This is a genomic window from Bacteroides sp. 224 (assembly GCF_010500995.1).
Lineage (GTDB): Bacteria > Bacteroidota > Bacteroidia > Bacteroidales > Bacteroidaceae > Bacteroides.
The window spans coordinates 1-220,170 of record NZ_QVMK01000003.1 but is presented as its reverse complement, the minus strand read 5'-3'; the positions used below and the strand labels follow the sequence as shown (position 1 = coordinate 220,170).

Below are 220,170 nucleotides of genomic sequence, written 5' to 3'. Positions count from 1 at the left end.
AAGACTAAGGAAAGTGTGCTCAGACAGACCGTTAGCCTTGTGGGTGGAAACCCCACACAAGGCTAACGGAGACATTTATAGGAGAAACTTACATAAAAATTACGATTTATAATCAAGTCATGATAAGAATAATAATGAACACAGAGGCACAAAAAGTAATGTTATCGGCAGATAACCTTGAATATTCCTTTATAATCCTCATTCACTAATTCGCACCATCCTATTATGCATATCTTGAGTTGTTGCTTTTGCATGGCTATTCTTGCATAGCGTTCTAAGTCTTCCATATCACATTCTTTCCGGATGAAGAATGTATTTTCCCCCTGTATTTTATGGCGGATACATATTTCGCCCGATACTACATTAGGTAAGGTGTACACAAAAATAGCCGGTCCTGCACCTTGATCTCCGTCTTTATCAATCAGTATTTGATGTTTCAGGTCTGAATGTAACGAAGCACCGGAGTTTTCTAATATGATGCCTATTTCGGTAGGAGTGTATTCTTTATCCTTAAGTAGATAATGAGCAGCAATGTAACCAAGCTTACAAAGATCATCCATTTTGTAGAACTTCATATTGCTTTCGCCTGTTTGTTTGAATGCTTCGCGAATGAAAGCAGCAAAGCTTTGTTCTTTAGAAATAAAGAGAGTTTCTTCTTCTAAACGAATATGACTGTTTTGGATGAAAAGAGTAGGGGAAACAGTACATGCAAATTCCGTATCTATCAATGCAGTATTAACCATTTGGGGAGATGTAGTTAGAACTACTGCCGCATTACATCCTCCAAAGCCCGAAGCTGTTTTCACACAGGTATGTGCAACGCAGGACTGATGGACGGCTTGTACTTTGATAGACATGGGTACACCTAACTCCTTGAAACCAAGAGTTCCAAATAATATATTATCAGTTAGTTGATGGGCACAAATAATGCTTTCAATTACTCCGGCTGCTCCCAACGTGTGACCTAAATAAGATTTCAAACTATTAACAGGAATATCTTCTAAGCCTGCCAGATGAATGGCTTTCGATTCCATTTCGTCATTGTACACTGTGGCCGTACCATGTGTATTGGCAAAATCAATGTCGGAAGCTTCCATGCCTGCATCATTCATGGCCTGCCGGATAGCATAACATAGTCCGTCTCCTGTGCGGGAGGGACCCGATATATGATTGGCATCATTGCTGATACCTCCTCCTGCAAGTACCACTTTTCCCGGGGAGGGTTCTGTAGTCAGGAGAATGGTTCCGCATCCTTCTCCCAGGTTTAGTCCATCTCTTTCCGCGTCGAATGGTCGGCAGATTTGTTCGCTGACAGACTTAAAAGAGATAAATCCGCTGGTGATGAAGTGGGAGAGGGCATCTGCCCCGGTAACGATAACCTTTGCATACTGTCCGGCCTCTATCAACCTCTTTCCTACAATCAGGGCAGATACTCCCGATATGCAGGCGTTGGAAATGATTCGTATCCGGGTAGAAGAAACATGAAAGTATTCTGATACTCGCTGAGCCATCTTCCATAAGAATACCTCCTCCGAGAGATGGTCGGTATGCCGACTTAGTAATTCAATGTTTCCTTTGGTGGTGGAAAAGATAAGACAACAATCGGGTTGCGTTATATCAATGGATGATTGTGCCAATACATCCTGAATAGAAAGGATAAAGAGTTGTTCTATTCGTGTATAGTTTTCCAGTTTATACTGTTTCGCTTTTGCATCAAGCTTTTGAGAATCTATTAAGCCTGCCAGGATAGGAGTATCGGCTATCGTCTTATCCGTTTGCAGTAGGATGCCACTCTGATAATTACTGATGGCTTCCATGTTCTCTTGGGTGGTGAACCCTAAAGAACTGATGATATTATCGGCTGTGAGGTATACGTTTACTCGATTCCCCATTTCTTCTTCCATTCCAAATAAAACTCAGGGTTGCTTAATTCAAGTTCGTTTGTTTCGGCATTAACAAATACCTGTGTAGTGGTGCCTGTGGCGGCTACAGTTAAGTCGGATGCCCTATAAATGGTATACTCAAATAGTATTTTGGCAGCCGGGGTGTTGATGTAGCGGGTTTCGATAATGGCTTCTTCATCAAAACGAAGAGACTGTTTGAACTGGCAGGTCAGATCTACGATGGGGATTACATAACCTTGTGCAAGAACTCCCATATAGCTGATGTCATATTGTTTGCCAAAGGATACTCTGCCATCTTCGAAATACTTGATGTATTCTCCGTGCCATACTACTTGCATGGAATCCACTTCGCTAAAGCGTACATGAATATTGGTACGATTTACCAATGCGGCTATGTTTTCTTTCTTCTTTCTTTTCATTCTTTCTTTAAAAATATCTTCATCTTGCATTCGGCTACCAATGTCTCCCCGCTTTTTACCTTTGCGGCTATCAACGTGATATCGAAAAGCTCCTGCACTACTGTAATCTCGGTATAAAGTTTGCTACCAACCTCGGGCAAATGTTCTATCCGAAGTTTATCTACAGAGCCAATAAAGCCCAACGGAACCGGTTTGTTTTGTTGCAAATAGATATATCCGATGCGGGCAGCGGCCGATTGTGCTATGTGTTCGATAATTCCCGGTTCCTGAAGTCTGCCTGTCTGGCAAAACATATTGTCTTCCGTAACAGTCAATCCCGAATAGGATTGGTTTTCCTCTATTCCGAAGAATGCATCCACCATTACAATCGGTGGGCGCTGAGGTATTAGTTGATAGATTTCTTCTCCTTTGAATATTGCTTCTTTCATTGATATAGTAGTTAGAATACTTTTATCTTTTCACTCTTCACTTAATTTGCATACCATGATGCTATGTCCCAATCCCAATCCGTCATGAATCTTTTCAACGGTTAATCCTGCATTGTTTACGCAGCGTTCCATATCATCAGAGTGATACATCTTGCTGTTACCGTTGGCCATAACTGTGAAATAAATACTGATTTGTGTAAGGCAGTAAGCAGCCGTTTCAAACTTCTGGCGGTTCCAGAATGTCTCCATAATATATAAACGAGCCTCTTTATTCATAGATGCCGCTGCGCGGGTAAGGATGCTGGTAACTTCTTCTTCGGAGAAGCAATCCAAAAACTGACTCATCCAGATGGCATCGAATTCGGTAGGAAAGGGTACGGATTTATCCAATAAGTTGGCTCCGTGACCGTGGATTCTTTCAGCCCCTTCTTTACCGAGAGTTTGTTGCTTCATAAGTTCTAATTGTTGGGGAAGATCCATGATGGTGACTTCTACCTCTTTATTGTATGAAACACATTTCAGTGCCCATCTTCCTGTATTGCCTCCTACGTCCAATAAAGTGTGCGGGTGGTTGGCGAAGACTATATCTAATGCAGCATCAAATGAGCAGTCGGAATAGTAGTGGTCAAAACCAAACCAGCTTTTCTGTACCTGTTCGGGCAAGCTGGATAATCCTTCGTAAATGGTTGGCCACTCGCCGAATACTTTCAGCCCTTCGGGTTTTCCTTTAAGTAAGGCTCCTTCCAAATCAAATAATCCCAGGTAGTTAACATCGTGATTGAAGTCCATATTTACGCGGGCCATTTGGTCATTCAACAGGAACCAACCGGCTTTGGCAAGCAGGAAACGATCTTCCTGAATCAAAATAGTGCCAATGGTAAGAGAAGATTCGAGCAATACCTGTGCAGCATAGCGAGATAGTTGTGTCTTGTCTTCAATTTCCTTTTGGGTTAAACCCTCGCGATGATTGGCAAGCAGTTCGAAGATACCAAACTTAATCATCAATCGCGAAACTTGGAAGACCACAGGGCCAAAGGCTATCTCCTGTGCCAGACGTTGTGCTTCAAGGGCAGAAAGCTCTTTTGGCCTCTCCCCAACCCTCTCCAAAGGAGAGGGAGAAGGTTTTCTACGGTTATTGTTCTTTTTGATATTATTCATAGATCGTTATATTCTTATAATTGCGTTTAAAGATTTTCTCCGCATGGTATTTCTCCCTCTACTTTGGAGAGGGTCGGGGAGAGGCTGTCCCAGAACCGATAATAATTAAACCACTGTTCCGGGTATTGTTTCATAATCTTTTCTAATGTTGTCGTGTACTGTTCCAATAACATTTGTTCGGGCTTTTTATCTTTTGTCCTTTTTACTTCTTCTGCCACTATAAAGTGAAAGTGATAGGTACGCTTAGGCTCGCGCATGGCAAAGTAAAAAACTACAGGCACCTTCATTCGCGCAGCCAGTAAAAAAGGACCTGCAGGGAAATAAGCCTCTTTGCCCATAAAGGAACAGGATAATAACTTATCTGTGTTTACAAACCGATCTCCCTGAAAGCATACATACTCTTTTTGGGCAAGGGCTTCGGTTATTTTAAACACATGTGTCAGATCGTCCTCGTTGACGGGGATGAATTTGTAGTTCTTTTCTACTCCGTTCTTTTCCAGTATCTCTTTTATCTTCCGGTGTTCCGCATCATACATTACGATATTGATTTTCTTACCATAATCGTCGAAGAAAGGAGCACCAATTTCCCAGTTGCCTACATGAGCACCGATCATTACTACGCCTTTGTCTCCATTCAGTATGTCGAGGAATTCCTTATAATTGCCAAACTTAAATTGATACTTCTTGGTGAATCCATTGGATATAGCTACCTTGTCTATGAGTATCTGTCCCAGCCGATAATAGTTGCGAAACAGCAACCCAACACATCGAATCGGATTATACTTTAGTATGCGACGGCCATAAAACCATATACTTGCTGTGGCTTTCGGGGCAAAAGGAATGAAGTAAGGGACCACCAAACACAAGAAAGCGTAAGCTGCGGTTACTCCTGCATATCTGATCAGGTAAATAAAGAACAGATAGCCAAATGCTCCTCCACGGGTTTTGCCTTTCCACATATTAGTTGGGAGTTGAAAGTTGAGAGTTGAGAGTTGAGAGTTAAACCATGCGGCATCGTAACTCTCAACTCTTAACTCTCAACTCTCAACTACAAATTAATTCGCGAAGTGATTAATTTGTAAAAGTCTCCAAACGTTTTGATTCCTGCGAAATCCTGTCCGGTGACGTTAAATCCGAAATTCTTTTCTATAAGTACTACCATATCAACAAGGTCCAGACTGTCTAAGTCCAGTGTCTGCATCAGGTTTGCATCCGGTTGTATTAACTCAACATCTACCTCAAACTCTTCGGCAAGAGTAGTTCTTATTTTCTCAATGATTTCTTCTTTGCTCATTTTTACTATGTTCTTGAATGATTGATTTTTTGTGTTATTAATTCGCTTTAGTGATGATTAGTGTTGAATTGGTTCCTCCAAATCCGAATGAATTAGACAGGAAGGTATCAAATTCAATATCTACACGTTGTGTTGGAATATTCAGGCGGGATGAGGCTTCATCCGGTTCTTCAAAGTTCAGGTTGGGAGATATAAAGTTGTTGTTCATCATAAGCGTGGAATAAACGATTTCGGCTGCTCCCGCCATCCACATTTCATGTCCGGTTAACGATTTGGTGGAGGTAACATAAGGGTTGCAGCCCTCAAATACTTCTGCAATGGCTATGGCCTCATTCTGATCACCTACGGGGGTAGATGTGGCATGCGCATTGATGTACTTGATCTGTTCGGGTAGGATATTCGCATTCCGGATAGCAGCTTGAAGAGACTGTTTAGGTCCTGCCACATTAGGAACAGAGATGTGATCTCCATTCGAAGAGAAGCCATAACCAATAATCTCTGCTATGATAGGAGCACCTCTTTTGACGGCCGACTCGTAACTCTCTACCACTAAACTTGCAGCTCCTCCGCTTGGCACCAATCCGTCCCGATTCTTATCGAAGGGGCGTGAAGCCTTTTGTGGTTCATCCTCGCGAGTTGAGAAAGCACTTAACCCGTCGAAGCTTCCTACTGAGTAGGCATTCGTTTCCTGGGCACCTCCACAAAGAATGCAATCTTGCATACCTGCTTTGATAAGCGTGTAGGCCATGCCGAGCGCATGAGATCCGCTGGCGCAAGCACCTGCTACCGTGAAGTTAATCCCTCGTAGATTAAAGATGACCGAAAGGTTCATGGTGACAGTGGAAGTCAGCGATTGAAATACAGATCCCGACCCTACCAATACTGTTTTCTTTTTCTCGCGGATAATATCTATGGCTTCGATGATAGGTGCTGCACTGCTGTCGTTACCATACAAAATACCTACATCGTTTGTATCTAAGAAATGTTGATCTATTTGCGCGTTCTTAAATGCTTCCAGTGTTGCTATGTAGGCATATTCTCCTTGCTCGGCTAAGCAAAGACGGCTCCGGCGGTCGATAAGGCCTTTCAGGTTGGGGCGTTCCAATAAGCCTGTCAAAGCAGAAAAATAACCCAACTCTTTGCGTTCGGGAGCAAGCCCGATACCCGATGTTCCATTATAGAGAGAGTTCTTAACTTCCTCCAGATTCTTCCCAATGCACGAGTAGATTCCCATGCCTGTAATTACAACTCTACGCATTTCTTCAAATAGTTTATCATCTGCTCTACTTTGGGATATAATATGCTGTCTTCCTTAAATGCCGGGAAGAAAGCACGGATCTCTGCATATATTTTATGACTTTTGGGACTTAGCTTTTCTTGGATTTGCAGATAATCTACTGCCTGTACCAAGCCCATAAACTGGATAGCCAATACCTGATAAGCATTCTCAATCACCTTTTTCGCTATCAGAGCCGAGTTGGTACCCATGCTTACAATATCCTGATTATCGTTATTGTTGGGAATACTGTGTACATACATGGGGTTCGATAACATCTGGCACTCAGCCGTGGTAGAAGTAGCTGTAAATTGAGATGCCTGTAAACCATAGTTTAGTCCGAGTACTCCCAGGTTTACAAAAGGTGGCAATATTTCGTTGATCCGATCGTGAAACAGATAATTAGTCTGCCGTTCACTCAACATAGTCAGCTTAGTTATAGCTATTTTTAGTTTATCCATCTCGAAAGATATGTAGTCGCCATGAAAGTTCCCACCGTGGTATACGTTTTGGGTAATAGGGTCGATGATCGGATTATCGCAAGCGGAGTTTATCTCGTTAATAATCACCTTCTCCGTGTTTTGTATCTCATCGTAAATGGGTCCTAAAATTTGCGGTACGCAGCGAAGCGAATAGTAGGGCTGTACTTTGTGAGTAAAAATCTTCTCTTGGTTTTGTCCGTCGTATAATAGGATTTCTCTTTTGAGCACGCACTTGCTTCCTTCTATCTGTTCCCTCATCATGCGGGCGATCTCTGTTTGACCTTCATGTCTCTTACAATTGTTGAGAGGTTCGGCCATCAAGTCATCATAAGAGGCGGCAATTTCGTTCATCATTACAGATGCGGCAACCGACCACTTGAGCAATGATTGTGCATGAAAGAGATTCACCAACCCGATACCTGTCATAACCGATGTGCCGTTGGTGATAGAAAGCCCTTCACGAATATGCATAGAGAAAGGCTTCAAACCGTTTTCTTTCATTACCTCCGTTGTGGAGCGTCTTTCTCCTTTATAGAATACTTCCCCTTCTCCAATCAGGGTTAGGGCGATGTGTGCTAATTGAACTAAATCTCCGCTGGCACCTACACTGCCGTGTTCGGGGATAAACGGATAAATCTCGCGATTAATAAACTCTACCAGCAGATTTACAACTTCCGGATGTACCCCCGATCTGCATTGCAGGAAAGTATATACCCGTGCAATCATAGCTGCGCGAACATAAATTTCAGGGAGTGGTTCGCCTGCTCCGGTGGCATGGCTGCGAATGATGTTATATTGGAGTTCTGTCAACGATTGATCTTCGATTCGATATTGAGCCATCGGTCCGAATCCCGTGTTGATACCATAAATAATCTTGTCGCGAGAGAAAGTTTTCAGGAACTCATAGCACTGCGTAACGCCCTCCATACAAGCTTCGGACAGTATCAGCGGTTCTTTTTTGAACAAAATATGATGCAAAGAATCAATGTCGATAGTTTTCCCCAGTTTCATTTTAGATGGAAAGTTTTCTTTAATTAATTCGCAAAAATAATGTTTTTAAGTGATAAATGGGGTATTATAATGAGAATTAAGGTAACTAACCCGTTGGTGGGATTAATTTAGCAAACTAATAAGGTGCATGAATCCCCTAATTGCCTGTTAGGGCATACATCTCAATAGAAACTTATAATGAGTATCCTTTTAATCTTTCTTGGAGCACTTCTTTGTATCCCGTAGATATCGGAATAATTGCATCTCCCATATAAATACGGTTCCTTTCCACACTATCTATTTGTGAAAGAGCCACCACATACGAGTTATGTACGCGTACAAATTCCTTCTCCGGAAGTGCTTGTAATATATGCTTAAAAGATTGCAGCGTCATAATCTTCTTGTCGGTACAATGAATTTGAAGATAATCTTTCATCCCCTGTATATACAAGATGTCTTTTAGTACCACCTTTTCAATACGGTATTCCGTCTTTACGAAAATAAACCCGGGAGCAGATGGCTTTTGTTCCATCTGCCATTCATTATATACTTTTTCAACAGCTTTCAAAAAGCGGTCGAAGGGGAATGGTTTCAATAGATAGTCAGATACTTCGAGCTCATAACCTTTTAGCGCATACTCGGAATAAGCTGAGGTAATAATCACCTTCGGCTTTTGTTTCATCGCCTCAAGCAGTTGGATGCCCGATAAACTTTTCATGCGAATATCCAGGAAAATAAGATCTACAGAATGTTGTTTTAGAAAGCACAGGGCATCCAATGCACTATCAAAAGAAGACAGCAGGTTCAGGTAGCTGACCTGCATAATGAAGTCTTCAATCTTTTTAATAGCCAATGGCTCGTCTTCTATAACAATGCAGTTAATCTTCATCTGTATTTATTTTCAGGAATACTTTAAAGATGCCATTTTCTTGTGTAATATCCAATCGGTATTTTTTAGCATAAAGCAGGTTGAGGCGTTTACGAACAGTTTCCAAACCAATTCCATGTGTGGCATCTTTTTCTACCTTTCCGTTATCGAACTTGTTTTCACAAGTAAATTTAATGATTTTGCCGCTAAATACAAACTTTATGTGGATACCGTTTTCAATATTTGAATCTACAGAGTGCTTGAATGCATTCTCTATGAAAGGGATAAAAAGCATGGGAGCAACTTTCAGGGAGTCGGGTTGACCTTCTTTCTCGAATATAAGGAATCTCTCGTTTTTAAGTCGGAGCTTTTCTAAGGTTATATATTCTTCCATATATTCCAATTCTTGTTTCATCTCCACCTGTTCCGTTTCGCTATCATACAGCATATAACGCATAATATCCGAAAGTTTAATAAGCGATTGAGAGGCTTTGGTAGGATCTATCTTAATAAGAGAGTCAATATTATTCAGTGTATTGAAAAGGAAATGCGGATTTATCTGCATGCGTAGCATGGCAAGTGTGCTTTGCATGTTTTGCTTTTCCAGTTCCCGTATTTTGTTTTGCTTTTTAAACCAGTCGAAAAAGATACGGAATAAGGCACCAAGAGTAAACCATATAAATACCCCTTGCATTTGAGGACCGTATATATAGATTGTTCTTTGATAAAAAAAGAGAAGTGTATAGACACCGATGAAGAATAGAAAAGTGTAAATTGATAGCCTTTTATTTTTAAGCAGTGAAACAATGCTATAATAGCCAATAATAAATGATAATGGAGTAAAAACGAGTCTAAGTATATTGTAGAAACCAGCTAATGATGCATCTATAGTTTTAAAGTCTTCGGTAAAAGAAAGGTTTTGAAATAGTAGGAAGTGGGTGAAGGCTATAGTTATATATGCACCCCAGAATATAATTAACCCTTTTGTTACAACAGACGTTTTCATAACTTCTTCATTTTTAATGTTTCACCACAAAAGTCTGATATTATAATAAAAACGGCAAATACAATATATACTTTGCATGGATAAATCGGCAGATGATGGGCTATGATCTATCCTTACTGATTTACATTATCTATAAACCAACCTCGACAGCCCCTCTTCCCCAAACATCTCATTCGCTACCTCCAATAACATTTCCGCGGTAAGTCCCTCAATTCTGCGGAATACCGATTCTTGGGATTCGCACTTATTATAATGTAGAAATGTTTTTGCCATACCCAGCGCATTATTCTCATTATTGTCCGAAGCCACTCCTATCTGTCCAATCAGTTGTTTTTTGGCGGCGGAGAGTTGAGAGGAACTCATTTTTGTATCACAAAAGCGCTTTAGTTCTTTGTAGGTTAGTCTCAGACAATAATCCACATCGTCGGGGTCTGTTCCAAAATAGATACAGAAAGCTCCTGTATCTGTATACGAAGTTAAATTTGATTCTACATTATATACTAATCCTCGCCTTTCGCGCAATGCAAGGTTGAGGCGGCTGTTCATACCCGGACCTCCAAGCATGTTGTTGAGTAGATATAAAGCCGTTCGTTTATCATCATACGCATTATAGCCCCGACTACCAATCATAACATGCGCCTGATGAGTATCTTTAGGAATAATCAAAGTTTCGGGTACATACAATGGGGGAGGAGTACGACGATTTTGCACTTCTACACAAGGAATATCCGATACATGCTTTTCTACCTGTTTAATGACTTTCTTAAAATTGAAATTGCCTAATACAAAGAAAACCATATTGGAAGGTTGATAATAACGGGAAGTGAAAGAAAGTACATCTTCCGTATTGAAGCTTCTTAACAACTCCGGATTTCCTAATATGTTTCTGCCTAAGGGGTGTCCTCGAAAGATCATATCTTCGAAATCATCAAAGATCAGTTCGGAAGGATTGTCTTCGTAAGAGCGGATTTCGTCAATGATAACTTCCACTTCCTTCTGAATTTCGTGAGGAGGATAAACGGAATGAAATACAATATCGGATAATAACTCTACCGCACGAACAAAATGTTCGGTTAAGAAAGCGGCATAAACCACAGTTTCCTCTTTATTGGTATAAGCATTCAGGTCGCCCCCTACATTTTCCATTCGATTAAGAATATGCCAGGCTTTGCGCTTTTGAGTACCCTTAAAAATAAGATGCTCTACGAAATGAGCCATTCCCTGCTCATTCTCAAGCTCATCGCGGGTACCCGCATCAATGGCGAAGCCACAGTAAGCAACTTTGGAAGCAACCGGGCAATGAATGATTCGTAGTCCGTTGGGTAGTGTATGTTGATTGTAAATCATCAGGTTACGTATTGTAGATGTTATTGACCTGCAAAAATACAATAAAAGTCATTGCTGTTTATCGGAAAATGCAGATATTTGCACGTTAAATCAAAGACTCTATTCTCCATACTAACTTAGTTCTATAATATAAAGAATGATTGAATCAATTCAAAATCTCCTGAAACAGGAGGCACAAGCAGTATTAAACATACCTGTAACAGATGCTTACGAGAAAGCAGTAAACCTCATAGTAGAACAGGTACATCAAAAAGGTGGTAAACTGGTAACTTCCGGCATGGGAAAAGCAGGCCAGATAGCCATGAATATAGCTACCACATTTTGCTCAACCGGTATACCTGCTGTATTTCTGCATCCAAGTGAAGCACAACATGGCGACTTGGGTATCCTACAAAAGAATGACGTACTGTTGATTATTTCCAACTCCGGCAAAACCCGCGAGATTGTTGAATTAACTCAACTGGCACATAATCTGGACTCTGATCTCCCTTTTATTGTAATTACAAGCAATCCTGACAGTCCATTGGCCAAAGAGTCGGATGTATGCCTTTGTACAGGTCGCCCGGATGAAGTTTGCCTGATTGGTATGACTCCCACCACCTCTACAACAGTGATGACTGTGATAGGAGACATCTTGGTAGTGCAAACCATGAAGCGTACCGGTTTTACAATTGCCGAGTATTCAAAACGTCATCATGGCGGATATCTGGGAGAAAAATCAAGGAGCTTATGCGGAGAGTAATCGCTATTGGAGAAACCATTCTGGATATAATCTTTCAAAATGATCAGCCTACGGTAGCTGTACCGGGAGGCTCGGTCTTTAATGGCATTATATCTTTGGGACGCATGGGGGTTGATGTAACCTTCATTAGCGAAACCGGAAATGATAGGGTAGGGAACTCCATCCTGCAATTTATGCGCGATAACAATGTTTCCACCGATTATATGAATGTATTCCCTGATGGGAAGTCGCCCGTTTCTCTGGCCTTTTTAGATGAGAAGAGCAATGCCGACTATCTTTTTTATAAGGAATATCCCAAACAAAGACTGGATGTGATTTTCCCTAAAATCAAGGAGGATGATATTGTAATCTTCGGTTCCTATTATGCGGTTAATCCTGTATTGCGCGATAAGATGCTTGAATTGCTGACCTTGGCACAAGAAGCAAAGGCAATCATTTATTACGATCCGAATTTCCGCAGTACCCATAAAGATGAGGCTATGAAGTTGGCACCAACCATTATCGAGAACTTAGAGTTTGCCAACATCGTGCGAGGATCGAAAGACGATTTCCTGAATCTTTATAAGATGGAAGGCGCAGATAAAGTGTACAAGGATAAAATTAAATTCTATTGTCCCAACTTTCTGTATACTTCGGGGTCAGAGGAAATTTCATTGCGTACCAAAAGCATAACCAAAGAATATCCGGTGGAGCCTATCGAAACTGTAAGCACCATTGGTTCGGGAGATAATTTTAACGCAGGACTTATTTACGGCCTACTGAAATACGATGTTCGTTACAGAGATCTTGATGCGCTGAATGAAGCTGCCTGGGATAAGATAGTGCAGTGTGGTAAAGACTTTTCGGCCGAGGTTTGCCGGAGTTTTAATAATTCCATATCTGTGGACTTTGCCAAGCAATATTCATTGTCTTAAAAAGTTTATACTTTCGCTAATTATAGCAAAGTTTTATTGGCGTGTACAGGGATTTTCTATCTTTGTGTTAGATGTTCAGAAAGGAAATGTATGTATAAATATCTTCTAGGTTGGTTTGCCGTTGCTTTTTTCTCTTATTCTTGCTCCGATGAATCACCAGATATTTCGGTAGTTTGTGAAGAAAATAGCGTGGGAAACTGCATTGTGAAGTGGGAGACTACACCTGCCATAGAAGGTAAGGTGAAGATTTATGTGTCTACAAACCCCGATCATATATGCGAAAATGACCCTGTGGCTACTGCCGATATCTCCGATCAGCGGATTATTGTTGTTACTTCGGACCCTACACAACGATATTACTATAAAATGGTTTTTAACAACCGCTACCGAGTAACTACAGCCAGCAGAAACACAAATATTCCGGGTATTCAGAACTTCCGTGATATAGGTGGATATGCAGCCGCCAAAGGTAAGCAAGTGCGTTGGGGTAAACTGTACCGTTCGGCAGAGTTTGGCCATCTGCCTTGTTCTTCTTATAAGGAGTTAAAGAATATTGGAATCAAAACAATAGTTGACTTACGCAATCCTTCGGAAGTTGTAAATGATATATCCGGCGAGTTGGAAAATGAAGGCTTTCGTGTAGTTCGTATTCCTATTAATATTCTAAATACAAAAGAACTTATCGGAGAGTTACGTAAGGGCCGTGTTCGAAATGATAGCATTAACCGATTGGTGATGCGTTTAAATCGTGATTTGGTAACCTATTACCGGGCAGAGTATAAAGAAATGTTCGATGTTCTTTTGGAGAAGAAAAATTATCCGGTACTCATTCATTGTACTTCCGGTAAAGGAAGAACAGCGATTGCTTCTGCTTTAATTCTGGCTGCCCTGGGGGTGAATAATGATCAGGTATTGCAAGACTATCGTTCGAGCAATGACTATTTCGATATTCCTAAGTTTTCCAATTTTGCTTATGGACTTCCAAGTTATTCTCAGGAAGCAATTACTACCTTGTTCTCCGCTCGCGAAGGTTTTCTCAATGCAGCAAAGTATCAGATCGAAAAGAGTTATGGAGATATGCCTACTTTTCTGAAAAGAGGTTTAGGGCTCACCTCCGATGATATTGATGATTTGAAAGGGATTTTGTTGAGATAGAAGTTGAGAAAGGCGATAATAGCGACTCTTTGAACCAGAAGATTAAGATATGATTTCTATTCAGATCGATTTTTCCGATCAAAAAGTGTCACAAGTGTCACACGTCGTTCTAACGAATTGATTTACAGCATTAAATACCCTGTGATACTTTTCCGAAAAGCATCACAGAAGTGTCACAAGTGTCACACTCTGACTCGTCCTGATTGACTTTCCCGGATTTTGACTGGCGATTTCAAACGTCTTCCTCCACCCGGGTGTAGATAACTTCTCCATCCGGGTGGAGGTGGTTTCCCCATCCGGGTGTAGATTCCTTCTCCATCCGGGTGTGGAAAAATATTTTAAATCAGCAATGACTTAATTCTTAATTAATATCACTACCTTTGCGCCGAATTTACTGATACACAATCCATTTAATGAAGAATTTTGAAGAGCTTGGTGTTTCTCCGGAGATACTTAAAGCAATTGAAGAAATGGGATACGTTGCTCCCATGCCTGTACAAGAAGAAGTGATTCCGTATTTATTAGGCGAAAATAACGATGTGGTAGCCCTGGCGCAAACCGGGACAGGTAAGACGGCAGCTTTCGGCTTACCTATTATACAAAAGATAGACGTTGCGAAACGTGTTCCCCAATCATTAGTGCTATGTCCTACTCGTGAGCTCTGTTTGCAAATAGCAGGAGATTTAAATGATTATTCTAAATACATAGACGGTTTGAAAGTGCTTCCCGTTTACGGGGGATCTTCTATTGATAGCCAGATACGAAGCTTAAAGAAAGGGGTACATATTATTGTGGCTACTCCCGGACGTTTGCTCGACTTAATGCAACGGAAAACCGTTTCTCTCTCCACCATCAGTAATGTGATTATGGATGAGGCCGATGAAATGCTGAATATGGGTTTTACCGAAAGCATCAATGCCATCTTGGCCGATGTGCCGGAAGAGCGTAATACACTCCTTTTCTCCGCTACCATGAGTCCGGAGATTGCCCGTATTGCCAAGAAATACCTGCGCAATGCGAAAGAAATCACCATTGGCCGTAAGAACGAAGGAAATAATAATGTAAAGCATGTGGCTTACGTGGTACATGCCAAAGACAAATATGCAGCACTTAAACGTGTGGTAGACTACTACCCGCAGATATACGGTATTATTTTCTGTCGCACCCGTAAAGAAACACAGGAAATTGCAGATAAGTTGATGCAGGAAGGTTACAATGCCGACTCTTTGCATGGCGAATTATCGCAAGTACAGCGTGATGCCGTTATGCAGAAGTTCCGTATTCGCAACCTGCAAATACTTGTTGCTACCGATGTGGCTGCCCGTGGATTGGATGTGGATGATCTTACTCATGTAATTAATTACGGTCTTCCCGATGATACTGAAAGCTACACACACCGTAGCGGTCGTACCGGTCGTGCCGGAAAAACAGGAACCTCCATCGCCATCATCAATCTGCGCGAAAAAGGAAAGATGCGCGAGATAGAACGCATCATCAGCAAGAAATTCGAGGCAGGCGAAATGCCTACCAACAAGCAGATCTGCGAAAAACAATTGCTGAAAGTAATTGATGATGTAGAAAAGGTAAAAGTAAACGAAGAAGAGATATCCGAATATATGCCTTCTATTTATCGCAAGCTCGAATGGCTGGATAAAGAAGATATTATTAAACGTATGGTTTCGTTGGAGTTCAACCGCTTCCTTGAGTATTATCGCAATCGGGAAGAGATTGAAATGCCAACCGAAGGCCGTGGTGGCGAACGCAACAGCGCCGGTTATGAACGTCGCGATCGTGGATCGTCGAGCGATAAAATGGGGCGAAAAGCCGAACCGGGTTATACACGTATCTTTATTAGCTTGGGAAAAGCCGATAATTTCTTCCCGGCACAGCTTATCGACTTGGTAAACAAGAACCTGCAACATCGCGTACGTCTCGGACGGATAGACCTGATGCGTAGTTTCTCTTTCTTCGAAGTAGAAGAAAAACAAACACAATCGGTACTAAAAGGATTGAATAACGCCGTTTTCAACGGTAGAAAGATAACCGTAGAGCTGGCTGGCGAAGATACTCCTGCCAGTGGACGCAGTGATAGAAAGAAATACGACTCTTCCAGATCTTCGTCGGGCAGAGGCACTAAAGATTCATCGCGCAAAAAGGATAAACCAAGCCGCGAAGAAAGAGGATATAACAATTCCAGAGGCCCAAAGAAACAGGACGACTGGAAGCAACTCTTCAAAGGCAATGAGCCGGACTTTAGCGAAGATGGCTGGGCAAGGCGGAAGCCAAAGAATAAAAAATAGAGAATGGAGGGGGCTTTGCTCCCTCTCTTTTTTTTGAAATACTTTCTTGCTTATTTTACACAAAACTCCCCTTTTCACCGAACCATCCTTGGTTTATTTCCTCTTTTTTGTTTGTTAGTTAACATGTTTGCATTATAGTTAAGATAGTATTCTTTGCATTTGCTCTCATTTAAGATTGGTGCACTGGTCACATCGCTGCCTTTAGCCGTGCTTTTCGGGAATGCGAAAAAAAGTCGTTCCGTGAATGGCGAAGGCAAATGTAAAATGTGACGCAGATGTGACGCTGATTATTACCGAAATCTGCAGAATTTTGTTATGGGGCATAGGTACCCCCACGTTTTATGCCTGCAAAATGGGTTTGTGTAGATTGCAAGCTGTAATAGGCAGGCGTACATAAAGCTGTAAAAAATGGTAAAAGGTGCTGTGTACGTACACATTTTGTTTGTCGAGATGCTTTGGCTTCTAATTTATTGACTATATTTGTCGCAAAGTAACTTAATAACTAATCGAATTAATATCATGACTAATTTATTTTGTATTAAAGACAAAGTAATCCTTATTACCGGAGGTGCCGGTATTTTAGGAAGAACTATTGCCGAGTATTTGGCAGAACAAGGTGGTAAACTTGTTATCCTCGATAGAGACGAGAATGCAGGTACAACACTGGTGAATGATATCAAAGCCAAAGGCGGAGAAGCTTCTTTCTTTATTACCGATGTATTGAACCAAGAAGTTTTAGAGAAAAACAGAGAAGACATTCTGGCTAAATACGGTCGTATAGACGTATTGCTGAATGCCGCCGGTGGAAATATGCCGGGAGCTACTATTGGCCCTGACCAAACTATATTCGATTTGCAGATTGATGCTTTCAAGAAAGTACTCGACCTGAACCTTGCAGGAACCGTATTGCCTTCTCAGATATTCCTTAAACCAATGGTTGAGCAGAAAGAAGGTTGCATTGTAAACTTCTCATCTATGGCTGCTTTCCGTCCGTTGACTCGTGTAGCCGGATATGCTGCTGCCAAAGCAGGTATCTCTAACTTTACCAAATACATGGCTACCGAAGTAGCAACCAAATTTGGCGAAGGAATTCGTGTAAACGCTATTGCTCCGGGGTTCTTCCTTACTCAACAAAACAAAGCCCTTTTGACGAATCCCGATGGAACCTATACTTCTCGCGGACAGGATGTAATACGCCAAACTCCTTTCGGACGTATGGGGCGCCCCGAAGAACTTTGTGGTACCATCCACTACCTGATAAGTAATGCTTCTGCTTTCGTAACAGGAACAGTTGCCATTGTCGACGGTGGATTCGAGTGTTTTGCAATGTAGTATTAATCAGTTGAGAGTTGAAAGTTGAGAGTTGAGAGTTACCATGCGGTACTTTCTGTTTTTAACTCTCAACTCTCAACTCTCCACTCTCAATTCAATTAGAAATGTATTTATGCGAACAAACATGGCGGTGGTACGGTCCTAACGACCCTGTCAGCTTATGGGATATCAAACAAGCCGGTGCTACCGGAGTAGTAACAGCCCTGCACCATATACCTAATGGTGAAGTGTGGACTGTAGAAGAGATTATGAAACGTAGGGAAGAACTCGAAGCTGTAGGCCTTCGTTGGTCGGTAGTGGAAAGTGTTCCTGTACACGAGCATATTAAAACTCAAACAGGAGATTTCCGGAAGTATATTGATAACTACAAACAAAGCTTGCGTAATTTAGGCAAATGCGGCGTTAACATTGTTACCTATAACTTTATGCCTGTACTCGATTGGACACGTACTGATTTGGCTTATGAGTTGCCCGACGGTTCTCGTGCCCTTCGTTTTGAAAGAGCTGCTTTTGTGGCTTTCGATTTATTCCTTTTAAAGCGTCCGGGTGCTGAAGCTGCCTATTCTGATGCCGAGAAAGCGAAAGCAAAAGCCCGTTTCGATCAGATGACGGAAGCAGATAAGCAATTACTTATCCGCAATATGATAGCCGGTTTGCCCGGTTCTGAGGAAAGCTTCACATTGGAGCAATTCCAAAGAGAATTAGATCGTTACAAAGATGTGGATGCTGAAAAGCTTCGTGCTAATCTTATCTATTTCTTAAAAGAAATCGCTCCTGTAGCCGATGAAGCTGGCGTAATGTTGGTGATTCACCCTGATGATCCTCCCTATTCAATCCTGGGATTACCTCGTATCATGAGTTCTGCCGAAGACTTCCAAAAACTGATTGATGCCGTTCCAAACGTATCTAATGGTCTTTGTTTGTGTACCGGTTCTTTGGGCGTTACTTCTTCCAACGACTTGGAAGGAATGATGAAACGCTTTGGCGACAGAGTGAACTTCGTTCATTTCCGTAGTACCCAACGTGATGAAGAAGGCAACTTCTATGAAGCCAACCATTTGGAAGGAGATGTAGACATGTATCATGTAATGAAATCTTTCCTGGAGCTGCAACAACGCAGAAAGGTATCTATCCCAATGCGTCCGGATCATGGCCATCAGATGATTGATGATTTGAAGAAGAAAACAAATCCGGGTTATTCTTGTATCGGTCGCCTACGTGGATTGGCGGAGTTAAGAGGACTTGAAATGGGGATTGCTAAGTCGATGGAATCGTAGATTTCTGAATAAAGTCTGAATATTATTATAGAAGAAGGGGAGATGTGGAAGGTGATTCCGAATCTCCTCTTCTTGGTTTATGGCCTCTTAACTCTTGCCTTTCTGCAAAATAATGCATAGCTTTGTCGCAAATATTTAGACATTCAGATTAAAAATATAAATGACTACATTGCTATATTATATATACTATACGCTTTGGTTTCTGGTTTCGCTTTTACCTTTCTGGCTACTCTATCGGTTGTCTGATTTAACTTATTATTTGCTTTATTATCTGGTGCGATACAGAAGAAAGACTGTGAGGAAGAACCTTGTGGAGTCTTTTCCGGAGAAAACAATAGGCGAGATAATCAAAATAGAAAAGAAGTTCTATTCTTTCTTCTGCGATTATGTGTTCGAAACACTAAAGCTGCTTTCCATAAGCCCCAATCACCTGCGCAAAAGAATGCAATTTGAGGGGATTGATGAAATTAATGAGATGTTTAAGCAAGGAAAGCCATGTGGTGCTTACCTGGGGCATTATTGTAACTGGGAATGGATTTCTTCACTGCCGCTTCATACAAGTAAAGATGGGATATGCGGACAAATATACCATAAACTTAGCAATAAAGTATCCGATCGGTTATTCCTGAAACTACGCGGACGAATGGGAGCCGTAAGTATACCCATGAAAGAAACGTTGCGTAAAATCCTAACGATTCGGGCAAGCGGAAAGCCGTATATCATTGGTTTTATTTCAGATCAATCGCCCAAAGCTCAGAATATTCATCACTGGACTCCATTCTTGAATCATAGCACTCCGGTGCTGACTGGTACAGAACGTATTATGAAACAAGTGGGTATGGTAGCTTTTTATGCAGAAGTCAGCCGGGTGAAGCGTGGTTACTACATCTGTAAATTTCAGAAACTGGTTGATAATCCGAAAGAATATCCGGATTATGAAATTACAGATATGTATATGAAACGTTTGGAACAATCTATTCTGAAAGCTCCTCAATATTGGCTTTGGACACACAAACGATGGAAATGGACCCCCGAAAGATTCCATTCCATGTACGAGCAGGGAGAAGATGGTAGAATAAGACCTAAGAAACAAGAAAGCTAACAATAATATGGAAATAGCAATCATAGTAGCTGCTGCCGAGAATAATGTAATCGGCAAAGACAATAAAATGCTTTGGAAGCTGTCTGCCGACATGAGATTCTTTAAAGAAAAGACTACTGGTAATGCGATTGTTATGGGTAGAAAAACCTTTGAGTCGTTGGGTCGTCCGTTGCCTTCGCGGTTGAATATTGTCATTACCCGCGATTCTTCGTTTGCAGCCGAGGGGTGCGAAGTAGTTAATAGCATCGAACAAGCCCTTTTAGTTGCCAACCGGGCAGGAAAAGAAAAAGCATTTATTATTGGTGGCGGTGAGATATATAAACAATGCTGGCATCGGGCAGATGTTCTGTATCTAACCAGGGTACACACCAAGATTGAAGGAGATACAGTAATTCCTTCGGCTAATGATGAATATTGGGAGGAAAGAGAATGCTCTTTCCATAAAGCCGATGAAAAGAACGAATATGATTATTCCTTCATGAAATACATTAAAAAAACAGACTAATGTGTATCTTTGCCCACTAAATTCATATTTTATATAAACTCATGAAAGATTTTTTTCGGGTTCTTCGGCGATTTATTCCTCCATATAAGAAGTATTTAGTTTGGGCTGTATTTCTCAATATCTTATCGGCAATATTAAATGTCTTCTCTTTTGCTCTACTGGTTCCCATTTTGGATATCTTATTCAAAACCGGCGAGACACTTGTTTATGACTTTATACCTTGGGATGTAGACCTCTCGTTCTTCTCCAAAGCAAAAAATAACTTTTATTACTACATTACCACCATTGTAGATACATGGGGACCTTCTGATACCTTATTGTGGTTGGGGGTTGTTTTTGCATTTATGACTCTTTTGAAAACAGCATCCTACTTTGCATCTTCGGCAGTGATGATTCCACTTCGTACAGGGGTGGTGCGCGATATCCGTGTCAAGCTCTATCAAAAAGTATTGAGCCTTCCTCTGTCGTTCTTCTCGGAAGAGCGTAAAGGAGATATTATTGCCCGTATGAGTGGCGATGTGAATGAAGTTGAAACATCGGTGACAAGCTCGTTAGATATGATGCTTAAAAACCCGATCCTGATAGTTATTTATCTGGGTACCTTAATTTTTATTAGTTGGCAACTCACTCTTTTTACTCTTTTGGTATTGCCTTTACTGGGATGGATCATGGGGCTGGTAGGCAAGAAACTAAAACGCCAGTCGCACGATGCACAAGCAAAGTGGAGCGAAACAATGACCCAAATGGAAGAAACATTAGGCGGTTTGCGCATAATTAAAGCCTTCATCGCCGAAAAGAAGATGGACAAACGCTTTGCCAAATGTAGTGATGAGTACAGAGGGGCAGTAAACAAAGTGGCTACCAGGCAGGCGATGGCTCATCCGATGAGCGAATTTCTGGGCACCTTAATTATTGTTCTTGTACTGTGGTTTGGTGGGACATTGATTCTTAAAGAAAATTCTGCTATCTCGGCACCTGTTTTTATTCAATACTTAGTGATGCTTTATAGCTTAATTAATCCATTGAAAGAGTTATCTAAGGCAAGCTATAGCATTCCCAGAGGGTTGGCCTCTATGGAGCGAATCGATAAGATTCTTCAGGCAGAGAATAAAATAAAAGAAACTTCTGCTCCCAAACCAATGGCAGATGATTTGAATGATAAAGTAGAATTCAAGAATGTTTCCTTCAGCTATGATGGGAACAGAGAGGTGCTGAAACATATTGATCTTACTGTAAATAAGGGAAAAACCGTTGCGCTGGTAGGACAGTCCGGTTCCGGAAAATCTACATTGGTCGATTTGCTACCTCGCTATCATGATGTAACCGAAGGCAAGATTCTGATTGACGGCATTAATATCAAAGATGTTCGTATCTCCGAGTTACGTGCTTTGATAGGGAATGTGAATCAGGAAGCCATTTTATTTAACGATACTTTCTATAATAACATAGCATTTGGAGTAGAGTCTGCCACTATGGAACAAGTGGTAGAGGCTGCCAAGATTGCCAATGCTCACGATTTTATTATAGCTACTGAGAATGGTTACGAAACCAATGTAGGAGATAGAGGAGGTAAGCTTTCCGGTGGTCAGCGTCAGCGAATCAGTATTGCCCGTGCCATTTTAAAGAATCCTCCGATATTGATATTGGATGAGGCTACCTCTGCCCTGGATACCGAATCGGAACGATTGGTACAGGAAGCCTTAGAGAGATTAATGAGCACCCGCACTACCATAGCCATAGCACACCGTCTTTCTACCATTAAAAACGCTGATGAAATCTGCGTATTGTATGAAGGGGAGATTGTGGAACGCGGTAAGCATGAAGAATTGCTGGCTAAGAATGGTTATTATAAAAGGTTGAATGATATGCAGAGCTTGAGTTGAGTTTGGGGTTATAACTCAAAACTTACTTTTTCCTGCCAAAATCTGCCGGGATTTCTCCCCATTCCTTGGTTTCCCATTTAATGATTTGGGTGGTGTATTTGTTTTCTTTCAGCCACTTCTCTGCGCGCTCTATGATTTGAAAGAGTTCCTCTGTTTCGAATGTACGGGGAAGTTTGGTTTTACATTTCTTTTGTTTCACCCAACTCATGGCATTTCTGCTATCTGTATAAATAGGCATATCCCATTTGTTTTGCTTCATAAATGCAAGACCGTGTACGATGGCCAGAAACTCTCCGATGTTATTGGTTCCTTTCATAGGGCCGAAGTGAAAAATCTGTTGTCGGCTGGCTATATGAACGCCTCTATACTCCATAGCACCCGGGTTCCCACTACAGGCAGCATCTACAGCCATACTGTTCTCTATAACAGTTGATGGGTAGGTGAGTGCAACAGGGGTAGTTTTTGCCTTTTTACCGATGTATTTATAAGGAGAAGAGGCAAGAGCAGTTTCGGCTTCTTCTTTTGTATTGAACGATTTATATTTGGCACCCTCGTACCCTTTGATTTGAAGTTGACATTGAGTCCAGGAATCATAAATACCCGGCGTTACTCCTTGCCATACTACATAATACTTCTGCTTTGCCATTCTGATTAATTAGTCTTTTTTCGGGATAAAGTTACGAATATATTTTCAATCTGAACATTATCGTTCTTTCTACTGTTTCCTAACCAAGAGGTATGTAATTATGAACTTAATAAATAACAGAGCAATGAAACGAACCTTTCTGGAAGCGATGATACATAGAAGAACTTTCTATACCATCAGCAATCACTCACCCATCACGGTTAAAGAAATAGAGGCAATTATTAATGAAGCTGTATTGCACGTGCCTTCTGCCTATAATTCGCAAACAACAAGAGTGGTGTTATTGCTTGGAAAAAGCCATTTGAAGCTGTGGAAAATAGTAGAAGAGGCATTAAAAGAAGTCATGAAAGGCAAATCTTTTGATGCAACCAAAGCCAAGATAGATAATTGTTTTGCCTGTGGGTATGGTACTATCTTATTCTTCGAAGATCAGGCAGTGGTAGAGAAACTTCAAAAAACCTTCCCGACCTATAAAGACAATTTCCCGATTTGGTCGCAGCATACAGCAGGTATGCACCAGTTTGCTATCTGGACAATGTTAGAAGATGCCGGTTTGGGGGCTTCCTTGCAACACTACAACCCCTTGATAGATAAAGCTGTGGCAGAAACATGGAGTTTGCCGGAAGAATGGAAACTTATTGCACAGATGCCTTTCGGTACACCGATTGCCGAGCCGGGTGGAAAAGAATTCGAGAGTTTGGCTAAGAGAGTAAAGGTGTTTAAGTAGATCTTTTTCTTAGGTCTGACCAAACACTACATTAGGTCGGACCTTTTCAATAATTAGGTCGGACCTTTTGCCTCGTTAGGTCCGACCTAACTGAATTTTCAGTTCAAAGTACTTGGGGGTGTCAAGGTGACTAATTTGATAAGTAAGTGTTCAGAAATAATTCATACTTCAGCAATCACCCCGATAGGGGTGAGATGTGCATAACCCCGGGTCAGCGAAGCGGAGGGCACTGAAAAAGTCCCCAAAATTCTGAAGATACAGTATTTAGCTCTCCAAAACAGTAACGGCAGAATATTTTTCTGCCGTCATTGTTCTTTTACAATTTTCGCTATAAGTTATGATAAAAACGACAAAAACTCAATATCTGCCCTAATAGTAGTGCCCTATAGCCCTTTAAAAAAGGATATTCCCTTTTAGATTAGTCATTGACTGTTTCCTGAGCCTGATTTTTCTTTAGTTTAAGTATTCTTTTTAAGTTGGCTGCAAAAATAGCCATAGCTCCTTGCATATTCATGGCTGATAAGCCATAAGATATAGCCCTGTCATATCCATATACATTCTTTAGTTCTGCATTTTTAGCCTCTATTTTATATCGCTGCCTATACGTTTGCCGAAAATACTCTGTTTGCTGAAATGCTAGTTGTGCGGTTTGAGTGTCGGACTTAATTGCAACTTTATAGGATTTGCTTTTAGCACCAGGTTTATAACATCCCTCTTTATGAGCGCAAATCTTACATTTCTGTACGTCAAAGTAGTAAGCTATTCTTGGATTACATGCCTCTTTTGTTCGTGAATCTTTTGTTTTACGAATCGCCATATGTCCAGCTGGACAAACGTACATGCCAGCATCCTTATTATAATAGAATTCATCGGAGTCTTTACGAAAGCCCTGGCTAACACTAGGGTTCAATTTAGAAATTAAAGATATATGTTCTTTCTTTGCTAATTTCAAATTATTATCGCCTGAATAGGCTGTATCTGCTATAATAGTGTCTACGCAGATGCCATTCTTTTTGCTGGTCTGAACTAATGACTCTAACTCTTTGCCATCAGCCTTTTCACCCGAAGTAACAGTTGCAGCTGTAACAATACGTTCATCAGACATTGCTATATGAGTTTTGAAACCAAAGAAAGAGGTGTCTTTTGTTTTGTGTCCTATGCGAGCATCCGTATCGGTAGAAGTAGTATAGTGATCGGCGATGTCATCCAATGTTTCTCGTAACAGATTAAGCTTTTCTTTTATTTTTGGTATGGAAGTTAGCACTTCATCATCTTTGAGATGGTCTACCAATGTTTGGCTATATTCAAGTTCGTGTTCCAAATCATTATCCTCATTCTTACAAGGAAGTAATTCTTTGATGGATTCATCTACTTCATACAAACTTTTACGCAACTGCTTAGAACGCATCTTCAAGACCTCAAGTGGAGAATGAGGATTAGAACGAGAAGAGGTATGAGTAGCATCAATGATTATAGTTGTTGATTTGATAATACCTTCTTTTATAGCAAGAGTCACTGTCTTGTTAATAAGCAGATCCAATAAATCCATATCTTTCAAACGCAGCCGACGGAATTTAGTCAGGGAACTAGGATTGATTACACTATCCTCAGGTGCCATATCTAAGAAATACTTGAAAGACATATCAACTAAAGAACGTTCTACAACATCTACATCCGAAAGGTCATAGATCGTTTTTAGAAGTAGATATTTAAACATACGAACGGGGTCTACTGCCATGCGTCCATTGTCCAGACAGTATTTATTGACTAGTTCTTCACGAACAAATGAAAAATCGATTAAATCTTTGATTTGACGCAGAACATTCTCTTTGGGAATGATCAAATCATACAGATCAATGTGATTACTGAATAATAAGGTGCCTTGTTCCGGAAGCATAAGACTGATGTTTTATACCATAAATATACAAAAAAATCGACATATAGAAAAATATATCGATTAATTTGTTGGGGAGGAGGGGACTTTTTCAGTGCCCTCGCGAAGCGCAGCCCGGGGCTGGCAAGTCATCACACGCAGCCTCAACCCTGAAAGGGTTGAACCGAGGGCACTGAAAAAGTTTCAAAGCACTATCAAATTGATAGTCTATTAAAACAATATACATATTTAGTGTTTTTCTTCTATCAAATGTACCTTTACTAAACAGTAACTATCAAAATGATAGGGTTAAAACACTTTTTCAGTGCCCTCGGTTGAACCCACTTCGGGGTTCAGAGGAAAAGAGAGACTATCTACCCTGGGTTACGCTTCGCTCACCCAGGGTTATGCACATATTACCCCTGTCGGGGTAAATGCTTGCAGTTTTTCATAATATGAATTAATTTTGAATACTTACTTATAGAAAATAAATGGACCAACTATCCCGGTTTCGGTTTATCAGAGAACTTAAATAAACTCTCCAATGATACTCTTGTTCTTGATATAGCCGATCAAATGCCCGAATTTCCCGGAGGTGCCAAAGAGTTATTTAACTATATAAACGAAACTCTTCAATACCCCGAAAACGCGGCAGGGAATAATATTCAAGGGCAGGTAGTTACATCATTCATAGTACAGAAAGATGGCTCTATTAAAGATATTAAAATCGTTCGTGGAATTAAAGGTTTAAATTCAGAAGCCATTCGTATTATATCTAAGATGCCTAAGTGGATTCCGGGGGTACATCAAGGGGAAGTAGCTGCTGTAAGATATACTTTACCCATTGAATTCAAATTGAAAATAGTCAGAAAACATCATCCTACAATGAAACAAGTGATGGGCACCAATCCGGAAGCCTGGGATAAAGTAGAAACTATGGCTCAGTATCCGGGAGGAGCAGCAGCTTTAACTCTTTTCTTTAGAGAGAATGTTAACTATCCATCTAAAGCATTGAAAGAAAAAATAGAAGGGCGTGTAATTGTTGAGGCAATTATTGATGAAAAAGGTAAAGTCGTTGAGCCTAAAGTGATTCAGAGCGTCCATCCACTGTTAGATAAAGAAGCACTTAGAGTAACAAAAATTATGCCTCGTTGGAAACCAGGTATGGTTGATGGTAAAGCAATACGAACTCGATATACATTCCCTTTCAGTTTTAAGGTTCCGAAAGAATAGAGTCTGCATAAATTAAGATACACCCATACTCAATATATAGCAAACCGCCGGTAGCATTTTTTCCAACCGCCAGTAGCATTTCTATCAACTGCCAGTAGCATTCGGTTCAACTGCCGGTAGCAAATACAGCCATGTTGCGACCTATAAAATGCGTTAGCTTCAATGTGTAAAATCTACATCACATAAAGAACCTCTTCTAATATTTTGTATATTTGCACCATGACTCGTATCTTTTTACTTGGTTATATGGGGGCAGGGAAGACCACATTAGGAAAAGCCTTTGCCAAAGAATGTGGATTATCGTTCATCGATCTGGATTGGTACATCGAAGAACGTTACCATAAAACCGTATCCGAACTCTTCAAGGAAAAAGGAGAGCAAGGCTTCCGCGAACTCGAAAGGAATATTTTGCACGAAGTAGGTGCTATCGAAGATGCAATTATCTCTACCGGTGGGGGCACTCCTTGCTTTTTTGATAATATGGAATTTATGAATCAACATGGAATGACGATCTACTTGGATGTTCATCCGGATGTTCTTTTCAGACGTTTGCGTGTAGCTACTCAAGCACGCCCCATTTTGCAGGGTAAGAAAGACGAAGAATTATATGCATTTATTGTAGAGAAGTTGAATGAGCGGTCTTGCTATTATTCCCGGGCGCAATATGTTTTTAATGCGTCGAAGCTGGATAATCATTGGCAGATTAAAGAATCGGTTCAAACACTTTGCGAAATGATAGGAGTTTAACTTAGTATATAATAGATCCGATGAAAAAGAAAGAGTATGATTATTTAATTGTGGGGGCAGGTTTATTTGGTGCAGTCTTTGCGGAGCAAATGCATTTGGCTGGTAAAAGATGTTTGGTGGTAGAAAAAAGAGATCATATTGGAGGGAACATCTATTGCGAAGAAAAAGCCGATATTCGGATGCATAAATATGGTGCTCATATTATGCATACAGACAATAAAGAAGTATGGGATTACTTAAATAGTTTTGTAGAATTTAATAGATACACCAACTCTCCGTTGGCTCATTATAAAGGTAACCTTTACAATTTACCTTTTAACATGAACACCTTCAAACAATTATGGGGGGTGAATACTCCTGCTGAAGCTAAAGCACGTATTGAAGAGCAGCGGGGTGCTTATGCCGATATAGAAACCCCTGCTAATATGGAGGAACAGGCATTAAAGCTTTGTGGAAAAGATATATATGAATATTTTATAAAAGGATATACAGAAAAACAATGGGGCAGAGAAGCTACCAAGCTACCTGCATTTATCATAAAGCGTATACCTTTTCGTTTTATGTACGACAATAACTACTTTAATGATTCTTATCAAGGCATACCCAAAGGTGGATATAATCTGTTGATAAATAATTTGCTAAAGAATGCAGAAGTTCGTTTAAATGTGAACTACTTTGAACATCGAAAAGAACTCGATGAAATGGCTGATAAAGTGTTGTTCACAGGCTGTATCGACGAATATTTCGACTTCTGTTTCGGGCGTTTGGAATATCGGAGTCTTCGTTTCGAACACGAACATTTGGATATTGATAATTATCAGGGAAATGCAGTGGTTAATTATACAGAAAGAGAAGTGCCCTTTACCCGTATTATCGAGCATAAGCATTTTGAATTTGGTACACAGCCCACTACTATTATTACACGCGAGTATCCGGACGATTATGCACCAGGGAAAGAGCCCTATTATCCCATTAATGATGAGGCCAATACCAAGCTGGTTAAGCAGTATAAAGAACTGGCAGCTCAGCAGTCAACTGTTTTATTTGGAGGAAGGCTGGCGCAATATGCCTACTTTGATATGGATGATACTGTGGAACATGCCCTGAATTTGGCAGAAGTGGAAAAACAAAATAGAAGAAGTATATAGAAAAGGTTGTTTATCTGAGAATTAATATATAGCTTTGTTTTTATTAACAATAATTTAGAACCATGACATTTACTAGCTTATGCAATGAGATCTTCCAAAAATCTGTTTTAGATTACCATGTAACAGATAGTGTAGATGCCCCTATGAATAACCCGTATGAACTGAAAACAATAGAATACTATTTGTATTTGAAAAATTGGATTGATGCAGTGCAATGGCATTACGAGGATATTATCCGTGATCCACAAATAGATCCGGAAGCAGCCTTGGTGCTGAAACGCAAAATAGATAAATCTAATCAGGATCGTACAGACTTGGTGGAACTTATAGATAGTTATTTCCTCGATAAATATAAAAATGTGGCAGTTGCCCCCGATGCAACAATCAATACAGAAAGTCCGGCATGGGCTGTAGACCGCCTTTCTATTCTGGCTCTTAAAATCTACCACATGGAGCAAGAAGTGAAGCGAACAGATACTACCGAAGAGCATCTGAAGCAATGCCAGGAAAAGTTAAGAATTCTTCTTGAGCAGAGGGTAGACCTTTCCGAAGCTATTGATCAGCTTCTTGCCGATATTGAAGCAGGCAAAAAATACATGAAGGTATACAAGCAAATGAAAATGTATAATGATCCGGCCTTGAATCCGGTGCTTTATGGCAAGAAATAATTAATGGCCAAAATACTTGTTATTCGTTTTTCTGCAATAGGAGATGTGGCGATGACTGTTCCTGTGATCAGTTCGTTGGCCGCACAATACCCACAACACCAGATTACGGTACTTAGTAGACCATTTATGCAACCCTTATTTGAACAAATGCCTAAAAATGTATCATTTTTAGGCATTGAATTATCAGACTATAAGGGAGTTGTCGGGATGACAAGGTTGTATAAACGGCTAAAGCAAATGAAGTTTAACTATGTAGCAGATCTGCATGATGTGTTACGTACTCAATACCTTCGTTTTCGATTTAAACTTTCGGGTATTCCGGTAGAGCATATAAGAAAAGGAAGAAGCGGAAAACGAAAGCTTGTACGCCGATACAATAAAACATTAAAGCAGCAGAAAAGCTCTTTTGAGCGATACATAGATGTTTTCTCAAGATTGGGTTTACCTGTTCAACCGGATTTTACATCCATATATCAAAATAGAGAGAGAGATTTTGATCTTATAGAACCAATTACCGGAATTAAGGAAAATGGAATAAAGTGGATTGGAATTGCCCCTTTTGCTAAACACAAAGGGAAAGTCTATCCAATGAATTTGCAAGAACAGGTAATAGCTTATTTTGCAGGAAAAAGTCAATATAAGATATTCCTTTTTGGGGGAGGGAAAAAAGAACAGGAGGTATTCGACCAATGGATAGAAAAGTATCCGGGAATTGTATCTTTAGCCGGTAAAATGAACTTAAACAAAGAGCTGCTTTTAATGAGTTATCTTGATGTGATGTTGTCGATGGATTCGGCCAATATGCATTTTGCCTCTATGGTAAATACTCCTGTAGTTTCTGTGTGGGGAGCTACACATCCTTATGCAGGTTTTATGGGGTGGGGTCAATCTTCAAGAAATGCAATACAAACCAATTTAAACTGTAGACCATGTTCTGTATTTGGACAGAAGCCGTGTTGGAGGAAGGATTATGTGTGTCTTTATTCAATAGCGCCGAGTGATATAATAAGCAAAATTAAAGAAGTTATAAATATGCAAACTTTAGACTGTACTATATAATGGAAAACACTAATTCAAAAATACTTTTATCTATTTGTATCCCAACCTACAATCGAGCACATGTGTTAAAGGATACAATTGAGCATATTGTTCAGGATCCGGCATTTGATAAAGAAGTGGAATTGATTATCTCGGATAATAATTCAGATGATGAGACACAGAGTGTTGTTGAGTCATTTATGAGTACCTATTCAAATATATATTATTATAAAAATGAGATAGATATTGGTAATCGGAATTTTCAACAGGTATTAAGCTATGGTAAGGGGGAATATCTGAAATTGTTGAATGATTATACTTATTTTGGCAAAGGAAAATTGTTTTTTATGAAGCAAGCAGTTCGGGAGTATCAAAATTCACATGCTTCTTTGTTTTTCTTTAATAAAGTAAAAAAGAAATATCGAACAGAAGAATTGTTGGAATGTAATTCGTTAGATGAATTTATTCAGAGAGTATCTTACACTGTTACTTGGATTAGCAATTTTGGCTGTTGGCGTTCAGACTTTGAAAGGATGGAACAAAAAGATCGTTATGTTTCTTATTTGCTCCAACAAGAAGAATGGATTTACAAAATTGTCAGTTGTAAAAAGAAGGCAATTATATTTCCGTTTCAGTACTTAGCCAGTGAAGTTATGGCTGGGAAAAGTCGTGGAGGGTATAATTATTTTAAAGTACATATTGAGAATTATTATAAGATTATGTTAGATTTTGTCCGAAATGGCTATCTCTCAGAAAAAGTATATAAGGAAGATCGTAGGTATACATTATGGCGCTTTAAAAGACGTTTTTTCCGTTATTTGATTTATCCAAATAAACGATATTTATTTGATACAGAAAAATCGTATGAAATTCTTTGGTATTATTATAGGGAATTTCCGGAATTCTATTTGGTGTTGTTTATGATGGGTGTACTGTTTATAGTGAAATCTCCCTATAAATTATTGAAATATTTATTAAACAAGGGATAATGAGAAGAGTTTATATCTCAAGGAATTATAAAGGAGTAAATTCTGCTGGTAATAAGGCTAAAATAGATATTGAAACAGCTATTCAAGCTGTTGGATTTGAAAATGTTGGTTTGAAACCAACTCTCTATTCAAACAAAATAATCGATTTTGCAAAGAACTTTATAGGAGTTTTAAAAGTGGTTTTTTGTATGCCGCAGGGGGGTATTTTGCTGTTGCAATATCCTATGAAGAAATATTTTAGTTTTGTATCTTCTCTTGCCCATCTGAAAGATGTAAAAGTGGTAACCTTGATACATGACTTGGGTACTTTTCGTAGAAAGAAATTAACGATTGAAAAGGAAATTGAACGTTTAAATCACTCAGATTACATCATTGCACAAAATCCGAAAATGCGAGTATGGCTGCAACAACATGGCTATAAAGGCCAGATAGGAGTATTGGAAATATTTGATTATTTGTCGCCGGGATGTAATCAGACAGGTAATAAACCAGAAGCTTCAAGCGAACCATACGTGATAAACTATATTGGTGCTTTAAGCAAGCGCAAGAATGCTTTTTTATATGAAATGTCTCCTTTTATAAATAAATATGATTTTCACTTATATGGAGGGGGCTTCGTGCCAGGTGAACAAGAGGCGAAAAATCCTCATTTTGTATACAAAGGCTTTTGTGCCGGTAATGATTTAATATCTTCTTTGTTAGGTGATTTTGGATTAGTTTGGGATGGAGATTCTTTGGATACTTGTTCGGGCAATTTCGGAGTTTATCTCAAACATAACTCTCCACACAAAATATCTCTGTATATACGATGCCATTTACCTGTTATTATCTGGAAGGAAGCTGCTATGGCTTCATTTATAGTAAAGGAAGATATCGGATTTGTTATTGAATCGTTGACCGAACTGGATGAAATACTTGCAGGTATGACTACCGAACGCTACAATGAAATGAAGCAAAATGTAACGAAGATCAGTCAAAGACTTTCTGAAGGGTATTATGTGAAGAAAGCAGTGGCGCAGGCGGAAAGTGAATTGCTAAATTTGCATGCGTAGCTCCTGATCTTTCCTAATTGCTATAGGAGGTTATTATTTTAATATGTACTTTTGTTTGTTGTTTGAACTAACTCAATAACTAAATGAAATTTGAGATAAACCCAAAATATACTTCCTATATTAAAGAAATACAAGATATACCCCGAATCTTTGAGTCGGAAGGCGAAGTTGTTTATGGAGGACGTAATCTGATTAAGCGAATAATAATCAGTGATTTAGACCTGAATGTAAAAAGGTATAAAGTACCCAACCTTTTTAATCGGGTTATATATACTTTTTTCCGTAAGCCAAAGGGAGAAAGAGCTTTTATTTATCCATCCATGCTATTGAGCGCCGGGATAGAAACTCCTGAACCAGTAGCGTACATTCAGGAGAGTAAACTGGGCTTGATTCATTATTCTTATTTTATTAGTATTCAATCCTCCTATCGATATAATTTTTATCAGTTTGGAAATGCAAAAGTAGAAGATTTTACGGATGTGGTGGTAGCTTTTGCTAATTTTACAGCTCGGATGCATGAGGCAAATGTTTTGCATCACGATTATTCTCCCGGAAATATCCTGTTTGATAAGATAGATGATAAATATCACTTTTGTCTGGTAGATATTAACCGAATGAGTTTTAAGCAAGTAAGTATTGAAGAAGGATGTGCTAATTTTGCCCGCTTATGGGGGCAGCCTGCCTTTTTTGAACTATTAGCTAAAGAATATGCAAAAGCTCGTAATGCAGATGAAGACTTTTGTAGAGAAAAGATATTTGCCTATCGGAAGAAATTCTGGAAGCGCTTCTCTAAAAAGCATAAAGTAAAATATAACCTCAAGTTCTAAGATGAAGATAGTGCTTTTTTGTGAAAATAAATATGCGGTTGACATATTATATCCATTATATCAACAAGCTGTTCTTGAAGGAGAACAAGTTTTGTGGTATGTTCATAAAGAAAAGATACCCGAATTTCCTTTAAGAGCGGAAGTTGAATATACAAATTCTATACAAGAAACATATAACTTCTCACCAGATGTGATTTATGTTCCCGGGAATATTGTTCCTTATTATCTGCCGGGGGTGAAGGTACAAGTGTTTCATGGTTATGCTGCCGAGAAAAAAGATCATTTTATTATCAGACGTTACTTTGACCTTTACCTTACTCAAGGGCCTTATTTCACAAAGAAGTTTGTCGAACTATCTAAAGCATATAAAGATTTTGATGTTGTTGAAACAGGGTGGACTAAACAAGATTGGATTAAGAAACACCTGCACGATTTCGATGAGGAAAAAGCTGCACTGTTAACTAAACATCAAAGAGACAAATTAGTATTGTATGCCCCAACGTTTTCACCCTCTCTCACGTCTTTACCTCACATAAAGGAAGCGTTAATAAAACTGGTAAGAGAAAAGAATATCTTGCTTTTGCTTAAATTTCATCCGCTAACTAAATCAGAATGGATAGAGGAGTATAAGTCATTAGCAGCGCAAGAAGAAAACATCATTTGGGTAGATGATTTTAATGTGACGAAATATCAGTTGATGGCCGATGTGATGATAAGTGATACTTCTTCTACTGTTTATGAATTCTTACTGTTGAATAAGCCGGTTATAACTTATCGTACTATTGCAAAAGATATTTATTGGACGGATATAAAAGATCTATCAGAACTGCCTGAGGCATTCGAGTTAGTTCAAACAGATAAAGATAGTATAGCAAAAAGACAATGGATTGTAGAAAATTACGATCCTTACTTGGATGGTAATGTGTGTAAAAGAATGCTTGAAGCTGCACGAGCATATATTCGGCATAATGGGGTGCCTCCTAAGCGAAAACTTAATTTATGGAGGCAATACACAAGTATAAAGAAATTTGGTAGAATAAAAAGATAAATATGAAACTATACGTTTTTCCCGGAAATATAGAAGAAGAAATTCTTCAGATTGGAGCACAACAAATTCCTTATATGCGTACAGCAATGTTCTCCGAAATAGTTAAGGACTCGGAACGAATGCTGCTGGAACTGATTAATTGTAAACAAGGGAGAGTGATTCCTCTTACTGCATCAGGGACAGGGGCAATGGATGCAGTTGTTACTAATTTTGTTTGTGCAAAAAAGAGTGCATTTATTATAGCAGGTGGTTCATTTGGCTATCGTTGGAAGGATTTATGCGATTACTACAACTGTCCTAATACAGTATTTGAGGTACCATTTGCAAAAGATATTGATTACAGCTTGTTGGAACAAGAAATAGAAAAGCACCGACCCGAGGTATTACTATGTCAACACCATGAAACATCTTCCGGGCAGTTGTTTAATCTAACTACCATTTCTGAAATTTGCCGAAAATATAACGTTACCTTAGTTGTTGATGCGATTAGCTCCTTTCTGACAGATGATCTGGATATGGATGAAATGGGTATTGGTATTTGTATTATTAGCAGTCAGAAAGGCTTGAATATTCCTCCGGGGCTTTCCTTTATTGTACTTTCAGAAGAGATTTGTAAACAAGACTTTCTTCATAACAGCTATTACTTTGATTTTGAAGAGAATCTAAAAAATTTGCAAAGAGGACAAACACCTTACAGCCCGGCAACCACCCTTTTCTTGCAGTTGCATCATCAGTTGAAGAAGGATATGCAGCTCGGAACAGATAAGATTAAATCTTTGGTAAGAGAAAAGGCTCTATATTTTAGAAAACTGTGCAAACAAAATAATTGGGAAGTTCCGGCCGAAGTGCCATCAAACTGTATAACCGGCTTTTTTGTCCGTCGTAATAGTGATATTTTGTTTACTGAATTGTTGAAACAAAACATCTATATCATGCCTGGAGGTACTCCGGGGTATTTTAGAGTATCTCATTCCGGTGTGCAGTCATATTCCGATTTGGATTATTTAGCCGAACAAATTAAACAGATTGAGAATCTAAATAAATAAAAATATGGAGAGGAAGAAGGTAAGGGTGTTTACATCCGGTAGTTTTGATTTGTTTCATGTAGGGCATTTAAACATATTAGAGAAATCTGCTGCTTTAGGAGATGAACTAATTGTAGGAGTTAGCACAGATGAACTGATAGAGGAGTACAAAGGAATGAAGCCGATTATTCCATTTGAACAAAGATTTCGTATTGTGGCCTCTTTAAAGTGTGTGACAAAAGCCGTGAAGCAAGTAAAGCTGACAGAAGTGGCTCAACTGCAACAAGAGGGAATCGATGTTGTTACCATCGGAGATGATTGGATTAATAAATATCTTGAGGGATTAGAGTGGATGAAGTCTCAGCCAGGTAAAGAGGTGATTTACTTTCCATATACCCCTGGAGTAAGTACTACGTTAATAAAGAAAGATGTAATAGAACGCACTAATCAAATAGTAGCAGCTGCATTGCAACGCGAAGCAGAACTGGATTATAACTGGAAAGAAGATGAGGTAAAATAGACATATTATCTCATCTTGCTCTGCCAAGTCTATTTCATAAAAAATCTTCCCTCATCGGCGCAAATGTATCAATCAGAACCCCTGCCTCTATACATTTGCAGCCATGTTCTACATTAGGCTTCATATAAACACCGTCTCCGGCTTTTACAATTTGTGTTTCGCCATCAGTGGTAAATTCAAATATTCCGCTGGCTACGTAAGTGGCTTGTGTATGCGGATGTGTGTGAGGTGAACCTACGGCACCGGTTTCGAATTTAACTTTCACAAGCATAAGCTCATCATTGTAAGCCATAATTTGTCGGCTGACTCCCTCGGATGGATATTCCCAACGAATATCTTTCTCAAACTGAAAATTAGCGCTTTCTTTCTGCATATTCTTTCGTTCTGTAGTTCTAAAAGTTGAATAATAAAGGCAAATGTAGTATATTTATAGATTAATAAGTATTTTTGCCGCATTATTTATACTAAAAGCAGTGTATTAGAAGAAATGAGAAAATGGCGTATTGAAGATTCGGAGGAACTATACAACATCACAGGTTGGGGTACCTCGTATTTCGGTATTAATGATCAAGGACATGTAGTAGTTACCCCTCGCAAAAATGGAGTAGCCGTCGACTTGAAAGAACTTGTTGACGAGTTGCAACTAAGAGATGTAGCTTTGCCTATGTTATTGCGTTTCCCGGACATTCTGGATAACAGAATTGAGAAAACAGCTCTTTGTTTTCAGAAAGCCGCGGAAGAATATGGATATAAAGCCCAAAACTTTATTATCTATCCTATCAAGGTGAATCAGATGCGCCCCGTGGTAGAGGAAATTATCAGCCATGGAAAAAAGTTCAATTTAGGTCTTGAGGCCGGTTCTAAGCCCGAACTTCATGCGGTTATTGCTGTTAATACGGATTCTGATTCTCTGATTATCTGTAATGGCTATAAAGATGAAAGCTACATTGAATTAGCTCTTTTAGCCCAGAAAATGGGTAAGCGAATCTTCCTCGTAGTTGAGAAACTCAATGAGCTGCGATTGATTGCCAAAATGGCCAAGCAATTGAATGTACGTCCTAATATAGGTATTCGTATTAAGCTGGCTTCTTCGGGAAGCGGTAAATGGGAAGATTCAGGAGGCGACGCCAGTAAGTTTGGCTTGTCTTCCAGCGAGTTGTTGGAGGCCTTGGACTTTCTCGAAAAGAAAGATATGAAAGACTGTCTGAAGCTAATTCACTTCCATATTGGTAGCCAGGTAACGAAAATACGTCGTATAAAAACAGCTTTACGTGAAGCTTCTCAATTTTATGTGCAGCTACATTCGCTGGGCTTTAAAGTTGAATTTGTGGACATTGGCGGTGGATTGGGTGTCGATTATGATGGTACCCGCTCCTCAAGCAGCCAGAGCAGTGTTAACTACTCCATACAGGAGTATGTGAATGACTCTATTTCCACGTTAGTCGATGCAAGTGATAAAAACGATATTCCTCACCCCAATATCATTACCGAGAGTGGACGGGCTCTTACTGCTCATCATTCTGTGCTCATATTCGAAGTGCTGGAAACCACTACATTACCCGAATGGGATGACGACGAACAGGTGAGTGAAGACGATCACGAATTAGTACGTGAGCTTTATGCTATCTGGGATTCGTTGAATCAAAACAAAATGCTGGAAGCATGGCACGATGCCCAGCAAATTCGTGAAGAAGGACTTGATTTGTTCAGTCACGGAATCGTAGACCTGAAAACCCGCGCACAGATAGAACGCTTGTACTGGTCTATTACAAGAGAAATTAATCAGATTGCTTCGGGCTTGAAGCATGCACCCGATGAGTTTCGTGGTTTATCTAAGTTGCTGGCAGATAAATATTTCTGTAACTTCTCCCTTTTCCAATCTTTGCCGGACTCATGGGCTATCGACCAGATCTTTCCCATTATGCCGATACAGCGGTTGGATGAACGTCCTGATCGCAGTGCGACTTTGCAAGATATTACCTGCGACTCGGATGGAAAAATAGCAAACTTCATTTCTACGAAGAATGTATCACATTACCTTCCTGTTCATTCTTTGAAGAATAAGGAGCCTTATTTCATGGGGGTATTTCTGGTAGGTGCCTATCAGGAAATTCTGGGAGATATGCATAACTTATTTGGTGATACCAATGCGGTGCATGTTTCCGTCAATGAGAAGGGATACAATATAGAGCAAATCATTGATGGAGAAACGGTTGCCGAGGTATTGGATTATGTACAGTATAATCCGAAGAAATTGGTACGTACACTCGAAACATGGGTAACTAAATCGGTGAAAGAAGGAAAGATCTCGGTAGAGGAGGGGAAAGAATTCCTTTCGAATTATCGCTCGGGATTGTATGGATATACGTATTTAGAGTAATCGTTTTAATTTTAGCCACGGATGGCGCGGATTGCACGGATTTTAATATACGGATGAAATACATGAAAAATAATCCGTGATTTTAATCCGTGCAATCTGCGTTATCCGTGTCTAAGTACATAGATAATATAGAATTATGAGAGAAAAACTAACCGTAATTAAAGTGGGTGGGAAAATTGTAGAAGAAGAATCCTCCTTAAAACAATTATTAGATGATTTCTCTGCCATCGAAGGATACAAAGTACTTGTACATGGTGGAGGGCGATCTGCTACAAAAATAGCATCCCAGCTCGGTATTGAAAGCAAAATGGTAAATGGGCGTCGGATCACCGATGAAGAAACCCTTAAAGTAGTCACCATGGTATATGGAGGCTTAGTAAACAAAAACATTGTAGCCGGATTACAAGCCCGTAAGGTAAATGCGTTAGGATTAACAGGAGCTGATATGGATGTCATTCGTTCTGTTAAGCGTCCTGTGAAAGACATTGACTATGGTTTTGTAGGAGACGTACAGAAAGTGGATACGGCTATTCTCGTTGATTTAATTCGTAAAGGTGTGATCCCGGTGATGGCTCCTCTTACTCATGACGGAGAAGGCAGCCTGCTGAATACAAATGCCGATACCATTGCGGGAGAAACCGCCAAAGCCCTTGCCAATGATTTTGATGTAACACTCGTCTTCTGCTTTGAGAAGAAAGGAGTATTGCGAGATGAAAATGATGATGATAGCGTAATTCCTTTATTAACGCAAGCTGATTTTGCCGAATACGTACAGCAAGGCATTATTCAGGGAGGGATGATCCCCAAATTGGAGAATTCTTTTGAGGCACTTCAAGCGGGTGTATCCGAAGTAATCATCACTTTAGCTTCTGCCATTCGTGGTGCCGGAGGTACCCGAATCAAAAAATAGTTTAAAAAGAAAGCACACTACTGTAACTTTTCAATTACTCACCCGTCAATCCTAATAGAGATGCAAGAGCTCAACTTTCGAAGAGATGTATTGCCCCTGAAAGATAAGCTTTTCAGATTGGCATATCGCATTACCTTTGATCGTTCGGAAGCAGAGGATATTGTGCAGGATACTATGATCCGCATTTGGAATAAACGTGGGGAGTTGAATGAATTAGAGTCTTTGGAAGCATATTGCTTGACTGTTGTAAAGAATCTGGCCATTGATCGTACGCAAAAGAAAGAATTTCAAAATTTGCGCTTAGACAATGATATGGAGAATATATTCTCGGTGCCCGATCCTTATGATAAGATGGTGGAAAAAGAGAAGCTTATTCTTATTGACAGGTTGATGAATGAACTTCCGGAAAAGCAGCGATTAATTATGCAATTGCGCGATGTAGAAGGGAAAAGCTATAAAGAAATTGCTGATATTCTGAGTTTGTCGGAAGAGCAAGTAAAAGTGAACCTCTTTAGAGCCAGACAAAAAGTGAAACAAAGGTATAATGAGATAGATAAATATGGATTATAAGCATGTAGAAGAACTATTGGAACGTTATTGGCTGTGTGAAACCTCATCGGAAGAGGAAGCTGAGTTACGTTCGTTTTTTACTTCGGAGGATGTGCCGCCTGCTCTGTTGCATTACAGGGATGTATTTATCTATCAGGCTGTTCAGCAAGAGGTGGGAGTCGGTGAAGGGTTTGAACAAAGGGTTCTTGCTCAAATAGAACCGAAAACAGTGAAAGCCAAACGATTGACTTTGGTAAGTCGTTTCACCCCTTTATTGAAAGCTGTAGCTATTGTGACTTTGGTTCTGGGTTTAAGTAATGCCGTGCAGCGCACCTTTTTTGTAGATGACGTATTGGTAGGAACCAATGACACCTGTCTTAGTACACCCAATGAAGTGGAAGTAGCCGAGAAACAAGGCATTCCCCCAGTGAATGTACTGACAGAAAAGATTGGCAATTCCGAAGTTACTCAAATGGATAGCTTACAGTCTAAGGACATAGAAAAGCCCATAGATCGGTAGAGAATAATTAATTTGCAAGAATAAAATTTTTCATTTGCTTTAAATAGTAGTTAGTGTGCTTAATTAAACGTTTTGAAGCTGTGAAGCTTTGACTCTCTTAAATTTCTATTAAAACTAACTAAATAGAAAGGGTTACTGTGTGAACAGTAGCCTTTTTTTGTATGTTTGTAATCTTTTAGAAGCAACAATGAGAGAAGCCATAATAGAAGATAAAGAGCTGGGACGTTTAATAATTCGCCTGAATCCCAGAGCACAGCGTTTTATATTCCGAACAAAAGAAGATGCTATTTATGTCACAGTTCCGTTGGGGGCCACCCAGGAGGAGCTGAACGAGGTGATAGAAGAATTACGAAGTGAACTTTCTGCTTCCCGGAAACAGGTTGCGAGAAAGCAAATAGACCTGAGTTATCAAATAAATACCGAATTCTTTAAGCTGACACTTGTTAGTGGAGAAAGAAATGAGTTCTTGGCTCACTCCGAACTGGGAAAGATGCAAATAGTCTGTCCGCCTACTGCTAATTTTGAGGAAGAGCGCCTTCAGTCTTGGTTGCGCAAAGTAATAGAAGAAGGCTTGAAACGTAATGCAAAAGTTGTTCTCCCCTCCCGCCTCTATATGCTTGCCAACCAACATGGTCTCTTTTATGGAAACGTGAAGATAAATGCTAGTAAGGGGCAGTGGGGAAGTTGTTCAGGTAAGAAAAACATCAATCTCTCCTGCTATTTGATGCTATTGCCTGCACATCTTATTGATTATGTATTGCTACATGAATTAACACATACGCTTGAGATGAATCACAGTGAACGATTTTGGGCATTGCTGAATCAATATACCGACGGTAAATCGCTTGCACTCCGAAAGAAACTGAAAGAATACAAAACAGAAGTTTAACGCGATTGTCCTAATTGTTTAATTCCATCCTCATCCTTTATAAAAGAATAGTTGCCTCCTTTTTCACTTAAATCGAAAGTAGACATGATTTCGGTCTCATTATTAACAATCATAACTGCGCTATGATCGGCAAATCGGTTTACCTCCAATACCACAGGTTCTTCGGTTATTAGCTGATTCCATAATAAACTATCGTTTACATAAACAGATACAGACTCTCCTGCGAAGCCTTTAGTTAAGCTAATGGTATAATTTTCCACATAAGTCTTTTCGAGTTGTTTTTCCCGGGCAATTCTCAAACTCATATAGATGAAAATGACTACTATAAAGATGACGGCAAAAGCCAGAATACCATTACCAATCATAAATTGCTTGTTTGTACTTAAATGATGTGCCATGTGCTTTCTATTAATGAAACAAAGATAACATCAACTAACCAATTTTACCCAATCTTCGTTGAACAAATTTTCCCTGCGGTAAATTTCTATATTGCTTTAGCAAGATTTTGAACGGCCGTAACAAGATTCTACTACGGCCGTAACGAGATTTTGCCGCGGCCGTGACAAGATCTGGCCACGGCCGTGACAAAACGTTGCCGCGGCCGTGGCAAAAACCGGCATAAGAAGAGATAACATGTATGTACTACAACTATGCGGTGACTGAATTTTACTCATTTGTAGCCGTATGCGTTTTCGCTACTTTCCAAATCTTGTATTTCAATTCATACCCTGCCGGAGCATAAAGCACAATCGGTAGCTTACTGTTATACCGAATCAATTTTGATTCTCCTGAAATAAATCGATCCTCTTTCGGTTTGTTGCAAGCCATCATGGTAGAGCGGGTTTGGCCGTTCGAGGTAAATTCGTAATACGTATATCCCCATCCCTGCACATCTTTAGCCTCTATTTTACCCATTAGTGTATGATGATTGCAATCTACATTCATCACTTTTCCGGGAACGATTTCTACTTTGAAGTTCTCTTCATTGGCTTTCTCTTTCAGAAAGATCACATACCTCACCATTCCTTCTTTAGCTTGTGGATAGGGAGCAAGCATCTTTTCGCGTTCTTCTTTTACTTTCATGTTTTGAGCATTAGCTATTCCTGTAAATGCAACTAATAATGTGGTAACCAACATTATTCTTGAAAAATGTTTCTTCATAACAACTTTTTTTAAATCTTTGCAAAGATAACAATTTAGATTGGGAGAATGTTTTAACAGACTCAATCTTTGGTCGATTGTTAGGTAATTGCCGGATACTTAAGTTCTTAGTTATAGACACTGTAACCGCCAATGCCAACTGGCAGTATAATTCGGCCTCCAAGCAAAGTAAAGGCAATAGTGCAGCCAAAACACACTGAAACGTAGTGTTAGATGCGAAGATAAGTGCCAATACATAACCATGGATGGACTCTATGGCAAGATAGATGCAGGGATGGAAGCCATCAAAGTTGGGAGTCAAGGAAAGATGGAGGCTATCCAAGTGCTTTATTGAATTCCTCTCCCGGAGAATAAAATCTACGAACTCTACACCACCGGAAAGCAAACCGTAGCATGGTATAAGTAAAACCAGATGGAGTACTTGATGGTATGCTTTTATGGTACCCATATATTTTTTTTCTTATTATTTTGTGTATCCATATATTATTTAGTATCTTTGTCGCCGAAATGGATGAAGGAGGAGGGGCAATCAAGCCTCTTTTTTTGTTCTTATATAGTTAGTAAATGATAGAAAAAAACATTGTTAAAGCTATTGTAGAAGAATGGCTTAATGGGAAAAACTATTTTCTGGTAGACGCAGCTGTTTACCCCGGTGATCGGATTGTGGTAGAGATAGATCACGCCGAAGGCGTATGGATTGAAGATTGCGTAGAATTGAGTCGTTACATCGAATCCAAACTAAACAGAGAAGAGGCCGATTATGAACTGGAAGTAGGTTCGGCAGGAATCGGACAGCCGTTTAAGGTCTTACAGCAATATTATAACCATATAGACAATGATGTAGAGGTTATGACAAATGACGGTCGGAAACTGACAGGCATACTGAAAGATGTCGACGAAGATAAGTTTGTGGTAGCTGTGCAGAAGAAAGTAAAAGAAGAAGGAGCCAAACGTCCGAAACTTGTAGAAGTGGACGAAACCTTTACTTATGATCAAATAAAATACACCAAATACTTAATTAGTTTTAAATAATTATGGCCAAGAAAGAGGAAACTATCAGCTTGATAGATACATTTTCAGAATTTAAAGAACTGAAGAATATTGATAGAACTACGATGGTAAGCGTGCTCGAAGAGTCGTTCCGTAGTGTTATCACTAAAATGTTTGGCACAGATGAAAATTATGATGTGATTGTGAATCCGGATAAAGGAGACTTCGAAATATGGCGGAACCGGGAGGTTGTGGCAGATGAAGACCTGGAAGATCCGAACCTGGAGATATCACTGACCGAAGCGCAGAAGATTGATGCTTCTTTCGAAGTAGGCGAAGAGGTGACCGATGAAGTACATTTTGCCGATTTTGGTCGTCGCGCCATCTTGAACTTGCGTCAAACGCTGGCCTCTAAGATTCTTGAGCTCGAAAAAGATAGTATTTATAATAAATATATAGATAAGGTAGGAACCATTATTAATGCAGAAGTATACCAGATATGGAAAAAAGAAATGCTTTTGCTGGATGATGAAGGAAATGAATTGTTATTGCCCAAAACCGAGCAGATACCGAGCGACTTCTATCGCAAAGGAGAAACTGCACGTGCGGTAGTAGCCCGCGTGGACAATAAAAACAACAATCCGAAGATCATCCTGTCGCGCACCTCGCCGGTGTTCCTACAACGTCTGTTCGAAATGGAAGTTCCGGAAATTAACGACGGACTGATTACCATCAAAAGAATTGCCCGTATCCCCGGCGAACGTGCCAAGATTGCGGTAGAATCTTACGATGACAGAATCGACCCCGTTGGTGCCTGTGTGGGTGTGAAGGGTAGCCGTATACACGGTATCGTTCGCGAGCTTCGGAATGAAAATATCGATGTAATAAACTATACAGCTAATACTTCGCTGTTTATACAACGTGCGTTGAGTCCGGCTAAAATCTCTTCCATTCGTTTGAACGAAGAAGAGCGCAAAGCAGAAGTATTCCTTCGCCCGGAAGAAGTATCACTCGCCATTGGTAAGGGCGGTATGAACATCAAACTTGCCAGTATGTTGACCGAATACACCATCGATGTATTCCGCGAATTAGATGAAAGTGCAATGGACGAAGACATCTACTTGGATGAATTTAATGATGAAATAGATGAATGGGTGATCAACGCCATTAAAGCGATTGGCCTCGATACGGCTAAATCGGTATTAAATGCACCTCGTGAAATGCTGATTGAAAAGGCAGACTTGGAAGAAGAAACCATCGACGAGGTACTACGTATTTTGAAAGCTGAATTTGAAGAGTAACATCGGAAGCTGACAGTTGACAGTTGACAGTTGATAGTGAAAAATCAAGATTGTACAATTGAATAATATTGTCGCTTTTTGGGATTCAGTGAGGGAAAGACATTTATAGAGGAACGTTATTGGAGAAATAATAGTCAACTATCAACTGTCAACTGTTAACTATTAAAAAGTAATTATGACGATTAGGTTAAACAAAGTAACTAGAGATTTGAATGTAGGAATATCAACGGTAGTTGAGTTTCTGCAAAAGAAAGGGCATACCATTGAGGCTAGTCCTAATACGAAAATTACCGAAGAACAGTATGCTATTCTTGTGAAAGAGTTTAGCAAGGACAAAAACCTTAAAATGGAATCGGAACGCTTTATTCAGGAACGTCAGAATAAAGACAGAAATAAAGCGTCTGTTGCTATTGATGGTTATGATCCGGAACTGGAAAAACCTAAGGCAGAGAAAGTTGATAAAGCAGACAAGGCCGACAACGTCATAAAAACAGTTGTTCCAGAAGAAGCACGTCCTAAATTTAAACCGGTAGGTAAAATTGATTTGGACAACTTAAACCGGAAGCCCGAGAAAGCTGCCGAACCGGAACCAACTCCCGTAGTAAAACAGGAACCTGCACCGGCTCCGGAACCAGAGCCCGTTCCGGAACCCGTAGTAAGCCGGAAAGAGGAAGTAAAGGAAGAACCCAAGCCTGTGGTTGAAGAAGTAAAAGAAATCGTAACTCCTCAGCCGGAGGAACAGGCAAAACCTGAGCCGGTACCGACAAAGGAGCCTGTTATAGTAGAAAAAGAATTGGAGAAAGTAATGGAAGAAGTGAAGCCGGAGGTTATGGAAGCGCCGGTAGTAAAAGAAGTGATCGAAAAAACGACTGAGCCCGAGGCTGGTCGTGATGTGGCGGAGGAAGGAGATGATGTATTTAAGATACGTCCTACCGAAATCGTTTCCAAGATTAATGTAATAGGTCAAATTGACTTGGCGGCGCTGAACCAATCTACACGTCCTAAGAAGAAATCGAAGGAAGAAAAACGTAAAGAACGGGAAGAGAAAGACAAGATTCGTCAGGATCAGAAGAAGCAGATGAAAGAAGCTATCATCAAGGAAATCCGCAAAGACGATGGCACGAACAAGCCAAGAACCGAAGGTGATGCAGCTAACAAAAAGAAACGCAGCCGTATCAACAAAGAGAAAGTTGATATTAACAATGCGTCGAATTTTGCTCGTCCTGTGGCAAACAGCGAAAGAGGAAATAACAATAACAACAACAATAACCGCCCGGGAAATCAACAAGGCGGTGGAAAACGGAATAATAACAAAGATCGCTTTAAGAAACCGGTTATTAAGCAGGAGGTTAGCGAGGAAGATGTAGCTAAGCAAGTAAAAGAAACGCTGGCGCGTCTTACTACTAAAGGTCTGAAAAATAAAGGAGCTAAATACCGTAAAGAGAAACGCGAATCAGCTTTCAACCGCCAACAAGAGTTGGACGATATGGAAGCATCCGACAGCAGAACACTGAAGATTACCGAGTTCGTTACTGCCAACGAATTGGCAAGTATGATGAACATCTCTGTAAATCAGGTAATTGCTACTTGTATGAGTATCGGGCTGATGGTATCTATTAACCAACGTTTGGATGCCGAAACCATTAATCTGGTAGCCGAAGAATTCGGATTTAAAACAGAATACGTAAGTGCGGAAGTAGCACAAGCCATTGTAGAAGAAGAAGATGCACCGGAAGATTTGCAGCCTCGTGCGCCTATTGTTACGGTGATGGGACACGTTGACCACGGTAAAACATCGTTGCTCGACTATGTTCGTAAAGCTAATGTAATAGCCGGTGAGGCCGGAGGTATTACACAGCACATCGGAGCCTATAATGTGAAAATGGAAGATGGCAGACACATTACCTTCTTAGATACACCGGGTCACGAAGCGTTTACAGCGATGCGTGCACGTGGTGCGAAAGTAACGGATATCGCCATTATTATTGTGGCTGCGGATGATAGCGTGATGCCTCAAACTAAAGAAGCCATCAACCACGCAGTGGCGGCAGGTGTTCCTATCGTATTTGCTATTAATAAGGTAGATAAGCCAACTGCTAACCCGGAAAAGATTAAAGAAGAACTGGCAAATATGAACTTCCTGGTAGAAGACTGGGGAGGTAAATACCAATCTCAGGATATTTCGGCCAAACAAGGATTAGGTGTAAAGGAATTGATGGAGAAAGTATTGCTCGAAGCCGAAATGCTCGATCTGAAAGCAAACCCGGATCGTCGTGGTGCAGGGTCTATCATTGAATCTACATTAGATAAAGGACGTGGTTATGTGGCAACCGTATTGGTATCTAACGGTACACTGAATATGGGAGACGTGGTATTGGCAGGAACACACTTCGGTCGTGTAAAAGCCATGTTCAACGAACGTAACCAACGTATCAAATCAGCCGGACCATCGGAACCTGTATTATTATTAGGTTTGAACGGTGCGCCTACAGCCGGTGATACTTTCCATGTGATTGAAACAGAGCAAGAAGCTCGTGAAATAGCGAACAAACGCGAACAGTTACAACGTGAGCAGGGACTTCGTACTCAGAAGATTCTTACATTGGATGAATTGGGTCGTCGTATCGCATTGGGTAACTTCAAGGAACTTAACGTGATTGTGAAAGGTGACGTGGACGGTTCTATCGAAGCATTGAGCGACTCGTTGATCAAGCTTTCTACCGAACAAATCCAGGTGAATGTAATTCACAAAGGGGTGGGACAGATCTCAGAATCGGATGTTACATTGGCAGCTGCTTCGGATGCGATTATTATCGGATTCCAGGTGCGCCCGTCGGCTTCTGCCCGCAGATATGCGGAACAAGAAGGAGTGGATGTTCGCTTGTACTCTGTAATCTACGCAGCCATCGAAGAAGTGAAAGCGGCGATGGAAGGTATGCTTGCTCCGGAAGTGAAAGAAGAAGTAACTGCTACCATCGAAGTGCGCGAAGTATTCAACATCACCAAGGTGGGTACCGTGGCCGGTGCTATGGTGAAAGAAGGAAAGGTGAAACGTTCGGACAAAGCACGTCTTATCCGCGATGGTATCGTTATCTTTACCGGTGCAATTAATGCACTGAAACGTTTCAAAGACGATGTGAAAGAAGTGGCAACCAACTATGAATGTGGTATCAGTCTTGTAAACTATCACGATATTAAGGTGGGTGACATTATCGAATCATATCAGGAAATAGAAGTGAAACAAACGCTATAATGTAGCTATAGGGCACTTCGCTACATGTGCCAACGTGCCAATTGCTAAACGGATGTTCACATCACTTAAGTAATTGGCACGTTGTTTTTTTAGTAATTAGTTTACAGTATAAGAAAGACCCCCTCCGCCCTTTGGGCACCTCCCCCTTGCAGGGGAGGAACCAATGCCGCAGGAACTCCTCCCCTGCAAGGGGGAGGTGCCCAAAGGGCGGAGGGGGTATAATAATAATTATATGCTAATAATCGATTACATAATTCTCGTCATACTCGTTGCAGGAGCTTTGCACGGATGCCTGAAAGGGCTTCTTAAGCAGTTGGCTTCTGTTTTAGGATTAGTTATAGGACTGATTGCCGCACGGGCGCTTTACCTGTCGTTGGCAGAAAAGGTCAGTCCGATGGTTAGCGAAAGCTCTATGACTATAGTCCAGATAATTTCATTTGTAGCTATTTGGGCTATTGTACCTCTACTCTTTTTCTTATTGGCCTCTGTCCTTACCCATGCCTTGGAAGCCGTTTCCTTAGGATGGGTAAATCGTTTGTTAGGCTTTCTGTTAGGTACCTTTACCAGTATATTGGTATTGGGCATCCTGATGAATATACTCGATTATCTGGATGTTAACAACGTACTGATAAGTGGAACAATCAAGGAAGACTCAGTGTTATATTATCCAATCAAACATATCATCAGTGGTCTTTTTCCCGTAGCAAAGGAACTGACCCAACAATATTTATTAACTTAAGTTATGCAGCAAGAAGAACCCAATAAATATGTAAAAGAATTCACCCAGGAGAAGTACAAATACGGTTTTACTACCGATGTACAGACGGAAATCATTGAGAAAGGTCTTAGTGAAGAGGTGGTTCGTATCATTTCGGCCAAGAAGAACGAGCCGGAGTGGTTGCTTGAGTTTCGGTTGAATGCCTATCGGCATTGGTTAACAATGAAAATGCCTACCTGGGCGCATTTGCGTATTCCTGAAATTGATTATCAGGCAATCTCTTATTACGCGGCTCCCAAGAAGAAAGAAGGTCCGAAGAGTCTGGACGAAGTAGATCCCGAATTGATAAAGACCTTCAATAAACTGGGTATCCCCCTGGAAGAACAAATGGCACTCAGCGGCATGGCCGTAGATGCGGTGATGGACTCGGTATCGGTAAAGACTACCTTTAAAGAAACGTTGTTGGAGAAAGGTATTATCTTTTGCTCTTTCAGCGAAGCGGTGCAAGATCATCCCGACCTGATAAAGAAATACCTTGGCTCCGTAGTTTCTTATCGCGACAATTTCTTTGCGGCGCTTAACTCGGCTGTTTTCTCGGATGGTTCCTTTGTGTATATCCCCAAAGGGGTGCGTTGCCCGATGGAACTTTCTACGTATTTCCGTATCAATGCCGCCAATACCGGACAGTTTGAACGTACCTTGATTGTAGCCGATGATGAATCGTATGTATCTTATCTGGAAGGATGTACAGCTCCTCAACGAGATGAGAATCAATTACATGCTGCCATTGTAGAAATCGTAGTGCACGATCGTGCCGAAGTAAAATACAGTACCGTGCAAAACTGGTACCCCGGTGATGAAAATGGCAAAGGCGGTGTTTATAACTTTGTAACCAAACGCGGTCATTGTAAAGGAGTAGACAGCAAACTATCCTGGACACAGGTGGAAACCGGTAGTGCCATTACCTGGAAATATCCTTCGTGTATCTTAACCGGCGATAACTCTACAGCCGAATTCTACAGCGTAGCCGTTACCAATAACTACCAACAAGCGGATACCGGAACCAAAATGATTCATATCGGAAAAAATACCCGCAGCACCATTGTAAGTAAAGGAATATCTGCCGGACGAAGCGAGAACTCGTATCGCGGATTGGTTCGCGTAGCCGAAAAAGCTTCGGGAGCCCGCAATTACAGTCAGTGCGACTCCCTATTATTAGGTGATAAATGCGGTGCACATACCTTCCCTTACATGGATATTCATAATGAAACGGCTATTGTGGAGCATGAAGCCACTACCAGCAAAATCAGTGAAGATCAGATATTCTATTGCAACCAACGTGGTATTTCTACGGAGGATGCGGTAGGTTTGATCGTCAACGGATATGCCAAAGAGGTGTTGAATAAACTTCCGATGGAGTTTGCCGTGGAAGCACAGAAACTGTTAAGCATTTCTTTGGAGGGAAGTGTGGGATGATATAGTAGTTACGAGTTACTAGTTACGAGTTACAAGTAGCTGGTGATTCGTAACTCACAACTTGTAACTAGTAACTTGTAACTCGTAACTAAAATGAAAATGTTAGAAATAAAAGACTTGCACGCAAGTATCAACGGAAAAGAGATATTAAAAGGAATCAACCTCACTGTAAACCAGGGTGAAGTACATGCTATCATGGGGCCTAACGGCTCGGGAAAGAGTACTTTGAGCAGTGTGTTGGTGGGTAACCCGGCTTTTGAAGTAACCAAGGGAAGTGTGAGCTTCTTCGGAAAGGATTTGCTGGAACTAAGTCCGGAGGATCGGAGCCATGAAGGCGTCTTCTTGTCATTCCAGTATCCGGTAGAAATTCCCGGAGTAAGCATGGTGAATTTTATGCGCGCTGCTGTGAACGAGCAACGTAAATATAAGAACCTGCCTGCTTTGAACGCGAGTGAGTTCCTGAAGTTAATGCGCGAGAAACGTTCCATCGTGGAGCTTGATAATAAATTGGCGAACCGCAGTGTGAACGAAGGTTTCAGCGGAGGAGAGAAGAAGCGTAACGAGATTTTCCAGATGGCTATGCTGGAACCGCGCTTAAGCATTCTGGATGAAACGGACTCTGGCTTGGATATTGATGCCTTGCGCATCGTGGCAGATGGGGTGAATAAACTTAAAACGCCGGAGACAAGTTGCATTGTGATTACGCATTATCAACGATTGCTGGATTATATCAAGCCGGATGTGGTGCACGTGCTGTATAAGGGGCGCATTGTGAAAACGGCTGGGCCGGAACTGGCTTTGGAATTGGAAAAGCGCGGATATGATTGGATAAAGGAGGAAGTAGGGGAGTAATTAATATAATTAAGACGCGGATTGCGCGGATTATACGGATTTAAAACACGGATTTAATGTTGCACGAAGAACTTACGGAAGAGATTATTGGTGCTTTTTATCAGGTGTATAATGTACTTGGATATGGTTTTCTGGAGCAAGTATATCAAAATGCGTTGTATAAAGAATTGATAAGAATGGGGTTGAAATGTGAACCTCAAAAAGAAATTAAAGTATTCTATAAAAATGAGTTAGTTGGGCGTTATGTGGCTGATATTGTTGTAGAGGAACTTATTATTATAGAATTAAAGGCTGTGAAGCAACTATTGCCGGAACACGAAGTTCAACTGGTAAATTATTTGAAAGCAACTGGAGTTGAGATTGGTTTATTACTAAATTTTGGTCGTACTCCAGAAATCAAACGTAAGATATTTACTACTCATTACTATGAAGACGATTGTTTAGAGTTTGAATAAAAAAAATATCCGTGTTTTAAATCCGTATAATCCGCGCAATCCGCGTCTAAAAACAAAAAGTATGAGTATAGAACAACAATATATTGATCTCTTCTCCCAAGCAGAAGGGATGATCCGCAAGCATAGTGCAGAGGTGCTCAGTGCCCCTCGTGCCCAAGCCTTTGCAGACTTTCGTCAGCAAGGATTTCCTACCCGGAAAGACGAAAAATATAAATACACCGAGATAAGCAAACTATTTGAGCCCGACTACGGTCTGAACTTAAACCGTTTAGATATCCCCGTCAACCCTTACGAAGTATTCAAGTGCGACGTACCCAATATGAGCACCGCCCTATACTTTGTTGTAAACGATTCTTTCTATAACAAAGCCCTTCCTAAAACAGAGCTGCCCGAAGGAGTCATCTTCGAAAGCCTCAAAGAAGCCGCCCAAAAGTACCCCGAATTGGTAAGGAAGTATTATGGCAAATTAGCCGATACCTCAAAAGACGGTGTCACAGCCTTCAATACTGCTTTTGTACAAGACGGTGTTTTCTTCTATGTGCCCAAACATGCAGTATTAGAGAAAACCATTCAGTTAGTTAATGTACTTCGTGCAGATGTTGACTTCATGGTCAACCGCCGTGTACTAATCGTCATAGAAGACGGAGCGCAGGCAAAACTGCTGATGTGCGATCATGCAATGGATTCGGTAAGCTTCCTCTCTACCCAAGTCGTAGAAGTATTTGTGGGAGAGAACGCTATGTTCGACTTATATGAGTTGGAAGAAACCCACAACAAGACCACCCGCATCAGCAACCTATATGTAAAACAAGAAGCTTCCAGCACAGTACTGCTGAATGAAATGACCCTTCATAACGGAGTAACCCGCAACACAACAGAGGTGACCCTTGCCGGAGAACGGGCAGACATCAGTTTGTGTGGCATGGCCATTGCGGATAAGACCCAACATGTAGACAATAACACCTTTATTGATCATGCGGTGCCCAACTGCAACAGCAACGAACTATTTAAATATGTATTGGATGATCAAGCTGTAGGAGCTTTTGCCGGTACGGTACTGGTTCGTCCGGGGGCGCAACACACCACCTCTCAACAAACCAACCGCAACCTTTGTGCCACGCACGAAGCCCGTATGTATACCCAACCACAGTTGGAAATATATGCCGATGATGTAAAATGTAGTCATGGAGCTACTGTAGGGCAGTTAGATGAGAATGCTTTATTCTATATGCGTGCCCGTGGTATTGCAGAAAAGGAAGCCAGACTACTGTTGATGTTTGCATTCGTAAACGAAGTAATCGATACCATCCGTTTAGATGCATTGAAAGAGCGTTTGCATGTATTGGTAGAAAAACGTTTTCGTGGCGAACTTGCTAAATGTCGTGGATGTGCTATATGCAAAGAATTGTAGAAATGATAGATATAAAAAAGATAAGAGCAGACTTCCCTATCTTGCAACGGGAGGTTTATGGTAAACCATTGGTCTATTTTGATAACGGAGCTACTACTCAGAAACCCCGGGTAGTAGTCGATTCCATTGTCGACGAATATTACTCGGTAAATGCGAATGTGCATAGAGGCGTTCATTTCCTGTCTCAGCAGGCTACGGTGTTGCATGAGAATTCCAGGGAAACCGTAAAGCAGTTTATCAACGCCCGCTCAACCAATGAAATTATATTTACCCGTGGCACCACTGAATCTATCAATTTGCTTGCTTGCTCTTTTGGTGAAGCATTTATGGAAGAAGGAGATGAAGTGATTATTTCCGTCATGGAGCATCATAGCAATATTGTGCCCTGGCAGTTGTTGGCTGCGCGGAAAGGTATTGGCATCAAAGTAATTCCCATGAATGATAAGGGAGAATTGCTGATTGATGAATACAAAAAACTCTTTTCCGAAAAGACTAAGTTAGTCAGCGTTACTCATGTTTCCAATGTGTTGGGCACAATCAACCCCATTGCGGAAATGATAGAAATAGCCCATGCAAATGGCGCTTATGTATTGGTAGACGGTGCACAGGCAGTACCCCATACGAAGGTAGATGTGCAAGAATTGGATGCAGACTTCTATGCTTTCTCAAGTCATAAGATATATGGCCCTACGGGTATTGGCGTGTTATATGGCAAAGAGGACTTACTCGATCGTCTACCTCCCTACCAGGGTGGAGGCGAAATGATTCAAACAGTTACTTTCGAGAAAACCACTTTCAATGAACTCCCCTTCAAGTTTGAAGCCGGTACACCCGACTATATTGGTACCACTGCCTTTGCCAAAGCATTGGATTATGTAACAGCCATCGGCTTAGATGCCATTGCCGCATACGAGCACGAGTTGACTACTTATGCTACCCAACGCCTGAAAGAAATAGAAGGCATGCGTATCTTCGGCGAGGCCGACAGTAAAGGAAGTGTAATATCTTTTCTGGTTAATGATATTCATCATTTCGATATGGGTACCTTATTAGATCGCTTAGGAGTAGCCGTACGCACCGGGCATCATTGTGCACAACCGTTAATGCAACGCCTTGGTATTACAGGAACGGTACGTGCTTCATTTGGAATTTATAACACAAAAGAAGAAATTGATGTTCTTGCAGAAGGCTTAAAACGCATATCAAGCATGTTCTAAATGACTTTATTTAATATTTTTTCTGTTTTCTTGGTCTGAATAGCTATTACACACATTCATAAAATGTACTAAAAATATCTCTTTCTCTTTCTTATTGTATAAAGAAGTAGCTGAGAAATTTGGTAAAGAGGCTGGTTATGCAATTGGCTTATTACTTTTGCCTTTCGTATTCTTCCCTCTGTTAGGATTCAAAGAAGAAGTGGTGAAATAAAAATAAACCGCTATAAGGAAATATGTGAAAGCAATGGCAGTGTGTCATTGCTTTTTTAGTATAGTTTGCTGACTGCAAAATTGTAATTCTCACTTAGAATCCATACATTTGAGTTTATATAACCTCAAAATATTGATTCTATGGATAATATCCTTTTCTGGCTCGTTCCTGTAGCCTCTATCTTGGCACTATGTTTCGCTTACTTCTTTTACAAGCAAATGATGAAAGAAAGCGAAGGTACTCCTCAAATGATTAAAATTGCTGCTGCCGTCCGAAAGGGGGCTATGTCTTATCTGAAACAGCAATATAAAGTTGTTTTTATTGTATTTATGGGCTTAGCTGTTCTTTTTGCTATTATGGCGTATGGTTTTCAGGTGCAGAACGGATGGGTGCCGGTGGCCTTTCTTACCGGTGGTTTCTTTTCCGGACTTGCCGGCTTTTTAGGAATGAAAACGGCAACGTATGCGTCTGCTCGTACAGCAAATGCCGCTCGTACTTCATTAAATGGAGGTCTGCGTATTGCTTTCCGAAGTGGTGCAGTAATGGGATTGGTAGTAGTAGGACTTGGCTTATTGGATATTTCCTTCTGGTATCTTCTGCTGGATTACTTTATCCCTGCCGATGCAGTTGCTACACATAAATTAGGTATAATCACCACTACCATGCTTACATTTGGTATGGGTGCCAGTACTCAGGCTCTTTTTGCTCGTGTGGGAGGAGGTATTTATACAAAGGCTGCCGATGTAGGTGCCGACTTAGTAGGTAAAGTAGAAGCCGGTATCCCCGAAGATGATCCACGTAATCCGGCTACCATTGCCGATAATGTAGGCGACAATGTGGGAGATGTAGCCGGAATGGGAGCTGATTTATATGAATCTTATTGCGGATCTATATTAGCTACCGCCGCTTTAGGTGCCGCCGCATTTATGACCAGCGGCAATGTGGAGATGCAATTTAAAGCAGTTATAGCACCCATGCTTATTGCTGCTGTAGGTATTTTACTCTCTATCATTGGTATTTTTGCCGTTCGTACCAAAGAGAATGCTACGATGAAAGATTTGCTTAACTCGCTGTCTTTCGGAACGAATTTAAGTTCCATCTTGATTGTAGGCGCTACTTTCCTGATTCTTTGGCTTTTGAAGATAGATAATTGGGCATGGATTTCCTGCTCAGTAGTGGTCGGCTTAATCGTAGGTATTGTAATTGGTCGAGCTACAGAATATTATACATCCCAATCTTATCGTCCTACCCAGAAATTAAGTGAAAGCGGGCAGACAGGTCCTGCCACCGTTATTATTTCGGGAATAGGATTAGGAATGCTTTCTACTGCCATTCCTGTGATAGCCGTAGTTGTTGGAGTGATTGCCTCTTTCCTCTTCGCCTCCGGATTTGACTTTAACAATGTAGGCATGGGGCTTTACGGAATCGGTATTGCTGCCGTAGGTATGCTCTCCACGCTTGGAATTACCTTAGCTACAGATGCTTACGGACCTATTGCCGATAATGCGGGAGGAAATGCTGAAATGGCTGCTTTAGGTCCCGAAGTACGCAAGCGTACAGATGCCTTAGACTCCTTAGGAAATACCACTGCTGCTACCGGCAAAGGATTTGCCATCGGATCTGCCGCTCTTACAGGCTTAGCTTTATTGGCATCTTATATTGAAGAACTCCGTATTGGTTTAGTACGTTTAGGTTCTAATGTGCTTGCCATGCCTAATGGTGATAACATCCCTATCAATGAAGCAAGTTTTGTAGATTTCATGAATTACTATGATGTTACTTTAATGAATCCCAAAGTATTATCAGGTATATTTATCGGTTCTATGATGGCTTTCTTATTCTGTGGTTTAACAATGAATGCCGTAGGTCGTGCTGCTGCTAAAATGGTGGATGAAGTACGCCGTCAGTTCCGCGAGATAAAGGGTATCCTTACAGGAGAAACAGAGCCTGATTATGAACGTTGTGTGGAAATATCTACTAAAGGTGCCCAGCGTGAGATGGTTGTCCCTTCATTAATTGCCATTATTGCTCCCATCCTGACCGGACTTATATTTGGTGTTCCAGGTGTATTAGGCTTATTAATCGGCGGACTTAGCAGTGGCTTCGTTCTTGCCATCTTCATGGCCAATGCCGGTGGTGCCTGGGATAATGCCAAGAAATATGTGGAAGAAGGAAACTTCGGAGGCAAAGGCAGCGAGGTACACAAAGCAACTGTTGTTGGTGATACAGTAGGAGATCCATTTAAAGATACTTCCGGGCCAAGCTTAAATATTCTTATTAAGTTAATGAGTATGGTAGCTATAGTAATGGCAGGGCTAACAGTAGCTTGGAGCCTGTTTTGAGTTAAATAATATCTATTTAGCCACGGATTACGCGGATTGCACGGATCTTAAAACACGGATTTATTTTTTATCCGTGCATTAGAATCTGTGCAATCCGCGTAATCCGTGGCTAAAGAATTTTCTTTATCTTTGTAATTCAACTCTTAACTCAAATCAATGTTATTATCCTGGTTAAACAAAGATCTTATCGAAGCCGGTTGTGATGAAGCCGGACGCGGCTGCCTGGCCGGTTCCGTATTCGCTGCCGCCGTTATATTACCCAAAGACTTTCAGAATGAACTCCTAAATGATTCGAAGAAGCTAACAGAGAAGCAGCGCTACCTTCTTCGTGAAGTAATTCAACAAGAATCACTCGCTTGGGCAGTAGGCATCGTTACGCCGGAAGAGATTGATGAGATTAATATTCTCAATGCTTCCTTTCTGGCTATGCATCGGGCGGTTGATCAATTAACGATTAAACCGGAGCATCTGCTTATTGATGGAAATCGGTTTAGAGCTTATAAAGACATTCCTCATACCACAGTAATTAAAGGAGACGGTAAATACCTCTCTATTGCCGCGGCTTCTATCTTAGCGAAGACATATAGAGATGACTATATGAATGAACTGCATGAGCAATATCCTGTTTACAGTTGGAAACAAAATAAGGGATATCCAACGAAGAAGCACCGATTAGCGATATCAAATGAAGGCACTTCGCCTTATCATCGCTTAACTTTTAATCTTTTGGGCGATGGTCAAATGGAGCTTCCTTTCGACACCGGAAGCGATACTTTATAGTATCCGTTTTGATCTTTCCGGGGTGAAGGATATTGGACATAAAAGAAGATTGATTCACCCCGTCGGGAGGAAATTGTGCTTCTAAACAAATGCCTCCGAAAGGAATAAACGGATCAGATAGAAAGTCTCCTGTATAAACCAATACTCCCGGTATGGTGGTATATAAATCAATTATGCGGCCCGATTGTTCATTTCTTATAGAGGCCAGAGGCAAATCTTCTTTATAATCTTTATCTTTCATGAAATAGGCATTGTATCCTTGCAGGTTATCTTGCTTTAAGGGCATCATAGATTTGATCTTTTTGTAAGAACCAAAATCAAATGCAGTTCCTACTGTTGAACAAGTCTTTCCTGTGGGCAGAAATTCCGCATTGGTTTCTAAGTATTGCTTGGTGTTTACCCAAAGAAGATCTTCCAAGATACTCTTATTGCTCCCTCCTAAATTGAAATAAGCATGATTGGTAAAGTTTATCGGAGTTGGTTGGTTTGATTCAGCCCGATATGTAATACACAATTCATTGCAATCTGAAAAGGAATAGGTAACCGAAAAGTTTACTTCTCCGGGGAAACCTCCTTCCTTATCTTTACTTATTGTATAGAGCGTAAGCTCTTCGCCGCTTATGGTATAATCGAAGATCTTTTGATGGAAGCCATTGTACCCTCCGTGATTGCTGTTGTTTCCAACATTTTTGTCTAATTGAAAAGTTTGCCTGTTCAATGTAAATTGAGCGTTCGAAATACGATTGGCAACCCGTCCGATGGTGGCTCCCATATAATACGGATCACTCAAGTAATCCTCGAGGTTGTTATATCGGAGTACGATGTTCTCTAATTTGTTGTGCTGATCAGGAACAACCACAGATACAATAGACGCACCATAATTAGAGATCTCCACATAAGCCCCTGTAAAATTAGTGATACGGAAGAGGAAAATATTTTCTCTTTTTGTTTGAGTAGATATTATAATCATAGGTTGGCAATAATGGAATAGAACACAGAGACACAAAGGCGCAGAGCTTTCATCAATTTTTGTGTCATTAAAACCTCTGTGCCTTTGTGTCTCTGTGTTCTAAATAATATCATAAATTGTTGCTAATTAGGATAAAGATGTATCACAAACCCACCTCCTTGAGAAAGAGGAATAGTAAGCTTTGTGTCTGCGTTTACTTCAGCAGTTTCGAATACATATTGATCGGCATATAGATAGGATTTATCTCCATCCTTAAAGATCTCTGCCTTATATTTCTTTCCTGCAGGGAGGAAAGAGAAATCGGCTGTCATATTGCGAGCTGTCCAGTTAGTCATACCTCCCACAAACCATTCATCTCCTTTTTGCTTAGCCATCAGGGCATATTCGCCTACTTTCGCAGATAGAACTTTTGTATCATCAAAGGTAACAGGCACTTTGGAGAGGAAACTCATAATATCGGGGTATTTGATATATTCGGCAGGAGAATCGCACAGCATGGCGAAATATTGATCGAGGATAACGAACAGAGCCAGATGATGACAACGGGTACCTTGTGCCATGGGCAAGCCGGGATCAACAGGCTTAAACATCTGAAAGGATCTGTTACGTAGTGCCCCCGGAGTATAATCCAATGGACCGCCTAACATCCGAATGAAAGGGAAAGTAAGGTGGTGTTGTGGGTTTGCTGTTAAATCCCACTTAGAACATTCCTCGCCTCTTACGGCTTCGAAGTTTAGTATGTTTGGGTAAGTACGTTGCAAGCCGGTGGGTTTACTGCACCCATGAAAGTTGACCATAAGTTTATACTTGGCAGCTTTCTCGGCTATAGTTTCATACCATTGCATAGCTTGTTGATCATCCCGATCGAAGAAGTCTACTTTAATACCTGCTACTCCCCAATTATTCATCATTTGTAGGTACTCGTCTGCTCTGTCTGTAAGAGAGATGGCAGTACACCAAAGGAATACTCCAACATTTTTAGATCGAGCGTAGTTGATGATTTCATTGATATCTACTTTGGGGTTTACTTTGGATAGGTCAAATAAATCGGACCATCCGGCATCTATCATTAAGTACTCCAGGTTGTTTTGTGCAGCGAAGTCGACATAGTATTTGTATAAAGCAGTATTTCGGTTATCCATACCTGAGGGAAGATCTATCCCTGGCAGCATAGCATCGTGCCACCACTCCCAGGCTGCTTTACCAGGTTTTACCCACAAAATATCTTTGAGTACCGAGGGTTTGGCCAGTTTATAAATGAGCTCATTAGTCAGTAAAGTTCTGTCATCATCGGTAGCCATGATAATGCGCCAAGGAAATTCTTTTGTGCCCGAAGTTTTGGCGATGTAATTACGCGTACGCTGAACCACGGATACAAACCCCCAGCCTCCTATAGCGGTACTATCAGGGTAGGAGGCAAAGTCTGCCTGGAATCCATTTTTATTCTTTTTCAGATACATGCCGGGATAGTCTCTGACATCGGATTCGGCTACTATTACTTTCGTTCCGTTCTCCTCGGAGAATAGGACAGGGGTAATGGTTCTTTTTCCTTCTGTGATAGCGGATATACTTGCGTAATCAATATACATCAGTTCCCAGGCTGTATAGTTATCCGTCTCGGGGAAGATAGCGGCGGGATCTCCTGTTAGGTTTACTTCTACTATTTCATTGTTGACAACTATTTCATTCGGTAACTTGGTTACAAACCGATAGGCTACTCCTTCGTTGTATGCTCGGGCTATCAATGAATAATTGTTTTCAAAGTCAATGATTACTTCTTTGTAGTGATTAGTAAGCTGCTTGAACTTTCCATAAGGAGGCTCTAATATTTGCTTTACGGAGTTTGTACGAGTGTTTTTAATTTGAGCGTTTTCTCCTAAATAACCGTTTGAGAGTTCTATGTCTATTCGGGATGGAGCAATGATTTCTGTTCCTTTATAGGTGACCCGGTAGGATATCTGATCTCGAATATCCAGTTCCATAACTAATCTCTTATCGGGAGATGAAACACTTATTTTCTTACCCAAACAGGGAAATAGTAAATAGAAGCAGAGGAAAAGAAACAAACTGATCTTTTTCATGGAAGTAGTTTTAAGTATGGTTTCTAAATTAGTTTATATAAAAGCCCAATGTCATCACATTAAGCCTGCATAGCACCCCTCACCCCTTCGGGGAGAGGTGCCCAAAGGGCGGAGAGGGGAATTATAGACATTTATAAAGGCGTAAATAAAAAGCTTTAGTAACAGAGAATTCCCCTCTCCGACCTAAAGGCCACCTCTCCCCGAAGGGGCGAGGGGTGCTGTGCAGCATCTCAATAGCCCAGAATTATACAGTATTCAGAATCAACTGGCTATCCTGATGATTGATATCCAGCTCTTTCACCTTATTCAGATATTCCATTGCTTTCTCTTTATTACCTAACCCCAGATGCCCCAATCCCATTACGAAGTAGCAATGAATCTTATTACGCTTATTCATATCATCTTCCCAAATAGCCAAATCGGGTAGAGAAACCGCAAAGTAATCAATACGACAATTATCAAATAAATGCTTTTCGCCATGATCTATCAGTTTGTTATAGCGACTTTTGGCTTTATCCGACTCTCCCAATGCTTCCCAAGCCAATCCCTGATAATAAATCTTATCGGGTTGCTGATCATTGTAGAAGAATGCCTGTGCAGGCTCTTGCGAACCGATAGTTGCTTTAGTCAGGTAGAGAGTGGCTTGCTCTTTATTGTTTGCTCCTTGGTAAGCTAATCCTTTATAATAGTTGATATCATTTTCTTCGGCATTGGCCAGCTTGCCTTCTCCCAGGTTATGTGGATATGTATCCGTTTCGTGTAAGAGGGCAATTGCCTTTTCATATTCTTTGTTCTGGATAGCTTGCTTGGCTAATTCTACACGACAAAGGGTATATTGCTTGGTAATCTTTCCTTCTCCACCTTCCCAGGGATGGAACGTTCTACTTGCAATCAGCTCTTTGGCTTTAGCGTAATTACCTAATTGATTGTAGAGTGTAATGCGCTCTACCGATAAGTCATCTCGTTGTTCTACCAAGTCGATATGCTTTTCTAAGAAAGCAAGCCTTTCGGAATGTGGTAATCCTAACTTCTTGTACAACTGATCCAATTCCATACAGATACGTGCATCTGTGGGATCTAATTCGAATGCCTTTTCGAGGAGAGTTCTTGCTTCTTCTTTATTATTCAGCTTATTATAATAGGCTAAAGACAGATTGCGCAGTACCGTCGGGAATTTGTTGTTGAGTTTCAACGATTCTTCCCAACAGGCTATTGCCTCTTTGTATTGACGGGCTGCATACCAATACGTTCCCAGGTAGTAAGGAGCGTATGCATCCGTCGGGTTCAACCGGATGGCATCTTTCAGAATGTTTACCTCTTCTATGCGGTTGGGGAAGCATTTGTCAGGGCTCATTTGAGAGGCTTTTACATAATACTCTTTGGCTTTGTCAGGGTTTCCTGCTTGTGAGGCAAAGTATCCCAATGTATAGTAAACCATCGGATATACCTGATCTTTGTCGACGATGCAATAAGATAATAACTGTTCAGCTTCCTCATACAATCCTCCTGATGCAAAGTCGATAGCATATTCAATATGCGGATGAATAGCACCACGCATCAATGTTTTCAACTCATGTAAATCTTCGGGGTGTTGAGTCAACAGATATTTTTCGAAACGGCATCCCATATTAAAGCGATCAATGGTTAATGATTCATCAATCAGCTTTAGAGCTTCCTCTGTTCTTCCTAACTTTCTGAGGATAGAAGCTTTCAGTTGGCGGGCTTTGTGGTTATGCCAGTTTCTAATCAGACTGAGGTTTACTCTTTCCAATGCATTCTCCCATAAACCTTTGCGAGAGTCGATCAATGCCAGTGCATAATAAGCGGCATCTTGCCAGGCAGCGTTCCAGGTGGCTTTAAAGAAAGCATCGTAAGCCTCATCCGATTTACCTTGCATGTTGAGGCACCAACCTAAATTGAAATAAGGCTCGCCGTCATAAGGATTCGGATTACGCTCCGTTAATGTATTGATGGCTGTTTTAAAATAAGGCTCTGCCAATTCAAATTGTCCTTTACGCATCAACCACAATCCCATAGCATTATTACATCGAACATCTCCAGGCTCTCTTTTAAGGGCTTCCTTATAGTAGTCTGTAGGATTGTAGGTAGCATGACGGTATTGTTCCAGATGTAATCCCGTGAGGTAAAGTTGCTCCATGGAAGCTATGTCCTCGGGGTTTTTGGCCGCTTTGGCAGGATCGGGTGTCGGCTTGATTTCGGGTTTATCTGCCTGATAGGTAAGCATCTCTTTCCCTTCCCGATTATAGAGTTCGAAGATAAGTTCTTCGGGGAGTTCCTGACCAATGGTTACGGTTTTTGTATACACATCTGCCGGAGAAGTATTGGCATAATCATCCAGATAGACTTTTCCTTCTTTGTTTTTAAGAATAATCCGCAACTCTTTATATTCGGAAGTAGTGTATAGAATTATTTGAGCCTTTCCTTCTTGAATGTCCACATTCACGACGGCATCTTTGGTGGCGTTCTTTACATATCCTACCTCTGCATAAGGCATGAAGTACTGTACCCATGATTTCTCTTCACCGGGTTGTAACCAGGTAAAGTCTGGTTGGTTATCGGTGTATACTCCTGTCATTAGTTCGATGTAAGGACCATCTTCATCGGTAAGATTCCTATCCCATGCGATGCCAAAATCTCCGCATCCCCATGTCCATTGTTTCTTACCTGGGGATACATGATGATCTGCCACATGCAACAATCCTCCACGGGCCTCTTCTTCGTATCCTCCTACGAAATCGAACTTGGATTGAATGGCCATATAGGAGGTAGGTACAGGTATGTTTTTGTATTTGGAGATATCTACTCCCGCAGAATAATCCTGTTTATAATAGACACCCGTGGCAATGGGGAAGTTAGATACATCTCGTTTCCCGTGGTCGAATACCGCATGTACATCGGGTGGGAATACGGAGTGATATCCGTCATTCACTACGACGGCGGGATTTGCCCACCACAGGAATGTTTGCGGGAAAGAAGTACGATTATATACCTTTACCTTGATTTCAATATAAGCCTTATCTGGATAAAGTGTGAAACCTTGCATGCCTTTGGTGCGGAACATGCGTTCTACCTCATTGCACCATACAGTTACACTGCCATCATCATTCTTTTCAATATAATAATCAGTTGGCAAATAGGTGCTTGGGCGATGATGTTGAGGCCAGTTAAATTCAATCCCTCCCGATATCCACGGACCTGTAAGACCGACCAATGCAGGCTTTATAACTTGGTTGTAGTAAACAAAATGACGGCTCTTTACTTTATCGTAAGCCATTTGGATACGTCCTCCCAACTCAGGAAGAATCATCACTTTGATGTATGCATTCTCTATGAATAGTGCTTTGTACGCTTTATCAAACTTCTCATCGCATATCTTCTCTACCACAGGGTAGGGGTACACAGAACCTGAACTTCCCTGGTAGACACGTTTTTCTAAGAAGATAGGATTCTTTTCTTCTTCTCCTATGTCGTAGGTGGGAAGCATGATTTCCTCTTCCCAGGCTTTTACTATTCCTTTCTGATTGACAGTTGATTGTATCAGATAGTTGGTGATTTTTTCCATTGTTGTTTTATGTTTATTGGTGATTATTTGAATGGATTATATTGTTCCGCATGGTACGGGCTGTTGTAGAGACGCATGGCATGCGTCTCAAACCCAAGAAATGGTATCAGAGGAGACGCATGCCATGCGTCTCTACCTTTTCCTATAAAAGTTCCTTCTCTATCTCCTCCAGCGACTTCCCTTTCGTCTCCGGCAAATTTTTCTTTATAAAGATGAATCCAAGCAAACAAATGAATCCATACAACCAGAAGGTACCATAAGCTCCCAATCCACTATTTAATAACGGGAAGGTATACGTCAGTACGAAACACGCCGCCCAGAGCGAAAAAGTAGATATAGCCATAGCCATCCCTCTGACTCTTGTCGGGAAGATCTCTGATATCACCACCCAGGTAACAGGTGCCAATGTCATGGCATAGCAGCCAATGGCTAACAAAACCAATACAAGAACCGCTATTCCTGATATTTGGAAATAGTAGCAAGCACCTAATGCCAGGTAGATACACGTTAGCCCAATAGCTCCGAACAAAAGCAGCGAGCGACGCCCCAGTTTATCTACCGTGTACATTCCTACGATGGTAAATATTACATTGATAACTCCTGTGATAACAATATTAAAAAGGATATCTGATACTCCATAGCCTGCGGCAGAGAAGATTTCCTGTGCATAGTTAAATATTACATTGATGCCGCACCACTGTTGGAAAGCAGTAATTACAATACCAATCAATAATACCTTAGGCATTTTTCCTTTGAAAAGAAGTTTGTAATCTATCTTTTCTTTGGTTTCGGAAAGGGATTCACGTAAAGCTTTTATTTCCGTTTTGGCATATTCCGAGCCTCCGATGCGTACCAATATCTTTTCCGATTGGTCGAACTTTCGTTGTGTGCCCAGCCATTTCGGACTTTCGGGCACAATGAAAATCATTATAAAGAAGATGAAAGCAGGAACAGCTTCTGCCCAGAACATCCAACGCCATCCCGTCTGCCCGTTCCAGGAATTCAGAATGTCTTCGCCGGCGAGGGTGGGTTCGGCGATTAGCCAGTTTACTAATTGGGCGGCAAGAATACCGATTACTACTGTTAGTTGATTTAGCGAAACAAACTTACCTCTTACCCGGGCGGGTGAAACCTCTGCAATGTACATAGGCGATAAATTAGAGGCAATACCAATGGCAACACCTCCAATAAGGCGATATACAATAAACCAGGAAAGCGAATTGACGATTCCCGTGCCAATAGCAGAGATGATAAAGATAAGAGAAGCCACAATCAATAAAGGCTTTCTGCCATACCTATCGGACAGTCCGCCCGATACCATCACGCCTCCCAGACATCCCAGAATGGCACTTCCCATTACAAATCCTTGTACAGAGGGTGAATCGGCGATATTGAAAAAGACCTCGTAAAAAGGTTTTGCACCTCCAATCACTACCCAGTCATAACCAAAAAGGAGTCCGCCCATGGCAGAAACAAAGGTGATAAGCATTAAATACGAGTTATTTCCTTTCATGTGTATTAGTTTAAATTAATAATAATGCAAAAATAGAGGGAAAGAAGAAAGAAAAGATGTATTATACTTCTGAAAACATGTAAAATATCACTATTTTAGCAGGAGTATTGATGAATGAACACAGAGGCGTAGAGACACAGAGGTTTTAATTTACTAATTCACGGTTATTTATATACAACTCTGTGTCTCTGTGCCTTTGTGTTCTAAATGATATAATCTTCTAAACAGCATAGAATGGAAACCATAGCCGAAGGATTTAAAGGGGAAAAAGCCATTATCACTCCTTATAATATAAGAGAGTTGCAGGCAAAGAATAAAATTACAAAGCAGATGTATGTAACCCACATCGGCTATTACCCCCATGCAAAATATCACTATCGGGAAAGAGTAGACGGAACCAACGAAAATATTCTTATCTATTGCGAAAAGGGCAAAGGCTGGGTAGAATGTGGTGGAGAGAGGTACCACCTAACTGCCAATCAGGTATTTATCATACCCGAGAAAGCAGCGCATGCTTACGGAGCCAACCTCCAAGACCCGTGGAGCATTTGCTGGATTCACTTTCAGGGAACAAACGTAGATATGTTCCAATCCATCATAGGAAGACCCGTTTCTTTGAAGGACTCTGCCAACAGCAGGCATGGAGAAAGGCTTTTACTGTTTGAAGAAATGTTTCGGAATCTGGAGATGGGATATAGTCCCGAGAATCTGGAGCATATCTCTTTTTGCCTCATGTACTTTCTGGCTTCCATTAAATACTTGCAGCAGTACAGAGAGATCAAAAATGTAAAAGTTGACGATGTGGTGCAAAAAAGCATTCTCTTTATGAAGGAGAATCTCGAAAACAAAATCACATTGGAAGACATAGCACGTGAAGCGGGTTATTCGGTATCGCATCTAACCACCTTGTTCACTCAAAAAACATCTTATTCGCCTATTGTTTATTATAATCAGCTCCGCATTCAAAGAGCTTGCTCTTATTTGCAATTCACGGAATTGAAGATTAAAGAGATTGCATTCAAATTAGGGTTCTTCGATCCCTTCCATTTCTCGAAGGCTTTTGTGAAGGAGATGGAGATTACTCCGAAGGAGTATAGGAAAAGGTATCAGGAGAGGAAGGAGTAGCTTGAAGTAAGCATCTGGGTTAAATGAAGGGTTCATTTACTTCAAATGCTTACTTCATTTAACCCGAATGCTTACTTCATTTGATTGAAATGCTTATGGCATTCAATTTGATTCTCAGCAAATTCATTATCATTGTATCTCTACCAAATCATTTTCTTTAAGCATTAAGGTAACCAACCCCTTTGCATCCGGAGTCATTTCTGTTTTCTCCCCATTGATAAAGATAGCATATTTTCCTTCTTTCGGCACCTTCACTGTAAACGAATTATCCGCTGTTGCTTTCAGCGAAGCTCCTGCCAGTTTTCCGTTTTTCCAGTTAGCCGACATTTCTCCTCCTCCTTTCACACATAAGCCTTTAAAGTATCCGTTTTTCCATTGCTCAGGCAAACAAGGCAACAAATCAATCACTTCATCATGACTTTGAATAAGCATTTCCGCCATACCTGCCGCGCCTGCCGCATTTCCGTCGAAGATAAATATATCATACGGAGCCCCTGCTATACCTGCGGGCGACATGCTTAGCAGTGTTTCGCGAGTTAACGTACCCAATAATTGTTGCAAACTGGCATACGCTTCTTTTGTGTCTCGTAAGCGGGCATACATACAAATCATGTTGGCACGGCTCCATTCCGTATCTTCCCAATCGGGAGTAGCCAGTCGGTTTTCAATGGTTTTTCTACAAGCGGCTGCCAGTTCAGGTGTTTTATCGGGAGTGATCTGCGAATACGGATAAAGTGCAAGCAAGTGAGTTGTATGTCGGTGGTTCGGGTGTGCTTCCTCATAATCCTTAAACCATTCCTGCAATCCACCGTTTCTTTCAGAGATGAAGAAAGGAGGCAGCTTTTGAAGGGATGTTCTAAGACTGTCGGCAAAAGGACGATCCATACCCAGAATCTCGGAAGCCTTAATACAATAAGAGAAGATTTCTTCTACAAACACACGGTCGCAAGTAGGCATCATCGAAGCACAGTAATTACCTCCTTCGTGGCGGAAGCTATTCTCGGGAGAGATACTCGGACCTGTTACCAGATAGCCATTATTGGGGTCTATTACCATATAATCCAATAAGAACTCCGCATTGCTTTTCAAAAGGGGATAGGCTATTTCCGCCAGATACTTCTTGTCTTGCGTATACTCATATTGAGTCCACAAATGAGAAGCAAGCCAGGAAGAAGCTGTTGGAAATAGACCCCAGGCGATGCTGCCTGATACGGCTGCATATCCCCACACATTAGCAGTGGTGTGCGCTGTCCAACCTTTACAACCGTAAAGATCTTGAGCGACTTTGGTTCCGTGATGTGCCAAATCTTTAATATACCCAAAGAGCGGAGTATGGCATTCGGCCAGATTACCTACATTGGCAATCCAGTAATTCTGTTGCGTATTAATATCCAGGTGATAATCATTGGTCCATCCCATGTGGCAAGCGAGGTTGTCATTAAAGAAACCTTGCAAGGCAACAGGCAACGGAGAGTTAGGGCGAGAAGAGGCTATTAGTAAATAGCGTGCATATTGAAAGAACAATGCATCCAAGTCAGGATCGGCAACTCCTTCTTTCACCTGTGCCCAACGTTTATCCGTCGGTAGTTTATTATAGCGTCCATCGCCCAACGACATATCCACTCTTTCGAACAAAGGAGCATAGTCGGCTATATGACGTTCGCGTAGCGAGGTAAAGTCAGCACCTAAAACCTTCTCGGTGGTTTCTTTACATACTTTTTTATAATCATAGCCTGCAAATACGGTGCTTTTAAAGTTCGTACGGATATCGGCTACCAACATCACTTCCGTAGCATCTTTAATAGATAGCGTTTTTTCGTTTGCTTCCACCGTTCCGTCTTGTAGCTTTACGGCAATGCGACCGTCAAAGAGTACGCCGCCCGATCCGTGTTTCTCGAACTCAGCGTTTCCTGTATAGATCAACTGATTACCCTCTGCGCGTATTTCCGCATTCCTTAATAAGTCGAGGCTGATTTCCATTTGAATACTGCCAGGCTTATCGGCTTTTATATTCCATACAATTGCATCATCAGGGTTGGTAGCAATGCACTCGCGGGTATAATTAACATTCCCTGCGCGATAAGTTACTTTACTGACGGCTGTATGCAAATCCAGTTCCCGTTGATACTGACTAATCTTTCCTTCGGGATAAGTAAACCGGATCTTTAAGTCTCCCATCGGCAGATGAGTACCGAAGGAATGGGCGGTTCCGTGCATTGCATTGCCTGCAATTCCATTACCATCAGCTAAATTACCATCAAAGAACAACTGCCTTAGTTCATCCAGCTTTTTCCTTCCGAAAGGGCGTTGTTGTTGCTCGTCGTATTGTCCCGACCATAAGGTACTTTCATTCAGCGCGAGTGTTTCCTCCTCTATTCCGCCATATACCATTACACCAATGCGACCATTGCCTAAAGGGAGAGACTGCATCCACTCCGCGGCGGGTTGGTCATACCAAAACTTGAAGGTATTCGTCTTGGAGTCAGATGCCTGACAACCCGTAAGAAAAAGAACGATACTTCCGATAAATCCTGCAAACGTCTTTATACTTTTCATGTTTCATTAATTGAGTTAATTCGATTGTTGCAAAGATATTCGGAGAGATTAGATGAAAATGACACAAATGCGCCTATTACTGCAACAAATGCTTCATACTGACGCAACATATTGTTTTTTATCTATATTTGCATCAAATGTAACCTTTTTAAGAGCCATGAAACGAATTGCCCTACCTCTAATTTTCTCCTTCTTATTGTACTTTAATGGGAGTTTGCTTATTGCGCAGAATTCTTCCAATTATTATTTTTCTCATATTAATGGAGAGAACGGATTATCTGCCAGTAATGTCAAAACAATCTTGCAAGATAGCTACGGTTTTATGTGGTTCGGTACAAAGAATGGCTTGAACCGATACGACGGAACTTCCATTCTTCAACTTAACTGCAAAGACTTGCATACAGGCATGGGGAATAACAACATCAGCACCTTATTCGAAGATAGCAACCAAAAACTATGGGTAGGCACCGACCGGGGGATTTATATCTATGACCCCACAGAAGATAACTTCACTCAATTAAGACCTTCATCGGCCGAGGGAGTCACTCCCGATAACTGGGTGGCAGAAATCCTGTCTGATACACAAGGAGATATTTGGGTGCTTATCCCCGATCAGGGAGTATTTTGCTTTCGGAAAGAGAAAATGAAGTATTACCCGATAACCGGTAGAGCGAATATCAAAACTGAAAGTCCTAATTGTATGTGTATCAATGATAAAGGGGAAATATGGGTGGGCACTACCAATTTAGGACTGTTTCAATATAATCGGCAGGAAGATACATTTGAACAACGTTTCGGTAATAGCGGAGAAATACTTGTAGGAAAGAGTATAGAAGGTATTTGTGCTCAAGGAGATGATTTAATCTTAGCCGTTCTGGAAGGAGAAGTCATGAAGTATCATACCGCTTCGGGAAAACTAACCTCCCTTATTCAACTGAATAACAATAAAACGATTCTACGAGATATTGAATGCTTTGGAAATGAAGTCTGGGTAGGTTCTCACCACGGGTTATACATTATAAATACAGACAAACAAAGCATCACCCACCTGAAAGAAGACCTCATGCGCTCTTTCAGCCTTTCCGATAACATTATCTATAAGATCTATCGGGATTCGGTGGGAGGAGTCTGGATCGGTACCATGTTCGGTGGCGTAAACTACTTACCCGATCATTCGTTGATGTTCAGTAAATATGTGCCCGGAAGTGATGGAAACTCATTAAATACCAAACGCATACGCGGATTAGCAGAAGATGCCGACGGAAACATCTGGATAGGAACCGAAGATAGTGGTATTAATGTGTTGAACCCCCAAAATGGTCGTGTTCATCGAATAAATGGAAGCAACCCCGACCATTTAATCTCTGTTTGTGTAGAGTATCATGATAAGAAAGTCTACTGTGGTTTATTTAAGCAAGGAATGGATGTGGTTAGTCTGCCTGGCGAGCATCTACGGAATTACAGTGAAAAGAAACTGGGTATCGAAGAAGGAAGTGTTTACTCTTTCCTGATAGACAGTAAAGGTAGAAAATGGATAGGGACAGGCTGGGGGCTCTATATGGCCGATCGGGATAAAGAAACTTATACCCGCATTGATCAGGTAGGCTATGGCTGGATATTCGATATCATGGAAGCTACAGACGGCACCATCTGGTTTGCCACAATGGGAATTGGTATTTGGAAATGTAATGCCGATGCGGCTTCTTTCCAATGGTACCCGTCGGAACAAACCAATTTAAAGTCTAACTCCATCAGTGCTATTATGGAAGATAGCAAAGGAAACATTTGGTTCTCTACCGATCGGGGCGGTATTTCCCGCTACAATAAGGGCGAAGACAATTTCACCACTTTTACTGTTGAAGACGGCCTGCCCGACGATGTTACTTATGATATGTTAGAAGATAACCGAGGGAATCTTTGGTTTGGAACCAATAAGGGATTGGTGAAATTTAATCCCGATACCCGTGACGTTCGTGTGTTTACTACCAAAGACGGGTTATTGGGTAATCAATTTAACTATAAATCGGCCCTGAAAGCTAAAGACGGACGCTTTTACTTTGGAGGAGTCGATGGATTGGTAGCTTTTAATCCTCATGCGGAAGAAAAATACCATCAACCCGCTCCCGTGTACATATCTAAGTTGAGTATATATAATAAGGAGGTTACTGTGCATACTCCTCACTCTCCGTTAAAGAAATCAATCACCCATACAGAAAAGATAGTGCTTCCTTATAATCAGGCTAACTTGAGCTTCGATATAGCACTGCTTAGTTATTCCGCAGGAGAAGCCAATCAATATTATTATAAAATGGAGCCTGTCGACAAAGATTGGATACGAGCCATAAGTAACCAAAACATCTCTTATGCCAAGCTCTCTCCCGGTCGGTACACCTTTCAGGTAAAAGCTGCTTCGGGTGGAAATATAGAAGAAGCCTCGTTCCGTTCCTTATCTATCGACATTTTACCTCCTTGGTGGCAATCATCCTGGGCCTACTTGTTGTATACCATTTGCATTATCTTGACTGTTTATGGATGTCTCCTTTGGTATAAACAGCGTAAGGAACGACAGATGGAAGAACGTCAGAAACTGTTTGAAGTGAGAAAAGAAAAGGAACTGTACGAATCTAAAGTTGAATTTTTTACGGAGATCGCTCACGAAATTCGCACGCCGCTCTCCTTAATCAATGGCCCGCTGGAAGCTATACAAGAGATGGAAATACAAGAAACAGGGCTAAAGAAGTATATAAATGTAATGGTGCAGAATACTAAACGTCTTCTGGAACTCACCGGGCAGTTGCTCGACTTCCAGAAAATCAGTGCCAACAAACTTGTTATGAAGTTCGAGAGTGTGGACGTTACTGCCTTGCTTAAAGAAACCGTTGCCCGTTTTGAAATTACCATCAACCTGAATAAAAAGGAGTTAATCCTGAATCTGACAGATGAAACCGTATGGGCCTCTGTTGATAAAGAAGCCATTACCAAAATATTGAGTAACCTGCTTAACAACGCTTTAAAGTACGCCCGTAAAACCATTGTAGTGGAACTCGAAAGCGATCGGGAAAACTTTACCATTCGTGTAACCAGTGATGGAAACCGAATTCCCGAAGGAATCAGTCAGCGTATATTCGAACCTTTCTACCAAACGGAAGGGAAAGAAGAACCGCGGAATGGAGTAGGGATAGGGCTTTCTTTGGCTCGTTCTTTAGCCTTATTGCATAAAGGCACCCTTTATTTGGATACCAAACAGGAAGACAATGCATTTGTGCTCAATGTTCCGCTGAATAAGGGAGGCATTATACGAGAGAATGATAAAGCCATTCAAAAGGATATTGTGGTGCTGGATGAAGAAACATCCATCGCCACCGATATGCACAGCTATACCCTTTTGTTTGTGGAAGATAATGAAAGCATGCTTACCTTTATTCAGGAAAGATTGCAGGAATTCTTCACTGTAGAAGTTGCCCGGAATGGTAAAGAGGCATTGGAAATACTCCGAAGCATCCATGTCGATCTTATTATCAGCGATATCATGATGCCTGTGATGAATGGCTATCAACTTTGCAAAGAGGTAAAGTCGGATATTAACCTTTCTCACATCCCCCTTATATTCCTTACTGCCAAAAATGACTTAGACAGTAAGATTAATGGCCTGAAGTATGGCGCAGAGGCTTATGTAGAGAAACCTTTTTCTTTTAATTATCTCAAAGAACAAGTACTTTCTTTATTGGATAATCGTCGGAGAGAGCGGGAAGCCTTCTCTAAACGTCCTTTCTTCACTGTGGATAATATGCAGATGAACAAAGCGGACGAGGACTTTATGAATAGAGTGATTCAAATTATTGAGGAGAATATAACAGATGATTCCTTTGGTGTAGAGCGCATGGCGGAAATTCTTTATATGAGCCGATCCAGCTTATTGCGTAAGATAAAAACCTTATTCAACCTTTCTACACTTGACTTCATCCGTTTGATTAAACTGAAGAAAGCCGCCGAATATATTCAGGAAGGCAGACACCGCATCAGTGATGTATGTTATATGGTAGGAATTAATTCGCCTTCCTACTTTAGCAAAATATTCACGAAGCAGTTTGGCATGAGTCCGAAAGATTTTGAGAGGCAACATCAACCAGGAAAGCAACCTGTTATTCCCGAAGAGTTGAAGAATGCGGGAGAGAATAGTGGGGAAGAAGAAGGTTGACGTTTGAATATATCTAAATGCTTCAAAAAATGAAAGATTCATGCATTACCCCCTTTCCAACCTGCATTTTGCGTTAAACTTATCATTTTTTGAAGCGTTTGTGTCTTTTCCTCCTACCATTTATAGCTACTTTTGGCATGACCAATTATTAATATCATTAATCAAACCAATGAAAAACAAAATTCAATATCTAAAGAATCTTTCCTTGGCTTGCCTTCTCTTGTTGGGGCTTTGCGGATGTGGAAATTCATCCGGTAATCTGATTGCAGGAAAGTGGGCTATACAGTTTAATCCGGAGAATAAATCAATCAACATTTATCAGGATTCCGTTCTGATAGCCGATGCCCTATATGCATCTTATCAACTCGATAAAAAGCAGGTGGCCACCCGCGACTATTCTACCTATCAAATTAAAACAAGTAAGATAAAAGACTCTTTCGGTAAAGGACATCTTTATACCATTATCTATAAAGATGAGGCATTGCCTACACTCACTCAATACTTTTATTTGTATCCGAATAACGACTATCTATTGACAGAATTTACTCTTGAAGATAATAACGGAGTTGCTTCCAACCGGATGGCTCCTGTACAAATCGATCGCATGCCACAAATACTTCGCCCGGGTGAGAATAATCGTGCCTTGTTTGTTCCTTTTGATAACGACAAATGGGTGCGCTATCAATCTCACCCGCTGACATTTGATAAGCTTACCAGCTATGAAGTAACAGCAATCTTTAATAACGACAATCGTCAGGGCCTGATTGTAGGTTCTGTCGAACACGATAATTGGAAAACAGGTATTACAATAGGAAAAGGTAACAAAGAGAATGTGGGTTCATTGGCTTGCTATGGAGGCATAGCCGATGAATTGACACGGGATGTAAAAACGCACGGTATATTAAAAGGTAAAAAGATTAAATCGCCCAAAGTGTTATATGGGCTTTTCGGTAACTGGTGCGACGGGTTGGAAGCTTATGCTAAAGCCAACGCTGTAATTGCCCCTCCCAAATCCTGGGAGAAAGCTGTTCCATTTGGTTGGAACAGCTGGGGGGCATTGCAGTTTAGCCTTACCTACGAGAAAGCGTTGGAAGTATCTGACTTCTTTAAAGAGAATCTGCAAAATGACGGTTTTGTAAATCCTGATAACACCCTTTACATCGGGTTAGACTCGGGTTGGAACAGCTTTAGCGAAGAACAACTCAAATCCTTCATAGACAAATGCAAAGCCAATGGACAAATCGGAGGAATCTACTGGACGCCCTTTACCGATTGGGGAAAGAATCCCGACCGTACCATTGATGCTGCTCCCGAATATAAATACAAAGACATTTATCTGTATGCCAATGGCGAACCTCAGGAACTGGACGGTGCATACGCCATTGATCCTACCCATCCTGCAGTGGAGGCTATGATGAAAGAGATTTCCGAATTATTCCGTCGCACAGGTTATGAATATGTAAAGATGGACTTCATGACGCATGGAGCTATGGAAGCCGACAGTTGGCATAACCCCGAAATCACCACAGGAATACAAGGTTATAACTATGGGCTGAAACTTCTTAATCAGTATTTCGGAGATATGTACATCAACCTTTCTATCTCTCCTGTTTTCCCCGCACAATATGCACAATCCAGAAGAATAGCTTGCGATGCCTGGAATAAAATCAAGGATACAGAATATACACTAAACGCTCTTTCTTATGGCTGGTGGCAAAAGTATATCTATCAGTACAACGATGCAGATCATATCGTATTAAGAGATGCGACCGAAGGAGAGAATCGGGCGCGTATTACTTCGGGGGTAATCACAGGAATCTATATTGTAGGAGATGATTTCAGTAAGGAAGGCCCGACTGATTCCAAAGAAAGATCGATTAAACTCTTAACAAACAAAAGCGTAAACGCTGTGGCTACAGGCGAAGTATTCCGCCCGGTTGAAGGTAACGGAGCACAATCCGAAAACATCTTCATCCGCAAGAACGAAGACGGAACAGTGCATTGCGCCATATTCAACTATTCCGATAATGAATTGAATGTCACTTTATCTTTCGAAAGAATAGGATTGGATGCAACCAAAGAATATCGGTTAACCGAATTATGGAGTGGTGAAACATTGACAGCAGCGAAAGAACTCTCGCTCACCATTCCTGCTAAAGATGTGAAACTGATTGAGATGAAATAAATTCATATAACATTATAAACCAAAAACAATGAATACCTTGAAAACGAAAACTATCTTTTTGCTGTTCCTGTTTTGCCTAACCACCTCGTTAAAAGCAGCCGACACCCCTGTTATTAAGATTGAAACGAGCAACATCAGCCTCATTTATCAAGTAGGAGAAAACGGACGACTGTATCAGCGTTATCTGGGACAGAAACTAAACCACGACTCGGATATTAATTTCCTTCCAAAAGGAACCGAAGCCTATCTGACTCATGGCATGGAAGATTACTTTGAACCTGCCATTCAAATACTGCATAATGACGGCAATTCTTCTTTGTTATTAAAGTATGTCACTCACTCAAACCGTCAGTTAGAATCGGGAGTGAATGAAACCATTATCACCTTGCAGGATGATAAATATCCTGTGACTGTTAAGCTTTACTATATTGCTTATAGCAAAGAAAACATCATTAAAACATATACCGAAATCAGTCATCGCGAAAAGAAGCCTGTTGTGTTAAGTAAATATGCTTCTTCCATGCTTCACCTCAATCGGGCTAAATACTTCCTGACCGAATTTGCAGGCGACTGGGCGCATGAAGCTAATATCACCGAGCGCGAACTGGACTTTGGTAAAAAAGTGATTGATACCAAGTTAGGCTCACGTGCCAATATGTTCGTATCTCCTTTCTTTCAATTAGCTGTAGATCGTGAATCCGATGAGAATAGCGGCGAAGTATTGGTAGGTACCATTGGTTGGACAGGCAACTTCCGTTTTACTTTCGAAGTAGACAATAAAAATGAATTGCGTATTATCTCAGGTATCAACCCTTATGCTTCCGAATATCAATTGGCAAGTGGTGAAGTATTCCGCACTCCCGACTTTTACTTTACTTACAGCTTCGATGGTCGCGGACAAGCCAGTCGTAACTTCCATGACTGGGCTCGTAAACACCAACTAAAAGACGGTGATAAAACCCGAATGACTTTATTGAACAACTGGGAAGCCACTTACTTTAACTTCAACGAAGATAAACTGATCGGTTTAATGGACGAAGCCGTGAAACTGGGTGTAGATATGTTCCTTTTGGATGATGGATGGTTTGCCAATAAGTACCCCCGCAGCAGTGATACGCAAGGTTTGGGCGATTGGGGCGAAACCAAAGACAAACTTCCCAACGGAGTAGGTCGTTTAGTAGACGAAGCCAAAAAGAAGGGTATTAAATTCGGTATTTGGATAGAACCCGAAATGGTGAATCCTAAAAGCGAATTGTACGAAAAGCATAAAGATTGGGTGATCCATTTGCCTAATCGCGATGAATATTATTTCCGCAACCAGTTAGTTCTTGACCTTAGCAACCCTGCTGTTCAAGATCATGTATTTGGCGTAGTAGACAAGCTAATGACTAAATACCCCGATATTGCATTCTTCAAATGGGACTGTAACAGCCCGATTACCAATATCTATTCGCCTTACTTAAAAAACAAACAATCTCATTTATACATTGAGCATGTACGCGGACTTTATAAGGTACTGGATAGAGTAAAAGCCAAATATCCCAACTTACCCATGATGCTTTGTGCCGGCGGTGGCGGGCGTTCGGATTATGAAGCCCTTAAATACTTCACCGAATTCTGGCCAAGCGATAATACCGACCCGATAGAACGCTTATTTATTCAGTGGGGCTTCTCACAAGTATTCCCAAGCAAGGCTCTTTGTGCACACGTTACTACTTGGAACCGCAGCACAAGCATCAAGTTTCGCACCGATGTAGCCATGATGGGTAAGCTTGGTTTCGATATCAAACTTGAAGACATGAATGAAAACGAACAGCAATATTGTCGCCGGGCCGTACTCAATTACAACAGGCTGAAACCGGTTATTCTCGAAGGTGACCTTTACCGTTTGGTTTCACCTTATGGCAGCAATCACACATCTTCTATGTATGTGGGTAAAGACAAACAAAAAGCAGTGGTTTTTGCTTTCGACATCTATCCGCGTTATGCCGAAAAAACACTCCCCGTGCGCTTGCAAGGATTAGATAAAGACAAGAAGTATAGAGTGACGGAAACCAACCTGATGCCGGGTGCAAATTCTTCCCTGCCGGGCAATGATCAGGTCTACTCCGGTGAGTATCTGATGAATGTAGGTTTGAATATCTTTACCGGACAGAAGCTGAAGAGTAGAGTTATCGAAGTGGTAGCGGAGTAAGTTTCACAATTAATTTGTACCTTTGCCGGCATATTAAAGTTTTTATAAACTCACCATTCAGGTACTAATAAACTAAAACAATATGAGTAAAAAAGCCCTTTTAATGATTCTCGACGGATGGGGAATCGGTAATCACGGAAAAGCAGACGTTATCTTCAATACACCAACTCCTTATTGGGATTATTTAGTAAATACGTATCCACATTCGCAACTGCAGGCAAGCGGTGAAAACGTAGGTTTGCCCGACGGACAGATGGGTAACTCCGAAGTAGGTCATCTGAATATTGGTGCGGGACGTGTAGTGTATCAAGACTTGGTAAAGATCAACCTGGCTTGTCGTGATAACAGCATTCTAAAGAATCCCGAAATCATTTCCGCTTTCAGCTATGCCAAAGAAAACGGAAAGAATATTCACTTCATGGGGTTAACTTCAGATGGTGGAGTACACAGTTCACTGGATCATCTGTTTAAACTTTGCGATATCTCCAAAGAATACGGAATTGATAATACCTTCATCCACTGCTTTATGGACGGTCGTGATACCGACCCAAAGAGCGGAAAAGGATTCATCGAACAACTGGATGCCCATACAAAAAAGAGCGCAGGCAAAATCGCTTCTATCATCGGACGTTACTATGCGATGGACCGCGACAAACGTTGGGAACGTGTAAAAGAAGCGTATGATTTATTGGTAAGCGGCACAGGCAAAAAAGCTACGGACATGGCTCAGGCTGTGCAAGAGTCTTATGATGAAGGTGTAACCGATGAATTTATCAAACCAATCGTGAATGCAAACTTCGATGGTACCATCAAAGAAGGCGATGTAGTTATCTTCTTCAACTATCGTAACGACCGTGCGAAAGAATTGACCGTGGTTCTTTCTCAACAAGATATGCCCGAAGCAGGAATGCACACCATTCCTAACTTGCAATTCTATAGCATGACTCCGTATGATGCATCTTTCAAAGGTGTACACGTACTCTTCGATAAAGACAATGTAGAAAATACTTTAGGCGAATACCTCGCTTCTCAAAACAAATCTCAGCTTCACATTGCAGAGACAGAGAAGTACGCACACGTTACTTTCTTCTTCAATGGCGGTCGCGAAACTCCATTCGATGGTGAAGAACGTATCTTGGTTCCTTCTCCCAAAGTAGCTACTTACGACCTGAAACCGGAAATGAGTGCTTTCGAAGTAAAAGAAAAGTTGGTTGAGGCTATCAATACCGAAAAGTTTGATTGTATCATCGTAAACTATGCAAATGGTGACATGGTAGGTCATACAGGTGTTTACGAAGCCATTGAGAAAGCAGTGAAAGCAGTAGATGCTTGCGTAAAGGATACCATCGAAGCAGCAAAAGCGCATGGTTATGAGGCTATCATCATTGCCGACCACGGTAATGCGGATAATGCAGTGAATGAAGATGGTTCTCCAAATACAGCTCACTCACTAAACCCAGTTCCTTGCGTGTATGTAACAGAGAACAAGGATGCAAAGATTGAGAATGGTATCTTGGCAGATGTAGCTCCTACTATCCTAAATATAATGGGATTGGAGGTTCCGAAGGAAATGACAGGACGCATATTAATAAAATAATCCTGTAGAGACGCACGGCGTGCGTCTTATTATAAATGCACAGATAAAGGATATGGAGACGCACACCGTGCGTCTCTACAAATTTAAAAACATGGTACAAATTGACGACATCGTAGTAAGCCTCGACGTATTCACCCAAAAGTTTATCTGCAACCTCGATGCCTGCAAAGGCGAATGTTGCATAGAAGGTGACGCCGGCGCTCCCGTAGAAGATAATGAATTAGCAAAATTAGAAGAAGTCCTTCCCATTGTTTGGGATGATCTTTCTCCTAAAGCGCAGGCAGTTATTAACAAACAAGGCGTTTGCTATAGAGATAGTGATGGCGATTTGGTTACTTCCATCGTAGATGGCAAAGACTGTGTTTTTACCTGTTATGATGAAAAAGGCTATTGCTATTGTGCCATCGAGAAAGCTTATCGAGAAGGCAAGGTAGATTTCTACAAACCTATTTCCTGTCACCTATACCCCATTCGCGTTGCCGATTACGGAACTTTTAAAGCACTCAACTTCCATAAATGGAGTGTTTGCCATGCAGCTTGGCTGTTGGGAGAAAAGGAAAATGTGGCAGTATATCAATTCCTGAAAGAACCGCTGACCCGTAAATTTGGAGAGGTTTGGTATAAGGAGTTGGAGAGTGTGGCACAGGAGTTGAAGGAGCAGGGGATGATTTGATGATAGATAATAAGACAGATTGAGAATGTTCTTTAATAAAAAACGCCGCTAAAAGGTTTCCCTTTTACCGGCGTTTCCTCGTTGTAAGATGTGAGGTTGGTTTTATTAATAATTAATTAAGTATCGATATTAGCGTATGTAGCATTCTCTTCGATAAACTCGCGGCGGGGCGCTACGTCGTCACCCATCAGCATAGACATTACTTTATCAACTTCCGAAGCGTTTTCAATAGTAATTTGTTTCAGCATACGGTTTTCGGGGTCCATAGTTGTTTCCCAAAGCTGAGTAGCGTTCATCTCTCCCAAACCTTTGTAACGTTGTGTGTGGATAGCATTTTCAGAACCACCACCATACGTCTCGATAAATTTCTGACGTTGTGCATCTGTCCAGCAGTACTCTTCCACTTTTCCTTTTTTACATAGATAGAGCGGGGGAGTAGCGATGTACAAATACCCGTTCAGAATCAGTTCGGGCATATAGCGGAAGAAGAATGTCATGATCAGTGTGTCGATGTGAGAACCATCGACGTCGGCATCGGTCATGATAATGATCTTCTTGTAGCGTAGTTTTTCGATGTTGGCCGCTTTGCTGTCTTCTTCGGTACCAATGGTTACGCCTAAAGCGGTGTATATGTTGCGAATTTCATCACTTTCCAATGCTTTGTGATACATGGCTTTCTCTACATTCAGGATTTTACCACGAAGTGGGAGAATAGCTTGGAAGGCGCGGTTACGTCCTTGCTTCGCTGTACCACCTGCCGAGTCCCCTTCGACAAGGAATAATTCGCATTTGTCCGGATCGCGATCCGAGCAGTCGGCCAGTTTACCGGGAAGTCCGCCACCTGACATGGGTGATTTGCGTTGTACCATCTCGCGAGCTTTACGAGCTGCGTGACGAGCGGTAGCAGCCAAGATCACTTTGTCTACAATCACTTTGGCTTCTTTCGGATGTTCTTCCAGGAAGTATGTCAGTGCTTCGCCCACAGCTTGGTCAACGGCACCCATAACCTCATTATTACCTAATTTGGTTTTGGTTTGTCCTTCGAATTGTGGCTCGGCTACTTTGATAGAGATAACGGCTGTTAGCCCTTCGCGGAAGTCATCGCCCGAGATTTCAACCTTTACTTTTTCGAGCATCTTTGAATCTTCGGCATACTTCTTTAAAGTACGGGTTAAAGCGCGACGGAAACCGGCCAGGTGAGTACCCCCTTCAATGGTATTGATGTTATTCACATAAGAGTGAATGTTTTCAGAATACGAGGTGTTGTACATAATGGCCACTTCTACGGGAGTGCCTTGCTTTTCTGTGTTGATGTAGATTACATCTTGAATCAAGCGCTCGCGGGCAGAATCAATGAATTGAACGAATTCTTTCAATCCTTCTTCCGAGTAGAATGTTTCGTTTTTATAGCTACCGTCTTCGTTTTGTTCGCGCATGTCGGTTAGGGTGATGGTAATACCTGCATTCAGGTAAGCCAGTTCGCGCATACGGGCAGCTAAGATATCGTATTTATACTCTAAAACAGTAAATATGGTTGGGTCGGGATGAAATTCCTGACGTGTTCCTCTTTTATCGGTGGTGCCTACTTCCTTTACGGAATACATAGGTTTACCACATTCGTATTCTTGTTGGTATATTTTTCCGTCTTTGAATACCTGGGTAGTCATGTGTGTAGACAGGGCGTTCACACAGGATACACCTACACCATGCAAACCTCCGGATACTTTGTAAGAGTCCTTGTCGAATTTACCTCCGGCATGGAGTACGGTCATTACAACTTCTAATGCAGATTTTTTTTCTTTCTCGTGGAAGTCTACCGGGATACCGCGTCCGTTATCTTGTACTGTTATTGAATTGTCTTGGTTGATGGTGACATCGATACGATCACAATATCCGGCCAATGCTTCGTCGATAGAGTTATCTACTACTTCATAAACCAGATGATGTAATCCTTTTAGGCCTGTGTCTCCAATGTACATCGCAGGACGTTTTCTTACTGCTTCAAGACCCTCTAAGACCTGGATACTATCCGCTGAATACGTACCGTTGTTGTTTGTGATTTGTTCTTCAATCATAATTTATTTTCCTATTAGAATAACTGAGCAAATATACTAAAAAAATCTTGCGTTATAAAGGAAAATAAACGTCAAAGTGAGGCGAATTATAGCTTTTTATCTTTTGGTTTCGGGGGAGGGGTAAAAGTAAAAAGGCCGAACTTTAAAGTTCAGCCTTTTGCACTTAAATATCTTCTGATTAACAAATTAACCTAATCTGTTAATGTATAGAGCAAGTTTTGATTTTAAGTTGTTAGCTTTGTTTTTGTGAATGATGTTCACTTTCGCAAGCTTATCAACTTTCTTAACGATGAATGGGTACAGAGCAGTTGCTTCTGCTTTGTCTGTAGTGGAACGAAGTTTCTTAATAACAGTTCTTGCGCTCTTTGCATAGTATCTGTTATGAAGCTTTCTTCTTTCTTCTTGTCTGATTCTCTTTAGTGATGATTTATGATTTGCCATTTCGACTAATCTTTTTAATTTCGTTATTTTTTTATTTGTAGCCCATAGGGGAGTCGAACCCCTCTTTCAAGAATGAAAATCTTGCGTCCTAACCGATAGACGAATGGGCCATCATGTCTTGCATTTCTGCGTTCGCTCTGAGATTATCTCTCGATTGCGGATGCAAAGGTAAGGCTTATTTTTGAATCTCCAAACATTTCTGCAGAAAAAAGTGAATTTCTTGTGATTTTTATTCTAATGCCGGTTGTAATTGCTTCTAAAGCCAGTAGCATTTGACTTGATTGCCGGTAGCAGTTTCTTTAAATGCCGGTTTCATTTCTTTTTCTTTCTTTGGTGTTTGGTATATTACTTCTTCTTCTTCTTTATCATCATCATTATATATATAGCTATAATTTTGCCATACGTTTTGCTATAAGTTTGCCATACGTTTGCTATAAGTTCGCTATTAGCGTTTTATAGCGTTCGCTATTTTTGGGGGCTATACTCACAGTAATAAAATGCTGTTTTGTTCTTTAAAGCTTTTTATGTAGTTTTGCATTATTACCCAACAAACTATAAACTCCAAACTCTAAACTAAAACTCCAAACATGCTTCAAAAGACGCTTGGTATCGTTCTTCACTCTTTAAAATACAATGATACGTCTAATATTGTCGATATCTATACGGAGTTAGCGGGTAGGGTTACTTTTCTGGTGCCTGCCACACGCTCTAAGAAGTCGGCTGTTAAGTCGGTTCTTTTTCAGCCTTTATCTATTGTGGATATAGATACGAATATTCGTCCGAATACAAGCTTGCACCGTATTAAAGAGGCAAAATCGGCCTATCCTTTTATTTCGATTCCTTATGATCCTTATAAATCTGCCATTGCTCTTTTCCTGGCAGAGTTTTTATATAGAGGGGTTAGGGAGGAAACGGAGAACCGTCCTTTGTTTGCCTATTTGCAACACTCTATTGCTTGGCTGGATGCATGCAAAGAGGATTATGCCAATTTTCATTTGGTGTTTTTGATGCGTCTTTCTCGCTTCTTAGGTTTGTATCCTAACCTCGAAGATTATCAGAGAGGAGATTATTTCGATTTGTTGAATGCTTCTTTCACTTCGATTCGTCCACACCTACATTCTTCTTATATAGGAGGAGAGGAGGCGTATCGGTTGACTCGCCTTATGCGTATGAATTATGAAACGATGCATTTGTTTGGCATGAATCGGGTGGAAAGAGCTCGCTGTATTCAGATTATCACCGATTATTATCAGTTGCACATTCCGGGCTTTAAGGAGTTAAAGTCGTTGGCGATATTGCAGGAGTTGTTCGACTAAATAAACGTATCCCCCCATTCATAACTCCCGGGTTTCATAATGATAGGTAGTTTCGGAATGTCGGAACTAATAAGGCGTATTACCCCCGGACTTATTTCTTCTTTTACCGTAAACTGGCAACATTGCATAGCTGTTAGGATAGCGTAGGCAGTAGCTCCTCCTTCAATAATTAATTCGTCCGGGAAATGTTCTTTTAACAGAGCAATGACGCTTTCCGTAAGGACTCCTTTTAAACGGAGGGCAAACTCTTTTCCTTTTCGGGGAGGATGATTAATCATTAAGAGTAGGGAGCGGGAGGTAGCGTATAGCTCTTTCAATTCAGAGATCCATTTATCGGGGCTTCCTCCTTCGAATACTTCTTGGGGCATATTACAAAAAGGGATGTTTTTTCTTATCATGTAGGGGTAGGTTGATAAGTTATGTTTCATGGTGCTTCCACAAACAATAAGTGCATCCTTGTTGCCTAATATCTGTTGAGGTTGCCGATTGATACGCGGAAGAAGCGAAATGAGCGGATGAACGCGGAAATCTTTGTATGCAGACTTTAAATAGCAGACAAAGAAATCTGCGCCTCCTGCCGGCAAGGTGTCGGGGGTTAAAGAGGCGGTATGTTCTTCTATTTCTTGTATGCCGATGGCATTGGCGATGGTGAAGTGTTTGTTCCCTTTTAAGAAGGAATGAACTTCCGAACTTTCCGCGGGAAACTCAGGGTCGTCTTTAAAAGATGTTTCGTGTAGTGGAGTGTCGTTTATATAATACATTCCCTCCTTTATGACTCTTCCTTTGGAGGGATTTTGGGGAATTAATAAAGCCTGTTTAAACAGACCTGCTTCTAAGAACGGTTGTAGCTCGGCGGTTAAGTGCCCTCGCAAGGCGGAGTCTACTTTCTTAAAGATATTCTTTATACCGGATCTTTTTAAGATCTGCACCAGTTTTGTGCTTTGTGTAATAGCCTCTTCTTCACTGAGGGAGCGGGTATCTGTGGCATATACCAGCAGATCGCAATCTTTGGGAAGAAGTCGTGTGTTCATTACTAATCTGACTTTCAATCCGAAGCGAAGCCCAATCCCTGCGATTTCTGCTGCTCCTGTTATATCATCGGCTATTACACAAATCATAAAACGGTAACTGTATGTGGATAATTATTTTTTTCAGAACACAAAGGTACAGAGGCACAGAGGTTTAATCAATTCAAAGCCTGAAGTTTAATCTCTGTGTTTCTGTGTCTCTGTGTTCTTATTGTTTGCCATTCTTGTCGCATAATCAATGGAGAGCAACATGGCATCCGGACTGGCAATTCCTTTACCTGCTACATCAAAGGCGGTTCCATGATCTACGGATACGCGGATAATGGGCAGACCTAAGGTGATATTGACTCCTTGTACACTTTCCATCTTTCCGGTTTGGGGATCCCAGTTGAAGCCGACAACCTTAAACGGAATATGACCCTGATCGTGATACATAGCCACGCAACCATCATATTGTCCGCATTTGGCTTTGGCAAAAAGAGTGTCGGGAGGTACGGGACCTTCTACATGATAGCCCATCTCTTTAAGGGCATTAACGGCGGGAATGATTTCTTTTTCTTCTTCCCAACCAAATAAACCGTTATCGCTGGAATGGGGGTTCAAGCCTGCTATGCCGATGCGTGGGTTCTTGATGCCGAATTGTTGGCAGGCGTCTGCAATAAGTTGAGTTACATCTATGATGCGGTCTTTCTTCACCCGGTCGCAAGCTTCGCGCAAGGATACATGGGTGGAGACATGAATCACCCGAAGGAATTCATCTGCCAGCAACATAGCGTACTTAGCCGTTTGGGTGAAGTGAGCATATATCTCGGTATGACCATCGAAGTGATGCCCTGCCAGATTCAACGCTTCTTTATTAATAGGAGCGGTGACGGTTCCATCTACTTCTTTATTCATGGCTAACTCAATCGCTTTTTTGATAGACTGAAATGCCGCATCGCCTGCCTGTGCAGATACTTTTCCGTATAGAATCTGATCGAGTTTAGGGAAATTCAGGTCGTATACATCAATCGTATTAGGTGCGAATAAGGCATCGGATACTTGGTGTATGACATGGATGCTCATCGGAAGTTCGGTTACTTTGATGGCTTTCTGCATCACGGCAGCATCGCCTACTACCAACGGGCGGCATTTTTGGTACACTTCCGGTTGGTGTAATGCTTTGACGATGATTTCGGGGCCGATACCTGCGGGGTCGCCCATGGTGATGGCTAATATTGGTTTTTTCATGCTCTGGTGTATGTTGTTTTTGTGAACCACAGATTAACACAGATTTTCGCGGATTAAATTATAATAATAATCTGTGCTAATCTGCGTTAATCTGTGGTTCAAAATAATGATTCATAAATCGCTTTCGCATCTGCCAAGGTAACCTCTCTCGGATTATTCTTTAATAAACGAGTTACCTGCATAGCAGCTTTTGCCATTCCATCGACAGCTTCCTGTGGAATACCAATCTCAGACAGCTTGGTAGGGATGCCGCAATCTTTGGATAGTTGGGTAATGTGGTTAACACCATTCTCTGCTGTCTCTTCATTGTTCTTTCCTATGGGAGCACCACAGGCTATGGCTACTTCTGCATATTTGCGCACATCTGCACTACGGTTGAATTTCATAACAGAGGGCAACAGAATGGCGTTTGCCAATCCATGCGAAATATGAAATTCGCCTCCTAACGGATAAGATAACGCATGTACAGCAGCCGTGTTCACAGGGCCAAGACAGATGCCACCGTAGTAACTGCCTAATAATAAGGCTTCGCGGGCTTCTATGTCTTTTCCGTCTTTCACGGCACGAAGCAGATTAGAGGCAATCAGTTCCATTCCCATACGGGCATACATATCAATTACAGGGTGGGCGAACTTATTGGTATATGCTTCGATGCAATGAGTCAGCGCATCCATGCCCGTTTCGGCTGTAATCTTGGGGGGAACTGTTACTGTGAGTTGCGGGTCCAGATAGGCAGCATCTGCTACTAAGTAAGGGCTGACGATTCCTTTCTTCAGTTTATCTTTTTCGTCTAATAATATGGAGTTGGGAGATACCTCGCTTCCAGTTCCCGCTGTAGTAGGCAAACAAGCCAACCAGCGTTTGCGGCTTTTCAGGAAGCCGGTACCGAAGATGTCTTCTACTTTCTGATCGCTTTCAATAAGGGCAGCTACCAGTTTGGCGGTATCCAACACACTGCCACCGCCTACGCCGATTACGCTGTCGGCGTTGAAGTCGCGGGCTTTTTCGAGTACTTCATAGAAGTGGGCAACGGTAGGTTCCTGAGTAATCCCCTCGTAAATGCAAATGCTTACCTTATCGGCTTCCAATTGTTCCAACATGGGTTTAATCAGAGGCAGTATGGGGGGAGCTGTGAGGATGAATAATCGTTTGTAACCCAGTTGGCGGAAATCCTCGCAGAACTGTGTAGTGCTGCATCCGGTGCCGAATACAATTTTATTCGGTTGTAAGATGGTTAAAGCCTCACCCCAACCCTCTCCAAAGGAGAGGGAATGAGAAGCTCTTGTTGATTTGTTCATATTTTTCTTTTTTAGTTTTAATCTGTTTCTTTCATTCTTCTTTCTCCCTCTCCTTTGGAGAGGGTTGGGGAGAGGCTTCTTTTCTTTTCTCCTCCAAATACCCATAAATAGTAAGCTCTTTATCTGCCAGTGGTGTTTTAAAGAAGAAACTGGCAAAATAACCCACCACAAAAAGAATGATATGACTATATACACCTAACATATATTTATGCTGGGTGAAGTTAAGACTACCCAAATCGAGTATGATGCGTTTGCCTAAGCCATCGCCAAAGTCTACCTTCATAGAGGTTAAAGTGGCATAAGCCGTAAATAAGATGGCTGCTGCAATACCAACATACAACCCTTGTTTATTGGCCCGGCGACTAAGCAAGCCTAATAGGAACAGTCCCACAATACCGGCCGAGAAGATGGCGTATAGCCCAAAGACTACTCCCAGCACTCCTTCGCCACCCCAATAGGCATAAATCATGGCTACTCCCACGGCAGCTACTCCCGATACTCCTACCAAAATACGTCCCAGGCGCAGGCGTTGTTTATCGGTGCTTTGAGGTTTAAAGCGCACATAATAATCTTCTACGCCAATGGCGGCCAGGCAGTTCATATCCGAGTCCAGACTGGAAATGGCTCCTGCTGCCAGTGCTGCTACAATTAATCCGGTGATACCGATAGGTAGCTCGGTAGCAATAAAGAACGGGAATACTTCGTCTGCTTTAATGCCATCGGGCAGTGCGGCGCCACTTGTTTGGTAAAATACATACAAGGCAGTACCGATAAACATAAATAACGCCCAGATGGGCACACTCATAAATACCCCGATGTATGCGGCCTTTTTAGCAGATTTATCATCTTTGGCTGTGAGGTAACGCTGTACAATGGTTTGGTCTGTTCCATACTTCTGAATAGCGTAGAAAACACCGTTAAGTGCCATAACGATAAACGTTAACTGCGTAAAGTCCCAGTCGTAAGGCCCGAAACTGATTTTATTCATTTCGATGGCTGTGCTGAATACTCCCAACGGTCCGCCTTCGGGTTTAAACAAAAGGATGAGGGCGCAAATAACACCGCCGCCAATCAACATAAATCCTTGTATAACATCCATCCAGATAACGGCTTCGATACCTCCCAGCAAGGTGAGCAGAATGATGGCGATGCCAAGCACAATGATAACCGTATAAATATCAATTCCCAGAAAAGGAGACATGGCCATAGCCACCAGAAAGAATACAGTTCCCATCTTAGAGAAATGGGTGAGTATAAAAGCCACCGAACTGTAAATACGGGCAAAGAGTCCGAACCGTCTTTCAAAATACTCGTAGGTACTAAGTTTAATGACGCGGCGAAACAGTGGTACAATAATCCCAATCAGGGCTACAAGTACAATTGGCACCATTAATCCCTGCACCAGCAGAATCCAGTTTCCTGCATACGCTGCCCCGGGGTACGCCAGGAAGGTAACACTACTAATCAGTGTGGCAAATATAGACATACCGATGGCCCAGGCAGGAATGTTACGCCCTCCCGCGAAATAGTTATCGGTGCTTTTCTGACGGCGTGAGAAATAAAGACCTACGCCAATGGCTAATACAACAGACAGGAAGACAATGGTTAAGTCTACCCAATGCATCAAAGGTTCGTTCATGGTGTTTTTAGTATGATTTCTTGTTCTTCGTTAGCGGTTAATCGGGTGAGGGGAGAGAGCATGTCGGGTCCGCAAAGATCTTTGGTACCCATCATGACTTTCAGGGCAGCCAATGATTGTCCCAGAGTGCGACCTTCCTGGTAGATGCGGGCTATTCCGTCGGTTTCTTGTTGCAACTTGTCGGCTGTGGTTGTATCTCCTGCAAGGGCGGCGGTGTATAGGTCGGCAAACATTTCGGGGATGAAATTTCCTGTACTGGGCACAATGCCATCGGCTCCTTTATATAAGCTGTTGGCCGACTGGGCAGCCCATCCGCAGAAGTAAGCAAAGTTTGAATGTTCGCGAGAGATTTGCAGGCAGGCTTCCATTCGTTCAAGATCACGCTCGGAATCTTTCAGACCAACGATGTTGGGATGGGTGCTTAATCTCTGTACAATATCTACAGGGATGCTCATGTGAGTAGTTGCCTTTATATTATAAAGCATAAGAGGGGCGGTGATGCGATCTGCCAATGTAGTATAATAAGTGTACATTTGCTCGTCCGTAAGTGCGTAATAGCTTGGAAGGGTAGCTACAATGACATCGGCACCGAGTGAATGGTACAAGTTGGCCATTTGGATGTGTTCCTCGGTACAACAGCCGTTGAGTCCCACATAGATAATCATATCCGAATTGGCAGGCACAGCTTTCACGGCAGCTTCTACCAGTTTTTTACCTTGCTCTGCTGATACTGAATTTCCTTCTCCTGTAGTTCCCATTAAGAGAGGAGACACCTGGCAGGCTGCGAATTTGCGAATGATTTTGTTTACGGCAGTGGTGTCGATTTCTCCTTGTGGAGTGATGGGAGTAATCATGGGTACTACCACTCCTTTGTATTTGCTATCTTTCATTATTTAAACGTATACGGTTAATTCTGTTTAGTAAGACGGTTGAGGTGGGGTTTAGTACTCATGTTTAGGTTGGCAAGTTAGGAGTTATTAGGAACTTTGCTCTGTTAATTCATAATGGTATGGAAAGGAGGGCTTTTCACCACAGATTACGCAGATTTTCACAGATTAAATTATTCCACTACAAAACCAAAGAGGACAGAGCTTTTAGTTAATAATCTGTGAAAATCCGTGTTAATCTGTGGTGAATTAACTCAAAACAGTACGGAATTATATCAACTTGTACAAAAAGACATCCTGTTTATACCCATCAGGCTGTATATTTGCCCTCGTTAATCAAATTATAACCTTCGTGTCATGAAACACCAAATCTTACCTATCTTTCTTTTCTTCAAGGATTGAAGAGTATAGAAAAGAAATTATCAACAAATACAGTAAAATAGATTATTTAAAATAGAAAAATGAAAAACATTCTTGTAACATTCCTACTATTCCTCTTTGGAGGAACCTATACAATAAGCATCGCCCAATCGCAAGAGAAAACCCCTGTTCATGTATTTATCACAGCAGGGCAATCTAATACCGATGGCCGGGTAAACAATAAATTGTTGCCTTCCTATATAAAGGAGTTGGCAACAGATACCATAGATTACAAACAAGGACAATACCCCTTCTGCAAAATCTCCCAGAATAGGGGAGACGGTCTTTTCGTTCCCTACTGGCCCAAAGGTAGAATAACAGATGGTCTTTGGACGTATGACGCCATTACTTATTACCAGATAGATAAAGCCCTTCGGGAAGATTTTTATGTAGTGAAGTGGGCAGTAGGAGGTACGTCTATCGGTTTTCCAAACGATACGGTGAAAGGCCGATACTGGTCGGCAAATCCTGAATGGTTAAAGAATACCGCCTCTTCTCAAAAGAAAGGAAAGTCTTTGCTGCTTTCCTTTACCGAAGCCATTGATGCAAGCATCGACCAAACATTATCCAAAATAGAGCAAGGATATCATATAGATGCCTTCCTGTGGCATCAGGGCGAAAGTGACGACCGATATGCAGGAGATTACTACAAGAACCTGAAAGCAGTTATCAGCCATGTACGTACACATTTAACCCAAAAAACCGGGAAGAATTATCTGAATCTACCTTTTGTTTTTGGTTCCATTCCCAAAGCAAACCGCCATTACAGAGCAGAGGTAGATGCAGCCATGCGCTGTATTGCTGAAGAAGATGCGAATGCTTACCTCATTGATATGTCGCAAGGCGAGTTGCAAAAAGACCGTACCCATTTTAATGAGGTATCTGCCGAATACCTGGGACAAGAAATGTTTAAGGTACTGAATCAAATACTCGACCTTTCCAGTACAGGTTTCCGTGTTGCCAAATACAAAGATGATAAAGATTGTGCCATCAGCTATACCTTTGATGATGGACTTATTGAGCACTATACCCTCGTAGCCCCCCGTATGGAGAAACTGGGCTTTCGCGGCACCTTCTGGATAAACGGAAACAAAATCAATAAAGATGCAACCGCCATAGCCGATACCACCCGTATGACCTGGGCGCAACTAAAAGAAATGTCGGACCGTGGGCACGAGATTTCCAATCATGGTTGGGCGCATAAGAACTTTAGCCGCTTTCCGTTGGAAGAAATCAAAGAGGATATTTATAAAAACGACAGCGCTCTATTTGCATGGACGGGCAAAATGCCTCGCACATTCTGTTACCCCAATAATAACAAGAAAGCCGAGCCCATGAAGATTGCTGTGGAAAATCGCGTCGGAACCCGAACCTTCCAACGTTCCATCGGCAGCAAATCGACTCCGGAAGATTTAGAGAAATGGGTAAATAACCTGATAAAGACAAACGACTGGGGAGTAGGAATGACGCATGGAATTACATACGGCTATGATGCATTCCGCAACCCGCAACGCTTTTGGGATCATTTAGAAAAGGTAAAAGCACTGGACGATAAAGTCTGGGTAGGTACTTTTGAAGAAGTAGCCGCCTATACAAAAGAACAAAAGCAGCTTACTTATGAGATAACTCCACAGAAAAAGGGCTTTACCATCACCCCTCATTTATCATTAGAAAAGAGCCTTTTCACCGAGCCCTTAACAGGTGTTGTGATGGGAAGCAAGAAGGTAACCGTACGGCAGGGAGGAAAGAAATTGAAAACCCAAGTGCGCGATGGAAAGGTTTTATTTGATTTTGATCCGTTTGGGGGAGAGATAGTGGTGCGTTAACAACCAATAAATGCCTTTGCCAGGTTTTGCCACGGCCGCGGCAAAGTTTTGTTACGGCCGTGGCTAATTCTTGTTGCGGCCGCGTTAAAATCTCGTTACGGCCGTGGCAAAACCTCGTTACGGCCGTAGCAAAATCTTGCTAAAGTAATCAAAAAGATACCACAGGGGAAATTTGTTCAACCAAGATTGGGTAAAATCGCTTAGTAGGCAGTGCTGTTCTTAATCATCTAACCTTCGAATCTTTCTTCGATCCTTTCTGTTTCGAAAGAAAAGCCCTGCCACAAAACCAGCCCCCAATCCTCCGAGGTGGGCTGCCATATCAATATCGGTAAAGAGTAATCCTACAATCAGGCTCACAACCAGGAAAGGCAAGCAGAAGAACAAGTAGACCCCTTTCATTTCGTTACTTAAAATGCCCTTTAGAGTTAAAGCGCCTGCCAGCCCATACATGCCGAAGATAGCCCCCGAAGCTCCCATGCCTACGCTTGGCTCATGAACAAGGACACTTACATAACTTGAGGCTATTCCTGCTATCAGGTAAACGAGTAAGAAACGGAAGCTTCCGGCTTCTTTTTCTGTCGCGAAACCAATTAGGCACAGGCTGAACATATTGTATATAAGGTGTTCTATTCCACTATGCAGAAAGGTGCAAGTGAGTAATCGCCACCATTCCCCTTCCTGTATAAGTGGACCGTAGGAGGCTCCCCATTCTAACAACTGATCGGACTGGGGAAACATAAAGTCTAACCCTTTAAACAGCATCAAGATGAATATCAGTGTGTTGATGGCTACAAGGAGGGAGGTAGCCCAATAGCTTTTAATGCCCAACAAAACATCCCGGTTGATGCTGAAGTGTATCTTCAACCCTTTTTTACTCCGGGTAGGTTGATGGAAGAGTTCCAGATCTCCTTCATGTACCGAACTGAAGAGAACAATTAATAGCCAGATAACATTGCCAATGAGCCAACTGTAGAAGATCCAGGAGAAGTTATCTCCTGTTCGGCTTTCATAGTCTCCTTCTGCTTCTTGCAGAATAACGATGTTTTCTTTTCCTACAAACTGCTTAGAGTTTTTGGCAGCCAACAGAAAGTAGTTGAAATCATTATCCGTGCGCAGGTTGGTAAGGAACTTAGTGTCGATGGAATATCGTTGAAAGGATTTGTATGCTTCGTTGAAAAAGGCTTCTATATCTCGCCGTTGATCTTCCTTATTGACAGTAACCATGTTGGAGAATTTCCGCTTAAAGGTTACTCCAATCCAGTTGTTGTGCGTATGCAGTTGGTTAAAGTCGGGCTCGGAAAGAAGAGGAGCAACAAAGTAGACGGTAATGGATATCTTGGTGCCATACCTGTCAGCATCGGCTCGGGCTACATAAGCGCCTGCCCCCATCTTGGCAATATATGAGTGTTCGATGGAGTAGTACTTTACCTGATTTTCAGCCTCTATCTTATCCGGTGTATCCATCTCAATGAGATGCCCCTGCTGCTTGGTGAGGTAGTTCTGTGTCACCACTTGTGGAGCCAGCAAAGCCAGTGTGCAGATAACCATAAAGAAATCGTGCCAACTTTTTTTAGCGAACAGTCTGATTCTTGCGTAATACAACAACAGAAATAGAACACAGAAGATTCCGGGGAAGATAAAGTTTGTATATACCTCCTTAGGATGAAACAACTCTAAGTGAATAAAAAGCAGCCAGTGCAGCAAGGTATATGTGACTAATAGTCCGATGGAACCGAGGAAAAACGGTAGAAAGATGATGCGTAGTTTGTCTTTGATCATTGTACGTATGTTTGCTTTGGGAGTACAAAGCTAAGATAATATTCTTAAAAACCCTGCCACGCCTGGCAGGGCCTTTAGCAAAAAACCTATTTATTTACATACCGCACTTCACAGTGGGGGGATGCTGACATTTCTCGGTACTTAAACCCAACCGAGACGGGGTATCGTTACGGAAGCACCTCGCTCCAAGCTAAACGAGTGTAAGCCTCGTTCAATTTGGGAAACCTCTCTTGGGCAATATAGCAAGTTAGTCCGGAGTGGGAAGTGATGGTAAATCCGTTATATCCGTATTCTTGTGCCATGAATTTGTTGGTAGCAGCCTTCCAGATAACATACTCTGACAAGAGCCTGTTTAACTCTTCTTTTTGTGAATCATCTGTGAGTAAACGTCCGTAGTAATCGTTGAAATCGAAAAAGAGATGATAGCTAACCGAACGGTCGAAGTGTTGGATATCAGTAAGGTCAACGGGTTGGGTAAAATCGCAATGATCTTTAATAAAGGTGGCCAACTGCTCCAACCCTTCGGTACGAATCACCGAATAGGTGCCCGAATGTAACAACTCGTTCTCCGCATACGTTAGGGTCTGGTTGAATACCTGCTGCCCAAATGCCGGAAGATTGGCATTGAACAGATGTTGGGTGGAGTGGGTGTAAGTTGGTGCAAACCCCGGGTGAAGAATCTCCGCACTCGATGCAAAGATGTAGGGCGTTTTATTCCGAAGCTCATAAGCCACTTCGATACCTGCCATGAAGCAGCTCTCGAATACAATGTAATTGAATACCCCATCGGGGAGGGCGGCGGCAAAGTCGGTGAGGGACATTTCCGATTTACCATCAATAAGGATGGAACGGGTTGGGCTGTTCAGCATTCCTTCCGGCAACCAACCGCTGGCATGGCTAAACACCAACAGTCCATAACTATCTGCCTTATATCTGTTTACCACATCGGTGATGACACGAGAAAGGGTTGCAGCATCAGCAGAGTTCTCCTTGCCATAGCTTTCAAGGAGTAGGGGTTCCGAATTGGGCTCTGCCGAGAGGGCATATAAGGATGCTCCTACACCGGCCTTATCGACGTATGCCAGTATATGGTCGGTAGGTTTACCGGTCCATCCGGCACGTAGGGCATCAAGCTTTTCCGCTTCGAGGGAGTTGAGATTATTGTCTACTCCGATGTAGGCTAATAATAGCCGGGTGGGGTTGGGGGTGGCAGGTTGCTCGTTCTTGCTGCATGATGAGAAGAACAGGGCAATGAATAGCCATAGAATATGTTTGCGGAGTTGCTTCATTTTGTTTTTTACCTAGTGATTAGTTGTGTGCAACCTCTTGTTACTTAACCATTCAGCTTCGTCCCAATCTGTTACTGTTAGATCGAAAGATACGGATGGCATAGCGTAAGCGTGGTTTCTTTTGAATAGAGGTAGCTTGCTATCATTACCAACAGGCACTACCGACGACATGCTCTCTACCCACGGCCCGTTTTCTGTAGGCTGGTGCCGGCAGATGATGTACACTTCGAGCGGTTCCGTTTCATAACCGGTGGTTTCATAGGTGTAGAAACTAATCTTTCCTTTTTGAGAAGGGAACTTCTCGCTGAAACGTTCCATTGATGGCAACAGATTGATATCGCCCCCACCGGGAAACAAGTATGTTTCCGCCTTAGGGTTATAGAGTAGCGCAAAACACTCCAACCTGCCGGCAGCTATCAGGTCGTCTACTTGGGGTATGTCGCCCCAGCCACCGCCATTGTTGATGGCTATTGTTGTGTCGAACTCGATGCGTGCTGCTATGCGCTTCATATTGAATATGCCGTTAAACGGATTCCCATCCCACAGGGTTACTTGGCCCGATACAATCTTTAGTATGCATTGGTCGTACATCAACAAGGGTGTTTCTAGTTTGTTGGCAGGGGTATTGGCTTTCAGCGCAAGGAGGTGGTCCATAGATTCCACTGCTGCAAGGGCAGTGGCAAGGTGGCTGTCGTAGTGGTGGTAATTGGCTAATACCGCCACTTTGGTGGTGCCGAGGTGGATTCCATGCTCCAGTTTCAGGGTTATGCCGGTATAGTTGCCCGATGCATCTTGGCTGGCGGCCTCGAAACCATTGGCAGACTGCAACGGCTCTTCGCTAAAGAATTTATATAGTTCGCCGTTCTCTCCTTCAACGAAGAATGCTACAGACTTTATTTGCTTTTCGTCTTCTATTGGGCTAAGATCGGTAGCAGCATAAGTTACAGCTCCCAACCGGGCTTGAATGTACACTGCATCGGGCGACTCCGTAGGTGTTTGTGGCTCAGCAGGTGTTACATCCTCTTCTGAGCACGATGCCAATAGGAGCAGCAGAAGAGGCAGTATGGCTATATAATTTTTCATCATAAATGTTTTGTCTAATATTCTATTTATCAATTGCCGTCTGCTTTAGCTGACGGTTCAAGGGTTCTGTTTCTCTTTCTTGGCTTTAGCCAAACAAATCATTTGGCTAAAGCCCCGGTTGCATAAAACTGTCATAGTCCGTCAGCTAAAGCAGACGGCAATTGATAGGACTTAACAGGTTTATAGTGTGACCGGGAGAGCGATCAAACTCGCCCGGCCTGTGAAGTATTTCTTAATAAGAAGATTTTTAATTACTTTTTCTGCAAAGATAACCCCGGAGTGTTATTGGCAGCATAAGTTTCAGAGAAATTACTTGCAGGATCAGTCAGGTTGAAACCCGGCCATACATAAACAGTTGTCAGGTTAGGACAATTGCTCAAATTCATTTGTACCCAAGTATTATCACAATGAGATAAATCAAGTGTACTGATTGAAGTACCTCCTACATTCAATCCTTCCAAAAGAGGATTATTACTGAAATCCAAAGATGAGATTGGAGTATTTCTTGCATCTAATCTTAAAAAAGCAGGGTTTTGTGATAGGTCTAAAGATGAAATCTTAGTATCAACAATAGCAAGTCTTTCCAACTTAGGATAGCCTGACACATCTAATGTTGTGAAGTATATATCATTTAGGTGAAGATCAGTAAGCGAAGCCCATGAACTATTAATTTTAAAATCGGTAAGATTGCAACGAGCAACAGAAATATATTCAAAATCAGAGTAGCCGCTAAAGTCAAGACTGGTAAGTCCAGCATCAGTAGCTTGGAACATTTTTAAATTTGGAATACCAGAGAAGATGAAGTCACGAGTATTAAAGTTTTTAGTCATATCTATATGTCTAAGCAAAGGACAATTAGTTACTTTTAGCGATTTCATATTATCCGATGAACGAACGACCAAAACATCTAAAACAGGCAAATCCTTTATCTCCAATGTTTCCAACAAACAGCCATCAAGCCCAATTGTTTTAAGTGCCAAGTTTACACTTGCATCATATATAAATTCTTTCACAGGAGAAAGAGCCGTCACAATCACTTCAAGTTTAGCATTCTTAGAAATATCAATGCTTGACACTTTACAATCTCTTGCATCTAAAGTCTTTAACAGTTCAAAGCCTGTAACATCAATTTCAGCTACTTCTGTATAACGGAATCTCAACTCTTCAACTTTGCGGAAGTACTCTACACCGGCAAGAGATTTAACAGCTAAGCTGTTAACATTAACAACTGTCTTTGCATCAAATTGCGCTTGAGTTACATTACCACTCAAGCCAAGTGTATTTTCTACATAGTTTCTGAAGGCTGCATCCGGGAAAGTTGCTTCATGTACGGGAATCACGCTTCCGTCTTCTGCTTCGTGGTAAATGTAGAAGTCAATTGTTTTAGTAATATCTGCTTTATCGGCAATTGAAATCTTGGTAATAGATGTTTCGTTTGCGTTGAAAGCCGGAACCTCTATTGTGTATTCCGAAGCATAGTAAGGACGCGAGTAAACAACGCCACCTGCTGCTTGTGTTACTTTACCGGCAAAAGCAGCGCTAACGTCTACCATAGGAGCGCCTGTGCCACCGTCGGCCACCACAAAGTCAGTGCCTTGAGCGCTGGTAGCTTTCACTGTAAGCAGAACAGTGCCACCGGCAGTAGGTACTTTTACTGCATTTATACCGTTGAAGCTGCCTGCTCCGCTTGCAGTTGCAATGCCGAAAGCACCTCCGTTAGGGTTTTCTTCGCCTTTGAGGCTGTCGCCTTCGTCCCAGTCGGCCACTACCAGTGTAAAGGTCATAGTTAAATCGTCTACAGCAGAGATGATGTAGCGTTTGTTGGCTTCAATAGTCAGGTCAACCGGATTTCCGCTGTTGTCTACTTTACGAAGTGAGAAGATTTTATCTACACCATTTACTGTACCTACCAACTGAAGGGTGGTTTTGCTGTTGTCTACCTTTACTTCGGTAGGATAGATATAGAAAAGGCTTGGTTCTTTTTGTACTTTATCGGATGTAGGGTCGCTTGAGTCTTCAAGAACTGAAGCTGCTACATCAAACTCAAGATCGCCCACGGTAGTGCCACCTATTGAACCTTTCTGATAGCCAAACACATAGCCATTCAGGTTAGCATCGTTCACGAATACTTTTTTGATTTCTACATTACCTACGCTTACATTGTTGTCGATATCGAAACGTGCCACGTTGCGGTAAAGGCTTACATCGCCGGTGATAACTGCCGGAGCATTCTTCACATCGTTCACGTCTTTGGTGGTGCTGGTTAGCATCAGCGGAGTAGCGATATGGTCGGCATCGCTGTGAGCATCAGTCAGGATGTTCTGGAAGTCGGTCAGGCTAAGCGGAGTAGTAGGAACTGCTGCCGGAAGCGATGAACCGCGAGTAGTGTTACCTACGAATACAAACTTCTTGTTACCGTCCCAGTTTTCGTCTTTCACGATGGTTGCAGTAGTTTTGCCTCCGCTTGTGCCCGGCTGAATACTGGTAATGATAGCTTCCAGGTTGTTCGATGCGTCGAACATATAAATGGAAGTGTTGTTCAGTTCCAGCGCCATCTCATTGTCATTGGCAATGGCATAGGTAATACCTGCGTTGGTGGCAGGCAATACAAAAGTCAACTTGTTGGTGTTGTCCGAAGAGGAGAAGTTGCCTTCTTCAAACTCCTCGTTAGAACACGATGTAGCTCCTGCAGAAAGCATGGCAGCTACTAAAGCAAAATTTAGAATCTTCTTCATCTTGTTTCTAAGTTTTAATTAATAAATAAGAGTTGTTTTGAGTTTATAGTTTTTAAGTTTGTAGTTTTTGAGTTTGGAGTTTATAGTTTATAGTTTGGAGTTTTTGGGTTTATAAGTTTTTGGGTTTTTGAGGTAATTCTTAATTCTCAATTTTCAATTCTCAATTTTAATTATATCCAACCTCCTTCGTCCCAGTCCTCTACTGTAGCAAAGGCAACGGTTATGGATCCGTCTTTGTTAATCCGGAAGACGAGCGGATACTCCTGCCGGAGTGTTTCGTCGAGATTAATTCCCTGCCTCACAAAGAAATCATTCAGAGGAACAGAGTTGGCCAGCGGCTTGTCGGCATCATATACGGTAAAAGTGCTTATTTTACCCGGCTCGGGTTCATTGCGCAATCGATAAGTAATTACCTCGCCTGTAGCCTCTTGCCCAAACAAGGTGGAGGTGTGGCGGTGGTTTACATAGTTGCGGTTGTTATGAACTGTAGCAATATGGTGTATACAGTTGGTTTCCTGCCGATCATAGAAATCGTCCGAATCGGGATTATGTTTATAGCACAGCCCTTGCTGTTCGGGATATATAAATTCGGGCATCAGGTGGTACTCCGAAGGCATATTCTGCATACGGATATGCACATTGCTGAGGTTGTTTGGCATACCTCCTTCCCATATCACTTTATAGTTTATCACACAATGACTATGCACCATATCTACCCGTACATGACTCAACTCGGCAGGTGCAATGCTGAACGTACGATACCCATGATACAATCTTCCGCAGTTGTCGAAATATCCGCGTGCGGTTCTTGTTGGCGTTTCGTTTTGCAGGAAGAGCAACATATCTTCGCGGTGGGTTACACCTACTTCCGGAGTATGAGTTGTTGCTGCGTCGGTGGTAGCACTCATAGAGGTATCGTTGCCTACCACAATAATCGAGTAGCGGCCCGGGGGCAGATTAAGTTCGGAAGCATACTGACCATCGCACACATCTATCTCTACCGGGTGGGTGGCATAAAGTATGCCTTCGCTGTCGAAGATATAAGCTGTCATCCACTTTACGTAGTCGGGCAGTACATTCTCGCGACTGGTGTTCTCGCGGTTGTAGTGATAGAAGATGCGTACAGTATAGTTGCACTCTCCTTCCGGCCCGTAATGGTCGATGTGGCAGGCGTTCAACAGCAATACAGCTATGATGAACAAGGCTACTTGCATCCTATATAATATATAGCGGTTCATTTTATGGTTTCATCAGTTTCAGGTTGTCAGTTCCTTGGGCGATGCCTGCTGCTTCTGCTTTGGCAAAGTACTGGGCTGCCCGGTCCGGATCGCCTGCCAGGTAATAATACACTCCGATGTTGACGTACGCGCGTGGGTCGTCGGCAATCTTTTGCAGATAGGGGTATGCTCCTGCGGCATCGCCTGCACGTAGCTTGGCGGCTGCTATGTTATTGTTGGCAATTACATTGTTGGGATATTGACGGGCGGCTACTGCATACACCCGGTTGTAGAGTTCGCTACCTTCGTCGTAGAGGTTTGCCACACGGAATATTTCGTTCAGGCTCAACATCTCCGGGCGAGTAAATATCAGCGCTTTGGCATCTACATCCGAGAAGTTAGACACTACGTAGTCTACATCCAACTCAATGCGTCGCAAAGTGGGGTAGATATGTTGCAACATATATTGGTAAGGTATGCGGTTATCAATCTTCTTCACCAACCATTCGCGGGCATCGGGCTCGCGGTGACTGTTCTGTACAATGGTATGGCGCACCTGTTCGCGGCGAGGCATTTCTTCGCCTACCGAGTCGAGGGCTTGTATCAGTCCGTCCCAGTCTTCTGCCACCCACGAGGTGCGTACGGGTATACCTCCCAGCTTATAAGCATTGCGTATGTAACGCTCGAATGCCAGCGAACGGTTCTTAGCCAGAAACTCGTTGTGCGTAAACTTACCTTCGGGCGAAGCATAGCCGGTGATGTGCATGGAGCGCACCGATACCAATTGTTTGTTCAGGATGATGTTCATCAGTTGTTCTACTTTGGAAAGTTCGTGGCGGTTGTTGGCATGTTCCGGACGAATGGTATAGTCGTTCACGGGAAACTCTAAGTTGAGCCTTAACATTTCTGTGCGGCTTTTCACTTCTTCTACTTCGGGGGTGAGAAAGAGGGTCATGGCACGATATACCTCGGGCTTGGCGTACCATTCTACTTCTGCCATTTCGGGTTTGGAAACAGGCGAAGTCAGGTTGCCGCTGTGCACCAATAAATTGCCCCGGCATCCATACTGATAGCAGCGGTAAGTGAGTTGTGCACCTTCCATCCAATCGTAGGTAGGAACAGACACTTGGTAGCGAGTGCTATAGGTACGGCTTTTCTTTACTCGCTCAAATACCTCGTAAGGTTCGGGACTGTATGCGCCCGAAAGCAATTCGCGACGCTCTTCGTAGAGGCTGCGAGTGCGGCTCAGGTAAAGCACTTCGGGCAGTACGAGGCGAGTGCTTCCTTGTTCCACTGCCAGTTCCAGGCGGTAGCCTCCGCCACACGATACATTCATCTGTGCGGCTTCAATGTGCATGGATATTTCCGTGGTTGAACCTTTGCGCACCAGGGCAGGTTCGGAGATATTTATCTTCTGACCGTAGGCAATGCCTGTGGTAAGGAAGAGTAGGAGGGTGATGTGTATATACTTGTTCATAGCTCTTACTTAATCATATAAATCAGTGATACTGCTGCTTTAGTAGGTCCTACATAATGCCTGCCTGTGCGTCCGCGGTAGCTGGAACATTTGTCGCAATTGTATTTCTTATAGTCGAGGTACACATAGCCTGCCCCTACCGAGAACTCCATTGCCCAGCGCGGCGATACGGGTAGATGAAAACCATACGCCAAACCTGCACCCACTCCCCAGCCGTCGTAACGCTTGCCGGTTAGGTCGCGACCAACGGGTAGCTTTACATCACTTATCTGATATTCGCCATAGAGGGCATGCAGCCCAATGAAGTGACGTTCGAAGGCATTGCAGAACCAATAACGCGCTTCGGGTTGCACCAGCCAATGACGAATACCGCCTTTGCGACTGTTCAAGTCCCACGGGTTGTAGGCTACTGCCGCGTTCAACGTCCATCGGCGTGCCAGGTAAAACTCCATCGCTACATTGGGTGTAGTGGTGGCCCAGGTAAGCAGGTTGGTTTTGAGGGCTGTGTGCGGACGGTAAGCGCGAACCATGTTGTTGGGTTCTACCAACAAATAAGTGTGTCGCAGGGCATCTGTCGAGGTAGTGTCTATGGCCTTCTCGCTTACGGTTACCAGTTCCCGTTTGCGTGCAATCCGGTCGATGGGGATAAGAGTGGTTTTCGCTGCCTGCGGTTCCGTTTCCACTGTTGCTGTGGTGGTAGTGGCAACCGGGCGTTTGGTGGGGGCAGCAACCGGTTTTTCTGCTTCTATTGCTTCTTTAGCTTCTTCAAATACCGGGATGATGATGTAATTACCATCTATGGCATACGTCATGCCACTGCCTTTAAAGAGTTTATCCAGAATGATTTTTACGGTGACTGATCTTTCGGTAACCTCTACCGTCAGTTCTTTTCCGAAGCGACTCATGTTGACTGCCACATCATAATGGGTTTGCTTCTGTATGGCGTCGAACACCTCTTGCGAGGATAACACCTTCAGCGGAAGGCTTATTTTAGCTTCCTGTGCCTGCACCCAAAGGGGTATAGTTATGGCTGTCACCGCAATGAAAAGCTTTAGAAGCTTTGTGTTGCGGATCAGAAAATTCTGTATCTGCATGTATAAATGGGATTTTCTTAGTTGATTACTATTCTTTCTTCTTCCATTTTATAAGTAAAGTTACCGCCCAATCGCGACAATATTCTCAGCACTTCCTCCGGTGTTCTTCGTTTGCCAAACCAGATTTGTATGCGTTCACTTTTGCTAAAATGTTCTTCGTCATAAATGATTTCTTTATCATAATAATTGCCTATCATCTTAAATAACTCTGCCAGTGTTCGGTTTTCGGCATGAATAACATCCGATCGCCAATCCTGAAACTTCTGTAGACTTTCCACAACAAACTCCTCTGTGAGGTGTGTGTATATCAACTTCTGCCCGGGACGGAGCGTTACCGCTTCTTTGCCGTTGGTGGCTTTCACCGATCCTTGGTGAAGAATCACTTCGGTGGTTCCCCTTTCAGGATAGTCTACCATATTAAACTCGGTTCCCAATACCACTACTTTCAGTTCCGACGTATGCACCACAAAGGGCTTTTCTTTGTCGGGTTCTACCTTAAAGTAGGCTTCGCCTTGCAGGTGTACCTGTCTCTCTCCGGTAAACGTTTCGGGATAGCTTATTTTGCTTTCCGAGTTTACCCACACCTGCGAACCGTCTGCCAGAACCACATCTTTTTGTACTCCCTCGATGGTTTCGTACACCAAGCAGTCTTTTTCGGGCAGCGGCACGGCTGTTTCTCCGGGTTTGTAGCTCCAGTAAAGGGCACCTGCTATCACACAAACAGGTATTAAAACCGCGGCTACTCTTAACGCTACCTTCCGGATGGAGAATACGCGCCGAGGTTTGATGTTGAGCCTTTCGGCCAATTGGGCAAACCGTTGGTATTCTTCTTTTCCCGGGTTTTTATTAGCTGCCAGTTCATCATACATCCTTTCTTTTAAAACGGCATACTTGGTTTCGTCGCTCATCTCACTTTTGAACCAGTATGATAGTTTCTTTCTTATTGCAGGAGGGGTGTCCTCGTTCAATAATGCATCTATCAATTTTTCCGCTCTCTCAAACGATTCTGGGAAATTGTTCATGTCCGGTTGTTGTTTGTTATCTTTTCCTTTCATAAATCAAAAAAACGTGTTCTTTATTCAAAAAAAACAGTTGCTTTCCCAACAAATCTTTAGCCAGTTCAGTGGTGGAGTTTGCTTCGCTTTCTATATAGTAAAGCCGCAAGGTGGCGTTTGGTCGGAAAGGAAATTAGACTTTTTTTGAATTATTTTCTAATTGATTGCTATTCAGTGCATTAAAAACAGAAGAAAGCTCAGGGCAATCAGCTTCTTTAGTTGTTTGCGTGCTTCGTGCAGGTGGTGTTTCACGTTTTCGCGCGGAATATTCAATTGGTCGGCTATCTCGGCATTCGTCAGTCCTTCGCGGTAGCTTAGTTGATATACCCTTCTGCGCTGTTCGGGCATTTTGCTGATGGCGAGTTCGGCCAGGAGTTCGGTTTCGCGCGCCACGATGATGTCGAGAGAGTTAATATGTTCATCAAAAGAGAACTCACTGTTGGCAAGGTATCCTTCTTCCACCCGTTGCCTGCGAAAGAGCTTGTAGGCCGATTGTCTTGCCAGCAGGTAGATGTAGGCTTTAATGCCTTTGCCGGGGTCTAAGCGTTCTCGCGTTTCCCAAAGGGTGATGAATACTTCCTGCGTGATGTCGTCGGCATCATCTTCGGAGAGCGTCAATTTATACAGAAACATAAACAAGGGTTTCCGCCATTGCACGTAAATAGTTTGGAAAGCAAGGGAATCTCCCTGTTTCAGCAGTTCAAGCAGCTGTGGGTCGCCCTCGTGAGGATTGTTTTCGCTAGTTCTTCTCATATCATTAAAAAAAGCGTGGTCATTGCTAACTCCACCACTACCACTGGCTAAGGGTTTATCGAGGAATCAACATACACCACGCTATACTGTTATGAGTATAACACTATGCAGAAATTCCGTTCCTCGATTTTTATAACAGCCAGTTATGTGGTGGAAACGGCGGTACTTAGTTTGTTACTAAGATGCGGCAAAAGTAGTTAAAAATAAGATCTAAAACAAATGCTACCGGCATTTGCTTCAATTGCTACCGGCATCTTCTTCAACTCCCGGTAGCATTTACCTCAACTCGCGGTGGCAAATTAGTATTATTTGTGGTATGTTGGGCAGACACAAAGCCTGCCCAACATATATTCTATCACCCCAGCAATTCCTTAACCTTTGCCGAGATAGCGCGTCCTTCTGCCAGTCCGGCCAGTTTTTTAGAAGCAACGCCCATTACTTTACCCATATCTTTGCCGTCTTTGGCTCCGGTTTCGGCAATAATTTCTTTCAGTGCGGCTTCCAGTTCTTCGGGAGTCATTTGTTTAGGCAGATAAGTTTCCAGCACTTTTACTTGTGCAAGTTCTTCATCGGCTAAGTCCTGACGACCTTGTCCGATATATATATCGGCAGCATCTTTACCTTGCTTGGCTAACTTCTGAATGATTTTCAGTGCGGCTTCGTCGCTTAGTTCGTCGTTAGCTCCCGGAGCTGTTTTGGCTTCTATAAAGAACTTCTTTACGTTTCTCAAAGTTTCGAGGGCTACTTTATCCTTTGCCTTCATTGCGTTTTTAATGTCTTCGCTGACTTGATCGAATAAATTCATGATATTTTAGTTTATAGTTTTTGGGTTTATAGTTTATCAGTTTTTGAGTTTTGGGGTTCTTAAGTTTTTGGGTTTTTAAATTGGGGGTTATGGCTGCACCACCTCATTCTCAACTTTCAACTTTCAATTCTCAATTTAAAAAGTAATAACTCCCGGTGTCTCATTCGCCTTTTCGATGGCGTTGTTAGAGTCATTGCGAGATTTTTCTTTGATCTTGCTCAGTGACAGTTTATCTCTTTGGTAAGTAGGAGAGGCTTCCACTAAGGCGATGATATCATCGTTATCCATGTCTTCGGGACTGAATAAGAAGATGTGGCGACGCTTACGGTGGCTTTGTATGCCGATGTTGTTGGCGCTTTCGCCATACGCTATGCGAATGCGATTTTTGTTGATCTCTTTTTCCTCCTCCAGTTGTAGCTGACGCTCGTCCTCTTCCTGCGAGTGTTTTTCGCGTATGGAGTCTATGTTCGGTACGTCTTCCATGCCGAAACCGGTGGCTAAGACGGTGATTTTCACCTTCTTGTCGAGGGCTTCTTCGGTGGCTGCTCCCCAGATTACTTCTACCCCATCGCGGAATTTGCTCATGAAGTCGTGTATCTCGCTCATCTCTTCCATCATCAGTTCGGCACTCTCGCAGAAAGAAACGTTCAGCATTACCTTCTTGGCGTTGAAGATATCATTATTATTGAGCAATGGCGAGTGCAGGGCATCGTTGATGGCTTTGGTTACCCGGTTTTCTCCTTCGCCGTAGCCGGTACTCATGATGGCTACTCCACCATCTTTCAGTATGGTTTTTACATCGGCAAAGTCGAGGTTTACTTTTCCGCGCATGGTGATGATTTCGGCTATGCTTCGTGCAGCGATGGAAAGTGTATCGTCTGCTTTACCGAACGCGTTCATGAAAGTAAGATCGGAATAGATCTCGCGCAGGCGTTCGTTGTTAATAACCAGCAATGCGTCTACGTGCTGGGCAATTTGTTCTACCCCGTCCAGTGCCTGAATGATTTTCTTTTCGCCCTCGAAAATGAAAGGGATGGTGACAATACCCACTGTCAGTATATCCATTTCTTTGGCTACGCGAGCAATTACGGGAGCGGCTCCTGTTCCGGTTCCTCCACCCATACCTGCGGTGATGAATACCATTTTGGTGCCATCGTTCAGTTCGCGGCGTATATCTTCGATGCTTTCTTCGGCAGCAGCAAAGGCTCTTTTGGGTTTATTGCCGGCACCTAACCCGGCAGTGGTTATTTTTCCTAATTGTATTTTTACGGGTACAGGCGAGTCTATCAATGCCTGATTATCAGTATTGCACACTACAAATGTAACATCATGTATACCTTCACGATACATGTGGTTCACAGCATTTCCGCCTCCACCACCTACACCAACTACTTTAATAATCTTGGGAGTATCTATAGGAAAATCGAATGGTACTATATCATCTGTCATATCGCTTCGTATTAAAGATTATTTAAAATTGTTTTCGTCATCACTAAACAAGTCATTCGCACTATTCGAAATCTTGGTGAAGGTAGACTTTAACCAACTGGGTCTGTTTCTTTTTTCTTCTTGTTTCCTTTTCTTCTCTTCCTCTTTGGCTTTTCTTTCCTCTTCCGCAATTCTTTTTCTGGCTTCTTCTGCTTGTCGTTTCAGGTCTTCGTCTTGGCTGAACATATCACCGCTTATGGGTTGAGAAGGTGTAGGTTGTTCAACCTGTTTCTCGGCACAGCAGTTATCGTTGCCCGAGGCCAGCAGTCCAAGCAGTGTGTTTTGGGTGCAATCTTTGGCAATTAGGTTCTCGGCATCGTCTACCTCGTTGCGTACAAAGCGTGCGGTTCTTACTTTGCGCACTTTAGTTTGTTTGCGGAAAAACTCTTCGGTGTTCTTTAAGTTGGCTCCTCCTCCGGTAAGGATAACGCCTGCCAGCAGTTTATCATCATAGTTAGAGTACTCTATCTGATTCCATACGTTGGCAATGATTTCTTCCATGCGTGCTTCAATAATATCATTGAGAGTGCTTAACCTAATGCTCTGGCTGTTGTCTTCGAGTGTGATGGCGGCTACTTCTTCGCCTTCGGGCTCTTCGTAGGTAGCATCTCCATATTGTACTTTCAGATATTCGGCTTCTTCTTCCTCCATCTGCAAGGCGGTGATATCATGTGTGATGCTGTTGCCTCCTAATGGTATTACACTAAGAAAACGCAAGATGTTATTCTTATACACAGATACGGTAGTAGTGTCTGCACCAAAATCTACCAAGGCACAGCCCGAGCGTTTCTCGTTTTCTATCAACACCTGATCGGCTGTTGCAAGGGGTGCAATAAGCAGATCGGCAATTTCTATCTTTGCTTTATCAAAGCTCTGTATCAGGTATTTCTTGATGTTCGCTTTGGCTACTATATTCAGGAAACGACCTTCTATGTGCTGGGCTGCCACTCCTACGGGGTCTACCTGATAGTTGTATCCTACCTTATATTCTTGTGGAGCTACTTCCAGAATGTCCATATCTACCAAGGGGATGGCATGGTTTTCATCGCAGATGGCATCTACTTCCTCTTGAGTGATGATGGTTTCCTCTAAGTAATCCCTGCCCACCGTATTCATTACTGTGTGCATTGATTGTCCGCTTACGCCCACATATACTTTCTTTATAGAGTTTTGTAGGGTTGCTTCCAGTTTGTTTATGATGGATGTTAAGGCCAATGCAGCCTTGTCCATATTAAAAATGGCTCCTTTACGAATAAAGGAGGAGGACTCTTCTTTGGCATACGCCAACACTTGCAGGCTTCCGTCACTGTTCTTTCGTCCGGCAATACCTGCAATCTTCGACGAACTTAATTCGATGGCGGCGATAAATTCTGTAGCTGCTCCCATATTAGTTATCAGTTATTTAATTTTCTTTTTTGGTACAAATAATCTGGTTCTCAAATTCAACGCTGATGCGGCTGTATTTGTTCCAACCCACTTTATTAAGTCCTTTCCGGTAGAACTCTTTCAGTTTGCTCAACTTGTTTTCGTAATTATCAATCTTGCCCAAGAAGATGATATGATCGCCCACGCGCGGCACCAACTCTACTTCTTGTCCGGATACGATGTTTATCTGTTCGATCTGCGCATTCCAGAACTTGTTTTTCTGCATGAATAAGGCAAACGGATATAACTTGTCTATTACGTATTTCTTATCGGCATTTCCTGTAACTACGGCTAAGTGGGCAATGCATTTAGCTTCGGAAGGCATAATGTTGCCTTTGTTGTCGATGTAATAGTTCTCTCCGTTTCTACTCATTATCCGCAGAATGGGAACACGCTGTGTAACTTCTATACATAGTTTTCCACTGGGTGTTTTATAACATTCCACCTCATCAATAAGGTGATGCTTAGAAAGTATTTTCTCTAACGAATCGGAGTCGATACTTTCCATACATTGACCCACCGGGTTCATATTCTTCTTCTTTAAGATGGTTGTTACTTCTTTCTTGGTTACAAACCCTGCATTCACAGAGTCTTTGATAAGCAATTCAATATCTTTGCAAACCAGCTCGTTCGGTTTCACATTAAAGGCTGTAATGGCTACAACGAGGTAGCCCATAATCAGTAACATCACTAATAAAAGAAGAATCTTTTTCATAATCTTTTCTCCAACATTTTAGCAATAGGGGATACATAATCTTCGATGTCTCCTGCACCTAATGTTAGTAATACTTCTATTTCTTTCTCTTTCAAAACATCTACTAATTGCTCTTTGCTGCACATACTCTTTGCTACTTCGGGCTTCATGTTTTGGAAGATCAGTTCGCTTGTTACACCCGGTATCGGTTGCTCGCGTGCCGGATAAATATCCAGCAGAATAACCTCATCGGCTAAAGAAAGACTATCGGCAAACTCTTTGTAGAAATCGTGCGTGCGCGTATATAGATGCGGTTGAAAAGCCACAGTTATTTTCTTATCCCGGTACAGCTCGCGCAAGGAAGAGATACTTTGCAGAATCTCGGAAGGATGATGCGCATAATCGCTAAGGAATACCAGTTTATCTGTTTTTATTTTAAAGTCGAACCGTCTGTCTACCCCTTTAAAGGTTTTCATGCCTGTTCGTATTTCTTCGGCAGTTACTCCGTTTAAGTAAGCCAGTGCCATGGCGGCTATTCCGTTCTCTATGTTGATGCTTACGGGTACACCTAATTGTATATCGTTTATACGTTCATCCGGAGTAATGAAGTCGAAGAAGATCTCTCCGTTTCCAATACGGATATTCTCTGCGTGGAAGTCTCCTTCCTCTTTGGAATAGGTATATACGCTTACTCCCTCTTGTACCTGGGGTTGAAGTGCAATGCCTTTGCGGATAATCAATGCCCCTCCCGGTTGAATAAGTGTAGTATATTTCTCGAAGCTCTCCATATAAGCCTTTTCGGTTCCGTAAATATCCAGATGATCCGGATCGCTGGATGTGATAACAGACATATAAGGCGATAACCAATGGAAAGAACGGTCGAACTCATCGGCCTCAATCACCGTGAACGGGCTTACCTGCGAAAGCAATAAATTGGTGTGATAGTTTTTAGAGATTCCTCCCAAGAAAGCCGTACACCCCACATTCGACTGATAGAACAAATGAGCCGTCATGGTAGAAGTAGTTGTTTTACCATGCGTACCGGCTACACACAACCCTTTGCTTGAACGGGTAATGGTGCCCAATACTTGCGCCCGTTTCTGAATTTCGAACCCATGTGTACGGAAGTAAGTCAACTCGGAGTGATCCTGAGGCACAGCCGGAGTCATCACCACCAAGGTGGTTTCCTTATCTAAACAGGCTTCGGGGATAAGTGCTATATCATCTGTATAATGAATAGAGGCTCCTTCTTTATTTAATAATTCGGTCAACTCGCTGGAGGTGCGGTCATATCCTGCTACGATTTTTCCTTTAGAAAGGAAATAGCGAACCAACGCGCTCATTCCGATACCTCCTGCTCCGACGAAGTAAACTGATTTTATAGTTTCTATATTCATATTATTCCTTTATCAATTTATAAACTTCCCGGGCAATGATATTGGCAGAGTCGGGAAGGGCCAGCTTAGTAATATTGGTACTAAGTTCAGCTAATTGTTGTTCGTTGTTTATGGTGTTGAAAGCGGTTGGGATTAGTTTCTCTACTGCTTCCACATCCTTCACATAAATGGCGGCATGTTTATCTACCAATGCCATGGCGTTCTTTGTTTGGTGATCTTCGGCCACATTCGGCGAAGGCACCAGAATCACCGGCTTATGAAGCAGGCAAAACTCGGATATAGAACCGGCACCGGCTCTGGAAATAACCAAATCGGCAGCCGTGTATGCGGTAGCCATATCTTTGATGAAGTCCGATACAAAGAGGTTGGGTATTTCGCCTGCCTGTTGTACGGCTTCTTTGGCTTGCTCAAAGTAAATCTTTCCGGTTTGCCATATAAATTGTACGGCTGATTCTTTGATGGAATCAAGATGCGCAATAACAGACTGATTGATGGTTCGTGCACCTAAACTTCCACCTAATATCAGGATGGTTTTTTTGTTAGGATCGAGTCCGAACTTACTAACCGCCTGCTCTTTGGAAATGTTAGGATGCAATAAGTCTTGCCGAACAGGGTTTCCGGTCAATACTATTTTTTCTTTAGGGAAGAACTTCTCCATGCCTTCGTAGGCCACACAAATTCTTCGTGCTTTTTTAGCCAAGAGCTTATTGGTGACTCCGGCGTAGGAGTTTTGTTCCTGTATAAGTGTAGGTACTCCCATTGTACCGGCCATTTTTAATGTCGGGCCACTGGCATAACCGCCTACGCCTACGGCAACATCCGGTTTGAAGGATTTGATTATTTGTTTGGCTTTCCGCTGACTCTTAAAGAGTTTAATAAGTACAGAGATATTCTTCCAAAGTCGTTTACGATCGAATCCGGCTACGGGTAAACCAATGATTTTATATCCGGCATCGGGCACGCGCTGCATTTCCATTCTGCCTTCGGCTCCTACAAACAGGATTTCGGCTTTGGGGAACTGCTCTTTGATGGCGTTGGCTATGGAAATGGCCGGGAAGATATGTCCTCCTGTTCCTCCTCCGCTTATAATGACTCTTATATTATCTTTCATTTCTTTCATGTTTAGGTGTTACTCGAATTTAGTATCACTGTTTAATATTTCGGCAGTGGGTTCTGCTGCTCCAATTATAGCTTCTGTTTCAAAAGACTCTTGATCTTGCAAGGGCAGTTCAGACCTTTTCTGTTCTTCGGTTAAGCGTGCCGTGTATCGGCTGATGCCGAGAACCATACCAATATATGCACAGTTAATCCACGTACTTGTACCTCCCTTACTGATTAAGGGGAGCGGCTGCCCGGTAACAGGGAATAAACCCACAGCCACCATCATATTAAGTATAGCCTGCGAAACCAATAGAAGAGTAATGCCCATCACCAGAAAAGCCGGGAATGTTTGATTGCATTTCTTGGCTATACGCCCCGCTCGTACCAGTAGCCAGATGTAGAGGCAGACTACAAATCCTCCTCCCAATAATCCTAATTCTTCTATTATGATAGCAAAGATAAAGTCCGAAAAGGCTTGGCTGAGGAAATCTCGTTGTACCGAGTTGCCCGGTGCCTTTCCTATCACGTTGCTGGTGGCAATGGCTATGCGTGCATGAGCTATTTGCCCGTCTTTATCAGTATCGAATTTGGCTGCCGGCACTTTATCATCTTGGGTAAAGTTGACTATACGGTTCTTCCATGTTCCAAGACGGTGAAGGAAAGGTAGATCACTGTTGTTAGGAACAGCCAGAACCACAGCACCCAATAATAAAACAGAAGCAGCAATGATACCTACTAATACAAGTAATTTCTTGGCAGCCACCCGCCCGATATACATCATCAGAAATACCACCCCGAAGAGCAGAATACCTGTTGACAGGTTTTCGGGAGCAATCAACAGAAAAGTAATTCCCACTACCCACATAATGTATTTAAAGGCGTTGGGGTGGGCACCATTCTCATTCTGTCCTTTGGAAAGTATAAAGGATACCGCTATAATAACCGCCATCTTTGCCAACTCCGAAGGCTGGAACTGAATGCCGAAGAAAGTCATCCAACGGGCTGCACCGTTTACACGATCGCCTGTTACTACCCCCATCACAGTAACAAATGCGAGCAGCAGCAGAGATAGAGGAAGCAGAAATACCGGAAATACCTGATACCATTTATAAGGAATGTTGTGAAAGAGTATCACAATCAGCGTACCCGATATCAGCATGAAGGTGTGTTGTGTAATAGGTCCCCAATGGTCGCCACTCTTAAAAGTAAGTGTACTTGCAGCACTAAATACCTCTATAACAGATATCAGGCACAGGAACAGGAATATAATCCAGATTACCTTGTCGCCTTTAAATATGTTCTTTAGTAAATCCATTCTAATTAAAAATTAAGAGTTAAGAATTATAGCTTCCTTACATATTCTTTAAATTGATTGCCCCGGTCTTCGTAATTCTTAAAGAGGTCGAAGCTGGCACAGCAAGGACTTAATAATACGGTATCTCCTTTCTCGGCCATCTTGTAGGCTTCTGCTACGGCATCTTTCATGCTTTTTACGTCTACTATGGGTAAACCAAAGCTATCGAAGAATGTGTGTAGCTTGGAGTTATCGACTCCCAGGAATACCAATCCGCGGCATTTTTCCCGAACCAGATCGGCTATTTCGGTGTAATCGTTCCCTTTGTCGGTGCCGCCTACAATCAGTACGGTTTTGGTAGGCATGCTTTGTAGAGCATACCAGCAGGAGTTTACGTTGGTGGCTTTGGAGTCATTGATAAATTCAATGCCGCGTACGCGCGCCACCTTCTCTAACCGATGTTCTACCCCTTTAAAATCCGACAAGGCTTTCCGGATATCTTCTTTGGTGATACCGGCTAAGTTGGCAGATAATCCGGCAGCTAATGAGTTGTATAAATTGTGGGTTCCGGTGAGAGCCAGTTTCTCCTGTTCCATATTGAAGGCGATAGGCTCGTTAATTACCACCTCATTATCTTCGACGTATGCAATGGCTCCCTGCTCTTTCATTGCAGCGAAAGGGTAGAGGTGCGCCTGAATGCCATGCTTATCCAACTCTCTTTTAATGATGGGGTCGTCATTCCAGAAGATGAAAGCATCCTCCGGTGTTTGATTTTGAGTGATACGGAACTTAGCATCTACATAGTTCTGCATATTATGATCGTACCGATCCAGATGATCGGGGGTGATGTTCATCAATACGGCTATGTTGGCACGGAAGTTATACATATTATCCAGTTGGAAGCTGCTTAACTCAATGACGTAATAGTCGTGGTTCTCTTCTGCTACTTGCAGAGCCAGGCTTCTTCCGATGTTTCCGGCTAACCCCACATTCAATCCGGCACTTTGGAATATGTGGTAGATGAGGCTGGTAGTTGTTGTTTTGCCATTACTACCCGTAATACATACCATGGTTGCATTGGTGTATCTTCCTGCAAATTCAATTTCGGAGATAATGGGTGTGCCTAATTCCTCCAACTCCCGAATGATGGGGGCGGTATTAGGAATACCCGGGCTCTTAATTACCTCGTCCGCATTCAATATAAGCTCTTTGGTGTGTTGGTTTTCCTCCCAACTGATATCGTATTTGGCGAGTAATTCCTTGTATTTATCTTTAATCGCAGACATATCGGATACGAATACCTCGAACCCTTTCACTTTGGCCAGGACGGCTGCTCCTGATCCACTTTCGCCTGCTCCTAAAACAACTATTCTCATTTTAGTTTATTGTTTTTAGTTTATAGTTTATAGTTTTTGGATGCCTTTTGTAGTTCTTGAGATTGTGATATATACTTATTTGCTCTTGTATAAACTACAAACTCAAAACTATAAACTCAAATTATCTTATCTTTAAAGTAATAATTGTAATAGCTGCCAATACAATAGTTACAATCCAGAATCGAACCGTAATCTTTGATTCATGGAATACATTGGTTGGCTTGGTAAACATATACGTACAATTCGGATCGAGTTGAGCCATCGTTGTACGGAAATGATCGTGAATAGGGGTGCGCTTGAATATACGTTGACGCACGCCTTTCTTTTTCCCCCTTTTGAAATAATTCACTTGTAAGATTACCGATAAGTTTTCTACAAGGAAAACTCCGCAAAGTATAGGGATTAAAAGCTCTTTGTGAATGATAATGGCAAATACGGCAATAATCCCACCAATGGTTAAACTACCCGTATCGCCCATAAATACCTGAGCAGGGAATGCATTGTACCAAAGGAAACCGATTAACGCTCCGATAAATGCGCAGATAAAGATTACCAGTTCCTCGCTACCCGGAATAAACATGATGTTCAGGTAGCTGGCAAAGGCGGCGTGACTGGATACATAAGCCAGTATCCCGAGCGTCAGTCCTATGATTGCGGAATTACCCGCAGCCATTCCGTCCATTCCATCGTTTAAATTGGCTCCGTTAGATACGGCAGTAACCACAAATATGGTGACAATTACAAATAGAATCCAACCGGCAGTTTGTGCGTATTCTCCGCAGAAGCTAACCAAGTCGGCATAGTCCAGGTTGTTGTTTTTAAAGAAAGGGATGGTGGTTTTGGTAGACTTAATGGCCTCTGTGCCATGAACTACGGTCATTCCCTGTCCTTCTTTATGTATTTCCACGTTTTCGCGGATAACCACATTTGGGCTCAGGTATAATGTAAGCCCAACGATTAGGCCCAACCCTACTTGTCCGATAACCTTGAACTTACCATGTAGCCCTTCTTTATCTTTCTTGAATATTTTGATGTAATCATCGGCAAAACCTAAAGCTCCCAACCAAATTGTGGTGATAAGCATCAGAATCATATATGTATTATGAAGCTTACCCAACAACAAGCAAGGTATAAGAATGGCCACAATAATAATAACTCCCCCCATGCTTGGTACACCTACTTTACCTACGTTGAATGGGTCGATTCTGGCATCGCGCTGAACCTCGGTAATCTGTTTGCGTTTCAGCAGATTGATGAATTTATCTCCGAATATACTGGATATAAGCAGAGATAGAATCACAGCGATCAATGCGCGGAACGAAACGTAATTGAATACTCCTGTTCCCGGAAGATCGAATTGTTGAAGCCACTGGAATAAATAGTATAACATAATTCTTGTTGATTGATTGCTTTGTGTTTGTTACTGCTGTTGAAATATCTCTTTAATAATCTCTTTATCGTCAAAATGATGTTTTACTCCTTTAATATCCTGGTAAGTCTCATGTCCTTTACCGGCAATGAGTATAACATCTCCTTTCTCTGCAAGCATGGCGGCTGTGCGGATGGCCTCTTTACGATCGGTAATGCTGATGGTCTTTTTGCGATCTTCGGCATCCAAACCTGCCAACATATCATTGATGATGTCTTGCGGCTCTTCGAAGCGAGGGTTGTCGGAGGTGATGATAAGCTTGTCGCTCAACCGGGCCGATTCCTTGGCCATGATAGGGCGTTTCCCTTTATCTCTGTTGCCGCCTGCGCCTACTACGGTGATTACTTTTCCGTTGCCTTCCAGCACTTCATGAATGGCGTTTAGTACATTTACCAAAGCATCCGGGGTGTGGGCATAATCAACGATGGCGGTGTATCCGCTTGGAGAGCGTTGTGCATCAAAGCGTCCGGCTACGGGGTGCAATGTGCTTAATGCCAATAATACATCCTCTTCTTTCTTACCTAATAAAACGGCTGCGCCAAATACCGCCAATAAGTTGGAAGCATTGAATTTACCGATGAATTGGGCGAAAAACTCCTTATTGTTAAACTCAAGCAGCATTCCATCGAAGTGAGATTCAAGGATACGACCTTTAAACTCGCTCAAGCTACGCAGCGAGTAAGTATAAACTTTGGAGCGTGTATTTTGGGTCATTACCAAACCATTCTTATCATCCAGGTTTGTCAGGCTGAATGCATTTTTAGGCATATCGTCGAAGAACTTCTTTTTTGCTTTCAGATAGTTCTCCATTGTTTTATGGTAATCAATATGATCGCGTGTTAAGTTGGTGAATATACCCCCTGCATATTTAAGTCCGCTAATGCGCTTTTGCTCGATGGAATGGGAGCTAACCTCCATAAAAACATACTTGCAGCCCTCATCCGCCATGCGTCCCAGAAGTTTATTTAAGGTGATAGGGTCTGGGGTGGTATGCTCTGTGGGGATGGCTTCATCGTCAATGTAATTGCATACGGTAGAAATCAACCCGGTTTTATATCCGAAGTGTTGAAACAGGTTATATAATAAGGTGGCGATGGTGGTTTTACCATTTGTACCCGTTACCCCTACCAAATCAATCTTGGTAGTTGGGTCGCCGTAGAAGGTAGTGGCTACTTTGCCTACCACATCCTCGCTATCTGCTACCTGAATATAGGTGATGGCATTATTGATCTCTTCCGGAAGTGTTTCGCATAAAATGGCAGTTGCTCCTTTTTGAAGAGCAGCTGGTATATAGGCGTGTCCGTCTGTTTGAGTGCCTTTCATGGCCATAAATAAATGGCCGGATTCAACCAGACGAGAGTCTATATTCACCCCTGTTATATCTTTGTCCGTATCGCCTACGATTCGGATTGGTTGAATTTTCTGTAGTAGCTCGCTTAGTATCATGTTTATAATAATTAGTTAAGTTGAAGAGCAATGGTTTGCCCATTAACAGCTTTGCTTCCTTGTGCGATGGATTGGCGCTTTACCTTCCCTACACCGGATATGTTTACCTTGAGTCCTCTGCTTTCCAACAAGTAAACAGCATCTTTGGCTCCCATACCTATCACACTGGGAATGATGTTCTCGTTTAACTCTTTGGATTCCAGCACCACCGATTCGGCCATTGCCTGAGCATTTCCCCAAATTTCTTTTTGCCCTCTTGCTTTAAACTCTGTTTGAGTTTTTATTTTTAAGTCTTCCAGCACTTGTTTGGCATAAATCATTTCTCCGGCTTTTACATCCGGAATAACCACACTGGTAGAGTCGATAGCCATTTTTATGTCTTTTCGGATGTTTTTAGCCATTACCCTCTCGGCTATTTTACCAAAAACGCTTCCTGCCATTAAACCTCCCGAAGCCGGAAGCCCGGGTTTTTGAATAGCAACAATGCAAGTATATTTAGGGGCATCTGCCGGAAAGTAACCGCAGAAGCTAACCAGATAGTTAACAGTTCCGGTTTTATATCCTGCTGCTCCTTGCGATATCTGTGCGGTTCCGGTTTTCCCGGCTACCAGAAATTGAGAAGAACCGGCCGGCTTTGCCAACCCTTCGCTTACCACTTTCACCAAGATATCTTGTATCTGATTCAATGTGCGTTTGGAGCAAATAGAAGGGTTAATAACCTCTATTGGATATTCTTCTACCATTTCGCTGTTGCGGGCAATCCCTTTTACAAACCGCGGTTTCACCATTACCCCATTATTGGCTATTGCATTATAAAAGGCGAGCGTATTGATGGGAGGAATCTGTGTTTCGTACCCTATACTCATCCAGGGAAGAGCCGTTTTCGACCATCTGCCCGATTTGGGATGGCGTATGTTGGGTTTACCCTCTCCGGCAATTTGCAGCCCCAATGGTTCGTGGAGGCTCATGCGGTAAAGCCCGTCTACAAATTTGCCGGGGTTTTTGCCATAGTGCTTTTCTATGAGAGAAGAAACACCAATATTAGACGAAACCATTAGAATCTGCGGAACCGTGAGGTATTGATAACCGCCTCTTCGCCAGTTATGATCGCGCATGGGGCGTTTATGCATTATCTTTATTCCGTTTCCGGTGTCTACACCATCTTCGGGGGTGATAACTCCATCTTCCAAAGCCACCATAATAGAGGCGGTTTTAAAGGTAGAGCCCGGTTCTATCATATTGCTGATGGCTCCGTTACGCGTTTCGCGGTATACTCCATCAGCTCCTTTATTCATGTTTACGATAGACTTAATGTCTCCCGTAGAAACCTCCATTAATATAGCCACACCTTCGGAGGCATTAATATCTTTCATCTTATCTACCAATGCTTTCTCGCAGATATCTTGCATGCCTACATCAATGGTAGTGATTACGTCGTAGCCGTCTACCGGTGCAATCTCAACCAGGCTGAGGAACTGGTTTTTTACTTTCTGGCGGCGAGTGATGCCGTTTTTACCTTTCAATATAGAGTCGAAGGCTAATTCAATTCCGTTTTTGGCACCTTGCGCAGTGTCGGCATATACATCGCCTAACGTACGATTGGCCAATGAACCGAAAGGTTTCTTCCGTTGGTTGAATACTTGCTCATGAAATCCACCAATATTTTTTTTCCAGCAGAAAACAGGCAACTCTTTGGCTTGCTTATATTGAATATACGATATGCGTTTAGGATAGAGCAGGTAGTTCCGGCTTCCGGCTTTCCGGCCTTTTAATATATGGTTTTTGAAGTGCGCGGCTGTTTTATCGGGAAATATACGATGCAGACCTTCGCTGATTTCGTTTAAATGGTTCATTAAGGCAGTATCTTGTTTCGCTTTTCCGGCTTTAAAGTCCATGTATATACGGAACTCCGGAAGAGAGCTTGCCATCAGTTTACCATCTGCCGATAGTATGTTGCCGCGATTAGGCTTAACAATCACATTTTCATTTACGAAGCGATTGGCCACAATTTTCCAGTATTCTCGCTCGCCAAACATGATAATGCTTGCCTTTACGATAATAGCTATTCCTATTAATCCCATCACAAGGATTACGAAGAAATAGCGAGTCATTATGTTTTTCTTGTTTGCCACAGTCGTTTCAGTATAATTATTTAATAATATACGGTGGATTGGTAGAAGTCTGCAAACTGCTTTCTTCCTTTGATATATATTCCTCTATTCTGGATTGACGGCTCTTTTCCATCAATTCAGAACTTCTGGTAAGGGCATCGTATTTGATGTCTGTCAGTTCTTTTTTCAGGTGATCTATCTCGATCAACTGCTGTTGGCTGGCATAACGATTGTGAATGTACACAATAGCCAATAAAACAAGTAGAGCAATGAGTCCCTTGTTTCTGTCTAAAAAACCGGCAGCCAGGATGTCTCCTCCTAAAATACTTTTCAGAGAAGGCCCTTTTTTCTTTTTTTTCTCGGTTGTGTTCTTCTCTTCCATAGTTTTACCTCCTTTGTTGGCTGATATTATTTATTGTTCTAATTTCTTTTCTGCTATTCTTAGTTTGGCGCTGCGCGACCGTGGATTTCTTGCAATCTCTTCCTCGTTGGGAGTAATTACTTTGTTGGTAATGAGTCTATAAGGCGTTTGTATGTTCCCGAAGAAGTCTTGATGCTGTTTACCTTCAATATTGCCCGTTTTCATCAGGTTTTTCACCATTCTGTCTTCTAAAGAATGATAGGTAATAACAACCAATCGACCTCCCGGTTTTAGCATTTCCGTAGCCGCTAAAAGCATCTCTTTCAGTGCTTCCATTTCATGATTCACTTCAATTCGAAGTGCCTGAAACACTTTAGCCAGTTCTTTCTTTTCTCTTTCTCTACCGAAAAGAGGTTTTATGATGGTTAAGAACTCTTCGATGGTTTTAATTTTCTTATTGGCTCGCTCTTTAATAATAATCGAAGCCAGCTTCCGGCTGTTTTTAAGCTCTCCGTACAGATAAAAAATGTCGGCCAGCTCTTTCTCGCCGTAATTGTTCACAACATCTGCGGCGGTTATGCCCGAGCGTTTATTCATTCGCATATCCAACGCTCCGTCGAATCGGAAAGAGAATCCCCGTTCACTATCATCAAAGTGATGCGATGATACGCCAAGGTCGGCCAAAATGGCATCTGCCTGCTCTATCTGATGGTATTTCAGGAAATTGGGCAGATATCGGAAGTTGCTTCGCACAAAGGTGAAGCGCTGATCATTCACAATGTTTTTTTCGGCATCTTCGTCTTGATCGAAGCTGAGTAGCCTCCCGTTTTTCCCCAATCGGGAAAGAATCTCTTTCGAGTGCCCTCCGCCTCCAAAGGTTACGTCTACGTAAATGCCATCCGGTTGGATGTTCATTCCATCAACACTCTCTTTAAGGAGAACAGGTACATGATATGTTATTTCTTCGGATGTCGTCATTGCAAGTTGTCTTTGTTATCACCCATTATATCCTGAAGCATGCCGCCTAAATCCATCGGATTAATGAATGGTGCTTCTGTTTTTTCTTTTGCCCAGATTTCGATCTTATTCACCACTCCAATAAAGCGAACTTTGCTTTCGATACCGGCTAATTGAAGATACCGTTTAGGAATGAGAATGCGCCCGTTGCTGTCGGGTGTTATTATTTCTACATCACTAACAAATTGGCGCAGAATTTGTTGGTGAACTGCGTTCCATTTACTTAGCTTTGCTTTTAACTCATTTAAGTCTTCGTTCCATACACTCTCGGGGTAGAGCGTAAGGCAATCTTGAAAAATATCTTTGCGCATAATGAGTCTCTCTTCAGAGTAGCTTTGCAGCTGCTTTCTGAATTGAGCCGGGATGAAAACTCGCCCTTTTGCATCCGCTTTAGCTTCGATATTTCCAAGAAAGTTGGCCATCTATTCCTTATTATATTAGGATTTGAATGTAAAGTTACACAATTCTCCACAATTCCCCACTTCCAGCCACTAATATTTTTATCAACACCCTGTTGATAACTTGTTGGTAACTAAGGCGGTTTGCTAAAACGCATCGTATTTACTTTTTATTTTGATTTCTGTATGTCTGTTTTAGCGAATTTTGAAATACTGCATCTGCTTTTTAAATTGCCGATGAAAAGGAGTAAAAATGCTATCTTTGGCTTTTATCTTGATGTTTTGATGCTTGTTTGCCGCGATAATTTGTGTAATTAAGTTTGTGAAAAGAGTATAGCGTTCGTTATAGCGACCTTATAGCAATATATAAAGAAGAAGAAGTAATATAATACAGATACTAAGAAATGAATAAAATGCTACCGGCAATCCATGCAAATGCTACCGGCAAATGAGTGAAATGCTACCGGCAATTTGAAAAGGGAGTTCTTTCGATGGTAAATAACGCGATCCTTTTGCCTTATTTGCCGTTTTTTTAGGGTACTTTGTTGCTATAAATAAAAAGTTCGACTAAATTTGCAGATACTTTTTTTTAAAAGAATGACCGACGATTCATTATTTCTGATTGATATAGATGGCGTGCTTCGAAATAAGGCTCCGAAGCATTATAAATATATCCCAAAGTTTCTGATCTCTTATCTGAAGAAAATAGTTCATCAGGATGAGATAAATGTATTCTTGCGTGAATCGAAAGATGTAGAGCCCGGTGTGCCTTTCCTCGAAGCCTGTCTGGAGTTTCTGGATGCCCGTGTTGAAGTAAAAGGGCTGGAGAATTTACCCAAAGATAAACTGTTTACTTTTGTGTCTAACCATCCGTTGGGTGGGCAAGATGGAGTAGCTCTTGGCTATGTGATAGGCAAATACTATAACGGAAAAGTGAAATATTTGGTGAACGATATATTGATGAACGTAAAAGGACTTGCCCCCTTGTTTATTCCCATCAATAAAACAGGCAAGCAAGCCAAAGACTTTCCGCTGATGGTAGAGGCCGGGTTTAAATCTGATAATCAGTTAATTATGTTCCCGGCAGGACTATGCTCCAGGCGACAAAAAAATGGGGAGATACGCGATTTAGCCTGGTCTAAAACTTTTATAGTAAAGAGTATACAAACACAACGGGATGTAGTTCCTATCTATTTTGAGGGACGTAATTCCGATTTTTTTTATAATTTAGCAAATCTTTGTAAAAAACTGAGGATTAAATTCAATGTGGCAATGCTCTATTTGGTAGACGAAATGTTTAAGAATAGACATAAAACATTTACAGTTGTTTTTGGAAAACCTATTCCTTGGCAAACATTCGATAAGTCTAAAACGCCTATTCAGTGGGCTGAATGCGTGAAAGAGGAAGTGTACAAATTAAAAGATTAGAAATAACCAAGGGAGAGAGGATAATTAAAAGTATATGGAAGAAATTATTGCACCGATAAGCAAAGAGATTCTTAAAGCGGAGTTGACCGAAGAGAAGCGTTTGAGAATGACTAATAAAAGTCATAACCAGATTTATATCATTACACACCATGATTCTCCGAATGTGATGAAGGAGATTGGACGTTTAAGGGAAATTGCTTTTCGCGCTGCCGGAGGAGGAACAGGGCTTGCTATTGATATTGATGAGTACGATACTATGGCGAATCCGTACAAGCAACTGATTGTATGGAACCCCGAAGCCGAAGAAATTCTGGGTGGATACCGGTATATATTAGGCACAGATGTAGAGTTCGATAAGGATGGGCATCCTATTCTGGCTACTTCTCACATGTTTAATTTCTCCGATAAGTTTGTGAAGGATTATCTTCCGGTGACTATTGAACTGGGACGCTCTTTCGTAACCCTGGAATATCAGTCTTCCCGCGCCGGAAGCAAAGGGCTTTTTGCGTTGGATAATCTGTGGGACGGGCTGGGAGCGTTGACCGTTATCATGCCCGAAGTAAAATACTTCTTCGGAAAAGTAACCATGTATCCAAGCTATCACCGCCAAGGACGCGATATGATTCTTTACTTCCTCAAAAAACATTTCCAAGATAAAGATAGCCTGATTACTCCTTTGCGCCCCTTGCAAATGGAAGCAGATGAAGCAGATTTGGCCAAACTATTTGATAAAGAAACATTCAAAGAAGACTATCGTATTTTGAATGGAGAAATCCGTAAATTAGGTTTCAATATACCTCCTTTGGTAAATGCTTATATGAGCTTGAGCCCTACCATGCGTATGTTTGGCACAGCTATTAACTATGGCTTTGGCGATGTGGAGGAAACCGGCATACTAATAGCCGTTGATGAAATTCTGGAAGACAAACGCATGCGCCATATCGAATCGTTTGTAAAGAACGATCCTTTCGACTGCAAAATTACTTCCGGAGCCAATAAAGTGTTCTATAAGAAGAACGGTAATTGATTTTATACAGCCGGCAGACTGTTTCCGTTGATCTTCCGGTAGAGGTCGAGCGCGAAAATATCCGTCATGCCGGAAACGTAATCCAATACAGCCTGCACTCTTCCGTAGAGTGTTGGCGAATTGATATGATACTGACCGGATACGCGATCAATCAATAATTTAGAATAGGCATTCTGGGGTGAGGTAACGGCCTCTATCATTAGTTCAAGAAGGGTGCTGATGATCCGGAAACCGGCAAGCTCCACATCCAAAACATCTTTTGAACGATAAATCTTATCTACAGACAGCTCGGCAGAGTACTGGTAAGCCTCTTTAGCTCTTGGCGAGATGTGCTTAATGAGCGATTCTTCGAATGTTCCGTTTAATATCTTCTCTTCATTCTCAACAAAGATCCGGGTGCACTCTCCAATTAAAAGACCTATAACGCAAGAACGTAAATAGGCTATTTGCTCATTTACATCGGTTACGTAAAGACATGTTTTCCTCATTCTGGCTTGTCTTTCCTCTCCGAAATAGCTCATGAGTAATCCCATTGTTTCATCGGTGGTAAGGATTTTCAGCTTGTGAGCGTCTTCAATATCCATAATCTGATAACAAATATCGTCGGCGGCTTCTACCAGATAAACTAAGGGGTGGCGACTGTATCTTAATGGCTGGTCGCAAATCTTTTTAAGTCCTAAATCTTCGGCAATGCAGCGGAAGCTCTCTTCTTCGGTGGTGAAAAATCCGAATTTAGGCTTTGTATTGGCAAAAACAGAAGAGTAAGGGTATTTAACAATCGAAGCCAGTGTAGAGTATGTAAGGGCAAAGCCACCTTTACGTCTTCCTTCGAATTGATGGGTAAGCAGGCGAAACGCGTTGGCATTTCCTTCGAAACGGATAATATCCATCCATTCTCTGGGCGATAATTTATTCTTTAAATCGAGTCCTTTCCCCTCCGAGAAATAAGTGGAAATGGCGCGTTCGCCCGAATGTCCGAAAGGAGGGTTTCCAAGGTCGTGAGCCAAGCATGCTGCCGAAACAATAGAACCAATCTCCGAAATAAATGTCGCTTTGAGGTCGGGCTGATTTGCCAGAAGGATTTTGGCTACATCATTCCCCAATGAACGACCTACGCAGGAAACTTCCAGGCTATGTGTCAGTCGGTTGTGCACAAATACACTGCCGGGTAATGGAAATACTTGGGTTTTATTTTGTAATCTTCTGAATGGAGCCGAGAAGATCAGTCGGTCGTAGTCGCGTTGAAATTCCGAACGATTCTCTTCACGCTTCTCATGGTAACTTTCCATGCCGAAACGTTTGGCGGATATTAGCTTATCCCACTTCATAATTAGTCGGTTAAATACTTAAATACTTAAAATCTTCTTAACTTAAAAACGCAAATGTACGGAAAATAGAGGCAAATTAGTTACTTTCGCAAAATTAATAATGTAAATCCCTTCAAACATGAAAATACAGATTGTAAATAAGTCAAAACATCCGCTACCGGCTTACGCCACAGAATTGTCTGCCGGAGTCGATCTTCGCGCCAATATAGATACCCCTATCACTCTGGAACCCTTGCAACGTTGTATGGTGCCTACCGGGTTATATATTGCTCTGCCTAAAGGATTCGAGGCACAAGTGCGCCCTCGCAGTGGGTTGGCTATTAAGAAAGGAATCTCTGTACTTAATTCGCCCGGCACGATTGATGCCGATTATCGCGGAGAAATTTGTATTATTCTGGTAAACCTATCCTCCGAATCGTTTGTTATTGAGGATGGTGAACGTATTGCACAAATGGTTATTGCCCGTCACGAACAAGCCGAATGGGAGCAAGTAGAAGTGCTGGACGAAACTGAACGCGGAGCCGGCGGCTTTGGGCATACAGGAGTTTAATAATGAAAAGATATAAATAGCTATAGAATGATATATTTATTGCGTTCGTCTTTACTGTTGGCAGCGTGCCTGTTGTTCTGTTCGTTTCGGATGGACGACGACCCAGAGCGTCAACGCAAATATGATTATTATTTTTTGGAAGCTACTCGTTTGAAATCTCAAAAAGAGTATGCTGCCGCTTTTGAGCTTTATAAGCATTGCTTAGAGATACAACCCGATGCACCCTCTGCCCTCTACGAAATAGCTCAGTATTACTTATTCTTAAACCAAAAAGAATTGGGCGAAGCTGCTTTGGAAGGTGCCGTCAAAGGTGATCCGGATAACTACTGGTATAATCAGGCATTAGCCGGATACTATCAGCGAGAAGGAAAAACAGAAGAAGCAATAGAATTGTATAAGCAGATGATGGTGCGTTTCCCCGGTAAGCAAGATCCTTTGTTTGCATTGATCGACATTTATGGAGATGCCTCCAATTACGAAAAGCTGATTGAAATGCTCGATCTTTTAGAAGATAAAGCCGGTAAAAACGAGCAAATCACTATGGAGAAGTTTCGCATCTACCTCCAGATAAAAGACGATAAGAAAGCATTTGCCGAAATAGAAGGGCTGGTAAAAGAGTATCCTTTAGATATGCGTTATCTAACGATTTTAGGAGATGTTTACTTGCAAAACGATAAAAAGGAGCAGGCTTACGAAACTTACCGGAAAGTCTTATCGGTTGAGCCTACTAACCCGCAAGCGCTTTACTCGTTGGCCAATTATTATGAGCAAACAGGGCAGAAAGAACTCTATGAGCAACAAATTAATACCCTTTTGCTGAATAAAGGAGTAGATACCAACCTGAAAATGAATTTGATGCGTCAACTGGTAATACGCAATAACCAGGCTGGGGGCGATAGCATACGTGTTATACAGATGTTCGACAAGATTATAGAGCAAGATGCTGACGATACACAAATCCCGATGCTTTATGTGCAGTATTTGTTGTCTAAGCAGATGCAAGAAGAAACCGTGCCGGTATTGGAACATATTCTTCGGTTAGACCCCACAAATACAGCCGCCAGACTAACGTTGCTCGGCCAAGCCATTAATAAAAATGATTTTGATTGGGTGATACGTATCTGCGAGCCGGGCATTGAAGCCTCGCCGGAGAGTATAGAGTTCTATTACTACTTAGGCATAGCTTACTATCAGGCAGAGCGGTTGGATGATGCTCTGAATGTTTATCAGAAAGCATTATTGCAGGTAACAAACGAAACGAATAAGGAATTGGTGTCTGACTTCTATAATATGATTGGAGATATTCGCCATTCCAAGAAAGAGATGAAAGAAGCTTTTGCAGCTTATGATTCGGCCTTGATATATAACGCAAATAACATTCCCGTACTGAACAACTATGCCTACTATTTATCAATAGAGCGCAGAGATTTAGACAGAGCCGCAGAGATGTCTTATAAAACAGTGAAGGCAGAACCTACTAATTCTACCTATCTGGATACATACGCCTGGATATTATTCGAGAAGAAAAACTATTCCGAAGCCCGCATCTACATAGATCAGGCCTTGCAGAATGATGGAGAAGGAAGCGATGTGATAATAGAGCATGCCGGTGATATTTACTATATGGCCGGAGATGTGGAAGGCGCACTCAAGCACTGGCAGAAAGCCGAAGAAATGGGCAGTGAATCGAAAACATTGAAGAAGAAGATTAAAAGAAAGAAATACATTGCAGAATGAAAAAGTATATAAAGACAGCATTATACCTGGGTGTGGTAGTCGTTATGTTATCTGCCTGTAAGAGTTCTAAAACTGTTTCTACGGTTGATAACGGTATCAGACTAAAAGGTGGGGAGCTTTTAGAAGCAGTGATTAATAATACACCTGATTTTGAATCTTTCTCGTCCAGGCTAAAGTTAACTCTTCCTGCCAGGAGAGGAGATGTTTCGCTGAGTGGTTATCTGAAGATGCAACATGATGAGTTGATTCAGATTTCTTTATTAATCCCCATTATACGTTCGGAAGCTGCCCGGATAGAAATATCACCGGATCGGGTATTGGTGATCGACCGAATGAATAAACGTTATGCGGACGTTCCGGTAGAGGAACTGCATACCATGTTTGGTACGGATATCAATTTTGCTACTTTGCAGGCTTTGTTTACCAACTCTTTCTTTGTGGCGGGAAAAACAGAATTTAAGCGTCGCGATTTTTCTTCGTTCAGAGCCATGCCTATGAGCGCAGATAATATACTCTTTACCCGGAAAAGTAAGAAGTTCGATTATTCGTTTGTTACATCAAGGGTAAACAATCGTTTGGTATCCAGCGAGATAGGTGTTGCCGATACAGGCTATAGCCTTAACTGGCTATACGATAAATTTGTAGAAGCCGGGCAAACCACCTTTCCTTCGGATATGCAAATTCTTTTGAAGAACTCCTCCAAAACTGCTAAGGTGAGTATGGAGTTGTCTCGTATTTCTGTAAATGCACAGGAGTTGGCTCCAACTGCCATTCCTACTAAATATCAATCGGTAAGTTTAAGTGAGATATTAGAGAAATTAAAAGGAGAGTGATGAAGAAGTTCTTGTTTTTGTTAGTGATATTGATTTGCAGTATTTCGCTATCAGCTCAAACCAATGATTTGATTAAAGAGCTGGAGAGTAGGAGAGTTGCGCTTCACAAACAAATACAAGATTCGGAAATGTTGCTTACTACCACTCAAAAGGATGTGACAGGACAACTAAATACACTCGCCACACTCACCGGACAGATAAATGAGAGAAAACGCTATATCCAGGTAGTAACCAATGATATAGAAGCCATCAACCGCGAGACTAACTCCTTAGAGAAGCAATTAAAGAAACTCGAACTCGACCTTACCGATAAAAAGCAGAAGTATGAAGCCTCTGTGCAATACCTTCGTAAAAATAGAACTGTAGAAGAAAAGCTCCTTTTTATCTTTTCGGCTAAATCATTGGGGCAAACCTACCGTCGGCTACGCTACGTGAATGAATATGCCACCTACCAACGCTTGCAGGGAGAAGAACTGCTGGTTAAACAGGAAGAGGTAAACAAGAAGAAGAAAGAACTTCTGGCAACTAAGAAAGCCAAAGAGAATCTGCTGAAAGAACGCGAACGCGAGCGCAAGCGTTTGGAAGAACAAGAAAAGCAGCAAAGAGCACTTGTTGTTAACCTGCGAAAGAAGCAAAAAGGATTGCAGGCTGAGTTAACAAGAAAGCAAAGAGAAGCCAGACAACTCAATGACCGAGTAGATAAACTCATTGCCGAAGAAATAGAACGCGTTCGTAAATTGGCCGAGAACGAAGCAAGAAAAGAAGCCGAAGAAGCCCGTAAAAAAGCAATTGCTGCCGGAGAGAAAGTACCGGCAACTGCTAAAGTTGCTCCTATGGGCAGTTTTACTATGAATAAGGCCGACCGTGAGTTGTCCGGCTCGTTTGCCAACAACCAGGGTAAACTTCCTGTTCCGGTTACAGGACCATATACTATCTTAGGAAATTATGGACAATATAAAGTGGATGGATTGGGTGGTGTGGAACTCGATAAAAAAGGAATTGATATTCAGGCTAAACCCGGTGCGGAAGCCCGCGCCATTTTTAATGGAGAAATAAGTGGTGTGTTTCAACTCAGGGGGAAAATACTTTATAATATACTGATTCGTCACGGGAACTATATCTCTGTGTACTTTAATATATCTAAACCTACTGTTAAGCAGGGAGATAAGGTGAAAACGGGCGCTACCCTCGGGAAGATATTCTCGGACAGTCGAGATAACAATCGCACAGTTCTGCACTTCCAACTCCGAAAAGAGAGAGAACAATTGAACCCGAAACTCTGGCTGAATAGGTAACCCCGTCTTTGTATTTCTACTTATAGCCGGAAACCGCTCAATAGTTCTAAATAGGTTTCTATGGCTTCTTCTATCTCCTGAAGTTTGATGAACTCATCCGCAGTATGTGAGCGAGACGAATGTCCGGGCCCCATCTTAACAGATGGATATGACATTAATGCCTGATCCGACAGCGTGGGAGAACCAAATGGAACCTTTCCGGCTTGTATGCAACGCTTTATAAACGGATGCTCTTCCGGTATTTGCGAAGAATTTAATCTGAAAGATCGTGCCTTTACTTCCGATGAAACCTGTTCGCTGATAAGCTTAAAAAGCTCTTCGTTGGAGTAAAGCTCATTGCTGCGTATATCTACTACAAATGTGCATCGATCCGGAATCACATTGTGCTGTGTACCTGCACTGACCATGGTGACACTCATCTTTACGGGCCCTAATAAGGGGGAAACTTTCTCAAACCGGAAGTCCCGGAACCATTCGATGTCTTTCAGAGCTTTGTAAATAGCATTCTCTCCCTCATTGCGGGCGGCATGTCCGGCACGTCCCACGGCAGTTACATCGAGTACCATCAGTCCTTTTTCGGCTATGGCTGGTTGCATTTCCGTAGGTTCTCCTACAATGGCGAAAGAGATGGGAGGCAGTCCGGGCAGTATGCTTTCGATGCCTGCTTTGCCGGAAACCTCTTCCTCGCAAGAAGCTAAGAAAATTAAATTGTAAGATTGGTTGCTCCGACAAAGTTCAAGGAAAACATGAAGCAGAGAAACAAGGCTTGCACCAGCATCGTTGCTTCCCAATCCAAAGAGCTTATCGTCGATAATGGTAGGGGTAAATGGCTCCTTTATCCAACCATTTACAGGTTTTACGGTATCTATATGAGAGTTCAACAGAATCGTTGGCTTGTCGAGAGTGAACATGGGGCTGATGCACCATATATTATTACCCTTACGGTAAGTCTCCATTCCCTTCTCCTCTATGTATTGTTGGAGGAAGTTGGCGGCTGTTTCCTCCTCGCGACTCAGAGAAGGAATACGGATCAATGCTTGTAATAAAGCAATGGCTTCGGATGTTAAGAGCTCGGTTATTTTCATACTACAAATATATCTCTTTTTTCATATAATTGCTAATAAATAAGTTGATGAAACAACTAATAACGACTGTTTAAAACCCTTAATCTATTGATACGATAGTTAGAATTTAATCTCTTTCTATCCGAATAATTCCAAATTAAACGATACCTTTGCGTCATTAATTATCAAAACATAGAGTATATGTCATATTACCATCTCGCGGTTTTAGTTGATAAACAAGCCGAAAAATACGGAGATAAGATAGCATTGAAATATCGCGATTATGATACAGCCCGGTGGATACCTGTTAGTTGGAATCAATTCTCGAAGATAAACAATGTAGCTGCCAGTGCCTTGGTGACATTGGGAGTGAAAGAAGAAGAGAACATCGGTATCTTCTCTCAAAATATGCCCGAGTGCTTTTATACCGAATATGCCGCTTTTGCCAACCGTGCCGTATCGGTGCCTTTGTATGCTACCTGTTCGGGCGCACAGGTGCAATACATTATAAATGATGCGGAGATCAGGTTTCTCTTTGTAGGAGAACAATTGCAATATGATACGGCTTTCAGCACCTTTAGTTATTGCCACACCTTGGAGCGATTGATTATATTTGACCGGAAGGTAAAGAAAGACCCGCGCGATGTTACCTCTATGTATTTTGATGAATTTCTGGCAATGGGCGAAGGGCTGCCTCATAAGGAGGTGGTGGCAGAACGTACCTCTCGCGCCACCGAAGATGATTTAGCCAACATACTGTACACCTCCGGAACCACCGGAGAGCCCAAAGGGGTGATGCTGCATCACAGTTGCTATATAGAGGCATTTCGCATTCATGATATTCGTTTAACCACTATGAACGATACGGATGTGTCGATGAACTTTTTGCCTTTAACGCATGTGTTTGAAAAAGCTTGGTGTCATCTTTGTATATTTAAGGGAGTGCAAATATGCATCAACCTGAAACCAATGGATATACAGATGACTATTAAGGAGATACGTCCTACACTAATGTGTAATGTGCCTCGTTTCTGGGAAAAGGTGTATGCCGGAGTGCAAGAAAAGATTAACGAAACCAAAGGAATAAAGAAAGCGTTAATGCTGGATGCCATTAAGGTAGGGCGCATTCATAATGTAGAGTATCTGCGAGTAGGCAAGACTCCTCCTTTACATATACAGTTGAAGTATAAGTTTTACGAGAAGACTGTGTACCAACTACTAAAGAAAACTGTAGGAATTGAGAATGGAAAATTCTTTCCGGCTGCCGGTGCTGCCATTCCCGACGATATTTATGAGTTTGTGCGTTCGGTAGGCATTCAGATGATTGCCGGGTATGGACTGACAGAATCAACCGCTACTGTATCGTGTGCATGGGGAGATCATTTCCAGATTGGTTCGGTAGGAAAGTTAATGCCCGATGTGCAAGTTAAGATCGGAGAGAACAATGAAATCTTGCTGAAAGGAAAAACCATCACCAAAGGATATTATAAGAAGCCTGTGGCCACCGCTGCGGCTATTGATAAAGACGGCTGGTTCCACACCGGAGACGCCGGCTACTTTAAAGACGGAGATCTCTATCTGACAGACCGCTTGAAAGACCTCTTCAAAACATCCAACGGAAAGTATATTGCCCCCCAAGCACTGGAAACCAAACTGGTGATTGATCGCTATATCGACCAGATTGCCGTTATTGCCGATCAGCGCAAGTTTGTTTCTGCTTTGATTATTCCTACTTATGGATTTGTGGAAGAATATGCCAAAACAAAAAGCATTGCCTATACGGATATGGCAGATTTGCTTCAGAAACCGGAGATTATCGAGCTGTTTCGTAATAGAATTGAAACATTGCAGCAGCAATTTATGCATTACGAACAGATTAAACGCTTCACGTTGTTGCCACAACCTTTTAGCATGGAACGCGGTGAATTAACGAATACGCTGAAACTGAAAAGAAGTGTAATTGCCGAGAACTATAAGGAAGTAATTGATAAGATGTACGAGGGGTAAAATTAGAGGCTGCCTATAGGTCGTAAACAGATGGGTACGCGGAAAAAACGGAATGAGCGGAAACACGCGGAAAAGAAAAAATGAAACTCCGCGTTCATCCGCTCATTCCGTTTTTCCGCGTATCTATTCAATATAGCATATTACTTTATTTCTTTCAGCCACTCCTCTGCTTTAGCCAGTGCTTCCGGCTTGCCGATATCCAACAATTGAAGATTATCCATTGGGTAAGCCTCAATATTTGTCTTTGCACAAACTGCCAGATAGAAATTGATAATAGAGAATTTACCTTCCCATTGTTGATCCATCCATTCAAATATCTTCGGCGAAATAACATGAATACCACTGAAAGCATACCCTTTATACAGCGAAGCCCGGAAATTAGAATGAGGAGATTTTACCTCACCCGTTTCACGATTCTGCCAGCCCTGCAATTGGTTTTCTTTATCAAAGAGCAAACAACGCGAGCTTTCCCGTTCGCTGACTAACAGCGTAGCGATAGTTCCGGATGAGTGGCAAGCCGCCTGATAGAGTTGTTTCAAATCTACATTTGATAATATATCAGCATTGTGCACAAGAAAAGGTTCGTTTCCATCGAGAAACTTCCGGGCATGCTTAATCCCTCCTCCGGTATCTAACAAGCAATCTCGCTCGTCAGATATATGAATATCCAAACCGAAGTTCTCGTTCCTTTCCAGATAGTCGATAATTTGCTGCCCGTGGTGGTGAATGTTGATAACAATCTCGTTAAAGCCCGACGCTTTCAGTTTAAGGATAACATGTTCCAGCATCGGCTTTCCGCCAATGGGAATCAAAGCCTTTGGGGTGTTGTCGGTCAAGGGTCTGAGGCGGGAACCCAGTCCTGCTGCAAAAATCAGAGCCTTCATAACGAGGGGGCAAATATGCGTTCTACATTCTGTTCGCGGTGAATGAGGTTGACTTTCACACCGAATTTCAGATGAAGATGCTCTGCCAGGTGTTGCGCCGAGTAAACCGAACGGTGTTGACCGCCTGTGCAGCCAAAACAAACCATCAGGTTGCTGAATCCGCGATCTAAATAGCGTTGTACCGAGGCATCAACTATCTTATAAACAGATTCGAGGAAAGTTGTAATCTCTCCCTCTTCTTCGAGGAAAGTGATAACAGGCTCGTCCATTCCGGTGAAATGGTTATATCTTTCGTATTTGCCCGGGTTATTGATGGCCCGGCAGTCGAATACAAATCCGCCGCCGTTGCCCGAAGTATCGTTGGGTATTCCTTTTTTATAAGCAAAACTCATAACCTTTACCTCTAAGACAGGTTTCTTGATTTCTTCGGCAAACTGCTTTAAACCTACAAGCTGATGCAGGATATCGCATAAGTAAGGATACTCGGAATACTCTTCGTGCAATAAATCTTTCAGGTTCTTGATGGCGAATGGAATACTTTGGATGAAATGCGGTTTCTTCTCAAAATATCCGCGGAAGCCATACGCACCTAACACTTGCAGGGTGCGGAATAGTACGAAGTGGCGTAGCTGTTTACAGAACGCATCCTTATCTACTGTGGTGTAGTGAGAGAGAGAATCCATGTAAACATCCAATAGCTCATTTCGCAGTCCTTCCGGGAAGTTTGCTTTTGCTTGCCATAAGAAGGAGGCGATATCATAATAGATAGGTCCTTTTCGTCCTCCCTGAAAGTCGATGAACCAAGGTTTCCCGTCTTTAACCATTACATTGCGCGATTGGAAGTCGCGGTACAAAAACGTCTGGGTTTGGTCTTGCAACAGGATGTCGCACATCTTCTTGAAATCATCTTCCAACATGTTTTCCTGAAAGTCTATTCCGGTAGATTTCAGAAAGCAATATTTAAAGTAATTCAAGTCCCAAAGAATGGAACGCTCATTGAACTCCGGTTGCGGATAACATTGGTCGAAATCAAACTCTTCGGCTCCCCGAAACTGAATCATCGGCAACATGGAAATCGTCTGACGTAGTAAGGAACGTTCTTCATCGCTGAATACGCTGGTTTTTCTTCCTTTTTCTATCTTATCAAAGAGGAGAGAGTCGCCCAGATCTTCTTGCAGATAAAAGAGGGAGTCTTCGGAGGCAGCGTAAACCTTTGGAACCGGGATGCCTTTTTCCCGGAAGTGGGCGGCCATGTAGAGGAAGGTTTTGTTTTCTTCGGGCGAGGTACCGCTTACGCCTACTAAGTTCATAACTCCCGATAACCGGAAATAACGACGATTAGAACCGGACGAGGGTAACTCAACGATATTTTCGGCGGGTGTACCGGCCACCTGCGTATAAAGTTTCTGTAATGCTGTGATGATCATTTTAGTTTTCCAATTAGCACGCTAAGATAAAAGTTTTAAAGGACCTGTACAAGCTAACGCGGCTCGTGCAGGTCCTTTATTTCATTCGGGAGACGTTGATTAATTCTTCTTTAGAATCCGAATAAATCTTCCGTACTCAGTCTTTCAATCGGGCCGAGTTTCTCCAGTGACTTCATGTCCAAGCTTTTTTCATCTCCTAAGATGCAATAAGTGTATGTGCGATCTTTCACCCACTTCTCTTGGAAGTTTACTACATCCTGTATAGTCATATTCTGCACCTCATTGAAGAGCTTAATACGTTTGTCGGTAGTCAATCCAAGATCCTGTGCAGAGATGTAATTCCAGAGAACAGCGTTTTTGGTGATACGTTCTGTACGTAATCTGCCGATAATTGCATCTTTAGCCAATGAAAATGCGTTTTCGGATTGAGGCATATTGTTGATGATGTCGTTAAATGCACCAATAGCATCAATCATTTTATCGTTTTGAGTGGCAATTTGCGTACGTATGTTATATGTGTACTTCAGATTTGCCGGAGCATTCAGTCCTGCCCAAGCTGAGTAAGCCAATGCTCTGGCTTCGCGCATTTCCTGGAATACGATAGAGTTCATGCCTCCGCTGAAATAATCATTGTACAGTGTACGGGTTGATTCAATCTCCGGATTGTATTTCTCTCCTCTATTAGAATACTGCGACATGTAAATCTGGTTAGCCTTGTAAGGAGCTATATAGATTTTGGTTGAAGGAGTTTCCTGACGAGGGAATTCTTTGCCGGCAGGAACATCTTTCAATGTTTCGGGCACACGGTGATACTTTTTCAGTACATCCAGTATCTCCTGCTCGCTGTTCGGGCCATAGTAAAGAATACGATGTTTGTAACTGTTTTGAGCTTTGATACGATCTACCAACTCTTGTGGATTCATTTCTTTCAGCTCTTTTTCCGACAGAATGTTTTTGGCAGGAGAGTTAGGCCCGTATGTAGCATAATTAACTAAGTTGCTGAAGTTTTGAGATTGATCCAACTTAATATTGCTGCGTGATTTCAGTTGATCGACTACCAAATTGTTATAAGCCATCTCGTTCACTTGAGCATCGGCAAGTAATTTCTCCAATAATTCCAATGCTTGAGGAAGATTTTCGTTCAAACCACTCAAAGAAATGTTCATACGTTCGGCTCCGGGCGATACTCCATACGAGCAGGCCAGGCTATAGAACTTGCTGTTGATTTCTTCCAATGTCATGTCCGAAGTACCTAAATATCTCAGGTATCCGTAAGCAGTGCTCAATGCTTTGTCGTTGTTGTTACCCATTTCGAATACATACGTCAGATTGAATAAATCGTTCGTGGTATTCTTTTTGTAAAGTACAGGGATATCGGCTTGGGCTTTTAATTGGCTCAAATCTTTATCATAATCAAGGAATACAGGTTCGATAGGAGGAACCACTGTATTTTGTACTTCTTTTAAGAATGGGCTAACAGCATCACGGTTCATAATGATAGGAGTGATGCTTGGCTTATCTATTTTCTTTACGTTGGCATCGGGGCCTTGTTTTTTGTAAATAACAGCATAGTTATTGGCGAAGTATTTATTGGCAAGAGCAATAATGTCTTCTTTGGTTATTTTGGCCAGCTCGTTGATTGCGTTCACTTCGTCTTTCCAATCAAGGTTGTTACCAAAAGCGTGTACAAACATGTCGGCGCGTGCATTGTTGCTTTCCAGCTCGTGCATTTGCGATAGTTTGTAATTGTTGATGGTGGCTTGTAGCACTTCTTCGTTGAAGTTACCTGCTTTCAGCTTTTCGATTTCGCTTAGCAATAACTCTTTTACTTCGTCCAGTGTTTGTCCGTTTTTAGGGCGTGCCTGGAGTAAGTAGATGGAGTGGTCGGTCATTCCCCAAAGATAGCCCGATGCACCAAGAGTTTTTTGTTGCTGGTTCAAATCTACATCCATAAGTCCTACTTTGCCATTATATAGTACACGGCTCAATAAGTTCAGTGCATTGAAATCTTTATGAGCGATGCCTGGCATTGGGTATCCTATGGTCATGCTTTCGGCTTCCAGTCCATACACTTCTTTTTCGGTAGGGGCATTTCTTTCTACCTTTTCAACTTTGGGTTGTTCGGGTAAGTTGGGGTTCGGTTTCATGCCGCCGAAGTACTTTTCGATAGTGGTAATCATTTCATCCGGATCGAAATCTCCCGACAAACAGATAGCCATATTATTGGGCACATACCAAGTACGGTAGTACTCTTTAATTTTGGTGATAGATGGGTTTTTAAGATGCTCCTGACTTCCAAGAACTGTTTGCTTTCCATAAGGATGATTAGGGAAGAGAGTAGCCAATACTGTTTCTGCCACTTTGCGTCCGTCTTGTGTAAGTGACATGTTTTTCTCTTCGTACACAGTTTCCAACTCGGTGTGGAACCCGCGGATTACGTTGTTTTGAAGACGATCGGCCTGTATTTTAGCCCAGTTTTCAACTTGGTTGGATGGGATGTCTTCTATGTACACAGTGCGGTCTTGCGCAGTATATGCATTGGTTCCTTTGGCACCAATAGCCGACATCAGCTTATCGTATTCGTTAGGAATAGAATATTTGGATGCTTCGTAAGAAAGGCTGTCTATAACATGATAAATAGCTTTACGTTCTGCTTCATCCGTAGTTTTACGATAGATTTCGAATTGCGCTTCGATTTGATCAAGAAGAACTTTCTCGGCTTCATAGTTCTGGGTACCAAACTGTTCGGTTCCTTTAAACATCAGATGCTCGAAGTAGTGGGCAAGTCCGGTTGTTTCGGCCGGGTCATTTTTTCCTCCTACGCGCACAGCGATATACGTTTGAATGCGGGGAGTTTCTTTGTTAACGGTCATGTACACCTTCAGACCATTTTCTAATGTGTAGATCCGAGCTTGTAGCGGATCGTTGGGAACGCTTTCATAAGAGTGGCCGCCGGGTTGGCAGCTGAAACAGATGAGTACCGAAAGTAAGGCAATCATCGGTAAGGTTAGCTTTTTAATTTGTACCATTGTATGGATAGATTTGTTTGATGTTTCCTGCAAAGATAATCGTTTTTCTATTATTCTCTTTTGATTCAACTGATTTTCAATTGATTTATTAATTGTTTTTATTGGAAATGGCTTCATCTGTTTTCAAATTGCTTTTAAGTGTTCTTCTTGTTGTTGGGCTATAAGGTAATATCAACTAACTGATTTTACCCAATCTTCGTTGAGCAAATTTCCCCTGTGGCAAATTTCCGATTGCTTTAACAAGATCTTGCACAGCCGTAACAGCATTTTGCCACGGCCGTAACCAACTTTTGACGCGGCCGCAACAAGATTTAGCCACGGCCGTGACAAAACTTTGCTGCGGCCGTGGCAAAAATTGGCATAAAAAGCATCATTAAATGTGCTACAACCATGCAGCGAATAGATAGTATGGCTAAATGGTGGCACACAAAAAAAAAGAGCGCCTCCATAAAGGAAGCACTCTTCTGTATATAATCTGTAAAAGGGTGGATTACAGTTTTGGACCGGCAGCAACCAATGCTTTTCCTGCTTCGTTTCCTGTAAACTTAGAGAAGTTTTTGATGAAACGTCCGGCAAGATCTTCCGCTTTTTCATTCCATTGAGCAGCTTCGGCATAAGTGTCGCGAGGATCAAGGATGTTAGGATCAACACCCGGAAGTTCTGTTGGAACCACGAAGTCGAAGTAAGGAATAGTTTTGGTAGGAGCATTGTCGATAGAGCCATCCAAGATAGCGTCGATGATACCACGAGTATCTTTAATAGAGATACGTTTGCCGGTACCATTCCAACCAGTGTTAACCAAGTATGCTTTAGCACCCGATTTATCCATTTTCTTCACTAACTCTTCTGCATATTTAGTTGGGTGCAATGAAAGGAATGCAGCACCGAAACAAGCAGAGAAAGTAGGAGTAGGTTCTGTAATACCACGTTCTGTACCGGCTAATTTAGCAGTAAAGCCCGACAGGAAGTAATATTTAGTTTGTTCTGCATTCAGGATAGATACCGGAGGCAATACACCGAAAGCATCAGCCGACAAGAAGATAACTTGTTTTGCAGCAGGACCTTTAGATACTGGTTTTACAATTTTCTCGATGTGATCGATAGGATAAGATACACGAGTATTTTCGGTTACGCTCTTATCGTTGAAGTCGATTTTACCGTTAGCATCTACAGTTACGTTTTCAAGAAGTGCGTCACGTCTGATAGCTTTGAAGATATCCGGTTCAGCTTCTTGGCTTAGGTTGATAACTTTTGCGTAGCAACCACCTTCGAAGTTGAATACACCTTCGTCGTCCCAACCGTGCTCATCGTCACCGATAAGTAAACGTTTTGGGTCGGTAGAAAGAGTAGTTTTACCGGTTCCCGACAAACCGAAGAATACGGCAGTGTTTTCGCCCTTCATATCAGTGTTGGCAGAACAGTGCATAGAAGCCATACCGTTCAATGGAAGCAGATAGTTCATGTAAGAGAACATACCTTTTTTCATTTCGCCACCATACCAAGTGTTCAGGATAACCTGTATTTTTTCAGTTAGGTTGAATACTACGGCAGTTTCCGAATTTAATCCTAATTCTTTGTAGTTTTCTACTTTAGATTTAGAAGCATTCATGATAACGAAATCAGGTTCACCGAAGTTAGCCAATTCCTCAGCAGAAGGACGGATGAACATGTTTGTTACGAAGTGAGCTTGCCATGCTACTTCCATGATGAAACGAAGTTTCAGACGGCTGTTTTCGTTAGCGCCACAGAAAGCGTCTACTACGAAAAGTCTTTTTCCTGAAAGTTGTTTAGTAGCTAAATCTTTTACTGCAGCCCAGCATTTTGCGTCTACAGGTTTATTGTCATTTTTGTATTCGTCAGAAGTCCACCATACAGTATTTTTGCTGGTTTCGTCCATTACAAAGAATTTATCTTTAGGTGAGCGACCTGTGTAAACACCTGTCATTACATTAACAGCGCCTAATTCTGTTACCTGACCTTTTTCAAATCCTTGAAGTTCCGGTTTTGTTTCTTCAGCGAACAAAGTGTCAAAAGATGGATTGTGAAGAATCTCAGTCACTCCGGTGATGCCGTACTTGCTTAAATCTAAATTTGCCATTTTTTAAATAATTAAAATGAATTGATATAATAAATGTATTCTTTTTAGAGCTTTCAGTGAAAACCTGTAAACAGCTTCCTATTAAACCGGCTACAAAAGTAATACTTTATGTGAGAAACAAATGCGATATTAGAGAAATTTTTCCCTAATCAAATCGCTTTTATAAAACGATAACAATATCTGCAATGTGAATGTTGCAATTCAGAATTATATTTGTTCCTTTGTAATATTGTTTATGAATTAGTAATATATTTCCGACATGAAAATAATTAATTTAGGAGATAACAATTCCATTTTAAATCAGTTTGTAGCAGAGATCAGAGATGTAAATGTGCAGGGCGACCGACTGCGTTTTCGACGTAATATAGAACGCATCGGCGAAATTATGGCTTACGAAATGAGTAAAACGTTTGCTTATTCTATAAAAGATATTCAAACTCCTTTGGGCATTTCTCCGGTTTCTACCCCCAACAATCAGTTGGTGATTAGTACCATTCTTCGCGCAGGAATACCTTTCCATCAGGGCTTTTTAAGTTACTTCGATTATGCAGAGAATGCTTTCGTTTCGGCCTACCGTAAATATAAGGATACCTTAAAGTTCGATATACATATTGAATATATCGCCTCTCCGCGTATTGACGATAAAACGCTGATTATAACAGACCCCATGCTGGCAACCGGAGGCTCTATGGAGTTAACTTATCAGGCCATGCTTACCAAGGGTCATCCCAAAGAGTTGCATGTTGCTTCTATCATAGCCAGTCGTCAGGCAATAGACCATATAGCCAGTGTGTTTCCGGAAGAGAATACAACGATTTGGTGTGCCGCCATCGATCCTGAGATAGATCATCATTCATATATTGTGCCCGGCTTGGGCGATGCCGGAGATCTGGCTTACGGCGAAAAAGAATAAAAACGCAAAAAACATACCATTTACGTCAAAAGAGAAAGGATATATGCTGCTTATTGATTGTATTTTTGTGAAAAATCTACGTATCATGAAATACAGAATAACAGGATTAATCCTTTCTCTTTTTTCTTTCTCGCTGGTTATGGCACAGCAAACCGAATGGCCTGAACTTTCGACAGAAACCAAACCCGGAGCCCGTTGGTGGTGGATGGGGAGTGCTGTGGACAAAAAGAACCTTACTTATAATCTGGAGGAATACAGCAAAGCCGGTATGGGCTCTCTGGAAATTACCCCCATCTACGGTGTGCAAAAGAATGAGCAAAATGAGATTCCTCACTTATCTCCTAAGTGGATGGAAATGCTTCGGCATGTAGAAAGCGAAGCCACCCGTTTAGGTTTGCAGATTGATATGAACACAGGCACCGGATGGCCATTCGGAGGACCGGACGTAAGTATTGAAGACGCTGCTACCAAATTGTTGATAAGCGAATATCAGCTAACCGGCGGAAAAACAGTTTCGCTCAATATCAGTGTGGCCGACGAGAAACAAAAGAAATATGCCCGCCTAAGTCGATTAATGGCCTATTCATCGAAAGGAAAGTGCCTTGACATTACAAATAAAGTACAAGATACCCTATTAACATGGAAAGCCCCCAAAGGAGAATGGAAGCTGATTGCTGCTTTCTGCGGGAAAACTCTTCAAAAGGTAAAGCGCGCAGCTCCGGGCGGAGAGGGCTATGTTATGAATCATCTTTCGGCAAAAGCGGTGAAGAATTACCTGGGTAAATTCGAACGTGCCTTTCAGAGTTCGGGAGCAAGCTATCCGCATAACTTCTTTAATGACTCTTACGAAGTTTATGGAGCCGACTGGTCGGAAGATTTCTTCGATCAGTTTGCCCAAAGAAGAGGATACAAACTGGAAGAACATTTACCCGATTTTCTGGCAAAAGAAAGAACAGACATTACAGCTCGTTTAGTGTCGGACTATCGGGAGACGATGGGCGAACTGCTACTCGAAAACTTCACTCAACAATGGACGGAGTGGGCAAACAGTCATGGCACAAAAACACGAAATCAGGCGCATGGCTCTCCGGGCAATCTGATTGATTTGTATGCTACCGTAGATGTGCCCGAGTGCGAAGGATTTGGATTGTCTGATTTTGCTATTCGCGGATTAAGAAAAGATTCAATCGTTAAGCAAAACGACTCGGATCTTTCTATGTTGAAATACGCTTCGTCGGGTGCGCATATCGCAGGTAAAACGTACACCTCCTCCGAAACATTTACCTGGCTGACCGATCATTTTCGTACTTCCTTATCGCAGTGTAAGCCGGATATGGATTTGATGTTCCTGTCGGGGGTCAATCATGCGTATTTTCATGGCACTACCTATTCTCCTGCAGACGCAGAGTGGCCCGGATGGAAATTCTATGCCTCTATTGATATGAGTCCTACCAACTCCATTTGGAAAGATGCCCCGGCTTTCTTCTCTTACATCTCCCGATGCCAAAGCTTCCTGCAAATGGGGAAACCGGATAACGACTTCTTGCTTTACCTTCCTTTATATGATATCTGGCAAGAACAAGACGGACGGTTATTGCTGTTCGATATTCATAAGATGGATCGTCGCGCACCTAAATTTATAGAAGCCGTTCACCGTATATATAATGCCGGATACGATGTAGATTATATCTCCGACAACTTTATTCGTTCGTTAAGCTGCCGCGATGGGCAATTGGTAACCTCCGGAGGCGTTGAGTACAAAGCACTGGTATTGCCGGGCGTTCGTTTGATGCCCAATGATGTGTTGGCTAAACTGTTTGCCTTGGCAGATGAAGGTGCCACCATCGTGTTCCTTGAACAATATCCGGAAGATGTGCCGGGTTATGGCGATTTGGATAATCGTCGCTCCCAATTCAAAAAGATAATGAACGATAACCTAAAGGCAGAAGATAGCCGTAAAGGTAGAATCATCTTCGGAACAGACTATGCGCAAACCCTGGCTCAAACAGGCGTTCGGCCCGAAACAATGAAAGCCGATTTAGGATTGAGTTGCATTCGCCGTTCCAACCCGGATGGACATCATTACTTTATAAGTGCTTTGAAAGCCGAAGATACAGATCAATGGGTGCCGCTTTCTGTGCCTGCTAAGTCTGTAGTGCTTTATAATCCGATGACAGGCGAAAAGGGGAAAGCACAAACCCGCCGTCGTGGAGATAAAACAGAAGTATATTTGCAGTTAGCTTCCGGCGAGTCTGTGATTGTTAAGGCATTTGCTTCGGCAGATGTATCGGTGGCAGATTGGAAGTATTGGGGTAATCCTTCCGAAACTCGTGAACTTTCAGACTGGCAATTCCTTTTTACCGATACACAGCCGGAAACACAACCATCAACCGCCATCAACCTGAATAAACTAACTTCCTGGACGGAGTTTGATCTTCCCGGATCTAAAACATTAATGGGCTCCGGAATCTACTCTACTGTTATACAGTTAGAGAAAGAAATCTCGCAAGATGTAGAATGGATGCTGGATTTGGGTGATGTACGCGAGAGTGCACGTCTCTACATCAATGGCGAAGAGATAGCTACGCTTTGGGCAGTACCTTTCCGCTATCCGATAGCTCGCCACTTAAAACCCGGCAAGAACATCATCGAAGTGGAAGTAACCAACCTGCCTGCCAACCGCATTGCTGAAATGGATCGGAAGCAAGTGCCCTGGCGTAAATTTAAAGATATCAATATCGTTCGCCTTAATTACTTAAAAGGCGGCTATGAGAATTGGCTACCGGTGGAAAGCGGTCTGCTTGGACCGGTGAAGATTGATGTGGTTCGCGAAAAGAGTATGCCAAAAAAATAGTGTTATGCCACTTAACCACAGATTAACAGAGTTCACAGAATATGTTGATTATTAGTAATCTGAAAATTAAAAATCTGTGTAATCAGTTAATCTGTGGTTAATAATGGCACTTTTGATGCATCTCCTCTAATCTTCTAATGCCCAAGTGCAAAGGAGATCATAAGTGTTGTTCTCCTGACTAATATAAACTTCGATTCCTGACTTGTGCGCATAAACATCGCTGCCCATGAACGACTCAACAAAAGTCAGATGTTCTTTGATGAATATAAGCATTTCCATGTAAATTGGTTTAGAAGGAGTTGAATAATTAACAGAAACGCATTCGTCTGTAATTTGTATCGTATCAACCCCGAGAGCGATGGTTACAGTTAGCTCATCTTCCTGAATAAGTTTTCCTTTTGAAAGATAAGTTTCCACTAATGGAACTTCGTTAATGAAATCATTAAAAACTGCTCCTATAGGATTAGTAGAAGGGAATAGGGTTTTTTCCATAAATTAATTTGTCTGATAAATGATTGATGTTGCCAGATGTTTTTGCCTAAAGTGCATTCTCTCTGTATTTACTATGAACAAAAAGCTGTTGCAAATATACATAAAGATATCGGATTTTGCATAAATCAATCAAATTCTACACCCTTTCTGCCAAAATTGATAGCTTGCTTATAGGTGATTACAAATACTTTTGTTCTATTCTCAATGAACCTAATAGCATGAAAGCATGAAGCATAATTTCTTTGCCGTAGATTTAGGCGCTACCAGTGGGCGCACTATCTTAGGCTCGTTTACTACCGGTGGTTTAGAATTAGAAGAAGTAAACAGATTTCCCAATCAACTAATTGAAACCGGTGGTCATTTCTTTTGGGATATTTACGCCCTGTATCAGAATATTATAGACGGACTTCGCATCGTAGCCCAACGCGGCGTAAACATCACTTCCATCGGTATTGATACCTGGGGGGTCGATTTTGTTTTTGTGGGTAAAGACGGCCATTTTCTGCGTCAGCCTTATGCCTACCGCGATCCTCATACGGTAGGTGCCCCGGAAAAATTCTTCGAAAGAGTACCGGCCAAGCAAGTATATGACTTGACGGGTATTCAGGTAATGAACTTTAATTCATTGTTTCAGTTAGATACCCTTCGCCGTAACAATGACAGTGCATTGAATGCCGCAGATAAGATTCTTTTTATGCCCGATGCACTATCTTATATGCTTACCGGCAAAATGGTTACCGAATACACCATTGCCAGTACAGCACAAATTGTAAATGCGAAGACCCGCCGCCTTGCTCCCGAATTATTAAAAGCGTTAGATTTAACCGAAGATAATTTCGGGCGTTTTGTTTATCCGGGCGAACTTGTGGGTGTATTAACAGAAGAAGTTCAGAAAATAACAGGGCTGGGAGCCATCCCGGTGATTGCGGTTGCCGGTCATGACACAGGTTCGGCGGTTGCTGCCGTTCCTGCATTGAATAAAGAATTTGCTTATCTGAGTAGTGGAACATGGTCATTAATGGGTGTTGAAACAGAAGCCCCCGTTATTACCCCCGAAACAGAAAAGCTTAATTTTACCAATGAAGGTGGCGTAGCAGGTACTATACGTCTTTTAAAGAATATCTGTGGAATGTGGCTTTTAGAGCGTTGCCGGGGCGATTGGGCAGAGCTGTCTTATCCCGAACTTATTGCAGAGGCCCAGCAAGCAGAACCTTTCCGTAGCATCATAAACCCGGATGAGGCTTTGTTTGCCAATCCTGCCAATATGAAGGAGGCTATTCAGCAATATTGCAAAGAAACCAATCAGCCTGTGCCGGAAACGTGCGGAGAGGTGGTAAGATGTATCTTCGAGAGTCTTGCGCTTCGTTATAGAGAAGTGTTGGAGAATCTGAACAAATTAAGTTCGCATCCTATAAAAACATTACACGTTATCGGAGGTGGTAGTAAAAACGATCTGTTGAATCAGTTTACGGCTAATTCTACGGGAGTAGATGTGGTGGCAGGTCCTTCGGAGGCTACTGCTATCGGCAATGTGATGATGCAGGCCATAGCCGCGGGCGATGCTTCTAATGTGGAAGATATGCGTCGCATTGTGAACGGTTCTGTCTCACTTTCTACTTTCCAACCTCAAGATAAAGAGAGGTGGGATAAAGCATACAGCAAGTATCTCAATGTTTTAGAAAAATACAGCAAAATATCTCAATAACTATAATCAATCAAACTATTATTATGAAAGAAAGTTTAGTAAAACAAGCGTATGATATAGCTGCAGAACGCTATGCAGCAGTAGGAGTGGATGTAAATAAGGCAATGGAAGAGTTGCAAAAGATTTCAATCTCGCTTCATTGCTGGCAGGCAGATGATGTAGCCGGATTTGAATCTAACGGCTCACTGAGCGGTGGTATCCAAGCTACAGGTAATTATCCGGGTAAAGCTCGCAATATCGACGAATTAAGACAAGACGTATTGAAGGCTGCTTCATACATCCCCGGTACTCACCGTTTGAATCTACACGAAATTTATGGAGACTTTGGTGGTAAGTTTGTAGATCGCGATCAGGTAGGCCCCGAACACTTTGAAAGCTGGATGCAATGGTCGAAAGAACACAATATGAAACTGGACTTCAATTCTACTTCTTTCTCTCATGCTAAATCAGGAGATTTATCTTTGTCTAACCCGGATGACAGTATCCGCAACTTCTGGATTGAACATACCAAACGCTGTCGTGCCATTGCCGAAGAAATGGGTAAACGTCAGGGCGACCCTTGTATCATGAACTTATGGGTACATGACGGTAGCAAGGATACTACTGTAAATCGCATGAAGTACCGTGCGCTGTTGAAAGACTCGTTAGATCAAATCTTCGCAATCGAATATAAGAACATGAAAGACTGTGTAGAATCTAAAGTATTCGGTATTGGTTTGGAAAGCTACACAGTAGGTTCTAACGATTTTTATATTGGCTATGGTGCGAGTCGCAATAAAATTGTAACGTTGGATATGGGACATTTCCATCCCACGGAAAGCGTAGCAGATAAAGTGTCTTCTTTATTACTCTTTACCCCGGAAATCATGTTGCATGTGAGCCGCCCGGTACGTTGGGACAGTGACCACGTAACTACCCTTAACGACGATACATTGGATCTCTGCAAAGAAATTGTTCGTTGCGATGCATTAAGTAAGGTACACGTTGGTCTTGACTTCTTCGACGCAAGCATCAACCGTATTGGAGCGTATGTTATTGGTAGCCGTGCCACACAGAAATGTTTAATGCAGGCATTGCTTGAGCCGCTGGCAAAATTGCGCGAATACGAAGCTAACGGACAAGGTTTTGAACGTCTTGCATTGTTGGAAGAATCAAAATCACTTCCTTGGAATGCCGTATGGGATATGTTCTGCTTGAAGAACAACGTTCCTGTAGGTGAAGCGTTTATCGCCGAGATTCAGAAGTACGAGAAAGAAGTAACAAGTAAAAGAAACTAAGACGATGGAAGCTAAAAAAGGAAGTTTAAAAAGTACAATTGCCGTTTCGCTGACTAATTATCTGGATGCAGGATCTATCGTAGCCGGAGCAAGTGGATTAACTCTCTGGCAGAATTATCTTGGGCTTACAGAAACCAATCTTGGTTGGCTGAATGCAATTAGTGCCAACTGTTTCGGAGCTGCCCTTGGTGCTATCATCGGAGGATTTTTGGCCGATAAATACGGACGAAAAACAATCTACACTTACAATATGCTTGTTTATATGGTGGGGGTACTTGTTATTATGCTCTCTACCAGTTTCGCGATGCTGTTGCTCGGATTCCTGATTACAGGTATCTCGGTAGGGGCGGGTGTACCTGCTTCGTGGACATACATCTCCGAAAACTCTGAAATCAACAACCGCGGTAGGAACATCGGTATCTCTCAATTTGCTTGGGGAGTAGGACCCGCTATCATCCTGATACTGGGAATGCTCGTTGCTCCGGAAGGATTATTGGGCGATTCGGTACGTCAACTCGCTATCTTCTTCCACGGAGAAAGCGATCCGGCTGCGCTTGCTGTATTTGGTAACCGCTTAATCTTCGGTACACTGTTCATTGTTGCCTTCATTGCCTGGAACCTTCAACGCAAGCTCAACGAATCGGAAGATTGGGAAGAAGCAAGAAAGTCGGCTGTGAAACAACCCAGCGTATTCTCTTCTTTCGGTGCTCTCTTTACTAATAAAGTGAATGTTCGTACCCTAATCTTTTTAGTAACCATTTATGTTACCTGGAATTTCGTTGCAGGAGTTATGGGTATGTTTCAACCACACATCTTTGAAACAGCAGGTGGACTGACCAACGCGCAAGCCAATATGTTGCCCGCTATTCAGTGGTTGATTATCGTAGTAGTTACCTACTTCGGCTTTGCCATGCTGGTTGATAAAGTGAACCAACGCTGGCTATACTTTATCGGAAGTTCTATTGGTATAGTTGCTTGGGGAATCCTTGTATTTGTAGGAATCAATAACCTGTCGGCTCTTTGGACATTCACCATCCTATGGGGTGTTCATGCCGGGGTTGGGGTGCAAGCATTTTATGCGCTTTGGGCATCGGAGCTCTTCCCTGCCAAGTATCGCGCAGCGGCTCAAGGGGTGATGTTCTTCATCGTAAGAGGTGCAGCAGCCATCTGGAGCTTAGTGTTTACCGGCATCTATGAACATAGTGGCTTCGAGGCATCGGGCTATATTATGATTGGCTGGTTAGTTGTTGCCTTATTGGTAGGAACCATCTGGGCACCTAAGACTCAAGGTAAATCGCTGAAGCAAATTACTGAGGAGAGATATGGGAAGGACTTCTAAAAGAAAAGATATTTGAACCGCAGAGTTGCGCAGATTAACGCAGAGTTTAAAGTTGCGATGCCGCAGGAAAACTAAAAACTCTGCGTTAATCTGCATAACTCTGTGGTTCAAAAATAAAACAAGGTATTGTATAAACTAATTTTTTCATTAGTCATAAATAGTTTATATTTGTGCGAATTTGCTATGTATTTAAAAAATATAGATCAATGAAATCAATTTTAGAGAACCGTCCGGGACTGGCTCATGAAGTAAATCAGGTGGCCGAAGTAGCCGGATACCTTTGGCAAAAAGGATGGGCCGAACGTAACGGTGGAAACATTACTGTTAATATAACCGAGTATGTTGATGACGAAATTCGCGCATTAGCACCCATCAGCGAAGTGAAACAAATAGGCGCGGTGATGCCACACCTGAAAGGTTGTTACTTCTTCTGTAAAGGTACCAATAAACGTATGCGCGACCTGGCTCGTTGGCCTATGGAAAACGGTTCGGTTATTCGTATTCTGGACGATTGTGCCAGTTATGTAATTATTGCAGACAATCCGGTAGCTCCAACTTCCGAACTTCCTTCTCACCTGGGTGTACATAACTACCTTATCAGTATCGGTTCACCTTATAAGGCATCTGTGCACACTCATCCTATTGAATTGATAGCGATGACCCACAGCCCGAAGTTCCTGGAAAAAGACGTAGCCACAAAGGTATTGTGGAGCATGATTCCTGAAACGAAGGCATTCTGTCCTCGTGGATTGGGTATTATCCCTTACAAACTTCCAAGTTCGGTAGAGTTGGGTAATGCAACAATCAAAGAACTGGAAGACTATGATGTGGTGATGTGGGAGAAACACGGTATTTTCTCTGTTGATGTAGATGTAATGGCAGCTTTCGATCAGATAGATGTATTAAATAAATCGGCCTTGATCTATATTGCAGCTAAATCTATGGGATTCGAGCCCGATGGAATGTCGGACGAGCAGATGAAAGAAATGTCAGTTGCTTTTAACCTTCCAAAATAATTTTTTTATCTTTGCCATACGGAGTATCATGAAACACACGTATGGCAAAGAATTACAATGATTTGGGCGTAGAATTTAAGTACCTCATTGTTAATGACATGGATCGAAAATTCGGTCTGTGGGTTAATACTGTAGGTTTTCAGGCTATTCAGCCCAACTCTCCTTATCCCATTAAAGATCACCCTTCGGGTTATTACTTCAATATACAGAAGGGTAGGGTGCTTCATGAATACCAGATTGTATATATCACAAAAGGGCGTGGGTTATTTTCCTCAGACTCTACTTCCGAGAGACAAGTTTGCAAAGGCCGCTTGATGATTCTTTTCCCCGACCAATGGCATACGTATCAACCTCTTCGACAAACAGGATGGAATGAGTATTATATAGGCTTTCAAGGCCCTATTATTGATAATCTGGTACAACATTCTTTTCTGAGTAAAGAAAATCAAATACTTGAAGTTGGATTGAATGAGGATTTAGTATCACTCTTCTCTCGTGCGCTGGAAATTGCTGCTACAGATAAAATTGCCGCTCAGCAGCATCTTTCGGGTGTTGTGCTGCATATATTAGGACTGATTTTATCTATTTCCAAGGGTAAGATTTTCGAGATAGGGGATGTAGGGCAGAAAATAGAGCAAGCCAAAATCATTATGAACGAGAACGTTTTTAAAGATATTGATGCCGAAGAACTTGCCATGAAGTTAAATATCAGCTATTCCTGGTTCCGTAAAGTTTTTAAGGACTACACGGGGTATGCCCCTGCCAAATATTTCCAGGAATTAAAGCTACGCAAAGCTAAACAACTGCTGGTAGAAACATCTAATTCCGTGAAGGAAATCTCTTTTACACTCAATTATAACTCCACCGAGCACTTCTTTGCCTTGTTTAAAAAGCATACAGGGTTTACACCGTTGGAGTATCGCTCGTTTGGACGGGGGGGAGATGATGAGAAGTAACACTTTGCTCCGAAGGCAGTTGCATTTTTCTCAGTAGCCGATGGTTATCCCAATTCTTGTCTGGCCAAAGCCAGTGCTTGCTCAATGGTATCGTCCATATCCAGATAAGCATACTTAGCCAATCTGCCTCCAAATAAAACATTTGGTTGTTTAGCCGCTAATTTCTGGTATTGTTGAAGCAATTTAGTATTATTCTCATCATTCACCGGATAATAAGGATCATTGCTTGGCAAATAATCTACCGGATATTCTCGGGTAATAACAGTGGTCGGTTGCTCTCCAAATTCAAAATGTTTATGTTCAATAATCCGTGTATAGGAAACTTCCCTTTCTGTATAGTTTATAACGGCATTTCCCTGATAATTATCTATCTTCAATTGTTCATGTTCAAATCGAAGACTACGATATTCTAATCTTCCTAAGCTGAAGTCAAAAAAATGGTCGATACATCCGGTAAATACTATCTTATCTGCTATTTTATTCCATTTGTTGCGATCCTGAAGATAATCTGTATTTAACTTTACTTCTATCCCTTCCAACAAGCGTTCAACCAGCAGAGTAAAACCTCCTATTGGGATGCCCTGATATTGATCATTGAAGTAATTATTGTCATATATAAAACGGAAAGGGATTCTCTTTATTATAAAAGCCGGTAGTTTTACAGCTTCTCTTCCCCATTGTTTTTCAGTATAACCTTTTATAAAGGAATAATAAATATCTTTTCCGCAAAGTTTGAGCGCTTGTTCTTCCAGATTTCGTGGCTCGATATGAGCATAAGTCCCTCTTTGTTCTTCCAGTTTCACCTTTGCTTCCTGAGGAGATGTTATGCCCCAAAGTTGCTTAAATGTATTCATGTTGAAAGGTAGATTATAAAAACTCCCCTTGTAGCAAGCTAAGGGGGAGTTGGTATACCTGTTGAATGGCACAAACGAGTTCACATAATTCCATATCTCTTCATTGTTAGTATGTATGATATGAGCACCATATTTATGTACTTGAATATCCGCTATATTTTCTGTGTAGATATTGCCACCTATATGATTACGTTTTTCTAAAACTAAACAGCTTTTACCTGCCGCATGTATTTGCTGGGCAAAGACGGAGCCGAAGAGACCGGAACCAACGATTAGGTAGTGGTAGGGTTTGGGCATGAATGATTATTTATTATAATGATCAGAGTTTACTTAATATATGATCAAATAAAACAGATATATTTTCCTGTTTCTGAAAATCATAAAGAGTTATTTTCTTTATTTTATAGTAATAAGTCCAGTAGTATTTAAGAGAATTAATATAGTTTCTTTGTGCTTCCTTGTATCTATTTAATGAAAGGGTAAGCGTACTTATATCCGCTTTCCCTACTACAAATCGTTTTTTATTAATTCTATAAGCTTCATTTGCTAAAGACAAAACTTCCTGAGTAGAGATAATCTGTTCCTTTTGATTATTGAATTTATGAATAGCAGAGATTAATTCCTCTTCCATGTTCTGCGTTTTTTGTTGTACAGAGAATTTTGCTACTTCAAGATTACTCTTAGCCATGTTTATCTGTCCTCTTTTCACTCCCCAGTCCAAGATGGGTATGGTCAAACTCACCGTCACTATATCTTGTTGCAACGGTCGTCGATAGGCATCAACAAAACGATTGGCCACCTGATTAAAACCTATGCTGGCAGAAAGGTCAGCTTCAAATATTGCCTTTCGTTTTCTATCTACCTCTCTTTCGGCTTCCAGTATTTCCAGATGATAGGCTAAATAATTAGGATTATTGCCACGGGTACATAATAAAGCATTATCTATAGAGATTAATATATCCTGATCCATATTCTCGGGTAACTTAAGCGAATATGCCTGATTACTATCCAGATTCAGGAATGATAAAAAAGCGAATCTGGCATCCTCCATATTAAGTTCTACCGTTTTGAGGCTATTCTGAGCATTAATCTTATCCAGCTTCAATGTCAACACATCTGCTTCTGAAATAGCAGATATCTTTTGCCTTTCTAAAGCTATATTATAGAGCGAATCTGTGGAAAGCAGATTTTCCAGTGCCAATTTGTATTCTTTTTCTGCCTGTACATAATTAAAGAAATATTGTAGAGTGTTCTCCGCTATTTCCTGCTGACGATATAGAAATTGTTTCTTTGCTTTTTCAAACTTAAGAGGCTCTATCTTACACTCCCATTTGAAACTGTTAAAACCAAATAGCGCTTGCGAATAACCCACCCGAACAGGTATACTATTGAATTGTGTATAACTATTTTCTCCAAAATTTTTGCTATAGCCTAACTCCGAATTAATAAAGAATGTTCCTCCTGTTAAATCAAAATTCTGACTCAATGTGAACCCAGCCGATGAATATAGCGACTCCTGCGTTCGATACACATCAATATTCTCCTGATAATCGTAACGTTTTATGATATTCCGGTTATATTGCATCGGAGTTAACTTTAGTGATAAAGCCGGCAAGCGGGCAGCCTTATAGGAGCGATATTCCCAATAACCGGCTTTATAATAATTATCTGCGATAAAGGCTTGCAAAGAACTATCCGAGGCTATTTCTATGCACTGAAGCAAATCCAGTTCCCTCTCGTTTTGCGCATACAGAGAGATAGGAACAAAGCCTATGATAGACATGAATAGGATGCTAAATACTTTCATCTGCTTATGCTTCTTATTTAGTATTGAATTTTATATTATCAAACAGTCTTTCAATCAATCTTCTGTCTTTTACAATAATATCGGCCTGCCCTCCAATTTCATATTTAAAATCCAGTTCGTCGCCATAGTTCGTAACTAATCCATCCGGCATATCCACCTGTACAAGGTAGGTATTTATCTTACCTTGTGCTACTTCGTACTCATTCGTTATAAGTGAGATTGATTTGACAATTCCTTTAATGGCACCAAATTCTGTGTAAGGATAATCATCTAATTTAATTGACACATTGCTGCCTGTTTTGACTTTACCTGCACCTATGGCGGGAAGTAATACTTGCCCTAATATTACATTCTCCTTGGGAACAATACAAAACACATCGGTTCCGGCTTGTACAAATTGGCCATTCGTCCAGAACTTAAGGAATTCAACCTGTCCATCAAATGGAGCTTTTAAAACATAGGTTTGTTCCCATTGTTTCAGCTGATCATTCAGGTCATGATAGGACGCAAACAAATCCAGATGGAGTTTTCTTTCCTGTTCCCGGCGCTCTACCGAAAGCTGCGACAGCCTGTTCCGGCTCTCTGCGATTTGCATTTCGATGGATGCCATTTCTTTTACCAAATTCTGATTATTCTGTTTAGCAGATAAATAATCCGCTTTGCTTTTGTCTATTTCAAGCTCATAGGTAGTAATTAACTCTTTGTTGAGCGATGAATATTTATCGAGCCACTTTCTGGATATCTCCAAATTCTCTGTGGATATATTCAAAGCGTTTTGTGTTTCGTTTAGGATTTTCTCCCGCCATTTGATTCCCTCTGATAAGCTAATCTGTTGCTGCTCGTACTGGTTATCATCAGCGTAGTCGGTAATACTTTTTAAAGAAGACAAAAATGAATAATATTTCATGTTTAGTTCCCCAAGTGATACTTTCTCGGGGAATAAAGCACATGCTTGTTTAAATGTTTTGTATTCATTGGGATCGAATTCATTGATCAATGCTGTCACTTTCCGGATATCTTCCGTTTTTGCTGAGTTTTGAATAATGGCAATATAATCCCCCTCTCTCACATTATCCTGAGAAGTTACATTTAGAATTTCTATTTTTCCGGAAGTATGAGCTGGGAGTTTAATGGGGGCTGTATTAGAATTGATTGTAATTTGCCCCGAAACAACATCCGGATATTTTATCAGCCATCCGAATGTAAAGAGAAGAATCGTAAAAATAACTACCGCCCAAGCTACCCATTTCCCGAACGAAGTGGGCATGCGATCTATAATATCGCTTACTTCTTCGCTACGATTCTGGTTTTCTTTTTCCTCAGGCTTCAATTTCAACAGTTTCCAGTTCATATTGGCTTTGTATTAGTTCGTAATAGTATCGCTGATTACTCATCAGTTTTTCGTGGTTACCCATTTCTGTAATCATGCCATCTTTCATTACTATAATCTGGTCTGCTTTTTTAATGGTACTCAAGCGGTGGGCTATAACCACTACTGTACGATTTTTAAATACATTATGTAAAGAAGATACAATTTTTTGTTCATTAATGGTATCTAACGCATTAGTTGCTTCGTCTAAAAATAGATAATCCGGATCTTTATATAGAGCCCGGGCAATAAGAAGCCTCTGTTTTTGTCCGCCACTGAGTCCACGTCCCATTTCGCCAATCATTGTTTGATAGCCTTGCGGCATGGCTTCTATTTCTTTGGCAATATTGGCTATTTGAGTCGCTCTTTGCAGTGCTTCATAATCTATTCTTTCTTCATTTAATACAATATTATTCTGAATCGTATCATTAAATATTTTTCCTTCCTGCATTACACTACCGCATTTCGCTCGCCATTGGCGCAAGCTTACACTGTTTATGTTCATATCTCCAATACAGATTTCTCCATATGAAGGAAGATATAAACGTAAAAGCAATTTCAAAAGTGTTGATTTACCACAACCACTATCGCCAACAATAGCAGTGACTTTGCCTTCGGGAATGGTTAAGTAGATACTTTTCAGAACAAGAGGTGCGTGAGGAGAATAAGCGAAGGCAAGGTTTTTAACTACTATGCTTTTGTTGTTGGGAAGTTCCATGCTATTGGCAGAAATAGATACCATATCATCTTCGTCCCGAAGCTGATGAATCTCATTGATACGCATAAAACTGATTTTAGCATATTGGGCAGATTGAATGAATCCTACAAACTGGACAACGGGTCCGTTCAGCATTCCAATAATAAATTGAGTGGAAATCATAACACCAAATGTGATATCCCCATTAATAACGGAAATGGCACAAAAAAAGGTAACAGCCATATTCTGTATGTTGTTAATGAATTGTGAACCAAGCATTTGTGCATTGTTGATATTCAAAATCTTAACATTAAGTTTGTATAGCCGTGCCTGAATGGCTTCCCACTTCCATCGCTTTGTATCTTCGTAGTTGTTGATCTTTATTTCCTGGATACTTTCAATGGTTTCCACCCAGTAGCTCCGGTCTTTGGATAATAAGTCGAAATATTCCCAATCTAATTTACGTCTGACCCGAAGGAACAAGAATATCCAAAGTACATAAATTATGCTTCCGGCAATGAAAATGAAAAAGATGATCTTATTAAATATGAGTAGGATGATGCTGAAAATAGCAAAGGTAATAGAGGAAAATAGCATTCCTAAAGAATTGTTCATAATGAACGACCGGATTCGTTCATGGTCATAAGCACGTTGCAGAATATCTCCTACCAACTTATTTTCAAAGAAGGACACCGGAAGTTTCATTAGCTTGATAAGATAGTCAGAAATCAGAGAGATATTAACCCGTGTAGTGACATGGAGCAATACCCAATCTCTCAGTACATTAGATAAGGTTATGCTTAACAGCAGCACGATGTTGGCTGTAAGTACCATGTATATGAAATTTACATCTTTTGTTCGTATACCGGTATCTATAACAGCTTTGGATATAAAAGGTAAAAAGGCCTGTAGAATGGTAGCGATGAGCATAATGAAAAATAGAATTCCAAAAGCCTTTTTATAAGGCGTAAAGTAGCCTAATAGATTCTCGAAACTTTTTAATCGCTCAATCTTTTCATGGGCTTCAATTTGTTTAAAGTTAGCCATTGGCTCTAAGGCCATTAAAATACCATAAGGCTCGTCGTTTTTATACCATTTCTCTTTAAATTTTTCGTAAGTATAAGAGACTAATCCCCGGGCAGGATCGGAGACATATATTTTCTTGACGGTAGCTTTGTAAATGACAATAAAATGGTTGTTATCCCAATGGATAATAGCGGGAAGTATCACTCTGCTGACAAGATCATCAATTGTTACTTTTACTGAGATAGATCGCAAGCCAATTTTGTCGGCAGCATAACTTATATCTAACAAAGAAACACCTTCTCGGGTGATTCCGCACAGATCGCGTAGGTATTGCAATGAGTAGTATTTTCCATAGTATTTCGCAATAATTTTGATGCAGGCAGGGCCGCAGTCTTTGGCATCCATTTGAAATTCATGAGGAAAATTTTTAATGATCATACAATTTTTAATTAAATAAATTTGTAAACTCTTGCAAATAGTATATTTTTAATTTTAATTTGCAAAAAGTATACGATTAAAATTTGATCAAATACATTTTTGTCTCATAATTAGTATCTTATAAATTAATATTAATGTAATGAAGAATAATATAGTATTATTATTTAAGGAAATTGATTTAATAATATGAAAAATGAATGTAGCCAAAAAGTACCTAAAATTATTCATCAAATATGGGCGGGTATTGATGAACCACTTCCCGCCTATTTTCAAGTATTAGGTGAGACTTGGAAATATAATCATCCAACATGGAGTTATGAATTTTGGGATAATGAACGTATGAATAGATTTGTAATAGAGTACTACCCTAAATTCTGGAAAAGATACAATGAGTTTTATTACAATATTCAACGTTGGGATGCCATTAGATACTTAATATTAGACAAAATTGGAGGTATGTATGTTGATTTTGACTATGAGTCTATACAACCCATGGATTCATTGATTAAAGATAAAACTTGCTGTTTTGCTTTAGAGCCAGAACACCAATATGCTTTTTTTAATAAAGAAATAATGTTTAACAATGCATTAATGGTTTCTGCCCCTGAACATCCGTTTATAAAAAAGATATTGGAATATGTTTTTTCAGAAAAAAGTATCAAATATCCTATTACTCCTAAAGAAGATTGTATAATGAATACAACGGGACCTTTTATGCTAATTGATTTATATCAATCTTTAAGAGAAGACGAAAAAGAAGGAGTATACCTTATTCCTTCTGAAAGAGTTACTCCATATGATTCTTTTCAATCTCGTGCTATTGTAGCTGGTAACACAAGCTACTACTTAGAAAACCAACTGAAAAATGCTTTTGCATTACATTATTTCAATAATGCATGGAGAGATAACGAATTCTGTGATACAATAAAATTTGAGCTTAAATAGCTCTATATGTTTAATTTAAAATAATTTCCGCATGAAAAAATTAAAAAAAAATGTCTATTGATTTCCTTGAAAAAAATTACTCAACATTAGATCAATCTATGCAAAGAAAAGTTTTGGGCGGTAGTGCAGGAATTCTTGATGGTGATTGTTTGTTTATGGCTATTGCTGGATCTACAGGTTATTCTGTTCAGGATATTCAGCAACTTTATGCAGATTATCTTAAAGAAAAAAATGGTTGGTCAATGGATTCTAAAAGTGCTTATGCTTACGTTGGTGTGATGGGAGTAGCCTATTCAGACACAGAGTGGCTATTTGAACAATTTGGAATGAGTACTTCATCTCATCTATATTCACAAGAATACCCTGGAACAATGTTAATAGGGGGACATGCTGTTAATTTCTTGTATGCATCAGCCGATGGTTATTATCATTATTACGATGCTCAGCGAGAAGTTTATGGTGCAATCAGTCAGAATGATTCCAATATTTATGGCGTATTTCGTTAAAATTTCAATGATATAGGAAGGTTGTACGGAGTTTACACCTTTCTATAGTTCATTATATATTATTATGAAAAATACCTTACTCCTTTTGTTATGTCTTTCCATATGTTTGAAAATGGAAGCTCAGTCATTCTCCGAAAAGTATGATTTAGAATTCCGTAAATTTAATAATTGCTCATGGGGGTGGCCGGGGAAATTTGGTAAGTTCACTTCATTATCAATAGATAGTACAATTCAAGTTAATGGGAAATATCCGCTTAAGCTATCTTCTTCACTTAAAAAATATAAGTCTGTTAAATCAGATATGTATACAACATTTTCTTTAATGCAAATAGTTGTATTACCTTCATATAAAAAAGAGGCAAATTGCATAGTTTCTCTTCGCGCAAGGATGAACATTTCAGGCAATGCTTTTTTGGTAGTTAGGGGCTTCGATCAGCGCGAACAGGTGCTATTCGAAGATTCTGTATCATTAAATAATGGTGAATGGAGCGAGAACGTCTTGTCATTTAAACTTAGTAGCGAGAAGGCTATAGAAATAAATATAAACTATTATGGGAATGATCAGTTGGAGCAAGATATATGGCTAGATAAAATAAGTATAAAAATTGCAGGGAAAGATATTGGGAAGAAAAGCGTTTTTGCTATAGATAAACAGATTGCTGAAGAGGTAAATGAAAGCTTTAAGGAAGAATATATTATACCTTTATCTGAAAATGATGAAACTCTGTTTTCGGTATTTTCAGGGCAAGATGTGGAAAAGCAAATAGTGGCATTAGGAGAGTGTACACATGGAAGCTATACTATAAAGCAATCTATTTATAGTTTAATAAAGAGTTTAATTGAAAAGTCTAATGTGAGACTTGTGTTATTCGAATTGCCTTCTGATATGTTGTTAAAATATGATTTATATGCACAGGGCTTTACTTCTGAGGATTATATAAACAAAATAGAGCAAGATGCAAGATGTTTTTTTCATGACTATACATTAATTGTGGAATTGTTGATATGGATAAGGACCTATAATCAGACTCATGATCACAAAGTGCATTTTGGGGGATTTGATGAAATGCCTATTTCGCAATTTGCTCTACATCAATATTATTCAGTTTTGATAAATAAAGATGCTGCATCCTCTTATTTAGAGCTAATAAAAGGAAAGAAATTTGACGAATTATTGAAGCAAACAAGATCAGATGTGCATCTGAAAGAAAAATTGGGCATAGAATCTTTCGAGTATCTTCTTTTTATGCTACAAAAAAATATTCCGCGTGAAGATTCTGTCATTTTTGATCACGATAAAAAAACTCGTGATTTTAATATGGCAGATAGAGTAAAGAATACTATGAGAATATTTTTGAAAGATGGAGAAAAAGTTCTTCTTCATGCTCATTCAGGACATTTGGCAAAAAAAACGATTATTGGTAATGGTTGGTTTCCAATGGGGTATTTTTTGAATGATTGGTATAAAGAGAAATATTTTGTAGTTAGCTTCCAAGTGGTAGAAGGAGTATATACAGATAATGAGTGCGATCAAACAAGTGATTATTCGATGGTGTGTCCATTGCCTAAACCTTTGCCTCAAAGTTTTGAAAGTGTATCCACAAAGTTTGGCATGGATTATTTTTATTACCCATCTGCGCGTATAGGGAGGGGTATTGTATTGCTAAATCAGATGGGAAGGAATAGTTGTAATAGAAGAAAAGAAGTGTTTATTTGTCTAAAAGAGCATTTTGATGGATATGTTCTCATTAAAGAGAGCGAACCTCTGAAAAATGTTGAAGATAATCCAGTGTCTTATATGATGAGATATGTAAAACAGTAAAACATGAATAATCCAGATAATGTAAAAATACCTCTTATAATTCATCAGATTTGGTCTGGTGTAGAAGAACCCTTGCCTCAATATTTTGAGATTTTGAGTAAAACTTGGAAGCATGATTATCCTGATTGGAAATATGAATTTTGGGATAACGAACGAATGAATAAATTCATTATAGAGAACTATCCTGAATATTGGGAAAGATACAATAAATTCCAATATAATATTCAGAGATGGGATGCTATTAGGTATTTGATTTTAAATCAGATGGGGGGGATGTATGTAGATTTTGACTATGAATCTATACAGCCTTTAGACCCATTGCTTTTGGATAAAACTTGTTGTTTTTCACAAGAACCTATTTCTCATTATAGGAATACAGGAGTGAAATCTTTTACATTCAACAATGCCTTGATCTTGTCTACTCCCAATCATTTTTTTATGAAGAAAATAATAACAGAAGTTTTTTCAGAAAAAAACATTAGTAAGAGATGTGAGAATAAAGCTCAAACTGTATTTGAGACTACAGGGCCATTTGTTATAAATAAGGTATATAAAAATCTGACAAAAGAGGAGATGTCGCAAGTGCATTTAATTCCTCCTGAATTTGTTAGCCCTTTTGATTTTATCCAATCACGTTTATACCGAAATAATATTATTAATTTAGATTTGGAATCCAGCTTGAGAAAAGCATATGCAGTACACTACTTTTTAGGAGCTTGGATTCCATCAAAAGAAACATGAAAAAAATGTCGGGAATATCAGTAATAATGCCAACATATAATCAAGCATCTTTTATAAGAAGGGCCATCTTGAGCTTATTTAATCAAACATATGAAAAGTGGGAACTTATTATAATAAATGATGGTTGTACTGATGATACTAAACTATATATTAAAGATTATTTGCTTGATTCGCGAATTAAATATGTAGAAAATGAAAAGAATGAGGGACTTGGATTTTCTGTAAATCGAGCTTTGAATATAGCTCAATATGAATATATTGCATATCTTCCGTCAGATGATTATTTTTTTAAAGATCATTTACAGGCAATGATGGATAAACTTAAAAAATATGATAATATTATTTTAGTCTATTCTGGTATTATGTACCAATCCTTGGATACTATGAGTGGTTTTTTGCAACCAAAAGAGTCATATTATATACGTAAAGGGTATTGTTTGCAGATGATTCAAGTTCTACATAGAAAAACAAATGATAGGTGGTTGGAGCGCAGTGAATGGGTGACAGAGGATTTATTTGCAATGTTTTGGGAAAAGTTGTCAACGAAAGGAAGTTTTCTTCCAACTAAGCAAATTACAAGCTTTTGGACAGATCATCCTAATCAAAGGCATAAAATAATAAGCGAGGATCAAGGGGGCGGACTGAATTACTATAGAGTATATTATAATGTGGAAAATCCTATTAAAATGAGGATATCATCTGAAAAATTTATAGATGAAAAAAAGTTGTATGAGAACTATAGGAAAAAACAAGTAAATGATGTAGAACGACGATCTCTTAAAATTTTATTAGTTGGAGAATTGGCTTATAATCCAGAAAGGATGTATGCATTAGAGGAAGCAGGACATAAATTATATGGATTATGGATACAAAGACCCAACTATTCTTTTAATACAGTGGGACCTTTGCCATTTGGGAATGTTACAAATATTCCATTTGACAAATGGGAGGAGAAAATCGAAGAAATAAAACCAGATATAATATATGGTTTATTAAACTACACTGCTGTTCCACTTGCATATATGGTTTTACGAAAATTTCGAAATATTCCTTTTGTGTGGCATTTCAAAGAAGGACCTTCAATGTGTCTAAAAAGTGGATTATGGAAAGAACTATTGTATTTGTATACATATTCTGATGGAAAAATATTTATAAATGAGATAGCAAAAAGATGGTATGAACAATTCATTCCAGCAGGACAAGGAATATCTTTCATTTTAGATGGAGATTTGCCTAAGAAGGAAATATTTGCAGGAAAGCAATCAGTAAAACTGTCAGAGATTGATGGAGAAGTGCATACAGTAATTGCAGGACGTATAATTGGTGTTGATTTAAGGGTTTGGACATTTTTTATTGAAAGAGGAATTCATATACATGTTTATAATGAAAATTACTTGTCTGCAAGGCAAGTAACTTTTAATCAAATGAAAGAAGCTGCCCCTGAGCATTTCCATTTACACCCCCATTGTCCTCCAGATGCATGGCTGCAAGAATTTTCAAAATATGATGCGGGATGGTTACATAGTTTGTCAAGTTCGAATAAAGGAGATATTGCTCAAGCTTCATGGGATGATTTAAATATTCCAGCTAGAATGAGCACATATGCGGTAGCAGGCCTACCTGTAATTCTTCGAGATAATTCAGGTCATATTGTAAGTACACAAGAAAAAGTAAGGGATATGAATGTTGGGTTGTTTTATAACGATTATGAGGATTTAGGAAATCAACTTTTAAATAAGAAAAAAAATGAGGATTTAGGATGTAATATGTGGAAAAATAGAGAATTGTTTCACTTTGATTATTATGTACCACAATTAATCTCTTTTTTTAGAGAAGTTATTAAAAATAAGAAATGAAAGAAATACTGCAAAAAATAGCAAACATATTAGTATTGAATGTATATAATATGAAGGAAATAGGTCTTTTAGAGGGGAAAATGGGTGTTGTTTTATTCTTTTATCATTATGGTAGATATTCTCAGAATAAATTGTATTTGGAGATTGCTGACGAATTGTTAGATTCTATTTTTGATTGTTTAAATAAAACTTTAGATATAAGTTTTGATCAAGGCGTTGCAGGTGCTGCTTGGGCTATCCAATATTTGATAAAAAATAAATTTGTAGAAGGGAATCCAGATGAGATATTATCGGATGTTGAGAATTTGTTATTCGAAAAATACGTAAATGATTCTCAGTCTAAAATTCCAATATCAATACTTGGAATGTATCTCCAGTCTAAAATGATGAATGAACTTAATTCTGAAAAACGCGAAATGCTCATAAATATTGTTTTGAAAAAATACGATTTTTATTTTTTATGTTTAACAGATAAACCTCGACCAATTGCATATGTGAATTCTGCATTATTTGTATTGTCAGAGCTTGTCCATGATGATCAATATAGAATTTGGACAGAAAGAATTATTTTTAAAATACTACTTCATATATCCAATGCGAAATCTTTGGCTCAAGTAGATAAATGTGATTTGAATATTCTATATAAATTATTATCTGCAATTAAATGCCAAATGAAAGAAAAAAAAGAAGTAATGATAAGTATAGAAAAAATATGTGATTTAGATTTTACTACAAATATACCTTTTGAATGTCTATGGCAATATTTTTTCTATTTTCCCAAGGAGAAAATTTCCCTGCAATTAGAAGCTGTTAGTAAATATATTGAAAATAAATGCACATTTCTTCCGAATGAAAATTCGCTGTCTCTTTTTAAAGGACTGACAAGCATAGGATTGAACTTAATCTTGCAAGAGAAAGAGAACTTTTAGTGTAAATGTCTTCAATGATTATCATTTTAATTGTTCGTAGCACATCCAAAAAGCCTTCTCAATATCCTATCAAGAAGGTTTTTCTAAATCGCTTCCGACCATGAAAATATAAAGCGGAAAGATCTTAAATCATCCCCTATAGAGTCACCTCCATCATCCAGATTGTTTTTTTATCGTTGTCGATTTAGGCATACATGCCTAAATCGGTGCGGGCAACGCATAAATTTCTCAAAAAGCTTTTGAGTATCTTTCCTAGCATAAAATATGTTTTGCGACAATAGATGGCCTTGGCATTAGCCGAACTCGCTAAACTGTGCGCTATGTCCTACACGTAAAAAACACGGTAAAATACAAAAAATGCGACAGGGATAATTTCCATTATAAGCATTCAGCTGTAGATACTAATTGAAAAGTGCGCCAGTATTCCAATTGAAAAGTGCGCCACCATAGTAAGTATAAACCGACCTTTGCATGCTAAAAAAGCAAGGGCAACAATGAAGTCCCGAATCTAAAATAGGCGCGCATACAGTAGGTCAAAATGCTCACTCTATTGGTATTTGCTATATTGGAGGATTAGATTCAAATGGTAATCCTAAAGATACACGTACTGTTCTGCAAAAAAGTAAGCTTAAGGAGCTTGTTTATAATCTGCAGAAAAAATATCCAGATGCTACTATTCACGGACATAGCGAATTTGCCAATAAAGCATGTCCTTGTTTTAATGTTAAAGAAGAATTTAGATTATGAAGTTACTCATATATATCGCACTTGTTTTTATTCTTTGTTGCAGTTGTAAATCACCCCAAAAAGTAATTAACGACTCTAAATTGAATATTGAAACAAATGAGAGTAACGACCTCTTATTAACGAATGAGCAGGAGCTGATTAAATTATCAGAACAGATTATCGAAAGGCTTACGAACGAAAAATTGAATATAGATATTACGCACTTGAAGTATGATGCAAATGAACATATGATAGAACAAACAGAAATTAAAATTAGCAAGGATACTGAAGTTAATGAAGCATCCAGTGTCTATCATTGTGAAGAGGATGTAATAAACACTGAAGTTATTTCCAATTCGCAGATAGAAACTAAGATAGAAGCTGAATCCCGGAAAAAAGAGATAAGGGGATTCAGCAAATGGCAAAAAGCACTCATTATGATTGGAGGATGTGCTATTTTGGGATTGATAATCTTTATAAGGTATAAGAGCTAATACTTTTCTTACTCCTGCTTCCCCTTCTGATAAACCGAAGGCGCCACCCCAAACTGTGCCTTAAAGCATTTGCTAAAATAGAACGGATCATCAATCCCTACCTTATACGAAACCTCCGAAACGCTCAGATTACCAACCAACAAAAGTTCCGCTGCTTTCTTCATACGCATGATGCGCAGATATTCGTTTGGAGAATAACCAGTCACCCCTTTCACCTTCCTATAGAATACCGTACGACCTAAATCCATTAAGGTGGCAAATTCATCTACCGAGAAGTGTGAATTAGATAAATTCTCACTTAAAATGGAATGTAGTTGATCAACGAATTCCTTATCTCTGTCAGATCCATAAATGGCTGTTCGCACAATGCCTGGTTCCTCCGAGAATTTTTCTTTAAGTTTCTCTCGTTGTTCCAATAATTTTACAATACGGGCCAGCAATAAGCGGATACTAAATGGCTTCGATAAGTAAGCATCCGCTCCACTTTCAATTCCTTCCAGATGGTTTTCCGGAAGCGCAAGCGCTGTCAATAGAATTACTGGAATGTGGCTCGTCACAAACTCTGTTTTTAGTTTGCGGGTTACTTCATAGCCATTCATACCAGGCATTAAGACATCACAAACGATTAAATCTGGCTCTGTACTTTTCGCTTTTTCGAGGCCGGCAATACCGTTATCTGCAGTTTCTACCTGGAAATAGTGTCTTAGTTCCTCCAGTAAATATTGGCGAACATCTATATCATCTTCAATAACAAGTATCTTTTGTTTATTGAGCGGATTAGGTTTGATATCCAGCGGTTTGTTTGTATTCTCTAATAGAATGCTCTGCTTTTCCTGGTTTAATAGATCATTGGCAATGAGGAAGTCTTTTTCTTCATAAGCACTTTCATCTAATGGCAATGAAACGGTGAATATAGAGCCTCCGCCTTTGTTTTCTTTGTAGGAGATTTCTCCTTTATGTACCTGAACCAATTCATGGGTAAGATGAAGACCTACACCCACACTTTGCCCGGAGAAGCTGCTTTGCATGAATCTTTTAAATAGTTCATCTCTTTTCTCTTTGGGGATTCCGACTCCTGTATCGGTTACTTGTATCTCCAAAACGTTCCGGTCTTCGTCTATTTGTACGTATAAGCAGATTTTTCCTCCCTGTGGAGTATATTTGAATGCATTGGATAGTAAATTATAAGTCATCTTATCGAGCTTGCCTTTATCTATATACATTTTATGAGAGGTAACAGACGGAATAAACTGGAAGTCCATGTTTTTAGACTCGGCCATATCTTCAAAGCTTAGGAAAATTTCGTAAAGCATGGCCACCACATCTGTTTTCTCTAATGAGAGAGCCAGTTTGTTATTCTGCATCTTACGAAATTCGAGCAATTGATCGATTAACCGAAGCATACGCCTGGTGCTTTTCTCCATGGTTTGCAGGGGATAAGAAAACTCTTTAGGTATGCTGCTGTCGATTCGGCGGATACGGTCGATGGCTCCCTGTATAAGCGTTAGTGGGGTGCGGAACTCATGCGAGATGTTGGTAAAGAAAACCAACTTGTATTCTGTGAGTTGTTTTTCAACTGCAATCCTGTTGTTTAACCGGTTGAAGTTGCGCATTATCCGAACTGTAAATACTAAAGCTGCAATAATAAAGAGCGCATAAAGTAAGAAAGCCCAACCTGTGAGGTAGAATGGGGGAGTGATGATGATGCTCAATGAAGAAACATGGTCATTCCATATACCGGAACTGTTGCACGACTTAACCATTAATTTGTAGTTTCCCGGAGGAAGCATTTTATAAGTAGCAAAACTCAGAGTAGATGGGCTACTCCAGTTCTTATCATAATGGGCAAGCTTATAGGAGTATTTGGTTTGTCCGTCATCAGCATAATTGAATGATGAAAAGTCAATAACGATGGAGTTCTGGTTGTGCTTCAGCGAAAGTTCTTCGGAGTATGCCAACGATTGCGAGAGCGGAGAGTCCGGATCTCCCGGAAGCATATTGATGCCGTTTACGTTGATGTTGGTAAAGACAACGGGGAACGACATAGAAGATTTCTTCACTGTTTTAGGATCGAAAACAACGAACCCGTAATTAGAACCAAACAGTATTTTCCCATTCTTGCATTGGCAAACGGAGCTTTCTGTATAAACATTGCCTTGCGAGTAGGCAGAGAAGAAATAGTTCTCGAAAATATTCTCCGATTGAGTAAACTTGGAAATACCGTATTCGGTAGACAGCCAGATATTACCTTGCTTATCTTCTGCTATGGTTTGAACAACATCATTGCAGAGCCCGTCTTTAGTACCATAATGCTTAAAGTTGAGCGAGCGATAAGAATCGTACTCTTCAGGTAGTGGGCAGAAACTGAATCCGGCTCCCGAGGCTGTAAACCAAATGTTCCCTTTGCTGTCGTTAAATAAATATTTGACTTCTCCTCCTTGTAAGTCTCCGCTTTCATAGTTGTAATGAAAATAATTGTTGGAGTTGGCAATCAAAGAGTCCGGCTGGAAGATATAAAGACCTTCGCTGGTTCCCATCCATACCATTCCGTTATTGTCTTCGCAGATGGAACGAATAAATCTTTGACTGTAATTCTGATGGAAGAAATAAGAGAACTTGTATTTATCTTCTCCTTCCTCTTTTCGTGCCAGGTTTAAACCACCGCCAAAGGTACCTATCCACATTCTCTGTTTGCTATCTTTCAGAAAGCAGAAGATGTTGTTATTCCTGATAGAATAAGGGTTTGACGGATCATACGTATACCATTTATCGTCAACACAAAGTCCATCACCGCGGGTACCCAACCAGGTTTTTTCCTCGGCATCTTTGGCAATAGCATAAATGTTAGAGTGGAAATCTGTTTTGGAGTGTATCAGGTTAAAATCGGCATCGTACTTGTATAATCCTCCCTGGCGGGTACCTATCCATATTTCATTATCATTAACCACGGCAGCCATGCGAATGGTATTCGAACGGTCCAGTAAGTTGGGATTCTCGGGGAAATAACGGTAGGAACCTTCATTAATAACAGATATACGCGAGATACCGGCAAACTCGCAACTCACCCAAATCTCTCCCGAACGGTCTTCCATAATAGAGAGCAGATAATCGGAATTGATATGGCTGAACCCACTCATGCCGGCTGTAAAATGATTTAATTTATCTTTCTCAAGGTCGTAGGCAAATAACCCATTTCCATAAGTAGATATCCAAACAATATTTCGTGAGTCGTGAACAAAGCGATAACGCTCATAGTCGATGTAACCCATCTTTTCCGGAGCAATCAGTTGGAGCTTTTTGGTTTTTTCTGTTTCGGTATTGATGTACCAAACCTGACCTGTATGGTTGGAGATCCATAGATTCTTTTTGTTGTCGATGGTTACAATTCCATCTTGAATGTTTTCTCCTAAAAGTGTATGGTCGGGCAATAGCTTTTGAGAGGAAAAGTCATAACGGAATGTTCCTTCCTTGGTAAATATGATCCATTTATCTTTCAGCAACAGATTGCCGGTAATGCTGGGATTAGAGGAAAGTTGGGTTTGTTCAATAACTTTGGAGGTTGATGCGTCGAATAAGAATACTTTATGATCGTTGGTGTAAAAGTACGTCTGCCCATTGTGGTTAATTAGGTGATGGAAGTTTTCTTTGTTGTTAATTAGCTTCTCGGAATCATTCTCTATACGAATCAGGCCTTTGCTTGTGCCAATCCATACAATGCCATCTGTACCTTCTGTAATGAAATTGATTTTGTTGCTGGGCAGGTTTCCTTTTTCAACCCGGTAAGTAACCGATTTGAACTTCTCTTTGTCATAAGTTACTTTTCGTGCTCCGTTCTGATCGTGCCATAGCCAAATATTATTGGTGGTGTATATCTTGCTGGAGTACTTCTGCATGTATTCGCCGCTGCCTGTATAATCTACAAAGCAGGCACTTTTCAAGTCGTAGCAACTAAATTGCTCGGAAGCGAAATATATCCAAAGAAATCCATTCTTATCTTCATCCAGCGAGTGTACTTTTCTTTCGGCCAATGATAGAGATTTGCCTGATGATGGGTAGTAAGAAATAAAAGAGTTGCCATCATACCTGTTCAAACCATTGAAAGTGCCTAACCAAATAAACCCTTTACTATCTTGCATAAAATGCCGAACAGTATTGTTGGCCAATCCATCTGCTATTGTAATTTGTTTGGAACTGATTTCAATAGAAGCAAATAAATGGATGGTTGATAGTAAAAGGAAGAAAAAGCTTATTAGTCTTAGATTCATACTCTCCTGTTCTTCATATTGTTTAGATATCCAAAATTAATAAGATAAGTGCAATTTTCATCATATTGATAAACCTTTTTTGCGATTTCTGCCAATAACGGGGGTCATTCCATTCTAAAAACTTCTTTCAGTGGAATAGAAACGGGCGAGTTATCCGGATTGGTTTCCATGATGTCTGCCATGTATGCCCACCATTTTTGTACAATGGGGTTGATGCCCATATCTTGCGAAGATTCCTCGCCTTTTACTTTCTGGCTTGCAAAAAGAACATTGGTTTCCTTGTCCCAGAAAATAGAGTAGTCGTACACTCCATTATCGGATAATAGCTTCTGGAGTTCGGGCCAGATTTCGCTGTGTCTTTTCTCGTACTCTGCCTCGCATCCGGGCTTTAGATACATCTTGAATGCTTCTCGTTTCATGGTGTTTTTTATTTTAGGTTGAAATCATAACCGCGGAATATACCTTCTTTCAGGTCGGGACCGAAATAAAATCCCGGCTGTGTAGGTTGGTTGTACCCTACATTTTGTGTGGCGATGCTAATGCGATAAACCGGATCTTCGAGGAATGTATGAAAGCGATATTCCGTAGGAATGGTCGAAATGTAAAGCCTGAGTGATTCATTATCTTCCGATCGGAGTAATACCTCTTCGCGCCAGTCTCCTATGATGTCTCCTTGTAAGCATGGATTTGCTTTGGTGCCGTTGTTATGGCTTGCCCCTGTGAAGGTTACCAAAGGTTTGCATCTCTTTTCTATCCAGTCGTATTTGCTGACTCTGTTTCTGTCTAACAACTCCCGAAGCAAATCTCCGTCCCACCATACAGCCATATTGGTTGACATTCCTCTCATGTTGGAGTTGATGAGTTCTCCTTTTGTGTTGCGAATACCGCCGGAGTCCCATGTCCACATTTCTACTCCCGGATTGGTGGGGTCGATATCTGCTGCCATGGCACGGCCTACGTCGGTATTACTTTTTACTTGCCAGATAACGACTCCCGTTTCTGCATCCCGGAAGGTGGTACCGTCTCGTTTGTTCTCGTGGCAGTCGAATACTTGCAGCCTTGGATTATTGGGGTCGAACTGTGTTAAATGAATGGCATCTCCGTGCCCCATGCGTGTGTTATAAAGCCCACGACCATCGTTGTTAATGGCGCATGAGCCATAAATAATTTCATCACAGCCATCACCGTCTACATCGCCTACACGTAAATTGTGATTTCCTTGTCCGGTGTAATCTTTCCATTCCGGATTATTGGTGTCGAATACCCAACGGCTTTGAAGTTGTTTGCCATCCCAATCGAAGGCGGCGAGTACGGTGCGTGTATAATATCCTCTACACATTACTACGCTGGGGTGTATTCCGTCGAGGTAGGCAATGCAGGCAAGAAACCGATCGCTGCGGTTGGCGCGGTTGTCGCCCCAATCTGTCAGCTTTCCACGTTGGGGAATGTAGTCGATGGTATGTAGTGCCTCTCCGGTTTTTCCGCTAAATACGGTTAGGTATTCGGAACCGGACAAGATACGTCCGTTGGGTGCTCTGTAATCTGCGTTGGCATCACATATAATGTTTCCTTTTCCGTCAATCGTGCCATCGGAGGTTTTCATTACAATTTCGGCAGAGTTATCTCCATCCAAATCATAAACCATGAATTGGGTATAGTGTGCTCCGGCTCGAATGTTTCGACCCAAGTCGATTCTCCATAAAAATGTTCCGTCTAACTTGTAGCAATCAAGGAGTACGGAACCTGTATAGCCATCGTGTGCATTGTCGTGTGCGTTTGTAGGGTCCCATTTAAGGATGATTTCGTATTCGCCGTCACCATCAATATCGCCTATGCTTGCATCGTTGGGTCTGTATCTGAAAGAATCGCCGGCGGGAGTCTTTCCGTCTTTTGGCTTGTTGAGGGGGATGTTCAGATAACCAATAGGAGCATTTGGGGGTAGGGTATAGCTGCCCTTAGCGGCTCCTTCAATTGTTGGTTCTACCAGATATGTTACAGATTTATTCTCAGGGTAATTGTCTTGATAAAAGGTTCCTGTTTTAATGGGCTCTTTTGTGATTCGTTCTCCATTTCTATATATATGAAAGGCAATATCAATAGGGTCGGAAGATAGATAACGCCATGAGATAAAAACAGTGTTGGAAGATTCGCGTAAGGCAACTACTCCGCGACCTAATTTCTCTCTCTTTAGTTTGGTGAAATCGTAGGCAGGTTGTGCCATTGTCCAGGTTAGGTTAAATAGTAAGGTAAGAATCAGTAAAGTTTTAGTTTTCATAATATATAAAGTTTAGAGAGAGTGAGGATCAAAAGAGCACTTGAGCTTTTGATACATCAAACCCGTAATAGGATGAGCAAAAATAGTTTTTTTAGCAGGTCATTATCCTATAAGTTTGTACAATTACCTGTAAATCCGTCCAAAATGTATGGAAAGAGCAAAGGGAAGAGACTGGTTAAGCAATTACTCCTCTGATGATTTATTATCTTGCTTAGCCGGCATTTGCAGAATTTCACCTTTGGCAGCTCGTGTGCGTAGTGCCCGGGGAGAATCTCCAAAAGATGCTTTACAGAAGTGTGCGAAGTGAGAAAGTGAATCGAAACCATACCGATTACTGATTTCCGTGATTCGTTGTTTGGTGTATTGCAGGTCTTGTAAAATGCCTTCGCGTTTCTTGTTGAGTATCCATTCGTAAACGGGCTCGCCATACATGTTTTTGAATAAACGGCGGAAGGTGGTGGTAGTGTATCCACCCAGGTGTGCAAACTCTTCCACGTTTTTCACTTTATCGTAATTCTGCATTACGAAGTAGTGGAAACTTTCGGTGTATCTGCTTATGGGGTAAAAGAAGATACTTAATTGTGGGAGAGGGTAGTAGCAAGTAAGGATGTATATCAATTCATAACATTTAAGTTCAATGAACTTTCCACAGGGTTTTTCTTTTTCTTGCAAATACTCTGCTACATCATTCAGCAAATAGCTTAATCGGGGAATGGTGATTAAAGGGGTATAGGTAAGTGGAGCTTCCGACATTTCCAACACTTTCTGGAAACGAATATCACAGATTTGGGGGAGTTCGTTAAACCAGTAGATGATATACTCTACATTGCTGAGTGCTAATAACTCCAATTTGGAACCAATAGCCTGAAGAATAAATTGCCCGCTACGTAATATCGTACCGGGGTATTCTTCACTATTGATTAAGAGTTCACCTTTTAACATGAATAACATGCAGTTTTGTGTGCATTTATCAGATGGGGCGTGGAAACCTTTGGCTTGTTTGTAAAGTACCATTATACCATCGGATGCTTTTGTGCATAGCGAACAATCTGTCAATCTTTTGTAACGATCATCCTTTGTCATTGATTGGAATCTGTGTTATTAGCAAAAACAAAGATAGAAGATTTTTGGTAAAACGAGTCGTTTTGACTTATCTTTGTTTACAAGTTAAGTTAACATAACGAAGAATGAAGAAGAATATACTCCTTTTCCTGTGCTTTTTATCGTTTTCTGCTGCATACTCTCAGAACTGGGATATCAATACTTCAAAGAGAATAAACAGTTGGGATGGTAAGCTTGTCAGGAATTATAGTAAAGCAATTTCCAAGAGTACCCCTTATGTTGCAGTAGCTATTCCTTTGGCTATAGCGTCGTATGCAGGTATGCGGAATGATCAATCTTTGTTGAAAGATGCTGTCTATATTGGTACTTCTGTTGGAGGTGCTCTTGCATTGACTTACGGATTAAAATATACCGTCGACAGGAAACGACCTTATGAACGTTATCCCGACAAAATAAGTGTACAGGATAGGGAGTCGAGTCCGTCCTTCCCTTCTGCACATACGGCTGTTGCTTTTTCGCTGGCTACTTCGTTAAGTATTAAATACCCGAAGTGGTATGTGATTGCACCTTCTGCGCTTTGGGCTACCTCGGTGGGTTTTGCACGAGTGAATGAAGGCGTGCATTACCCATCAGATGTACTTGCCGGCGCAGCTATTGGCGTTGGCTGTGCGGTGGTTAATGTTTATGTGAATAAATGGCTGAATCGTTGGCTATTTCATTAACTCCTCGTATTCGCCGGAGTTTAATATCTCTATTGCTTTTTGTATACTCGGACTTGTTTCATTTATTATTTGGAAGTATTCATTCATGTTCCATAAGTCGCGCGCAATAAATGCTTTAAGCTGTGCCGTTAACAAAGGGAGCGATGCTTGATATTCTTCCTCATTATAGGTAATGTTGTCGGTTGCAGCCATTTCCTTTACCATATTCAGCATCTCATTATCAATCTTAAAGTGTTCGTTGAAATGCTTAAAATCTTTGTGCCTTTCGGATAGAGACTTTCTGTGATCCTCGATGTATTTGGTGGTAGCTTTCAGAATAACACCTTTATTGATTAACATTCGGTGATAATCGGTATACATCGTTGTATCAATAGGTACAAAATAATCGGGCATAATGCCGCCTCCACCGTATACGGTTCTTCCCAATCGTTTGGTTTGATATTTCAGTGAATCCGGAAAATGTATGCTGTCGGCACTTAACATTTCTCCGCTATTGTAGCGTTCTATCAGTTCCCGGTTATATAAATCTCTGTTTTCTTCTCCGCTGTTGTGCGAACCGCCATCGGAGTTGTTGCTGTTATAAGGTTTCTGAATACTACGACCTGCCGGGGTATAATAACGGGCTATGGTTAAACGAATCATAGAACCGTCCGGCAAATCAACCGGGCGTTGCACCAATCCTTTACCAAAGGAGCGTCTTCCTACAATTACCCCTCTGTCCCAGTCTTGTACGGCACCGCTGACAATCTCGCTGGCTGAGGCCGAGAATTCATCAATTAAAACCACTAAACGCCCTTTCTTAAAGTTTCCGTTTCCTTTGGCATAGATTTCGCTTCGCTTGGAGGTTCTTCCTTCTGTGTAAACAATCAGTTCTTTTTGGTTGAGGAAGTCATTTGCCAGATCGGTGGCGGCGTTCAGGTATCCTCCTCCATTTCCTTGAAGGTCGAGAATAAGGTCTTTCATTCCCTTCTTCTTCAACTCTTTTAAGGCTTTGTTGAATTCTTCGATGGTAGTGGCCCCAAAACGGTTGATACGAATATATCCCACCTTGGGCTGAATCATATAAGAAGCATCCAAACTCAGAATAGGAATTTTATCTCGCTTAACAGTAAAGACAAGCAACTCACCTACGCCTCTCCTTGCAATGGTTAGCTCTACCTTAGAGTCTTTAGGACCCCGAAGGCGACGCATTATTTCTTCGGTATTCATTTTAACCCCGGCTATGGCGGTGTCATTTACCGCTACAATTCTGTCGCCGGCTAAGATACCTGCTTTTTCCGACGGACCATTGCTTACAGGCTGAATAACAAAGAGCGTATCTTCTAAAATGTTGAACTGAACGCCAATTCCTTCGAAGTTTCCTGCTAAAGGTTCGTTCATTCTTTTCACTTCTTCCGGGTCGGCATACACCGAGTGGGGGTCGAGTTCGGCGAGCATTTTAATGATAGCCTCTTCTACTAATCTGTTATCATCAACCGAGTCAACATATAAGTTGGTGATGGCAAAATGAGCAAATTGAAGTTTGCGTGCCGAAGTACCTACCACCCCTTGCGCGGCAATGTATTGTATACTCAATATGCTTGCCAGGAAGCAGATAAAAAAGATATGCAGATTCCTCATAAGATCATTCCTTTAGGTATAAATTGGCTAATGTCTTTATTATAACTTAGCAATTCGCGTACAATGGTTGAGCTGACACAGCTTAATTCCGGTTCGGTAAATAATAGAATCGTTTCAATGTTTGCCAGCTTGCGGTTAATGTCGGCTATGGTTTCTTCATATTCGAAATCTTTAACCGTACGAATGCCGCGGATGATGAATTTGGCATCTACTTGTTTAGCAAAATCAATCGTCAGGCAGTCATAAGCTATCACCGTTATCTTCGGTTCGTCTTTATAGAACTCCCGAATCATTTCCAGGCGTTTCTCCACAGGGAAATAAGTGTTCTTATTTTCATTGATACCGATTCCAATGATAATTTCATCCATAAAGGATAAAGCACGGGTTACTACTGAATAATGTCCAATAGTAAAAGGATCAAATGTCCCCGGGAATATGGCTCTTCTCATGTTACGCGATGTCTTCTTCTATAACGAGATTATCTATAATAAAGTTTTGTCTGTCCATGGTGTTCTTACCCATGTAGAATTCCAGTAGTTCTTTTACAAGGTCGTTTTTGCGTAAAGAAACTTGCTCCAAACGCATGTCTTCACCAATGAAATGCTTAAACTCATCCGGAGAGATTTCTCCCAATCCTTTAAATCGGGTGATTTCGGGATTTGGGCTTAACTCCTTGATGGCATTCAAACGTTCTTCTTCTGTATAGCAATAAAGTGTTTTCTTTTTGTTGCGAACGCGGAATAGGGGAGTCTGGAGAATATACACATGCCCTTTCTTAATCAGATCCGGGAAGAATTGCAGGAAGAAAGTGATGAGTAGTAGGCGAATGTGCATACCGTCAACGTCGGCATCCGTAGCTACTATCACTTTGTTGTAGCGTAATCCTTCAATACCGTCTTCAATGTTAAGGGCAGCCTGAAGAAGATTAAACTCTTCATTCTCATACACCACCTTTTTGGTTAATCCGTAGGTGTTTAGTGGTTTACCACGTAAACTAAATACAGCTTGTGTATTCACGCTACGGCTTTTGGTGATGGAACCACTTGCAGAGTCTCCCTCGGTAATGAAGATGGAAGATTCTTCCTGATCTTTTCCTTTGGTATCGTTCAGATGCACGCGGCAATCGCGCAATTTACGGTTGTGCAGATTGGCTTTTTTGGCACGTTCGCGCGCCAGCTTGGTAACTCCGGCAATGGCTTTGCGTTCTTTCTCGGATTCCTGAATCTTCTGCAGCATGATCTCTGAAGTGTCATGATTGATGTGCAGAAAATTATCCAACTCCTTCTTCACAAAATCGCCAATGAATTTACTTACGGAAGGACCATCCGGACCCATATCTTTCGAACCCAGTTTGGTTTTGGTCTGAGATTCAAACACGGGCTCTTCTACCTTTATACTGATGGCTCCGATCATACCGCTTCGTATATCGGCATAATCGAAGTTCTTGGCATAATATTCTTTGATGGTTCTGCTCACTGCCTCGCGGAAAGCGCTGAGGTGTGTACCTCCCTGGGTGGTATGCTGCCCGTTTACAAATGAGTAGTATTCTTCTCCGTATTGATTACTGTGGGTCAATACCATCTCTATATCATCACCTTTCAGATGGATGATTGGATAAAGAGGATCGGTAGTCATATTCTCGTTCAATAAGTCGACAAGACCGTGGCGAGAATGGAAACGCTTGCCATTCAGTAAGATGGTTAAACCGGAGTTCAGGAATACATAGTTCTTCAATAAAGGCTCTATGTGTTCTTTAAGATATTCGTAATCTTTAAAGATGGAGCTATCGGGAATAAACTCAGTAAGTGTTCCGTTGGGCTCTTCGGTTTTGGTTATGGGAGTTTCGCTGGTCATTTCGCCTTGTGCGAATTCCGCGGATTTCATTTCTCCGTCGCGGAAACTTGCTACACGGAAATAAGTAGATAAAGCATTCACCGCTTTGATACCTACCCCATTTAAACCTACCGACTTTTTAAACGCTTTGGAATCGTATTTACCTCCGGTATTCATTTTGGAAGCTACATCAACCAATTTTCCCAAAGGTATACCACGGCCGTGGTCGCGGACAGTTACTTTTCCCTCTTGAATAACTACTTCGATTGTTTTACCATATCCCATCATGTATTCGTCGATGGAGTTGTCCATGGCTTCTTTCAGCAGTACATAAATCCCATCGTCCGAATGCGATCCGTCGCCTAATTTACCAATGTACATACCGGGACGGCGACGAATGTGCTCTTTCCAATCGAGCGTTCTGATGTTATCCTCGGTATACGTAACCTCTTGTAGCTTTTCTTCCATATATTAATCAATCTTCTTTGTATACGCGCGGCGGCGTTTATGCTGTTCTGTTTTGAAATATTCCCATTGTGCCTGAACCTTTCCGTTCATCTCCAACTCGGGATTACTCTCTGCAAAGATAAAACCTAATTTTTGATAAACGGGGATTAAATCCGAAAATAACAAAGCGTTAACACCTTTGTTCTGGTACTCCGGTTTTACTGCAACCAACAGAAGATCAAGCGTTTTAGAATACTTTTTCAGGAATAAAGTTTTTAAAAGATGGTACCAGCCAAATGGTAATAAACGTCCTTTAGCTTTTTGCAAAGCTTCGGATAAAGAAGGCATTGAAATACCTACTGCCACCAATTTATCTTCGGCATCGGTAATTAAAGTAACCATTCTTAAATCTACTATGGGAAGGTACATTTTAACATATTGGTCGATTTGCTTTTGAGTGAGTGGAGAATAACCATATAGTGGTTGATAAGCCTCGTTCATCAACTCGAAGATAGCCTGACCATAATCTGCTGCAATCTTCTTCGCAGAGGTGTATTTCTTTATTTTTAGGTTGTACTTCTTTTGTATAAGTGCTGAGATGCGTTGATGTTTCTCCGGAATGGCATCGGGGATAAAGATTTTGAATTCTACCCAGTCGGCATCTTTCTCAAACCCTAATTTCTCTAAATGTTGAGGATAATAAGGATAGTTGTATGTGCTTGCCATGGTGCTTAGTTGGTCGAAACCTTCAACCAACATTCCTTCCGCATCGAAATCCGTAAATCCCAAAGGACCTTGTATTTGTGTCATACCTTTGGCTTTTCCCCATTCTTCAACGGCTTTTAGCAGGGCAGAAGATACTTCTATGTCATCAATAAAGTCGATCCATCCGAAACGCACTTCTTTTTTATTCCAAACCTCATTCGCTTTATTGTTAATGATGGCTACTATGCGTCCTACCAACTTCTTTTCTTTATAAGCAAGGAAGTATTCAGCTTCGCAAAACTCAAATGCCGCGTTTTTCTCTTTGGAGAATGTATTGATCATATCATCGTAGAGATCGGGAACAGAGTAAGGATTGTTTTTGTAAAGTTCGTAATTAAAACGAATAAACTTATGAAGCTCCTTTGCTGTAGAAACCTGCTTGATTATTATTGCCATATAGTGTATAAGTTAAAGGAATGCAAAGATAATAAATCTTAGCTGAAACTAATTAAAGTTGCTGTGTAAACGACATAACAGGCTACCAGTATGATGCCTTCGAAACGAGTGATAGTACGTTTTTTGAAGAATAACCCAAAGAACCAGAGCAGTACACCCGAAGCCAATAACGTCAGTAGGTCGAAATTAGTAATGTTTCCCACTTGCATGGGGGTGATAGAGGCGCTACACCCAAGCACAAAGAATATATTGAAAAGATTACTGCCTATTACATTGCCGATGGCTATTTCCGGATTCTTTTTTAAGGCAGCAACCACAGATGTGGCAAGTTCGGGCAAAGAAGTCCCTCCGGCTACAAGGGTAAGCCCAATAATAGATTCGCTGACGCCCAATCCTCTTGCTATTCCTGTGGCACCCTCTACAAACCATTGTCCGCCCAGGATAAGTCCACCGAGCCCTAACACAAAATAGAGAATTGATTTCCAGATGGGGAGTTGTTTAATTTCTTCCTCTGCACTGTTACTGCTATTGGAGGCTATGGCAAAAGTATACCCCAGGAAAATAACAAAGAAACACAGCAGGATAAGACCGTCGGAAATACTTAATGCATTTTCTGCTTCTTTATTCAATATAATATCATTGGCACAAACCAATAATACGATGGAAGAAAGGATGCACAAAGGTATCTCTTTTCGTAATGTGTTTCGTGTGATGACAATAGGAGCAACAATAGCTGTGCATCCCACAATCATCAGAGAGTTGAATATGTTACTTCCAACTACATTTCCGATAGCGATTCCCGAACTACCTTTTAGTGCGGATGAAACACTCACCACCAATTCCGGTGCCGATGTGCCAAAGGCCACAATGGTAAGCCCAATTACAATAGAAGGAATATTAAAACGTTTGGCAACAGAGGCAGCTCCGTCTGTAAGTCCATTGGCACCTGCTAAAATGAGTACCAGTCCGCCGATAAGTAAGAGTATATTCATGTATGATAGATATGTAAAATCTTAGAAGGGCAAAACTACGAAAAAAAATAGTTTCTTAAACTTTTATGGTATTCTATTACTTGCCAAACCGCAAAGTTCTTTCTGTTTTTGAAATTCCCCTCCCAGGATTTTGTTTTTCGCATTTTTGCCAGCACGCCAGCACGATCTGCCTGTATTCGATTGAGACAGAGTGAATTACAGCGTGCTGGCAACCCGTGCTGGCAGCGTGACGGCAAATTTGCCAGCACGCCCTAATATTGGTAAAAATAATAGCTGTTTATGGTGATAATAAGAGGAGGTTATATGTAACCAATTGTTTTATAGTGCAAAACGGTTTGTTTTATACCGGAAAACAACTTGTTTGCTACCATCAAACTAATTGTTTACTACCGGAAAACTATTTGTTTTGAATGATAAAACAATTGAATTGATAGGACAAAACAACTAAAATTAAAGCATGATAAAGGTCACTTAACTAAGGCATAATAATGCTAATATAGCACTAAGTACACTGGATTTAGACACTTTTTTGAAGAAAATAGAGATAGAAACCAAAGAAAAACGGGTTTCTTCCTTTCGTTTACTACTAAAAATAGTTTGCCCGGCACTCCATAACAGAGGAAAACAAGCATTTATAGACTCTACCCCCTAATTGTCTCCTCCATCTCTACTACCTCCCATCCCCGGAAAACGACGGTAATCAGTTTTAGCCCGGCATTTCCGATGGTACTTGTCACAATTTCGTCCGAGGCATATTTGAGTAATTGCGCCTGTGCCTCTTCTTTCAGCGTAGCAATTCGGCTGTCCGGTTCATCACGCTTCAGATACTTCACCTCCAGTAGGTAGGCGTATTTCATATCTGTCAGTTTGGGATTGGGGCGGAAGTAGAAGTCGGTATAACCTTTCGCCAGCTCATATTCGGGCATGAGGTAATAATAGTTCGTTAAGCCAATATAGGCAAGCAGAAAGCCTTTTACGTGCGCTTCGCCATCTATAAACTCACGAATGCGACTCTGCTTTTCCAGTTCCGAACCGATGTAAGTGAAGACGGATTGCCATTCGCCTCGGTAAGCCATACTCTTCATTAACTTGCCAAGCTGGTGAAAGTCGAGCCGGAAGATGTCCATGTCAGCATAGCTCTCCGTCAGATAGCTATACATCTGCTCGCGCACAGTGTGGTTGGGAATGCTCAGTATGGCCTCTCCTGCTTCGGTGCCTTGAATAGTCAATAAGCCGAAGTAATAGAGTAGCGACTTGAAATTATCCGGGTCGGTCATCTTCTCTACCGAAAAGGCATCAGTAAGGGCGGCGGTGGTACGCCCGGTTTCCACAATCTCGCGGATTACGGAGAAGTTTTGCCCCAACTTGCGATCAATGCTTATCAGGTGACGCAACTTATTATAGTCGGTACGGATATTTTTATCAATCATCTCTTCGGGGGGGAAGCCGGTAACCTTGCAACTATTGAGGTAATAGAGTACCATGTCCGAATTATACATACATTCGTTCAAGCTTCTTGTGGCAAAGCAATAATTGTCGTACCAAGGCTTCATTTCTTTGATGACATTTTCTACCTCCTGTTTCAACATGCCTTGCTCGTGGTAATATTCGAGCATCTGGCGTAGCTCCACCTCAGAGAATCCTACCATGCTGTTGAAGGCAGACGAAGTGGTGAAGTTAGTCCCGATATTAAAACCAGAGGTTACATCGTCCAATGTGATGGGACTTACCCCAGTGATGAACATACGTTCCAGTGCCATGCCATTGCCGGTAGTCATTTCTTTGAGTTTATTGAAGAAGAAGCGAAAGAAACCTTCACCGTGGGTGGCAGCCCGATAGGCTTGTTCTCCGAAAGAGGCAAGAATGGAGTTGGTGAAGTTATCGTACTCATCAATAATGAGGTAGATACGCAAGCCTAAATTGGTGGCTCTTTGGTTTAGATAGCCTAATTTACCTGTAGCGGTACGATGTTGCATCAATTCCTTGCGAAAATCAGCATGAAAAAGGTGCTCGTATCGGTTGGCAAACTCTCCAAACCGTTCATTGCAATGCTCTTCAAAAGATTCTTCTAATTTATCTGGCTGATTATTCACGGCCGAGAAGTTAAACTTTAGCACCATGAACTTTGCCCGTAGATTGGTGGGGTGTTGATAAATCCATCGTTCGCCAAAGAGTTCTTCGAAGCGGTCGGCATTGTTGATGTCGTAGTAAGCGTCCAGTACATTGAGCATCAAGCTTTTACCAAACCTCCGGGGGCGGATAAGGAAGAAATAAGAGGCAGCCTGCTCTATCAGGGGGATAAAGTGGGTTTTATCTACATAGTAATAATTCTGAGTAACGATACGCTCGTAATCGCTAAGCCCGTAAGGTATTCCTTTGATGCTATTGTTCATAGTGGCAAGGGTTTTTATAGGGTAACAAAGATAAAGATAAAAAGGTTATATTCCAGCTGTTTCGCCCAATTAAACCTATTGCTTTATCATTCCATCCACTATATGTATCGTCCTATCCGTAAGTTGTGCCAACCCTTCATCATGGGTAACAATCACAAACGTTTGGCCAAACTGATCGCGCAAATCAAAAAAGAGCCGATGCAATTCCTCTTTATTATGTGTATCCAAGCTTCCGGATGGTTCATCGGCAAGAATCACTGATGGGTTGTTGATTAATGCTCGTGCCACGGCTACGCGCTGTTTCTCCCCACCCGAGAGCTCATTCGGTTTATGAGAAGCTCTTTCTGTAAGCCCTAAAAAGTCCAGAACTATATTGGCTCGCTTAGTAGCCTCTTTGGTGGAGGTTCCTCCAATAAAGGCGGGAATCATTATATTCTCCAAAGCGGTAAACTCAGGGAGCAGTTGATGAAACTGAAACACAAAGCCGATATGCTTATTGCGAAAAGCAGAAAGCTCTTTTTCTTTCATCCGACTTACATCCGTACCATTCATGCATACAGCACCGGAATCTGCTTTATCGAGCGTACCCATAATTTGAAGCAAGGTGGTTTTACCGGCACCACTGGGCCCTACAATACTTATTACTTCACCTTTATCAATATTCAGATCGATGCCTTTAAGTACTTGTAAAGAACCGAAACTTTTGGTTATTCCTGTCAGTTGAATCATTTCTTCTTGCTGTTTTTTTATAATCGTTTAAGCACATATTCGGCTAAATAACAACCAAATACGGTTGGCATATAGCTTATGGTTCCGTTTGTCGACTTCTTATTCATTTCATTTTCGGTTAGTATCACAGCTTTCGGATCGGCTTGTTCCGTACTGAATACCACCGGCAATTTACGCTTTACCCCCATCTTTTGCAAACGTTTACGTACCGCCTTGCTTAAACCACAATGGTAGGTATCATTAATATCTGCAAAACGTACTTGAGTGATGTCGCTCTTTGCTCCTGCTCCCATGCTGGATATGATCTTAATCTTCCGCTGCAAAGTGTGGTAAATAAGAAAGCACTTAGGGCTGAGTGTATCTATAGCATCTACTACAAAATCATAGTGAGCTGCATCCAATAACTCGGGGATATTTTCATCTTTCAGAAATAGGGGAAGCACCTTCAATTCAATATCCGGATTAATATCCCGAAAGCGCTTGGCTAACACTTCGGCTTTTTCCTGTCCAACGGTAGAGTGAAGCGCCGGAAGCTGTCGATTGATATTGCTTGGCTGAACGGTATCTGCATCCACAATGGTCATTTTACCTACTCCGGCACGACAAATCATTTCGGCTGCATAAGCACCCACCCCGCCTAAACCAACCACAAGTACATGAGCTTGGGATAAACGTTGCATCTTCTCCTCACCTAAAAGCAGGGTTGTTCTTTGTTTCCAGTTATCCATTATCCTTTCTTAAACCATTTATATAACCACTTACCTATACTATCATAATGATGAGATTCGTTGTGATGCAACGGTTCGGAGAATGATAATGTTTCCTGCGGATCTCCATATTGATCGGGATAAAGCACTATCAAGCTACAGTTATTAAAGTATTTAGTAATCTGCGAAGGGAGTTTCTCGAAAGAAGGATCATACGAAATGAATCCTCTGCGAGCACTTGCAATAATTAATAGATGATCATAATTCACCTGTCCTGTAAGCAGTAACAAATCTTCCCACTCTTCCAGTTCGGTAAATTCTCTTCTTACACCCTTATATTTCTTGTTAATAAAGCCTTCCAGATAACGCAATGTATCTTTGTTTGCATAGAAATGCACACGGCAACCCAATTGAAGCCCCATCCGACAAACACGCTCTACCCATTTAAAGAAGCCGATTTCATATTCCGCCTTGGCCGGAACAGCTACTATAATCCGGCGCAATGTATTAACCGGGATGAGATTCTTCACAATCATCACCTGCTTATGGGTGCCTTTCAATAGATTTTCGGTAAGCGTACCCAGAAAAGAATCTACCAGCGTTACTTTATGGTGCAGCCCGATAACTACTTCGGAGGCAGCGCACTCTTTCATGGCATGAATAATTCCCGAAGCTACATTCATGTCAAAACGGGTGACAGTATGTACATTGACATCGGCCGCTGCTGCCACCATTGCCGAACGTTCCAAGGCTCGCTTTCCTTGTATCAAACGGGCTTCCGAAGCATTGCTGTCGTTGATTACACTCAGAGCAGTCAGGCCATCTTTCCTTCTGGGCTCCTTCATCAAAAGAGCCATATTTATCAGGTTCTCAATGGTATCCGGGTTAGCTATCGGTATCAAGATGTTTTCTTGCTCTTTGGGCTTTTCGTCGGTAGCGCCTGTATCATCTTCTACAGTCATTTTCCGCGCGGCACGCTCGGTAGCGATGGAACTTATGATACAGGTAAATAAAATCATTACCACTGTTCCGTTCAATACATCGTCATTCAATAGTGGAACTCCCGGAGAAACTTCTATTTTATTTCCGACTAATACGGCAGCCAGTGTAGCCGCTGCTTGCGCATTACTCAGGCCAAATATGAGTTCGCGTTCTGTAGCACGCATCCGGAAACTCTTTTGAGTTAACCAGGCAGCCAACCACTTGCTAAACGTAGCAACAATGGTCATAACAACTGCTACTTTCAAAGCTTCGCCACCGGTAAAAAGTGCTCGTATATCAATAATCATTCCCACTCCAATCAGGAAGTAAGGAATGAATAAGGCATTTCCCACAAACTCCAGCCTGTTCATTAAAGGAGAGAGGTTGGGTATCAATCGATTCAAAACAAGTCCCACTAAGAAGGCACCCAGTATACCCTCCATTCCTACCAGTTCCAGTATGGCTCCCCCAAGAAAAACCATCACCAACACAAAGATAAACTGCATGATGTTATCTTCATAATGACGGAAGAACCAGCGTCCAATGCGAGGGAAAAAGAATATAATAAGGAAACAGACGCCAATCACTTTTATGGCAAGCCATACCCAAAACCACTCGTTGACTTCTCCTTTATTCATGCCCGATATCACGGCAAGCACCAAAAGAGCCAATGCAACTGTAATAGCCGTACCACCAATCGTTATGCTTACACTGCGAATTCTCGACAAACCGTAACGACTCACAATGGGGTATGCAATCAATGTATGAGAAGCGTACATACTGGCCAACAAAACAGAAGTCGTGAAACTATATTCGAGCAATGACATAGAACTCCACACCCCCAAAACCATTGGAATAATAAAGGTGAAAAGCCCGAATACCAGAGCTTTCATCCGATTCTTCTTGAAGTCTTCCAAGTCCATTTCAAGCCCGGCCAGAAACATGATATAGTAAAGACCTACTTTGCCGAAGAGTTCGAAGCTGCTATCACGTTCCAATATATTAAACCCGTATTCTCCTACAATGATTCCGGAGATAATCAGCCCGATGATATGAGGTATACGTAGTCTGCTTAACAGAATGGGAGCGAAAAGAATTATAATTAAAACCAACAAAAAGATCCAGGTGGGGTCTGTGATAGGGAAATGTATGTTGATATTCAACCAATCCATTTGTTTAGGTTTTAGAATTTACTTGCAAAAGTAATAAAAAAGAAGAAAACCTGCTAACGAATTAATGCGCAGAGTTTTTATTACGATACTCTAAACTTTTGCGTTAATCTGTGTGACTTTACGGCTAAATATAACTCAAAACGATAAATATATAAGCAAATAAACGTGATATTATCACATTTTATAGTATTTTTGCATCCAATTACTCACAAATTAAACAAAAGAAAAGATGAAAGTAGCTATCGTTGGCGTAAGCGGAGCCGTAGGACAAGAGTTCCTGCGCGTGCTTGATGAGAGAAATTTCCCGTTGGATGAATTAGTGTTGTTCGGCTCTAAACGTAGTGCCGGAAGTAAATACACGTTCCGCGGTAAACAGATCGAAGTCAAACTTCTGCAACACAATGATGACTTCAAGGATATAGACATTGCTTTCACCTCTGCCGGTGCAGGAACTTCTAAAGAGTTTGAAAAGACCATCACCAAATACGGTGCGGTAATGATTGATAACTCCAGCGCTTTCCGTATGGATAATGATGTACCTTTGGTAGTACCCGAAGTAAATGCTGTGGATGCCAAAGATCGTCCTCGTGGTGTGATTGCCAATCCGAACTGTACTACTATTCAAATGGTAGTGGCATTGAAAGCAATCGAAGAGCTTTCTCACATCAAAACCGTTCATGTATCAACCTATCAGGCTGCCAGTGGTGCCGGTGCTGCTGCTATGGACGAGTTATACGAACAATATCGCCAGGTATTGGCCGGTGAAGAAGTAACTGTAGAGAAATTCGCTTATCAGTTGGCTTTCAACCTGATTCCTCAAGTAGATGTATTCACTGAAAACGGATACACCAAAGAGGAAATGAAGATGTACAACGAAACACAGAAAATTATGCACTCCGACATTAAAGTAAGTGCAACCTGTGTACGTGTGCCTGCTTTAAGAGCACATTCCGAAAGCATTTGGGTAGAAACAGAGCGTCCTATTTCTATAACAGAAGCCCGCGAAGCATTCTCGAAAGCCGACGGAATTATTTTGCAAGATGATCCGGAAGCTAAAAATTATCCGATGCCGTTATTCCTTGCCGGTAAAGATCCTGTGTATGTAGGTCGTATCCGTAAGGACTTAACCAACGAAAACGGATTAACTTTCTGGACTGTAAGCGATCAGATAAAGAAAGGTGCTGCATTGAATGCTGTACAAATTGCAGAGTATCTGATTAAAGAGGGAGATGTTAAATAAAGCCTCAAAAACAGCTAAAATAGGAAGCCCGACTTATGTTTTTAGGTCGGGCTTTTGTTTTCTATAAAATTAAATCTATTTTTGTCCGCTGAATATTTCAAAATATGATAATTTAAAACACTAACAAATGGAAGAAGAAGTTAAAATCGCAAATACCCCATCAAAAAAGAGCAAAACCCCATCTCCGGCTTACATCGCTGCTACTTGGATTGTATTACTTATCGGAGTAGTTTGCTACCTGATAGGTTTGTATAATGCAGAAATGCAGTTGAATGAGAAAGGCTACTATTTTACCATTCTGCTGTTCGGGCTCTTTTCGGTGATTGCCCTGCAAAAGAGCGTTCGCGACAAATTGGATGGAGTACCCGTTACAAATATATTTCTGTCTATCAGTTGGTTTGGCACATTGGCTTCTATTCTGCTGCTGGTTGTCGGATTATGGAATGCCGAGTTGCTATTAAGCGAAAAGGGATTTTATGGAATAGCCTATACCATGAGTGTATATGCTGCCATATCTGTTCAGAAAAACATTAGAGATGCTGAGCATGAAAAGTAAAAAAACAGTTATCACCCTAAGCGTTCTTGTCGTTTTATTGATTATCCTCATTGGAGGAACTGTATTTATGTTTAATTTCTCTTTGGCTTCCCAAACATCCGCCACGGACGAAGAAGATTCTTATGCCTACCTTTTTGAACATACATATATGAAAGAGTGGGTAGATAGCCTACACCACCACTCGGCACTAAAAGACACTTTCATCTTGGCAGAAGATGGCGCAAAGCTTCATGCCCTGTATGTGAAATCGGCAGAGGAGTCGCCAAATACCGCATTAATCATTCATGGATATACCGACAACTCTATTCGTATGCTTATGATTGGTCACCTATATAATAAGGTATTGGGATACAACATCCTACTGCCCGACCTACGTGGGCATGGCAAAAGCGATGGAGAGTATATACAAATGGGCTGGAAAGATCGCTTGGATATTCTCCAATGGATAGATGTAACCACCCAACTATATGGCGACACCACCCGAATGGTTCTTCATGGCATATCTATGGGAGCAGCCACTACCATGATGACATCCGGCGAAGAACTGCCCGACAACATCAAGTGCTTTGTGGAAGACTGCGGATACACCAGCGTATGGGATGAATTTGCCCATAAACTAAAAGCCGAATACGGCCTGCCTGCCTTCCCTCTGATGCATACCACTTCCCTATATTGCAAGATGAAGAATGGTTGGGGATTTAAAGAAGCAACGGCATTGGAACAGGTAAAGAAATGCAATCGCCCCATGTTCTTTATACATGGAGGCAATGATACGTATGTGCCTACCCAAATGGTTTACCCCCTTTACGAAGCCAAACCCGGCGAAAAAGAATTGTGGGTAATTCCCGAAGTAGAACACGCTGATGCGTATTGGGATCATACGGAGGAATATGTAGATAGAACAAGGAACTTTGTGAGCAAGTATATGCACTAAAAAAACATTCAAATGAAAGCTCTTGCAAATTGCCGGGAATTAACCATCAGCCCACTAACGGGTAGCAGCACATTCAGGGAGATTGCTTCCGGTGGTATAGAAGCCCCTTACGTACTGTTGCACATTGGTGACAAAGCTTGTACATTGGGCTACTTTGCCTTGGAACGCATGATGCAAATACTGGAATCAAGCCGGGCAAGTATGGTATATGCCGATCATTACCGGTTAATTGATGGAAACACAATAAGCCATCCGGTTATTGATTACCAACTGGGCAGTTTGCGAGATGATTTCGATTTTGGTTCTCTCTTACTTATCAGGAGCTCAGCCTTCGTGGAGGCTGTTTCTTGCATGAGTGCCGATTATCAATTTGCCGGGTTTTATGACTTCCGCCTAAAGCTTTCGCAAAAAGGAGAACTGGTGCATATCAATGAGTATCTATATACCGAAACCTCGTCTGATAACCGGAAGAACAGTGAAAAGATGTTCGACTATGTGGACCCTAAAAACAGGCAGGTTCAGGTAGAGATGGAGCAGGCTTGCACCGAACACTTAAAGGAAATAGGCGGCTATCTGCCTCCTCGCTTCCAATCCATATCCTTTGATAAGGAGGGCTTTGAGTACGAAGCTTCTGTCATCATACCGGTTCGTAATCGCATTCGTACCATAGAAGATGCCATTCAATCCGTACTCAAACAAAAAACGGACTTTAAGTTCAATCTTATCATTATAGATAATCATTCTACTGACGGAACAACCGAAGCCATTCGTAAATATACTTCCGACGAAAGAATTATTCACCTGCTGCCGGAACGAACCGACTTAGGTATCGGCGGTTGCTGGAATATAGGCATTCATCATCCTCAGTGCGGAAAATTTGCCGTGCAATTAGATAGCGACGATATATATAGCGACGAGCATACGCTGCAATTAATGGTCAACGCCTTCTACGAGCAACAATGTGCCATGGTAGTGGGAACTTATAGAATGACAGACTTCAACCTGAATACGATACCCCCCGGCATCATCGACCATAAAGAGTGGACTCCGGAGAATGGACGCAACAACGCACTGCGCATTAATGGGCTGGGTGCTCCACGTGCTTTTTATACTCCTATTCTGAGAGAAATCAATGTACCCAATACCAGCTATGGCGAGGATTATGCATTGGGATTGGCATTCTCTCGCCATTATCAAATTGGGCGTGTATATGAAGTGGTTTATCTTTGCCGCAGATGGGAAGATAACTCGGATGCCTCTTTAGATATTCTTAAACTGAATATTCATAATACATATAAAGATAGATTAAGAACCTGGGAGTTGCAGGCACGCATTGCCATGAATAGAAACATACCATGATAAAGGAAGCTGTACAAAACCTGTTTCGCGAGCAACTTACCGATTGGAAGTTGGCAAAAGATAACTATGAAGCACTTTCGCAAGCAAAGACGAATGAGTTTAAAATAAACTATTGTACCTGTAAAGTACAGTTCAATCCGGCACGCATTACTTCTTCGGCAGCTAAAGTAGATGCAAAGTCGATACAGCAACGTCCCTGCTTTCTTTGTGGCGCTAACCGCCCAACCGAGCAGAAAGGCGTTCCTTTTGCAGAACGTTATACCATACTTGTCAATCCTTATCCTATATTCCCACGCCATTTAACCATACCTTATATCAGTCACTCCAAACAACTTATCAAAGGGAGATTTGCCGATATGCTGAATCTGGCTAAGGAGCTGGACGAGTACATTGTCTTCTACAACGGCCCTAAATCCGGAGCCTCCGCCCCCGATCATCTACACTTTCAGGCAGGCAATAAAGGTTTCCTACCCATAGAAAAGGAATGGAGCTTCATACCCAAAGAGAGGGTGGTAAAGCATCCCGGAGCCATCTTATGGCGCATACACGACACTCCAAGGGCTACATTCGTTATTGAATCGGATAATCTGCCGGAAGCTGAGGTTCTCTTCAACTCCGTTTACAACGCCCTGGAACTAAAGCCCGAAGATGAAGAACCCATGATGAACATATTAGCTTGGTACGAGAAAGGTATCTGGATAACCTGTATCTTCCCTCGCGAGAAACATCGCCCGGATTTATACTTTGCCGAAGGAGATAAGAACCTCCTGATAAGTCCTGCTTCTGTTGATTTAGGTGGAATGTTTATCTCCCCCCTCGAAAAGGACTTCAACAAAATAACATCGGCAGAGATCAAATATATATTGAATGAGGTTTGTGTATCAGGAAATAAACTCCGCACAATAACCCAACAAATTAAATCAACTCTATGAAAGAACCCCAAGTTAGTGTAGGCATATTATCTGAGAATCAGATTGACTTTGTGCTGTTGGCTCCTTATCAGATAAACAACAAAGAGATTGAGGGCAAGCATACAGCAACCTATAAAGAGGGTAAAATAGAGTGGTTGGGTACTCTGTTCGATGAATTATTGTTTGAACCGGTTAATAAAACAAACAGTGAGTTCGAGATAAAGGATGTTACTATTGGCATCAATTTTCATTGGGAAAGAAAAGAGAATCAACGCTTTCAAGGCAGCTTTAAAATTATAGTAGAGAATGGTAAACTAACGGGAATCAACCTTATTCATGTAGAGAACTATCTCACAAGTGTTATCTCTTCGGAGATGAGTGCCACCGCTTCTCTGGAGTTGCTTAAGGCGCACGCTGTTATATCGAGGAGTTGGTTGCTGAGCCAAGTACAGAAAAATAAAACAGTTAGTTCTCAACAGAAAAGCGTCTCCAACTTTACTCAAAACGAAGGAGAATTGGTAAAGTGGTATGATAGAGAAGACCATACTCACTTCGATGTTTGTGCAGATGATCATTGCCAACGCTACCAAGGCATTACCCGTGCCTCCACTGAAATAGTGAAAGAGGCCATTCGCGCAACATACGGGCAAGTATTAACTTTTGATGATCGGATTTGTGATGCTCGCTTCTCCAAATGCTGTGGAGGAGCTTTTGAAGAGTTCCAAAATGCTTGGGAGAATATACTGCACCCCTACCTCCTCAAACAAAGAGATAGTAAGGATTATACCAATCTGCCCGATTTGCGATTAGAGGCAGAGGCGGAAAGATGGATACGCACTTCTCCCGAAGCTTTCTGCAACACTACAGATAAGAATATCCTATCTCAAGTCCTCAATAACTACGATCAAGAAACCACTAACTTTTACCGATGGAAGGTGGAGTATACTCAAAAAGAGTTGTCTGAACTGATCTTCAACCGTTCAGGTATTGATTTTGGAAATATTATAGACTTGATTCCTGTTGAAAGAGGTACTTCCGCCCGATTAATAAAACTAAAGATTGTAGGTAGCAAGCGCACCATGATTATAGGAAAAGAGTTGGAGATACGTCGCACGCTTTCTACTTCTCATTTATACAGCTCTGCATTCGTAATAGATAAAACGGATATTGAAGATGCAATTCCCGGTAAATTCATCTTAACCGGTGCCGGCTGGGGACACGGTGTGGGTCTTTGCCAGATAGGAGCTGCTGTTATGGGGGAGAAGGGATATTCTTATAGTGATATATTACTTCATTATTATAAGGGGGCTACTATAAAAAGAGTATACTATTCTCCATAAAAAATCATATCTTTGCTCTAACAAGAAACATTGGTCAATAATAACTGTTATTATTCTATGAGCATCTCTATAAAACATCCGGGTCTTCCCCGTCGTTATCCTATTGGAATACAAAACTTCGAGAAACTTCGTAGCGATGGGTATCTTTATGTAGATAAAACAAAGCAGATGTATCAACTTATTCAAATGGGTAACCCTTACTTCTTGAGTCGCCCAAGACGATTTGGCAAAAGTCTGATACTCTCTACGCTTGAAGCCTATTTTCAGGGAAAGAAAGAACTCTTTGAAGGGTTGTTCATTGAAACAGTAGAAAAAGACTGGAAACAGTATCCGGTATTACATCTTGATTTGAATGCAGAGAAGTATGAAACGTATGAAGATCTGGAAAAGATCCTTTCTCGTCAACTTCGTGAGTGGGAGGAATTATATGAAACAGGAGGTGCCGGAGAAAGTTACTCCGGTCGTTTTATGACCGTTATTCAAAAGGCATATCAAAAAACCGGGTTGCGAGTGGTAGTGCTTATCGACGAATACGATAAACCACTACTGCGCAGTTTTCATGATGAGAAGTTACAGAACAGCTTTCGTGAACTTCTTACCGGGTTCTACAGTGTGTTGAAGAGTGCCGATGCTTGGCTTCAATTCATTTTTATCACCGGAGTTACAAAGTTTGCTCAAATGGGCATATTCAGTAACCTGAACCAGTTGATGGATATTAGCCTTGATAATCGCTTCTGTGACCTTTGTGGACTTACCCGGAAAGAGATAGAAGACACCTTCGACCCAGAGATAGAGGCTCTTGCCGTTAACAACAATATGACTCATGATGAAGCCATAACTGAACTGACTTGTATGTATGATGGCTATTTTTTTAACGAAGACCAACAAGAAGGAATATTTAATCCGTTCAGTATACTTAATGCGCTCTCTACCCAAAAACTTCGCAGCTATTGGTTTGCCAGTGGTACTCCCACCTTTTTGGCAGAAATGCTTCAAAAAACAGATTATGACCTTCGAGAGTTGGAGGGCATAGAGGTATCTGCCAACTCACTGATTGCAGATCGGGCAAGTGCCAATAACCCTATACCCATGATTTACCAAAGTGGGTACCTTACTATAAAGTCTTATGACGAAGAATTTCGTACCTATAAGCTCGGATTTCCCAACGAGGAGGTAAAATATGGCTTTCTTAATTTTGTAACTCCATTCTACACCAGTATATCTGCAGATAATACAGCATTTTACGTGGGGCGTTTTGTGAGTGAGCTTCGTCAAGGAGACGTAGATGCTTTCCTTACTCGCCTACGTTCTTTTTTTGCCGATTTTCCCTACGAATTGAATGACCGGACCGAACGTCATTATCAAGTTGTATTCTATTTAATATTCAAACTGATGGGACAGTTTGCCGAAGCTGAAGTACGTAGTGCGCGCGGTCGGGCTGATGCAGTAGTAAAAACAAAAGATGCCATCTTTGTTTTCGAATTTAAGTTAAATGGAACCGTTCAGGAAGCGCTTGAGCAGATAAACAACAAAGGTTACCTGATTCCTTACGAAGCAGATGGACGAAAACTAGTTAAAATAGGAGTCAACTTTAATTCAGAAGAACGAAACATTGGTGAATGGAAAATAGAAGCCCAGTGAAACGCCTAACTAAAAAGTCCTCTCCCTGGGCATGGATCCCGACCCTCTACTTTGCCGAAGGACTTCCATACGTTGCGGTTATGACAGTAGCCGTTATCATGTATAAACGTTTGGGGCTTTCTAATGCTGAAATAGGTCTTTATACTGGTTGGCTCTATTTGCCTTGGTTGATAAAACCCTTATGGAGTCCTTTTATAGACCTTATTAAAACCAAGCGGTTGTGGATAGTATCCATGCAAGGGCTTATAGCTGCCGGCTTCGCCGGAATTGCCTTCTCTATTCCAACGGATTACTATTTGCAGGTAACGCTGGCTTTCTTCTGGCTATTGGCGTTTAGCTCGGCTACACACGATATTGCCGCAGACGGTTTCTATATGTTGGGACTTAGTAATGAAGAACAGTCCTTCTTTGTTGGTATCCGGAATACCTTCTATCGCCTCGCCAATATATTCGGGCAAGGAATATTGGTTATGTTTGCCGGTTGGTTGGAAACAAGTTCTTTATCAGCCGATGGTACAGCGAATATCCCTATGGCCTGGAGTATTACCTTCTATTTGATGGCTGGTATTTTCCTTGGACTGATGTTATATCATCATTTCGTGCTTCCCCGTCCTATTAATGATGTACCCGGAAAACAGGTGAGTGTCAAAGAAATCCTTACTAATTTTTTCCTAACCATTGGCTCATTCTTCCAAAAGAAACATCTTGGATTAGCTCTCTTCTTTTTACTTACTTATAGGTTGGGGGAATCTCAATTAGTAAAGATTGCTTCTCCTTTTTTATTAGATCAAAAAGATTGCGGTGGCTTAGAACTTCCTACGGCTACTGTCGGAATGATTTACGGAACAATCGGATTAATAGCACTTACGGTAGGTGGAATTTTAGGAGGTATTCTTGTATCTCGACAAGGTTTAAAGAAGTGGATCGTTCCTATGGCATTAGCCATCAACCTACCCGACCTACTATACGTCTATCTGGCTGCAACAGTACCACAAGATAACTGGATTATTATATTCTCGGTGGCAATTGAGCAATTGGGATATGGATTTGGATTCACTGCTTATACCCTTTACCTGATTCACATAGCCAAGGGAGAACATCAAACAGCTCATTATGCCATAGGCACAGCATTTATGGCTGCCGGGATGATGTTGCCGGGAATGGCAGCAGGCTATATACAGGAGGCGATTGGTTATACTTCCTTCTTTATATGGGTATGCATTTGCACTATTCCGGGTATTTTAGCGGCTATAATGGTAAGGAATAAGCTTAACCAAGAATAATACAGATTTATGAACACCCCCATCAAACAAAGACTACTTTCATTAGATATCTTGCGAGGTATTACCATTGCAGGAATGATTTTAGTGAACAACCCAGGTAATTGGGGTCATGTATATGCCCCATTACGACATGTGAAATGGAATGGGTTAACCCCTACCGACTTAGTATTTCCTTTTTTCATGTTTATTATGGGAATATCAACCTATATTTCTTTAAAGAAGTATAACTTTCAGTACAGCCATACTGTTGCTTGGAAAATTATAAAACGAACACTTGTTATCTTCGCCATTGGGTTAGGTATTGCATGGTTTTATCTTATTCTTCAAGGCAAGGGCTTTTCGGAACAATTTGAACAGATTCGCATTTTAGGAGTAATGCAACGTTTGGCACTCTGTTATGGAGTAACAGCATTAATAGCTCTAACTGTGAAGCATAAATATATTCCCGCGCTTATCGCTTTCCTGCTTATTGGATATCTCTTGATTCTCCTTTTGGGAAAAGGATTCGAATACAATGAAACTAACATTCTCTCTATTGTAGATAGATATATCCTTGGTGCTAATCACATGTATAAGGATAACAGCATTGATCCCGAAGGACTTCTTAGTACTGTTTCTGCCATAGCTCATGTATTAATAGGATTCTATTGTGGAAAGTTATTGTTAGAAGCTAAGAACTTAAATGAAAAGATGTTGCAACTGTTTATCATAGGAACAACATTCACGTTTATTGGTTTCTTGTTGAGTTATGGTTGTCCAATAAACAAAAAGATATGGTCGCCCTCCTTTGTTATTATTACTTGTGGATTAGCTGCCAGCCTCCTTGCACTTCTCATTTGGATTATTGATTGCAAAGGATTAAAAGGCTGGACTTCATTCTTTAGAGTTTTCGGAGTGAATCCTCTTTTCATGTATGTGTTCGCCGCTTTCTTATCACTTTTATTTGGTTATATACGTATTCCGTACGAGGATACTGCGATTAGTTTACATGGATATATTTACAACCTGATTGTACAAGTTATTTCCGACAAATATTTGAGTTCACTCATCTATGCATTGCTATTTGTAACATTAAACTGGTTTGTAGGTTATTGGTTATATAAGAAAAATATATATATTAAAATATGATGATATTAATTGCAGACAGCGGTTCTTCCAAAACCGATTGGTGCGTAGTGAAAAACGGACAGCTCATCCGGCAGGTATTTACAAAGGGAATCAACCCTTTCTACCAAAGTAAAGAAGAAATCCGGGAGGAGATTGACAAATCATTGCTACCTCGTTTAGATACTAATATATTTGACTATATATACTTCTATGGTGCCGGCTGCATACCGGAGAAATATCCGATGATACAAGATGTATTATCTTCTTGTTTTCAGGTATCCAAAAGCATAGAAATCAACTCCGATATGCTTGGAGCCGCTCGTGGACTCTGTGGGGATAATCCGGGTATTGTTTGTATTCTGGGTACAGGTTCCAATTCTTGCTTCTACAATGGTAAAGAAATAACAACGCATGTATCTCCTTTGGGATTTATTTTGGGAGATGAAGGAAGTGGGGCTGTATTGGGTAAGCTATTGATTAGTGATTTGCTAAAGAATCAGTTATCTGCAAAACTTAAAGAGAAGTTTCTGTTTCAATATAACCTGACTATTCCGGAAATTATAGAAAAGGTGTATCGAAAGCCATTTCCTAATAGGTTTCTGGCAAGTGTTTCTCCATTTCTTTTAGAGAATATCCAGGAAGAAGAAATTCGTACATTAGTATCCAATGCCTTTAAAGCGTTCTTTCAAAGAAATGTAATGCAGTATGACTACCCCAATTATCAAGTACACTTTGTTGGGTCGGTGGCGTTTTACTACCAAAGAATTTTGAAAGAAACAGCGAAGGAATTAGGAATAAAAATAGGCTCGATAGTGCAGAGCCCAATGCAGGGATTGGTAAATATTACAACAACACTGAGTGCCGATAATATATAAAACTAAATAAAAGATATCTTTATTATATCAAAAAATGTATCTTTGTGAAGTATCAATACAGCTAAAGCTATTTATTCACCAATGAAACTACTTTATATTTCATATACAATTATAAAACAATTATGAACAACGCATTCACTCCATTCCCCGGAGAAGGGGAGTCATTACAAGCTTTCTATCTGAAAGCTTATGAGAAAACAACTAAGGAAAAACTTACCAAAGAAGTATTCGAAGCCTTCACTCATCACCGGCTTATGCAACCTGCGCACTGGTTCGAAGCATTGACTACTTTAGAATATGCCATCGAAAGCAAATTCGACACACTGGCTACCGAAACGTTCTTTACGCGAATTTTTAAAGGATACGATTGTGTAGCTTCCGGCAACCTGAATGATGAAGACTATCACTTCTTTTGGGAAAAGATAAACCGGGTCTGCGATCTACTTATTCCTTCATTTGCCGAAGCAATCATAGAGAAAGCCTTGCAGCGCCTTCATCCTCGTCGCGGATACGAAGATACCTCTGTGATTCTTCCCATGCTGGAAGAAGCTGCGCAAAGAGGAAACGCTACTGCCCAAGCTTTATGGGGATATTATCTTTATGGAGGATTCTGCGGAACTCCTGATAGAGAAAAGGGAATGGAGTTGCTCGACAGTATTACCGATCCGGTAGGCAAACAGAAAGCTGCTATCTACAAAACTCATATACTACTGCAAGAAGGTAAACAAGAAGAAGCTAATACTTTCTTCCAAGCAGCCTTCGAGGAAAGTGTAAACCCCGAAGTACAAAGAATGGTTGATGAACTGCAAGCCTTCTTATGCGAATATGCTAAGAAACCGGAGGAAGCAGCCAAATACTACAAGAAAATACTTCAGGATGACTGTGCCGGATTCGCTATGGTGCGTCTGGGTATCCTTAACTACAACAAACTTTTTGAAGAAGCAACCCCGGCCGAAGGTCTTCGCCTGATGGAAGAATCGTTCATGGCCGGACAGCACAACATCGTACGCAGCTTGTTTATTTGCTATTTCAACTCCGGACAAGAGTGGCAGGATAATGCACGAGCCATTCAGTGGCTACACAAAGGCTATCAGTACAATGATGCATATAGCACCTATCAGTTAGCCTACCTTTATCTTTTCGTGGACGAATATAAAGATCAGGAAAAAGGATTATGGTATCTGGATGAAGCCGTTAAACAAGAATATGCGGATGCACTTATCTGCAAAGCTAACTTATATCTTAATGGAAATATCTTGAAGCAAGATGCAGGTAAAGCTTTGGAACTATACCAACAAGCCATGAACGGAGGCTCGGGATATGGAGCATACCGCATAGGTTGTATCTACGAACAAGGGTTACTTACCGGCGAAAATGATTATCCTACCGCACTCTCATACTACGAGAAAGCCGCTGCAATGAATGACATTTACGGCCTTGAAATGGCAGGACGCTATCACCTGATGGGGTATGCAGGAGAAGTAAACACCGAGAAAGCACTCCAATACTACAGCCGGGGGGTTGAAATGGGTTCGGCTTACTGTATGGTTGAACTGGCTTTCATGTATCAGGAAGGTAACGGCGTAGAAGAAGACGATGCCAAAGCCTTCGAACTCATCATGAAAGCCACCGAGAACGAGTATGCCTATGCTTACTTCCTTGCCGGACGCTGCTACCGCCACGGCATCGGTGTAGAAGAGAATCCGGATGAGGCCATTCGCTTCTTGCAAATCGCTGCCAACAATGAAGTGGCAAAAGGAGAAACCGAACTTGCTCTATGCTACGAAGAAGGTTATGGAGTAGAAGTCAATGGTAAAAAGGCATTGGAATATATGCTTAAAGCAGCAGAACACGACTATGCTTATGCACAATATAAGGTAGGTTGCTACTATCTGTATGGAATAGGAGAGGATGTACCTTCCGATAATGAAGAAGCACTCAAATGGCTGTCTAAAGCAGCAGAATCAGACTATGCTTATGCTTTATTGGAACTGGGCGACTACTATTTATATGATTATGGCGATTCGGGCGAAACCCAGAAAGCATACGAGTATTACATGAAAGCCGCCGGGCAAAATTGTGTCAACCAAGGTTTAGGTGTTTGTTTGGAATACGGCATCGGTGTAGAAGAAAACGAACCGGAAGCCTTTAAGTACTACCTGAAAGCTGCCGAAGATGGCTACATGAGAGCCATGCATTGTGTGGCACGTTGCTATTATCATGGTAACGGAACCAAAGAAAATCATAGTGAAGCCTTCCGTTGGTTTAACGATGCTGCTGCTTACGAATACAGTCCTTCTCAATACTACAAAGGCAAGATGCTAATGAACGGAGAAGGTTGTACACCCAATATGGAAGAAGGTATAACCCTCTTGCAGTTAGCTTCCGACGACGACCATGCCAATGCTCAATTTGAACTGGCCAACTGTTATCTAATAGGAAAAGGAGTAGAAGCAGACGAAGATAAAGCCATGGAACTCTTTGAGTTAGCTGCCGAGAACGGACACGAACAAGCATTGAAAATTACAGGAAAAAGACGTAGAGGATAGGGTAGTTACGAGTTACAAGTTACGAGTTACAAGTGTTAATACTGCAAAGTACTCGTAACTCGTAACTGGTAACTTGTAACTCGTAACTCGTAACTTGTAACTCGTAACTGACATCTCGTAACTAAAACACATTATGGAGAATAAACCTCATCTTTTTCAGGTTAACCTGAAAGGCATGATATCATTGCTCTCGGAGCATATCTATAGCAATCCGAGTACTTTTGTCAGAGAATTGCTTCAAAACGGAATCGATGCCATTACTGCTTTCCGCAGTATCGACGAGAATTTCGAAGGACGTATAGAAGTTGAACTTCACGACAATGGTTCCATGAGTTTTACCGACAATGGAATCGGTCTGACCGAAGACGACATTCATCAGGTGCTCACCGTGATTGGCGAGAGTTCCAAAAGGGATTCTTTTTCTTCGGCCGACTTTATCGGGAGGTTTGGTATCGGCTTGCTTTCTTGCTTTGTGGTAAGTAACGATATCATCTTTGAAACACGATCTGCGATGAATAAGAAAACCATCAGGTGGTGTGGAAAAGCAGACGGTACTTACGAAACGGTATCGATAGACGAAGAACGCCCCATTGGAACCAAAGTGATACTGACCCCCAAGAACGAATGGAAGCATTTATTTGAATACGAAACATTTAAACGCAGCCTGACTCTTTATGGAAAGGCATTGCCTTACCCCATCTTCTTAACTAAAGGAGAAGGAGGAGAGCCGATACAGATCAACGAATCCAATCCCATTTGGCTAAACCCTCAGGCAAGTAAAGAGGAACTGCTATCTTACGGCAGAAAAGAGTTTCAAGCTTCTTTTCTGGATGCATTCCCCATTAAAACAGAATGCGGACGAATAGCAGGTACTATTTATATCCTGCCTTTCAAAACACAGTTCTCGGGCAAGCTAACGCATAAAATATACCTGAAAAGAATGCTTTTAAGCGAAGAAGACTGCAACTTACTTCCCCCTTGGGCATTCTTTATAAAATGTATAGTGAATGTGGAGGCTCTTTCTTCTACTGCTTCTCGCGAATCGTTGGTAAACAACGAGGAACTTCGCAAAGCTTCTACAGAGATTGGAAAAGCCCTGAAGAACTACCTGAAAGGACTGATACATACCGACCCGGATTTGTTTCATAAGATACTCGATATACACTATCTGCATATCAAAGCTATTGCTGCGGAAGATAATGAAATGCTCTCCTTATTCATGGACGAACTACCTTTTGAAACAAACAAAGGTACACGCAATTTCAAAAGCATTCGCAACTACAACTCTCAGGTTTATTATACACCCCTGTTGGACGATTTTAAACAAATCAGGCGTATTGCTTCTTCTCAAGGAATGTTGGTTATCAATGCCGCTTATACTTTCGACGAAGCACTGCTGAAGAAAGCTTGTCAACAGTTCGACTTTAAAACGGAGAAGATCTCTCCTTCCTTCATTCTTGATAGTTTCAAGGAGGTTTCGTATACAGAACATCCGGAATACAGAACCTTTGAGGAACGATGCAACGAACTGCTGAAACCGATGGGATGTGTTTGTCAGCTTAAATACTTCACCCCGGCAGATACCCCCGTTATCTTTGTGGCAAGCGAGAAGATTAATCAGGGAAAAGCCAAATCGGCCAATAACCCGTTGAACTCCGTGTTGGGAGCATTTAAGCCCAAAGTGCAGAAAACAACTCCTACACTATGCATGAATGCCAATAACGAGCTGATACTTAAACTCACGGAAATAAAAGAGGTGGTGGTTTTTGAATCCATTGTCAACATTCTCTATATACAATCGCTTCTATTGGGCAAGTATCCGGTTAATGACGAAGGAATGAACCTGTTCAACGAATCTCTTTATCGCTTAATTGTTATGGGAATGCAAGACATTCTCGGATTTATTCATAAAAACTAAAAACAAAAACAGAATGAAATACACATTAGAAATACAGAAGATACTCTACCAAGTAGATAATAATAAAAGTCTGACTCACAAAGACAAAGTTCAATTGCTTAAACAAGCAGCAGCTATTGCCGACGATAACGACGATGTGGAATGGGGATACGACGTACGTATGCAGCTACTTCACGAAAGCTACTATCTAACCAATGATGAAGAACTGGTAACAAACTTCACATGGATACTAAACGCTTATGAACAACACCCCGACTGGTTCGACGAAAACGACTTCCTTTGGGAGTATAAATGGGTATTGGGTGCCATGTACTGCAACCCGGACGTTTCGATGGAACAGATCGAAAGCATTTTGGAGGACTTTAAAACACGCCTTCTCCGCAACGGTCACGGGCTGCGTGCCTATTATGACAGGCTTTACACCGAAACCCTTTCCATCGGGCAGGTTGAGAAAGCCAAAGAGTACCTCGACCTTCGGAATGAGTGTTCGCAAGATGATGTGGATAACTGTGCTGCTTGTACCCTCGATTATGAGTTGGACTACTATCTGGAGTCCGGACAGTTTGACGAAGCCTACAACAGAGCGCAACCCCTGCTCACCAAGCAAATACACGTTCCACACTGTTCTCAGGTGCCGGCACGTACTTTCTGTACATTGCTTTATAATGCACAAAAAGTAGGAAAGCACGAATTGGCCGCCCAACTATTCACTCAAGGAGAGAACGAGATGGAAGAGCAAAAGGAGAATCCAAACCTCACTTCTTACGGAGGAATGCTAATCAGCTATCTGGCAGATAAAGACAAAGAAAAGATGCTCAAGTATATTGAAAGATACATAGCTTGGGTGTTGGAAGGAGATGGCTTTACCCGATACGACTTCTTCTATTATATGGCCGAAGGACTTGAAATTCTATCTAAAACAGATCAAACCATTACGCTGAATCTACCCACAGAGTTCGAACTGTATGCCGAATCAGGAGTCTATAATGTAGAGGCTTTGAAGGAACATTTCTATACAAAAGCTCTTGAACTGGCCGAAGCCTTTGATAAAAGAAATGGATGTAGTGCGTATGTAGATAGGGTGAAGAAACTTCAAATATCAAATACATAATTCGTATGAAAAAGAATTGGGGAAGAAAGATAATCGGAGGGCTGTGCTTAGGTTCAGCCGCCTTTGTATTTCAGGCTTGTTATGGAGTACCTAAAGACTTTGGGCATGATTTATGTGTAGAGGGACTTGTGAAATCCAAGAAAACAGGTCTTCCTATTAATGGAATAAAAGTATCAGTAGCCGATCAGGTGCAATATACCATGACTGACAAAGAAGGCAAGTTTGAATTTTATATCCCTAAATCAAGTAATATTCTTGTTAAATTTGAAGATGTAGATTCTATCCGAACAACCTTATACTCAAGCAGAGATTCACTACTGCCTCCTATTCGCATGAATCAGGAGTATCTACGCTTAGAACTGGAATTGGAAGAGAAAGATGAAGATAAACAAGCCGATTAAACAATTTCTCTTCAGGCAGTTTAAGAAAAACGAAACCAAGATACACGAACTCAACTATCTGTTTTGGGAATGTACCACCCGATGCAACTTAAGCTGCCTCCATTGTGGAAGTGATTGTTCCAAAGACTCTCTTCACCAAGATATGCCTTTGGAAGACTTCCTTAAAGCTGTGGATACTATTGAGAATCCGGCTGAGCATTTCATCATTGTTGTTACAGGAGGTGAGCCTCTGTTAAGGAAAGATATTGAGGCCTGTGGCAGAGAGTTCCGCAAGCGAGGCCTGCGCTGGGGGATGGTTACCAATGGATTCCTATATAACAAAGAGAAGCACATTTCCTTACTAAATGCAGGGTTAGGCTCGCTGACTATCAGCGTAGACGGACTGGGAGAATCTCACAACTACCTTAGGAATAACAGTCGCAGTTTTGAAAGGGTAGACAAAGCCATTGAGCTTGCAGCTTCTTCTACCCGATTGAACTTTGATGTGGTTACTTGTGTGCATCAAGGTAACATTGGCGAACTCCATCAAATCAAAGATTACCTGATACGGAAGGGAGTGAAAGCATGGCGGTTATTCACCATTGCTCCCATCGGTCGTGCCAAAGAAAATCCGCTATTATTTCTAACAAAGCCTCAGTTTCGGGAACTAATGGACTTTATCCGCGAGTCGAGGCGAGAAAAACGAATAAAAGTATCTTTCAGTTGCGAAGGCTATGTCGGAGAGTATGAATGGGAAGTACGCGACAGTGGCTTTTTCTGCCGTGCCGGAATCAATATCGGTTCTGTATTAATTGATGGCTCTATCTCTGCTTGCCCCAACATAGATAGGAGCTTCGCACAAGGAAACATCTATCAAGATAACCTCTTCGAAATCTGGCAAACTAAGTTCGGTGCATTTAGAAACAGAAGCTGGACAAAGAAGGGAAAATGCAAGGATTGCAAAGAATATAAAAACTGCGAAGGGAACGGGTTGCATTACTGGCACGGGGGGATGGAGGAGGTGGCGGTTTGCCATAAAGAGCAAGGAGAACTTATACGCTAATCCTTGTCTCTTTTCTTCCTGCCATGAGGATATTTTATATTATAGCCACTGAAAAACACTTCCACTTTTTCAATTGGACAATATCGTTTATGATAAACTTTCATTAATCCGCGAACACCTTGCAAAGCTTTTTTTGAATTCCTAAGAACTATCCTTTCCGTTACATTATTAGGCTTTTTACTTAATTTTATACAAGACAATTCTCCATATTCATTAAACTCTACAATTACAAAACAAGTTTCCTCTATATTAATACTATCTCTTTCTACTTTATCTATAGATTTCAGTATGAGGGATTTAATGGTGTCTTTCAAGAACTTTTCCTCAGGAAATAATAAATATTTGTCCTTTTCCAGAAAATCAAATTCCTTTTTCTCTACCAACTTGCCAGCTTTTAAGGTATAATGTATTTCTCTTTCGTGTATAGAAAGAGAAGCACTGGCAGCGCTCTGTATTAACCTTCCCTGAGGACATACAATTGTTTCATTTACCCAATGAGCCAATACTTTATTAGAGCCAAATTCTTCTATGATACTAATAGCAGTAGGAGGCTTATTGCAATAGCCTGTTTCAACCTTTACTAAAAATAAGCGATTGTTCTCTAACTTCCATGTAGCTACATACCCTCTCCATAATGCCGTACAAAACACCTTCATTTCTATTTTACCAATAGTTCTACTTCCTTTTTCTTTGAAGTACTTCTCTAATGGATACGAGTAAATCCATACTGTGTCTTTTCCAATAATAAGTTTATCACCATATTGAGGTGTAGCAAACAGTGTTTCTGCCATGATTATAGCAAACAAAAATAATATGATCTTCATAACTATTTCTATTTAAGTGTTCAAAATGAATTTATTAATTAAACAGCAAGCATTTACCCCGATAGGGGTAATATGTGCATAACCCTGGGTGAGCGAAGCGTAACCCAGGGTAGATAGTCTCTCTTTTCCTCTGAACCCCGAAGTGGGTTCAACCCCTTCAGGGTTGAGTCTGCGCGTGGTGACTGACCATCCCCGAGCTGCGCTACGCTTGCACGGGGTTATGCACATCTCACCCCTCTCGGGGTGATTGCTAAGGTATAAACTAATTATGAACATCTACTTTAATAACTTATAGTACTGAAACAAAGATGAAGGATATTTGCTCTTTAACCAAGAGAAAGCTGTTACAGTTGATGTTACAGTTTTGCGGCGGAGGTGTTACAAGCCGTTACAGCTTTCATAAAAATAACCCATATAACCATTACTTCCAAACGCATAAACACCTAAAACGGCACTTAACCCCAAAACCCAATAATACGGATTATTTATCAATCAGAATAATTATACATTTGCAAAAGATTACAGAAACTGTTTTAGCATAAACGTAATATTTAAACAACAAAAATATTATATTTGCATAATCAGACAAGTAATAACCAATTATTCACAATGCAAAAAGAAAAGCACATTCCAATTATTCTCATTATATGCTCCATCTGCATTATTTGTTGCGAGAACCCTCACCGAAAAACAATCAAGCACCATTCTGATAATATAGAAATAGTTTTAAACACTTATAAGGATTCTCTTTTCGATAAACCAGACGTTGTAATAGACACATGCCTTAAATTACAGCAAACAGTTACAGACTCTCTTAGGTTTTACCAATTAGCAAGCCTGCTGGTAAAAGGATACTACTTCAACGGACAGCCCGACAGCGCCTTGAAGATTAACCAACAAGTGATTCACTACTTCCAGAGTCTTCCTTCCCCTTCTTGCGAAGCAATTAAGCTGGCCGCTGATGCTTACAACAGCAGAGGCATCTTTCTCAATGCAATGGATAAGCGAGATACGGCAATTAGCAGTTTCAGTATGGCATACAGCCTCTTAAATAATGCCCCTTATTACAAGGAAGAACTTCCCAGTATTTGCATTAACCTTGCCGATTGCTATCTGCACGAAGGTAACCATACCTTATGTAGCTTTTACTATAGAAGAGGGTTAGCTATTTCCGACTCATTACATATAGGTGCCGAGAACAACTATTCCATATTCTCCGGTATGGCTAAACTATACCAGGAGTTGGGGAATTATGATTTGGCCGAAGAATATTACCAAAAGGCACAACAGTGGTTAGATCATTCTTCGCTCTATGACAGATATTTCTTTCAGAATGCCTACGGTAGCTACTTTTACATTACTAAAGATTATGACCGATCGTTAGAGTGCTTTCGCGAAGCCAGCCGGATTGCCGGCAACTTTCCTCAAACTTACTATCAGGGAATCTCTCAGGGTAATATGGGAGAGATTTTCATTCTGAAAGAAGAACCGGACTCTGCGCAATATTATTTAGATCATGCAAAAGATTTGTTAGGAGAATTCTACTATCAACCTTCGCTGAAATTTTATATGGATGGTTTATATGCTTCTCTTGCTTTGCTCAAGAACCAATTGCCCGAAGCCGAAAAGCTATTGACACAGCCTTATGATGCTGCACAAATCAATCCTCAATACCAATATCACCATTATCAGCGTTTGCAGGAGCTTTACCGAAAGAAACAAGATTTCAGAAAAGCATATCAATATTATATGAAAGCGATAGCTTATGATGATTCTCTTCGCAACCTGAAAATACAAGGCAATATTGCCGAAATAGACTCCCGCTACCGGCAGGATACAATCCTGATTCGAAAGGATATGAAAATTGCATTAACAGAGCAACAGGCTTCTCAGTGGCAGAAGATTGCCCTTTCAAGTATCATATCCTTCATCTTACTTCTGATACTGATTATCGGAGTTATTCATTATCGGCGCAAATTGCGCGAATTAAAACATCAAAAACAAGTAGGCATTATTACGGGACTTCGCATGGAGATTATCCGGAACAGGTTGTCGCCCCATTTTGTGTTTAATGCACTAAACACAGTTATGCCCTCTTTAGAACATTATAAAGAGCTGAAAGAACCTTTTCAATTACTAATCAGATTACTCCGAAATAACCTACGGGCATCCGAGCAAACAGCCGTTCCACTGGAAGAAGAAATATCGTTAGTTAAAGACTATCTGCATTTACATACAATGAGAAACGATTCTAAAATTGTTGTTGATTGGCAGATTGATGAAAACACACCTCTTCAGGCTCTTATCCCATCTATGGCCATCCAGATACCTATTGAGAATGCTGTGAAGTATGCATTCTCCGGTAGCAGTCTAAGTCCTTCCATCCGAGTAGGTATATGCTTGCAAGAACAGCGAATGCTTCACATTATCATTGAAGATAACGGACAGGGATATCAGCCACACAAGTACAAGAATGATGTACGCGGAACAGGAAGCGGTCTTAAAATGCTTTATCGCACCATAGAAATACTGAATGCAAAGAATGAAGAAAAGATAATGTTTAATATAGAGAACCGTTCTTCTCTCAATCCTAAAGAAGAAGGTACGCGTGTTACGCTCATCATTCCTCTTCATTACACTTTTGAATTATGATTAAAAAGATACGAACCATTATTGTAGATGATCTTCCGGCGGCAGCCACTAAGCTTCGGGAAGATTTACAACTCCATCCGGAGATTGAAGTGATAGAATGTGTGTCTTCTGCCAAAGAAGCCATTGTATCTATCATCAAGCACCAACCGGATTTATTATTTCTTGATATTGAGATGCCGGAAATGTCGGGCTTGGAATTATTAAGTTTAATACAAGATAAAGTGCATAGTATGCGTGTGGTTTTTTACACAGCCTATAATCAATACCTTATTGATGCAGTGCGCACCTCTGCCTTTGATTATTTACAAAAGCCCTATTTAACTACCGAACTCTCTTTTATAATTAACCGTTTACTTACTATCTCGCCCGAGCAAATGGTCGATTTTAGAGATTCTTTCCGACGGTTAATTCATCAGGAAGACAGATTTGCCATTCAAACCGTTATGGGGCTTATGTTGGTGAAGTGTCGGGAGGTTGGAGTTTTCCAATACATGGATCGCCATTGGGTTATGAAGCTCGCCAATGAAAAGCAATATAAGCTTCGCACTAATGTAGGAGCAAAAGAGTTACTCGCCCTTTCCTCTTCTTTTATGCAAATAAACCAACAATGCATTGTCAATCTGGATTATCTTATTTCTATAGAAAATAAAACGCTTAAATGTATTCTATGTCCTCCTTTCTCGGATCTTAGTGAGATAGCAAGTACAAGGTATTATAAAAAAATCAAAGAAAGTTTGGATATTATATAGATTGGCACAAAATTCCATTTTGCACAGAGAATTTTATGTCGAAACCTAACGCACCTAACGCACTTGGGGTCTATCGATCTATATATCAATAGCTTAAGGTGCGTTAGGTTAACGAAATTACCTAACGCGCCAATCACGCACCTAACGCGCAAGCCTCGTTCTGGAGCTTGTAACGCGGTTGTCCGCTTTTCTTGATCGCAAATTCATGCGAAATAACGCGAAGTCTTTATGTTTTATTTGCCAGTAGCATTTGGGTGAATTGCCAGTAGCATTTTACCTCGAAGGCGGTTGCATTTGGAATGATTGCCGGTAGCATTTTGTCTTTATAGGGTATATTATACTTAACACTATATACTATTAAGCAAGAGAATTGGGAAGCCATATTCACTATGATTACTCAACAGAAAACACGTTATTTTTTCACTTTATTCAGAGTTTTCGAACACTTAATCAGAGAAATAGGGCGATTGTTCTTTTCTGTTTCGGAAGGGATTTAAACAAGGTTTAACATTTTCGTATATTTGCAGTAAACAGATGTTATAAAACGTCTCTTTAAACTAATTGCAAATGTTTACTTAGATAATTGTTTCTCTATAAGTTATATACTCTATATCTAATTGTAATATGTAAATTAACAGTTGCGCCCGACACGTATTAGGGATAACAAAATGCTTTTTAAACGATTTTGTATAGTCACATTAGTTGTATTATTAGGACTAAACTTTGCCTCTACTGCTTATGGACAAAGTACAGTGTATTTTTTTACGGGAAAGTTAGCGAATTCAACATGCACTATAAAGTTGAATGGAAAAGATATATTTGACCTTAGAGGTCCTGTACAGAAAAAAATTTCACCTACAGGACCAATGATATCCCCTTTTTACCTTTATAAAGCATGCAAGAAAAAATGTGTTTTTAAAGAAGAAGGGAAAGCTCTATTTTCTGTTGATATACAATTTACTGATATAACATCAGGGAAAATCACTAATAGGGCAGGAGAAATTCAATTAAACTTAGCAGAAGGATCCGTACATTATCTAAGGATAGCTCCTAAAGGATTGAATGATGTGCAATTTAAAGAAATAACCTTCAAGGAAGCTGATAAATTATTGAAAAATAAAAAATGTATTTCTCTTCCTGAATATATTGAAGAATAGAATTTGAAATAATGAACTATTTTATGAGAAAAGTAGCATTTACAATCTTTTTGGTTTTTTCTTTTGTTTCTATCTCTGTAGCCCAAACAGGAGTAAACAAAGCGTTCTCTAAAGTCCTTGAAGTAACCAATGAGAAAAATAAAAAGGAAAGTTTCAAAGGACAGATACTGAAAGGTAAACGAAATGGTATGGGACTTTTAGCCATGAAGGATGGGTATATCTTTGTTGGCGATTTTTACAGAGGAGAGATAGCAGGGTATGGAATGTTTATTGCCCCAGAAAATGAATTTATAAAAAACTGCAATAACTCGACAGTCTATATTGGCAACTTGCGCAATGGACAAAAAACAGGTTTTGGTTCTTGCTACACGGCAAATGGTAATTTGATATATCAAGGGCAATTTGAAGAAGACAAGCCTATAGATGTGTATCCGTTGGTTAATGCAGATCATTCTAAAAGTTTTTCTTTATTAGAGCTCGCTAATGGTGATGTTTTTTTAGGAGAAACAAAAGATGGAAACGCAAATGGTTATGGTATTTTGCTTTTCAAAAATGGAGATTTGTGGTTAAGTAGCTTCAAAAATGGTTTTAAAAAGGGTATTGGTTTATACCTTTTTTATAATGGAGAATGGGAAACACTCAACTTTGTTGAAAATAACTATGATGTAGTGAGTTCTTCTGCTAATTATAGAAATATTGATGCAGCAAGAAAGCAGGCTACCAGAAGTTCTCTTATGGAGGCAATGGGATGTTTTGTAGATGCAGCCAGTACAGCAGTGAGTATAGCTGGTAATACCCGTTCAACACCGCAAGGAGGTAGTTTACTTTCATCTATGAATAACAATAGTGGCATAACTTCATCTTCAACTATCCAGAATTCTTATTCAGAAAGTAGCAAAGATGCAAAAAAAACTGATTTAGATAGAAATGCAAAATGGATGCGTGACAATTATCAAATTCAAAAAAAAGTATATAGCGATGGTGAAACCCTACTGATAAAAATGAAAACTTATCCGGAAACCTACAACAATTCCCTACGAATAGACACACAAACTCGAATGAAAAAAGTTCGAGAAACTATCATAAGTCATGGTGGAACTTGTGTACAATCTGAATGGGAGACATGGAAACCATAATAAATCACTATAGTAATAATTAATAAAGAAAAAACATGAAAAAACTAACATTATTTCTTTTAGCATGTGTGTTAAGTACATCAATTAGTCTTGCTCAAAAAAGCACAGGATTCTCAACCTCAAGTGACCTTCTTATTGGTTATAAAGATGACATAGTTACTACAACTATTGGATATGATTTCGGATATAAAATTATCCCTGATTTGTATTTTGGGGTTGGTCCTATGGTCAGTGCCTCTTTTGGTGAGGGGGAAAATTTTAGTGCAGGAGGATACGGAAAAGTCCGTTATACAGTTCCATTAAATACGACAATACGTCCTTTTATAGATGCACGAGCTGGTTATTCTCATTCTTTCTCTATAAAATCTGGTGATATGATGTATGGTGCAGGATTAGGTGTACGTATTGGTAAAAAGTTTGGAGTAGGTATTTGTGTTAATATAAGTACTACCAGTACAACTACGAAAGAAACATATAAGAGCGGTACTGAGCGGGTTTATAGTAATGCTCTGAAAAAATGGGTAGATAAAGCTGTATATAGTAAAAGAGATATTAAGAAAAGCAAGACTAACTATACCCCTGCTTTATTTTGTAGTTTTGAATTCTAATACGCCTACCTCTTAGGTAAATACTAACAAATATTTGAAAACGATATAACCACAGGTTGATCTAAATTGCATACAAATTAGAGACATTGAACTCACTCTCATTTAATAAATCTGTAAGAAGAAAGACCTACCTGTGGTTATGTTTTTAGAAGCTGTTAGAGATTAAGAAATTCTACTACTCCATTTTCTATATGATAAATGGCTCCTACGATCTCAATCTTATGTTCTTTTTGCATCTTGGCCAGGATAGGGTCGCTTTCGCGTAACTGGCGTACCCCATTCTTTACATTGGCAAGGATCGCTTGATTGTAAAGGTCCTCCTTTTTCTTAAGGCATTCTTGTTCTTCCTCTTCACTATCAAATTTATCGATGATGGATTGAATGTGACCCAAATCTCCATGATGATGTTCATGCCCTTCGTTATTTTCTTTTGTGTCGAGAAAAGCCTTCACGGCTCCACAGCAAGTGTGTCCCAAGACCACTACTAACTTGGTATTCAGGTGATCTACTGCATACTCAACGCTTCCTTCTTCGAAATCGGCCATAACATTACCAGCTGTACGAATGGAGAAAAGATCGCCTAACCCTTGATCAAAAACAATTTCCGGAGTCACGCGCGAATCCGAGCAACTGATAACCACTGCGAAAGGATGTTGTCCTTCCGTAAGCTCTTTGATTCTTGTTAAATCCTGATGCTGATGAACCATGCGGTTTTCACAAAAACGTTTGTTTCCCTCTCTTAATGAATCAATAGCAGATTCTACGCTACATTGTGCGTTCACGACTAAATTACAGCAACTTAGCATACATACAACAGCTAATTTAGTTGCTAAAATCATCTTTTTCATAATTATACCTATTGTTAAGTTCTAAAAAAAGCGCTCCCAGTTGAACGGAAACGCTTTTTAAGTTATCTTGAAAGTGAGTTCAATACTCTGTAATCTCTTCCAACTCTATATCAAATATCAAAGCCGAGTATGCCGGAATACTTTCTCCGCTTCCTGCCTCTCCATAAGCGCTGTAGTAAGGAATGTAAATTTCCCAGCGTTCACCAGGTTGCATGTGTTGAAGAATCTCTATCCAACCGGCGATAAAGCTTGTTACTGATGCTTTGTGTGCATTATCAAACTCGGTAGGACTTTCTTCTGTGAAATTCTGATCAAATACATCCAGGCTTTTATACTCTTTTGTATAATAACGTGGAGCAGAAGTAGCACCGAAAACCTCTTCGTTTATTAACATTCCACGATAGAAAACAGATACTTTGCTTGTCAGAACCGGGAATCTTTTATCCGAGTTCTCTTTCTTACTTATTCTCTTAAAAAAGATATTCTGATCTTTGTTTCTGGAATCCTGAATACATTCCAACCCGTCTCGTTGACCTTCTGGCTTAGTATCTATCACACCCTGCAACGAATCTATGAAAGCCTCATTACGTTCGCGCCAGTTATGAAACTTATCGTATCCTTTCGACTCACTACAGGAAGCAAGTACAAGGGCAAAAAACAATAATGATAATAGACTAATATTTTTCTTCATAATAAAGGGGTTATATTACATAAGTGTCTTTAGCAGACTGGTGATGCTTACTCTATCAGCAATAATGGAATTCAAGTCGGCAATAGCCACACGCTCTTGTTCCATAGTATCGCGGTTACGCAGAGTTACTGTATTGTCTTCCAAAGTCTGATGATCTACAGTAACACAGTAAGGAGTACCAATGGCATCTTGGCGACGGTAGCGTTTACCAATACTGTCTTTTTCATCATAATGACAGTGGAACTGGAACTTAAGATTGTCAATAATCTCACGAGCTTTCTCCGGAAGACCTTCTTTCTTCACCAAAGGCATAACAGCCAGTTTAACCGGAGCTAATGGAGCAGGCAACTTCAATACTACACGGGTTTCGCCGTTTTCCAGTTTTTCTTCGCAGTAAGAGGCAGAAAGGATACTCAGGAACATGCGGTCTACCCCAATACTGGTTTCAACTACGTATGGAGTATAAGATTCATTCAGCTCCGGATCGAAGTATTTAATGTTCTTACCCGAATATTGTTCATGCTGACTCAAATCGAAATCGGTACGAGAGTGAATACCTTCTACTTCTTTGAAACCAAATGGCATCAGGAATTCAATATCGGTAGCAGCATTTGCATAGTGAGCCAATTTATCATGATCGTGATAGCGATAGCTGGAATCGCCGAAGCCAAGGGCTTTATGCCACTTTAAGCGGGTTTCTTTCCATTTTGCAAACCAATCGAGTTCTGAACCGGGGCGTACAAAGAATTGCATTTCCATCTGTTCGAACTCGCGCATACGGAAGATAAACTGACGGGCTACAATCTCGTTACGGAAGGCTTTACCAATCTGGGCAATACCAAAAGGAATCTTCATGCGACCGGTCTTCTGTACATTCAGGTAGTTTACAAAAATACCTTGCGCTGTTTCCGGACGAAGATATACCTTCATGGCTCCATCGGAAGTAGAACCCATTTCGGTTGAGAACATCAGGTTGAACTGACGCACTTCTGTCCAGTTCTTAGTTCCGGATATCGGACAAACAATTTCTTCATCTACGATGATCTGACGGAGTTCTTCCAGATTACTATCATTCAAAGCTTTGGCAAAACGTGCATGCAAAGCCTCTCTCTTAGCCTGATTCTCAAGTACGCGACCGTTTGTAGCACGGAATTGTGCTTCATCAAAAGATTCTCCGAATCTCTTGGCGGCTTTGGCTACTTCTTTATTTATTTTATCGTCGTACTTCGCAAGCTGATCTTCAATCAGTACATCCGCACGATAACGTTTTTTCGAATCTTTGTTATCAATCAATGGGTCATTGAATGCATCCACATGCCCGGAAGCTTTCCAGATTGTAGGGTGCATAAAGATAGCCGAATCAATACCTACAATGTTTTCGTTGAGCAGCACCATGCTGTCCCACCAATATTTCTTGATATTATTTTTGAGTTCAACACCCATCTGTCCATAGTCATATACTGCTCCCAAACCATCATAAATCTCGCTGGAAGGAAATACAAAACCATATTCTTTGCAATGTGATACAATTTTCTTAAAAACGTCTTCTTGTGCCATTATTATAATCTATTAAAACTTTTTATTTTATTCTACCCAGATGAGCGAACAGTAACGGTTGCTGTTACGATCACGTCCGGTATTATACTCACTGATTGCCTGATTCATTTCAGCAATGCTACTTTTGTTTAACGATTGCTCCTGATAGCCATAATTGTTGGCGCTTATCTCTACCCAAGTATAGAATGCAGGCAGCCCCTCTTCTTTCCATAGGCAACGATCAACAGTAGCAGATAAAGAACATTCTCCAACAACTGCTCCAAACCGGTTTACTGATGTACGGGTTACTTCTACTGTTTTAGGCAATGATTTACAAGCTATAATCTTTTTGTAGTTATATCCGGCTATACCTCCGGCAATAGCATCTGTAGGTTTGGTGGTGCTAATCTTATCTCCGATTACTTCGCAACCTACTATGGTATTTTCATTATACCCTACAATAGAAGCCGAATAATTACTTCCGGCAACTTCGCAATCTGTTGTGCTGCAAGCAATAATATAACCATAATTGCTTCCGGCTACCACAGCAGTATAGCTATTTAAGTTCTTAATGGTAGCGTTCGCAAATTTTAATTCCTGCACAGTGCCATGTACTCCTACAGAAGCAAAGAATCCGGCATGTTCCTGATTGGAATTTATGGCGAAATTATAAACCACATTTCCTTTTCCCAGGAAAGTTCCGTTAAACGGATTGTTTTTGTTACCTATCGGGTTAATCGCTTCATTCTTTAGATCCAAACTGTTCTTCAGCACAACTGTTTCTCCTTCATAATCTAATCCGGAGGATACACTTGCTGCAAACAAGTCTAAGTCTTCGATGGTATAAATTTCTGTAATGGGAGAGTAGCCATAGTCTAATCCTGCGGGCGTGTCCCAAATGGTTTTTACCACGGCTGTAGCTTCCGGTTCCACATCTTTTTCATAACGAACGGTTATCAACAATGTTTCTCCGGCACGGGGAGCTTCGGAGCCGGCTACAATTTTATAATCAAGCGAAGTAAATGAATTCAAAGAGAATGCCGCCATCCCTGCTCCGGGCACTTTGTTGATTGGCAACACAGCCGAATATACAGAACGGTTTGTTTGCGTACCATCATACAATGGCTTAACTTCTGTACCGTCAGAGGCAAATATCGTTACAGCGCCATCACCTACCACAGAGGTAAAGTCGTCACCTGCCCAGCTCTCGCTTTTGAGTATCTTCACTATTACTTTCACATGTTGATTCACCATGCTATCTACAGCTATCTTTGTAGAATAGGTTCCAAGACTTGCATCTCCTTTCAGGTAATGAGCTGCATGGAAAGAGGCTTTGGTACTTTGATCGGCTACCAGACTTTGGTTACCACACAAGGCAACAAATGTTTCCGGTGTTACTCCATCCACATAAATATCCCTACGATACAGTTCTGTAGAAAGATCCGACCAGGTTTCATCATCTTCCATTTCGGCCGAGAATGATGTCAGGCTGGCACCTTTTTGATTATATTGAAACTCAATTATATCACCAGGTAGAAAGAATTCCGTATCCTTTTCTGCTGCTACATCATCTTTCACTGCGGTTACAACTGTCAGTGTGCCTACTGATAGAGGAGTAAAATCAACACTGTTCACTCCTTTATCATCATCATCTTTACAAGCGGCTGATAATAAAACTACAGTTGTCAATAGTAAGGTTTTCAATAAGTTTTTCATCGTTTGGGCGTTTATATACAGGTTCAACGTATTGAACCATAATTGTTATACCTTCTAAATAATCCGCAAAGTAAATGCTTTTTTTCATTTTAATTCGTATTTTTGCCTTCACATCTTCCTTATTAGATGTAAAAAACATAATTTGTTGTTAAAATAACATAGAAAAGAGAGACGTCTAATATTTATGAGCGACGAAATTGAGGAAATTAAGAAAGAAGAGGGCCCTAAACATCAATTAAGCGGAATGTATCAAAACTGGTTTCTGGATTATGCATCTTACGTAATTCTGGAACGTGCAGTTCCGCACATCAATGACGGATTAAAGCCGGTACAGCGGCGTATCCTGCATTCCATGAAACGTATGGACGACGGTCGCTACAATAAAGTAGCCAACATAGTAGGTCATACCATGCAATTCCATCCTCATGGCGATGCTTCTATTGGTGATGCATTGGTGCAACTGGGACAGAAAGACTTGCTCGTAGATTGCCAGGGAAACTGGGGGAATATCCTTACTGGTGATGGCGCGGCTGCCCCTCGTTATATTGAGGCACGCCTATCAAAGTTTGCACTGGAAGTAGTTTTCAACCCCAAAACTACCGAATGGAAAAACTCTTACGACGGACGTAATAAAGAACCTATTACACTACCCGTCAAATTTCCTTTGCTTCTGGCTCAGGGAGTGGAAGGTATTGCTGTAGGACTATCGTCTAAAATATTACCACACAACTTTAATGAGTTATGCGATGCTTCTATCAACTACTTGAAAGGAGAAACATTCAACCTATACCCCGATTTCCAAACCGGAGGCTCTATTGATGTAGCCAAATACAACGATGGCGAACGTGGAGGTAGTGTAAAAGTACGCGCAAAAATAGATAAATTAGATAATAAGACGCTGGCTATCCGGGAAATCCCTTATGGAAGAACCACCACCTCTGTTATTGAGTCTATTCTTAAAGCTGTCGAAAAAGGTAAAATTAAGGTACGAAAGGTAGATGATAATACAGCTGCCGATGTAGAGATACTTGTTCATCTGGCACCTGGTGTATCTTCCGATAAAACGATCGATGCTTTGTATGCCTTTACTGATTGCGAGGTAAGCATATCGCCAAACTGTTGTGTTATCGACGAAAACAAGCCGCACTTTCTTAAGGTTAGTGATGTGCTTAAGAAGTCGGCAGATAACACATTGTCGCAACTAAAGCAGGAACTCGAAATACATAAAAACGAGTTACTGGAAAGCCTTCACTTTGCATCATTGGAGAAAATCTTTATTGAAGAACGTATTTATAAAGACAAAGGTTTCGAGCAAGCCCCCAGTATGGATGCTGCCTGCGAACATATCGACAAACGTCTGACTCCATTCTATCCGAAGTTTATACGCGAGGTTACCAAAGAGGATATTCTCAGATTGATGGAAATCAAGATGGGGCGTATCCTAAAGTTCAACTCCGATAAAGCAGATGAAGCCATTGCTCGTATGCAAGAGGAGATTGCTGCCATTGATCATAACCTGGCTAACATCGTAAACTATACAGTTGATTGGTTTAAGATGTTGAAAAAGAAGTACGGAAAAGACTTCCCCAGACATACCGAGCTGCGCAACTTCGACACCATTGAAGCAGCGAAAGTAGTAGAAGCCAACGAGAAACTTTATATCAATCGGGAAGAAGGTTTCATTGGAACGGGTTTAAAAAAAGACGAATTCATCGCCAACTGTTCCGACTTAGACGATGTTATCATCTTCTATCGAAACGGAAAATATATTGTTACTCCGGTAGCCGACAAAAAGTTTGTAGGCAAAAACATCCTTCATGTTGATATCTTCAAAAAGAATGATAATCGTACCATTTACAACACAGTGTACAAGGATGGTAAAACAGGTTTTTACTACATCAAGCGTTTTGCGGTTACCTCTGTAGCTCGTGATCGCGAATATGATTTAACTCAAGGAACACCCAACACGAAACTTGTCTATTTCACGGTTAACCCTAATGGAGAAGCCGAAATCATAAAAGTTACTTTGAAACCGGTTCCACGATTACGCAAAATCATCTTTGAAAAGGATTTTAGCGAAGTAGCGATTAAAGGAAGACAAGCACAAGGATTACTCCTAACCAAACTGGAAGTACACAAAATTGCCTTAAAACAGCGAGGAGGTTCTACACTGGGAGGGCGTAAAGTGTGGTTCGACCATGATGTGCTTCGTCTCAACTATGACGAACGAGGCGAGTATCTCGGAGAGTTCCAAGCAAATGACAGTATACTTGTTGTATTAAACAATGGTGAGTTTTACACTACGAACTTCGATATCAGCAACCATTACGAGTCTAACATACGCTTCTTAGAGAAGTTTGATCCTAATAAAGTATGGACTGCCGCCCTATTCGATGGTGAGCAGCAGGGGTATCCATACTTAAAACGTTTCTGTTTTGAAACAAACAACCGGAAACAAAGCTATCTCAATGAGAATAAAAAGACACAACTCATTTTATTAACAGATGAAGTGTATCCCCGCTTTGAAGTTATATTCGGTGGGAACGACGACTTCCGGGAACCATTAGTTGTTGATGGCGAAGAATTCGTAACAGTGAAAGGCTTCAAAGCCAAAGGAAAGCGAATTACTACATATACCGTATCCACCATCAATGAGTTGGAGCCCACCCGCTTCCCCGAGAAACCGGAAGAAAGTGGAGAAGAACAGGAAGAGCCGGAAGTATTAGATCCGGATGCCGGAAAAAGTGATGGCGACATCATTGATGAAATAACCGGGCAAATGAAACTATTCTAAGCCCATTTACCCGGCTACAACAAAATCGGTAAGAATGAAACAACTGAAGTATAAATTTGCTGTTTTCTGTTTCTGCATACTGGTTTTGCCGGATATGCTACGAGCGCAAGCCGACTCACTATCAGCCTCTTATTACTTTACCCGCACCATGATGTATGGAGTGGGTTTGGCGAATGTATACGACACTTATCTCTCTCCTCAGGAGTACAAAGGCATTGATTTTCGGTTATCGAGAGAAAACATGCGCATGAGTAAGAAGTTTGATGGAAATGTATCTATACAAAACTTCTTTCTGGCTAATATAGCCTATACACACAACCAGGCAGATAACAACAATACCATCTCCGGATTATTTAACTGGAACTATGGGATGCATTACAATTTCCGTGTCACCAATAATTTCAAAATCTTACTCGGGGGATTGGGAGATTTCAATGGAGGCTTTGTGTACAACCTTCACAACTCGAATAACCCTACCTCTATAAGAGCATACATTAACCTGGATGTATCGGGGATGCTTGTTTGGGATCTTAAAATAAAGAACCGCCCTTTTACATTAAGATATCAGGCTAACGCGCCCTTTGTAGGAGTATTCTTCTCGCCAAATTACGGACAGTCTTATTATGAAATCTTGACTTTAGGGAATTACAGTGGCGTATTTAAACTGACCTCTTTTCATAAACAGCTTTCCATCCGCCAGATGTTAAGTGTTGACATCCCTATTCGTTATGCCAAAATAAGATTCACATATCTTTGGGATATGCAACAATCTAAGGTTAATAACCTTCAGACCCACACTTATGGGCATGTATTTATGGTGGGAGCGGTTAAGGAGTTTTATCGCATTAAGAGAAAGCGTCAATGAATAAGCACCTTGTAAAGTTTCTATTCCTGATTTTACTTACTCCGCTTTCCGGATGCGTAGGAGAACACTCTTACGCCGATACACCCGAAGGCAACTTCGAGGAGTTATGGAAGATTCTCGATGAGGGATATTGCTTTTTCGATTACAAGCAAATAGATTGGGACTATATTCATGAGATTTATAAGGAACAGATATACCCAGCCATGAGCGAAAATGAATTATTTGACACATTAAGTCAAATGCTTAATGAGTTAAAAGACGGTCATGTAAACCTAATGGGCGATTCTTACCACTCCGGATACATGGGATTCATGAACGGTTATCAGGATAACTTCAATTGGTCGGTACTACGGAACTACTTAGATACCAACAGCCGAAAAGCTGACGATGCAGAGTATGTTATTTTAAGAGATAATATAGCCTATGTATATATCAGCAACTTCTCCGAAACAGTAACCTACTCTGCTATGAATACGATGTTTAACTATATACGAAACTGCGACGGCCTTATCATCGACATTCGGAATAACGGAGGAGGCACCATTACCAACGCCACCAAAGTAGCCTCCTGCTTCACTGATAAGAAAATACTAAGTGGCTATATACTACATAAAACAGGAAAAGGAAGAAACGACTTTTCAGCTCCGCAACCCATTTACCTCAATCCATCCAGCGACATTATATGGCTGAAGAATGTAGTTGTATTAACCAACCGGCGTACATACAGTGCAGCCAATCATTTTGTAAATGTTATGAAGTGTCTGCCTCATGTTACCATCATAGGAGATACTTCAGGAGGTGGATCGGGGTTACCATTTACCTCGGAATTGCCCAATGGATGGCAAGTTCGTTTCTCTGCCAGTCCAATTCTCTCCATAAAAAAGGAACACACCGAATTTGGCGTAGAACCCGATATCCATGTAGATATGGAAGAAGAAGATGAGAAGAAAGGAGTTGATACTATTATCGAATCCGCTTGCACATTTCTTTTAAAGTAATCATCTTTTTTCCAAATTCTTGCTCAAATAATTTGGAAGCACGAAAAAACTTCCTATCTTTGCATCGCAAAACCAATCACAGGCGGCTGTGGCGTAATTGGTAGCCGCGCCAGACTTAGGATCTGGTGCCGAGAGGCGTGGGGGTTCGAGTCCCTTCAGCCGCACGAAAAGACTTTCAGGGATAATTCTGGAGGTCTTTTTTGTATGACGGCATGCTATTTATTTGGGGTCAATCCGAAAAGTAGGTTGAATTGTTAAAACTTTAAGCGCACAATTTACACAGCCTAAATATAAAGAATGGTATATCTCTTACTCCTCTGAATTGATTCCTGAATGCTTTAACTTTAGCATTGAATGATTCTGCGAAAGCATTCGTTTCTCGATTGACGAAGAAATTAAGTATTGTTTCATACGTAAATTAAGTTGTGCTCCCCACTGCCGAGGAGCGTTTTAAATCATTTTTCAATCTATTACTTTGAATTCAGACAAAAGAAAGAATAGCAC

Annotated in this window: 171 protein-coding genes, 2 tRNA genes and 3 pseudogenes; 94 read left to right on the top strand and 82 right to left on the bottom strand. The window is 41.1% G+C overall.

The window, feature by feature from the left end; all coding sequences use genetic code 11:
• Positions 1–161: 161 nt before the first annotated feature.
• From D0T60_RS03520 to D0T60_RS03470, 11 genes are all read right to left on the bottom strand, one after another.
• The gene (locus D0T60_RS03520) at positions 162–1,892 is read right to left on the bottom strand and encodes a beta-ketoacyl synthase N-terminal-like domain-containing protein (protein WP_163216774.1); all 1,731 of its coding nucleotides are present in this window, start codon (positions 1,890–1,892) and stop codon (positions 162–164) included.
• Positions 1,877–2,323, bottom strand: a complete 447-nt coding sequence (locus D0T60_RS03515) for a thioesterase family protein (RefSeq protein WP_163216766.1) — start codon at positions 2,321–2,323, stop codon at positions 1,877–1,879. Before D0T60_RS03515 ends, D0T60_RS03520 begins: the two co-directional genes overlap by 16 nt.
• Positions 2,320–2,751 (bottom strand): hydroxymyristoyl-ACP dehydratase, encoded by a 432-nt coding sequence (locus tag D0T60_RS03510; RefSeq protein ID WP_163216765.1) that lies wholly within the window; start codon positions 2,749–2,751, stop codon positions 2,320–2,322. The genes D0T60_RS03515 and D0T60_RS03510 overlap by 4 nt, the downstream gene beginning before the upstream one ends.
• 30 nt (positions 2,752–2,781) lie before the next feature.
• A complete protein-coding gene (locus D0T60_RS03505; protein WP_163216764.1) occupies positions 2,782–3,909 on the bottom strand; it encodes a methyltransferase in 1,128 nt (375 codons plus the stop codon).
• Between the two features lie 26 nt (positions 3,910–3,935).
• Complete coding sequence (locus D0T60_RS03500) at positions 3,936–4,868, bottom strand: acyltransferase (protein WP_163216763.1); 933 nt, start codon at positions 4,866–4,868, stop codon at positions 3,936–3,938.
• A gap of 89 nt (positions 4,869–4,957) precedes the next feature.
• The gene (locus tag D0T60_RS03495) at positions 4,958–5,203 is read right to left on the bottom strand and encodes an acyl carrier protein (protein ID WP_163216762.1); all 246 of its coding nucleotides are present in this window, start codon (positions 5,201–5,203) and stop codon (positions 4,958–4,960) included.
• A gap of 37 nt (positions 5,204–5,240) precedes the next feature.
• Entirely contained in the window at positions 5,241–6,461 is a 1,221-nt protein-coding gene (locus tag D0T60_RS03490; RefSeq protein ID WP_163216761.1) for a beta-ketoacyl synthase, read from the bottom strand.
• On the bottom strand, positions 6,446–7,972 hold the full coding sequence (hutH, locus tag D0T60_RS03485; protein ID WP_163216760.1) for a histidine ammonia-lyase: 1,527 nt from the start codon (positions 7,970–7,972) through the stop codon (positions 6,446–6,448). Before hutH ends, D0T60_RS03490 begins: the two co-directional genes overlap by 16 nt.
• Before the next feature lie 172 nt (positions 7,973–8,144).
• Positions 8,145–8,840 carry a LytTR family DNA-binding domain-containing protein gene (locus D0T60_RS03480; RefSeq protein WP_163216759.1) on the bottom strand — a complete coding sequence of 232 codons (696 nt, stop codon included), beginning with the start codon at positions 8,838–8,840 and terminating at the stop codon, positions 8,145–8,147.
• Positions 8,830–9,825 (bottom strand): sensor histidine kinase, encoded by a 996-nt coding sequence (locus D0T60_RS03475; protein ID WP_163216758.1) that lies wholly within the window; start codon positions 9,823–9,825, stop codon positions 8,830–8,832. The genes D0T60_RS03480 and D0T60_RS03475 overlap by 11 nt, the downstream gene beginning before the upstream one ends.
• A 126-nt stretch (positions 9,826–9,951) precedes the next feature.
• Positions 9,952–11,172: a pitrilysin family protein gene (locus D0T60_RS03470; RefSeq protein WP_163216757.1), complete on the bottom strand. Its 1,221-nt coding sequence runs from the start codon at positions 11,170–11,172 to the stop codon at positions 9,952–9,954.
• A gap of 136 nt (positions 11,173–11,308) precedes the next feature.
• On the opposite strand from D0T60_RS03470, the gene D0T60_RS03465 reads away from it, so the two are divergent.
• From D0T60_RS03465 to D0T60_RS03425, 9 genes are all read left to right on the top strand, one after another.
• On the top strand, positions 11,309–11,914 hold the full coding sequence (locus tag D0T60_RS03465; RefSeq protein ID WP_163216756.1) for an SIS domain-containing protein: 606 nt from the start codon (positions 11,309–11,311) through the stop codon (positions 11,912–11,914).
• Positions 11,902–12,828, top strand: a complete 927-nt coding sequence (locus D0T60_RS03460) for a carbohydrate kinase (RefSeq protein WP_163216755.1) — start codon at positions 11,902–11,904, stop codon at positions 12,826–12,828. The genes D0T60_RS03465 and D0T60_RS03460 overlap by 13 nt, the downstream gene beginning before the upstream one ends.
• Before the next feature lie 90 nt (positions 12,829–12,918).
• The gene (locus D0T60_RS03455; protein WP_163216754.1) at positions 12,919–13,983 is read left to right on the top strand and encodes a tyrosine-protein phosphatase; all 1,065 of its coding nucleotides are present in this window, start codon (positions 12,919–12,921) and stop codon (positions 13,981–13,983) included.
• 413 nt (positions 13,984–14,396) lie between these two features.
• The gene (locus D0T60_RS03450; protein ID WP_163216753.1) at positions 14,397–16,283 is read left to right on the top strand and encodes a DEAD/DEAH box helicase; all 1,887 of its coding nucleotides are present in this window, start codon (positions 14,397–14,399) and stop codon (positions 16,281–16,283) included.
• Positions 16,284–16,802: 519 nt separating this feature from the next.
• Complete coding sequence (locus tag D0T60_RS03445; protein ID WP_163216752.1) at positions 16,803–17,615, top strand: SDR family oxidoreductase; 813 nt, start codon at positions 16,803–16,805, stop codon at positions 17,613–17,615.
• A gap of 104 nt (positions 17,616–17,719) precedes the next feature.
• Positions 17,720–18,892 (top strand): mannonate dehydratase, encoded by a 1,173-nt coding sequence (gene uxuA / locus D0T60_RS03440; protein ID WP_163216751.1) that lies wholly within the window; start codon positions 17,720–17,722, stop codon positions 18,890–18,892.
• A 160-nt stretch (positions 18,893–19,052) separates the two neighbouring features.
• A complete protein-coding gene (locus tag D0T60_RS03435) occupies positions 19,053–19,994 on the top strand; it encodes a lysophospholipid acyltransferase family protein (RefSeq protein WP_163216750.1) in 942 nt (313 codons plus the stop codon).
• Positions 19,995–20,001: 7 nt separating this feature from the next.
• On the top strand, positions 20,002–20,499 hold the full coding sequence (locus D0T60_RS03430; protein ID WP_163216749.1) for a dihydrofolate reductase: 498 nt from the start codon (positions 20,002–20,004) through the stop codon (positions 20,497–20,499).
• Positions 20,500–20,540: 41 nt separating this feature from the next.
• Positions 20,541–22,382, top strand: a complete 1,842-nt coding sequence (locus tag D0T60_RS03425) for an ABC transporter ATP-binding protein (RefSeq protein ID WP_163216748.1) — start codon at positions 20,541–20,543, stop codon at positions 22,380–22,382.
• Positions 22,383–22,404: 22 nt separating this feature from the next.
• On the opposite strand, the gene D0T60_RS03420 is transcribed toward D0T60_RS03425, so the two are convergent.
• Positions 22,405–23,028 (bottom strand): viroplasmin family protein, encoded by a 624-nt coding sequence (locus tag D0T60_RS03420; protein ID WP_163216747.1) that lies wholly within the window; start codon positions 23,026–23,028, stop codon positions 22,405–22,407.
• Between the two features lie 124 nt (positions 23,029–23,152).
• Between D0T60_RS03420 and D0T60_RS03415 the strand changes: the two genes are divergently transcribed.
• Positions 23,153–23,755, top strand: coding sequence for a nitroreductase family protein (locus D0T60_RS03415; RefSeq protein ID WP_163216746.1), 603 nt, complete (start codon positions 23,153–23,155; stop codon positions 23,753–23,755).
• Between the two features lie 418 nt (positions 23,756–24,173).
• On the opposite strand, the gene D0T60_RS03410 is transcribed toward D0T60_RS03415, so the two are convergent.
• Positions 24,174–25,652: an IS1182 family transposase gene (locus D0T60_RS03410; RefSeq protein WP_163216745.1), complete on the bottom strand. Its 1,479-nt coding sequence runs from the start codon at positions 25,650–25,652 to the stop codon at positions 24,174–24,176.
• 552 nt (positions 25,653–26,204) lie between these two features.
• On the opposite strand from D0T60_RS03410, the gene D0T60_RS03405 reads away from it, so the two are divergent.
• The 11 genes from D0T60_RS03405 to D0T60_RS03355 all read left to right on the top strand — a co-directional run bounded on the left by D0T60_RS03405 (position 26,205) and on the right by D0T60_RS03355 (position 35,923).
• The gene (locus D0T60_RS03405) at positions 26,205–26,861 is read left to right on the top strand and encodes an energy transducer TonB (RefSeq protein ID WP_163216744.1); all 657 of its coding nucleotides are present in this window, start codon (positions 26,205–26,207) and stop codon (positions 26,859–26,861) included.
• A gap of 219 nt (positions 26,862–27,080) precedes the next feature.
• Complete coding sequence (locus tag D0T60_RS03400) at positions 27,081–27,608, top strand: shikimate kinase (RefSeq protein ID WP_163216743.1); 528 nt, start codon at positions 27,081–27,083, stop codon at positions 27,606–27,608.
• 20 nt (positions 27,609–27,628) lie between these two features.
• Positions 27,629–28,756, top strand: a complete 1,128-nt coding sequence (gene glf / locus D0T60_RS03395; protein ID WP_163216742.1) for a UDP-galactopyranose mutase — start codon at positions 27,629–27,631, stop codon at positions 28,754–28,756.
• A 62-nt stretch (positions 28,757–28,818) separates the two neighbouring features.
• Positions 28,819–29,424 carry a DUF4254 domain-containing protein gene (locus tag D0T60_RS03390; RefSeq protein WP_163216741.1) on the top strand — a complete coding sequence of 202 codons (606 nt, stop codon included), beginning with the start codon at positions 28,819–28,821 and terminating at the stop codon, positions 29,422–29,424.
• A 3-nt stretch (positions 29,425–29,427) separates the two neighbouring features.
• Positions 29,428–30,483: a glycosyltransferase family 9 protein gene (locus D0T60_RS03385; RefSeq protein ID WP_163216740.1), complete on the top strand. Its 1,056-nt coding sequence runs from the start codon at positions 29,428–29,430 to the stop codon at positions 30,481–30,483.
• Positions 30,483–31,451, top strand: coding sequence for a glycosyltransferase family 2 protein (locus D0T60_RS03380; protein ID WP_163216739.1), 969 nt, complete (start codon positions 30,483–30,485; stop codon positions 31,449–31,451). The genes D0T60_RS03385 and D0T60_RS03380 overlap by 1 nt, the downstream gene beginning before the upstream one ends.
• Positions 31,451–32,503, top strand: coding sequence for a galactofuranosyltransferase (locus D0T60_RS03375; RefSeq protein WP_163216738.1), 1,053 nt, complete (start codon positions 31,451–31,453; stop codon positions 32,501–32,503). Before D0T60_RS03380 ends, D0T60_RS03375 begins: the two co-directional genes overlap by 1 nt.
• A gap of 83 nt (positions 32,504–32,586) precedes the next feature.
• Positions 32,587–33,330 (top strand): lipopolysaccharide kinase InaA family protein, encoded by a 744-nt coding sequence (locus D0T60_RS03370; RefSeq protein ID WP_163216737.1) that lies wholly within the window; start codon positions 32,587–32,589, stop codon positions 33,328–33,330.
• Between the two features lies 1 nt (position 33,331).
• Positions 33,332–34,378 carry a CDP-glycerol glycerophosphotransferase family protein gene (locus D0T60_RS03365; protein ID WP_163216736.1) on the top strand — a complete coding sequence of 349 codons (1,047 nt, stop codon included), beginning with the start codon at positions 33,332–33,334 and terminating at the stop codon, positions 34,376–34,378.
• A gap of 2 nt (positions 34,379–34,380) precedes the next feature.
• Positions 34,381–35,424 carry an alanine--glyoxylate aminotransferase family protein gene (locus tag D0T60_RS03360; RefSeq protein WP_163216735.1) on the top strand — a complete coding sequence of 348 codons (1,044 nt, stop codon included), beginning with the start codon at positions 34,381–34,383 and terminating at the stop codon, positions 35,422–35,424.
• Positions 35,425–35,428: 4 nt separating this feature from the next.
• A complete protein-coding gene (locus D0T60_RS03355) occupies positions 35,429–35,923 on the top strand; it encodes an adenylyltransferase/cytidyltransferase family protein (RefSeq protein WP_163216734.1) in 495 nt (164 codons plus the stop codon).
• A 34-nt stretch (positions 35,924–35,957) separates the two neighbouring features.
• Here D0T60_RS03355 and D0T60_RS03350 read toward each other — a convergent pair whose 3' ends face one another.
• Positions 35,958–36,296 carry a cupin domain-containing protein gene (locus tag D0T60_RS03350; protein ID WP_163216733.1) on the bottom strand — a complete coding sequence of 113 codons (339 nt, stop codon included), beginning with the start codon at positions 36,294–36,296 and terminating at the stop codon, positions 35,958–35,960.
• A 114-nt stretch (positions 36,297–36,410) separates the two neighbouring features.
• On the opposite strand from D0T60_RS03350, the gene speA reads away from it, so the two are divergent.
• The 5 genes from speA (at position 36,411) to D0T60_RS03325 (ending at position 41,171) form a co-directional block, all read left to right on the top strand.
• A complete protein-coding gene (gene speA / locus D0T60_RS03345; RefSeq protein ID WP_163216732.1) occupies positions 36,411–38,303 on the top strand; it encodes a biosynthetic arginine decarboxylase in 1,893 nt (630 codons plus the stop codon).
• Positions 38,304–38,439: 136 nt separating this feature from the next.
• Positions 38,440–39,213 (top strand): acetylglutamate kinase, encoded by a 774-nt coding sequence (gene argB, locus D0T60_RS03340; RefSeq protein WP_163216731.1) that lies wholly within the window; start codon positions 38,440–38,442, stop codon positions 39,211–39,213.
• A 60-nt stretch (positions 39,214–39,273) separates the two neighbouring features.
• Positions 39,274–39,783: an RNA polymerase sigma factor gene (locus tag D0T60_RS03335; protein WP_163216730.1), complete on the top strand. Its 510-nt coding sequence runs from the start codon at positions 39,274–39,276 to the stop codon at positions 39,781–39,783.
• Complete coding sequence (locus D0T60_RS03330; RefSeq protein ID WP_163216729.1) at positions 39,773–40,282, top strand: hypothetical protein; 510 nt, start codon at positions 39,773–39,775, stop codon at positions 40,280–40,282. Before D0T60_RS03335 ends, D0T60_RS03330 begins: the two co-directional genes overlap by 11 nt.
• A 187-nt stretch (positions 40,283–40,469) precedes the next feature.
• Entirely contained in the window at positions 40,470–41,171 is a 702-nt protein-coding gene (locus D0T60_RS03325; RefSeq protein WP_163216728.1) for a SprT family zinc-dependent metalloprotease, read from the top strand.
• On the opposite strand, the gene D0T60_RS03320 is transcribed toward D0T60_RS03325, so the two are convergent.
• Together D0T60_RS03320 and eco are read right to left on the bottom strand one after the other, a co-directional pair.
• Positions 41,168–41,569, bottom strand: coding sequence for a hypothetical protein (locus tag D0T60_RS03320; protein WP_163216727.1), 402 nt, complete (start codon positions 41,567–41,569; stop codon positions 41,168–41,170). The two genes, D0T60_RS03325 and D0T60_RS03320, sit on opposite strands and share 4 nt — an antisense overlap.
• A 268-nt stretch (positions 41,570–41,837) precedes the next feature.
• A complete protein-coding gene (eco, locus tag D0T60_RS03315) occupies positions 41,838–42,332 on the bottom strand; it encodes a serine protease inhibitor ecotin (RefSeq protein WP_163216726.1) in 495 nt (164 codons plus the stop codon).
• Positions 42,333–42,896: 564 nt separating this feature from the next.
• Here eco and rimP point away from each other — a divergent pair.
• The 12 genes from rimP to D0T60_RS03260 all read left to right on the top strand — a co-directional run bounded on the left by rimP (position 42,897) and on the right by D0T60_RS03260 (position 57,338).
• Positions 42,897–43,364 (top strand): ribosome assembly cofactor RimP, encoded by a 468-nt coding sequence (gene rimP / locus D0T60_RS03310; RefSeq protein WP_163216725.1) that lies wholly within the window; start codon positions 42,897–42,899, stop codon positions 43,362–43,364.
• 2 nt (positions 43,365–43,366) lie between these two features.
• On the top strand, positions 43,367–44,623 hold the full coding sequence (gene nusA / locus D0T60_RS03305; RefSeq protein ID WP_163216724.1) for a transcription termination factor NusA: 1,257 nt from the start codon (positions 43,367–43,369) through the stop codon (positions 44,621–44,623).
• A 175-nt stretch (positions 44,624–44,798) separates the two neighbouring features.
• A complete protein-coding gene (gene infB, locus D0T60_RS03300) occupies positions 44,799–47,876 on the top strand; it encodes a translation initiation factor IF-2 (RefSeq protein WP_163216723.1) in 3,078 nt (1,025 codons plus the stop codon).
• A 232-nt stretch (positions 47,877–48,108) separates the two neighbouring features.
• Entirely contained in the window at positions 48,109–48,615 is a 507-nt protein-coding gene (locus D0T60_RS03295; RefSeq protein ID WP_163216722.1) for a CvpA family protein, read from the top strand.
• 3 nt (positions 48,616–48,618) lie between these two features.
• Complete coding sequence (sufB, locus tag D0T60_RS03290) at positions 48,619–50,070, top strand: Fe-S cluster assembly protein SufB (protein ID WP_163216721.1); 1,452 nt, start codon at positions 48,619–48,621, stop codon at positions 50,068–50,070.
• Between the two features lie 99 nt (positions 50,071–50,169).
• A complete protein-coding gene (gene sufC / locus D0T60_RS03285) occupies positions 50,170–50,922 on the top strand; it encodes a Fe-S cluster assembly ATPase SufC (RefSeq protein ID WP_163216720.1) in 753 nt (250 codons plus the stop codon).
• Between the two features lie 56 nt (positions 50,923–50,978).
• Positions 50,979–51,377 (top strand): GxxExxY protein, encoded by a 399-nt coding sequence (locus D0T60_RS03280; protein WP_163216719.1) that lies wholly within the window; start codon positions 50,979–50,981, stop codon positions 51,375–51,377.
• Between the two features lie 61 nt (positions 51,378–51,438).
• Complete coding sequence (gene sufD / locus D0T60_RS03275; protein WP_163216718.1) at positions 51,439–52,788, top strand: Fe-S cluster assembly protein SufD; 1,350 nt, start codon at positions 51,439–51,441, stop codon at positions 52,786–52,788.
• Between the two features lie 5 nt (positions 52,789–52,793).
• Positions 52,794–54,005 (top strand): cysteine desulfurase, encoded by a 1,212-nt coding sequence (locus D0T60_RS03270; protein ID WP_163216773.1) that lies wholly within the window; start codon positions 52,794–52,796, stop codon positions 54,003–54,005.
• Between the two features lie 58 nt (positions 54,006–54,063).
• Positions 54,064–54,216, top strand: a complete 153-nt coding sequence (locus tag D0T60_RS18920; protein WP_370524367.1) for a DUF5684 domain-containing protein — start codon at positions 54,064–54,066, stop codon at positions 54,214–54,216.
• Between the two features lie 140 nt (positions 54,217–54,356).
• Positions 54,357–56,558, top strand: coding sequence for a sodium-translocating pyrophosphatase (locus D0T60_RS03265; protein WP_163216717.1), 2,202 nt, complete (start codon positions 54,357–54,359; stop codon positions 56,556–56,558).
• 156 nt (positions 56,559–56,714) lie between these two features.
• Positions 56,715–57,338, top strand: coding sequence for a ribonuclease HII (locus D0T60_RS03260; RefSeq protein ID WP_163216716.1), 624 nt, complete (start codon positions 56,715–56,717; stop codon positions 57,336–57,338).
• Here D0T60_RS03260 and D0T60_RS03255 read toward each other — a convergent pair.
• The 4 genes from D0T60_RS03255 to D0T60_RS03240 all read right to left on the bottom strand — a co-directional run bounded on the left by D0T60_RS03255 (position 57,277) and on the right by D0T60_RS03240 (position 65,485).
• A complete protein-coding gene (locus tag D0T60_RS03255; protein ID WP_163216715.1) occupies positions 57,277–58,308 on the bottom strand; it encodes an aldose epimerase family protein in 1,032 nt (343 codons plus the stop codon). The two genes, D0T60_RS03260 and D0T60_RS03255, sit on opposite strands and share 62 nt — an antisense overlap.
• 122 nt (positions 58,309–58,430) lie before the next feature.
• On the bottom strand, positions 58,431–60,389 hold the full coding sequence (locus D0T60_RS03250; protein ID WP_163216714.1) for a glycoside hydrolase family 97 protein: 1,959 nt from the start codon (positions 60,387–60,389) through the stop codon (positions 58,431–58,433).
• A gap of 244 nt (positions 60,390–60,633) precedes the next feature.
• Positions 60,634–63,972: a DUF5107 domain-containing protein gene (locus tag D0T60_RS03245; protein ID WP_163216713.1), complete on the bottom strand. Its 3,339-nt coding sequence runs from the start codon at positions 63,970–63,972 to the stop codon at positions 60,634–60,636.
• Positions 63,973–64,114: 142 nt separating this feature from the next.
• A complete protein-coding gene (locus D0T60_RS03240) occupies positions 64,115–65,485 on the bottom strand; it encodes a sugar porter family MFS transporter (RefSeq protein WP_163216712.1) in 1,371 nt (456 codons plus the stop codon).
• A gap of 234 nt (positions 65,486–65,719) precedes the next feature.
• Between D0T60_RS03240 and D0T60_RS03235 the strand changes: the two genes are divergently transcribed.
• The gene (locus D0T60_RS03235; protein WP_163216711.1) at positions 65,720–66,610 is read left to right on the top strand and encodes an AraC family transcriptional regulator; all 891 of its coding nucleotides are present in this window, start codon (positions 65,720–65,722) and stop codon (positions 66,608–66,610) included.
• Positions 66,611–66,739: 129 nt separating this feature from the next.
• Here D0T60_RS03235 and D0T60_RS03230 read toward each other — a convergent pair whose 3' ends face one another.
• Positions 66,740–69,166: a glycosyl hydrolase family 95 catalytic domain-containing protein gene (locus tag D0T60_RS03230; RefSeq protein ID WP_163216710.1), complete on the bottom strand. Its 2,427-nt coding sequence runs from the start codon at positions 69,164–69,166 to the stop codon at positions 66,740–66,742.
• A 157-nt stretch (positions 69,167–69,323) separates the two neighbouring features.
• Here D0T60_RS03230 and D0T60_RS03225 point away from each other — a divergent pair, with 157 nt between their 5' ends.
• The 5 genes from D0T60_RS03225 to D0T60_RS03205 all read left to right on the top strand — a co-directional run bounded on the left by D0T60_RS03225 (position 69,324) and on the right by D0T60_RS03205 (position 80,013).
• Positions 69,324–73,364, top strand: coding sequence for a two-component regulator propeller domain-containing protein (locus D0T60_RS03225; protein ID WP_163216709.1), 4,041 nt, complete (start codon positions 69,324–69,326; stop codon positions 73,362–73,364).
• A 169-nt stretch (positions 73,365–73,533) separates the two neighbouring features.
• Entirely contained in the window at positions 73,534–75,549 is a 2,016-nt protein-coding gene (locus D0T60_RS03220; protein ID WP_163216708.1) for an alpha-galactosidase, read from the top strand.
• Positions 75,550–75,577: 28 nt separating this feature from the next.
• Positions 75,578–77,743 carry an alpha-galactosidase gene (locus tag D0T60_RS03215; protein WP_163216707.1) on the top strand — a complete coding sequence of 722 codons (2,166 nt, stop codon included), beginning with the start codon at positions 75,578–75,580 and terminating at the stop codon, positions 77,741–77,743.
• An 82-nt stretch (positions 77,744–77,825) separates the two neighbouring features.
• Entirely contained in the window at positions 77,826–79,340 is a 1,515-nt protein-coding gene (gene gpmI, locus D0T60_RS03210; RefSeq protein ID WP_163216706.1) for a 2,3-bisphosphoglycerate-independent phosphoglycerate mutase, read from the top strand.
• A 91-nt stretch (positions 79,341–79,431) separates the two neighbouring features.
• Positions 79,432–80,013: a DUF3109 family protein gene (locus D0T60_RS03205; RefSeq protein WP_163216705.1), complete on the top strand. Its 582-nt coding sequence runs from the start codon at positions 79,432–79,434 to the stop codon at positions 80,011–80,013.
• Positions 80,014–80,129: 116 nt separating this feature from the next.
• Here D0T60_RS03205 and gyrB read toward each other — a convergent pair whose 3' ends face one another.
• The 3 genes from gyrB to D0T60_RS03190 form a co-directional block, all read right to left on the bottom strand.
• The gene (gene gyrB, locus D0T60_RS03200) at positions 80,130–82,088 is read right to left on the bottom strand and encodes a DNA topoisomerase (ATP-hydrolyzing) subunit B (protein ID WP_163216704.1); all 1,959 of its coding nucleotides are present in this window, start codon (positions 82,086–82,088) and stop codon (positions 80,130–80,132) included.
• Between the two features lie 186 nt (positions 82,089–82,274).
• The gene (gene rpsT, locus D0T60_RS03195; protein WP_163216703.1) at positions 82,275–82,529 is read right to left on the bottom strand and encodes a 30S ribosomal protein S20; all 255 of its coding nucleotides are present in this window, start codon (positions 82,527–82,529) and stop codon (positions 82,275–82,277) included.
• 38 nt (positions 82,530–82,567) lie between these two features.
• A tRNA-Glu gene (locus D0T60_RS03190) sits at positions 82,568–82,639 on the bottom strand.
• 477 nt (positions 82,640–83,116) lie between these two features.
• Here D0T60_RS03190 and recO point away from each other — a divergent pair.
• Positions 83,117–83,845 (top strand): DNA repair protein RecO, encoded by a 729-nt coding sequence (gene recO / locus D0T60_RS03185; RefSeq protein WP_163216702.1) that lies wholly within the window; start codon positions 83,117–83,119, stop codon positions 83,843–83,845.
• Here recO and D0T60_RS03180 read toward each other — a convergent pair.
• The 5 genes from D0T60_RS03180 to D0T60_RS03160 all read right to left on the bottom strand — a co-directional run bounded on the left by D0T60_RS03180 (position 83,842) and on the right by D0T60_RS03160 (position 89,930).
• A complete protein-coding gene (locus tag D0T60_RS03180; protein ID WP_163216701.1) occupies positions 83,842–84,963 on the bottom strand; it encodes a four-carbon acid sugar kinase family protein in 1,122 nt (373 codons plus the stop codon). The two genes, recO and D0T60_RS03180, sit on opposite strands and share 4 nt — an antisense overlap.
• Positions 84,964–85,050: 87 nt before the next feature.
• A complete protein-coding gene (gene pdxA / locus D0T60_RS03175; RefSeq protein WP_163216700.1) occupies positions 85,051–86,103 on the bottom strand; it encodes a 4-hydroxythreonine-4-phosphate dehydrogenase PdxA in 1,053 nt (350 codons plus the stop codon).
• Between the two features lie 98 nt (positions 86,104–86,201).
• On the bottom strand, positions 86,202–87,401 hold the full coding sequence (locus tag D0T60_RS03170) for an iron-containing alcohol dehydrogenase (protein WP_163216699.1): 1,200 nt from the start codon (positions 87,399–87,401) through the stop codon (positions 86,202–86,204).
• A 31-nt stretch (positions 87,402–87,432) separates the two neighbouring features.
• Positions 87,433–89,040, bottom strand: coding sequence for a sodium:solute symporter (locus tag D0T60_RS03165; protein ID WP_163216698.1), 1,608 nt, complete (start codon positions 89,038–89,040; stop codon positions 87,433–87,435).
• Entirely contained in the window at positions 89,037–89,930 is an 894-nt protein-coding gene (locus D0T60_RS03160; RefSeq protein ID WP_163216697.1) for a dihydrodipicolinate synthase family protein, read from the bottom strand. Before D0T60_RS03160 ends, D0T60_RS03165 begins: the two co-directional genes overlap by 4 nt.
• A 458-nt stretch (positions 89,931–90,388) precedes the next feature.
• Between D0T60_RS03160 and D0T60_RS18750 the strand changes: the two are divergent.
• Positions 90,389–91,249, top strand: a pseudogene (locus D0T60_RS18750) (sialate O-acetylesterase); the annotation flags it as partial.
• A gap of 3 nt (positions 91,250–91,252) precedes the next feature.
• Entirely contained in the window at positions 91,253–92,173 is a 921-nt protein-coding gene (locus D0T60_RS18745) for a polysaccharide deacetylase family protein (RefSeq protein WP_239059489.1), read from the top strand.
• 219 nt (positions 92,174–92,392) lie between these two features.
• On the opposite strand, the gene D0T60_RS03150 is transcribed toward D0T60_RS18745, so the two are convergent.
• From D0T60_RS03150 to mraZ, 23 genes are all read right to left on the bottom strand, one after another.
• The gene (locus tag D0T60_RS03150) at positions 92,393–93,952 is read right to left on the bottom strand and encodes a rhomboid family intramembrane serine protease (protein WP_163216695.1); all 1,560 of its coding nucleotides are present in this window, start codon (positions 93,950–93,952) and stop codon (positions 92,393–92,395) included.
• A 167-nt stretch (positions 93,953–94,119) separates the two neighbouring features.
• Positions 94,120–95,241 (bottom strand): clostripain-related cysteine peptidase, encoded by a 1,122-nt coding sequence (locus D0T60_RS03145; protein ID WP_163216694.1) that lies wholly within the window; start codon positions 95,239–95,241, stop codon positions 94,120–94,122.
• Positions 95,242–95,253: 12 nt separating this feature from the next.
• Positions 95,254–96,327, bottom strand: a complete 1,074-nt coding sequence (locus D0T60_RS03140; RefSeq protein ID WP_163216693.1) for a hypothetical protein — start codon at positions 96,325–96,327, stop codon at positions 95,254–95,256.
• A gap of 248 nt (positions 96,328–96,575) precedes the next feature.
• Positions 96,576–99,059 carry a hypothetical protein gene (locus D0T60_RS03135; protein ID WP_163216692.1) on the bottom strand — a complete coding sequence of 828 codons (2,484 nt, stop codon included), beginning with the start codon at positions 99,057–99,059 and terminating at the stop codon, positions 96,576–96,578.
• A 170-nt stretch (positions 99,060–99,229) separates the two neighbouring features.
• Complete coding sequence (locus D0T60_RS03130; RefSeq protein WP_163216691.1) at positions 99,230–100,297, bottom strand: FimB/Mfa2 family fimbrial subunit; 1,068 nt, start codon at positions 100,295–100,297, stop codon at positions 99,230–99,232.
• Between the two features lies 1 nt (position 100,298).
• Positions 100,299–101,753, bottom strand: coding sequence for a M48 family metallopeptidase (locus D0T60_RS03125; protein ID WP_163216690.1), 1,455 nt, complete (start codon positions 101,751–101,753; stop codon positions 100,299–100,301).
• A gap of 5 nt (positions 101,754–101,758) precedes the next feature.
• On the bottom strand, positions 101,759–102,847 hold the full coding sequence (locus D0T60_RS18740; RefSeq protein ID WP_239059484.1) for a DUF3575 domain-containing protein: 1,089 nt from the start codon (positions 102,845–102,847) through the stop codon (positions 101,759–101,761).
• Positions 102,848–102,864: 17 nt separating this feature from the next.
• Complete coding sequence (locus D0T60_RS03115; protein WP_163216689.1) at positions 102,865–103,902, bottom strand: FecR family protein; 1,038 nt, start codon at positions 103,900–103,902, stop codon at positions 102,865–102,867.
• A 171-nt stretch (positions 103,903–104,073) separates the two neighbouring features.
• Positions 104,074–104,655 (bottom strand): RNA polymerase sigma factor, encoded by a 582-nt coding sequence (locus D0T60_RS03110; protein WP_163216688.1) that lies wholly within the window; start codon positions 104,653–104,655, stop codon positions 104,074–104,076.
• Between the two features lie 355 nt (positions 104,656–105,010).
• Positions 105,011–105,460: a GatB/YqeY domain-containing protein gene (locus tag D0T60_RS03105; protein WP_163216687.1), complete on the bottom strand. Its 450-nt coding sequence runs from the start codon at positions 105,458–105,460 to the stop codon at positions 105,011–105,013.
• A 135-nt stretch (positions 105,461–105,595) separates the two neighbouring features.
• Positions 105,596–106,909 carry a cell division protein FtsZ gene (ftsZ, locus tag D0T60_RS03100; protein ID WP_163216686.1) on the bottom strand — a complete coding sequence of 438 codons (1,314 nt, stop codon included), beginning with the start codon at positions 106,907–106,909 and terminating at the stop codon, positions 105,596–105,598.
• 18 nt (positions 106,910–106,927) lie between these two features.
• Complete coding sequence (gene ftsA / locus D0T60_RS03095; protein ID WP_163216685.1) at positions 106,928–108,334, bottom strand: cell division protein FtsA; 1,407 nt, start codon at positions 108,332–108,334, stop codon at positions 106,928–106,930.
• A gap of 16 nt (positions 108,335–108,350) precedes the next feature.
• Entirely contained in the window at positions 108,351–109,091 is a 741-nt protein-coding gene (locus D0T60_RS03090; RefSeq protein ID WP_163216771.1) for a cell division protein FtsQ, read from the bottom strand.
• On the bottom strand, positions 109,085–110,464 hold the full coding sequence (murC, locus tag D0T60_RS03085; protein ID WP_163216684.1) for a UDP-N-acetylmuramate--L-alanine ligase: 1,380 nt from the start codon (positions 110,462–110,464) through the stop codon (positions 109,085–109,087). Before murC ends, D0T60_RS03090 begins: the two co-directional genes overlap by 7 nt.
• A gap of 1 nt (position 110,465) precedes the next feature.
• Positions 110,466–111,575 carry an undecaprenyldiphospho-muramoylpentapeptide beta-N-acetylglucosaminyltransferase gene (gene murG / locus D0T60_RS03080; protein WP_163216683.1) on the bottom strand — a complete coding sequence of 370 codons (1,110 nt, stop codon included), beginning with the start codon at positions 111,573–111,575 and terminating at the stop codon, positions 110,466–110,468.
• 18 nt (positions 111,576–111,593) lie between these two features.
• Entirely contained in the window at positions 111,594–112,880 is a 1,287-nt protein-coding gene (locus D0T60_RS03075; protein ID WP_163216682.1) for an FtsW/RodA/SpoVE family cell cycle protein, read from the bottom strand.
• A gap of 26 nt (positions 112,881–112,906) precedes the next feature.
• A complete protein-coding gene (gene murD / locus D0T60_RS03070; RefSeq protein WP_163216681.1) occupies positions 112,907–114,235 on the bottom strand; it encodes a UDP-N-acetylmuramoyl-L-alanine--D-glutamate ligase in 1,329 nt (442 codons plus the stop codon).
• A 121-nt stretch (positions 114,236–114,356) separates the two neighbouring features.
• A complete protein-coding gene (mraY, locus tag D0T60_RS03065) occupies positions 114,357–115,625 on the bottom strand; it encodes a phospho-N-acetylmuramoyl-pentapeptide-transferase (protein WP_163216680.1) in 1,269 nt (422 codons plus the stop codon).
• Positions 115,626–115,655: 30 nt separating this feature from the next.
• The gene (locus tag D0T60_RS03060; protein WP_163216679.1) at positions 115,656–117,110 is read right to left on the bottom strand and encodes a UDP-N-acetylmuramoyl-L-alanyl-D-glutamate--2,6-diaminopimelate ligase; all 1,455 of its coding nucleotides are present in this window, start codon (positions 117,108–117,110) and stop codon (positions 115,656–115,658) included.
• 11 nt (positions 117,111–117,121) lie between these two features.
• Positions 117,122–119,221: a penicillin-binding protein gene (locus D0T60_RS03055; protein WP_163216678.1), complete on the bottom strand. Its 2,100-nt coding sequence runs from the start codon at positions 119,219–119,221 to the stop codon at positions 117,122–117,124.
• A gap of 37 nt (positions 119,222–119,258) precedes the next feature.
• Positions 119,259–119,603 carry an FtsL-like putative cell division protein gene (locus D0T60_RS03050; RefSeq protein ID WP_163216677.1) on the bottom strand — a complete coding sequence of 115 codons (345 nt, stop codon included), beginning with the start codon at positions 119,601–119,603 and terminating at the stop codon, positions 119,259–119,261.
• A gap of 30 nt (positions 119,604–119,633) precedes the next feature.
• Positions 119,634–120,560, bottom strand: a complete 927-nt coding sequence (gene rsmH, locus D0T60_RS03045; protein WP_163216676.1) for a 16S rRNA (cytosine(1402)-N(4))-methyltransferase RsmH — start codon at positions 120,558–120,560, stop codon at positions 119,634–119,636.
• The gene (gene mraZ / locus D0T60_RS03040; RefSeq protein WP_163216675.1) at positions 120,557–121,021 is read right to left on the bottom strand and encodes a division/cell wall cluster transcriptional repressor MraZ; all 465 of its coding nucleotides are present in this window, start codon (positions 121,019–121,021) and stop codon (positions 120,557–120,559) included. Before mraZ ends, rsmH begins: the two co-directional genes overlap by 4 nt.
• Positions 121,022–121,594: 573 nt before the next feature.
• On the opposite strand from mraZ, the gene D0T60_RS03035 reads away from it, so the two are divergent.
• On the top strand, positions 121,595–122,425 hold the full coding sequence (locus D0T60_RS03035; protein ID WP_163216674.1) for a 1-acyl-sn-glycerol-3-phosphate acyltransferase: 831 nt from the start codon (positions 121,595–121,597) through the stop codon (positions 122,423–122,425).
• Between the two features lie 34 nt (positions 122,426–122,459).
• Positions 122,460–123,452: a GNAT family N-acetyltransferase gene (locus D0T60_RS03030; RefSeq protein WP_163216673.1), complete on the top strand. Its 993-nt coding sequence runs from the start codon at positions 122,460–122,462 to the stop codon at positions 123,450–123,452.
• 2 nt (positions 123,453–123,454) lie between these two features.
• On the opposite strand, the gene D0T60_RS03025 is transcribed toward D0T60_RS03030, so the two are convergent.
• A complete protein-coding gene (locus tag D0T60_RS03025; protein ID WP_163216672.1) occupies positions 123,455–124,780 on the bottom strand; it encodes a deoxyguanosinetriphosphate triphosphohydrolase in 1,326 nt (441 codons plus the stop codon).
• A gap of 118 nt (positions 124,781–124,898) precedes the next feature.
• On the opposite strand from D0T60_RS03025, the gene dut reads away from it, so the two are divergent.
• Genes dut through D0T60_RS03005 form a run of 4 tightly spaced genes read left to right on the top strand, consistent with a single transcriptional unit; the run spans position 124,899 to position 129,195 of the window.
• The gene (gene dut / locus D0T60_RS03020) at positions 124,899–125,330 is read left to right on the top strand and encodes a dUTP diphosphatase (RefSeq protein ID WP_163216671.1); all 432 of its coding nucleotides are present in this window, start codon (positions 124,899–124,901) and stop codon (positions 125,328–125,330) included.
• A 27-nt stretch (positions 125,331–125,357) separates the two neighbouring features.
• The gene (locus D0T60_RS03015; RefSeq protein ID WP_163216670.1) at positions 125,358–127,067 is read left to right on the top strand and encodes a tetratricopeptide repeat protein; all 1,710 of its coding nucleotides are present in this window, start codon (positions 125,358–125,360) and stop codon (positions 127,065–127,067) included.
• On the top strand, positions 127,064–127,900 hold the full coding sequence (locus D0T60_RS03010) for a DUF4292 domain-containing protein (protein WP_163216669.1): 837 nt from the start codon (positions 127,064–127,066) through the stop codon (positions 127,898–127,900). Before D0T60_RS03015 ends, D0T60_RS03010 begins: the two co-directional genes overlap by 4 nt.
• A complete protein-coding gene (locus tag D0T60_RS03005; protein ID WP_163216668.1) occupies positions 127,900–129,195 on the top strand; it encodes a murein hydrolase activator EnvC in 1,296 nt (431 codons plus the stop codon). Before D0T60_RS03010 ends, D0T60_RS03005 begins: the two co-directional genes overlap by 1 nt.
• Positions 129,196–129,215: 20 nt before the next feature.
• On the opposite strand, the gene D0T60_RS03000 is transcribed toward D0T60_RS03005, so the two are convergent.
• Complete coding sequence (locus D0T60_RS03000; RefSeq protein WP_163216667.1) at positions 129,216–130,280, bottom strand: M20 family metallo-hydrolase; 1,065 nt, start codon at positions 130,278–130,280, stop codon at positions 129,216–129,218.
• Positions 130,281–130,460: 180 nt separating this feature from the next.
• On the opposite strand from D0T60_RS03000, the gene D0T60_RS02995 reads away from it, so the two are divergent.
• Positions 130,461–132,266, top strand: a complete 1,806-nt coding sequence (locus D0T60_RS02995) for a long-chain fatty acid--CoA ligase (protein ID WP_163216666.1) — start codon at positions 130,461–130,463, stop codon at positions 132,264–132,266.
• Between the two features lie 140 nt (positions 132,267–132,406).
• Here the strand turns inward: D0T60_RS02995 and D0T60_RS02990 are convergent, their stop codons facing one another.
• The 4 genes from D0T60_RS02990 to pckA all read right to left on the bottom strand — a co-directional run bounded on the left by D0T60_RS02990 (position 132,407) and on the right by pckA (position 139,704).
• A complete protein-coding gene (locus tag D0T60_RS02990; RefSeq protein WP_163216665.1) occupies positions 132,407–133,150 on the bottom strand; it encodes a nucleotidyltransferase family protein in 744 nt (247 codons plus the stop codon).
• Entirely contained in the window at positions 133,147–134,577 is a 1,431-nt protein-coding gene (locus D0T60_RS02985) for a phosphotransferase (protein WP_163216664.1), read from the bottom strand. The genes D0T60_RS02990 and D0T60_RS02985 overlap by 4 nt, the downstream gene beginning before the upstream one ends.
• A gap of 110 nt (positions 134,578–134,687) precedes the next feature.
• Positions 134,688–137,606: a M16 family metallopeptidase gene (locus tag D0T60_RS02980; RefSeq protein WP_163216770.1), complete on the bottom strand. Its 2,919-nt coding sequence runs from the start codon at positions 137,604–137,606 to the stop codon at positions 134,688–134,690.
• 490 nt (positions 137,607–138,096) lie between these two features.
• Positions 138,097–139,704 (bottom strand): phosphoenolpyruvate carboxykinase (ATP), encoded by a 1,608-nt coding sequence (pckA, locus tag D0T60_RS02975; protein WP_163216663.1) that lies wholly within the window; start codon positions 139,702–139,704, stop codon positions 138,097–138,099.
• A gap of 259 nt (positions 139,705–139,963) precedes the next feature.
• Here pckA and upp point away from each other — a divergent pair, with 259 nt between their 5' ends.
• Positions 139,964–140,617: a uracil phosphoribosyltransferase gene (upp, locus tag D0T60_RS02970; protein ID WP_163216662.1), complete on the top strand. Its 654-nt coding sequence runs from the start codon at positions 139,964–139,966 to the stop codon at positions 140,615–140,617.
• Positions 140,618–140,702: 85 nt separating this feature from the next.
• Positions 140,703–143,471, top strand: coding sequence for a glycosyl hydrolase (locus tag D0T60_RS02965; protein ID WP_163216661.1), 2,769 nt, complete (start codon positions 140,703–140,705; stop codon positions 143,469–143,471).
• Positions 143,472–143,597: 126 nt separating this feature from the next.
• Here D0T60_RS02965 and D0T60_RS02960 read toward each other — a convergent pair whose 3' ends face one another.
• Positions 143,598–143,963 (bottom strand): hypothetical protein, encoded by a 366-nt coding sequence (locus D0T60_RS02960; protein ID WP_163216660.1) that lies wholly within the window; start codon positions 143,961–143,963, stop codon positions 143,598–143,600.
• Between the two features lie 226 nt (positions 143,964–144,189).
• On the opposite strand from D0T60_RS02960, the gene rhaB reads away from it, so the two are divergent.
• From rhaB to D0T60_RS02935, 5 genes are all read left to right on the top strand, one after another.
• Complete coding sequence (gene rhaB / locus D0T60_RS02955) at positions 144,190–145,668, top strand: rhamnulokinase (RefSeq protein WP_163216659.1); 1,479 nt, start codon at positions 144,190–144,192, stop codon at positions 145,666–145,668.
• Between the two features lie 23 nt (positions 145,669–145,691).
• Positions 145,692–146,945 (top strand): L-rhamnose isomerase, encoded by a 1,254-nt coding sequence (locus D0T60_RS02950; protein WP_163216658.1) that lies wholly within the window; start codon positions 145,692–145,694, stop codon positions 146,943–146,945.
• A 4-nt stretch (positions 146,946–146,949) separates the two neighbouring features.
• Positions 146,950–148,284 carry an MFS transporter gene (locus D0T60_RS02945; protein WP_163216657.1) on the top strand — a complete coding sequence of 445 codons (1,335 nt, stop codon included), beginning with the start codon at positions 146,950–146,952 and terminating at the stop codon, positions 148,282–148,284.
• Positions 148,285–148,490: 206 nt separating this feature from the next.
• Entirely contained in the window at positions 148,491–149,300 is an 810-nt protein-coding gene (gene rhaD, locus D0T60_RS02940) for a rhamnulose-1-phosphate aldolase (RefSeq protein WP_163216656.1), read from the top strand.
• A gap of 41 nt (positions 149,301–149,341) precedes the next feature.
• Positions 149,342–150,256, top strand: a complete 915-nt coding sequence (locus tag D0T60_RS02935) for an AraC family transcriptional regulator (protein ID WP_163216655.1) — start codon at positions 149,342–149,344, stop codon at positions 150,254–150,256.
• Positions 150,257–150,300: 44 nt separating this feature from the next.
• Here the strand turns inward: D0T60_RS02935 and glf (D0T60_RS02930) are convergent, their stop codons facing one another.
• From glf (D0T60_RS02930) to D0T60_RS02915, 4 genes are read right to left on the bottom strand one after another with little or no spacing between them, the layout of a single operon-like run.
• Complete coding sequence (gene glf / locus D0T60_RS02930; protein ID WP_163216654.1) at positions 150,301–151,407, bottom strand: UDP-galactopyranose mutase; 1,107 nt, start codon at positions 151,405–151,407, stop codon at positions 150,301–150,303.
• 22 nt (positions 151,408–151,429) lie between these two features.
• On the bottom strand, positions 151,430–152,917 hold the full coding sequence (locus D0T60_RS02925; protein ID WP_163216653.1) for a TolC family protein: 1,488 nt from the start codon (positions 152,915–152,917) through the stop codon (positions 151,430–151,432).
• Positions 152,918–152,930: 13 nt separating this feature from the next.
• Positions 152,931–154,268: an HlyD family efflux transporter periplasmic adaptor subunit gene (locus D0T60_RS02920; RefSeq protein WP_163216652.1), complete on the bottom strand. Its 1,338-nt coding sequence runs from the start codon at positions 154,266–154,268 to the stop codon at positions 152,931–152,933.
• Entirely contained in the window at positions 154,237–156,447 is a 2,211-nt protein-coding gene (locus D0T60_RS02915) for a peptidase domain-containing ABC transporter (RefSeq protein WP_163216651.1), read from the bottom strand. The genes D0T60_RS02920 and D0T60_RS02915 overlap by 32 nt, the downstream gene beginning before the upstream one ends.
• Before the next feature lie 186 nt (positions 156,448–156,633).
• Here D0T60_RS02915 and D0T60_RS02910 point away from each other — a divergent pair, with 186 nt between their 5' ends.
• The 8 genes from D0T60_RS02910 to D0T60_RS02875 all read left to right on the top strand — a co-directional run bounded on the left by D0T60_RS02910 (position 156,634) and on the right by D0T60_RS02875 (position 164,466).
• Entirely contained in the window at positions 156,634–157,392 is a 759-nt protein-coding gene (locus tag D0T60_RS02910) for a glycosyltransferase family 32 protein (protein ID WP_163216650.1), read from the top strand.
• Positions 157,393–157,442: 50 nt separating this feature from the next.
• Complete coding sequence (locus tag D0T60_RS02905; protein ID WP_163216649.1) at positions 157,443–157,898, top strand: hypothetical protein; 456 nt, start codon at positions 157,443–157,445, stop codon at positions 157,896–157,898.
• 112 nt (positions 157,899–158,010) lie between these two features.
• Positions 158,011–159,720 (top strand): erythromycin esterase family protein, encoded by a 1,710-nt coding sequence (locus D0T60_RS02900; protein ID WP_163216648.1) that lies wholly within the window; start codon positions 158,011–158,013, stop codon positions 159,718–159,720.
• 3 nt (positions 159,721–159,723) lie between these two features.
• The gene (locus D0T60_RS02895; protein WP_163216647.1) at positions 159,724–160,461 is read left to right on the top strand and encodes a glycosyltransferase family 32 protein; all 738 of its coding nucleotides are present in this window, start codon (positions 159,724–159,726) and stop codon (positions 160,459–160,461) included.
• Entirely contained in the window at positions 160,458–162,317 is a 1,860-nt protein-coding gene (locus D0T60_RS02890) for a glycosyltransferase (protein WP_163216646.1), read from the top strand. Before D0T60_RS02895 ends, D0T60_RS02890 begins: the two co-directional genes overlap by 4 nt.
• The gene (locus tag D0T60_RS02885) at positions 162,314–163,246 is read left to right on the top strand and encodes a lanthionine synthetase LanC family protein (RefSeq protein ID WP_163216645.1); all 933 of its coding nucleotides are present in this window, start codon (positions 162,314–162,316) and stop codon (positions 163,244–163,246) included. Before D0T60_RS02890 ends, D0T60_RS02885 begins: the two co-directional genes overlap by 4 nt.
• A 513-nt stretch (positions 163,247–163,759) precedes the next feature.
• Positions 163,760–163,993 carry an N-acetylmuramoyl-L-alanine amidase gene (locus tag D0T60_RS02880; protein WP_163216769.1) on the top strand — a complete coding sequence of 78 codons (234 nt, stop codon included), beginning with the start codon at positions 163,760–163,762 and terminating at the stop codon, positions 163,991–163,993.
• Positions 163,990–164,466: a hypothetical protein gene (locus D0T60_RS02875; protein ID WP_163216644.1), complete on the top strand. Its 477-nt coding sequence runs from the start codon at positions 163,990–163,992 to the stop codon at positions 164,464–164,466. Before D0T60_RS02880 ends, D0T60_RS02875 begins: the two co-directional genes overlap by 4 nt.
• Positions 164,467–164,474: 8 nt before the next feature.
• Here the strand turns inward: D0T60_RS02875 and D0T60_RS02870 are convergent, their stop codons facing one another.
• The 4 genes from D0T60_RS02870 to D0T60_RS02855 form a co-directional block, all read right to left on the bottom strand.
• Positions 164,475–168,731 (bottom strand): hybrid sensor histidine kinase/response regulator transcription factor, encoded by a 4,257-nt coding sequence (locus D0T60_RS02870; protein ID WP_163216643.1) that lies wholly within the window; start codon positions 168,729–168,731, stop codon positions 164,475–164,477.
• Between the two features lie 104 nt (positions 168,732–168,835).
• Entirely contained in the window at positions 168,836–169,150 is a 315-nt protein-coding gene (rhaM, locus tag D0T60_RS02865) for an L-rhamnose mutarotase (protein ID WP_163216642.1), read from the bottom strand.
• An 8-nt stretch (positions 169,151–169,158) separates the two neighbouring features.
• The gene (locus tag D0T60_RS02860) at positions 169,159–171,006 is read right to left on the bottom strand and encodes a rhamnogalacturonan lyase (protein ID WP_163216641.1); all 1,848 of its coding nucleotides are present in this window, start codon (positions 171,004–171,006) and stop codon (positions 169,159–169,161) included.
• Positions 171,007–171,189: 183 nt separating this feature from the next.
• Complete coding sequence (locus D0T60_RS02855; protein ID WP_163216640.1) at positions 171,190–172,089, bottom strand: helix-turn-helix transcriptional regulator; 900 nt, start codon at positions 172,087–172,089, stop codon at positions 171,190–171,192.
• 104 nt (positions 172,090–172,193) lie between these two features.
• On the opposite strand from D0T60_RS02855, the gene D0T60_RS02850 reads away from it, so the two are divergent.
• Entirely contained in the window at positions 172,194–172,790 is a 597-nt protein-coding gene (locus D0T60_RS02850) for a phosphatase PAP2 family protein (RefSeq protein WP_163216639.1), read from the top strand.
• On the opposite strand, the gene D0T60_RS02845 is transcribed toward D0T60_RS02850, so the two are convergent.
• The 9 genes from D0T60_RS02845 to D0T60_RS02805 all read right to left on the bottom strand — a co-directional run bounded on the left by D0T60_RS02845 (position 172,779) and on the right by D0T60_RS02805 (position 184,825).
• Complete coding sequence (locus D0T60_RS02845) at positions 172,779–174,410, bottom strand: S41 family peptidase (RefSeq protein WP_163216638.1); 1,632 nt, start codon at positions 174,408–174,410, stop codon at positions 172,779–172,781. The genes D0T60_RS02850 and D0T60_RS02845 overlap by 12 nt on opposite strands.
• A complete protein-coding gene (gene coaD / locus D0T60_RS02840; RefSeq protein WP_163216637.1) occupies positions 174,407–174,859 on the bottom strand; it encodes a pantetheine-phosphate adenylyltransferase in 453 nt (150 codons plus the stop codon). Before coaD ends, D0T60_RS02845 begins: the two co-directional genes overlap by 4 nt.
• 1 nt (position 174,860) lies before the next feature.
• Positions 174,861–176,711, bottom strand: coding sequence for a DNA topoisomerase IV subunit B (locus tag D0T60_RS02835; protein ID WP_163216636.1), 1,851 nt, complete (start codon positions 176,709–176,711; stop codon positions 174,861–174,863).
• Between the two features lie 3 nt (positions 176,712–176,714).
• The gene (locus D0T60_RS02830) at positions 176,715–177,851 is read right to left on the bottom strand and encodes an N-acetyltransferase (protein ID WP_163216635.1); all 1,137 of its coding nucleotides are present in this window, start codon (positions 177,849–177,851) and stop codon (positions 176,715–176,717) included.
• Between the two features lie 38 nt (positions 177,852–177,889).
• Positions 177,890–178,843: a calcium/sodium antiporter gene (locus D0T60_RS02825; protein ID WP_163216634.1), complete on the bottom strand. Its 954-nt coding sequence runs from the start codon at positions 178,841–178,843 to the stop codon at positions 177,890–177,892.
• A 641-nt stretch (positions 178,844–179,484) separates the two neighbouring features.
• A complete protein-coding gene (locus tag D0T60_RS02820) occupies positions 179,485–181,236 on the bottom strand; it encodes an ATP-binding protein (protein ID WP_163216633.1) in 1,752 nt (583 codons plus the stop codon).
• A gap of 75 nt (positions 181,237–181,311) precedes the next feature.
• Positions 181,312–181,965: an ABC transporter ATP-binding protein gene (locus tag D0T60_RS02815; RefSeq protein WP_163216632.1), complete on the bottom strand. Its 654-nt coding sequence runs from the start codon at positions 181,963–181,965 to the stop codon at positions 181,312–181,314.
• Between the two features lie 17 nt (positions 181,966–181,982).
• Positions 181,983–182,693 carry a ThiF family adenylyltransferase gene (locus D0T60_RS02810; protein WP_163216631.1) on the bottom strand — a complete coding sequence of 237 codons (711 nt, stop codon included), beginning with the start codon at positions 182,691–182,693 and terminating at the stop codon, positions 181,983–181,985.
• On the bottom strand, positions 182,693–184,825 hold the full coding sequence (locus tag D0T60_RS02805) for a cation:proton antiporter (protein ID WP_163216630.1): 2,133 nt from the start codon (positions 184,823–184,825) through the stop codon (positions 182,693–182,695). The genes D0T60_RS02810 and D0T60_RS02805 overlap by 1 nt, the downstream gene beginning before the upstream one ends.
• A gap of 229 nt (positions 184,826–185,054) precedes the next feature.
• Here D0T60_RS02805 and D0T60_RS02800 point away from each other — a divergent pair, with 229 nt between their 5' ends.
• The 15 genes and pseudogenes from D0T60_RS02800 (at position 185,055) to D0T60_RS02730 (ending at position 203,092) form a co-directional block, all read left to right on the top strand.
• Positions 185,055–186,065 carry an aspartate-semialdehyde dehydrogenase gene (locus D0T60_RS02800; protein ID WP_163216629.1) on the top strand — a complete coding sequence of 337 codons (1,011 nt, stop codon included), beginning with the start codon at positions 185,055–185,057 and terminating at the stop codon, positions 186,063–186,065.
• A gap of 127 nt (positions 186,066–186,192) precedes the next feature.
• A complete protein-coding gene (gene yiaA / locus D0T60_RS02795) occupies positions 186,193–186,621 on the top strand; it encodes an inner membrane protein YiaA (RefSeq protein WP_163216628.1) in 429 nt (142 codons plus the stop codon).
• Positions 186,611–187,555: an alpha/beta hydrolase gene (locus D0T60_RS02790; RefSeq protein ID WP_163216627.1), complete on the top strand. Its 945-nt coding sequence runs from the start codon at positions 186,611–186,613 to the stop codon at positions 187,553–187,555. The genes yiaA and D0T60_RS02790 overlap by 11 nt, the downstream gene beginning before the upstream one ends.
• A 21-nt stretch (positions 187,556–187,576) precedes the next feature.
• Positions 187,577–188,914, top strand: a pseudogene (locus D0T60_RS02785) (glycosyltransferase family 2 protein); the annotation flags it as partial.
• The gene (locus D0T60_RS02780) at positions 188,914–189,846 is read left to right on the top strand and encodes a DUF4922 domain-containing protein (RefSeq protein ID WP_370524366.1); all 933 of its coding nucleotides are present in this window, start codon (positions 188,914–188,916) and stop codon (positions 189,844–189,846) included. The pseudogene D0T60_RS02785 and the gene D0T60_RS02780, both read left to right, overlap by 1 nt.
• Positions 189,843–191,165: a SpoIID/LytB domain-containing protein gene (locus D0T60_RS02775; protein ID WP_163216624.1), complete on the top strand. Its 1,323-nt coding sequence runs from the start codon at positions 189,843–189,845 to the stop codon at positions 191,163–191,165. Before D0T60_RS02780 ends, D0T60_RS02775 begins: the two co-directional genes overlap by 4 nt.
• Positions 191,166–191,222: 57 nt before the next feature.
• The gene (locus D0T60_RS02770; RefSeq protein WP_163216623.1) at positions 191,223–192,806 is read left to right on the top strand and encodes an ATP-binding protein; all 1,584 of its coding nucleotides are present in this window, start codon (positions 191,223–191,225) and stop codon (positions 192,804–192,806) included.
• Positions 192,785–194,089: an MFS transporter gene (locus tag D0T60_RS02765; RefSeq protein ID WP_163216622.1), complete on the top strand. Its 1,305-nt coding sequence runs from the start codon at positions 192,785–192,787 to the stop codon at positions 194,087–194,089. The genes D0T60_RS02770 and D0T60_RS02765 overlap by 22 nt, the downstream gene beginning before the upstream one ends.
• Positions 194,090–194,098: 9 nt before the next feature.
• Positions 194,099–195,217, top strand: coding sequence for an acyltransferase family protein (locus D0T60_RS02760; protein ID WP_163216621.1), 1,119 nt, complete (start codon positions 194,099–194,101; stop codon positions 195,215–195,217).
• Positions 195,217–196,071: an ATPase gene (locus tag D0T60_RS02755; RefSeq protein WP_163216768.1), complete on the top strand. Its 855-nt coding sequence runs from the start codon at positions 195,217–195,219 to the stop codon at positions 196,069–196,071. Before D0T60_RS02760 ends, D0T60_RS02755 begins: the two co-directional genes overlap by 1 nt.
• A 122-nt stretch (positions 196,072–196,193) precedes the next feature.
• A complete protein-coding gene (locus D0T60_RS02750) occupies positions 196,194–198,620 on the top strand; it encodes a sel1 repeat family protein (protein WP_163216620.1) in 2,427 nt (808 codons plus the stop codon).
• 133 nt (positions 198,621–198,753) lie between these two features.
• Complete coding sequence (locus tag D0T60_RS02745; protein WP_163216619.1) at positions 198,754–200,538, top strand: HSP90 family protein; 1,785 nt, start codon at positions 198,754–198,756, stop codon at positions 200,536–200,538.
• A gap of 13 nt (positions 200,539–200,551) precedes the next feature.
• Positions 200,552–201,649, top strand: a complete 1,098-nt coding sequence (locus D0T60_RS02740) for a hypothetical protein (RefSeq protein ID WP_163216618.1) — start codon at positions 200,552–200,554, stop codon at positions 201,647–201,649.
• A gap of 5 nt (positions 201,650–201,654) precedes the next feature.
• Positions 201,655–202,050, top strand: coding sequence for a carboxypeptidase-like regulatory domain-containing protein (locus D0T60_RS02735; RefSeq protein ID WP_163216617.1), 396 nt, complete (start codon positions 201,655–201,657; stop codon positions 202,048–202,050).
• On the top strand, positions 202,028–203,092 hold the full coding sequence (locus D0T60_RS02730) for a TIGR04133 family radical SAM/SPASM protein (protein WP_163216616.1): 1,065 nt from the start codon (positions 202,028–202,030) through the stop codon (positions 203,090–203,092). The genes D0T60_RS02735 and D0T60_RS02730 overlap by 23 nt, the downstream gene beginning before the upstream one ends.
• Here the strand turns inward: D0T60_RS02730 and D0T60_RS02725 are convergent.
• Positions 203,089–203,916: a hypothetical protein gene (locus D0T60_RS02725; protein WP_163216615.1), complete on the bottom strand. Its 828-nt coding sequence runs from the start codon at positions 203,914–203,916 to the stop codon at positions 203,089–203,091. The two genes, D0T60_RS02730 and D0T60_RS02725, sit on opposite strands and share 4 nt — an antisense overlap.
• A 609-nt stretch (positions 203,917–204,525) precedes the next feature.
• Between D0T60_RS02725 and D0T60_RS02720 the strand changes: the two genes are divergently transcribed.
• From D0T60_RS02720 to D0T60_RS02700, 5 genes are all read left to right on the top strand, one after another.
• Positions 204,526–206,568 carry a histidine kinase gene (locus D0T60_RS02720; protein WP_163216614.1) on the top strand — a complete coding sequence of 681 codons (2,043 nt, stop codon included), beginning with the start codon at positions 204,526–204,528 and terminating at the stop codon, positions 206,566–206,568.
• A complete protein-coding gene (locus D0T60_RS02715; protein ID WP_163216613.1) occupies positions 206,565–207,317 on the top strand; it encodes a LytTR family DNA-binding domain-containing protein in 753 nt (250 codons plus the stop codon). Before D0T60_RS02720 ends, D0T60_RS02715 begins: the two co-directional genes overlap by 4 nt.
• A 668-nt stretch (positions 207,318–207,985) precedes the next feature.
• The gene (locus tag D0T60_RS02710; RefSeq protein ID WP_163216612.1) at positions 207,986–208,474 is read left to right on the top strand and encodes a type 1 fimbrial protein; all 489 of its coding nucleotides are present in this window, start codon (positions 207,986–207,988) and stop codon (positions 208,472–208,474) included.
• A gap of 23 nt (positions 208,475–208,497) precedes the next feature.
• Positions 208,498–209,610 (top strand): hypothetical protein, encoded by a 1,113-nt coding sequence (locus D0T60_RS02705; protein ID WP_163216611.1) that lies wholly within the window; start codon positions 208,498–208,500, stop codon positions 209,608–209,610.
• Between the two features lie 35 nt (positions 209,611–209,645).
• Entirely contained in the window at positions 209,646–210,218 is a 573-nt protein-coding gene (locus tag D0T60_RS02700) for a hypothetical protein (protein WP_163216610.1), read from the top strand.
• A 155-nt stretch (positions 210,219–210,373) separates the two neighbouring features.
• Here the strand turns inward: D0T60_RS02700 and D0T60_RS02695 are convergent, their stop codons facing one another.
• From D0T60_RS02695 to D0T60_RS02680, 4 genes are all read right to left on the bottom strand, one after another.
• Positions 210,374–211,066: a carbonic anhydrase gene (locus D0T60_RS02695; RefSeq protein ID WP_163216609.1), complete on the bottom strand. Its 693-nt coding sequence runs from the start codon at positions 211,064–211,066 to the stop codon at positions 210,374–210,376.
• A 79-nt stretch (positions 211,067–211,145) separates the two neighbouring features.
• Positions 211,146–211,757 carry an FKBP-type peptidyl-prolyl cis-trans isomerase gene (locus D0T60_RS02690; RefSeq protein ID WP_203558269.1) on the bottom strand — a complete coding sequence of 204 codons (612 nt, stop codon included), beginning with the start codon at positions 211,755–211,757 and terminating at the stop codon, positions 211,146–211,148.
• Between the two features lie 15 nt (positions 211,758–211,772).
• The gene (locus D0T60_RS02685) at positions 211,773–213,314 is read right to left on the bottom strand and encodes a glycine--tRNA ligase (RefSeq protein ID WP_163216608.1); all 1,542 of its coding nucleotides are present in this window, start codon (positions 213,312–213,314) and stop codon (positions 211,773–211,775) included.
• Positions 213,315–213,341: 27 nt separating this feature from the next.
• Positions 213,342–215,009 (bottom strand): hypothetical protein, encoded by a 1,668-nt coding sequence (locus tag D0T60_RS02680; protein ID WP_163216607.1) that lies wholly within the window; start codon positions 215,007–215,009, stop codon positions 213,342–213,344.
• A gap of 184 nt (positions 215,010–215,193) precedes the next feature.
• Between D0T60_RS02680 and D0T60_RS02675 the strand changes: the two genes are divergently transcribed.
• The 4 genes from D0T60_RS02675 (at position 215,194) to D0T60_RS02660 (ending at position 219,830) form a co-directional block, all read left to right on the top strand.
• Entirely contained in the window at positions 215,194–217,803 is a 2,610-nt protein-coding gene (locus D0T60_RS02675) for a DNA gyrase/topoisomerase IV subunit A (protein ID WP_163216606.1), read from the top strand.
• A 34-nt stretch (positions 217,804–217,837) separates the two neighbouring features.
• Positions 217,838–218,668, top strand: coding sequence for a DUF3316 domain-containing protein (locus D0T60_RS02670; protein ID WP_163216605.1), 831 nt, complete (start codon positions 217,838–217,840; stop codon positions 218,666–218,668).
• The gene (locus D0T60_RS02665; protein WP_163216604.1) at positions 218,665–219,666 is read left to right on the top strand and encodes a S41 family peptidase; all 1,002 of its coding nucleotides are present in this window, start codon (positions 218,665–218,667) and stop codon (positions 219,664–219,666) included. Before D0T60_RS02670 ends, D0T60_RS02665 begins: the two co-directional genes overlap by 4 nt.
• 82 nt (positions 219,667–219,748) lie before the next feature.
• Positions 219,749–219,830 (top strand) — tRNA-Leu (locus D0T60_RS02660).
• A 98-nt stretch (positions 219,831–219,928) separates the two neighbouring features.
• Here D0T60_RS02660 and D0T60_RS18915 read toward each other — a convergent pair.
• Positions 219,929–220,078 (bottom strand): annotated as a pseudogene (locus D0T60_RS18915) (transposase); the annotation flags it as partial.
• Between the last annotated feature and the right edge of the window lie 92 nt (positions 220,079–220,170).

Coding starts and splice junctions, on each gene's coding strand:
- D0T60_RS03005 (WP_163216668.1), top strand. CDS start 127,900: ATGAAGAAGTTCTTGTTTTTGTTAGTGATATTGATTTGCAGTATTTCG.
- gpmI (WP_163216706.1), top strand. CDS start 77,826: ATGAGTAAAAAAGCCCTTTTAATGATTCTCGACGGATGGGGAATCGGT.
- dut (WP_163216671.1), top strand. CDS start 124,899: ATGAAAATACAGATTGTAAATAAGTCAAAACATCCGCTACCGGCTTAC.
- D0T60_RS03105 (WP_163216687.1), bottom strand. CDS start 105,460: ATGAATTTATTCGATCAAGTCAGCGAAGACATTAAAAACGCAATGAAG.
- glf (WP_163216742.1), top strand. CDS start 27,629: ATGAAAAAGAAAGAGTATGATTATTTAATTGTGGGGGCAGGTTTATTT.
- D0T60_RS02685 (WP_163216608.1), bottom strand. CDS start 213,314: ATGGCACAAGAAGACGTTTTTAAGAAAATTGTATCACATTGCAAAGAA.
- D0T60_RS03365 (WP_163216736.1), top strand. CDS start 33,332: ATGAAGATAGTGCTTTTTTGTGAAAATAAATATGCGGTTGACATATTA.
- mraZ (WP_163216675.1), bottom strand. CDS start 121,021: ATGGCCAACTTTCTTGGAAATATCGAAGCTAAAGCGGATGCAAAAGGG.
- rsmH (WP_163216676.1), bottom strand. CDS start 120,560: ATGACGACATCCGAAGAAATAACATATCATGTACCTGTTCTCCTTAAA.
- D0T60_RS02725 (WP_163216615.1), bottom strand. CDS start 203,916: ATGAAGATCATATTATTTTTGTTTGCTATAATCATGGCAGAAACACTG.
- D0T60_RS03055 (WP_163216678.1), bottom strand. CDS start 119,221: ATGACTCGCTATTTCTTCGTAATCCTTGTGATGGGATTAATAGGAATA.
- D0T60_RS03180 (WP_163216701.1), bottom strand. CDS start 84,963: ATGATTTGTGTAATAGCCGATGATATAACAGGAGCAGCAGAAATCGCA.
- upp (WP_163216662.1), top strand. CDS start 139,964: ATGAAAATAATTAATTTAGGAGATAACAATTCCATTTTAAATCAGTTT.
- D0T60_RS02800 (WP_163216629.1), top strand. CDS start 185,055: ATGAAAGTAGCTATCGTTGGCGTAAGCGGAGCCGTAGGACAAGAGTTC.
- uxuA (WP_163216751.1), top strand. CDS start 17,720: ATGTATTTATGCGAACAAACATGGCGGTGGTACGGTCCTAACGACCCT.
- argB (WP_163216731.1), top strand. CDS start 38,440: ATGAGAGAAAAACTAACCGTAATTAAAGTGGGTGGGAAAATTGTAGAA.
- D0T60_RS02885 (WP_163216645.1), top strand. CDS start 162,314: ATGAAAGAAATACTGCAAAAAATAGCAAACATATTAGTATTGAATGTA.
- D0T60_RS03400 (WP_163216743.1), top strand. CDS start 27,081: ATGACTCGTATCTTTTTACTTGGTTATATGGGGGCAGGGAAGACCACA.
- D0T60_RS03015 (WP_163216670.1), top strand. CDS start 125,358: ATGATATATTTATTGCGTTCGTCTTTACTGTTGGCAGCGTGCCTGTTG.
- D0T60_RS03075 (WP_163216682.1), bottom strand. CDS start 112,880: ATGGATTTACTAAAGAACATATTTAAAGGCGACAAGGTAATCTGGATT.
- D0T60_RS02950 (WP_163216658.1), top strand. CDS start 145,692: ATGAAAGAAAGTTTAGTAAAACAAGCGTATGATATAGCTGCAGAACGC.
- D0T60_RS03455 (WP_163216754.1), top strand. CDS start 12,919: ATGTATAAATATCTTCTAGGTTGGTTTGCCGTTGCTTTTTTCTCTTAT.
- D0T60_RS02735 (WP_163216617.1), top strand. CDS start 201,655: ATGAAAAAGAATTGGGGAAGAAAGATAATCGGAGGGCTGTGCTTAGGT.
- D0T60_RS03215 (WP_163216707.1), top strand. CDS start 75,578: ATGAATACCTTGAAAACGAAAACTATCTTTTTGCTGTTCCTGTTTTGC.
- D0T60_RS03465 (WP_163216756.1), top strand. CDS start 11,309: ATGATTGAATCAATTCAAAATCTCCTGAAACAGGAGGCACAAGCAGTA.
- D0T60_RS02945 (WP_163216657.1), top strand. CDS start 146,950: ATGGAAGCTAAAAAAGGAAGTTTAAAAAGTACAATTGCCGTTTCGCTG.
- D0T60_RS03475 (WP_163216758.1), bottom strand. CDS start 9,825: ATGAAAACGTCTGTTGTAACAAAAGGGTTAATTATATTCTGGGGTGCA.
- D0T60_RS02845 (WP_163216638.1), bottom strand. CDS start 174,410: ATGAGGAATCTGCATATCTTTTTTATCTGCTTCCTGGCAAGCATATTG.
- D0T60_RS02765 (WP_163216622.1), top strand. CDS start 192,785: ATGGAAAATAGAAGCCCAGTGAAACGCCTAACTAAAAAGTCCTCTCCC.
- D0T60_RS03450 (WP_163216753.1), top strand. CDS start 14,397: ATGAAGAATTTTGAAGAGCTTGGTGTTTCTCCGGAGATACTTAAAGCA.
- sufC (WP_163216720.1), top strand. CDS start 50,170: ATGTTAGAAATAAAAGACTTGCACGCAAGTATCAACGGAAAAGAGATA.
- D0T60_RS02990 (WP_163216665.1), bottom strand. CDS start 133,150: ATGAAGGCTCTGATTTTTGCAGCAGGACTGGGTTCCCGCCTCAGACCC.
- rhaD (WP_163216656.1), top strand. CDS start 148,491: ATGAAATCAATTTTAGAGAACCGTCCGGGACTGGCTCATGAAGTAAAT.
- D0T60_RS02710 (WP_163216612.1), top strand. CDS start 207,986: ATGCTTTTTAAACGATTTTGTATAGTCACATTAGTTGTATTATTAGGA.
- D0T60_RS02985 (WP_163216664.1), bottom strand. CDS start 134,577: ATGATCATCACAGCATTACAGAAACTTTATACGCAGGTGGCCGGTACA.
- D0T60_RS02680 (WP_163216607.1), bottom strand. CDS start 215,009: ATGAAAAACTTATTGAAAACCTTACTATTGACAACTGTAGTTTTATTA.
- D0T60_RS02905 (WP_163216649.1), top strand. CDS start 157,443: ATGTCTATTGATTTCCTTGAAAAAAATTACTCAACATTAGATCAATCT.
- D0T60_RS03495 (WP_163216762.1), bottom strand. CDS start 5,203: ATGAGCAAAGAAGAAATCATTGAGAAAATAAGAACTACTCTTGCCGAA.
- D0T60_RS02695 (WP_163216609.1), bottom strand. CDS start 211,066: ATGAAAAAGATGATTTTAGCAACTAAATTAGCTGTTGTATGTATGCTA.
- D0T60_RS02755 (WP_163216768.1), top strand. CDS start 195,217: ATGATATTAATTGCAGACAGCGGTTCTTCCAAAACCGATTGGTGCGTA.
- D0T60_RS02855 (WP_163216640.1), bottom strand. CDS start 172,089: ATGACAAAGGATGATCGTTACAAAAGATTGACAGATTGTTCGCTATGC.
- D0T60_RS03280 (WP_163216719.1), top strand. CDS start 50,979: ATGTTGCACGAAGAACTTACGGAAGAGATTATTGGTGCTTTTTATCAG.
- D0T60_RS02740 (WP_163216618.1), top strand. CDS start 200,552: ATGAAATACACATTAGAAATACAGAAGATACTCTACCAAGTAGATAAT.
- D0T60_RS03165 (WP_163216698.1), bottom strand. CDS start 89,040: ATGAACGAACCTTTGATGCATTGGGTAGACTTAACCATTGTCTTCCTG.
- D0T60_RS02815 (WP_163216632.1), bottom strand. CDS start 181,965: ATGATTCAACTGACAGGAATAACCAAAAGTTTCGGTTCTTTACAAGTA.
- D0T60_RS03225 (WP_163216709.1), top strand. CDS start 69,324: ATGAAACGAATTGCCCTACCTCTAATTTTCTCCTTCTTATTGTACTTT.
- murG (WP_163216683.1), bottom strand. CDS start 111,575: ATGAAAGATAATATAAGAGTCATTATAAGCGGAGGAGGAACAGGAGGA.
- D0T60_RS03110 (WP_163216688.1), bottom strand. CDS start 104,655: ATGAGAAGAACTAGCGAAAACAATCCTCACGAGGGCGACCCACAGCTG.
- D0T60_RS02825 (WP_163216634.1), bottom strand. CDS start 178,843: ATGAATATACTCTTACTTATCGGCGGACTGGTACTCATTTTAGCAGGT.
- D0T60_RS03480 (WP_163216759.1), bottom strand. CDS start 8,840: ATGAAGATTAACTGCATTGTTATAGAAGACGAGCCATTGGCTATTAAA.
- D0T60_RS03410 (WP_163216745.1), bottom strand. CDS start 25,652: ATGCTTCCGGAACAAGGCACCTTATTATTCAGTAATCACATTGATCTG.
- D0T60_RS03145 (WP_163216694.1), bottom strand. CDS start 95,241: ATGAAGCAACTCCGCAAACATATTCTATGGCTATTCATTGCCCTGTTC.
- D0T60_RS02935 (WP_163216655.1), top strand. CDS start 149,342: ATGGCAAAGAATTACAATGATTTGGGCGTAGAATTTAAGTACCTCATT.
- yiaA (WP_163216628.1), top strand. CDS start 186,193: ATGGAAGAAGAAGTTAAAATCGCAAATACCCCATCAAAAAAGAGCAAA.
- D0T60_RS03235 (WP_163216711.1), top strand. CDS start 65,720: ATGGAAACCATAGCCGAAGGATTTAAAGGGGAAAAAGCCATTATCACT.
- D0T60_RS03460 (WP_163216755.1), top strand. CDS start 11,902: ATGCGGAGAGTAATCGCTATTGGAGAAACCATTCTGGATATAATCTTT.
- D0T60_RS03425 (WP_163216748.1), top strand. CDS start 20,541: ATGAAAGATTTTTTTCGGGTTCTTCGGCGATTTATTCCTCCATATAAG.
- D0T60_RS02995 (WP_163216666.1), top strand. CDS start 130,461: ATGTCATATTACCATCTCGCGGTTTTAGTTGATAAACAAGCCGAAAAA.
- recO (WP_163216702.1), top strand. CDS start 83,117: ATGCTTCAAAAGACGCTTGGTATCGTTCTTCACTCTTTAAAATACAAT.
- D0T60_RS03325 (WP_163216728.1), top strand. CDS start 40,470: ATGAGAGAAGCCATAATAGAAGATAAAGAGCTGGGACGTTTAATAATT.
- D0T60_RS03000 (WP_163216667.1), bottom strand. CDS start 130,280: ATGAAAATAACCGAGCTCTTAACATCCGAAGCCATTGCTTTATTACAA.
- D0T60_RS03060 (WP_163216679.1), bottom strand. CDS start 117,110: ATGATACTAAGCGAGCTACTACAGAAAATTCAACCAATCCGAATCGTA.
- D0T60_RS02820 (WP_163216633.1), bottom strand. CDS start 181,236: ATGAACAATAGCATCAAAGGAATACCTTACGGGCTTAGCGATTACGAG.
- D0T60_RS03415 (WP_163216746.1), top strand. CDS start 23,153: ATGAAACGAACCTTTCTGGAAGCGATGATACATAGAAGAACTTTCTAT.
- rhaB (WP_163216659.1), top strand. CDS start 144,190: ATGAAGCATAATTTCTTTGCCGTAGATTTAGGCGCTACCAGTGGGCGC.
- D0T60_RS02805 (WP_163216630.1), bottom strand. CDS start 184,825: ATGGATTGGTTGAATATCAACATACATTTCCCTATCACAGACCCCACC.
- D0T60_RS03260 (WP_163216716.1), top strand. CDS start 56,715: ATGTTATTATCCTGGTTAAACAAAGATCTTATCGAAGCCGGTTGTGAT.
- D0T60_RS03295 (WP_163216722.1), top strand. CDS start 48,109: ATGCTAATAATCGATTACATAATTCTCGTCATACTCGTTGCAGGAGCT.
- D0T60_RS02860 (WP_163216641.1), bottom strand. CDS start 171,006: ATGAAAACTAAAACTTTACTGATTCTTACCTTACTATTTAACCTAACC.
- D0T60_RS03470 (WP_163216757.1), bottom strand. CDS start 11,172: ATGATTTACAATCAACATACACTACCCAACGGACTACGAATCATTCAT.
- D0T60_RS02790 (WP_163216627.1), top strand. CDS start 186,611: ATGAAAAGTAAAAAAACAGTTATCACCCTAAGCGTTCTTGTCGTTTTA.
- D0T60_RS03025 (WP_163216672.1), bottom strand. CDS start 124,780: ATGAAGTGGGATAAGCTAATATCCGCCAAACGTTTCGGCATGGAAAGT.
- D0T60_RS02770 (WP_163216623.1), top strand. CDS start 191,223: ATGAGCATCTCTATAAAACATCCGGGTCTTCCCCGTCGTTATCCTATT.
- ftsZ (WP_163216686.1), bottom strand. CDS start 106,909: ATGACAGATGATATAGTACCATTCGATTTTCCTATAGATACTCCCAAG.
- D0T60_RS03170 (WP_163216699.1), bottom strand. CDS start 87,401: ATGAACAAATCAACAAGAGCTTCTCATTCCCTCTCCTTTGGAGAGGGT.
- D0T60_RS02960 (WP_163216660.1), bottom strand. CDS start 143,963: ATGGAAAAAACCCTATTCCCTTCTACTAATCCTATAGGAGCAGTTTTT.
- D0T60_RS03245 (WP_163216713.1), bottom strand. CDS start 63,972: ATGGAAAAAATCACCAACTATCTGATACAATCAACTGTCAATCAGAAA.
- D0T60_RS03030 (WP_163216673.1), top strand. CDS start 122,460: ATGGAAGAAATTATTGCACCGATAAGCAAAGAGATTCTTAAAGCGGAG.
- D0T60_RS03160 (WP_163216697.1), bottom strand. CDS start 89,930: ATGAAAGATAGCAAATACAAAGGAGTGGTAGTACCCATGATTACTCCC.
- D0T60_RS18745 (WP_239059489.1), top strand. CDS start 91,253: ATGTTTAAGGTACTGAATCAAATACTCGACCTTTCCAGTACAGGTTTC.
- rhaM (WP_163216642.1), bottom strand. CDS start 169,150: ATGAAACGAGAAGCATTCAAGATGTATCTAAAGCCCGGATGCGAGGCA.
- D0T60_RS02870 (WP_163216643.1), bottom strand. CDS start 168,731: ATGAATCTAAGACTAATAAGCTTTTTCTTCCTTTTACTATCAACCATC.
- D0T60_RS03205 (WP_163216705.1), top strand. CDS start 79,432: ATGGTACAAATTGACGACATCGTAGTAAGCCTCGACGTATTCACCCAA.
- mraY (WP_163216680.1), bottom strand. CDS start 115,625: ATGTTATACTATTTATTCCAGTGGCTTCAACAATTCGATCTTCCGGGA.
- D0T60_RS03330 (WP_163216729.1), top strand. CDS start 39,773: ATGGATTATAAGCATGTAGAAGAACTATTGGAACGTTATTGGCTGTGT.
- D0T60_RS02745 (WP_163216619.1), top strand. CDS start 198,754: ATGGAGAATAAACCTCATCTTTTTCAGGTTAACCTGAAAGGCATGATA.
- D0T60_RS02705 (WP_163216611.1), top strand. CDS start 208,498: ATGAGAAAAGTAGCATTTACAATCTTTTTGGTTTTTTCTTTTGTTTCT.
- D0T60_RS02980 (WP_163216770.1), bottom strand. CDS start 137,606: ATGGTACAAATTAAAAAGCTAACCTTACCGATGATTGCCTTACTTTCG.
- D0T60_RS03335 (WP_163216730.1), top strand. CDS start 39,274: ATGCAAGAGCTCAACTTTCGAAGAGATGTATTGCCCCTGAAAGATAAG.
- D0T60_RS02835 (WP_163216636.1), bottom strand. CDS start 176,711: ATGGAAGAAAAGCTACAAGAGGTTACGTATACCGAGGATAACATCAGA.
- speA (WP_163216732.1), top strand. CDS start 36,411: ATGAGAAAATGGCGTATTGAAGATTCGGAGGAACTATACAACATCACA.
- D0T60_RS03230 (WP_163216710.1), bottom strand. CDS start 69,166: ATGAAAAGTATAAAGACGTTTGCAGGATTTATCGGAAGTATCGTTCTT.
- pckA (WP_163216663.1), bottom strand. CDS start 139,704: ATGGCAAATTTAGATTTAAGCAAGTACGGCATCACCGGAGTGACTGAG.
- D0T60_RS03125 (WP_163216690.1), bottom strand. CDS start 101,753: ATGAACAAGTATATACACATCACCCTCCTACTCTTCCTTACCACAGGC.
- coaD (WP_163216637.1), bottom strand. CDS start 174,859: ATGAGAAGAGCCATATTCCCGGGGACATTTGATCCTTTTACTATTGGA.
- D0T60_RS03130 (WP_163216691.1), bottom strand. CDS start 100,297: ATGAACCGCTATATATTATATAGGATGCAAGTAGCCTTGTTCATCATA.
- D0T60_RS03255 (WP_163216715.1), bottom strand. CDS start 58,308: ATGATTATAATATCTACTCAAACAAAAAGAGAAAATATTTTCCTCTTC.
- D0T60_RS03050 (WP_163216677.1), bottom strand. CDS start 119,603: ATGGAAGAGAAGAACACAACCGAGAAAAAAAAGAAAAAAGGGCCTTCT.
- D0T60_RS03405 (WP_163216744.1), top strand. CDS start 26,205: ATGCCCGAATTTCCCGGAGGTGCCAAAGAGTTATTTAACTATATAAAC.
- D0T60_RS03385 (WP_163216740.1), top strand. CDS start 29,428: ATGGCCAAAATACTTGTTATTCGTTTTTCTGCAATAGGAGATGTGGCG.
- D0T60_RS03505 (WP_163216764.1), bottom strand. CDS start 3,909: ATGAATAATATCAAAAAGAACAATAACCGTAGAAAACCTTCTCCCTCT.
- D0T60_RS03510 (WP_163216765.1), bottom strand. CDS start 2,751: ATGAAAGAAGCAATATTCAAAGGAGAAGAAATCTATCAACTAATACCT.
- infB (WP_163216723.1), top strand. CDS start 44,799: ATGACGATTAGGTTAAACAAAGTAACTAGAGATTTGAATGTAGGAATA.
- D0T60_RS03220 (WP_163216708.1), top strand. CDS start 73,534: ATGAAAAACAAAATTCAATATCTAAAGAATCTTTCCTTGGCTTGCCTT.
- D0T60_RS02915 (WP_163216651.1), bottom strand. CDS start 156,447: ATGATCATTAAAAATTTTCCTCATGAATTTCAAATGGATGCCAAAGAC.
- D0T60_RS02760 (WP_163216621.1), top strand. CDS start 194,099: ATGAACACCCCCATCAAACAAAGACTACTTTCATTAGATATCTTGCGA.
- eco (WP_163216726.1), bottom strand. CDS start 42,332: ATGAAGAAACATTTTTCAAGAATAATGTTGGTTACCACATTATTAGTT.
- D0T60_RS02750 (WP_163216620.1), top strand. CDS start 196,194: ATGAACAACGCATTCACTCCATTCCCCGGAGAAGGGGAGTCATTACAA.
- rimP (WP_163216725.1), top strand. CDS start 42,897: ATGATAGAAAAAAACATTGTTAAAGCTATTGTAGAAGAATGGCTTAAT.
- D0T60_RS03435 (WP_163216750.1), top strand. CDS start 19,053: ATGACTACATTGCTATATTATATATACTATACGCTTTGGTTTCTGGTT.
- D0T60_RS02965 (WP_163216661.1), top strand. CDS start 140,703: ATGAAATACAGAATAACAGGATTAATCCTTTCTCTTTTTTCTTTCTCG.
- D0T60_RS03445 (WP_163216752.1), top strand. CDS start 16,803: ATGACTAATTTATTTTGTATTAAAGACAAAGTAATCCTTATTACCGGA.
- D0T60_RS03010 (WP_163216669.1), top strand. CDS start 127,064: ATGAAAAAGTATATAAAGACAGCATTATACCTGGGTGTGGTAGTCGTT.
- D0T60_RS03490 (WP_163216761.1), bottom strand. CDS start 6,461: ATGCGTAGAGTTGTAATTACAGGCATGGGAATCTACTCGTGCATTGGG.
- murD (WP_163216681.1), bottom strand. CDS start 114,235: ATGAGAATAGTTGTTTTAGGAGCAGGCGAAAGTGGATCAGGAGCAGCC.
- D0T60_RS02715 (WP_163216613.1), top strand. CDS start 206,565: ATGATTAAAAAGATACGAACCATTATTGTAGATGATCTTCCGGCGGCA.
- nusA (WP_163216724.1), top strand. CDS start 43,367: ATGGCCAAGAAAGAGGAAACTATCAGCTTGATAGATACATTTTCAGAA.
- D0T60_RS03420 (WP_163216747.1), bottom strand. CDS start 23,028: ATGGCAAAGCAGAAGTATTATGTAGTATGGCAAGGAGTAACGCCGGGT.
- D0T60_RS03390 (WP_163216741.1), top strand. CDS start 28,819: ATGACATTTACTAGCTTATGCAATGAGATCTTCCAAAAATCTGTTTTA.
- D0T60_RS03135 (WP_163216692.1), bottom strand. CDS start 99,059: ATGAAGAAGATTCTAAATTTTGCTTTAGTAGCTGCCATGCTTTCTGCA.
- D0T60_RS02670 (WP_163216605.1), top strand. CDS start 217,838: ATGAAACAACTGAAGTATAAATTTGCTGTTTTCTGTTTCTGCATACTG.
- sufD (WP_163216718.1), top strand. CDS start 51,439: ATGAGTATAGAACAACAATATATTGATCTCTTCTCCCAAGCAGAAGGG.
- D0T60_RS03375 (WP_163216738.1), top strand. CDS start 31,451: ATGAGAAGAGTTTATATCTCAAGGAATTATAAAGGAGTAAATTCTGCT.
- D0T60_RS03500 (WP_163216763.1), bottom strand. CDS start 4,868: ATGTGGAAAGGCAAAACCCGTGGAGGAGCATTTGGCTATCTGTTCTTT.
- glf (WP_163216654.1), bottom strand. CDS start 151,407: ATGCCCAAACCCTACCACTACCTAATCGTTGGTTCCGGTCTCTTCGGC.
- D0T60_RS03265 (WP_163216717.1), top strand. CDS start 54,357: ATGGATAATATCCTTTTCTGGCTCGTTCCTGTAGCCTCTATCTTGGCA.
- D0T60_RS03360 (WP_163216735.1), top strand. CDS start 34,381: ATGAAACTATACGTTTTTCCCGGAAATATAGAAGAAGAAATTCTTCAG.
- D0T60_RS03430 (WP_163216749.1), top strand. CDS start 20,002: ATGGAAATAGCAATCATAGTAGCTGCTGCCGAGAATAATGTAATCGGC.
- sufB (WP_163216721.1), top strand. CDS start 48,619: ATGCAGCAAGAAGAACCCAATAAATATGTAAAAGAATTCACCCAGGAG.
- ftsA (WP_163216685.1), bottom strand. CDS start 108,334: ATGGGAGCAGCTACAGAATTTATCGCCGCCATCGAATTAAGTTCGTCG.
- D0T60_RS02910 (WP_163216650.1), top strand. CDS start 156,634: ATGAAAAATGAATGTAGCCAAAAAGTACCTAAAATTATTCATCAAATA.
- D0T60_RS02675 (WP_163216606.1), top strand. CDS start 215,194: ATGAGCGACGAAATTGAGGAAATTAAGAAAGAAGAGGGCCCTAAACAT.
- D0T60_RS02900 (WP_163216648.1), top strand. CDS start 158,011: ATGGAAGCTCAGTCATTCTCCGAAAAGTATGATTTAGAATTCCGTAAA.
- D0T60_RS03250 (WP_163216714.1), bottom strand. CDS start 60,389: ATGAAAAAGATCAGTTTGTTTCTTTTCCTCTGCTTCTATTTACTATTT.
- D0T60_RS02830 (WP_163216635.1), bottom strand. CDS start 177,851: ATGGCAATAATAATCAAGCAGGTTTCTACAGCAAAGGAGCTTCATAAG.
- D0T60_RS02700 (WP_163216610.1), top strand. CDS start 209,646: ATGAAAAAACTAACATTATTTCTTTTAGCATGTGTGTTAAGTACATCA.
- D0T60_RS02850 (WP_163216639.1), top strand. CDS start 172,194: ATGAAGAAGAATATACTCCTTTTCCTGTGCTTTTTATCGTTTTCTGCT.
- D0T60_RS03370 (WP_163216737.1), top strand. CDS start 32,587: ATGAAATTTGAGATAAACCCAAAATATACTTCCTATATTAAAGAAATA.
- D0T60_RS02895 (WP_163216647.1), top strand. CDS start 159,724: ATGAATAATCCAGATAATGTAAAAATACCTCTTATAATTCATCAGATT.
- D0T60_RS03520 (WP_163216774.1), bottom strand. CDS start 1,892: ATGGGGAATCGAGTAAACGTATACCTCACAGCCGATAATATCATCAGT.
- D0T60_RS03240 (WP_163216712.1), bottom strand. CDS start 65,485: ATGAAAGGAAATAACTCGTATTTAATGCTTATCACCTTTGTTTCTGCC.
- D0T60_RS03140 (WP_163216693.1), bottom strand. CDS start 96,327: ATGATGAAAAATTATATAGCCATACTGCCTCTTCTGCTGCTCCTATTG.
- D0T60_RS03035 (WP_163216674.1), top strand. CDS start 121,595: ATGACCGACGATTCATTATTTCTGATTGATATAGATGGCGTGCTTCGA.
- D0T60_RS02690 (WP_203558269.1), bottom strand. CDS start 211,757: ATGAAGAAAAATATTAGTCTATTATCATTATTGTTTTTTGCCCTTGTA.
- gyrB (WP_163216704.1), bottom strand. CDS start 82,088: ATGATTGAAGAACAAATCACAAACAACAACGGTACGTATTCAGCGGAT.
- D0T60_RS02775 (WP_163216624.1), top strand. CDS start 189,843: ATGAAAGAACCCCAAGTTAGTGTAGGCATATTATCTGAGAATCAGATT.
- D0T60_RS03380 (WP_163216739.1), top strand. CDS start 30,483: ATGGAAAACACTAATTCAAAAATACTTTTATCTATTTGTATCCCAACC.
- D0T60_RS03355 (WP_163216734.1), top strand. CDS start 35,429: ATGGAGAGGAAGAAGGTAAGGGTGTTTACATCCGGTAGTTTTGATTTG.
- rpsT (WP_163216703.1), bottom strand. CDS start 82,529: ATGGCAAATCATAAATCATCACTAAAGAGAATCAGACAAGAAGAAAGA.
- D0T60_RS03115 (WP_163216689.1), bottom strand. CDS start 103,902: ATGAAAGGAAAAGATAACAAACAACAACCGGACATGAACAATTTCCCA.
- D0T60_RS03515 (WP_163216766.1), bottom strand. CDS start 2,323: ATGAAAAGAAAGAAGAAAGAAAACATAGCCGCATTGGTAAATCGTACC.
- D0T60_RS03320 (WP_163216727.1), bottom strand. CDS start 41,569: ATGGCACATCATTTAAGTACAAACAAGCAATTTATGATTGGTAATGGT.
- D0T60_RS02720 (WP_163216614.1), top strand. CDS start 204,526: ATGCAAAAAGAAAAGCACATTCCAATTATTCTCATTATATGCTCCATC.
- D0T60_RS02810 (WP_163216631.1), bottom strand. CDS start 182,693: ATGGATAACTGGAAACAAAGAACAACCCTGCTTTTAGGTGAGGAGAAG.
- D0T60_RS02875 (WP_163216644.1), top strand. CDS start 163,990: ATGAAGTTACTCATATATATCGCACTTGTTTTTATTCTTTGTTGCAGT.
- D0T60_RS02890 (WP_163216646.1), top strand. CDS start 160,458: ATGAAAAAAATGTCGGGAATATCAGTAATAATGCCAACATATAATCAA.
- D0T60_RS02665 (WP_163216604.1), top strand. CDS start 218,665: ATGAATAAGCACCTTGTAAAGTTTCTATTCCTGATTTTACTTACTCCG.
- pdxA (WP_163216700.1), bottom strand. CDS start 86,103: ATGAAAAAACCAATATTAGCCATCACCATGGGCGACCCCGCAGGTATC.
- D0T60_RS03150 (WP_163216695.1), bottom strand. CDS start 93,952: ATGATCAAAGACAAACTACGCATCATCTTTCTACCGTTTTTCCTCGGT.
- hutH (WP_163216760.1), bottom strand. CDS start 7,972: ATGAAACTGGGGAAAACTATCGACATTGATTCTTTGCATCATATTTTG.
- D0T60_RS03350 (WP_163216733.1), bottom strand. CDS start 36,296: ATGCAGAAAGAAAGCGCTAATTTTCAGTTTGAGAAAGATATTCGTTGG.
- D0T60_RS18740 (WP_239059484.1), bottom strand. CDS start 102,847: ATGCAGATACAGAATTTTCTGATCCGCAACACAAAGCTTCTAAAGCTT.
- D0T60_RS02730 (WP_163216616.1), top strand. CDS start 202,028: ATGAAGATAAACAAGCCGATTAAACAATTTCTCTTCAGGCAGTTTAAG.
- murC (WP_163216684.1), bottom strand. CDS start 110,464: ATGAATATAGAAACTATAAAATCAGTTTACTTCGTCGGAGCAGGAGGT.
- D0T60_RS02925 (WP_163216653.1), bottom strand. CDS start 152,917: ATGAAAGTATTTAGCATCCTATTCATGTCTATCATAGGCTTTGTTCCT.
- D0T60_RS02920 (WP_163216652.1), bottom strand. CDS start 154,268: ATGAACTGGAAACTGTTGAAATTGAAGCCTGAGGAAAAAGAAAACCAG.